242 protein-coding genes, 1 riboswitch and 1 other annotated feature (2 of these 244 cut by a window edge) are annotated in these 230,686 nt (G+C 38.0%); of the genes, 202 read left to right on the forward strand and 40 right to left on the reverse strand.

Going from position 1 to position 230,686, the window contains the following annotated elements; genetic code table 11:
- The 4 genes from CEY16_RS01245 to CEY16_RS01260 all read left to right on the forward strand — a co-directional run.
- Nucleotides 1–993: the 3' portion of a helix-turn-helix domain-containing protein gene (locus CEY16_RS01245; RefSeq protein WP_101330155.1), read on the forward strand. Its footprint begins 210 nt before the window's first position; the window shows 993 of its 1,203 coding nt (coding positions 211–1,203); the start codon falls outside the window, past its left edge; its stop codon occupies nucleotides 991–993.
- 15 nt (nucleotides 994–1,008) lie between these two features.
- Nucleotides 1,009–1,854: a gamma-glutamylcyclotransferase family protein gene (locus CEY16_RS01250; RefSeq protein ID WP_162297818.1), complete on the forward strand. Its 846-nt coding sequence runs from the start codon at nucleotides 1,009–1,011 to the stop codon at nucleotides 1,852–1,854.
- A 4-nt stretch (nucleotides 1,855–1,858) separates the two neighbouring features.
- The gene (locus tag CEY16_RS01255; protein WP_101330157.1) at nucleotides 1,859–2,119 is read left to right on the forward strand and encodes a GIY-YIG nuclease family protein; all 261 of its coding nucleotides are present in this window, start codon (nucleotides 1,859–1,861) and stop codon (nucleotides 2,117–2,119) included.
- Between the two features lie 134 nt (nucleotides 2,120–2,253).
- Nucleotides 2,254–3,696, forward strand: coding sequence for an alanine/glycine:cation symporter family protein (locus CEY16_RS01260; protein ID WP_101330158.1), 1,443 nt, complete (start codon nucleotides 2,254–2,256; stop codon nucleotides 3,694–3,696).
- Nucleotides 3,697–3,742: 46 nt separating this feature from the next.
- Here CEY16_RS01260 and CEY16_RS01265 read toward each other — a convergent pair whose 3' ends face one another.
- Nucleotides 3,743–4,057 (reverse strand): winged helix-turn-helix transcriptional regulator, encoded by a 315-nt coding sequence (locus CEY16_RS01265; protein ID WP_101330159.1) that lies wholly within the window; start codon nucleotides 4,055–4,057, stop codon nucleotides 3,743–3,745.
- 139 nt (nucleotides 4,058–4,196) lie between these two features.
- Between CEY16_RS01265 and CEY16_RS01270 the strand changes: the two genes are divergently transcribed.
- A complete protein-coding gene (locus CEY16_RS01270) occupies nucleotides 4,197–4,724 on the forward strand; it encodes a YceI family protein (protein WP_101330160.1) in 528 nt (175 codons plus the stop codon).
- A 39-nt stretch (nucleotides 4,725–4,763) separates the two neighbouring features.
- Here CEY16_RS01270 and CEY16_RS01275 read toward each other — a convergent pair whose 3' ends face one another.
- Nucleotides 4,764–5,726 (reverse strand): glycerophosphodiester phosphodiesterase family protein, encoded by a 963-nt coding sequence (locus CEY16_RS01275; protein ID WP_101330161.1) that lies wholly within the window; start codon nucleotides 5,724–5,726, stop codon nucleotides 4,764–4,766.
- A 167-nt stretch (nucleotides 5,727–5,893) separates the two neighbouring features.
- Between CEY16_RS01275 and CEY16_RS01280 the strand changes: the two genes are divergently transcribed.
- From CEY16_RS01280 to CEY16_RS01335, 12 genes are all read left to right on the forward strand, one after another.
- Nucleotides 5,894–7,273: a dipeptidase gene (locus CEY16_RS01280; protein ID WP_202908585.1), complete on the forward strand. Its 1,380-nt coding sequence runs from the start codon at nucleotides 5,894–5,896 to the stop codon at nucleotides 7,271–7,273.
- A gap of 209 nt (nucleotides 7,274–7,482) precedes the next feature.
- Nucleotides 7,483–8,880 (forward strand): tyrosine phenol-lyase, encoded by a 1,398-nt coding sequence (locus tag CEY16_RS01285; RefSeq protein WP_101330163.1) that lies wholly within the window; start codon nucleotides 7,483–7,485, stop codon nucleotides 8,878–8,880.
- Between the two features lie 79 nt (nucleotides 8,881–8,959).
- Nucleotides 8,960–9,403 (forward strand): hypothetical protein, encoded by a 444-nt coding sequence (locus CEY16_RS01290; protein WP_101330164.1) that lies wholly within the window; start codon nucleotides 8,960–8,962, stop codon nucleotides 9,401–9,403.
- Nucleotides 9,404–10,555, forward strand: a complete 1,152-nt coding sequence (locus tag CEY16_RS01295; protein ID WP_101330165.1) for a M20 family metallopeptidase — start codon at nucleotides 9,404–9,406, stop codon at nucleotides 10,553–10,555.
- Nucleotides 10,556–10,653: 98 nt separating this feature from the next.
- A complete protein-coding gene (locus CEY16_RS01300) occupies nucleotides 10,654–12,336 on the forward strand; it encodes a PucR family transcriptional regulator (RefSeq protein WP_101330166.1) in 1,683 nt (560 codons plus the stop codon).
- A 186-nt stretch (nucleotides 12,337–12,522) separates the two neighbouring features.
- Nucleotides 12,523–13,731 carry a M24 family metallopeptidase gene (locus tag CEY16_RS01305; RefSeq protein WP_101331102.1) on the forward strand — a complete coding sequence of 403 codons (1,209 nt, stop codon included), beginning with the start codon at nucleotides 12,523–12,525 and terminating at the stop codon, nucleotides 13,729–13,731.
- Between the two features lie 26 nt (nucleotides 13,732–13,757).
- The gene (locus tag CEY16_RS01310) at nucleotides 13,758–14,957 is read left to right on the forward strand and encodes a cystathionine gamma-synthase family protein (RefSeq protein WP_101330167.1); all 1,200 of its coding nucleotides are present in this window, start codon (nucleotides 13,758–13,760) and stop codon (nucleotides 14,955–14,957) included.
- A 13-nt stretch (nucleotides 14,958–14,970) separates the two neighbouring features.
- The gene (locus CEY16_RS01315) at nucleotides 14,971–16,161 is read left to right on the forward strand and encodes a M20 metallopeptidase family protein (RefSeq protein WP_101330168.1); all 1,191 of its coding nucleotides are present in this window, start codon (nucleotides 14,971–14,973) and stop codon (nucleotides 16,159–16,161) included.
- Nucleotides 16,162–16,174: 13 nt separating this feature from the next.
- On the forward strand, nucleotides 16,175–17,230 hold the full coding sequence (locus tag CEY16_RS01320; RefSeq protein ID WP_338015858.1) for a homoserine dehydrogenase: 1,056 nt from the start codon (nucleotides 16,175–16,177) through the stop codon (nucleotides 17,228–17,230).
- A gap of 6 nt (nucleotides 17,231–17,236) precedes the next feature.
- A complete protein-coding gene (locus tag CEY16_RS01325) occupies nucleotides 17,237–18,670 on the forward strand; it encodes an aldehyde dehydrogenase family protein (protein ID WP_101330170.1) in 1,434 nt (477 codons plus the stop codon).
- 126 nt (nucleotides 18,671–18,796) lie between these two features.
- Entirely contained in the window at nucleotides 18,797–19,747 is a 951-nt protein-coding gene (locus CEY16_RS01330) for a Gfo/Idh/MocA family protein (protein ID WP_101330171.1), read from the forward strand.
- 91 nt (nucleotides 19,748–19,838) lie between these two features.
- Nucleotides 19,839–20,561 (forward strand): CAP domain-containing protein, encoded by a 723-nt coding sequence (locus CEY16_RS01335; protein WP_101330172.1) that lies wholly within the window; start codon nucleotides 19,839–19,841, stop codon nucleotides 20,559–20,561.
- A 100-nt stretch (nucleotides 20,562–20,661) separates the two neighbouring features.
- On the opposite strand, the gene CEY16_RS01340 is transcribed toward CEY16_RS01335, so the two are convergent.
- Nucleotides 20,662–21,057, reverse strand: coding sequence for a thiol-disulfide oxidoreductase DCC family protein (locus CEY16_RS01340; RefSeq protein WP_101330173.1), 396 nt, complete (start codon nucleotides 21,055–21,057; stop codon nucleotides 20,662–20,664).
- The gene (locus CEY16_RS15565; protein WP_101330174.1) at nucleotides 21,051–21,350 is read right to left on the reverse strand and encodes a TIGR04104 family putative zinc finger protein; all 300 of its coding nucleotides are present in this window, start codon (nucleotides 21,348–21,350) and stop codon (nucleotides 21,051–21,053) included. The genes CEY16_RS01340 and CEY16_RS15565 overlap by 7 nt, the downstream gene beginning before the upstream one ends.
- A gap of 121 nt (nucleotides 21,351–21,471) precedes the next feature.
- Between CEY16_RS15565 and CEY16_RS01350 the strand changes: the two genes are divergently transcribed.
- From CEY16_RS01350 to CEY16_RS01370, 5 genes are all read left to right on the forward strand, one after another.
- Nucleotides 21,472–21,945, forward strand: a complete 474-nt coding sequence (locus CEY16_RS01350) for a GyrI-like domain-containing protein (RefSeq protein ID WP_101330175.1) — start codon at nucleotides 21,472–21,474, stop codon at nucleotides 21,943–21,945.
- A 19-nt stretch (nucleotides 21,946–21,964) separates the two neighbouring features.
- The gene (locus CEY16_RS01355; RefSeq protein ID WP_101330176.1) at nucleotides 21,965–22,666 is read left to right on the forward strand and encodes a response regulator transcription factor; all 702 of its coding nucleotides are present in this window, start codon (nucleotides 21,965–21,967) and stop codon (nucleotides 22,664–22,666) included.
- Entirely contained in the window at nucleotides 22,650–24,008 is a 1,359-nt protein-coding gene (locus CEY16_RS01360; protein ID WP_162297819.1) for a sensor histidine kinase, read from the forward strand. Before CEY16_RS01355 ends, CEY16_RS01360 begins: the two co-directional genes overlap by 17 nt.
- Nucleotides 24,009–24,063: 55 nt before the next feature.
- Complete coding sequence (locus CEY16_RS01365) at nucleotides 24,064–24,963, forward strand: PepSY domain-containing protein (protein WP_101330178.1); 900 nt, start codon at nucleotides 24,064–24,066, stop codon at nucleotides 24,961–24,963.
- 140 nt (nucleotides 24,964–25,103) lie between these two features.
- Nucleotides 25,104–25,874, forward strand: coding sequence for a PepSY domain-containing protein (locus CEY16_RS01370; RefSeq protein WP_162297820.1), 771 nt, complete (start codon nucleotides 25,104–25,106; stop codon nucleotides 25,872–25,874).
- 151 nt (nucleotides 25,875–26,025) lie between these two features.
- On the opposite strand, the gene CEY16_RS15300 is transcribed toward CEY16_RS01370, so the two are convergent.
- Nucleotides 26,026–26,169: a hypothetical protein gene (locus CEY16_RS15300; protein ID WP_202908608.1), complete on the reverse strand. Its 144-nt coding sequence runs from the start codon at nucleotides 26,167–26,169 to the stop codon at nucleotides 26,026–26,028.
- A gap of 127 nt (nucleotides 26,170–26,296) precedes the next feature.
- Here CEY16_RS15300 and CEY16_RS01375 point away from each other — a divergent pair, with 127 nt between their 5' ends.
- From CEY16_RS01375 to CEY16_RS01390, 4 genes are all read left to right on the forward strand, one after another.
- Entirely contained in the window at nucleotides 26,297–26,803 is a 507-nt protein-coding gene (locus tag CEY16_RS01375) for a GNAT family N-acetyltransferase (protein WP_101330180.1), read from the forward strand.
- Nucleotides 26,804–26,876: 73 nt separating this feature from the next.
- A riboswitch (TPP riboswitch) is annotated at nucleotides 26,877–26,981 on the forward strand.
- 83 nt (nucleotides 26,982–27,064) lie between these two features.
- Entirely contained in the window at nucleotides 27,065–27,634 is a 570-nt protein-coding gene (thiT, locus tag CEY16_RS01380) for an energy-coupled thiamine transporter ThiT (RefSeq protein ID WP_101330181.1), read from the forward strand.
- Nucleotides 27,635–27,744: 110 nt separating this feature from the next.
- Nucleotides 27,745–28,611 carry a DUF1028 domain-containing protein gene (locus tag CEY16_RS01385; protein ID WP_101330182.1) on the forward strand — a complete coding sequence of 289 codons (867 nt, stop codon included), beginning with the start codon at nucleotides 27,745–27,747 and terminating at the stop codon, nucleotides 28,609–28,611.
- A gap of 38 nt (nucleotides 28,612–28,649) precedes the next feature.
- A complete protein-coding gene (locus CEY16_RS01390; protein WP_101330183.1) occupies nucleotides 28,650–29,150 on the forward strand; it encodes a glutathione peroxidase in 501 nt (166 codons plus the stop codon).
- Nucleotides 29,151–29,165: 15 nt separating this feature from the next.
- Here the strand turns inward: CEY16_RS01390 and CEY16_RS01395 are convergent, their stop codons facing one another.
- Nucleotides 29,166–29,570, reverse strand: a complete 405-nt coding sequence (locus CEY16_RS01395) for a hypothetical protein (protein WP_101330184.1) — start codon at nucleotides 29,568–29,570, stop codon at nucleotides 29,166–29,168.
- 176 nt (nucleotides 29,571–29,746) lie between these two features.
- Between CEY16_RS01395 and CEY16_RS01400 the strand changes: the two genes are divergently transcribed.
- On the forward strand, nucleotides 29,747–31,741 hold the full coding sequence (locus CEY16_RS01400) for a methyl-accepting chemotaxis protein (RefSeq protein ID WP_101330185.1): 1,995 nt from the start codon (nucleotides 29,747–29,749) through the stop codon (nucleotides 31,739–31,741).
- 66 nt (nucleotides 31,742–31,807) lie between these two features.
- Here CEY16_RS01400 and CEY16_RS01405 read toward each other — a convergent pair whose 3' ends face one another.
- Nucleotides 31,808–32,455 carry a hypothetical protein gene (locus tag CEY16_RS01405; RefSeq protein ID WP_101330186.1) on the reverse strand — a complete coding sequence of 216 codons (648 nt, stop codon included), beginning with the start codon at nucleotides 32,453–32,455 and terminating at the stop codon, nucleotides 31,808–31,810.
- Between the two features lie 154 nt (nucleotides 32,456–32,609).
- Here CEY16_RS01405 and CEY16_RS01410 point away from each other — a divergent pair, with 154 nt between their 5' ends.
- The gene (locus CEY16_RS01410; protein WP_101330187.1) at nucleotides 32,610–35,000 is read left to right on the forward strand and encodes a penicillin acylase family protein; all 2,391 of its coding nucleotides are present in this window, start codon (nucleotides 32,610–32,612) and stop codon (nucleotides 34,998–35,000) included.
- Between the two features lie 152 nt (nucleotides 35,001–35,152).
- Nucleotides 35,153–36,820: a BCCT family transporter gene (locus tag CEY16_RS01415; RefSeq protein WP_101330188.1), complete on the forward strand. Its 1,668-nt coding sequence runs from the start codon at nucleotides 35,153–35,155 to the stop codon at nucleotides 36,818–36,820.
- A 135-nt stretch (nucleotides 36,821–36,955) separates the two neighbouring features.
- On the opposite strand, the gene nfsA is transcribed toward CEY16_RS01415, so the two are convergent.
- Nucleotides 36,956–37,693 (reverse strand): oxygen-insensitive NADPH nitroreductase, encoded by a 738-nt coding sequence (gene nfsA, locus CEY16_RS01420; protein ID WP_101330189.1) that lies wholly within the window; start codon nucleotides 37,691–37,693, stop codon nucleotides 36,956–36,958.
- Entirely contained in the window at nucleotides 37,650–39,185 is a 1,536-nt protein-coding gene (locus tag CEY16_RS01425; RefSeq protein WP_162297821.1) for a methyl-accepting chemotaxis protein, read from the reverse strand. Before CEY16_RS01425 ends, nfsA begins: the two co-directional genes overlap by 44 nt.
- A gap of 175 nt (nucleotides 39,186–39,360) precedes the next feature.
- On the opposite strand from CEY16_RS01425, the gene CEY16_RS15085 reads away from it, so the two are divergent.
- Both CEY16_RS15085 and CEY16_RS01430 read left to right on the forward strand, forming a co-directional pair.
- Entirely contained in the window at nucleotides 39,361–39,537 is a 177-nt protein-coding gene (locus CEY16_RS15085) for a hypothetical protein (protein WP_162297822.1), read from the forward strand.
- 173 nt (nucleotides 39,538–39,710) lie between these two features.
- Nucleotides 39,711–41,096, forward strand: coding sequence for an MFS transporter (locus tag CEY16_RS01430; protein WP_238378731.1), 1,386 nt, complete (start codon nucleotides 39,711–39,713; stop codon nucleotides 41,094–41,096).
- A 70-nt stretch (nucleotides 41,097–41,166) separates the two neighbouring features.
- Here CEY16_RS01430 and CEY16_RS01435 read toward each other — a convergent pair whose 3' ends face one another.
- The gene (locus CEY16_RS01435; protein WP_101330191.1) at nucleotides 41,167–41,397 is read right to left on the reverse strand and encodes a hypothetical protein; all 231 of its coding nucleotides are present in this window, start codon (nucleotides 41,395–41,397) and stop codon (nucleotides 41,167–41,169) included.
- A gap of 203 nt (nucleotides 41,398–41,600) precedes the next feature.
- Here CEY16_RS01435 and CEY16_RS01440 point away from each other — a divergent pair, with 203 nt between their 5' ends.
- From CEY16_RS01440 to CEY16_RS01450, 3 genes are all read left to right on the forward strand, one after another.
- Nucleotides 41,601–42,026, forward strand: a complete 426-nt coding sequence (locus CEY16_RS01440; RefSeq protein ID WP_101330192.1) for a YwpF family protein — start codon at nucleotides 41,601–41,603, stop codon at nucleotides 42,024–42,026.
- Between the two features lie 86 nt (nucleotides 42,027–42,112).
- Nucleotides 42,113–43,474, forward strand: coding sequence for a TrkH family potassium uptake protein (locus CEY16_RS01445; protein WP_101330193.1), 1,362 nt, complete (start codon nucleotides 42,113–42,115; stop codon nucleotides 43,472–43,474).
- Between the two features lie 24 nt (nucleotides 43,475–43,498).
- Nucleotides 43,499–45,466 carry an EAL domain-containing protein gene (locus CEY16_RS01450; RefSeq protein WP_101330194.1) on the forward strand — a complete coding sequence of 656 codons (1,968 nt, stop codon included), beginning with the start codon at nucleotides 43,499–43,501 and terminating at the stop codon, nucleotides 45,464–45,466.
- Between the two features lie 64 nt (nucleotides 45,467–45,530).
- On the opposite strand, the gene CEY16_RS01455 is transcribed toward CEY16_RS01450, so the two are convergent.
- The 3 genes from CEY16_RS01455 to CEY16_RS01465 all read right to left on the reverse strand — a co-directional run bounded on the left by CEY16_RS01455 (nucleotide 45,531) and on the right by CEY16_RS01465 (nucleotide 48,175).
- The gene (locus CEY16_RS01455) at nucleotides 45,531–45,629 is read right to left on the reverse strand and encodes a YjcZ family sporulation protein (RefSeq protein ID WP_101330195.1); all 99 of its coding nucleotides are present in this window, start codon (nucleotides 45,627–45,629) and stop codon (nucleotides 45,531–45,533) included.
- A 186-nt stretch (nucleotides 45,630–45,815) separates the two neighbouring features.
- Complete coding sequence (locus CEY16_RS01460; protein ID WP_101330196.1) at nucleotides 45,816–47,003, reverse strand: S1C family serine protease; 1,188 nt, start codon at nucleotides 47,001–47,003, stop codon at nucleotides 45,816–45,818.
- A gap of 11 nt (nucleotides 47,004–47,014) precedes the next feature.
- A complete protein-coding gene (locus CEY16_RS01465) occupies nucleotides 47,015–48,175 on the reverse strand; it encodes an FxLYD domain-containing protein (RefSeq protein ID WP_101330197.1) in 1,161 nt (386 codons plus the stop codon).
- Nucleotides 48,176–48,667: 492 nt separating this feature from the next.
- On the opposite strand from CEY16_RS01465, the gene CEY16_RS01470 reads away from it, so the two are divergent.
- The 3 genes from CEY16_RS01470 (at nucleotide 48,668) to CEY16_RS01480 (ending at nucleotide 49,385) form a co-directional block, all read left to right on the forward strand.
- Nucleotides 48,668–48,889, forward strand: coding sequence for a DUF1659 domain-containing protein (locus tag CEY16_RS01470; RefSeq protein WP_101330198.1), 222 nt, complete (start codon nucleotides 48,668–48,670; stop codon nucleotides 48,887–48,889).
- Nucleotides 48,890–48,921: 32 nt separating this feature from the next.
- Nucleotides 48,922–49,140, forward strand: a complete 219-nt coding sequence (locus CEY16_RS01475; RefSeq protein ID WP_101330199.1) for a DUF2922 domain-containing protein — start codon at nucleotides 48,922–48,924, stop codon at nucleotides 49,138–49,140.
- Nucleotides 49,141–49,247: 107 nt separating this feature from the next.
- A complete protein-coding gene (locus CEY16_RS01480) occupies nucleotides 49,248–49,385 on the forward strand; it encodes a YvrJ family protein (RefSeq protein WP_101330200.1) in 138 nt (45 codons plus the stop codon).
- Nucleotides 49,386–49,494: 109 nt separating this feature from the next.
- Here the strand turns inward: CEY16_RS01480 and lepB are convergent, their stop codons facing one another.
- Nucleotides 49,495–50,004 (reverse strand): signal peptidase I, encoded by a 510-nt coding sequence (gene lepB, locus CEY16_RS01485; protein WP_101330201.1) that lies wholly within the window; start codon nucleotides 50,002–50,004, stop codon nucleotides 49,495–49,497.
- A 257-nt stretch (nucleotides 50,005–50,261) separates the two neighbouring features.
- On the opposite strand from lepB, the gene CEY16_RS01490 reads away from it, so the two are divergent.
- On the forward strand, nucleotides 50,262–50,444 hold the full coding sequence (locus tag CEY16_RS01490) for an aspartyl-phosphate phosphatase Spo0E family protein (protein WP_238378732.1): 183 nt from the start codon (nucleotides 50,262–50,264) through the stop codon (nucleotides 50,442–50,444).
- An 11-nt stretch (nucleotides 50,445–50,455) separates the two neighbouring features.
- Here the strand turns inward: CEY16_RS01490 and CEY16_RS01495 are convergent, their stop codons facing one another.
- Nucleotides 50,456–51,622 (reverse strand): aminotransferase A, encoded by a 1,167-nt coding sequence (locus tag CEY16_RS01495; RefSeq protein ID WP_101330203.1) that lies wholly within the window; start codon nucleotides 51,620–51,622, stop codon nucleotides 50,456–50,458.
- 98 nt (nucleotides 51,623–51,720) lie between these two features.
- Here CEY16_RS01495 and CEY16_RS01500 point away from each other — a divergent pair, with 98 nt between their 5' ends.
- Entirely contained in the window at nucleotides 51,721–52,059 is a 339-nt protein-coding gene (locus CEY16_RS01500) for a hypothetical protein (RefSeq protein ID WP_101330204.1), read from the forward strand.
- Nucleotides 52,060–52,238: 179 nt separating this feature from the next.
- A complete protein-coding gene (locus tag CEY16_RS01505; protein WP_101330205.1) occupies nucleotides 52,239–52,430 on the forward strand; it encodes an ABA4-like family protein in 192 nt (63 codons plus the stop codon).
- A gap of 61 nt (nucleotides 52,431–52,491) precedes the next feature.
- Here CEY16_RS01505 and CEY16_RS01510 read toward each other — a convergent pair whose 3' ends face one another.
- A complete protein-coding gene (locus CEY16_RS01510; protein WP_101330206.1) occupies nucleotides 52,492–53,094 on the reverse strand; it encodes an SCO family protein in 603 nt (200 codons plus the stop codon).
- Between the two features lie 106 nt (nucleotides 53,095–53,200).
- Nucleotides 53,201–54,076, reverse strand: a complete 876-nt coding sequence (locus CEY16_RS01515; protein ID WP_101330207.1) for a metallophosphoesterase — start codon at nucleotides 54,074–54,076, stop codon at nucleotides 53,201–53,203.
- Between the two features lie 148 nt (nucleotides 54,077–54,224).
- On the opposite strand from CEY16_RS01515, the gene fadH reads away from it, so the two are divergent.
- Entirely contained in the window at nucleotides 54,225–54,992 is a 768-nt protein-coding gene (gene fadH, locus CEY16_RS01520) for a 2,4-dienoyl-CoA reductase (protein ID WP_101331104.1), read from the forward strand.
- 117 nt (nucleotides 54,993–55,109) lie between these two features.
- On the opposite strand, the gene trhA is transcribed toward fadH, so the two are convergent.
- Complete coding sequence (gene trhA, locus CEY16_RS01525; RefSeq protein ID WP_420795513.1) at nucleotides 55,110–55,751, reverse strand: PAQR family membrane homeostasis protein TrhA; 642 nt, start codon at nucleotides 55,749–55,751, stop codon at nucleotides 55,110–55,112.
- A gap of 159 nt (nucleotides 55,752–55,910) precedes the next feature.
- Here trhA and cbpB point away from each other — a divergent pair, with 159 nt between their 5' ends.
- The 4 genes from cbpB (at nucleotide 55,911) to CEY16_RS01545 (ending at nucleotide 58,905) form a co-directional block, all read left to right on the forward strand.
- Nucleotides 55,911–56,357, forward strand: a complete 447-nt coding sequence (gene cbpB, locus CEY16_RS01530) for a cyclic-di-AMP-binding protein CbpB (RefSeq protein ID WP_101330209.1) — start codon at nucleotides 55,911–55,913, stop codon at nucleotides 56,355–56,357.
- Between the two features lie 65 nt (nucleotides 56,358–56,422).
- Nucleotides 56,423–57,142, forward strand: coding sequence for a 2,3,4,5-tetrahydropyridine-2,6-dicarboxylate N-acetyltransferase (gene dapD, locus CEY16_RS01535; protein ID WP_101330210.1), 720 nt, complete (start codon nucleotides 56,423–56,425; stop codon nucleotides 57,140–57,142).
- Nucleotides 57,143–57,218: 76 nt separating this feature from the next.
- Nucleotides 57,219–58,328 (forward strand): N-acetyldiaminopimelate deacetylase, encoded by a 1,110-nt coding sequence (locus CEY16_RS01540; protein ID WP_101330211.1) that lies wholly within the window; start codon nucleotides 57,219–57,221, stop codon nucleotides 58,326–58,328.
- Nucleotides 58,329–58,359: 31 nt separating this feature from the next.
- Nucleotides 58,360–58,905: a nucleotidyltransferase domain-containing protein gene (locus tag CEY16_RS01545; protein WP_101330212.1), complete on the forward strand. Its 546-nt coding sequence runs from the start codon at nucleotides 58,360–58,362 to the stop codon at nucleotides 58,903–58,905.
- Nucleotides 58,906–59,074: 169 nt separating this feature from the next.
- Here the strand turns inward: CEY16_RS01545 and CEY16_RS01550 are convergent, their stop codons facing one another.
- Complete coding sequence (locus CEY16_RS01550) at nucleotides 59,075–60,412, reverse strand: FAD-dependent oxidoreductase (protein WP_101330213.1); 1,338 nt, start codon at nucleotides 60,410–60,412, stop codon at nucleotides 59,075–59,077.
- 203 nt (nucleotides 60,413–60,615) lie between these two features.
- Nucleotides 60,616–61,446 (reverse strand): mechanosensitive ion channel family protein, encoded by an 831-nt coding sequence (locus CEY16_RS01555; RefSeq protein WP_101330214.1) that lies wholly within the window; start codon nucleotides 61,444–61,446, stop codon nucleotides 60,616–60,618.
- A 205-nt stretch (nucleotides 61,447–61,651) separates the two neighbouring features.
- Between CEY16_RS01555 and CEY16_RS01560 the strand changes: the two genes are divergently transcribed.
- The 6 genes from CEY16_RS01560 to CEY16_RS01585 all read left to right on the forward strand — a co-directional run bounded on the left by CEY16_RS01560 (nucleotide 61,652) and on the right by CEY16_RS01585 (nucleotide 68,496).
- Nucleotides 61,652–62,194, forward strand: a complete 543-nt coding sequence (locus CEY16_RS01560) for a peroxiredoxin (protein ID WP_101330215.1) — start codon at nucleotides 61,652–61,654, stop codon at nucleotides 62,192–62,194.
- A gap of 39 nt (nucleotides 62,195–62,233) precedes the next feature.
- Complete coding sequence (locus CEY16_RS01565) at nucleotides 62,234–62,674, forward strand: TlpA family protein disulfide reductase (RefSeq protein ID WP_101330216.1); 441 nt, start codon at nucleotides 62,234–62,236, stop codon at nucleotides 62,672–62,674.
- A 296-nt stretch (nucleotides 62,675–62,970) separates the two neighbouring features.
- A complete protein-coding gene (locus CEY16_RS01570) occupies nucleotides 62,971–64,728 on the forward strand; it encodes an ABC transporter ATP-binding protein (RefSeq protein ID WP_101330217.1) in 1,758 nt (585 codons plus the stop codon).
- 12 nt (nucleotides 64,729–64,740) lie between these two features.
- Nucleotides 64,741–66,564, forward strand: a complete 1,824-nt coding sequence (locus CEY16_RS01575; RefSeq protein ID WP_101330218.1) for an ABC transporter ATP-binding protein — start codon at nucleotides 64,741–64,743, stop codon at nucleotides 66,562–66,564.
- Between the two features lie 132 nt (nucleotides 66,565–66,696).
- Nucleotides 66,697–67,668 (forward strand): DUF6612 family protein, encoded by a 972-nt coding sequence (locus CEY16_RS01580; RefSeq protein ID WP_101330219.1) that lies wholly within the window; start codon nucleotides 66,697–66,699, stop codon nucleotides 67,666–67,668.
- A gap of 159 nt (nucleotides 67,669–67,827) precedes the next feature.
- The gene (locus tag CEY16_RS01585; RefSeq protein ID WP_101330220.1) at nucleotides 67,828–68,496 is read left to right on the forward strand and encodes a potassium channel family protein; all 669 of its coding nucleotides are present in this window, start codon (nucleotides 67,828–67,830) and stop codon (nucleotides 68,494–68,496) included.
- A gap of 60 nt (nucleotides 68,497–68,556) precedes the next feature.
- On the opposite strand, the gene rnjA is transcribed toward CEY16_RS01585, so the two are convergent.
- The 3 genes from rnjA to def all read right to left on the reverse strand — a co-directional run bounded on the left by rnjA (nucleotide 68,557) and on the right by def (nucleotide 71,375).
- On the reverse strand, nucleotides 68,557–70,224 hold the full coding sequence (gene rnjA / locus CEY16_RS01590) for a ribonuclease J1 (protein WP_101330221.1): 1,668 nt from the start codon (nucleotides 70,222–70,224) through the stop codon (nucleotides 68,557–68,559).
- Nucleotides 70,225–70,227: 3 nt separating this feature from the next.
- On the reverse strand, nucleotides 70,228–70,437 hold the full coding sequence (locus CEY16_RS01595) for a DNA-dependent RNA polymerase subunit epsilon (protein WP_101330222.1): 210 nt from the start codon (nucleotides 70,435–70,437) through the stop codon (nucleotides 70,228–70,230).
- Nucleotides 70,438–70,817: 380 nt separating this feature from the next.
- Complete coding sequence (gene def / locus CEY16_RS01600; protein ID WP_101330223.1) at nucleotides 70,818–71,375, reverse strand: peptide deformylase; 558 nt, start codon at nucleotides 71,373–71,375, stop codon at nucleotides 70,818–70,820.
- Nucleotides 71,376–71,519: 144 nt separating this feature from the next.
- On the opposite strand from def, the gene CEY16_RS01605 reads away from it, so the two are divergent.
- The 10 genes from CEY16_RS01605 (at nucleotide 71,520) to CEY16_RS01650 (ending at nucleotide 81,001) form a co-directional block, all read left to right on the forward strand.
- Nucleotides 71,520–72,179 (forward strand): YkyA family protein, encoded by a 660-nt coding sequence (locus CEY16_RS01605; protein WP_101330224.1) that lies wholly within the window; start codon nucleotides 71,520–71,522, stop codon nucleotides 72,177–72,179.
- Nucleotides 72,180–72,608: 429 nt separating this feature from the next.
- A complete protein-coding gene (gene pdhA, locus CEY16_RS01610) occupies nucleotides 72,609–73,652 on the forward strand; it encodes a pyruvate dehydrogenase (acetyl-transferring) E1 component subunit alpha (protein WP_101331105.1) in 1,044 nt (347 codons plus the stop codon).
- A gap of 3 nt (nucleotides 73,653–73,655) precedes the next feature.
- Nucleotides 73,656–74,633 carry an alpha-ketoacid dehydrogenase subunit beta gene (locus tag CEY16_RS01615; RefSeq protein ID WP_101330225.1) on the forward strand — a complete coding sequence of 326 codons (978 nt, stop codon included), beginning with the start codon at nucleotides 73,656–73,658 and terminating at the stop codon, nucleotides 74,631–74,633.
- Between the two features lie 28 nt (nucleotides 74,634–74,661).
- The gene (locus CEY16_RS01620) at nucleotides 74,662–76,029 is read left to right on the forward strand and encodes a dihydrolipoamide acetyltransferase family protein (RefSeq protein WP_101330226.1); all 1,368 of its coding nucleotides are present in this window, start codon (nucleotides 74,662–74,664) and stop codon (nucleotides 76,027–76,029) included.
- 3 nt (nucleotides 76,030–76,032) lie between these two features.
- On the forward strand, nucleotides 76,033–77,442 hold the full coding sequence (gene lpdA / locus CEY16_RS01625; RefSeq protein ID WP_101330227.1) for a dihydrolipoyl dehydrogenase: 1,410 nt from the start codon (nucleotides 76,033–76,035) through the stop codon (nucleotides 77,440–77,442).
- A 226-nt stretch (nucleotides 77,443–77,668) separates the two neighbouring features.
- Nucleotides 77,669–78,595, forward strand: coding sequence for a polysaccharide deacetylase family protein (locus tag CEY16_RS01630; protein ID WP_238378733.1), 927 nt, complete (start codon nucleotides 77,669–77,671; stop codon nucleotides 78,593–78,595).
- 191 nt (nucleotides 78,596–78,786) lie between these two features.
- Nucleotides 78,787–78,894: a GapA-binding peptide SR1P gene (locus CEY16_RS01635; RefSeq protein ID WP_101330228.1), complete on the forward strand. Its 108-nt coding sequence runs from the start codon at nucleotides 78,787–78,789 to the stop codon at nucleotides 78,892–78,894.
- A 150-nt stretch (nucleotides 78,895–79,044) separates the two neighbouring features.
- On the forward strand, nucleotides 79,045–79,734 hold the full coding sequence (locus CEY16_RS01640) for a class I SAM-dependent methyltransferase (protein ID WP_101330229.1): 690 nt from the start codon (nucleotides 79,045–79,047) through the stop codon (nucleotides 79,732–79,734).
- Nucleotides 79,735–79,754: 20 nt separating this feature from the next.
- Entirely contained in the window at nucleotides 79,755–80,711 is a 957-nt protein-coding gene (locus CEY16_RS01645; protein ID WP_238378734.1) for an NAD(P)H-dependent flavin oxidoreductase, read from the forward strand.
- Between the two features lie 14 nt (nucleotides 80,712–80,725).
- Nucleotides 80,726–81,001 (forward strand): UPF0223 family protein, encoded by a 276-nt coding sequence (locus CEY16_RS01650; RefSeq protein ID WP_101330231.1) that lies wholly within the window; start codon nucleotides 80,726–80,728, stop codon nucleotides 80,999–81,001.
- A 27-nt stretch (nucleotides 81,002–81,028) separates the two neighbouring features.
- Here CEY16_RS01650 and CEY16_RS01655 read toward each other — a convergent pair whose 3' ends face one another.
- Nucleotides 81,029–81,667, reverse strand: coding sequence for a YktB family protein (locus tag CEY16_RS01655; RefSeq protein ID WP_101330232.1), 639 nt, complete (start codon nucleotides 81,665–81,667; stop codon nucleotides 81,029–81,031).
- Between the two features lie 246 nt (nucleotides 81,668–81,913).
- Here CEY16_RS01655 and CEY16_RS01660 point away from each other — a divergent pair, with 246 nt between their 5' ends.
- On the forward strand, nucleotides 81,914–82,723 hold the full coding sequence (locus CEY16_RS01660; protein ID WP_101330233.1) for an inositol monophosphatase family protein: 810 nt from the start codon (nucleotides 81,914–81,916) through the stop codon (nucleotides 82,721–82,723).
- A gap of 4 nt (nucleotides 82,724–82,727) precedes the next feature.
- On the opposite strand, the gene CEY16_RS01665 is transcribed toward CEY16_RS01660, so the two are convergent.
- Nucleotides 82,728–82,913, reverse strand: a complete 186-nt coding sequence (locus CEY16_RS01665; protein WP_101330234.1) for a DUF5325 family protein — start codon at nucleotides 82,911–82,913, stop codon at nucleotides 82,728–82,730.
- 128 nt (nucleotides 82,914–83,041) lie between these two features.
- Between CEY16_RS01665 and CEY16_RS01670 the strand changes: the two genes are divergently transcribed.
- A complete protein-coding gene (locus CEY16_RS01670) occupies nucleotides 83,042–83,380 on the forward strand; it encodes a YlaH-like family protein (RefSeq protein WP_101330235.1) in 339 nt (112 codons plus the stop codon).
- A 32-nt stretch (nucleotides 83,381–83,412) separates the two neighbouring features.
- Here the strand turns inward: CEY16_RS01670 and CEY16_RS01675 are convergent, their stop codons facing one another.
- Entirely contained in the window at nucleotides 83,413–83,571 is a 159-nt protein-coding gene (locus CEY16_RS01675) for a DUF2197 domain-containing protein (RefSeq protein ID WP_101330236.1), read from the reverse strand.
- A 123-nt stretch (nucleotides 83,572–83,694) separates the two neighbouring features.
- Between CEY16_RS01675 and CEY16_RS01680 the strand changes: the two genes are divergently transcribed.
- Entirely contained in the window at nucleotides 83,695–83,967 is a 273-nt protein-coding gene (locus CEY16_RS01680; RefSeq protein WP_101330237.1) for a hypothetical protein, read from the forward strand.
- A 45-nt stretch (nucleotides 83,968–84,012) separates the two neighbouring features.
- Here CEY16_RS01680 and CEY16_RS01685 read toward each other — a convergent pair whose 3' ends face one another.
- Both CEY16_RS01685 and CEY16_RS01690 read right to left on the reverse strand, forming a co-directional pair.
- On the reverse strand, nucleotides 84,013–84,591 hold the full coding sequence (locus tag CEY16_RS01685) for a YhcN/YlaJ family sporulation lipoprotein (protein WP_101330238.1): 579 nt from the start codon (nucleotides 84,589–84,591) through the stop codon (nucleotides 84,013–84,015).
- A gap of 102 nt (nucleotides 84,592–84,693) precedes the next feature.
- Nucleotides 84,694–85,170, reverse strand: coding sequence for a hypothetical protein (locus CEY16_RS01690; protein ID WP_101330239.1), 477 nt, complete (start codon nucleotides 85,168–85,170; stop codon nucleotides 84,694–84,696).
- 79 nt (nucleotides 85,171–85,249) lie between these two features.
- Between CEY16_RS01690 and glsA the strand changes: the two genes are divergently transcribed.
- From glsA to pyc, 3 genes are all read left to right on the forward strand, one after another.
- Nucleotides 85,250–86,179 (forward strand): glutaminase A, encoded by a 930-nt coding sequence (gene glsA / locus CEY16_RS01695; protein WP_101330240.1) that lies wholly within the window; start codon nucleotides 85,250–85,252, stop codon nucleotides 86,177–86,179.
- A gap of 90 nt (nucleotides 86,180–86,269) precedes the next feature.
- Entirely contained in the window at nucleotides 86,270–86,581 is a 312-nt protein-coding gene (locus CEY16_RS01700) for an Fpa/YlaN family protein (protein ID WP_101330241.1), read from the forward strand.
- Nucleotides 86,582–86,727: 146 nt separating this feature from the next.
- Nucleotides 86,728–90,168, forward strand: a complete 3,441-nt coding sequence (pyc, locus tag CEY16_RS01705; protein ID WP_101330242.1) for a pyruvate carboxylase — start codon at nucleotides 86,728–86,730, stop codon at nucleotides 90,166–90,168.
- 32 nt (nucleotides 90,169–90,200) lie between these two features.
- Here the strand turns inward: pyc and CEY16_RS01710 are convergent, their stop codons facing one another.
- Nucleotides 90,201–91,115: a COX15/CtaA family protein gene (locus CEY16_RS01710; protein WP_101330243.1), complete on the reverse strand. Its 915-nt coding sequence runs from the start codon at nucleotides 91,113–91,115 to the stop codon at nucleotides 90,201–90,203.
- 341 nt (nucleotides 91,116–91,456) lie between these two features.
- Between CEY16_RS01710 and cyoE the strand changes: the two genes are divergently transcribed.
- The 12 genes from cyoE to CEY16_RS01770 all read left to right on the forward strand — a co-directional run bounded on the left by cyoE (nucleotide 91,457) and on the right by CEY16_RS01770 (nucleotide 104,277).
- Nucleotides 91,457–92,395: a heme o synthase gene (cyoE, locus tag CEY16_RS01715; RefSeq protein WP_101330244.1), complete on the forward strand. Its 939-nt coding sequence runs from the start codon at nucleotides 91,457–91,459 to the stop codon at nucleotides 92,393–92,395.
- Between the two features lie 81 nt (nucleotides 92,396–92,476).
- Entirely contained in the window at nucleotides 92,477–93,760 is a 1,284-nt protein-coding gene (gene coxB, locus CEY16_RS01720; protein ID WP_338015864.1) for a cytochrome c oxidase subunit II, read from the forward strand.
- A 39-nt stretch (nucleotides 93,761–93,799) separates the two neighbouring features.
- Nucleotides 93,800–95,668: a cytochrome c oxidase subunit I gene (gene ctaD, locus CEY16_RS01725; protein WP_101330245.1), complete on the forward strand. Its 1,869-nt coding sequence runs from the start codon at nucleotides 93,800–93,802 to the stop codon at nucleotides 95,666–95,668.
- Nucleotides 95,661–96,281, forward strand: coding sequence for a cytochrome (ubi)quinol oxidase subunit III (locus CEY16_RS01730; RefSeq protein ID WP_101330246.1), 621 nt, complete (start codon nucleotides 95,661–95,663; stop codon nucleotides 96,279–96,281). Before ctaD ends, CEY16_RS01730 begins: the two co-directional genes overlap by 8 nt.
- 3 nt (nucleotides 96,282–96,284) lie before the next feature.
- Nucleotides 96,285–96,608: a cytochrome c oxidase subunit IVB gene (gene ctaF, locus CEY16_RS01735; protein WP_101330247.1), complete on the forward strand. Its 324-nt coding sequence runs from the start codon at nucleotides 96,285–96,287 to the stop codon at nucleotides 96,606–96,608.
- A gap of 335 nt (nucleotides 96,609–96,943) precedes the next feature.
- Nucleotides 96,944–97,960, forward strand: a complete 1,017-nt coding sequence (locus tag CEY16_RS01740; protein ID WP_101330248.1) for an ABC transporter ATP-binding protein — start codon at nucleotides 96,944–96,946, stop codon at nucleotides 97,958–97,960.
- Nucleotides 97,932–98,903 carry an ABC transporter ATP-binding protein gene (locus CEY16_RS01745; RefSeq protein WP_101330249.1) on the forward strand — a complete coding sequence of 324 codons (972 nt, stop codon included), beginning with the start codon at nucleotides 97,932–97,934 and terminating at the stop codon, nucleotides 98,901–98,903. Before CEY16_RS01740 ends, CEY16_RS01745 begins: the two co-directional genes overlap by 29 nt.
- Nucleotides 98,904–98,945: 42 nt before the next feature.
- Nucleotides 98,946–100,658, forward strand: a complete 1,713-nt coding sequence (locus CEY16_RS01750; RefSeq protein WP_101330250.1) for an ABC transporter substrate-binding protein — start codon at nucleotides 98,946–98,948, stop codon at nucleotides 100,656–100,658.
- Between the two features lie 90 nt (nucleotides 100,659–100,748).
- Nucleotides 100,749–101,750: an ABC transporter permease gene (locus tag CEY16_RS01755; protein WP_101330251.1), complete on the forward strand. Its 1,002-nt coding sequence runs from the start codon at nucleotides 100,749–100,751 to the stop codon at nucleotides 101,748–101,750.
- A gap of 108 nt (nucleotides 101,751–101,858) precedes the next feature.
- Nucleotides 101,859–102,710, forward strand: a complete 852-nt coding sequence (locus CEY16_RS01760) for an ABC transporter permease (protein WP_101331108.1) — start codon at nucleotides 101,859–101,861, stop codon at nucleotides 102,708–102,710.
- 194 nt (nucleotides 102,711–102,904) lie between these two features.
- Complete coding sequence (gene ctaG / locus CEY16_RS01765; RefSeq protein ID WP_101330252.1) at nucleotides 102,905–103,819, forward strand: cytochrome c oxidase assembly factor CtaG; 915 nt, start codon at nucleotides 102,905–102,907, stop codon at nucleotides 103,817–103,819.
- Nucleotides 103,820–103,824: 5 nt separating this feature from the next.
- Entirely contained in the window at nucleotides 103,825–104,277 is a 453-nt protein-coding gene (locus CEY16_RS01770) for a DUF420 domain-containing protein (RefSeq protein ID WP_101331109.1), read from the forward strand.
- Between the two features lie 37 nt (nucleotides 104,278–104,314).
- Here the strand turns inward: CEY16_RS01770 and ytvI are convergent, their stop codons facing one another.
- Both ytvI and CEY16_RS01780 read right to left on the reverse strand, forming a co-directional pair.
- A complete protein-coding gene (gene ytvI, locus CEY16_RS01775; RefSeq protein ID WP_101330253.1) occupies nucleotides 104,315–105,373 on the reverse strand; it encodes a sporulation integral membrane protein YtvI in 1,059 nt (352 codons plus the stop codon).
- 107 nt (nucleotides 105,374–105,480) lie between these two features.
- Complete coding sequence (locus tag CEY16_RS01780) at nucleotides 105,481–105,858, reverse strand: YugN family protein (RefSeq protein WP_101330254.1); 378 nt, start codon at nucleotides 105,856–105,858, stop codon at nucleotides 105,481–105,483.
- Nucleotides 105,859–106,043: 185 nt separating this feature from the next.
- On the opposite strand from CEY16_RS01780, the gene ylbD reads away from it, so the two are divergent.
- The 3 genes from ylbD to CEY16_RS01795 all read left to right on the forward strand — a co-directional run bounded on the left by ylbD (nucleotide 106,044) and on the right by CEY16_RS01795 (nucleotide 107,209).
- A complete protein-coding gene (ylbD, locus tag CEY16_RS01785) occupies nucleotides 106,044–106,409 on the forward strand; it encodes a spore coat protein YlbD (RefSeq protein WP_101330255.1) in 366 nt (121 codons plus the stop codon).
- A gap of 61 nt (nucleotides 106,410–106,470) precedes the next feature.
- Entirely contained in the window at nucleotides 106,471–106,908 is a 438-nt protein-coding gene (locus CEY16_RS01790) for a YlbF/YmcA family competence regulator (RefSeq protein WP_101330256.1), read from the forward strand.
- A 25-nt stretch (nucleotides 106,909–106,933) separates the two neighbouring features.
- Nucleotides 106,934–107,209 (forward strand): YlbG family protein, encoded by a 276-nt coding sequence (locus CEY16_RS01795; protein WP_101330257.1) that lies wholly within the window; start codon nucleotides 106,934–106,936, stop codon nucleotides 107,207–107,209.
- Between the two features lie 134 nt (nucleotides 107,210–107,343).
- On the opposite strand, the gene CEY16_RS01800 is transcribed toward CEY16_RS01795, so the two are convergent.
- Nucleotides 107,344–107,730, reverse strand: a complete 387-nt coding sequence (locus CEY16_RS01800; RefSeq protein WP_101330258.1) for a DUF7147 family protein — start codon at nucleotides 107,728–107,730, stop codon at nucleotides 107,344–107,346.
- Between the two features lie 128 nt (nucleotides 107,731–107,858).
- Between CEY16_RS01800 and CEY16_RS01805 the strand changes: the two genes are divergently transcribed.
- The 3 genes from CEY16_RS01805 to coaD all read left to right on the forward strand — a co-directional run bounded on the left by CEY16_RS01805 (nucleotide 107,859) and on the right by coaD (nucleotide 110,523).
- On the forward strand, nucleotides 107,859–109,268 hold the full coding sequence (locus CEY16_RS01805; protein ID WP_101330259.1) for a hypothetical protein: 1,410 nt from the start codon (nucleotides 107,859–107,861) through the stop codon (nucleotides 109,266–109,268).
- A gap of 204 nt (nucleotides 109,269–109,472) precedes the next feature.
- Entirely contained in the window at nucleotides 109,473–110,039 is a 567-nt protein-coding gene (rsmD, locus tag CEY16_RS01810) for a 16S rRNA (guanine(966)-N(2))-methyltransferase RsmD (RefSeq protein WP_101330260.1), read from the forward strand.
- Between the two features lies 1 nt (nucleotide 110,040).
- The gene (coaD, locus tag CEY16_RS01815) at nucleotides 110,041–110,523 is read left to right on the forward strand and encodes a pantetheine-phosphate adenylyltransferase (protein ID WP_101330261.1); all 483 of its coding nucleotides are present in this window, start codon (nucleotides 110,041–110,043) and stop codon (nucleotides 110,521–110,523) included.
- 87 nt (nucleotides 110,524–110,610) lie between these two features.
- Here the strand turns inward: coaD and ylbJ are convergent, their stop codons facing one another.
- Nucleotides 110,611–111,825, reverse strand: coding sequence for a sporulation integral membrane protein YlbJ (ylbJ, locus tag CEY16_RS01820; RefSeq protein ID WP_101330262.1), 1,215 nt, complete (start codon nucleotides 111,823–111,825; stop codon nucleotides 110,611–110,613).
- 146 nt (nucleotides 111,826–111,971) lie between these two features.
- Between ylbJ and CEY16_RS01825 the strand changes: the two genes are divergently transcribed.
- Nucleotides 111,972–112,751: a patatin-like phospholipase family protein gene (locus CEY16_RS01825; RefSeq protein ID WP_101330263.1), complete on the forward strand. Its 780-nt coding sequence runs from the start codon at nucleotides 111,972–111,974 to the stop codon at nucleotides 112,749–112,751.
- Nucleotides 112,752–112,755: 4 nt separating this feature from the next.
- Nucleotides 112,756–113,772, forward strand: coding sequence for a SepM family pheromone-processing serine protease (locus CEY16_RS01830; protein WP_101330264.1), 1,017 nt, complete (start codon nucleotides 112,756–112,758; stop codon nucleotides 113,770–113,772).
- 91 nt (nucleotides 113,773–113,863) lie between these two features.
- Here CEY16_RS01830 and CEY16_RS01835 read toward each other — a convergent pair whose 3' ends face one another.
- A complete protein-coding gene (locus CEY16_RS01835) occupies nucleotides 113,864–115,075 on the reverse strand; it encodes a nucleotidyltransferase (RefSeq protein ID WP_101330265.1) in 1,212 nt (403 codons plus the stop codon).
- A gap of 157 nt (nucleotides 115,076–115,232) precedes the next feature.
- Between CEY16_RS01835 and CEY16_RS01840 the strand changes: the two genes are divergently transcribed.
- From CEY16_RS01840 to CEY16_RS01855, 4 genes are all read left to right on the forward strand, one after another.
- Nucleotides 115,233–115,784, forward strand: a complete 552-nt coding sequence (locus tag CEY16_RS01840) for a YceD family protein (RefSeq protein ID WP_101330266.1) — start codon at nucleotides 115,233–115,235, stop codon at nucleotides 115,782–115,784.
- 51 nt (nucleotides 115,785–115,835) lie between these two features.
- The gene (gene rpmF, locus CEY16_RS01845) at nucleotides 115,836–116,009 is read left to right on the forward strand and encodes a 50S ribosomal protein L32 (RefSeq protein WP_101330267.1); all 174 of its coding nucleotides are present in this window, start codon (nucleotides 115,836–115,838) and stop codon (nucleotides 116,007–116,009) included.
- Nucleotides 116,010–116,200: 191 nt separating this feature from the next.
- The gene (locus CEY16_RS01850; protein WP_101330268.1) at nucleotides 116,201–116,965 is read left to right on the forward strand and encodes an enoyl-CoA hydratase/isomerase family protein; all 765 of its coding nucleotides are present in this window, start codon (nucleotides 116,201–116,203) and stop codon (nucleotides 116,963–116,965) included.
- 69 nt (nucleotides 116,966–117,034) lie between these two features.
- Nucleotides 117,035–117,502: an RsfA family transcriptional regulator gene (locus tag CEY16_RS01855; protein WP_101330269.1), complete on the forward strand. Its 468-nt coding sequence runs from the start codon at nucleotides 117,035–117,037 to the stop codon at nucleotides 117,500–117,502.
- Between the two features lie 48 nt (nucleotides 117,503–117,550).
- Here the strand turns inward: CEY16_RS01855 and CEY16_RS01860 are convergent, their stop codons facing one another.
- On the reverse strand, nucleotides 117,551–118,033 hold the full coding sequence (locus tag CEY16_RS01860; protein ID WP_101330270.1) for an N-acetyltransferase: 483 nt from the start codon (nucleotides 118,031–118,033) through the stop codon (nucleotides 117,551–117,553).
- Between the two features lie 155 nt (nucleotides 118,034–118,188).
- On the opposite strand from CEY16_RS01860, the gene CEY16_RS01865 reads away from it, so the two are divergent.
- The 40 genes from CEY16_RS01865 (at nucleotide 118,189) to pyrE (ending at nucleotide 161,833) form a co-directional block, all read left to right on the forward strand.
- Nucleotides 118,189–119,052, forward strand: a complete 864-nt coding sequence (locus CEY16_RS01865; protein ID WP_101330271.1) for a ketopantoate reductase family protein — start codon at nucleotides 118,189–118,191, stop codon at nucleotides 119,050–119,052.
- Nucleotides 119,053–119,063: 11 nt separating this feature from the next.
- The gene (locus CEY16_RS01870; RefSeq protein WP_101330272.1) at nucleotides 119,064–119,438 is read left to right on the forward strand and encodes a DUF3397 domain-containing protein; all 375 of its coding nucleotides are present in this window, start codon (nucleotides 119,064–119,066) and stop codon (nucleotides 119,436–119,438) included.
- 154 nt (nucleotides 119,439–119,592) lie between these two features.
- Nucleotides 119,593–121,215: a bacillithiol biosynthesis cysteine-adding enzyme BshC gene (bshC, locus tag CEY16_RS01875; RefSeq protein WP_101330273.1), complete on the forward strand. Its 1,623-nt coding sequence runs from the start codon at nucleotides 119,593–119,595 to the stop codon at nucleotides 121,213–121,215.
- A 185-nt stretch (nucleotides 121,216–121,400) separates the two neighbouring features.
- Nucleotides 121,401–121,832, forward strand: a complete 432-nt coding sequence (gene mraZ, locus CEY16_RS01880; protein ID WP_101330274.1) for a division/cell wall cluster transcriptional repressor MraZ — start codon at nucleotides 121,401–121,403, stop codon at nucleotides 121,830–121,832.
- A 52-nt stretch (nucleotides 121,833–121,884) separates the two neighbouring features.
- Nucleotides 121,885–122,859, forward strand: a complete 975-nt coding sequence (rsmH, locus tag CEY16_RS01885) for a 16S rRNA (cytosine(1402)-N(4))-methyltransferase RsmH (protein ID WP_101330275.1) — start codon at nucleotides 121,885–121,887, stop codon at nucleotides 122,857–122,859.
- Between the two features lie 2 nt (nucleotides 122,860–122,861).
- Nucleotides 122,862–123,230, forward strand: coding sequence for a cell division protein FtsL (ftsL, locus tag CEY16_RS01890; RefSeq protein ID WP_101330276.1), 369 nt, complete (start codon nucleotides 122,862–122,864; stop codon nucleotides 123,228–123,230).
- 14 nt (nucleotides 123,231–123,244) lie between these two features.
- On the forward strand, nucleotides 123,245–125,506 hold the full coding sequence (locus tag CEY16_RS01895; protein ID WP_101330277.1) for a penicillin-binding protein: 2,262 nt from the start codon (nucleotides 123,245–123,247) through the stop codon (nucleotides 125,504–125,506).
- 83 nt (nucleotides 125,507–125,589) lie between these two features.
- A complete protein-coding gene (locus CEY16_RS01900; RefSeq protein ID WP_101330278.1) occupies nucleotides 125,590–127,518 on the forward strand; it encodes a stage V sporulation protein D in 1,929 nt (642 codons plus the stop codon).
- A 271-nt stretch (nucleotides 127,519–127,789) separates the two neighbouring features.
- Nucleotides 127,790–129,265, forward strand: coding sequence for a UDP-N-acetylmuramoyl-L-alanyl-D-glutamate--2,6-diaminopimelate ligase (locus CEY16_RS01905; RefSeq protein WP_101330279.1), 1,476 nt, complete (start codon nucleotides 127,790–127,792; stop codon nucleotides 129,263–129,265).
- A complete protein-coding gene (locus tag CEY16_RS01910) occupies nucleotides 129,266–130,621 on the forward strand; it encodes a UDP-N-acetylmuramoyl-tripeptide--D-alanyl-D-alanine ligase (RefSeq protein WP_101330280.1) in 1,356 nt (451 codons plus the stop codon). It begins immediately after the preceding gene.
- Between the two features lie 22 nt (nucleotides 130,622–130,643).
- Entirely contained in the window at nucleotides 130,644–131,627 is a 984-nt protein-coding gene (mraY, locus tag CEY16_RS01915; RefSeq protein ID WP_101330281.1) for a phospho-N-acetylmuramoyl-pentapeptide-transferase, read from the forward strand.
- Nucleotides 131,627–132,973, forward strand: coding sequence for a UDP-N-acetylmuramoyl-L-alanine--D-glutamate ligase (murD, locus tag CEY16_RS01920; RefSeq protein ID WP_101330282.1), 1,347 nt, complete (start codon nucleotides 131,627–131,629; stop codon nucleotides 132,971–132,973). Before mraY ends, murD begins: the two co-directional genes overlap by 1 nt.
- A gap of 72 nt (nucleotides 132,974–133,045) precedes the next feature.
- Nucleotides 133,046–134,134 (forward strand): stage V sporulation protein E, encoded by a 1,089-nt coding sequence (gene spoVE / locus CEY16_RS01925; RefSeq protein ID WP_101331110.1) that lies wholly within the window; start codon nucleotides 133,046–133,048, stop codon nucleotides 134,132–134,134.
- 45 nt (nucleotides 134,135–134,179) lie between these two features.
- Nucleotides 134,180–135,079 (forward strand): UDP-N-acetylmuramate dehydrogenase, encoded by a 900-nt coding sequence (gene murB, locus CEY16_RS01930; RefSeq protein WP_101330283.1) that lies wholly within the window; start codon nucleotides 134,180–134,182, stop codon nucleotides 135,077–135,079.
- Between the two features lie 92 nt (nucleotides 135,080–135,171).
- Nucleotides 135,172–135,969, forward strand: coding sequence for a cell division protein FtsQ/DivIB (locus CEY16_RS01935; protein ID WP_101330284.1), 798 nt, complete (start codon nucleotides 135,172–135,174; stop codon nucleotides 135,967–135,969).
- Between the two features lie 294 nt (nucleotides 135,970–136,263).
- Nucleotides 136,264–137,565 (forward strand): cell division protein FtsA, encoded by a 1,302-nt coding sequence (gene ftsA, locus CEY16_RS01940; RefSeq protein ID WP_101330285.1) that lies wholly within the window; start codon nucleotides 136,264–136,266, stop codon nucleotides 137,563–137,565.
- 62 nt (nucleotides 137,566–137,627) lie between these two features.
- A complete protein-coding gene (gene ftsZ, locus CEY16_RS01945; RefSeq protein WP_101330286.1) occupies nucleotides 137,628–138,752 on the forward strand; it encodes a cell division protein FtsZ in 1,125 nt (374 codons plus the stop codon).
- Nucleotides 138,753–139,042: 290 nt separating this feature from the next.
- Nucleotides 139,043–139,945 carry a sigma-E processing peptidase SpoIIGA gene (gene spoIIGA / locus CEY16_RS01950; RefSeq protein ID WP_162297823.1) on the forward strand — a complete coding sequence of 301 codons (903 nt, stop codon included), beginning with the start codon at nucleotides 139,043–139,045 and terminating at the stop codon, nucleotides 139,943–139,945.
- Nucleotides 139,942–140,661 (forward strand): RNA polymerase sporulation sigma factor SigE, encoded by a 720-nt coding sequence (gene sigE / locus CEY16_RS01955; protein ID WP_101330288.1) that lies wholly within the window; start codon nucleotides 139,942–139,944, stop codon nucleotides 140,659–140,661. Before spoIIGA ends, sigE begins: the two co-directional genes overlap by 4 nt.
- A gap of 115 nt (nucleotides 140,662–140,776) precedes the next feature.
- The gene (gene sigG, locus CEY16_RS01960) at nucleotides 140,777–141,556 is read left to right on the forward strand and encodes an RNA polymerase sporulation sigma factor SigG (protein WP_101330289.1); all 780 of its coding nucleotides are present in this window, start codon (nucleotides 140,777–140,779) and stop codon (nucleotides 141,554–141,556) included.
- 102 nt (nucleotides 141,557–141,658) lie between these two features.
- Nucleotides 141,659–141,901, forward strand: coding sequence for a YlmC/YmxH family sporulation protein (locus CEY16_RS01965; protein WP_101330290.1), 243 nt, complete (start codon nucleotides 141,659–141,661; stop codon nucleotides 141,899–141,901).
- Nucleotides 141,902–141,977: 76 nt separating this feature from the next.
- Nucleotides 141,978–142,775: a peptidoglycan editing factor PgeF gene (gene pgeF / locus CEY16_RS01970; protein ID WP_162297824.1), complete on the forward strand. Its 798-nt coding sequence runs from the start codon at nucleotides 141,978–141,980 to the stop codon at nucleotides 142,773–142,775.
- 17 nt (nucleotides 142,776–142,792) lie between these two features.
- Nucleotides 142,793–143,473, forward strand: a complete 681-nt coding sequence (locus CEY16_RS01975; RefSeq protein ID WP_101330292.1) for a YggS family pyridoxal phosphate-dependent enzyme — start codon at nucleotides 142,793–142,795, stop codon at nucleotides 143,471–143,473.
- Between the two features lie 14 nt (nucleotides 143,474–143,487).
- Complete coding sequence (locus CEY16_RS01980; protein WP_101330293.1) at nucleotides 143,488–143,892, forward strand: cell division protein SepF; 405 nt, start codon at nucleotides 143,488–143,490, stop codon at nucleotides 143,890–143,892.
- 25 nt (nucleotides 143,893–143,917) lie between these two features.
- Nucleotides 143,918–144,193 carry a YggT family protein gene (locus CEY16_RS01985; protein WP_101330294.1) on the forward strand — a complete coding sequence of 92 codons (276 nt, stop codon included), beginning with the start codon at nucleotides 143,918–143,920 and terminating at the stop codon, nucleotides 144,191–144,193.
- 12 nt (nucleotides 144,194–144,205) lie between these two features.
- Complete coding sequence (locus CEY16_RS01990; RefSeq protein WP_101330295.1) at nucleotides 144,206–144,979, forward strand: YlmH family RNA-binding protein; 774 nt, start codon at nucleotides 144,206–144,208, stop codon at nucleotides 144,977–144,979.
- 91 nt (nucleotides 144,980–145,070) lie between these two features.
- Nucleotides 145,071–145,592 (forward strand): DivIVA domain-containing protein, encoded by a 522-nt coding sequence (locus CEY16_RS01995; RefSeq protein ID WP_101330296.1) that lies wholly within the window; start codon nucleotides 145,071–145,073, stop codon nucleotides 145,590–145,592.
- 63 nt (nucleotides 145,593–145,655) lie between these two features.
- Nucleotides 145,656–145,874: a binding site (T-box leader), on the forward strand.
- Nucleotides 145,875–145,928: 54 nt separating this feature from the next.
- Nucleotides 145,929–148,673, forward strand: coding sequence for an isoleucine--tRNA ligase (ileS, locus tag CEY16_RS02000; RefSeq protein WP_101330297.1), 2,745 nt, complete (start codon nucleotides 145,929–145,931; stop codon nucleotides 148,671–148,673).
- A 131-nt stretch (nucleotides 148,674–148,804) separates the two neighbouring features.
- A complete protein-coding gene (lspA, locus tag CEY16_RS02005; RefSeq protein ID WP_101331111.1) occupies nucleotides 148,805–149,278 on the forward strand; it encodes a signal peptidase II in 474 nt (157 codons plus the stop codon).
- Nucleotides 149,271–150,182 carry an RluA family pseudouridine synthase gene (locus tag CEY16_RS02010; RefSeq protein ID WP_101330298.1) on the forward strand — a complete coding sequence of 304 codons (912 nt, stop codon included), beginning with the start codon at nucleotides 149,271–149,273 and terminating at the stop codon, nucleotides 150,180–150,182. The genes lspA and CEY16_RS02010 overlap by 8 nt, the downstream gene beginning before the upstream one ends.
- 182 nt (nucleotides 150,183–150,364) lie before the next feature.
- Nucleotides 150,365–150,904 (forward strand): bifunctional pyr operon transcriptional regulator/uracil phosphoribosyltransferase PyrR, encoded by a 540-nt coding sequence (pyrR, locus tag CEY16_RS02015; protein ID WP_101330299.1) that lies wholly within the window; start codon nucleotides 150,365–150,367, stop codon nucleotides 150,902–150,904.
- A 136-nt stretch (nucleotides 150,905–151,040) separates the two neighbouring features.
- Complete coding sequence (locus tag CEY16_RS02020; protein WP_101330300.1) at nucleotides 151,041–152,405, forward strand: solute carrier family 23 protein; 1,365 nt, start codon at nucleotides 151,041–151,043, stop codon at nucleotides 152,403–152,405.
- Nucleotides 152,406–153,278: an aspartate carbamoyltransferase catalytic subunit gene (locus CEY16_RS02025; RefSeq protein ID WP_101330301.1), complete on the forward strand. Its 873-nt coding sequence runs from the start codon at nucleotides 152,406–152,408 to the stop codon at nucleotides 153,276–153,278.
- Nucleotides 153,279–153,291: 13 nt separating this feature from the next.
- Nucleotides 153,292–154,569: a dihydroorotase gene (locus CEY16_RS02030; protein WP_101330302.1), complete on the forward strand. Its 1,278-nt coding sequence runs from the start codon at nucleotides 153,292–153,294 to the stop codon at nucleotides 154,567–154,569.
- Entirely contained in the window at nucleotides 154,562–155,686 is a 1,125-nt protein-coding gene (locus CEY16_RS02035; RefSeq protein WP_101331112.1) for a carbamoyl phosphate synthase small subunit, read from the forward strand. The genes CEY16_RS02030 and CEY16_RS02035 overlap by 8 nt, the downstream gene beginning before the upstream one ends.
- Entirely contained in the window at nucleotides 155,653–158,859 is a 3,207-nt protein-coding gene (gene carB, locus CEY16_RS02040) for a carbamoyl-phosphate synthase large subunit (RefSeq protein ID WP_101330303.1), read from the forward strand. The genes CEY16_RS02035 and carB overlap by 34 nt, the downstream gene beginning before the upstream one ends.
- Nucleotides 158,856–159,626 (forward strand): dihydroorotate dehydrogenase electron transfer subunit, encoded by a 771-nt coding sequence (locus tag CEY16_RS02045; RefSeq protein WP_143484581.1) that lies wholly within the window; start codon nucleotides 158,856–158,858, stop codon nucleotides 159,624–159,626. The genes carB and CEY16_RS02045 overlap by 4 nt, the downstream gene beginning before the upstream one ends.
- On the forward strand, nucleotides 159,623–160,543 hold the full coding sequence (locus CEY16_RS02050; protein WP_101330304.1) for a dihydroorotate dehydrogenase: 921 nt from the start codon (nucleotides 159,623–159,625) through the stop codon (nucleotides 160,541–160,543). The genes CEY16_RS02045 and CEY16_RS02050 overlap by 4 nt, the downstream gene beginning before the upstream one ends.
- A complete protein-coding gene (gene pyrF / locus CEY16_RS02055; RefSeq protein ID WP_101330305.1) occupies nucleotides 160,522–161,229 on the forward strand; it encodes an orotidine-5'-phosphate decarboxylase in 708 nt (235 codons plus the stop codon). The genes CEY16_RS02050 and pyrF overlap by 22 nt, the downstream gene beginning before the upstream one ends.
- Nucleotides 161,219–161,833, forward strand: a complete 615-nt coding sequence (gene pyrE, locus CEY16_RS02060) for an orotate phosphoribosyltransferase (protein WP_101330306.1) — start codon at nucleotides 161,219–161,221, stop codon at nucleotides 161,831–161,833. The genes pyrF and pyrE overlap by 11 nt, the downstream gene beginning before the upstream one ends.
- Nucleotides 161,834–162,177: 344 nt before the next feature.
- On the opposite strand, the gene CEY16_RS02065 is transcribed toward pyrE, so the two are convergent.
- Entirely contained in the window at nucleotides 162,178–163,887 is a 1,710-nt protein-coding gene (locus CEY16_RS02065) for an Rqc2 family fibronectin-binding protein (RefSeq protein ID WP_101330307.1), read from the reverse strand.
- A gap of 137 nt (nucleotides 163,888–164,024) precedes the next feature.
- Between CEY16_RS02065 and CEY16_RS02070 the strand changes: the two genes are divergently transcribed.
- The 14 genes from CEY16_RS02070 (at nucleotide 164,025) to spoVM (ending at nucleotide 177,184) form a co-directional block, all read left to right on the forward strand.
- Nucleotides 164,025–164,903 carry a YicC/YloC family endoribonuclease gene (locus CEY16_RS02070; RefSeq protein ID WP_101330308.1) on the forward strand — a complete coding sequence of 293 codons (879 nt, stop codon included), beginning with the start codon at nucleotides 164,025–164,027 and terminating at the stop codon, nucleotides 164,901–164,903.
- 76 nt (nucleotides 164,904–164,979) lie between these two features.
- Nucleotides 164,980–165,240 (forward strand): extracellular matrix/biofilm regulator RemA, encoded by a 261-nt coding sequence (gene remA / locus CEY16_RS02075; RefSeq protein WP_101330309.1) that lies wholly within the window; start codon nucleotides 164,980–164,982, stop codon nucleotides 165,238–165,240.
- Between the two features lie 11 nt (nucleotides 165,241–165,251).
- Complete coding sequence (gmk, locus tag CEY16_RS02080) at nucleotides 165,252–165,872, forward strand: guanylate kinase (protein WP_101330310.1); 621 nt, start codon at nucleotides 165,252–165,254, stop codon at nucleotides 165,870–165,872.
- Complete coding sequence (gene rpoZ, locus CEY16_RS02085; RefSeq protein ID WP_101331114.1) at nucleotides 165,872–166,069, forward strand: DNA-directed RNA polymerase subunit omega; 198 nt, start codon at nucleotides 165,872–165,874, stop codon at nucleotides 166,067–166,069. The genes gmk and rpoZ overlap by 1 nt, the downstream gene beginning before the upstream one ends.
- An 82-nt stretch (nucleotides 166,070–166,151) precedes the next feature.
- A complete protein-coding gene (gene coaBC, locus CEY16_RS02090) occupies nucleotides 166,152–167,357 on the forward strand; it encodes a bifunctional phosphopantothenoylcysteine decarboxylase/phosphopantothenate--cysteine ligase CoaBC (protein ID WP_101330311.1) in 1,206 nt (401 codons plus the stop codon).
- Complete coding sequence (gene priA / locus CEY16_RS02095) at nucleotides 167,354–169,765, forward strand: primosomal protein N' (RefSeq protein ID WP_101330312.1); 2,412 nt, start codon at nucleotides 167,354–167,356, stop codon at nucleotides 169,763–169,765. Before coaBC ends, priA begins: the two co-directional genes overlap by 4 nt.
- Nucleotides 169,766–169,776: 11 nt before the next feature.
- Nucleotides 169,777–170,715 carry a methionyl-tRNA formyltransferase gene (gene fmt / locus CEY16_RS02100; protein WP_101330313.1) on the forward strand — a complete coding sequence of 313 codons (939 nt, stop codon included), beginning with the start codon at nucleotides 169,777–169,779 and terminating at the stop codon, nucleotides 170,713–170,715.
- Nucleotides 170,716–170,719: 4 nt separating this feature from the next.
- Nucleotides 170,720–172,063: a 16S rRNA (cytosine(967)-C(5))-methyltransferase RsmB gene (gene rsmB / locus CEY16_RS02105; RefSeq protein WP_101330314.1), complete on the forward strand. Its 1,344-nt coding sequence runs from the start codon at nucleotides 170,720–170,722 to the stop codon at nucleotides 172,061–172,063.
- A gap of 36 nt (nucleotides 172,064–172,099) precedes the next feature.
- Nucleotides 172,100–172,858, forward strand: a complete 759-nt coding sequence (locus tag CEY16_RS02110; RefSeq protein ID WP_101330315.1) for a Stp1/IreP family PP2C-type Ser/Thr phosphatase — start codon at nucleotides 172,100–172,102, stop codon at nucleotides 172,856–172,858.
- Nucleotides 172,852–174,855 (forward strand): Stk1 family PASTA domain-containing Ser/Thr kinase, encoded by a 2,004-nt coding sequence (pknB, locus tag CEY16_RS02115; protein ID WP_101330316.1) that lies wholly within the window; start codon nucleotides 172,852–172,854, stop codon nucleotides 174,853–174,855. The genes CEY16_RS02110 and pknB overlap by 7 nt, the downstream gene beginning before the upstream one ends.
- A 3-nt stretch (nucleotides 174,856–174,858) precedes the next feature.
- Entirely contained in the window at nucleotides 174,859–175,743 is an 885-nt protein-coding gene (gene rsgA / locus CEY16_RS02120) for a ribosome small subunit-dependent GTPase A (protein ID WP_101330317.1), read from the forward strand.
- A gap of 1 nt (nucleotide 175,744) precedes the next feature.
- Nucleotides 175,745–176,392, forward strand: coding sequence for a ribulose-phosphate 3-epimerase (gene rpe / locus CEY16_RS02125; RefSeq protein ID WP_101330318.1), 648 nt, complete (start codon nucleotides 175,745–175,747; stop codon nucleotides 176,390–176,392).
- Nucleotides 176,393–176,416: 24 nt separating this feature from the next.
- Nucleotides 176,417–177,055, forward strand: coding sequence for a thiamine diphosphokinase (locus CEY16_RS02130; protein WP_101330319.1), 639 nt, complete (start codon nucleotides 176,417–176,419; stop codon nucleotides 177,053–177,055).
- Between the two features lie 48 nt (nucleotides 177,056–177,103).
- Complete coding sequence (gene spoVM, locus CEY16_RS15570) at nucleotides 177,104–177,184, forward strand: stage V sporulation protein SpoVM (protein ID WP_101330320.1); 81 nt, start codon at nucleotides 177,104–177,106, stop codon at nucleotides 177,182–177,184.
- Between the two features lie 55 nt (nucleotides 177,185–177,239).
- Here spoVM and rpmB read toward each other — a convergent pair whose 3' ends face one another.
- Entirely contained in the window at nucleotides 177,240–177,428 is a 189-nt protein-coding gene (rpmB, locus tag CEY16_RS02140; RefSeq protein ID WP_101330321.1) for a 50S ribosomal protein L28, read from the reverse strand.
- A 201-nt stretch (nucleotides 177,429–177,629) separates the two neighbouring features.
- On the opposite strand from rpmB, the gene CEY16_RS02145 reads away from it, so the two are divergent.
- From CEY16_RS02145 to CEY16_RS15370, 3 genes are all read left to right on the forward strand, one after another.
- Complete coding sequence (locus CEY16_RS02145) at nucleotides 177,630–177,989, forward strand: Asp23/Gls24 family envelope stress response protein (RefSeq protein WP_101330322.1); 360 nt, start codon at nucleotides 177,630–177,632, stop codon at nucleotides 177,987–177,989.
- 34 nt (nucleotides 177,990–178,023) lie between these two features.
- Entirely contained in the window at nucleotides 178,024–179,697 is a 1,674-nt protein-coding gene (locus CEY16_RS02150; protein WP_420795504.1) for a DAK2 domain-containing protein, read from the forward strand.
- 109 nt (nucleotides 179,698–179,806) lie between these two features.
- Nucleotides 179,807–180,004 carry a hypothetical protein gene (locus tag CEY16_RS15370; protein WP_238378735.1) on the forward strand — a complete coding sequence of 66 codons (198 nt, stop codon included), beginning with the start codon at nucleotides 179,807–179,809 and terminating at the stop codon, nucleotides 180,002–180,004.
- 51 nt (nucleotides 180,005–180,055) lie between these two features.
- On the opposite strand, the gene CEY16_RS02160 is transcribed toward CEY16_RS15370, so the two are convergent.
- Nucleotides 180,056–181,315 carry an NCS2 family permease gene (locus tag CEY16_RS02160; RefSeq protein WP_101330325.1) on the reverse strand — a complete coding sequence of 420 codons (1,260 nt, stop codon included), beginning with the start codon at nucleotides 181,313–181,315 and terminating at the stop codon, nucleotides 180,056–180,058.
- A 172-nt stretch (nucleotides 181,316–181,487) separates the two neighbouring features.
- On the opposite strand from CEY16_RS02160, the gene sdaAB reads away from it, so the two are divergent.
- From sdaAB to rnc, 9 genes are all read left to right on the forward strand, one after another.
- Nucleotides 181,488–182,150 carry an L-serine ammonia-lyase, iron-sulfur-dependent subunit beta gene (sdaAB, locus tag CEY16_RS02165; protein ID WP_101330326.1) on the forward strand — a complete coding sequence of 221 codons (663 nt, stop codon included), beginning with the start codon at nucleotides 181,488–181,490 and terminating at the stop codon, nucleotides 182,148–182,150.
- 27 nt (nucleotides 182,151–182,177) lie between these two features.
- Entirely contained in the window at nucleotides 182,178–183,062 is an 885-nt protein-coding gene (gene sdaAA / locus CEY16_RS02170) for an L-serine ammonia-lyase, iron-sulfur-dependent, subunit alpha (RefSeq protein ID WP_101330327.1), read from the forward strand.
- A 4-nt stretch (nucleotides 183,063–183,066) separates the two neighbouring features.
- A complete protein-coding gene (gene recG / locus CEY16_RS02175; protein ID WP_101330328.1) occupies nucleotides 183,067–185,100 on the forward strand; it encodes an ATP-dependent DNA helicase RecG in 2,034 nt (677 codons plus the stop codon).
- A 69-nt stretch (nucleotides 185,101–185,169) separates the two neighbouring features.
- A complete protein-coding gene (fapR, locus tag CEY16_RS02180) occupies nucleotides 185,170–185,733 on the forward strand; it encodes a transcription factor FapR (protein ID WP_101330329.1) in 564 nt (187 codons plus the stop codon).
- Nucleotides 185,734–185,746: 13 nt separating this feature from the next.
- Nucleotides 185,747–186,748, forward strand: coding sequence for a phosphate acyltransferase PlsX (gene plsX / locus CEY16_RS02185; protein WP_101330330.1), 1,002 nt, complete (start codon nucleotides 185,747–185,749; stop codon nucleotides 186,746–186,748).
- A gap of 1 nt (nucleotide 186,749) precedes the next feature.
- Entirely contained in the window at nucleotides 186,750–187,694 is a 945-nt protein-coding gene (gene fabD, locus CEY16_RS02190; RefSeq protein WP_101330331.1) for an ACP S-malonyltransferase, read from the forward strand.
- Nucleotides 187,694–188,434, forward strand: a complete 741-nt coding sequence (fabG, locus tag CEY16_RS02195; protein ID WP_101330332.1) for a 3-oxoacyl-[acyl-carrier-protein] reductase — start codon at nucleotides 187,694–187,696, stop codon at nucleotides 188,432–188,434. Before fabD ends, fabG begins: the two co-directional genes overlap by 1 nt.
- 78 nt (nucleotides 188,435–188,512) lie before the next feature.
- Entirely contained in the window at nucleotides 188,513–188,746 is a 234-nt protein-coding gene (gene acpP / locus CEY16_RS02200; protein WP_101330333.1) for an acyl carrier protein, read from the forward strand.
- Nucleotides 188,747–188,820: 74 nt separating this feature from the next.
- Nucleotides 188,821–189,501 (forward strand): ribonuclease III, encoded by a 681-nt coding sequence (gene rnc / locus CEY16_RS02205; RefSeq protein WP_101331115.1) that lies wholly within the window; start codon nucleotides 188,821–188,823, stop codon nucleotides 189,499–189,501.
- 19 nt (nucleotides 189,502–189,520) lie between these two features.
- Here rnc and CEY16_RS02210 read toward each other — a convergent pair whose 3' ends face one another.
- A complete protein-coding gene (locus CEY16_RS02210; protein WP_238378737.1) occupies nucleotides 189,521–189,748 on the reverse strand; it encodes a DUF1128 domain-containing protein in 228 nt (75 codons plus the stop codon).
- Between the two features lie 111 nt (nucleotides 189,749–189,859).
- Here CEY16_RS02210 and smc point away from each other — a divergent pair, with 111 nt between their 5' ends.
- The 11 genes from smc to CEY16_RS02265 all read left to right on the forward strand — a co-directional run bounded on the left by smc (nucleotide 189,860) and on the right by CEY16_RS02265 (nucleotide 199,950).
- Nucleotides 189,860–193,429, forward strand: coding sequence for a chromosome segregation protein SMC (smc, locus tag CEY16_RS02215; RefSeq protein WP_101330334.1), 3,570 nt, complete (start codon nucleotides 189,860–189,862; stop codon nucleotides 193,427–193,429).
- A gap of 14 nt (nucleotides 193,430–193,443) precedes the next feature.
- A complete protein-coding gene (gene ftsY, locus CEY16_RS02220) occupies nucleotides 193,444–194,448 on the forward strand; it encodes a signal recognition particle-docking protein FtsY (RefSeq protein WP_101330335.1) in 1,005 nt (334 codons plus the stop codon).
- Nucleotides 194,449–194,482: 34 nt separating this feature from the next.
- On the forward strand, nucleotides 194,483–194,809 hold the full coding sequence (locus CEY16_RS02225; RefSeq protein WP_101330336.1) for a putative DNA-binding protein: 327 nt from the start codon (nucleotides 194,483–194,485) through the stop codon (nucleotides 194,807–194,809).
- A 13-nt stretch (nucleotides 194,810–194,822) separates the two neighbouring features.
- Complete coding sequence (gene ffh, locus CEY16_RS02230; protein ID WP_101330337.1) at nucleotides 194,823–196,163, forward strand: signal recognition particle protein; 1,341 nt, start codon at nucleotides 194,823–194,825, stop codon at nucleotides 196,161–196,163.
- 78 nt (nucleotides 196,164–196,241) lie between these two features.
- Nucleotides 196,242–196,514, forward strand: coding sequence for a 30S ribosomal protein S16 (gene rpsP, locus CEY16_RS02235; RefSeq protein WP_101330338.1), 273 nt, complete (start codon nucleotides 196,242–196,244; stop codon nucleotides 196,512–196,514).
- Between the two features lie 15 nt (nucleotides 196,515–196,529).
- Nucleotides 196,530–196,757, forward strand: coding sequence for a KH domain-containing protein (locus CEY16_RS02240; RefSeq protein WP_101330339.1), 228 nt, complete (start codon nucleotides 196,530–196,532; stop codon nucleotides 196,755–196,757).
- A 155-nt stretch (nucleotides 196,758–196,912) separates the two neighbouring features.
- Entirely contained in the window at nucleotides 196,913–197,302 is a 390-nt protein-coding gene (locus tag CEY16_RS02245; protein WP_101330340.1) for a YlqD family protein, read from the forward strand.
- Between the two features lie 4 nt (nucleotides 197,303–197,306).
- Nucleotides 197,307–197,828, forward strand: coding sequence for a ribosome maturation factor RimM (rimM, locus tag CEY16_RS02250; RefSeq protein ID WP_101330341.1), 522 nt, complete (start codon nucleotides 197,307–197,309; stop codon nucleotides 197,826–197,828).
- Nucleotides 197,825–198,574: a tRNA (guanosine(37)-N1)-methyltransferase TrmD gene (gene trmD, locus CEY16_RS02255; RefSeq protein ID WP_101330342.1), complete on the forward strand. Its 750-nt coding sequence runs from the start codon at nucleotides 197,825–197,827 to the stop codon at nucleotides 198,572–198,574. Before rimM ends, trmD begins: the two co-directional genes overlap by 4 nt.
- A 103-nt stretch (nucleotides 198,575–198,677) precedes the next feature.
- Complete coding sequence (rplS, locus tag CEY16_RS02260; RefSeq protein ID WP_101330343.1) at nucleotides 198,678–199,022, forward strand: 50S ribosomal protein L19; 345 nt, start codon at nucleotides 198,678–198,680, stop codon at nucleotides 199,020–199,022.
- A 568-nt stretch (nucleotides 199,023–199,590) separates the two neighbouring features.
- On the forward strand, nucleotides 199,591–199,950 hold the full coding sequence (locus CEY16_RS02265) for a YciI family protein (RefSeq protein WP_101330344.1): 360 nt from the start codon (nucleotides 199,591–199,593) through the stop codon (nucleotides 199,948–199,950).
- A 315-nt stretch (nucleotides 199,951–200,265) separates the two neighbouring features.
- Here the strand turns inward: CEY16_RS02265 and CEY16_RS02270 are convergent, their stop codons facing one another.
- Nucleotides 200,266–201,795, reverse strand: coding sequence for a BCCT family transporter (locus CEY16_RS02270; protein ID WP_101330345.1), 1,530 nt, complete (start codon nucleotides 201,793–201,795; stop codon nucleotides 200,266–200,268).
- A gap of 275 nt (nucleotides 201,796–202,070) precedes the next feature.
- On the opposite strand from CEY16_RS02270, the gene ylqF reads away from it, so the two are divergent.
- From ylqF to fliR, 34 genes are all read left to right on the forward strand, one after another.
- Nucleotides 202,071–202,922: a ribosome biogenesis GTPase YlqF gene (gene ylqF, locus CEY16_RS02275; protein ID WP_101330346.1), complete on the forward strand. Its 852-nt coding sequence runs from the start codon at nucleotides 202,071–202,073 to the stop codon at nucleotides 202,920–202,922.
- Nucleotides 202,923–202,971: 49 nt separating this feature from the next.
- Nucleotides 202,972–203,742 carry a ribonuclease HII gene (locus CEY16_RS02280; RefSeq protein WP_101330347.1) on the forward strand — a complete coding sequence of 257 codons (771 nt, stop codon included), beginning with the start codon at nucleotides 202,972–202,974 and terminating at the stop codon, nucleotides 203,740–203,742.
- 21 nt (nucleotides 203,743–203,763) lie between these two features.
- Nucleotides 203,764–205,683, forward strand: a complete 1,920-nt coding sequence (locus CEY16_RS02285) for a hypothetical protein (RefSeq protein ID WP_101330348.1) — start codon at nucleotides 203,764–203,766, stop codon at nucleotides 205,681–205,683.
- Nucleotides 205,680–205,955, forward strand: coding sequence for an EscU/YscU/HrcU family type III secretion system export apparatus switch protein (locus CEY16_RS02290; RefSeq protein WP_101330349.1), 276 nt, complete (start codon nucleotides 205,680–205,682; stop codon nucleotides 205,953–205,955). Before CEY16_RS02285 ends, CEY16_RS02290 begins: the two co-directional genes overlap by 4 nt.
- A gap of 128 nt (nucleotides 205,956–206,083) precedes the next feature.
- Nucleotides 206,084–207,244: an ADP-forming succinate--CoA ligase subunit beta gene (gene sucC / locus CEY16_RS02295; protein ID WP_101330350.1), complete on the forward strand. Its 1,161-nt coding sequence runs from the start codon at nucleotides 206,084–206,086 to the stop codon at nucleotides 207,242–207,244.
- A gap of 16 nt (nucleotides 207,245–207,260) precedes the next feature.
- Nucleotides 207,261–208,163 carry a succinate--CoA ligase subunit alpha gene (gene sucD, locus CEY16_RS02300; protein WP_101330351.1) on the forward strand — a complete coding sequence of 301 codons (903 nt, stop codon included), beginning with the start codon at nucleotides 207,261–207,263 and terminating at the stop codon, nucleotides 208,161–208,163.
- A 92-nt stretch (nucleotides 208,164–208,255) separates the two neighbouring features.
- On the forward strand, nucleotides 208,256–209,131 hold the full coding sequence (gene dprA / locus CEY16_RS02305) for a DNA-processing protein DprA (protein ID WP_101330352.1): 876 nt from the start codon (nucleotides 208,256–208,258) through the stop codon (nucleotides 209,129–209,131).
- Between the two features lie 125 nt (nucleotides 209,132–209,256).
- Nucleotides 209,257–211,332, forward strand: a complete 2,076-nt coding sequence (gene topA / locus CEY16_RS02310) for a type I DNA topoisomerase (RefSeq protein WP_101330353.1) — start codon at nucleotides 209,257–209,259, stop codon at nucleotides 211,330–211,332.
- 320 nt (nucleotides 211,333–211,652) lie between these two features.
- Complete coding sequence (gene xerC / locus CEY16_RS02315; protein WP_101330354.1) at nucleotides 211,653–212,552, forward strand: tyrosine recombinase XerC; 900 nt, start codon at nucleotides 211,653–211,655, stop codon at nucleotides 212,550–212,552.
- A 19-nt stretch (nucleotides 212,553–212,571) separates the two neighbouring features.
- Nucleotides 212,572–213,129, forward strand: a complete 558-nt coding sequence (gene hslV, locus CEY16_RS02320; RefSeq protein WP_101331117.1) for an ATP-dependent protease subunit HslV — start codon at nucleotides 212,572–212,574, stop codon at nucleotides 213,127–213,129.
- 5 nt (nucleotides 213,130–213,134) lie between these two features.
- Nucleotides 213,135–214,529 carry an HslU--HslV peptidase ATPase subunit gene (gene hslU / locus CEY16_RS02325; RefSeq protein WP_101330355.1) on the forward strand — a complete coding sequence of 465 codons (1,395 nt, stop codon included), beginning with the start codon at nucleotides 213,135–213,137 and terminating at the stop codon, nucleotides 214,527–214,529.
- Nucleotides 214,530–214,558: 29 nt separating this feature from the next.
- Entirely contained in the window at nucleotides 214,559–215,335 is a 777-nt protein-coding gene (codY, locus tag CEY16_RS02330; RefSeq protein WP_101330356.1) for a GTP-sensing pleiotropic transcriptional regulator CodY, read from the forward strand.
- A 303-nt stretch (nucleotides 215,336–215,638) separates the two neighbouring features.
- On the forward strand, nucleotides 215,639–216,028 hold the full coding sequence (gene flgB, locus CEY16_RS02335) for a flagellar basal body rod protein FlgB (RefSeq protein WP_101330357.1): 390 nt from the start codon (nucleotides 215,639–215,641) through the stop codon (nucleotides 216,026–216,028).
- Nucleotides 216,029–216,030: 2 nt separating this feature from the next.
- A complete protein-coding gene (gene flgC / locus CEY16_RS02340) occupies nucleotides 216,031–216,486 on the forward strand; it encodes a flagellar basal body rod protein FlgC (protein WP_101330358.1) in 456 nt (151 codons plus the stop codon).
- Between the two features lie 12 nt (nucleotides 216,487–216,498).
- Nucleotides 216,499–216,807, forward strand: a complete 309-nt coding sequence (gene fliE / locus CEY16_RS02345) for a flagellar hook-basal body complex protein FliE (RefSeq protein ID WP_101330359.1) — start codon at nucleotides 216,499–216,501, stop codon at nucleotides 216,805–216,807.
- Between the two features lie 51 nt (nucleotides 216,808–216,858).
- On the forward strand, nucleotides 216,859–218,439 hold the full coding sequence (fliF, locus tag CEY16_RS02350; RefSeq protein ID WP_101330360.1) for a flagellar basal-body MS-ring/collar protein FliF: 1,581 nt from the start codon (nucleotides 216,859–216,861) through the stop codon (nucleotides 218,437–218,439).
- An 11-nt stretch (nucleotides 218,440–218,450) separates the two neighbouring features.
- On the forward strand, nucleotides 218,451–219,464 hold the full coding sequence (gene fliG / locus CEY16_RS02355; RefSeq protein ID WP_101330361.1) for a flagellar motor switch protein FliG: 1,014 nt from the start codon (nucleotides 218,451–218,453) through the stop codon (nucleotides 219,462–219,464).
- Complete coding sequence (fliH, locus tag CEY16_RS02360) at nucleotides 219,457–220,239, forward strand: flagellar assembly protein FliH (RefSeq protein WP_162297825.1); 783 nt, start codon at nucleotides 219,457–219,459, stop codon at nucleotides 220,237–220,239. The genes fliG and fliH overlap by 8 nt, the downstream gene beginning before the upstream one ends.
- A complete protein-coding gene (fliI, locus tag CEY16_RS02365) occupies nucleotides 220,226–221,545 on the forward strand; it encodes a flagellar protein export ATPase FliI (protein WP_101330363.1) in 1,320 nt (439 codons plus the stop codon). The genes fliH and fliI overlap by 14 nt, the downstream gene beginning before the upstream one ends.
- Nucleotides 221,542–221,988 (forward strand): flagellar export protein FliJ, encoded by a 447-nt coding sequence (fliJ, locus tag CEY16_RS02370; protein ID WP_101330364.1) that lies wholly within the window; start codon nucleotides 221,542–221,544, stop codon nucleotides 221,986–221,988. The genes fliI and fliJ overlap by 4 nt, the downstream gene beginning before the upstream one ends.
- Before the next feature lie 5 nt (nucleotides 221,989–221,993).
- On the forward strand, nucleotides 221,994–222,572 hold the full coding sequence (locus tag CEY16_RS02375; RefSeq protein ID WP_101330365.1) for a MotE family protein: 579 nt from the start codon (nucleotides 221,994–221,996) through the stop codon (nucleotides 222,570–222,572).
- A 30-nt stretch (nucleotides 222,573–222,602) separates the two neighbouring features.
- On the forward strand, nucleotides 222,603–223,922 hold the full coding sequence (locus tag CEY16_RS02380; protein WP_101330366.1) for a flagellar hook-length control protein FliK: 1,320 nt from the start codon (nucleotides 222,603–222,605) through the stop codon (nucleotides 223,920–223,922).
- 5 nt (nucleotides 223,923–223,927) lie between these two features.
- Nucleotides 223,928–224,380, forward strand: a complete 453-nt coding sequence (flgD, locus tag CEY16_RS02385) for a flagellar hook assembly protein FlgD (protein WP_101330367.1) — start codon at nucleotides 223,928–223,930, stop codon at nucleotides 224,378–224,380.
- Nucleotides 224,370–224,750 carry a TIGR02530 family flagellar biosynthesis protein gene (locus CEY16_RS02390; RefSeq protein WP_101330368.1) on the forward strand — a complete coding sequence of 127 codons (381 nt, stop codon included), beginning with the start codon at nucleotides 224,370–224,372 and terminating at the stop codon, nucleotides 224,748–224,750. The genes flgD and CEY16_RS02390 overlap by 11 nt, the downstream gene beginning before the upstream one ends.
- A gap of 80 nt (nucleotides 224,751–224,830) precedes the next feature.
- A complete protein-coding gene (gene flgG / locus CEY16_RS02395) occupies nucleotides 224,831–225,712 on the forward strand; it encodes a flagellar basal body rod protein FlgG (protein WP_101330369.1) in 882 nt (293 codons plus the stop codon).
- A gap of 53 nt (nucleotides 225,713–225,765) precedes the next feature.
- Entirely contained in the window at nucleotides 225,766–225,984 is a 219-nt protein-coding gene (locus tag CEY16_RS02400) for a flagellar FlbD family protein (RefSeq protein WP_101330370.1), read from the forward strand.
- Nucleotides 225,977–226,399: a flagellar basal body-associated FliL family protein gene (locus CEY16_RS02405; protein WP_101330371.1), complete on the forward strand. Its 423-nt coding sequence runs from the start codon at nucleotides 225,977–225,979 to the stop codon at nucleotides 226,397–226,399. Before CEY16_RS02400 ends, CEY16_RS02405 begins: the two co-directional genes overlap by 8 nt.
- Before the next feature lie 32 nt (nucleotides 226,400–226,431).
- Nucleotides 226,432–227,424 carry a flagellar motor switch protein FliM gene (gene fliM / locus CEY16_RS02410; RefSeq protein ID WP_101330372.1) on the forward strand — a complete coding sequence of 331 codons (993 nt, stop codon included), beginning with the start codon at nucleotides 226,432–226,434 and terminating at the stop codon, nucleotides 227,422–227,424.
- Nucleotides 227,417–228,640 carry a flagellar motor switch phosphatase FliY gene (fliY, locus tag CEY16_RS02415; protein WP_101330373.1) on the forward strand — a complete coding sequence of 408 codons (1,224 nt, stop codon included), beginning with the start codon at nucleotides 227,417–227,419 and terminating at the stop codon, nucleotides 228,638–228,640. The genes fliM and fliY overlap by 8 nt, the downstream gene beginning before the upstream one ends.
- A gap of 16 nt (nucleotides 228,641–228,656) precedes the next feature.
- Complete coding sequence (locus tag CEY16_RS02420) at nucleotides 228,657–229,019, forward strand: response regulator (RefSeq protein ID WP_101330374.1); 363 nt, start codon at nucleotides 228,657–228,659, stop codon at nucleotides 229,017–229,019.
- Between the two features lie 25 nt (nucleotides 229,020–229,044).
- A complete protein-coding gene (gene fliO, locus CEY16_RS02425; protein WP_162297826.1) occupies nucleotides 229,045–229,725 on the forward strand; it encodes a flagellar biosynthetic protein FliO in 681 nt (226 codons plus the stop codon).
- The gene (fliP, locus tag CEY16_RS02430) at nucleotides 229,718–230,386 is read left to right on the forward strand and encodes a flagellar type III secretion system pore protein FliP (protein ID WP_101330376.1); all 669 of its coding nucleotides are present in this window, start codon (nucleotides 229,718–229,720) and stop codon (nucleotides 230,384–230,386) included. Before fliO ends, fliP begins: the two co-directional genes overlap by 8 nt.
- A gap of 16 nt (nucleotides 230,387–230,402) precedes the next feature.
- Nucleotides 230,403–230,672 (forward strand): flagellar biosynthesis protein FliQ, encoded by a 270-nt coding sequence (gene fliQ / locus CEY16_RS02435; RefSeq protein ID WP_101330377.1) that lies wholly within the window; start codon nucleotides 230,403–230,405, stop codon nucleotides 230,670–230,672.
- Nucleotide 230,673: 1 nt separating this feature from the next.
- A protein-coding gene (gene fliR / locus CEY16_RS02440) for a flagellar biosynthetic protein FliR (RefSeq protein ID WP_101330378.1) crosses the window boundary here: on the forward strand, nucleotides 230,674–230,686 show its beginning. 767 nt of this gene lie beyond the right edge of the window; the window shows 13 of its 780 coding nt (coding positions 1–13); the start codon lies at nucleotides 230,674–230,676; its stop codon lies off the right edge, out of view.

Consider the following 230,686-nt stretch of genomic DNA (forward strand, 5'->3'; position numbering starts at 1 on the left):
CGTGAGCAATTGAAAGAAGCTGAAGATTTATTTGATAAAGAGGACTTTAAGGAGCTTAAGAACCATTTACATTCTATAATGGACAAAGACCTACCTTTATCATTTGAGACGGGAAGACTCTACGAATTGTATGGGCGAGCTCTTTTTAATCTCAAAGAAGAGGGCTGGAAGAAATTCATTGATCATGCTGAAAAAACTTTCATCCAATTAAAAATGTTTAATGAAGCAGCAAAATTAGCGATTTTCCCTTTATTGATTCATTTTGAGAACTTTGAATACGAGAACGCATTAGAAAAACTTTATCAAAAGAAAGAGTACTTTGAGGAAATCGGTGCACATTTAGATGTCTTGAAGGAACTTGATTTCGGGTATTATGAAGTACTTTCACTCCTTGCAGTGGGTAAATATGAAAAAGCATCTAAACGATTAAAAGAAACGATCGAATTTTCTAAGAAGAACAACGTCTTATACAGAATTGAAGAGTTGTATCGTGTAGCAGCATTTTATGCCATGATGAATGGTCAAGAGAAAGATATGGGCTTTTACACGGATAAATTGATAATACTTGCTGATTTCACGGATAGCATTGAGACCAAACAAAATGTCTATTTTATCAAGGCTCACTTCCATAATGTTTATACTGGAGAATACGATAAAGCTTTAGAATGGATTAATCGCTTTAATGAACTAGATGATAATAAGTCTATAAAACTTTCCTACGTTGAGATTGGAAAGTCGATGTATGGTCTAGGTAAATATGAAGAAGCCTTAGATAATTTACTAAATTTTGAAATTATCGATGAATGGGTCCACCCATTTGATTTGTCAATGGGATATGTAACTGACGCTTATATAGCAAGGTGTTACTTCCATCTAGATAATATTGACAAGGCAAAAGAACATGTCTATCGAGCGAAAGAAAAAATCGATCCTTTACCAGACACACCATATAAAACATTCATCTATGATACGATTAAATTAATAGAATCTTGATTTAGGGTGATGAATGTGATTACAAACTACCTTTTTGTATATGGAACACTTCAAAAACACGAACGCAACCACCACTGGTTGAACGGTGCTGAAAGAGTGGCAGAACAGGCTTGGACGAAAGGGCGCTTAGTAGAAAGTGAGCACGAGTATCCAGGTTTAGTTCGCAGCGATGACGCTATCGTCTATGGTGAGTTATATAAAATTGATGAAGATATTTTGAAAAAGGTTGATGAATTGGAAAGTTTTAAAGAAGACAATGAAGGCAATTTTTTTGATCGTGAAATAAGAGTAGTAGATACCGATGGCTCAAAATATGAAGCCCATGTGTATTTTTTGAATCAACCTAATGTTGAGGCGGATGAACAAGCTTATTATGATTGGAAAGTGACTCGCCGACTTCAAAAAGAAACACCTCTTTACTTCGCATACGGATCTTGCATGGACCATGAGCGTATTGAAGTTGCTGATATGCTTGATGGGTTTGATGCCGTCGGGCTTGGTGTTTTGAGTGGGTACGACATGGATTTCACAACAAGAGCTGAAGATGGTGGTAGAGCTGATATTACTGAGAAAAAGGACAGTACAGTTGAAGGTATCGTATACAAGATAACTGATGAAGCGTTGGAATATTTGTACATGCGAGAAGGTGTGTATGCTGGTAAATATCGACCTGCTTTTGTAGATGTGGAAGTCGAGGGGAAAAAAGTGAATATGTTGACATTTATCGTTATTGACAAGGAAGAATCTATTGCCCCACCGGACCATTATTTGACTGAAATCGTTCGGGGTGGGAAAAAGTTTTTAACCGAAAAATATATAAATGCTATTCATGACAAAGTAGATAAATTACGCAAGGGGTGATGATATGCCATTCACATATATGCTCCGTTGCTGCGATCAGTCGCTATATACAGGTTATACTGTTGATATGGATAAGCGACTGAATATGCATTTAAAAGGGGAGGCTTCTAAGTATACACGTGTACGATTGCCTGTAGAAGTAGTATATGTAGAAGAATTTGATACGAAATCAGACGCTATGAAGCGAGAGTGTGCAATTAAAAAGTTAAGTAAAAGTGAAAAAGAAAAATTAATCCTTAGTAAACCACTTGTTTCCCAAAAATAAGTGGTTTTTTTGTTTTATTTTCTAGGACGAAATAATCAAATTTTTAAATGTAAAATATTCCTTTGTCTACTAATGTTGAACAAATGTGAAATTTGGGTATACATAGGAACATATACAAAGAAAGGGGAGTATTTATGTCTGCCATTGAAAGTTTTTGGTCTGAGATTGTCGGATTAGGAAACACGATCTTATGGGAATACTTACTTATTTATTTATTACTTGGAGCAGGAATTTATTTTACATTCTTTAGTAAATTTGTTCAGTTTCGTCTTTTCGGAAATATGTTCAAGGTCATTACTGAAGAAGCTTTTGAGCAGAGTGGAAAGCGTGGAACATCAGCGTTTCAGGCATTCAGTATCAGTATTGCTTCTCGGGTAGGAACCGGGAACTTAGCGGGTGTTGCAATCGCGGTATCACTTGGTGGGCCCGGTGCAGTTTTCTGGATGTGGGTTGTGGCGCTAGTCGGTATGGCTACGGCATTTATTGAGAGTACGCTGGCACAAGTTTACAAAGTTCCAGATAAAGATGGGTTCCGTGGAGGACCTGCTTATTATATGGAACGTGCATTAGGGCAAAAATGGATGGGCATTTTGTTCTCGGTTTTGATCACGATCACATTTGGATTTGTGTTCAGTGCTGTGCAAGCGAATACAATTACCCAAGCGGTTGATGATGCATTCGGAATTTCTCCTTGGATAATGGGGATTATTCTAGTCGTGCTAGTTGCAATCATCATCTTCGGGGGTATTAAACGTATTGCCGTCGTCTCCGGTACGATTGTGCCGATTATGGCTGCTATTTACATCGTCGTTGCACTAATCGTTTTCTTCATGAATATTCAAGAAGCACCAAGAATTTTCGGAATGATCTTCGGTCAAGCATTCGGTCTGCAAGAGGCAGCTGGTGGTGCTGTTGGGGCTGCAATCCTTAACGGGGTTCAACGTGGTCTCTTCTCAAACGAAGCTGGTATGGGTAGTGCACCGAACGCTGCTGCGACAGCTGGTGTCAATCACCCGGCAAAGCAAGGACTTGTGCAGTCGTTGGCTGTATTCTTTGATACAATTGTCATCTGTTCACTGACAGCCTTCGTCATCTTACTTTACGGTGATTATGCCAATTCAGATCAAAATGGTATCCAATTGACGCAATCTGCGCTGGATGCTCAATTAGGGAGCTGGGCATCGATTTTCCTAGCAATCACGATTTTCTTATTTGCTTTCAGTTCAGTTATCGGAAACTATTACTATGGTGAATCGAACGTTGCCTTTATGAAAAACAAAGGTATCATCCTATTTGTTTACAGACTTGTTGTCCTTGCGATGGTGATGTGGGGCTCTGTTGCTCAACTTCAAATCGTTTGGAATACGGCGGATTTTTTCATGGCGCTAATGGCCGTTGTCAACTTGGCTGCTATTCTGTTACTAAGTAAGCTTGCTTTTGCAGTGTTGAAAGATTATACAGATCAGAAGAAAAATGGAATTGATCCAACATTCCATTCATCAAATTTCCCAACATTTAAAAACTTAGAGTGGTGGGGAGATCAGCCTTCTGATGAGAAAGATGAAAAGCAGAAATAAATTACTCATCAAAAAAAGCCGTTGTCGTTTAAAACGACAGCGGCTTTTAGTTTGCTTCAATCCATTCATGTGACCAGTCTTGAATTTCTTCAAGCAGTGGTTTTAATGCTTTTCCTTTATCGGTCAATGAATATTCTATTCTAACAGGAATTTCATCGTAAACTTTACGAGTTACAATTCCTTCTTTCTCTAAATCTTTTAATCGATCAGATAAAACTTTTCCACTGATTCCTATTTCAGATTCAATTGTACAGAACCGCTGGGATCCATTCAGTAACTGGAAAACGATGAGTCCTGTCCAGCGCTTATTCAATATGCTCAATGCTTTTTCAAATTTTGGACAGATGGATTTTTCAGTCATTTGGCCTCACCTCTTTACAGTTATATTATAAACGATTCGAGCATAGATTAAAACAAATTAATTCCTTGACGTAAGTTAATTATAAATATATACTTACTTACATAAAGTAAGTTAATTAAATTTCAAGGAGGAATTATTCATGTCAACATTAGCATTAGACAAAGTACACAGTGCAGTAAACTTTACGGTGAAACATATGATGGTCTCAAAAGCGAAGGGTGAGTTCCAAGAATTCGATGTCGCCTTCTCAGGTGACTTTAATGACTTAGAAAACGCAAGTGTTACTGCTAAAATTGATGTATCATCAATCGAAACGAACAATGAGGACCGTAATGGTCACTTGAAATCTGAAGATTTCTTTAATACCGAGCAGTACCCGGAAATCACATTTGAAAGTACTTCTATTAAAAAATTAAACGACACAGACTATGAAGTTACTGGAGATTTGACGATTCGTGACGTAACAAACCAGGCAACTTTCAAAGTAGAATATAATGGGACTGCGAAAGATCCGATGGAAGGAAATACAATTGCAGGATTTGATGTTGAAGGTTCGATTAACCGTGAAGCTTATGGCTTAACATGGAACGCTCCACTGGAAACAGGCGGGGTATTGATTGGTAAAGATGTAAAAGTGACTGCAGGATTCGAATTTGTAGTTCAATAATAAATAAAAGCGACTAACATTAAAAAGTTAGTCGCTTTTTTATCTCAAACCTTTTTCTTCAAGTATTTCAATAAGTAGATCCGGTCGATCTGTAATGATTCCATCGACTCCCTCATCTACCATTTCACGCATGGTCGCCTCGTCATTAATTGTCCAATAGTGAACATCCATTCCAAGCCGTTGAGCTCCATCAATCATCCGATCATTGAAAAAATTGAAATAACGGTTTTCTTTTGGAATTTGAATCACACCACTTGTCGGCTGGAACAAATTTCGAACGAAAAAGTTGTGCGCCATGATGAAATTAAACGCAATCTGTCTTCCAGTTCCTAACGCCACTTCATCTCCTGCTACTTCCTCAAACTTATTGATCAATTTCTGATCAAAGGATGACACCATCACATTGTTTTGCATATCATATTCTTGTATGAGTTCCCATAGTTTTTCTGTCATGATGTCATGCTTTTCTGCAGGATTCGTGTGTTTGACTTCAAGCATGTAATTCACATCTGGGAACTTTTCGAATACTTCTCTAAGAGTGGGTTTATAAACCCCGAGTCCTCGGAATGAATATTCACCATTCAGGTCTTCGAAGTGATAACCTGCATCTAATAGTAAAAACTCTTCCAAAGTATAATCAGCTACAAGACCTGTGCCATCAGTAGTCCGGTCTACAGTGGGATCATGCATGAGCACTAAATGGTCGTCTTTTGTAATATGAATATCAACTTCAATCATATCCACGCCCATCTCATGTGACATTTCAATAGCGGTCATTGAATTCCCAGGAGCTATTGCTTCCCCAGCTCGATGAGCTATCACCCAAGGTGAATCTTGTTTATTGAAGAATGGATGTTGTTCCACCTCTTGGACAGGGCTTAGGTGAAATGTCCAAAACGAAAGCAAGAGCACGAACGATAGGGAAATGAACAATGTGAAGCGACCATAGCGGATGAATTTATTGAATTGTTTAGATCTTTTTTGTTCTGGTTTACCTCTCAATTAAATCCCTACTTCTTGATGTGCATTTTTGGTTATCTTTTTGCGAATGATTATAACATGTGATGAAGAATTTAGCTTGTAATATACAAATTGGAAATTAATCTGGTGGCGAGAAATCGGAATTTTCTTTATAATAGGTTGTAATTGCAGTGGAAGGGTGAATAATTATGGAACAAAAAGTTATTGATTATTTAAAAGAGAATCGAGAACGACATTTAAAAGAATTGACCGAATTTTTAGCAATTCCCAGTGTCAGTGCTTTATCTGAACATAATGAAGATACAGAGAGAGCAGCCGAGTGGGTCAAAGGGCAGTTAGATGAAATTGGTTTCACTGAAGCGAAAGTAATGCCGAGTGATGGTAAACCAGTTGTATACGGGAATTATATCCAAGACGAAAATGCACCTACCGTATTGATTTATGGCCATTATGACGTACAACCTGTAGATCCAGTTGAATTATGGGATTCTCCGCCATTTGAAGCTACTGTTCGTGATAATAAATTATATGCTCGCGGGGCAACTGATGACAAAGGTCAAGTATTTATGCATTTGAAAGTAATGGAAGCTATATTAAAGTCGGAAGCTGCTTCTCCAGTTAATTTCAAAGTACTTATCGAAGGAGAAGAAGAAATAGGAAGTCCGACATTACCTGCTTTTGCTGAAAAACATCAGGATTTATTGCAGGCAGATCTTATTGTTGTATCAGATTCAGCGCTGATTGAGAAAGGTAAGCCAACGATTACATATGGCTTAAGAGGTTTAGCTGGTATACAAATCGACGTTAAAGGTGCAAAAGGTGATCTTCACTCTGGTGAGTATGGTGGAGGTGTGATGAATCCTGTACATGCATTGGTTAAAATTTTGGATTCATTCAAAGATGAATATAATCGTGTTACTGTAGATGGATTTTATGATCAAGTTCCTGAACTTTCTCAAGAAGAACGTGATGCACTAGCTGCAGTTCCTTTCGATGAAGAAAAATTAAGAAAAGAGTTAGATGTACCTGAATTTGAAGGGGAAAATGGCTACTCATATACAGAACGCACATCGGTTCGTCCAACTTTAGAAGTCAACGGTATTTATGGTGGATTCCAAGGTGAAGGAATTAAGACTGTGTTACCTTCAAAGGCTTCAGCCAAGGTTACTTGTCGGTTAGTACCTGACCAAGACCCTGACAAGATTGTAGAATTATTGACTGAGCACGTTGAAAACAATGCACCTAGTAGCGTTACGGTGGAAGTTACGCCATTCGATAAAGGTAAGCCGTATGTAACACCGTTTGACCATCCAGTAATTGCAACGGCTGCAAAGGCCTATGAAAAAGTGTACAAAGAAGAGACAGCGTACATTCGCGGAGGAGGGTCCATTCCTATTGTAGCTGAGTTGGACCGTATACTCGGAGTACCCGTCGTGTTGATGGGATTCGGGTTACCGGATGAGAATTTACATGCACCGAATGAACACTTGCACTTAGAAAACTTCGATTTAGGGATGGAAACACTCGCTCACTATTATCACATGCTCAAAGATGTTGAAATGAAATAATCAGAAAGAAAAACTCAATCTCCGAAATGGAGGTTGAGTTTTTTTTATCGACAATTTTATTGATTCGTCGGTGATGTTTCATAATCAGCTAGACATCAAGCACCGCTTTCCTCATTTAAAGCGTTTACCTTGTACACCATGTTCTTGTGAAATTTAACAATTATAGGCTAAACTGAAAATTGAGAATATTGAAAAAGGGGATGAGTGCGATGAGAGAAAGAAGAACGGCTGAACCATACAAAATCAAGACGGTGGAACCTCTTGCGATGCTTGATGAGAATGAAAGAAAAGAAGCCCTTGAAAAAGCTGGATACAATACATTCTTATTGAACTCACAAGATGTTTACATTGATCTACTCACAGACAGTGGTACAAATGCGATGAGTGACAAACAGTGGTCCGCTTTGATGATGGGCGACGAAGCTTACGCCGGAAGTAAAAGTTGGTACAAATTAGAAGAGGCAGTCAGAGAAATATACGGGTATAAATATGTGTTACCTACTCACCAGGGTCGTGGAGCTGAAAACCTTTTATCTCAGATGAAAGTGAACCCAGGTGATTATGTCCCAGGAAATATGTATTTTACGACAACTCGTGCACACCAAGAGATGAACGGTGGAACTTTTGTCGATGTCATTATTGATGAGGCCCATGATTCACAAGTAGAGCTTGATTTCAAAGGTAATGTAGATTTAGATAAGTTAAAAAGATTGATAGATGAAGTTGGGGCTGACAAAATACCTTATGTCTGTTTAGCAGTCACTGTTAATATGGCAGGAGGTCAGCCTGTCAGCATGAAAAATATGAGAGACGTTTATGAACTTTGTCAACAACATGGAATCGATGTTATGTATGATGCAACCCGTTGTGTGGAGAATGCATATTTTATTCAAGAAAGAGAAGCGGGTTATGCTGATGTACCTGTAAAGAAAATATTAAAAGAGATGTTCTCGTACTCAGATGGTTGTACTATGAGTGGAAAAAAAGATTGCCTAGTCAACATCGGCGGATTCTTAGCGATGAATGATGAAGACTTATATACGCGGTCGAGAGAACTGGTCGTAGTATATGAAGGGATGCCTACTTACGGCGGAATGGCTGGTCGAGACATGGAAGCGATGGCTCAAGGAATCTATGAGTCAGTAGATGATAACTATATCAAGCACCGAATCCACCAAGTTCGGTACTTAGGAGATCAATTGATTGAAGCGGGAATTCCGATTGTAAGACCAGTTGGTGGCCACGCTATTTTCTTAGATGCTAGGGAGTTCTTGCCACATTTAGAGCAAGAACAATTTGCTTCCCAAGCTCTTGCGGCTGCCCTTTATCTTGACTCAGGAGTTCGTTCAATGGAAAGAGGAATTGTTTCTGCTGGCAGAAATAAAGAAACAGGAGAACACAATCGTCCGAAACTGGAAATGGTGAGATTGACGATTCCGAGAAGGGTTTACACGGATAATCACATGGATGTAGTAGCTGATTCAGTCATTTCCCTTTATGAAAAACGAGACCAAATCCAGGGGCTCAAGATGGATTATGAGCCACCAACATTACGCTTCTTTAATGCTAGGTTCTCACCTTTAAGTGGAAACGACCTAATTAAATAATTACAAATGAAAGAGACTCGGTTCAACGAGTCTCTTTTTCTATGAATAAATTGTATAATAAAAGGGAAGAGGTGATCGCATGGAGATTCGTAGCAAGCAAATGCAAATTCGAAGTAATGATATGAAAATACGAAGTGCAGAAATGCCGATCAGAAGTAATGATTTTAAAATTCGTAGTAACAATATGAAAATACAAAGTACTGATTGGGAAATACGAAGTAATCAGTTACCGATTAGAAGCAGTGAAATGAAACTACGTAGCATAGATATGTCGATTTTTAGCAATCTTCACAAGAACCAAAGTGATGAGCAGCCATTACAAAGTATGAATCTAAAGATATGGAGCGACGGTGTTCCAATCAGAAGCAGTGATGTAAAACTGTGGAGTATGAATGCACCTATTAGGAGTGGGACAATGCCGATTTGGAGTAGTACAGCTGTCATTCGTAGTTCTACCATGAAAATGTTGACCAATTCCATGCCTTACCGCAGCGATCAATTTTACAAAAACCGGAGTGATTAGATGAAACAACACCTTGCAAAAGAAATGGAACAAATACAAACAGACCTTAAACAAATGAGTGTTCAATTATATGAAAACCCAGAATTAGGGGATCAGGAATTTAAATCGATGAGAGTGCTCGTGGATTTTTTGAAAGAACATGGATTTGAAGTGGAAGTCGGAATTGTCGATCGTCCAACGGCATTTCAGGCAACTTTTTCAAGTAGTAAACCTGGACCAACAATTTCATATCTAGCTGAATATGATGCTCTTCCTGGTGTGGGGCACGGATGTGGTCACAACCTGATAGGTACGATGAGCTGTGGTGCAGCGGTTGCATTAAGTAAACTGATTGAACAAACAGGAGGAACAATTATTGTGTTCGGAACACCTGCTGAAGAAACTAACGGGGCGAAAGTTCCTTTGTCTGAAAAGGGTTATTTTGATGAGGTTGACGCGGCTCTCATGGTACACCCTGGTGGTGATTCTCATGCAAGTGGGGAATCTTTAGCGATGGATGCCGTGCAATTCGCATACACGGGTCGTTCAAGCCATGCCGCAGCAGCACCGGAAAAGGGGATCAATGCACTAGATTCAGTTATACAGCTATTTAATGGAATTAATGCCTTGCGAGAGCATTTACCAACGGATGTGAGGATCCATGGAATCATTTCAGAAGGAGGACAAGCTGCCAATGTTGTTCCTGATTATGCAGAGGCCCGCTTTTACCTCCGTGCGAAAAAGAGAGAGACTCTTGATGCAATCAGTAAAAAAGTATTCTCGATAGCAGAGGGTGCAGCACAAATGACTGGTTCCACACTCGCAATCAGCAACTATGAACTAAGCTATGATGATATGAGGACCAACCAGACTTTATCTGAAGCGTTTACGAAAAATTTAATCGCAACAGGAGTAGAAAAAGTTCATCCTCCACAAACTTCTTTCGGCTCACTTGATATGGGGAATGTCAGTCAAAAATGTCCTGCAATCCATCCATACATCGGAATGGATAACCCGAATTTAGTCGCTCATACGAAAGAATTCGCCGAAACGACGGTAAGTGAAGCTGGCCAAAATGCTCTTGTTCGTGGAGCTTTAGCACTTGCGTTTACAGGCTATGATCTATTAACCAATAAAGAGCTGTATGATGAAATGAAGCGTGAGTTCAGTTAATTCCACCTTCGACAATAATAGGTAATTTTCTGAATTGACTGTAAACTAATTATTTCATTATAATGGATTTAAATATATATACGGCAGAGGTGGGTCCAATGGGGATACGGATGGATGAGGTCATGAGGCAACCTTTTTTGGAAGAGGCTACAGTCGTTGCTGGAAATGATTTGCTCGAAAAGACACTAGTAGAATGGGTGTCGGTCATGGAAGTCCCTGTAGAAAATTTCATTCGAAAACATGAATTCGTCCTTTCTACAGGCTTAGGTTGTGCAGACAGTTCTAAAGCGCTTGAGGAATTTGTAAAAGACGTCATCCATTCCGGTGCATCCGCATTGACAATTGCTACCGGAAAACACGTTGTGGAGATACCACAAAGTGTTGTGAAACTTGCGAATGAACAAGGTTTTATTCTGATTGAAATACCTTGGAAAATCAGATTTTCTGACATCATTCAAGAAATAGTACAACTTCTGAACGATGAGAAGGAAAATGAGAGGCACAATGCTGAACAAGTACGTCAACAATTAACTGATTGTGTATTGAACGGTGGAACCCTGGAGGATATAATTTCAAGATTACATGAACATATTGAAATGCCTGTGGCTATAAGTGATCAGAAGCAAAAAATCAGAGCGAATTGTGATTTTGATACTGGGGTGATTGATACGATCAATGGTTTCACCGAAGGAACTATTGAAAAGGTGACACCACCGGATCTCCCTTTTAGCGAGCATCCCCTCTATTATCACCTTGATCAGTACGACGTCAATAATCAGCGTTGCTATGAATTGACGATTTATTCTAATGCCAAAAAACAAGGTTATCTGTTATTCATGCCTGATCATCCAACTGATTTAACATGGTATACGATGAATTTGTTGGAGCACGGTTTAACCGCGTGTGCTCTTTATTTTTTGACGGAAAATGCAGTGGAATTGACTGAAATTCGATTAAAGGATAATTTCGTATTATCATTAGCAAAAGAAAAGCAAGATCTTGATGCCAAGTGGCTCTCTAAAGGCGAATTGTTAGGCTATGATTTATCCTTGCCTTATGTATGTATCGTGGGGCAAATACGGTCGAAAGATAATGATTTCTTACCAAAAGAATCTGAAAGAGATCAGTCCATGCAGTCATCTTTGCACAGTCTGAATTACTATGTCCAAAAAGAAATCACTCACGCCAGTCAAAACCTGAATCGGCAAACGATGTCTACGTTCGATCATGGAGAGATTATTATTTTTCTGGAGATTGACCATCATCCCCACCAGGAGACAGTCAATCACTTCTTAGACATGATTGATCGCCGCCTCCATGACCAATTGGCGCACACCGACATTGCTTGGGGTATAGCCCTTCATCAAGAGGGATTTCAAGTGTTCAATGAAAGTTATCAAGAAGCGAGAACAGCATTAGATATTCATATTGAACAACATGGTTTTGGTGAAAGGACTTTTTTCGAGGATACAAGAGTGAATCGAATCTTACTCACGATGTCGAACGACACCAAGATCGTCGATATGATGAAAGAAACGATTGGACCACTGATTGAATATGATCAAAAACGAGAGACTGATTTAGTCCATACATTTATGACTTATCAAAAATATAAAGGAAATGTTAGTCAAACTTCACGCGCTTTGAACTTGCACCGCCAGTCATTGCTCTATCGTCTAAGAAATATTGAAAATCTGACCAAGTTATCACTGATCGACGCTGATGATTCATTTTTACTCGAATTAAGCGTTCGGTTATGGTTGATGCATAAAATCAAGTAATCACCTACTCAATTTGAGTAGGTGATTTTTTTCCCGAAAAGATTCTCAATTAAACAGCAAAGATGTATAAATTTTCAGATAATAAGTTCATACACTTTGCACATTACATTAATTAGCCATTCTACATACAATAAAAGTATAAATAATTATAATATTCAGTTAATTGAAGGAGGGTAAGATAACATGCTGGCGTTCGACATCAAGGAATACCAAGAAAGACTTCAAAAGACGAAGCAATCAATGGAAAAGAAAGGGATAGAGGTGCTATTAATTACTGATCCGGCAAATATGAACTACCTGTCGGGTTATGATGCTTGGTCTTTTTACGTTCACCAAATGCTGATTATCATTGTAGATGAACCTCAACCAATTTGGATTGGTCGTTTGATGGATGCTAATGGTGCAAAGGCGACCACTTGGATTTATGACGAAAATATCATGGCTTATCCTGATTACTATGTGCATTCAGAAGAGTTTCACCCGATGCAGTTCATGGCTGAAATTTTAAAAGAAATCGGTCAGGGTAACCGAGTGATCGGTGTGGAAATGGATCAATATTATTTCACTGCTCAGGCTTACATGTCATTGGTCCAAAATCTTCCGAATGCTACTTTTAAAAATGCTACCTCATTAGTCAATTGGGTGAGGATGATTAAATCCGATCAAGAATTAGAATATATGCATCATGCTGCAAGGATTGCTGAAAAGGCGATGGAGGCTGGAGTAAATAGCATTTATGCAGGAACAAGGGAATGTGATACGGCTGCCGCCATTTATTATGAACTAATTAAAGGGACTGAAGAATATGGAGGGGATTACCCATCCATTGTCCCAATGCTACCAACAGGTGATCATACTTCTTGTCCGCACCTGACATGGACTGAGAAGCCTTTTGTGGAAGGGAATAATGTCATTATCGAGTTAGCAGGTTGTTACAAAAGGTACCATATACCACTTGCAAGGACAGTTGCTATTGGACATTCATCGGAAAGATCAGAGCGTTTAGCTCAAGTAGTTGCTGAAGGGATAGATGAAGTATTTGCTATAGCTAAACCTGGTGTGCGTTTAGAGGAGCTGGAAGAAAAATGGCGTACAACGATTCGAAAGTACGGTTTGGAAAAAGAGTCGAGGTTAGGATATTCAATTGGAATGAATTACCCACCTGATTGGGGTGAGCATACAGCAAGTATCAGAAAAGGAGAGAAGACAGAATTACAACCGAATATGGCATTTCATTTTATACCTGCTATTTGGTTCGATCATGATGGAATAGAAATAAGTGAATCGTTCCAGGTGACAGAGACTGGGATTCAACCATTTACTAATTACGCTAGAGAATTATTAGTGACAAATCCTTATCATTTACCAGATCAGAGCAAAGGGATTATAAGCTGAAATTAAAATTAAAGGAGGTTTACAACATGAAACAATATAACATGGGAACGAAAGCATTATGGGCTGGAGAGAAGGATCAATTAGCATTCGGTGCTACTCAAGTGCCTGTCGTTCATAGCGTGTCGTTTGGATACGACGACATGGATGAATGGTATGAAGTAGCTGTTGGTAATAAAGAAGGTCACATTTACGGGAGAAATACCAACCCGACAGTCGAAGCATTTGAAGAGAAATTACGCATACTAGAGGGAGCGGAGGCAGCAACCAGCTTCTCAACAGGGATGGCTGCAATAAGTAATACGTTGAGCACCTTCTTGTTCCCTGGTGACCGCGTCATATCTATCAAGGACACGTACGGAGGCACAAATAAAATCTTTACGGAGTTTCTTCCGAAGCAAAATATAGAAGTAGAGTTGTGTGAGACAGGTAACCACGAAGCTATAGAAGCAGCTTTGGAAAAAGGATGCAAAGTACTTTATTTAGAAACACCTACGAATCCGACCGTAAAGATCACTGACATTGAGCGAATGGCAAAGAAGGGCCATGAAGCAGGAGCAATCGTCATTATTGATAACACATTTGCTACACCAGTCAATCAGAATCCACTTGCATTAGGTGTAGACTTAGTTATTCATAGTGCTACGAAATTTTTAGGCGGGCACGCTGATGCTCTTGGCGGTATTGTATGTGGACCTAAAGAGCTAGTAGAACAAATTTATCATTATCGTGAAATCAATGGAGCCACTCTAGATCCGATGGCAGCATATCTGTTACTTCGAGGAATGAAAACCTTGAAATTAAGAGTAGAACGTCAAAACGAGAATGCTCAACGAATAGCCGAATATTTGAAAACGGTCTCATGGGTAGATGATGTTTTCTATCCAGGCTTGGAAGATCATCCTGGACATGATATTGCCAAAGAGCAGATGAGTGGATTTGGTGGCATGTTAAGTTTCGCTGTCAGAGGCGGTGTGGAAACGGTTCGCGAATTACTCCCTAAATTACAATTAGCTAACCGTGCTGCAAATTTAGGATCTGTAGAAACAATTGTAGGGCCATCTAGAACGACAAGTCACGTTGAGTGTACTCCAGAGGAACGGGCTGCAATGGGGATTCCTGAAGGATTGATTCGCTATTCTGCAGGAATTGAAGATATTGAGGACCTGATTCATGACTTAGAGCAAGCATTTGCTCAATTGCCAGAAGAACTTCTTACTGCTAAATAAGGAGGGAGTTCTAATGGAGAACCTTTTATCGAATGAAGAAATCAAAGAAATTGAAGAAGATTTGATTTCTTGGTATAAACACTTTCATCAAAATCCTGAATTAAGTTTTCAAGAAAAAAATACGAGCGAATACGTCATTGATCAATTAGAAGACTTCGGTGATTTCACCATTCATAAGAATATAGGTGGTTATGGAATCGTCGCTGAACTAGGTAAAGGTACACCTGTCGTTGGATTGAGAGCAGATATGGATGCCCTACCGATAAAAGAGCAGACTGACTTACCCTTTGCATCAGTGAATGATGGGGTCATGCATGCTTGTGGCCACGATGCTCATACAGCTATGTTATTAGGTGCTGCTAGAATTTTATCAATTAAATACAAGGAAAACCGTTTGAAGGGTACTGTTAAATTCATCTTTCAACCTGCTGAAGAGGACACGGATGAATATGGTCTCACGGGTGCCCCGTATATGCTTCAAAGTGGTCTTTTAGATGATGTCCAATCAGCTTTTGCATTGCACGTGTGTCCGTGGAGGTCAATCGGTGAAATTCAATTGAATGATGGACCTAGCATGGCTAATATTGACAATTTCTATATTGAACTAAGTGGTGTTGGGTCTCATGGTGCCTACCCTCATCAAGGAAAGGATCCCATATGGTTGATGAATCAGTTACTGTCATTGATTTATAGTGTTCCTGGGCGTCAAGTGGATCCCCTCGATCCTGCAGTAATCAGTGTCGGTCAAATTCATGCTGGGCAAGCAACTAATGTTATACCGGATGTGGTGACTATGCGCGGTTCAATCAGAAGTTATTCAAAGTCAGTCCAACAATCATTACTTGATGAACTGGAACGGAGTTGTCGTAGTATCGAAGCACTCGGTTGTGACATTAAATTGATTATCGAGCACGGAGAACCAGCGCTGCATAATGATCCAGATACCAATAGAAAAATTGAACAGTTTGTGCAAGAGAATTATCCTCAATTATCCATCGTTAAAAAGGCGTACGGATTAGGAAGTGAAGATTTTTCACACATCCTGGAAAAAGTTCCTGGAGCAATGGTGATGGTGGGCTGTCATGAAGAAGGTCAACAAGAAAGACATTTGCATGGCTCAGATTTTCAAGTGGATGAACGAGTGCTATCAATCGGAACATCACTACTGGTTGGTTTTGTAGAGAAGAATGCTGACCAAAGTTAAAGGAGGGGTAAAGTTGAATATAGCTTTTATAGGTTTTGGTGGTGTCGGCCAAGCTTTGGCACAAATATTATTAGAGAAAAATCACCACTTGAATGAAAAATATGGATTGAACACTAAAATTGTAGCTGTTTCAGATGTAATGAAAGGGTCAGTTTATGACCCAGAGGGTTTGAACATTGAAGATTTATTGAGTTCTGTGAAAGAAAAAGGATCAGTAGAAGAATATCCAGATTCTTCAACAGTTCAAAAGGGCTTGAATAGTATTCAGACGATTGAAGATACCAATGCAGACATGATTGTAGAGGTAACCTTTACGGATGTGGAAACAGGTCAGCCGGCAATTGATCATTGTGAGACTGCTTTCCAAAAGGGAAAAAGTGTCGTAACGACAAATAAAGGGCCAGCAGCTGTGAAATTGAACAGCTTATTGAAGCTAGCTGAAGAAAATGGTGCTTTCTTTGGATTTGAAGGAACAGTCATGAGTGGTACTCCAGCTTTGAGGTTACCTGAAACAACACTAGCTGGAAATGATATAAGAGAAGTTGTTGGTATCTTGAATGGAACGACTAATTATATTTTAACTGAAATGGAAAAGGGCCTTTCTTTTGAAGATTCCTTAAAGCAGGCTCAATCATTAGGGTACGCGGAAGCAGATCCGACCAATGATGTTGAAGGCTATGATGTTCGATATAAAGCTGCTATTTTAGCGAATTATGTTCTTGGAGAAGAAGTCTCTGCAAAAGAAATTCATTGCGAAGGTATTCGATCCGTTTCACAGGATATGGTGCAAGATGCACTTGATGAAGGAAAAAGGTGGAAGTTGCTAGCTAGAATCAAGAAGGAAGACGGAAAGGTCGAAGCAACGGTTCAACCAGAAAAAATTGAAATGACGAACCCTTTAGCTGGAGTGACTGGTGCTACTAACGCAATCCTGTACGATTGTGATTTAGCAGGGCCAATCATGCTTACTGGCGCAGGTGCTGGCCTGAAGGAAACTGGTTTTTCTTTATTGATTGATATCATTCATGCACATTTAGAGAGCAAAAAGCAAACTTCTGGAGTGAGGTGAAAGGACATGCAAACTCAAGTACGAAATGAAAAAATGCTACTTGCAGGTGAATGGGTCTACACAGATAAGACATTTGGTGTATATGACCCTCAAAATAATCATTTGATTGCTCGTGTACCACTATCGACTACCCGTGATATGTTACAGGCGATTGAAGAAGCCGAGCAGGCTTTCCAAACTAATAAAGGGTGGCCGACACACGAACGTATCAAAGTTTTATATGGTGTCGTTGATTATATGGAGAAGCATAAAGAACTATTTGCTCGAACAATCGCTACCGAAGGGAGTAAAACGATTACAGAGGCACGAGGTGAAGTCAAACGTGCCATGCAGACAATCACGATCAGTGCCGAAGAAGCTAGACGGCTGAAAGGTGAAACCATAAATTTCGACCAAAACGAAGGCAGTGAAAATAAAATCGGTTATTATTACCGTTTTCCAATCGGTGTTGTCGGGGCCATTACACCATTCAATGACCCACTGAATTTGGTTGCTCACAAAGTTGGCCCAGCGATTGCAGCTGGAAATGCAATTGTTGTCAAACCAGCATCCGTTACTCCATTAAGCGCGCTTTTACTCGCTGATGCTTTTTCAGCTGCTGGCCTTCCAAAAGGGATGTTAAGTGTCATAACTGGTTCTGGTCGAGAGCTAGGAGAAACAATGGTCACTCATCCTTCGATTAAAATGGTTTCCTTTACCGGCGGACTAAATGCAGGAGAAAAGGTTGCTGAGCAAGCGGGTGTAAAACAAGTGGGAATGGAGTTAGGTTCAAATTCTCCGACAATCGTCATGAAAGATTGTGATCTGAAAGATGCGATCGAGTCTTCTGTGTCTGGGTCATTCGGAGCAGCAGGTCAAAACTGTATAGGCGTTCAGAGAATCTATGTTGAAAAGGAAGTCTACGACGACTTCGTTGAGGCTTTTGTTAGTCATACGAATCGATTGAACGTCGGAAATAAATTAGACGACAATACCGATATGGGACCTATGATTGAAGAAAAAGAGGCAATACGTGTAGAGAATTGGGTTGATGAAGCAGTTGAAGCGGGTGCTAAAGCCTTGACTGGTGGCAAAAGGGATGGAGCTTTTTATCATCCAACTGTACTAGTAGATGTGCCTGATGGTGTCACACTAGCTAAAGAAGAAATATTCGGTCCGGTCGTGCTCATTTACCCAGTAAACTCTTTAGAAGAAGCGGTCCAACGATCGAATGATGTGGACTACGGACTCCATGCAGGTATTTTTACAAAAAATCTTGACCACGCTTTTTATGCCATAGAACATTTAGAGTGCGGCGGAGTCATGGTTAATGACACAAGTGATTACCGAATTGATGAGATGCCATTTGGTGGAGTGAAAAATTCTGGGCTAGGGAGAGAAGGTGTCCGTTTTTCAGTTGAAGCAATGACCGAACCGAAAGTGGTTGCAATCAAATTATAGTTTGAATAGAATCCCCCCTGACTTTATAAGGTCAGGGGATTTTCTTGTTTTTAAAAGAAAATGATCTATCAGTAATTATTTGGTTTAATCTTTTGTTACAATAATAACAAGAAATGAGGGATTTCCATGGAGAAAATATATCGAATAGGAATCATAGGCTTAGGGGTAGTAGGGGAACGATTGTTGAAACAGTTTCAGGAACACCCTCGAATGAAAGTAGTTGCCTACTGTGAACCGAATGCAGAAAGAATGGACGAAATTATAAATACATATGGACAGGCAACTAAATATGCCGACTTCCAAAAGCTAAATAGAGATCCTGAGGTAGATGTAGTTTATGTTGCGGTGCCGCCAAAGTTTCATCATGAAATTACGCTGGATGCCATTGAGAACGGTAAACATATTTTATGTGAAAAACCTCTTGCAAACAGTGAAGAAGAAGCAAAAGAAATGTATGAAAAAGCTGAAGCAGCTAACATTGTAAATGCAATTAACTTTCCGTTGCCTTACCAGCCTCAGTTGTCTCAAATGCGGAAGGTCATAGATCAGGGAGAACTGGGAGAAATACAACGTGTGGAGTTTCAGATGTATTTCCCAAGATGGCCTAGAGCTTGGCAACAAAATAACTGGATAGCTTCAAGGGAGCAAGGTGGTTTCATCCGAGAAATAGCTCCACATTATCTGCATTTCGTTTCTAGATTATTGGGTATGCCCGATCATGTTCAGTCATTTGTAGATTACCCTTCTGATTCAACATTATGTGAAAATGGATTTATCTCCAAAATGAAAGTCAATGGTATTCCTTTCCTCATAAATGGGCTCAGTAATGTCGGACAAAAAGAACACCTTTCATTGAAAGTTTTCGGAGATAAAAGTGTTCTTGAGCTTCGCAATTGGCGAGAGCTTTTTATAGAAACTGAAGAAGGTGATCAACGTCAGATTGAAGTGGATGTGGAACACCCAAATAGTCTGATACAAGAATTAGAACTTGCATTAGCTCAAAAAGAACATCAATTAGTCACTTTCAAAGAAGGTTATTTCATTCAACAATTATTGGAAAAAATATTAAAAGGATAGCTTTGTAGTTGCTCTCAGGGTAAAATCTGGGAGCATATTTTTTTACCTCCTGAAAAAAATAAGAAGGAACGAGGAACAGGAGGTGTGTGAAATGAAAAAATTTATTCTCGTATGTATGATGCTTCTATTATCAGCAGTAATGATTACTGCATGTAATACAGATAATGAAGGTATGAACGACGGGGTTAACCAGGTTGGATTCAATACTGAAGATCAAGGGAACCAAGGAGACCAGCGTCGTGATTTCGGAGACTTTCCTTATAAACCAGGCGAAGGCGACGGTGGAAACATCTTTCAAAATGGCGAAAGAGGCTTCGGATTTAATGGAGACGAATTTGATTTAAATGATGACAATCAGCCAGAGAATGATGAAGATACCGATCAGCAAGAGGATACTGCTGAACGTTCGAATGAAAATGTAGAACAGGCAAGTGGAGTCATACAAGAAGTTATTCGTTTGACGAACGTTGAAAGGCAGAAAAACGGTTTGTCTGAAGTTGAAATGGATCAACAACTGACCGACGTTGCTCAGAGAAAATCAGTTGATATGGCTGACAATAACTATTTTAGCCACCAGTCACCGACTTACGGCTCACCTTTTGATATGCTGGATCAATTCGGCGTAGATTATACAGTTGCTTCGGAAAATATCGCAGCAGGTCAACGAACTGCACAAGCTGTCGTTCGTGGATGGATGAATAGTGAAGGTCACCGGAAGAATATTTTAAATGATTCAGTGACACATATAGGTGTGGGATATGAACAAGGAGGAAGCATGGGTACCTATTGGACCCAGATGTTCATAGCGAAATAAAATAAAACTGCTTGAAGAATTTTTCAAGCAGTTTTTCTATTAAAGTATGTGAAAAACAAAGGCTTTCGCCATTAGGACTTGGCGATAAGCCAAGTTTTTCTCACAAAAATTTCTTCTTGTACTCAGGCGAAGGTAGCATACATTCATTTCTTTGGCCGAACCAACGATAGCGATACTTTGCGACGATATCATAAATCAAATTTCTTATTGGTCTTGGAATGATGAGAAAAATCTTTGCTAATTTCCATAGGCCATCCAAATTCCCTGCAATTCTTAAAACTGCAGAAGACTTCGTATGAACCTTACCATTTTTAACAAGGATTATGCTATCTTCATTAATGTTATGTTGCTGAGTGATTTTCTGTCCGAATTCATGCTGCAAGGCCGCGAATCTAAAATGATCATTTTTATCGCGCTTTATTATGAATTGAACTGCTCCATTACATAAATTACAAACACCATCAAAGAAAACCACGGATTTATTTTCACTTACCATAACGGTTCCTCTTCACTTGTCAGGTCATAGATAAATGGGGAAGCTAAGTAGGTAATCAATACCAACAAACTTGCTATGGAAAGTGTAATGTAGCTTGGGACATTAAAGGAGTTAAACAAGATAAAGACTGGGACCATGATTGCAAATCCCCAAAAGCCCTTTTTTCTGCTTTCTGCTGTGTAATACTGTTTCTCATTACAGTTGGGGCAAATAATCCCAACTCTGGGTGCCCAACTTCTACTTAAACTCTCTTTATAACTGAATTGGTAGTTACAATTACTACAAACGAACATTTACTCACATCCTTAAACTTAGCTGATTTTATGGTATCATAAAGCTGAGACATCTTATAGTTTTGAAAATTTAGATTATTTTTTTGAAAAGAGTTAAAAGTTGAGAAGGGGGTAACGTAAAATGGAGATTTCGTTAAAGACATTGAACGAATTCGTAGGAGTCGGAGTCAAGTGGCAAGGAACATTCGAAGAAGCTGAAAATGGTGATATCAGAGAAGTGTTTGCTCAATTCAAAGAAGATGTTCATTCAATTCCGAACCGAGTGGAACCGCAGGTCATCTATGGATTAGCTGACCACAATTTTGAAGGTGGATTCACATACTATCTACTTGTAGAAGTAGCTTCTATCGGAAATATTCCGGAACACATGTTAACGTTACAGGTACCTACTCAAACATATGCTTGTACAGAATACAGTGAACAAAGTGAGCTTTCTATACAAGACACTTACATGAAATTACATCAGTGGATCGAGAACAAGACGTATGAACTCGATCAATTCAACTTCACCTCATTAGAAGTTTATCCAAATGATTATAATCCTAAGGTTGATCAACCAAAGATGACCATCCACGTTCCGATTCAGTCATCTTAATAGTGAAGAAGGTGATCCGATGAGCCATCAGTCAATATTGATTGTTGAAGATGAAGAAAAAATTGCCCGTGTACTTGAATTGGAATTGACTTATGAAGGTTATCAAATTGAAAAAGCTTCTTCCGGCTATGATGCATTAGAGAAGTATCGAGAACAAGCTTGGGATTTGATTTTATTAGATATTATGCTACCTGAAATGAGTGGTGTGGAACTTTTAAGAAGGATTCGGAAAGATGACACTTCTACTCCTGTCATTCTACTCACCGCCAAGGATTCAATAGAAGATAAGGTTACAGGTTTAGATATTGGAGCTAATGATTATGTAACGAAACCATTTCAAATCGAAGAACTCTTGGCGCGAATCCGTGCGGCCTTAAGAATGAGGCAAACTGAACAGGAGACAGGAGAATGGTTGGAGTTCGCAGATTTGAAGTTGAATGAAAGTACTAGGGAAGTTTATCGTAATGACCAACTAATCGAGCTGACGCCTCGCGAGTTTGATCTACTTGTTTATTTTATGAATAATCAACGTCATGTCCTTAATCGTGAACAGATACTAGATGCGGTGTGGGGATTTGAATACTATGGGGATACGAACGTCGTGGATGTTTACATCAGATACTTACGTAAAAAAGTCGACGGAGGATTTGAACGAGATTTGATTCACACAGTTCGAGGTGTCGGCTACGTTTTGAAGGATGCTTATGAAACTAAAAAATAAGATATTTCTATATTCAACATTCGTATTCATTATTATTATCATGGTCTTTTCTGCAACGATTTATTGGACTTTTTCTCATATAACATATGAAAGAGAAATTGAGAGAGTGGTGTCAGAAGCAGATAATGTCCTAGAAGGAGTGCAGAGTGCGGATGGTAATTTCCCTATTAATGATCTATTAGGGGTCTATGTTCCTTCTAATGGAATGATTAGAATATTGGATTCAGATGGAAACCAAATGACAGAAGTTGTTTCAGGAGAGCAGTTGAAACTTAGAGCTGTAGATACCTCTTTTGAAGCAGGTGAGAGGACTGAAAGGTTTGAAGCTGAAGGATCAATGATAGCATTTGTCCAAATACCTACGATTTGGGTTGATGGTCAAGTTGCTTACGTGCAGCTGTACGAGAACATAGATTCAGTGGAACAGAACCTGAGGACCCTGCAAATTGTCCTTATTCTTGTCGCATTCATAGCTATAATACCTATTATTTTTTCCGGGAGAGTACTATCTGATTTGATTGTTAGACCTATCAAATCACTTATAGAAACGATGAGGGACATTCGTGAAAGTAACACTTTCAAACATATAGAACTAGAACATCAATCCAATGACGAGTTATCTACGATGAGTAAAACTTTCAATGAGATGATGGATCTTTTAAAAGATAATTATGAGAAGCAAGAAGCCTTTGTTTCTAATGCTTCCCATGAACTTAGAACTCCGATCACAGTGATTGAAAGTTATGCAAATTTAGTGAAGAGAAGAGGGATGGAGCGCCCGGAAGTGGTTGGGGAAGCCATTGAGGCCATTCATTCAGAGGCTCTTCGTATGAAAGACCTTACTGAGCAATTATTATTGTTGGCTCGACGAGAAAAGGACTGGAAGTTGGATTTGGTGTCGTTTTCAATAAATGAAGTGATAGAAGAAGTTAAATCAAATATTGAGAGATCTTATAATAGAGAAATTCGACTTAGTGAAAAAACTGAGGCGACTATCTTTTCAGACAAACAAAAAATCAAGCAACTCTTATACATTTTCTTTGATAATGCAAGAAAGTATAGTGAGCGACCTATTTATGTGAATATTGAGAATGGATTAAGTGGAGTCAAGATTGTTATCCGTGACGAAGGTATCGGTATTCCGGATGAATCATTACCAAAAGTTTTCGATCGGTTCTATCGAGTAGATGAAGCAAGGAATCGCGAAGAAGGCGGTAGTGGTTTAGGGCTTGCCCTTGCCAAAGATTTATCTGAGGCACTTCACGTAGATATTGAACTGTCCAGCGAACTAGGTCAGGGAACGACAGTTATTTTAAACGTCCACTCATTTAATTCTCATTAAATTTTAATATTTTACTTTTATAATAAGTAGTAAAACAGAGTAAAGGACGATTCACATGAATAAAGAAAGAATTATATGGATGGTTGGTGGATCGATTTTAACCATAGTATTATTCCTCATCGGCCAACAATTTGTTTTTGGAAGTTCTTCTGCCGACGAAATTTCCTCAGATGAAGCCAGTGAAATTGTTAAAGATCGATATGGCGGGTCAGTTACTTCTATTGATAATAGTAGAGGTAATTATGTCATAACCCTCGAACACACTAACGGAATATATAGTATCCAAGTGGATCAGTCATCAGGAAGAGTATCTGATGTGGAGCAGCTAGAAGAATTTCAGAAAGAGAGCGATAACGAAGTTTCTGATTCATCAGAAGAACCATCACAAGAAAATCAAGACAATAAAAACCCAGAGGAAAGTGATGATTCAGTAACAGATAAAAACAATGACTCAGAAACCGATCAAAATGATGATCCACCAAGTGAAGAAAAAGAAGAAGACATGGAAAGTAATGAAGAGGAAGAGATAGAAGAAGAAAAGATAGTTGAAGTCTTACCTATTGAGGAAGCTGAACAAATTGCTTTAAATAATGTATCTGGTGAAATATCTCACTCTGAATTCATTGAATCGGAAAAGCCTTTTTACGAAATCATCATAGAAAATGATAAACAAACCTCAACTTTTCAAATTGATGCGCTTGAGGGTGAAATTATAAGCCGAGTCGATGAAGAGAAGAACCAAAAACCAACTGTTATTACGGAAGAAGAAGCCATAGAAATTGCTCTTAACGAAATTTCTGGTGAGGTGGAAGACATCGAGTTGAAAGAAGTGGACGGTAACCTCTTTTATGAATTGGAATTAGAAGTGGAATTTGAAGATGACGATGACGAGAACTACGTTATTCAAATCAATGCCATCAACGGTAAAATACAATCAGTTATTCAAAGTGATTAAACTCGCAAGTTATTGCGAGTTTTTTTCTATTCAATTAAATTCTAATCGTTTTCTAATTTTCCTATCCTTTTATTCTCATCTTGGGTGTGTATATTAAAGTTAGAAAGTAATATCTAACAGATCCAAGGAGGATGATTACCATGAAGCGTACAATAATCGCAGGGACACTAGCTAGCACGGTTGCAGTCGGAGGTGCCTTTAACGTATCAGCTTTAGGTGATTCTGCCACGATGAGCAAGCACAGTGAAAAAGGAATTGAAACTGAAGTGGACACTAACGTAAAAATAGACACAAATAAATTAATAGGCAGTGAAGAACTTCAGGATATTGTATTAAGTAAGATTGATGGGAAAATAGAAGAGATTGAATTAGACTCAAAAAGCGTGGACCAAGTCTACTTTGAAGTAGAAGTTGAAAAGCAAGGTGAAGAATTCAAAGTTTACGTAGATGCATATACTGGCAAAGTGCTGAAAGTTGAAAGTGACAATAAAGAGCAAGTTCAAAAACAGGATTCTTCCGCGGATCTAAACATGAAGACAACTGAAAAGCCTCCTGTATCAGATAAAAGTTCAGCGGAAAGAGATGCCGGGAAAAACAGTAACAAAAATGTAGCTAAAGTGAACAGTGAAACAAGTGTAAGCAGCAAAGCGACATTGAATGATAGTGAAGCTTTAGTAGAAACACAAAAGGAATCATCAAATTCATATAATGAAGAAAACGTATTAATAAGTCGAGAGCAAGCTTTGAACATCGCAGCTTCAGTAGCTCCAGGTAAAATCAACGAAATTGATCTTGATCAAGAATTTGGAACAAATATATACGAAGTGGAACTTGAAAATGGTGAGCAAGAAATAGAAGTTGAGATTAATGCTAAGACTGGTGAGGTAGTAAAAGTAAAGTATGACGAGTAATAAACAATGTCTTTGGGCGAGTCTTCGATAATGATAGAGGATAGTCATACTTAAAACTAAGAGGTTATTATTAATAATCAATTTCCAAAGAAACACACTTTGATAAGTGTGATGAAATAAAGGGGCCGATTTTATGATCGGCCCTCTTAATTTATTTAAATAACTTTCTTAACATTTTTCCAGAAGCTTTCCCTGCTGCGCGTCTTCCAATCCGTTTTCCTACACGACCTCTCTTTACAGCATCCACATCATTCCAAATGCGTAGAAACCTATAAAGCTTTGACTTCATCCCCAATATATTCACCTACTCCGTTCACTATTTCTACTTCAAGTATACAATCAAAGAAAAATAATCATCAAATATATACAATTTCTCATTTTTTGGTATAATCATTTTTAATTTCAAAGTAGGTGGTGAGAAAATGGGCGATTTCAAAATAAGAAAAGCTAGCAAGTCGGATGCATATGGGATAGCTTATGTACATATTAAAAGTTGGCAATCAACTTACAAAGACTTGGTATCCCAAGAATTTTTGTTATCTATGGACCAAGGAGAGAGAACAGAGCGCTGGAAAAATATTTTAGAAGCGGGCGAAAGCCATTTATATGTAGCTCTCAATGTGAATGATGAGATAGTCGGATTTGTCAGTGGAGCAAAGGAGCGGGAAGGGAAATACGAGGCTGATGGAGAATTGTATGCGATATATATATTAGAAAATTATCAAGGGAAAGGCATTGGTAAAGCTCTGACGAAACGACTCATGAACCTTTTAAAAGAAGACGGGTTTCGATCGATGCTTGTATGGGTTCTGAAGGATAACTCTGCTACCTACTTTTATGAAAGAATGGGTGGAAAATGTGTAGATAAAGAAGTCATTACTATTGCTGCTGATGAATTCGAAGAAGTAGCTTATGAACTACTGCTGTAGAAGTAGTTGAAACATCCAAGAATCTTAGTTAAAATAAAATTAGCAAAAAAAGCAAATGGATGTAATTAAATAAAAAGTCCACAAGGGGAGCCTTTTATCGGCTGAGATTGAACGAATGGTTCTGAACCCTTTGAACCTGTTAGTTAGTACTAGCGTAGGGATGTGGCTTTATCGATGGTGCAATGCTGGGTGATCCATGATGAAGCCTCCCGGGCATTGCTTTTTTTGTGCATTTTTTTATTACAAAAGGGAGGATTTTTCATGTACAAGAGAACATTGATGTTGGTTGAAATTGCCATCTTTGCATCGTTAGCATTTTTATTAGACACTATTCCTGGCTTACAATTCAAGCTATGGGCTCAAGGTGGGTCAATTTCACTTGCTATGATTCCAGTATTGATCGTAGCGATTCGTTGGGGAGTAAAAGCAGGATTAGTATCCGGACTTATACTGGGAACATTAGACCTTATTTTCGGAGGATATGTTGTGCATTGGTTCCAAGCATTCCTTGATTATTTTGCTGCTTTTGCAATTTTAGGTCTAGCAGGAATTTTTCATAAACAGTTATGGAGTGCGATAAATAGTGATCACTTTAAGCGCGCAACCACTCTAATGGTTGGTGGTGTGTTTATAGCGATACTTGGTAGATTCATAGCACATTATATAGCTGGACTTATTTTCTGGGGGCATCTAGCACCAGAAGGCCAACCTGTTTGGTTATATTCATTAATTTATAATGGAAGTTATCTACTACCAGGATTTATCTTATCGGCCGTACTATTAGCACTAATCATTAATACAAGACCGAAAATCATCTTTAGAGAAGCATAAAAGCGATCCCTCTTTCCCAGCAGAAGAGGGTTTTTTCATACATAATACTTTAGGTGAGAAAAAGTGAGTGCTATAATATTCCCAAAGTATTTAGGATTAGGGGGAGTTGGATGAAACAAAAAGATATAATTGCAACATTTTCAATAGTAGGGTTTGACCCAGAAACTGAAGAACTCGGTATAGCCGTACAATCAAAGTTTATCGGAGTAGGTTCAGTCGTACCCTGGGCTAAGGCTGGTGTTGGGGCAATAGCAACGCAATCATTGGCAAACACCTCTTACGGACCAAAAGGTTTAAATTTATTAGAGTCGGGAATGAGCCCTGAAGAAGTTTTAAAACAATTGACAGATCATGATGAAGACAGAGGTTGGCGACAAATCGGAATTGTAGATGGAAAAGGAAACAGTGCAACCTATACAGGGGATTTGTGTTATGAATGGGCTGGAGGCAAAAACGGTCCAAACTTTGCTGCTCAGGGAAATATTCTTGTTAATCGAGAAACAGTTGATGCAATGGAGAACACCTTTGAAAAATCAACTGGCCCATTATCAGAACGCTTATTACAAGCTTTGGATGCAGCTCAGAATGCTGGTGGCGATAAAAGAGGTAGACAATCGGCAGCGTTGTATGTCGTTAAGGAAAAAGGTGGCTACGGCGGATATAACGATCGTTACATCGACTTAAGGGTTGATGACCATTCAGATCCCATTCAAGAACTCATCCGTTTGTATCATCTGAGAGACTTATACTTCGGTGAAGTAGATGAGAATGACCAAATTTATATTTCAGATGATGTAAGAGAAATCATCATCCATCACTTAACCCGACTTGGCTACTCAGAAGGTGACCAGATCCTCTCAACAAATGAGTTTGAACAGTCTTTTGAATCTTTCGTCCATACTGAAAATTTCGAAGAACGCCATATAAGAAAAGATTATATTGATCAAAAGGTTCTTGATTTTTTAAAAAATAAATAATCAGATTAATTTTTATAAGACATCTAGGGGGTTATCAGATGCAAAAAATTCATGATTTCGAGGTTAAAAAGAGTAATGGAGAGTATGAATCTCTTCAAGTTTATGATGGAAAAGTTTTGCTTATCGTTAATACAGCAAGTAAATGTGGCTTTACTCCACAGTTTGAGGGATTACAAAAATTATATGATGAATATAGAGATCAAGGTTTTTATGTACTAGGCTTCCCATGTGATCAATTCATGAAACAGGAGTATGATGATCAGGAAGAAATTATGGAGTATTGCCAAACGAATTATGGTGTAGATTTTCCGATGTATCATAAAGTGGACGTTAAAGGTGATAATCAAGAACCTTTATTTAAGCATTTGACACAGGTTAAAAAAGGATTTCTAGGTGGAGAGATAAAGTGGAACTTTACAAAGTTCTTGATTGATAGGGGTGGAAATGTTCTTAGACGATATGCACCTCAATCCACCCCAGAGAAAATCGAAGCAGATATCCAAAATACAATTAATCAAAAAGCGAACCCTTATAATTAAGGGTTCGCTTTTTGATTATCTAATATAATGACTCATAAACAAGGATAAATTATCCTCGAAAGAATTGGTTATCGTGTAAGCACGATCATTTATTCTGGTGATTTGATTCTGACCAACATCGATTTCTGCAACAGTCTGGTTTTGTTTATCTTTAATTTCAAAAGAGTAAAGATTTTCTTCAATTTCCTGTTCAGTCTGATTCAATTCTGAATCGAAGATCATTCGAGCGAACTCACGAATCGCCTTTTGATTGGATGTCACATAGGTTTCGTTTCTTTCATAGTCTTTTAGATGCAATTGCTCCAACTCACTATAGGTTAGAGCTCTATCTGCTTCTAAGTTAGGATAAAAAGTTATAATCAAAGCGAAAGATATAAATGCTCCGCAGAATACCAGGGTGATAAAAGTAATATTTCTCATTATGGCAACCCTCATTCATCTTATTACTGAATATTTTATACTAATAAATAAAAAGGGTCAAAAGTTTTGGTAATAAAAATAAGAATTTAGACCTAATCTTTTTCTAAATATTATAGCGCGTTGGCCGATATATTAATAGAATATATTTAATAGACTGAAAATGAGGGGATGTAGAGGTGAAAATAGTAAGAAAGCTTTTTAAGGGCAGCCTTCAAAGACAGATCCTGATACCGTTTATCTTGTTAATTTTATTAACTGGAGCAGCGATAGCAGGTACGAGTTATTACATAAGTATGGAAAATTCAATTGATAATAGTGAGGAGAACGTTTCAAGTCAAGTCACTGCACTCGAGGGTTCTTTCCAATCATTATTTAATAATGTCGAACATAACGTCGAACGATTTTCCCAGGATAACATTTTACGCTCAAGCGACATGATGAGGAATGATATTTTTAATCGTTTTCGGGAGCTACAGCTAAGTAGCCCTTATTTCATGAATGTATATTTCGGAAATGATATCAGTGGAGACATGATCCTTTATCCGCAAACGAGTTTACCAGATGATTATGATCCAAGAGAAAGAGTTTGGTATGAAAAAGCTGTAGAAAATGAAGGAGAAGTTATTTGGACTGAGCCTTATGAGGATGCTGCATCGGGAGAGATGATTGTTACAGCTGCTCAAGTCAGTATGGGTGGAAGTCAGCCGAATGGTGTATTTGCAATAGACCTTTCCATTACTGATTTATTGAATTTGTCTAGTGAAATCAATATTGGAGAAACTGGTTATATTTCGATAATTAGTACAGAAGGAAACTATGTGCAACATCCGAATGAAGAGATGGTTTTCACATCCGCTCAGGATAGAACTTACTATTCGAATTTAATGAGTCAAAATTCCGGAACAAAACAATATAACGTAGAAGGTGAGAACAGATTAATTTCGTTCGTTACGAATGAAGAATCTGGATGGAAAATACTCGGGACAGTTCAGATGGATGAATTGCGCAGTCAAGGAAATGCAATTATTTTACCTGTATTGATTGTTCTCGGAATTGTGATAACCTTAGCTGTTATTATTGCTTTCTTTTTTACAAGGGGCATTACGAAACCGATCAAATCCTTACAAGATAGCATGCAAAAGGCTGGAGACGGGGATTTAACAGTGGATCCTGGGATAGATCGTGATGATGAAATCGGTTCATTATCTAATAATTTTACAAGTATGCTTTTGAATGTCAGAGAACTATTGAATAATGTACAAAATACTACACACCATGTCAGTGATTCAGCGCAAAATGTGGTGGCCAATGCTGAAGAGAACAGTGCGGCATCGCAAGAGGTATCTAATACGGTTCAACAGATTGCTTCAGGTGCAACTAAACAGGCAGAACTTGTCGATAATAACAATCGTTCCGTAAATCTTCTCTCAGAGCAAATCAACAGTGTGGTTGCTCAAAGTGAAAGAATTCAAAGCAGTTCAGATCAGTTATTGGCACAGTCAGAAAGTTCGATTCAAGCTGTTGAAAAATTACGTGAACACGCATCTTCGACAAATGAAATGGCAACAGATATGAAAGGTGCAATTGAAAAATTACAGGAAAGATCAGAGAGTATCAATGCTGTAGTATCCACTATCTCTGATATCGCCGGCCAAACGAATCTATTAGCTTTGAACGCAGCGATTGAAGCGGCAAGAGCAGGCGAATCTGGTAAAGGTTTCGCTGTCGTGGCTGAAGAAGTGAGGAAACTTGCAGAACAGACTGAGAATTCCCTTGAGAGCGTATCTGGTATGGTTGATAGTATGCAAGAGCAAACGAATACAATAGTTCATTTGATTGGTGAAACCGGCAGTGTGATCGAGGAACAATCTACCGTTGTAGATCACACACAAGACGCTTTCCAACAAACCTTCAACACGGTTAAGGAAAATAGTGATGTAGTTAGAGATATTATAGGAACACTACAAACAATGGTCTCTCAAAAAGATGATTTAGTAGAAAGAATGGGGGAAATAAGTACTGTAACTGAAGAAACTGCAGCAGGAACAGAAGAGGTATCTGCGTCCATTGAAGAAATGAGCGCCTCTATGGAGCAACTGAATCAGCTTGCAGAGGATTTAGAAAATGTTTCATCCAATTTACAAAAAGAAATGAATAAGTTTGATATATAAAAAAAGCCTCGGGTGTAATCACCCGAGGCTACTATTTTGAGATTATCAAAATTTCGAGAAAAAAATTTAAAAATCTTTCTTTAGACTTTCATCTTTGAAAATTAAGGCTGAATCAGAATAATTGATGGAAATATGCCCTCCGGGTACTTCTAATTCATTTTCCATTGAGGTAATCAACTCATCCAACAATTGTTCATCTTCGTCAATTTCCCCTCGGTTCAATGTGACTCTTATGATTGGTTTTGCATCTTGTCCTTTTACCGTAGGAACATCCGTATGATCAATTTGGAGTTGGTAGCCGATATCTTTCGGGTAAGTTAACCATAGTTCTTTAAGAGTGTCTTCCCCGTATAGCTCTTCTATCTTTGGTTCCAAGAAATCTTCTAATTCATTACCCCACTTTTCAGCAACGTAGCTATCTTGATAATTTTTTGTTTTATTGTGTCGGTAAATTAGAAATCTGAATCCATCCTCTTCTTCAGCAATTGCAGCATATCTGAAGACTCCGAAGACACCAGTATTATCATTGAGAGTATCTACTATCTCAATGTTTTCATTATATTTATCATCTAAATACTCGTCAGCGTTTTCTTTTAACTCATCTACTTGATCTGGATCTTCACGTAATCCCAGATAAGACAAATAAAAAATACCGATTAATAAGACAGCCATAATAACAACACCAGCAATCAAGGCTTTTTTCTTCTCACTCATTGTAGAACCTCTATTTCAATTGGATTTTAATTATATATCTAGCAATGCAAGTATAGTCCTTTTGATAAGACTAGTAAATAAAAAGTGCAAAAGTACAAAAAAATGTTAAACATTTTGAAAAATTATACTATTATTAGTAAAAGGGGGAAATTCGATGCAAAAGGTAGATAAACAAAAACAAAAGAAAATCAATGGTTGGCTAAAGTGGCTTTTAATCATACTAGCAATTCTATTAATTGTTATTGCTGGAGCGTTGATATATGCGAATAGTTACATAGACCGTTCAAAGGCCATGATCGAAGGGGAAATTACGATAGATGGTATAGAAAATACAATAGAGGTTATTCGGGACGATAGTGGTGTACCACATATCAGTGCTGAGAGTGATGAAGACTTATTCTTTGCACAAGGATTTGTAACTGCACAAGATCGTTTGTTTCAAATGGAAATGGCACGTAGACAGGCATCTGGACGTTTAAGTGAGGTTGCGGGGGAAGCAGCTTTGAACTCCGATAAATATTTTAGGACATTGGGCCTTAGACGAGCTGCTGAAAAGTCTGCTGAGTTATATGACGAAGAATCGATGGCTGCTCTTGAAGCATATGCTGCAGGGGTAAATGCTTTTATAAAGGAAGCCGAAAAGGAAGATGCTTACCCAGGAGAATTCTTTTTGATGGGGCTTGATGAAATGGAAGAGTGGACTCCGGTAGACTCCTTGACTATCGGAAAATATATGGCTTTTGATTTAGGAGGCCATTGGGAGAGACAGGCATTTAATTATTATTTGGTCAATCAATTTGAAGAAGAGGAAGCTTTTGAGTTATTTCCAACTTACCCTTCTGAAGCTTTGACGAATATATCGGATGAAGAATATGTGGATATAACTACTAGTATGACAAAAGCAGAACAACCTCATCACTTCAACGGTAGTAACAATTGGGTAGTTAGTGGAAATAAGACGGATTCAGGGGCTCCGCTATTAGCGGATGATCCTCATTTAGGGTTAGCTACTCCATCCATTTGGTACCAGATGCATTTACAGTCACCTAGCTATGATGTTTCAGGTGTAATCTTCGCAGGCATCCCCGGGATAATACTTGGCCATAATGAAGATATAGCATGGGGTGTGACTAATGTAGGTCCAGATGTTCAGCAACTTTATGTAGAGAGAAGAAACGAAGAGAACTCTCACGAATTTATGTTTGATGATGAATGGGTGGAAGCGGATGTAATCGAAGAGACTATTGATATAGACGGGGAAGAATCTATTTCCTATGAGGTTTTAGAAACTGTTCATGGGCCTATTATCTCAGAGTTTGCAAATGGCATTGATTCACCTGAGGCTAATACAGCTTTATCATTAAGATGGACAGCATTAGATGCTTCACCGGAACTATCTGCTGTACTGCAAATGAATCGCGCATCTGATTGGGAAGAATTCGAGACAGCATTGGAAGATTTTCATACACCAGCTCAAAATTTTGTCTTCGCCTCTCAAGATGGGACGATCGCATATAAAGCAAATGGAAAGATTCCTATTTACGAAAATCCAGAAGATGCACTATTGCCGATGCCAGGATGGGATTCAGATTATATGTTAGAAGAATATATACCTTTTGATGAGCTACCTAAAGTTGTGAATCCTGAAAAAGGCTTTGTTGGTACTGCAAATAACAAAATTATTTCAGATGTTTACCCTTACCATATAAGTCACGTGTGGGCTCAACCATATCGCTATACAAGAATTCACGAAGTTCTGGAGGAGTCAGATAATCTGACGATTGAAGATATGAAAGACTTACAAATGGACAAAATGAACTTAAGGGCTCGGGAGTTTACTCCAATCTTTCTAGATATATTGGATTCACAAGATTGGGATGATAAAGAAAAAGAAGCACTTGAACTTTTGAGTAATTGGGATTATGTGGATGAGGAGAATCAAGGCGCCCCACTTATTTTCAATCGTTTATTTGCTAAAATTGAAGATGAATTATATAAAGACGAAATTCCAGAAGATGTACTGGAAATGTTCAAGGGCAGCAGCCAAAATGCAGATGTATTAGTAAATAAAGCATACGCCGGCGAAAGTTCTATTTGGATTGACAAACAGGGAGGGTTGGAAAGTCTCATTCAAGAGTCATTTACTGAAACAATAGAGGAACTGACTGCTTCTTACGGAGAAGAAGTATCAGGTTGGACTTGGGGAGATTTTCATCAAGTCTACTTTGAACACCCATTATCAGGCATTTCAATATTGGATAGATTTTTCAACAAAAAAGACCCTGTACCTGTTGGTGGAAGTAGTGTGACAGTAATGGCAGCATCACATGGTGATGATGGGGTGGTGAATCATGGAGCCAGTTGGAGGTTTGTAGTAGACTTATCTGATTTAACTAATGCAGATCACATTGTCGGACCAGGACAAGCAGGCCATTATCGAAGTGATTGGTATGATGATCAGATTGAAGGCTGGGTTTCAGGAACATACCACGAGACAAAATTAGATGATTATGAAGGATATCGCTTAATATTAAAGCCTCAATAAGCAAATACTAACTCAGGTAGGGTAGAACCTTCCTGAGTTTTATATTTTTCAGAATATTGTGCTTGTTAAATTTTGTCGGATAGCTATAATAAAATTGTTCCTTAAACGTCATTATAGTTATATAAAACATAAACAAAAGGAGAGATTAATTAGTGAACGGAAAAAATCTTATTGATTGGCCAACATTTATTGCTTCATTTGTCTTATTATTGGCTGTAGTCATTCCACTTGTCGTTTTTCCCGAAGCTGGTTCTGAAATAGTTAGTGATTTGAATACTTTCGTTTCAGGGAATTTCGGATTTCTGTATTTAATTATGGGGCTCGGTGTATTCTTCTTTTTGATATTCATCGCTTTCAGTCAAAATGGGCATGTAAAACTTGGTGATGAGGGAGAAAAACCAGAGTTCGGGACTGCTTCTTGGGCAGGTATGCTTTTCAGTGCTGGAATTGGTTCCAGTATATTATATTGGGGTACGATCGAATGGGCCTACTACTATCAAGGGCCACCGTTCGGGATCGATCCATCTTCACAGCAGCTTGAAACCATCCAATGGGCTTCTACTTATGGTATTTTCCACTGGGGTCCTATTGCATGGGCAATATATTGTTTGCCAGCTATTCCGATGGCTTATTTCTTTTACGTGCGCAAAACACCTGTAATAAAAGTTAGTGAAACATTGCGACCTCTATTCGGCAGGTGGTCGGATACTTTTATAGGTAGAGTTGTCGATGTGCTGTTCATATTCGGACTATTAGGTGGGGCTGGGACAACCTTAGCGCTTGGTACACCGTTGATCGCAAGTGGTATTTCTTCATTGACTGGACTAGAAGACAATATGCTTATGAGAACGATCATTTTATTAGTCGTAACTGTGATTTTCGCTATAAGCTCATATATTGGTCTGAAGGAAGGAATTAAAAGATTAAGTGACATCAATTTGGGGTTAGCTATTTTCTTATTGATTTTCATTTTTGTGATGGGGCCGACACTATTTATAGCTGAAACAACTACTAATAGTATTGGTTTAATCTTAGATAACTTCTTTCATATGAGTACTTGGACGGAACCTTTTGCAAATCTTGAAGGTTTTGATGAGACTAGATTCCCGGAGTCTTGGACAGTCTTTTACTGGGCTTGGTGGTTAGTCTATGCTCCATTCGTAGGACTTTTCATTGCACGAATTTCAAGAGGTCGTACAGTAAGAAATGTTGTATTTGGTACAATGATCTATGGTTCGTTAGGATGTTTATTATTCTTTGGAATCATGGGGAACTTTGGGTTATATCTACAGGTAAGTGGAGCTTTTGATGTATTAGCAGTGCTAGATGAACAAGGTGCACCAGCAGCAATCATTTCCATTATCAATCAGTTACCGTTAGCAAAACTCATGGTTACGATCTTTGTTATTTTAGCAATCATTTTCTTAGCAACCACGTTCGATTCGAGCTCCTATATACTAGCGTCTGTAACCCAAAAGCATCTAGAAGATGATGAACCGTTGAGGTGGAATCGCTTGTTTTGGGCATTCACTCTATGTTTGATGCCATTGACATTAATGTTCCTAGGTGGTTTAGGAACCTTACAAACAGCAAGTATTGTGGGTGGATTTCCTCTGATCTTCATCATGTTCCTACTCGCTTGGTCATTCTTAAGAGCATCCACAGGTGATATCAAGGCAGATGATCAATATAGATCTAAAACCATCGTTTTGGACTCTAAAGGGATTAAAGAGCGGATAAGAAGACGTCGCTTAGCTAAGAAGCAACGGCGTGAAGAAAAAAAGGAGAATAAAAGAAACAACAATAACGAGGATAATTAATGAATTATGAGAAAAACTTGGCTTATCGCCAAGTCCTAATGGCGAAAGCCTTTGTTTTTCACATACTTTAATCCTTTAACAAAGTTAAACATTCTTAAAGTACCACGAAAAAGCAGCCAAAAATGGCTGCTTTTTTTATCTTACATTCAAGTTTTTACTTTTAACAAAATCGGTAACATCCATACGCATAGGTTTTCGCAACTTTTTACCGACTTGTTCACTCCAGCGTTCTACCTTTTGATTAGTTGATCTAGACTGATAATATTCAACAGTTGTTTGGTCAAATTTCTCAATTCCCGGTTGGTTCAATTGATATTTGTTTTCGTGGTAAATGGTGTCGATTGGCAAACGAGGTTTTTTCTCGGGTGATTCATCCGGAACTCCGATAGCCATACCGAAAATTGGGATTACATACTTTGGAAGATCTAATAATTCATTCACCTTATTTATATTGTTTCTAAGGCTTCCTAGATAACATATACCTAATCCCATTGCTTCAGATGCCAATGCCGCGTTTTGTGCTGCTAAACTAGCATCAACAGTAGACATCATAAAAAATTCAGTGTTTTCAAGATTGACTACCATCTCTTCTTGTATTTCTTTCGGTTGAGAATTATAAATACGATTCAGATCCGCACAAAATACAAATAGATGTCCATTATTTTCAACATATTGTTGACCACTTACATCACGTAATGCCTTTTTTAGTTCAGGGTCAGTGATACCTATAATGGAGTAAGCTTGATAATAGCTTGAAGTTGATGCAGATTGGGCAGATTGGATAATTTCATCAATTTGCTTCTGAGTGATTTCTTCATTTTTAAACTTTCTAATTGAACGGTGATTTTGGATTTGTTGAATGGTTTCGTTCATGATGAATTCTCTCCTCTTTATTTTTTGCGTTTACCAATTCATTCAAAGCGTCGGTGGATCTTTGAATAGCTTCATGTAATTCTTTGTTTTGAAGGGTTTGGTTTTGGATCGTAGCTGATACCTCTTCTATAGAAGCATTGGATTGTTCAAGAGTTGCTGAAAAATCGTTCGTTGAATCTTCAATTTCGTTAGTACTTTCATTCACTTTTTGTGCATGGTTATTGATTCCGTTTAAAGACTGGAGCAGTTGATCTGACCTGGACTGAAAAATTTCAAAGAGTTTTCCGTTGTTTTCAATTAATTCGATATTAACATGTAATTGTTTATTGATTTCTCTCATTTCCCGATCAGTTTGTCCATTCGTTTCTTTCATACTTTGTAGATCTTCAGAAATATTCTTTGCAGTTTTTTCAGTATGATCAGCAAGTTTTCTTATTTCTTCTGCAACTACAGCGAACCCTCTTCCATGTTCCCCTGCACGAGCAGCTTCTATGGAAGCATTTAAAGCTAGTAGTCCTGTCTGTTCAGTGATGTCACGAATGGATTGGATGAAGGAAACAGATGAATCAACCCTTTCAGAAAGAACTTCAAATGTTTCGTTTAATTTCTCTAGATCAGTTTGGAATTTATTCATGAATTCAATTAGTTGGTAAGACTCTTTTTTACCTGATTCGGCTTGATTATTAGTTTCTTCTGTTTCTCGTTGAATTTCGTGAAGATCTGTTACCATTTGTTCAATCATCGTCGAGGTTTCGGAAATTGAGCGATGTATTGACGCTACTGACGATGTTTGGCTCTCCGTACTATGTGCGATTTCATCAATTGCTAGGTTCATTTCTTCAAGCGAATGTGCATGCTGGTCTGATTGAGTCTCAATAGAATTCATATTCCTTTGAATGACAATTGCTTGTTCTTCAATTTTTTGTTTCTGAGTTTGCTCATGGAGGAAGTTTTGTTCATTTAATTTCTGAAGCTCTTCAAGTTGATCATTACTTCTTTGAGATATAGTTTGCTGCAAATAAAGGATGATGCCTGTGAGTACTAGTATAAGCAAAGATGTGCCATAACTTAATTGAAACGCTTCACCATATTCCATAATGAAACCGATCATTAGAATCAAGCTTAATGCAAATCCGAACAAAAGTACTGGTCGAGATAAATATAGAGCAGCACAAATCAACAGAAAATAAATGAGTGCGATATTCTGACCTGATGTACTTACAAATAAGATGATTGCACCTATGATATTTGCTAAACCAAAAATACTTATGTATGGGATGAACCTTGTACCTTTATTTAACTTCATTAATAAACCTACTAATAAAGTTAAAGATGTACCACCGATAAAAATGATTCCTAGTACGATCAATCGTTGACCTAAGGCATAATTAACGACTACACCAAGGATGGTAATGATCATCAAAGCGATAAACATTGTTTGATTTTTACTCTTTGTTGAATCAAAAGTTATTAATCGACTACTTTGTTCCAAGGTCTTATTCCTCCTAAATATTCCAATTATTTGAATACTCATTAATTTTACCATAAAAAGATGGGGCGGAGGGCGATTTCGGTCTAAAGGATGAAATGAAATCAATCTGACTGCCGTTTTGAAACAGTTGCCCTCAGGATAGAATTAAGACAGTAAGAAAAAGGAGGAACTACAAATGCAAACAATGATGGAAAGAGAAGCATATGTAAATGAGAGGGTCCAAAAGTATGTTCAAGAAGCATCTGTTTTCAATAAGAGAAATTCAAAGGTGAAAACTTTTTGGACTAAATTGTTCAGCTCTTGGCGACAACCTGTTTCACCCCAAATTAAACAACAATTATCCGCTAAATAATAACACTAGGGGTGTTCAAAGATGAAGAAGAAAATAAGAGCATACGAATGATCCCTTATCTCTATGACGAAGAGGTGAGGGGTCTTTTCATGTTCAATTTTATGCATTTTTATTGAAAGCTCTTTTGGAAAAAGATATGATATTGTAGTTATAGGTGGAAGGGGGATAAGATAATGTCCACAACTATAGAACAAGAAAAAGCTCCAGACATCAAAAACCCCAAAGCACTGTTATTTTCACTTTGTTTTGTGCTGATGTTTTCAGTCATGAATGGGACGATGTTTAATATAGCTATTCCAGACATAGCTGTTGCATTTGATTTATTGCCATCACAAGTTAGTTGGGTGATGACTGGTTATATAATGATCTACTCAGTCGGAGCTTTGATTTATGGAAAGCTTGCTGATACTGTTGCCTTCAAAACATTGATTACTTTTGGGCTCACCGTATTTACAGTAGGTTCACTTGTCGGTTTTATCGCTCCGAATTACGGTTTCGTTTTAATGGCACGAATTATCCAGGCAATCGGAGGATCGATGATACCTGCCATTGCATTCTTAGCCCCGATCCGCTATTTTCCAAAAGAAAGAGGAAAGGTATTAGGGATCATCTCATCAGTAATGGCATTTGCCTCAGGAATCGGGCCCATACTTGGGGGGACTATAGCAGGTCTCTTAGATTGGCAGTACTTATTTTTATCTTCAGCTTTAATCATTGTAACTTTGCCTCTGTTAAGAAAAAATATTCCTGATGAAGACACAAGCAATCTGAAGCTGGATTATTTTGGTGCATCATTAGTTGCGTCTACAATCGTTACTCTTCTAATGGGTATTACACTTAGTAATCCCTTTTCTTTGATAGCAAGTTTGTTATTCGCAATATTTGCATACATACGTATGAGATTAGCAAAAGAGCCATTCATTCCGCCACATCTTTTTGAGAACCGAAACTATGTAGTGGCCATCCTTACTGGGTTCATTTCTGTGTCCTGTTTATTCGGATTAATGTTTACCGTCCCTATTTTACTTAGAGATGTGTATGAGTTGTCAACACTACAAATAGGTTTAGTTATGTTTCCTGGGGCAATGAGTGCCGCTCTTATAGGTCGTAAAGGTGGTAGCCTTGTAGATCAAAAGGGATCCAGGGTTATCTTTGCAATGAGCTTATTCCTTTTAATGAGCGGATTGTTCATTGTTTCATCAACAGTAGGAATAAATCCTGTCCTATTCAGCTTTATGCTGGTTTTTCCAATGATGTGCTTTCCGCTCGTTCAAGCTTCCGGAGCGGACATACTTGCCAACATTTTAAAAAATAATGAAACTGGTGTAGGTATGGGCGTTTTTAACTTATTGAACTTTGTTTCAGGTGCCCTAAGTGGGGCTATAATCGGAAAAATACTTGATGTCTTTCGCCCAGATGAAGCTTGGAACATTTTAGCATTGTCAGGAAGTAGTTCAGTATACAGTAATGTTTTTTTAATATGCAGCTTATTTATTTTAATAGGATTGATTTTCTTCAAATTATTATTCTCTGACACAGAAACGAAGGCCCCTTATTAATAGGGCCTTCGTTTTTAAATATTTTACAAACCATGCTTCTAACCTATGAGTTTATTAACTGTCAGTTCCTCTATAAGAAACCTTGTATCGAGTTCGTTACTACATCTAATGTGCTTAGTGCATTATTACCTGATCCTCCACCAAACATCGGGAATATATAAGAGATGATAAACCACATGATAGCAAATACGATGATTAGTATAGCGATCCATTTGATTGCTGTTGCTCCGACTCTACTATTATCAGTCTTCTTTTCGTGATGTTGTACTTCAACATCTTTTCTTTTAAAATCGTCGCTCATTTTAATCAACTCCTTTCAAAGTTTGATTACTTGGTATTTACCACTCTGATTAATTTTTAAAACATTTTGTGGATTGCAGAAAATGTATTAATGCTATTATGGTTAAAGAGAGTCAAGTGATTATTACTGGAAATGTTTTATTGTTTCTTTTGTCTTTTCATCATTTCCTATATAATATAACTACTTAATGAAAGGAAGGTTCGATGAAAACGTTTAAACTAATTTCTCTTGAAGTTCTGGAAAAATACGGTGATGAATTACAATCTAAAGAAATTGATTTGTTTGACGGTTTAATCATTGACCGAGAAGTAGATTCAAAACGATGGTTGATTGAATGTTACATCCCAAAGAAGAATATGGAATTCTTTAAAGAAAAAAAATCAAAAAACCAAGAAATAGTAGTTCAAGTGCGCATCACTAAACAGACGAATCCTAAGGCGACTATCGTAGCAATGGTCCGTGATGTCAATGAAATAGAAGAGCATATGAATGTGATCTTGATGGGTAATATGGTAAATAGGGAACGTGAACAAGTAGAGAAAATGCTTCAGGAGTTGATTGAAGCTGGATACCAAGGTGAATCACTTTTAAATAAGTTCAAATCAAAAAATCAGGAAAGCTTTTTCTAAACTTTGTTAAAAAGCTAAAAATATTGGTTAAAATGTCGAAATCAAGGTAGAAGATGCAGGAATCTTCGTGGAAAAGGAGAAGTATTATGTATGGATTTAAATTGAAAAATGTATTTGAAAAATTGACTCCTTTTCAATTGATTGCTTTTTATTACTTAACTGCAGTTACGATCGCAACGGGGCTGTTGGCTTTACCTATCTCGCATAAAGATGGGGTTACATTGACGTTCATGGATGTTTTTTTTACAGCGGTCAGCGCAGTAAGTGTAACTGGGTTAACAGTAGTAACAACTGCAGATACCTTTAGTGTGTTCGGAGTTTTCATGATTGCTCTTGCGCTTCAAATCGGGGGGTTGGGTGTCATGGCCTTAGGAACCCTTATATGGATCGTATTAGGCAGAAAAATCGGTTTTAAAGAGCGCCGTTTGATCATGACGGACCAAAACACTAAATCAATCGCAGGCATCGTACGCCTGGTCAAAGAAATGTTGTATCTAATCTTAGCTATCGAATTCATTGGGTTTGTCATTTTAGGAACTTATTATTTAAATTATTATGATTCTATTTCTCAAGCCTATTATCATGGTTTTTTCTCAGCGATTAGTGCGACTACTAACGGTGGTTTTGATATTACTGGTGCGTCCTTACAACCTTTCCAGAGTGATTATTTCATCCAGTTCATACATATTCTGTTAATCATATCTGGGGCAATCGGGTTTCCTGTTTTAATAGAGGTGAAAGAATATCTCCAAACTTCTTATGAGGAGAGAAATCTGAAACGTTTTTCTTTGTTCACGAAAGTGACAACTATGACGTATTTTGTTTTATTGCTTTTCTCAATCGCAGTTGTAATTATTCTCGAGTTCAATCATTTTTTTGAGGGCAAAACGTGGCATGAAATTTTATTTTTAAGTTTATTCCAATCCACCACAGCCCGAAGCGCTGGCCTTTCAACAATGGATGTAAATCTATTAACTGAACAAACCCAACTATTTTTATCTTCTATGATGTTCATTGGCGCTTCACCTAGCAGTGTCGGTGGAGGTATTCGAACCACCACATTCGCATTAGTAATTATTTTCATTTTGACTTTCGCAAGAGGTCAGAATCGTGTGAAATTATTCGGAAGAGAGATTGAAGAGGAAGATTTGTTTAAAGCAGTTGTGGTTACGTTGTTAGCCTTAATTATGTTTTTAACGGTTCTAATTGTAATTACAGCTATAGAACCTTTTTCACTGACTTCAATCATATTTGAGGTAAGTTCTGCATTCGGAACTACAGGGTTATCAATGGGGATTACCCCAGACTTAACTAATTTCAGTAAAATTTTATTGATTGCTTTAATGTTCATTGGTCGAATAGGACTATTAACGTTTTTATTTTCTTTTCAATCGAAAAGGGCCAAGAGCAATTTTCGATATCCTAAAGAGAAAATCAATATCGGATAGTTCTATAACTTAGGGGGAATTGTAGTGTTGAAGGTCAAGAATGACTTAGATTTACCGATTCATGATTGGTTATTACAAAATTCTTCAGATGCCATTATATTTGTGGATAAAGCTGGAAAGATCGCAGCGGCCAACCGTTCAGCAGCTACGCTATTGAATTTTGACTTAGAGCCAGAAATTAATATTGATGATTATCTTGATTTTGAAGTGTTAATGAAGCCTAATAACAAAGAAATAATGATTCGGACGAACAAAAAACCAGAAAAACTTGTTCTGATGAGGAGTATACAGATTGATGACCATGTATGTGTGATGTTGCGTGAAGGTGGATTGAAAGCCTCCAAAGAATCTATGGCTTATTCTTTAAACCAGATGGTCAATGGACCTTACGAGGGCATCATTCTTCATGACAAAGGAAAAATCATTGATTGCGATCATGCTTTTGCAAGTATGCTAGGATATGATCGGTTTGACTTGATCGGTAATAGTATTTTCGAATTGGTGCATCATGAGGATCAAGAAAAGTTAGCTTATAATATTAAGATAAGTCATGAATCACCTTACCCATTAAGAGGGCTTAAGATTGATGGTACAGTGATTTATGTGGAAATATTACCTGAAGAGTTTCATCAAAATGATCAAAACCTACGCATGGCTATTGTTAGAAATGTAACCGAGAGAGTAGAGAATGAGAAGCAAATTGAATTCATGGCTTATTATGATGAATTGACAGATTTACCTAATCGAAATTATTTTCAGAAGGTTCTTCAAGACGAAATCCACTCCATGAACAAAGATAATCGAAAACTTGCAGTGCACTTCGTTGATTTGGATTATTTCAAACATATAAATGACACGTTAGGCTACCAATTCGGTGACAAGTTACTGAAATCTTGTGCAGATCGGTTAAAAAAGTTTTTGGAAGAAGACGTTTTCCTTGCAAGGATGACAAGTGATGAATTTCTCATTCTTCAAAGAAACATAAGTACCGATGATGAAGCTAAAAAATTTGCAAAACAAGTTATTGATCTGTTCAAGCAACCGCTTGATGTAGACGGCTATGAAATTTATACATCGGTCAGCGTGGGAATAAGTATTTATCCCGATTTAGCACAAGGAGCTCACGAACTTATTAAACAGGCTGATTCAGCGATGTATGTGATTAAGGAACATAATCGAAACGATTTTCAGATTTTCGAGAGCTCTTTAACCGAGGGATTTAAAGAGCGTCTAACGTTAGAGACTGAACTACATAAAGCTATTCAGGATAATGATTTTGAATTATATTATCAACCTCAAATTGATATCAAGACAAATCAAGTAATCGGATTAGAAGCGTTATGTCGGTGGAATCATTTAGAAAAAGGTTTCATTTCTCCTTCAGAATTCATTCCGTTAGCTGAGAAAACTGGTTTAATTGTGCAAATTGGAGACTGGGTAATCCGTGAAGCTTGTAGGCAAAATAAAGCTTGGCAAAAAGAAGGGCTTCCAAAAGTTAAAGTTAGTGTAAACCTCTCTGCTAAACAGTTTCTGCAGAAAGATTTAGTTGAAAAAATTAAGTTGGTATTAGAGGAAACACAGCTTGACCCGGAATATCTAGAATTAGAAATTACTGAAAGTATGGCGATGACTAATGAAAAATTCATCATTGAAACTTTAAAAGGCTTCCAAAGTTTAGGTGTTAAAGTTGCATTAGATGATTTTGGTACAGGCTATTCTTCATTGAAATATTTGAGTCAGTTTCCTCTGAGTAAAATTAAAATTGATCGTTTGTTCATCATGAATCAATCAGAACAAAACAAAGCGATCGTAAAGACGATCATCCACTTATCACACGCACTTAACCTGAGAGTTATTGCTGAAGGTGTTGAAAAAGAGGAAGACGTGAATTTTATTACAGCAGAAAATTGTGATGAAATGCAAGGCTTTTATTTTAGCAAAGCGATTCCCGACAACCAGGTCAAGAAATTATTGTTCTTATATAATAGCTAACATAAAAAGACAGTGCTTAAGTAAGCACTGTCTTTTTATTTCTATATACGAGTTCCGAACAGTTTTAACAATATATTGCTGCACCTACAATCACCAGTAAAATGAAAAGAACAACAATTAATACGAAACTGTTACCGTAACCTTTATTATCACAGCCGTACATAACTTAACACCTCCATTACCCCTTTTATTTTTATATCTATGCATAGGGATATAACTGGGTAAGGATAGTCACCTATATATGCGTAAAAAAATAGGTGATTATCCTAAGTGTCCAATTTAATGAAAAAGAGGGTTCGATTTATCGGCAAAAAAACAGGCATGCAAAGGTGCATCCCTGTTCCTCAATTTATTCTTCTTCTTCATCTGTCTGATGTTCAGTTTTGGACAAGAGTTCTCTATCTAGAGAGAGTATTTTCAGTTGATCATTCTCGTATCCAATCACATAATCAGTCTTGTAGTGGTGAGTTTCATATGATTCAGTATTTTTTCTGATTTCATGATCTGAATAAACAATTACTTTAGCACGATCGTTTTCAATAATCTCAATCTCTCTTTCGGAAACATTGATATCAATTGAATTTACAACTACTTCTCTAAATTGTTCGTAGGAATTCTTTGTTTGTTCCTCACTTCCAAGCAATGAATAAGCAGTAAAGTAATCTCTAAGGTTCAATGTTTCGTAAAAATAGTTGATGATATATGAAGCGTCTTCTTCTAATTTTTCAGGACTGATATCTTGGTCTACTGTAGGGTCCCCATTATAATCTAATTCGTCTTCATTATCTGCTTTCTCAGACCACATATGAACCTGTTCGTAAATTTGAGGAATGGGAAGGCTGAAACCTATTGTCCCCTCAGTAGTGGCAGCTGAGTTAATGGCTATAACTTGGCCGGTATCTCTATGAATAAGTGGCCCACCACTATTTCCTTGCGAGATATTAGCGGATATTTGATATAAGTTATTGTATTCATAATTATCTACCGTAAAGCTTCTATTTTTTCCTGAAATAATCCCTCTAGTAACAGTGTTTTGAAAACCATGTGGACTACCGATGGCAATGATTTCATCGCCAATATTGGGCTCAAAAGTATCATCCATTTCCATGGGGTTTTTATTAGCTAACTGCGGCACCCTTATTACTGCCACATCCTCTTGATTTCCAATTCCAATTACTGCAGCAGGATATGTCTGTGCCTCTGAAGTCTTAACGAAAATTTCATCAGCATCTTTAACTACATGAGCATTAGTGATGATATCTCCTTTTTCATTATAGATGAAGCCCGATCCTTCATTTTTACCGAAAGAGCCATGGGATTCGATTTGCACTACGTATTTCTGTGACTCATGAATGATTGACTGGAAATCTTGCTGATTATCGACTTGGTCATCCTGAACGACTTCCACAATCGATTGATCACTTCCGATGGCCTCTTCACGCGAATCATTATAGAAATAAAAAAGTCCTGAAATGGATAATAATATTATCAGTGCTGAAATAGTGAGCGGCAGTATCATTCTTTTTTTGCGGTTCATGTTGTTCACCTCTACTGGTTTTCTAAGAACCAAGAAATTTTATTGATTTCAACGGTAACTTCTTCAGTAACATCGTAATGAGTATACTCAAAGGTTCCTGTTTCTTCTGGAAATAAATCTTCAGGGACTACAATTGTTTGGTTTTCAAGGACAACTTCATCATCCTCATTGAGTAAGTTATATTCGACTGAGACGGAATAGATAGGCACCGTCGCGATACTTTTTACTTTACCTTTAACAACTACATCTCCAAATTCATCAGGATCAACTTCTATGTTGACCAATTCTATCGCATCATTTGCGTTTTGCTCTTGTTCTAGTTCAAATTGAGAAAGTGCTTGTTCTGTACGTTGCCGTTGATTATTTTCGAAAGCTAATTTTTGTGATTCTATCGTACTTTTTAAACTACTAAGCCTTTCATTTTCAGGAACATACCTTAAGCCATCATCGACAATGGCTAATGCTTCTGTAAATTGGTTCTCCTGTAAGCTCTCACTTGCATTAGTGAAAGTATAGTTCACAATACGTTCTTTCATAGTAGAAGCGAGTTCAGTAGCTTTATCGGTTTCGATTGATTCGACTTGCCATAGAAGCATTTTTAATTCATCAATTGAAGGTCCCTGAGCTAAACGGCTTTCAATCTGAAGGGTTTTGACTTGCTCTCGTTTTTTTACAATTTCAGATAATAAGTAATTGATGACTTCACCATTGTATGGGCTTAACCTTTCTTCAGCTTCTTTTGTTAAGTTAAGTGCCTGCTGGTAAGCTTCCTCTTCAACTAATGAATCGATCGATTGTATCTGTTCATGTACTTCAATTGCTACACTCATGAATTTGGACCCTTGTTCAGCAGCATTGTTATTTGGATGGTACTGCAAAGCCAGCTCAAACTGTTCTTTGGCTTGGCTAAATTGTCCATCGAGTGCATATTCAGTACCTTCTTCATATGCTGCCCTAGCTTGGTCTTTAGTATATTCAAGATAAAAGTGCAGACCAATCCCTAATAGCAATACTAGGACTACTGATAATAGGGGAGCTAGCCACCATTTATTAAAGCCTTTATGTTCGTGTTGGGTTCGTTCTTCAATGTTCATTGGAAGTTGTGAACCACAAATCACACAGTATTTTTCGTTTTCTAGAGATTTCGCCCCACATTGAGGACAGTATGTCATATGGATCACCTTGTTTGTATTATCTATCAATCTATGTATGAAAATTTTAACATATATATCATGATAAATTTAATAATAAATGACTATTTTAGAGCATTATGTAGAAATCCTTATATATTCTTATTTTTTTGTTGGAATATGTAGATATTTGTACCTATATTCAATCGAATAAGAATTGAAGTTCAAAAATGTTTTCGAAACAATATATCTTTTGAAGAAATTTTGGTAAACTAAAATTAGTAAAGCAATGAATTAGGAGGTGCCGTATGTTTGAAACATTATTTGGCGTGCTGGTTTTAGGAATGTTAGTAGCATTTATAGGTTATTGTGTTTTTGATAATGCACGACACTAATCAAAATTGTTAGTTTTTAATTATTCTCGAAATAAAAAGCAACACCTATAGTTTTGACGAATCAGAAGTGTGAAATGTTTCAACGTTTCACACTTTTTTTTATTTTCTTCGATTATGAAATTGAAAAGGGGGTGAGAACATGGCGAACGAAGTAAAGTTAAGCACTCAACTTCAACTGGTTTTCGAAACAGGAGTGGATGGAGATGGTAATCCGATTCATAAAAAGAAAAATTTCAACACTGTAAAGCCTGAAGCAAGTTCGGATGCTCTATTAGCAGTAACAACCCAGTTGGTGGGTCTACAAGAGTTTCCTTTGGATCGTATTATCCGAAATGATTCATACGGGATTACACAAGCCTAGTGATTTTTTAAAAATGGGAAGGGGGGAGCAAGATGTCTAGAAAGCTCGAATTAAAATTCAAGAATACTGAGGGTAGAATTGTCACCGTGTCACTTGATCAACCTAGTGAGCCTGTAGATCCTGTTGCGATCAAGCAGGCGATGGATGAGATCATCACTTATGATGTATTCGAATCAACTGGCGGTAGTTATGCAGAAGTTGCAAGTGCACGTATCGTCGATCATCAAGTAGAAGAAATAGAGCTAGTTTAAAAATAGAGAAGAGTGGTCTTCATTATGAATGACCACTCTTTTTGAATTTACCTGGAATAATGGGTATGTTGGTAAAGATGAGGACCAAAGTTAAAGGAGGAAGGGCAATGGAGCAATGGGTATCCTGGATTCCAGAAGTCGGTTTCCCGATTTTAGTGACGTTTTATTTATTACACCGAATCGAATCTCGACTTGAAGAATTGAATGAATCCATTTTAACGATTCCAAAACATATGAATATGTAATAAAAGAAGCGTATGAGTCATTTTATACACTTTATCTGAATAAAAAAAACTGCGCCTACAATGATTAAATGGTTTAGTCATTGAGGTGCAGTTAAATACAGCAAGTATTTTATCTGGTCAAGGAGATTTCGTCGAATGGAAAAATAATGACTTCAGAACGTCCGATAATATCGTCTTCTTCAATGAGGCCTAGCCCATTACGACTGTCTTTACTAATTGAACGATTATCTCCCATTACAAAATATTTACCTTCAGGAACGGTAATTGGATCGAAGTTTCCGGTTCCTTCCTTTTGTTCTTCTGATAGATAAACTTCCTCAATAGGCTCTCCGTTAATATGAAGTACATAGTCCTTTACTTCAATCGTATCATTTGGAAGTCCTATTACTCGTTTCACATAATTTTTATTCGGGTGTTGTATAATAACGATTTCACCTCTAGCAGGTTCATCCAGAAGGTATATCGCTTTATTGAAGATGACCCTTTCTCCATTGTGAAGAGTAGGATCCATACTTGTCCCTTCCACTACTGATGTTGCAAATACAAAGCTTCTTAAAACAAATGCAAGGAGTAATGCAATGACGATAGCTTTACTCCATTCCCATATTTCTTTTTTCAACGGGCTCTTCCTTTCCGTGTCTCACTATCTCTATCCTAACATAAATATTATTTTATGAGATTAAGTTTTATTTTCAGGTTTATTAAAAATAGAACGGGGTATAAAAGGACTATATTTAAACATGTGATTAGAATTGCATCAAAATTTTTGTTCGGATCAAGCAAAATGTTTTACGAAATCAAAAAAATCTGACATAATGTATAATTAGATTTCCATTTTATGATTAATTATAACTTATGTCCCTGGAGGGGAATCCATTGACGCCAAAAAATAAGGAAACATTGCAACAACAAATTGAAGCAGTGCGTAAACAAATGATTCTAATTGCAACTGAAAAAGGATATACAAGTCAAGAATCTGTAGAGGTTTCTCAGAAGTTGGATGACTTATTAAATGAATATCAATCGATACGAAGAGAAGAGGAAAGTATGTTGTTTTAGCATTCTTTCCTTTATTTTTTTATAAGCTCCTTATTTACAAAAGACTCTAATCGATCTAAGCCTTTGGATAATGTCTCAATATTATAAGCATAAGATAGTCTGACGTAACCCTCTCCGCAAGAAGAAAAAGCATCTCCTGGCACCAGTGCTAAACCATATTCCTCTAATAACTTGACAGCCAAATCAAAAGAGGAGAAGCCTTCCAACTTTAGTTTTGGAAATACATAAAAGGCCCCTTCCGGTTTCACAACTTCGATATTCATTCTTTCCAACCTACTTAATACGTAATCCCTTCTTTTTCTATACTCATCTCTCATCTCCACAGGATCAGTTTGCCCATTTTTTAGTGCTTCTAATGCTGCGTGTTGACTAGTAGATGTCGCACATGAAACATTGTATTGATGTACCTTTAGTATATGTTGTTGGATTGCTGCTGGCGCAAGGACATACCCGATCCGGAATCCCGTCATTGAATGAGATTTTGATAACCCTTGGATGATAATGGATTGCCCACGTATTTCCTCAAATGTTCCAATCGACCGATGAGGCACATCGTAGGTCAGTTCACTATATATTTCATCAGCGAGGAGGAAAATCGATTTTTCTTTTATAACTTGAACAATACCTTTTAATTCTTCCTCTGTTAAAGTAACTCCGGTAGGATTTGAAGGGTAAGGTAAGATGACACATTTGGTACGCTCGTTGATTTGTTCTTCTATTAAATCAGCAGTAAATTTAAATCCGTTATTTGTGGTATCTACATGTACAGGAATTCCCCCGGCCAATCTGATCAATGGTTCATAACCTGGATATACAGGGCTAGGAAGAAGCACTTCATCCCCAGGGTTTAAAATAGTTCTAAGAGTGATATCTATCCCCTGCGAGGCGCCAACTGTTACTATTATTTCATCTGAAAAATCATATGAAAGCTGGTATTTCTCCTTCACATAATCTTGTATAGCATTGCGTAGTTCTGGTAATCCTGCATTTGGTGTATATGTAGTGTGGTTATGGTCGAGCGCAAGTTTAGCAGCGTCTTTTATATGGTTTGGTGTCTTGAAATCAGGTTGTCCAATAGTAAGAGAAATAATATCTTCTTTTCCTTGGACCAGATTAAAAAACTTTCTGATGCCTGATATTTCAATATTTTTAACTTGTGTATTCAGTAGTTCTTCCAAGAATTTTCCGCCTTTCAGATGGTATGTAGGTGACTTCCGGTTTATTTCAACGGTTAAAGTTTCTGTTAATGCTAATAATGGTGAATAGGAGGGATTTTATGAATTGGCAGCAATTAATCCAAATCTCACAAAAAGATTTCCTTATTTTGTTGATCTTCACTTTTATAGTGGGTTGTACTTTCTTTATTGCCTTATGGTTAATTAAGGCTCTCCTAAGGGAGAAAATGATTGTATCTCTTGTCTATCTAGTAACAACATTATTAAGTTTTGGTTTATTGCAATTATTCTATTTGCTTTCTACTAATGAGTTTAATAGTAATTTAAATGTCCTTAGAAACTTATGGATCATTTATGTTGGCATTGGAATCCTGTTAATCCTTCATCGCTTATCACAAATTTTATCATACTTCATTAGAAACAAAAATCGATTGAATTGAGTAGTCACACGCTTTAACATTAATTTTATTATCTATGTACTTAAAGCAACTTTGAAAGTTGATATCTTCATCTAATTTGCAGCTCTTTTCTTTATAATTATGTAAGACCATAGTAATTATCATCCCTTTTACAATTCATTCATATAGATTAAAATATATGAAAAGGGAGGGGGAGAAAGATGGAGATTATCGGATTGTTTCTATTGTTTGGACTAATTTTAATTTTATTGAACATTTTTACAAGTATTTGGGCTTATAGGGACTCGATTAGAAAAGGAAATAGCAAGGAATACGCGATTGTCGTGCTTATCGGAACCTTGTTCTTCCCGGTACTCGGGCTGATCGTATACCTAATAATCAGGAATGATTAGAAAAATCCGCTTGGGATCGAATGTCCCTAAGCGGATTTTTAACATTAAAAAGAAATATTTTTTAATCAGTGTAGTATTTTAAATGATCAATGATATTATCCATTTCCTCATCACTTGTTCCGGAGAAGGAATTAATCATCTCACCATCTGGGTTTACGATAAAGAATTGAGTACCGTGGTTGACCTGTTCTTGTCCATCTACCTTCGAAACTAATGCTTTAAAAGAGTTAGCAGCAAAACTTTCGATGTGCTCCTGATCATAACCGGTAAGGAAATCCCAATTATCATAGTTTACTTTGAATTTGTCACCAAAAGACTTTAAGGTAGCTGGATCATCATTTACCGGATCGACTGAGAAGGAAACAAATCGAACATCAAGATTTTCTTCCTCAGCTTTATCTTGTAGTTTCGCCATGTTGGCAGTCATAGGTGGACAAACGGTATTACAATTAGTGAAGATGAAATTGGATATCCAGTACGTTCCTTCTAAATCACTTAAAGAAACTTCTTGTTTATCCTGGTTAGTATATGTGAATGATTCAACTTCATTTTCAAATTCAGGTTGGTATTTAGGTTCTTCTGCTTGAGACTCCTGGCAAGCTGTTAAAAGTAGTATGAAGCCAAACAGTAAGAGTATTAATATACTTTTATTTTTTAAAAACATACGTATCATCTCCCGTTCATCGGTTCATCAGTTATTGTAACACGTTGAACTAAAGAATGATGTTAGCGTGAGTCGTACTTTTCAACAATTTCTTGACACCAGGAATTCAGTTACTTTTTAAGGTGTAAACATTGATTTCTGGTCTGCAAAGGAAACGGAAGGGTAACCTAGTGGTCCCTATGCCTCGAGAAACAAACAACTGCAGAGGTCGATTTCCTAAAGTAAAATGACCCTCCACGTATCTTTCTCCTAATGGTGGTGCAACTAGATTTCCAATGATAGGCAATTGGATTTGTCCTCCATGGCTATGCCCAGAAAGTTGTACATCGAAAGGATATACTTTTACTACTTCTGCGAAATCCGGTTCATGACACAGGATAATGTTAAAGTGTTCTTCTCTTTCCTCAGGCAGAACATTTCGCATGTTAGGGGACCCTAGCAATATATCGTCCAAGCCTGTCAATGTGAAAGTGTTATCTCCACTTCCTATGATAGTAGATTCATTCTTCAACAATTTAAAGCCACTCTGCTGCATTACTTCATCAATTTTAGAAGAGCCGTATCCTCCATGGTCATGGTTTCCATATACCCAATACTTTCCAAAAGGTGCATCAAGTTTTTGAAGAATCCTTACGACTTCTTCAAATCCTTCGACATCTACTAGAGATGGATCATCAAACAAGTCTCCAGTGAAAACAATCAAATCAGGTGTTTCATTCTGTATGGAGTGGACTACATCCTCAAGTTCTTTATTATGATAATGAAAACCGATATGCGTATCAGTGAATTGAGCAATTTTGAAATCAGTTAATGATTCAGGAATTTTTTCAGATTGGATGTTGCTACGATTGACATACAACCAGTACGGTTCAATTTCTCTAGCATAATAATATCCTCCAAAACTTATACCAAAGAAGCCTAAAGTTCCTAAAGTTAATCTATTTAAAAAAGAACGCCTTGAAATTTTCTTCTGCTTCGGCATAGTAAACATCCTTTAATTGATAGTTAATTGCATTATAGCATGTGAATCTTCTAAAATTCGCAAAAAAAATAAATTGAATGAGTATTCATTTTTTGCAGGGATTCTGTTGACTAATGTGGAATTAGTCAAGGAAAGGGAGGTTTTTAATATCGAAAATCAAGTAGTCATTGTAACAGGCGGATCAAGCGGAATGGGAAAATATATGGCTCAGAAGTTCGCTAATGAAGGTGCCAAAGTTGTTATTACAGGTAGAAACGAAGATAAATTGTCAAAAGCTAAAGAGGAAATAAGCGGAGGCAAAAACTTAGAGGTTCATACGATTTCAATGGATGTAAGAAAACCTGAGGAAGTTCAGAAAATGGTCGATGAAACGGTTGAAAAGTACGGAACTATTGATTGCTTAGTCAATAATGCTGCGGGTAATTTTATTGCTCCAGCTGAAAAACTCTCCTTTAATGGTTGGAACTCTGTCATCGATATTGTTCTGAACGGTACATTCTATTGTAGTCATACAGTGGGCCAATACTGGATTGAGAATAAAATTGAAGGTAGAATGATCAACATTGTCGCGACATATGCGTGGAATGCAGGTCCTGGTGTGATCCATTCAGCCTCAGCAAAAGCTGGTGTCCTAGCTATGACAAGAACATTGGCAGTAGAATGGGGAAGAAAATACGGTATTCGTGCCAATGCAATTGCTCCAGGTCCTATTGACCGTACAGGGGGAGCAGAGAAGTTGTGGGAGTCGGAAGAAGCGGCAAAACGCACCTTACAATCTGTGCCTCTAGGACGATTAGGGGAGCCTGAAGAAATTGCGGAGTTAGCTTACTTCATGTTGTCTGACAAAGCAAAGTATATGAACGGTGAAGTGGTTACACTAGATGGTGGGCAATGGTTGAATCAGTACCCATTCTAGATATTAATTAGATGTCGCGCATATTGGCGCACGTTTTATTGAAAAAGGAAACAAGTGCATCTTAATAACAACCGCATGAGAAAAGCACGCCCTTAATTTGGGGGCGTGCTTTTTATATCAATCTAAAACTATATAAAATAAAATCGCAAAAAAGTGGAAGGCGCTTCCTGCAATAACAAACAGATGCCAGATTGCGTGATGATAAGCAAATCCTCGCCACATATAAAAGATACTACCCACTGAGTATAAGATTCCCCCGACAATTAAGAAAATCAATCCGTTGTAACTCATTTCCTCAGTCAATGGTTGCCATACGAATACAACCATCCATCCTAGCAATAAATATATTAAAGTAGAGATGACCATGAATTTTTTAACAAAGAAAATCTTGAAAATAATCCCTAATATCGCTACACCCCAAATGACACCGAAAATCGTCCATCCGACTGGACCTCGCAGTAAAACTAACAGGATAGGTGTGTAGGTCCCAGCGATGAACAGATAGATAGAAGAATGATCTAAGAAAAGAAAGAAATCCTTAGTCTTTCCTTCGTGAAGACTATGTACAATGGTTGAAGATAAATACATTGTAAGCATCGTCACCCCGTAAACCGTTACAGAAACTACTTGCCAAGCATTTCCATTCAATGAAGCGAATACGATCAATATCACAAGGCCTGCGATACTTAACAAAGCCCCAAGTCCATGTGTGACAGCATTTACGAACTCTTCTTTTCTACTAAAAACATGAGTCACAATTACCCCTCTTTTCTCTTTATCTATCAAATAGTATAGCGGAGATGTTTAAAAATGCATAACAAATAATATTGCTCGTGATTATCTATTAATACCGATTTATGTTAAAATAAGTTCGGAATTGATCATTGATCCCCTTTTCATTTTGTTAGGAGGAGGATAATGTTAAGTACGAAAGATTTTGATTTAGAAACGACTACGGTACAAGAGATGATGATTGACGCAGATAAAGTTGCCCATGTACAATTGCAGAATCCACTTGAACACGCACTACTTGTATTAGCTAAAACTGGGTACAATGCTGTCCCTGTATTAGATCTCAACAGCCGATTTTGTGGAATTATCAGCAAGTCGAATATTATTGAAGCGATGTTTGGTGTAGAGAGAATTGAAGTTGAACAGCTGAATGAAAAAATTGTTAAAGATGCGATGGATCAAGACATTCCAACCCTACATGAGGAAGATACCCTAGAAAAAGCATTACATGTCTTAATCGATTATACGTTTGTGTGTGTAATAGATCAGCAACAGCAGATGACAGGGATTCTTACCCGAAGACAAATGCTCAAACAATTTAGAAATCAATATTACCAACAGCGAGGAAACTAACTTAATACTTAAGGTATTTTTACTTCTAAAAGTGAAAAGATAAGCAATGGATGGAGGATGAAATAATGAATCAAATGGATGCAAATGAAATTATTAATTTTATCTCGAACGCGGAGAAATCAACTCCTGTAAAAGTTCACATTAAAGGTAAATCACTAAATTCAATAGAATTCAACCAGGATATCAAGACATTCTTAGATGAAAAAGCGGGAGTTATTTTTGGAGAGTGGAAAGTAGTAAAAGAGAATTTGAAGAAATTCAATAACCTTATTGATGATTATGTGATTGAAAATGATCGCCGTAATTCTGCTATTCCACTTCTTGATTTAAAGAACATCAACGCAAGAATTGAGCCGGGTGCGATTATCCGTGATCAAGTTGAAATTGGTGATGGCGCTGTTATCATGATGGGTGCTTCGATTAATATCGGCTCTGTTGTTGGTGAAGGTACGATGATTGATATGAATGTGGTTCTAGGAGGACGTGCGACAGTAGGTAAAAATTGTCACATTGGTGCTGGAACAGTTCTAGCTGGTGTAATTGAACCACCTTCTGCACAGCCAGTCGTTATTGAAGATGAAGTAGTTATTGGAGCTAACGTAGTTGTACTCGAGGGAGTAACAGTTGGTAAAGGTGCAGTTGTTGCTGCAGGTGCTATTGTTACTGAAGATGTTGCACCAAATACTCTAGTAGCAGGTACTCCAGCAAAAGTCATTAAAGAAATTGATGACCAAACTAAATCCAAGACCGAAATCAAAAAAGAACTAAGAAAATTAGATAACTAAAAGCTACTCATTGCGGAATCCTCAAGGACATTGAAGATTCCGCTTTTTAATAGCAAAGAAGAAGGGCGGTTAAAAAATGGACAATTGGATCAACATTCGAAGGGATCTTCATAGAATTCCTGAATTGGGGTTTGAGGAATATAAAACCCAGGCATACATATTGGAATACTTACAAACTTTGCCCTTAGAGCGAGTGACGATTGAAAAGTGGTATACCGGTATCTTTGTATATGTCGAAGGGAATGTAGGGGAGCGTACGTTAGCGTATCGAACTGATATAGATGGATTACCTATAAAGGAAAACACTCAATTGGATTTCAAATCCGAGCATGATGGAAGAATGCATGCTTGTGGACATGATTTCCATATGACGATAGCACTTGGGGCATTAACTTCTATCGTAGAGAACCCTGCCGATGATAATGTCTTATTCATCTTTCAACCTGCAGAAGAAGGCCCAGGTGGTGCAAAACCGATGATGGAAACTGAAACGATGAACAAATATAAACCTGATATGATATTTGCTCTTCATATTGATCCACGACTACCTGTCGGAACAGTATCCTCAAAACCTGGCTTACTTTTTGCTAATACAAGCGAACTGTTCATAGACTTTCATGGTAAAGGAGGGCATGCTGCATACCCTCATGAGACGAAAGATATGATCATGGCCGCAAGTGCATTCAACTTACAGGTTCAACAAGGTGTCAGCAGAGTGGTAGACCCTCTGGATTCAGCGGTTGTAACTATTGGAAAAATGGAAGCAGGAACTGTACAAAATATCATCGCCGAAGATGCGAGGGTAGAGGGGACGATTCGTACGAGAGAACCTGATTCTATGGATATCGTCAAAAATCATATCGAGAAGACATTAAAAGGTATAGAGGTTCGATATGAGTGTGAAACCTCAGTGGATTATGGTGCCAATTATTATATGGTGGACAATGATCAACAATTGGTTAAGCGTTTTAAAGAAATCATACAAAAACGACCAATCGATTATAAAGTTGCACCAGAGGCAATGACAGGTGAAGACTTCGGATATTTTCTAAAAGAATATCCTGGATTCATGTTCTGGTTAGGTGTCGATTCGCCTTATGGACTGCACCATAGTAGCTTATCGCCGAATGAAGAGGCAATTGCAGTAGGTATTGATGCGGTAGAAGCTACTATCAGAGAAATATAAGAAGAAGTCCTTGTTAGTGAGGAGAATTAATTTGCTGAAAACGTTAGCATTTATAGGAGATAAATTAAATGATAAAAATATAACTTGGGGAGTTGGTGGTTCGCTTCTACTTAGTTTTTATGAAATAATTGATAATCCTAATGATATTGATATTTTGGTTGATGAAAGAGATGCCCCCAAAGTAAATGAAATAATATCGTCCGCTGGAAAAAAGAAAGAAGCTTTAAGTACTGCCCCTTTTCGTACATTATATTTCTCTAAATTTCGGTTATTCGATAATGATATAGATGTCATGGGTGGATTTGCTATACAACATGAAAAAGGAATTTATAAAATTAGAATGCAAAAGGAATCCATTGTAGATTACAAAAAAATAAATGGAATTGAGGTTCCTTTATGTTCACTTGAGGATTGGTATATTTTATATTGGTTAATACCAAACAAGAAAGAAAAAGCATTGCTCATTGAAAGGTATTTAAAAACAAATGGTGTAGAAAACCCTGAATTGCTAAGAAAGGGAATGGAACAGTCTTTACCACTCATCGTGAAAGAGAGGATAGAAAAATTGATAAGCTAGCGGGTAGTTTTTAAGGATCAGCTTCAATATTAAAGTAAAAAGCTTGAGGTTTATAAAAATCCTCAAGCTTTTCGTGTGCTATTTAATGTGTGTATTACTGTGAATTTGGATGGTCTCCTCGTTATCCAAACTGCTCAACCTTAAAGGGTTTGCTCTTTTTTTGAATTAGTTATAAGGTCCGTTTAGCAGCTTGCTGAATAGGGTCCCAAACACCATTATATGGAGGGGCATATGCCAAATCTAAATCAAGTAACTCTTCTGTGGTCATTCCATGGAACAAAGAAGTAGCCAGTACATCGAGGCGTTTATCAACGCCTCCATTTCCTATTAGTTGTGCACCTAATAACTTTTTGGTATCAGAGTGATATACCATTTTTATAGTAAGTTTTTCATCTTTAGAATAGTATCCGGCTTTACTAGTAGCTTGATGCTCTACAAAATCATACGGGAAATCCTCTGATTCTGCTTCCTTGACTGATATCCCAGTCTTACCAATATCTAAGTTGAAAAATTTGAGAATTGACGTTCCTACCATACCTGCATATTTTTTCTTAATACCGACTAAGTTCATTCCAGCTACCATGCCCTGTTTATTCGCATGGGTACCTAAAGGAATATAATCATTTCTTTCCAGAACACGATTATATTGACAAGCGCAATCTCCTGCTGCATATACATCAGGGACGTTGGTACGCATGAATTCATCTACTATTAATTCACCTTTACTACCAACGTTAAACACTTCTTGATCTAAAAAGTTTGTATTAGGTTGGACCCCGACCGATACCAAAACTAAATCCGTGTTATATTCGTGTTGATCAGTATAAACTTTTTCAACTCGATCCTTTCCTTCGAATCCGTGTACGGACTCGTCGTAGATGATTTCAATCCCGTGTTGAACAGCTTCAGAATGAATTTTATCTGCAATATCAGCATCTACGGTACCTAATAATTGATTTCCACGTTGAATGATTCTAACCTCTTTACCTGCTGACTTAAAATTCTCAGCCATTTCCAAGCCGATGTATCCACCTCCGACGATGGTTACTTGTTGAATCGTCTCGTCCATATAATCCAGTATATCATTGGTGTCAGGGATTGTTTTAAGTACAAATATTCCATTCAACTCTGCATTATTCCAAGATGGAATAGCAGGGGTAGCACCAGAAGCAACCAATAACTTATCATAAGTGATGGAGAATGGTTCACCAGTTTGAGTATGTTTTCCGTGTACCATCTTTTCATTGGAATCTACTAAAGTGACTTCATGATTAGTTCTGGCATCAATTCCATATTTATCACGGAAAGTCTGCACTTTTCTTGCAATTACATCTTCAGTCGATGAAATGGTCCCGCCGACCACATAAGGAAGACCACATTGACCGTACGAGTAAATTTCACCTTTTTCTAATGTAACGATTTCTAATGATTCTTCAGAAGAATTTCTTACAATTTGCATAGCAGCACTCATACCTGCTGCATCTCCTCCGATTATTACATATTTCAAGTTACCACCTCTTCTACAAATCAAGATTGTCTTTCTATATTATTTACCTTTTCCTCTTCAAAAGTAAACTGACGGATCTGAGCTTTCAAAGATTCTGCTTGTAATTTCAGTTTTTTGAAAAAGTTCATCAATGTCATGGATATTGATTTGTACTAAATTAGTAAAAAAAAGCTATCCAACCAGTGGCTGGAAAGCTTCGTTAATTAATCTTGGTCGTTTTTCATTATGATTTCTTGATGTGGGAAAGGAATATCGATTCCTGCTTCGTCTAGAGCTTCTTTTATACGTTTACGAATCTCTCTTTCAACGCCCCACTGTTCCATATTCTTAGTCTGAGCAAGGATCCTTAAAACAATATCGGATGAACCGATCGATTGAACACCGACCACATTCGGTCCATCTTTGATTCGTTCGTCGGAATCTCTAAGGTCATCACAAACTCTTTGTAATACTACCATCGCTTCATCAATGCTTGCATCATAAGAGATGCCAATATCAACCAGTGCTCGCATATTGCCACGTGAATGGTTATTGACATTCAAGATGTTACGGTTTGGTATGAAGTGAAGTGTACCATCAAAACCTCTAACTTGAGTGGTCCTCAGACCTAATTCTTCCACTATTCCATTCTCGCCACCAGCGGTGATATAGTCATCAACATCAATTTGTTTTTCAACTAAAATGAAGAACCCAGTAACTACGTCGCTTACTATACCTTGTGCGCCAAAGCCGATTGCTAAACCTACAATACCAGCGGCAGCTAACATTGGTCCAATATCAAGATCAAATGCCCCTAAGATCATTACAAGAAAAATAAAGAACAGGACGTATGTATAAATACTAAGAAGTAGTTTCTCTAATGTTTGTTTACGTCCTTCAGTCAGGTTTTGGCGCTTTCCTAATTGATTCATAGAAGAGTGAATCACGCGCCTGCCTATAGGAGCTAAAAGTGCGAATACAATCAATATTAATAGAATTTTTCCTCCGATAGCTACTGCACTCGTTGCTAGTTGCTCCATATTAAAAAAATCCATCTAGACCCTCCTTTTTGAATGCTTCTAATTATATACCATATTTCGACGTTTTTTAATCATAAACAATCTGAAGGGTTTATCTTTAGTAAAAATGGTAAAGGATAATGCTGAAAGAAGTCGTATATCATTTGACGAGGTTATGAGATTTGCTATAATAATTCTTGGTTTGTTAAAAATAAAAAGATAAATTTTCGGAGGGATTTTCATGGCAGAACGTATGGTAGGTAAACAAGCTCCACGTTTCGAAATGGACGCTGTTATGCCGAACAAAGAATTTGGTAAAGTGAATTTAGAAGAAAATATGAAGAATGATAAATGGACAGTTCTTTTCTTCTATCCAATGGATTTCACATTTGTATGTCCAACAGAAATCACGGCGATGTCAGACCGCTATGATGAGTTCGAAGACTTAGATGCAGAAGTTATCGGAGTTTCAACTGACACAATCCACACTCACTTAGCTTGGATCAACACTTCTCGTGAAGACAATGGTTTAGGAGATTTACGCTATCCACTTGCAGCAGATACTAACCATAGAGTATCTGAAGAGTATGGCATTTTGATTGAAGATGAAGGTGTAGCTTTACGTGGTCTTTATATCATCAGCCCTGAAGGAGAACTTCAATATCAAACAGTTTTCCATAACAATATCGGCCGTGACGTTGATGAAACTCTACGTGTACTTCAAGCACTACAAACTGGTGGCCTTTGCCCAGCTAACTGGAAGCCTGGGCAAGCTACATTATAAGGTTTCAAGTTTCATCTATTGTAAGAAGGAGGGACAGTCATGAAATTACGTACACCAATGCCTGAACTTGAAGGTGCAACTAAATGGTTGAACGGTGAATTATCTCGTGAAGATTTAGTTGGGGATAAACCAACACTCATTCACTTTTGGTCTGTAAGTTGTGGAATGTGTAAGGAAGCAATGCCAAAAGTAAATGAATTTCGTGACGAGTACGCTGATCGCTTGAACGTGATGGCAGTACACATGCCTCGTTCTGAAAAAGATCTTGATTTAGATCAAATTGAAGAAGTCGCAAAAGAGCATAATATCGATCAGCCAATATTCGTAGACAATGAGCACAAGTTAACTGATGCATTCGAAAATCAATATGTTCCAGCATATTACGTATTTGATGCAGAAGGAAATCTTCGTCATTTCCAAGCAGGCGGAAGCGGAATGAAGATGCTTGAAAAACGAGTAAACCGAGTATTAGGTGAATAATTAAGGAAAACTGGATGTGCTTTTGAGGCACATTCAGTTTTTTTATTAAGAGGCAAGATACTAGTCACAAGGGGTACCAGCAACTAATTCAGTCTAAAGGCTGACTTAATCTCATCCAATTCACTGAATACATATTAAGTGGGAAAAGATAAAGTAATATTATGCAAAAATTTTTAAAAAATTTAAGCAAAAGGGTAGATATTTATTTCGGAACCCGATATATTTATTAAAGCGTATTGTTTTTATAAATGATATTTCTTAAACTTCATGAATTTTACAGAAAAGGGGGATACTTCGTGGATACTTTTAAGAAATTACAGGAGTATTATTGGCCATTCAAAAAATATTTTTTCTGGTCTTTATTCTCACTATTATTTGTTACAGGAATCACCTTGGTTTATCCGATTGTACTTCAACAAACAATTGACAATGTTATTGCACCAGGGCTTTATGAACTGATTCCTTATTTGGCTATTGGTTTTATTCTACTAATGGGGATAAAAGCTGTCGCAGTTTATTTCCAGCAGTATATGGGAGATTATTTCGGTATATCAACCGTTTATAATGTCAGAAATTCGATTTATAAAAAATTACAACGACTGTCATTTCATTATTATGATAACGCTAAAACAGGCGATCTGATGTCTCGACTGACAGCGGATGTAGAAGGATTCAGGTTTTTCTTATCGTTCGGATTTGCCGAACTACTAAGAATATTTCTTCTAGTATTAGGTAGTTTGTCAGTAATGTTTTTTTACTCAGTTCCGTTAGCTCTTGTAACAATGGCGGCGATGCCATTTTTAATTGTGGTAGTCTTTCAATTTGATAAGAGAGTACACCCAGCTTTCCGAGGAATTAGAAAATCATTCGGACGTATGAATACCCGAGTCCAGGAAAACATCTCTGGGATGAATACGGTCAAATCACTTTCGCGTGAAGATTTTGAAATTGGCCGTTACTCCGTAAAAGGGGAAGATTATCGACAGAACTATCTTCATACAGCAAAAATTTGGGCCAAATATTTTCCTTTAATGGAGTTCATCGGGAACGTTTGTGTTGTAGCTTTATTAGGCTTTGGTGGTTATCTAGTCATTAATGGTGAACTATCACCCGGCGAACTGTTAGCCTTCTTTAGTCTAGTATGGTACATTATCGGACCACTAATGAACTTTGGATTCGTGGTTAACTTGTTCTCACAAGCTAAAGCATCAGGTGAGAGACTGCTTGAAATTTTAGAATCAGAAGATGAAATCTTAGATAAAAACCCAGCGTCGAAAAATGAACACGTAAAGGGTCATGTAACGTTCAAGGATGTTACTCTGACTTATGTAAAGGATGACGATGAGGCTTTGAAAAAGATATCCTTTGATGCCCCACCGGGAAAAGTTGTAGGGCTTATTGGAGCTACAGGTTCGGGTAAAACGAGTATCACACAGTTGATCACTCGCTTCTATGAGCCTGAAGAAGGGGAAGTACTCTTGGACGGTAAATCTGTGAAAGATTATCAGTTACAAGAACTAAGAAAACATATCGGTTTCGTACTTCAAGAACCTTTTCTTTTTTCTACGACAATCAAAGACAACATAGCATATGGAAATCCAGAAGCATCTATGGAAGAAATTATTGATGCAGCTAAAAGAGCTCAAGCTCATGACTTCATAATGGAAATGCCTAAAGGGTACGACACTAAACTTGGTGAGCGTGGTATGGGTCTGTCAGGTGGTCAAAAGCAGCGTATTTCAATTGCGCGTGCAATCTTGATCAATCCTAGCATTCTTGTACTTGACGATGCTACCTCAGCTGTGGACATGGAGACTGAATTCAGAATCCAAAAGGCTCTAAAAGAAGTGATGAAGGATCGAACGACTTTCATCATTGCTCACCGTATTTCTTCTCTGAAACATGCAGATGAAATTCTTGTACTTGAAGATGGGGAAATTGTTGAACGCGGAAAGCACGAGTTCTTACTAGAAAACAAAGGTCCATATCAACGGATTTATGATATTCAATACCAAGACAAAGAAAAGATTTTAGGCAACCAGCAACATGCATAAAGGGGGGATACCATGGCTACACAAAGTAATACAAAAAGTCCACATATAAAACGATTCCACTATACGCAAGACTTGGCTGTAGATAAGCCCTTTAACTGGAATCAATTGGTTCGGATGTTGCAATACGTTAAGCCGTATGCAAAAAAAGAATTACCTATTGCGATTATTGCAATGCTTATTTCGACAGCAGTGAGATTAATTGTACCACTAATAATTGGTAAATTAGCGATTGATGTTGCAATAGAAAATGGAAATACAAATCTTCTTGTTCAACTTGTCCTCTTGATTGCTATCCTCTATGTATTCAACTACATCGGGAATGCTATTCGGATAAAATACGTCAATATTCTAGGGCAGAATGTAATCTATGACTTGAGAAAACATCTTTTCTCACACATACAACGATTATCAAATCGATTCTTTGATAATCGTTCCGCAGGAAGTATTATCGTACGAATCATGAATGATATTAATTCACTGCAAGAGCTTTTCACGAATGGAATTATCAACTTGTTGATGGACGTGGTCATGCTACTCAGCATCGTCATCATCCTATTCGTTTTAAGTCCACAATTGGCTTTGGCGGTAGTTATAATCATTCCGATTATGTTCTATATTTCAACTAAATTAAGAAAAAATATTCGACGTTCTTGGCAAAATGTGAGAATCCAACAATCTAGATTAAACTCTCACCTGAATGAGAGTATCCAAGGAATCAGAATTACCCAATCGTTCTCTCAGGAAAGTAATAACACTGAATACTTCAATGGTGTTAATTCAGATAACTTCGATAGCTGGAATGTGGCAAGTCGTAAGAGTGCGATGTTCCGTCCTTTTGTGGAGATGAGTAATGCTGTTGGAACAGTCATTTTGATTTCATATGGTTCGTTTTTAATTATCAATGGTGACGTAGAACTTGGTACATTCTTTACTTTCGCATTATTTATCGGGATGTTCTGGGAACCGATTTCAAGACTTGGTCAAATGTATAATCAGTTACTTATGGCTATGTCCGCATCAGAACGTATTTTCGAATTCTTAGATGAACAACCGAATGTTGAAGAAAAAGAAAATCCTACTCGCATTGAACAAATGGAAGGTCATATCGAATTTGATCAGGTTCAATTCGCATATGATGAGGATCGTATTGCATTACATGAAATTTCATTAGAGATGAAAGCAGGTCAAACAGTTGCTTTGGTTGGCCATACAGGCTCTGGTAAGTCAACGATAGCAAACTTGATTAGTCGTTTTTATGATCCTACTAAAGGTGCGGTAAAAATCGACGGTCATGACTTGAGAGATCTTAAGCTTGAAGATGTCAGACAAAGCATTAGTGTGGTTTTACAAGACACGTTCATTTTTTCAGGAACAATCATGGAAAATATACGTTTCGGTCGACCGGACGCTTCAGATGAAGAGGTTATGGATGCTGCTAAAGTAGTAGGTGCAGACGGTTTTATTCAGCGACTAGCTAGTGGTTACGAAACAGAGGTAGAAGAAAGAGGTAACATCCTTTCTGCAGGAGAAAGACAGCTACTATCCTTTGCTCGTGCATTATTAGCAGACCCACGTATAATCATCCTGGATGAGGCAACTGCGAGTATAGATACTGAAACTGAAATGAAGATTCAGGAGGCATTGAAACGTCTTCTGAAAGGTCGAACAGCAATAATTATTGCTCACCGACTTTCAACAATCCGTGACGCTGATAATATTATCGTTCTTGAAAATGGTAAAATATTAGAGCAAGGTAGTCACGCCGAGTTGATGGATCGTGAAGGAGAATACTACGGGCTTGTGAAATCACAGTTCCAGATGCTAGATCAAATATAATTAAATATATAAGGCAGACATGAAAACCTCATGTCTGTTTTTTTGTTACAAAAATATACCTAAGTATAATTTACTCCCCTCAACCTTTCTTGTAAGCTTTTATGAACAAACAAAAGGGGAGAGGTGTACAATTTGAAAAAAATACTGCTCATTTTCATACTATTACTAGTTTCTATTTTGATTGCTTGTCAAGAAGAGACCATAAGCACTGAAGATGAAGTTGATGCGACCACCTCAGAGGAGTCTGGGGAGGAAGACGGTGAAACAAGCAGTGGTGCAGAAGAAGAGAATGAAGAGGACGATCAAGGGGAAGAAGAAAATGAAGGGGAAGACCAATCAGAAGAAGTAGAAGACGAGGATTCGAGTGATGATTCAAATAGTGATAGTGGAAAGAATGTTCTCGGTGATACGGATAGTATTTTAGAGAAAACAGCGAAAGCGATGGAAGAAGTTACTAGCTTTAAAGGGGTAAGCGAATATTATGATGATTCTACGTCAAATGGAGTTAATGAAGTAAGTGAAACCTTATTCACCATGGAAATCGTATTATCAGACCCTGCAAAGATGCATGCAGAAGGTGAATCAATTATGGATAGTGGGGAAGAGTCCATGTTCGAAATGTATATGGCAGAAGGTGACCTATATATTTTCGCAGATGGGAATTGGTTCACTATGCCGACTACTTCTGAATATGGGAGTATGTATGAGCAATATAAGGTTTTTGAAGAGGAACAAATAGATGAATACTTGAAATTCAGTAAGCATTTTTCAGTTACTGATCAAGGTGACCATTACTTGCTTTCTTTTGAGGGCGATCATGAGGATTATAAAAACGTGATAATGGGTGCGAGTTTCGGAGCACAGAATGAGACACTCAAGGAACACTATGAGAACATGCAAATAAGTAACGGCTCTTATGAGATAAAGGTTGATAAAGATACATTTTATATGACAGAGTACTCTATTGAGTATGAAGCAGAAACAACAGGAGAAATAGGTGAAGTGAAGCAATATCATAAGGGAACTTATAAATTAAGTGATTTTAATGCGATCGATGAAATTACAGTACCAGAAGAAGTGGTGGATAATGCTCAATCGTTCTAGGGAAAATATAAGTGCTATAAACTAGAATTTGATTAAAAAACCCCTAACCTCCCTAAAATAGCTTTTCTTAAGATGGCGCATCAATATTTCTTAAATTATCTTACAAATGCTTTAAAATATGATAGACTATCTGAAGATAAGCTTGTGGGAGGAAAACATATGAAAAAAAGTTATGCTGTAATAGGTCTCGGACGTTTCGGAGGAAGCATCTGTAAAGAGTTAAGCAGGGAAGGAAAAGAAGTACTTGCATTAGACTCTGATGAAGATAAAGTTAATGAGTTTAAAGAGATTGCATCAGATGCAGTCATTGCGGATGCTACTGATGAAGCTGCATTAAAAGAGTTGGGTTTCAGGAATATTGATCACGTCATCGTAGCTATTGGTGATAATATTCATGCAAGTATTTTGACTACATTGATATTGAAAGAATTAGGAATAAAACGTCTGACAGTTAAAGCCCAAAATGATTATCACGAAAAAGTTTTGAATAAAATCGGTGCTGATGAGATCGTACACCCTGAAAGAGATATGGGTAAACGTATTGCTCATAGCATCATTTCAAGTAACGTGTTGGACTATTTAGAGCTATCAGATGAATATAGTGTGGTGGAGATTAAAGCGGGTGAAAAAATGGCCGAGAGAACTCTCCAAGACTTAGACATCCGTGCCAAATATGGTTGTAACGTTGTTGCAATTAAACGCGGTAAGGAAATCAACGTATCTCCAATGGCAACAGAAGAAATTGAGTTTAATGACATTTTGATTGTAATAGGTGCTGATAAAGATATTTCTAGGTTTGAAAAGGATCTTGTAATAGATGACGAATAAAAAAAGGTATCTCAACATTGTTGAGATACCTTTTTTAGCTAGTGGATAGGTAATTTTGGACTATACTTCCATAATTATTGGTAAAATCATTGGACGACGTTTCGTTTTGTCATATAAAAATGGTTGAATCGTGTCTGTGATTTCGTTTTTAATTTCAGACCATTGTGTTGTTTTACGTTCCATCACTTTATCTAAATGGTTCGATACAAGTTTTTGAGCATCTTTGATTAAATCTTCCGACTCTCTCATATATACAAACCCTCTAGAAATGATGTCAGGTCCGGACGCAATTTTAAATTCTTTCATGTTAATGCTTACTACTACTATTACTAAACCTTCTTCAGAAAGAATGCGGCGATCACGTAATACGATATTACCGATATCTCCGATTCCACTACCATCTACATAAACTGATCCAGATGGTACTTTTCCTGCTACTCCAACTTGCTTCTTGCCAATAGCTAGTACATCTCCATTATCCATTATGAAGCTATTATCAGGGTCAACACCACATGCAGAAGCTAGTTTAATGTGTTCAGCTAACATACGATATTCACCATGAATTGGCATGAAGTATTCAGGTTGCATAAGACGTAGCATTAATTTCATTTCTTCTTGTCCACCGTGACCAGAAGTATGAATATCATTTAGTGAGCCATGAATTACATTTGCTCCAGCTCGGTAAAGTTTATTGATGTTGCGACTTATACTGATCTGATTGCCCGGTATTGGTGAAGATGAGAAGACTACTGTATCTTCAGGCTGAATCTGAATTTGTCTATGAGTTCCATTAGCTATACGAGATAACGCAGCTAAAGGCTCACCTTGAGAGCCTGTACATAAGATACAAACTTCATCTGCAGGAAATTTATTGATTTGGTTCGCTTCAATAAAGGTATCCTTCGGAGCTTGTATATAATCTAACTCCTGTCCAATACGGATTGCATTCTCCATACTTCTACCAAAAACAGCGATCTTCCGCTGGTTTTTAACAGCAGATTTAACAACTTGCTGAAGTCGATAAATATTGGATGCAAAAGTAGCAAAAATTATTCTTCCTTCAACTTTGTTGAATATATCCTGTATACTCTCACCAACTACACTCTCTGAAAGTGTGAAACCAGGAACTTCACTGTTTGTACTATCTGATAGTAAACATAGTACACCTTCAGCGCCGATCTCTGCCATTTTCGTCAAGTTTGCTGGTTCGCCTACTGGAGTAAAGTCGAATTTAAAATCTCCGGTATGAACGATGTTTCCTGGTGGTGTCTTCACTACGATTCCAAATGCATCTGGAATACTGTGTGTTGTACGGAAGAATGACACCGAAGTTTTTCTGAATTTGATGTGATCATCCTCTTGGATGGTGTTTAAGTCCGCGTTTCGTAAAAGTCCGTGTTCGTCGAGTTTGTTTTTGATAAGTCCGATAGCTAGCTTCCCTGCATAAATGGGAATGTTTATTTCTCTGAGTAAATATGGAATTCCACCGATGTGGTCTTCATGTCCATGAGTGATAAATAATCCTTTGATTTTGTCTTGGTTTTGGATTAAATACGTATAGTCTGGAATGACATAGTCGATTCCTAGTAATTCATCTTCAGGGAATTTGATTCCGGCATCAATTAAGATGATTTCATCTTGGAATTGTATACCGTACGTATTTTTTCCGATTTCACCAAGGCCTCCTAGTGCGAAGACGGCTACTTGATCATTTTTTACAAACTTCATAATCTAGAGCTTCTCCACTTCAAAGTTCTCGGATTTCTTCTCATAGTTGAGATGATTCTCACTTAGTTCTTGGACATGTTCAATATTATAATCTCTCTCTGCTAGCTTTAATCGAACTTCACGTACACTCTCGGCTTCTACATACATAGACTTTGTTTCTTCACGAACAGGGGCTTCGTCAGCACCACTTTGATATAGTACTTTAAAAATCATTTGTTTCTCTCCTTATTCTGTTAATTTCTCCGAACATTACCTATCCGTTTAGCTATTTAAAAATGCAAATGAGCATTAATGACAAAATTAATAAACCTACTATTACTAAGTTTTCAAGTAGTTTTTGGAGCGTAACCATTTGTTTATACGCTTTTTAATTTTTTCTTTCAAACGCTTCAACATTATACCATACATCCCTTCATGGTATGATAATGGACATCTGACTATAAAATTGATCAGCGTGAATGAATTAAATTGACTGTTTTCATTATAAACTGTCTACTTACATTATATACTGCCTATGATATCAAATAAAACATTTTACCTTTAAATAAGAAAATATTAATAGAAGTAGTCAATTAAAATAATAATACTTTAAGTTATAGTTCATCTGCCGAAGTGGCATTGTCAGGTATTTCCTGAGGATTTTCACTATTAATATGGTCATAAAACATAATCCCATTCAAGTGGTCGATTTCATGTTGAACAACAATTGCTGCATAACCCTTCAAGCGAAGTTTTACCTCGTCACCTTCGAGTGTAGTAGCACGTAAAGTTATTCTAGCATATCGAGGCACAATCCCGGGAACTTCCCTATCGACACTTAAACAACCCTCTCCACCAGGTAAATAAGTTTTTTCTACTGAATGACTTATTATTTTAGGGTTGAACAATCCATAACTGTATTCTTTATCTTTGAAATCTGTAAAGTGTACAGCAAGCATACGTTTCGATATTCCAATTTGAGGCGCAGCTATACCTACACCAGCACGTAGGTTATATTCTTCGGCGATCTCTTCATCTTGACTATTTTTGATGAATTGAAGCATTTCTCCCAATATATGTTTATCTTCATCAGTAGGTGGAAGGGATACCTCTTCAGCATTTTCTCGTAATACAGGATCACCTTCCCGTACGATATCATCCATTGTTATCATTAAGTTCCATCCTTTCCACGCGCAATTTCACTTTTACAATTTTATCATATTTTCATTGTCTTCATAATAGAATACAATTAATTTTTTCATGTAAGATATGTTATACTGATTTTGGAATATACAACAAGGAAGAGGGGTAAGAGGTTGAAGCGATTAATATTTACAATTACAGCAATCCTTTTATTATCTTTAATGCTATCCGCATGTTCAGAGGAGTCGAATTCCGCAGAGGATATGTATCAACATCTTGAAAAGTCTGTAGAACTCGAACAATCATTTGAAAGTGCACAGCAGGAATTAGTAGAAATTGAAAATCAAGAAAATCAGTTGTACAGTGAACTGATGGATATCAACTTAAATGAACTAGAAGAAGTTCATTCAAAAGCTGACGAAGCTTTAAGTTTGGTAGAAGAAAGAAGAAAGCTAATTGATCAAGAAATGGAAAGTATTGATGCGGCTAAAGAGGAATTCGATAAAGTCGAGCAATATACTGAAGAATTAGATGAAGAAGCAAGTGAAAATGCTGATGAAATGATCAGTAAGATGAACGAACGCTACGATGCTTTCGGTCAACTTCATGAAGCTTACCAGAAATCGCTAGATGAGGATGCAGAATTATATGAAATGCTTCAAGACGAAGAATTGGAAAAGGAAGAATTGGATCAACAAGTAGAGGACATCAATGAAAGTTATAGTAATGTCACTTCTGCGCAAGAATCATTCAATCAATTGACTCAGGAATTTAATGAAGCAAAAAGAGAATTCTATAAATCATCTGGCTTAGATGTCGAATTCTCCGAATAGATTAATTCACAAACACATCGACAAATTTGTCGATGTGTTTTTTTGCTCTTAAAAAAATTGTACTCTAACAAAGATTTATTGAACCAACTGTTATAGTACAGTTTTGTGATTTCATTGTAACAGTTTTGAAAAAAAGGCATTAGAAAAGCTGTGTGATAATCTCACTATTCTTAGTAGGTATAAAGTGTTTGACTACAAAGTGATATTTAGGATAAACTTAAAATAGTTTGGCTTGTACTAGTGAGTTTCATTAAAACATTGAAACAGTTGCCAATGCTTAAGTACAGTTTGTAACGGGTACATTAATAAAAGATATGGATGAGTACTTAGCCAGTTAGGAATGCTAATCGAAGAATAACAATTTGAAAGGAAGAGGTGACGAGTGTGAATTTCAATAGTCCACTTGAAAGTATCGAAGAGAAATTCGAAATGATTCAAATTCTAGATGAAGAAGGTAAAGTGGTGAATGAAGATGCTATGCCTGATTTGTCTGATGATGACTTGGTCGAACTGATGCGTCGTATGGTATATACGCGTGTACTTGACCAACGTTCTATCGCTTTAAACCGTCAAGGAAGATTAGGGTTTTATGCACCAACAGCAGGACAAGAGGCTTCACAATTAGGAAGCCAATTTGCATTAGAGAAAGAAGACTTCATTTTACCTGCATATCGTGATGTGCCACAACTTATTTGGCAAGGCCTACCTTTATATCAAGCGTTTCTTTTTTCAAGAGGTCATTATCACGGAAACCAAATGCCTGATGATTTAAATGCGTTAAGTCCTCAAATCATTATTGGTGCTCAGATCACACAGGCTGCTGGTGTTGCATTAGGTTTCAAGCGTCGTGACAAGAAAAATGTTGCAATCACTTATACTGGTGATGGTGGTGCTTCTCAAGGTGATTTCTACGAAGGAATCAACTTTGCAGGTGCTTACAAAGCTCCAGCTATTTTTGTTGTGCAAAACAATCAATTTGCGATTTCTGTTCCAGTAGAACAACAATCTGCAGCATCTACAATCGCTCAGAAATCTGTAGCTGCTGGTTTGCCAGGTTTCCTTGTAGATGGAATGGACGTGCTAGCTGTCTATCAAGTAGTTAAAGAAGCTCGTGAACGCGCTGTGAATGGTGATGGTCCTACTTTAATCGAAACAATGACTTATCGTTATGGACCTCATACTATGGCAGGGGACGATCCGACTCGTTACCGTACAGATGATATGGATGACGAGTGGGAGAAAAAAGATCCAATCGTTCGCTTCCGTAAATTCTTAGAAGGAAAAGACTTATGGTCTGAAGAGCAAGAAAACGAAGTGATGGAAAAAGCTAAAGAAGAAATTAAAGCAGCAGTTAAAAAAGCTGACAAATACGAAAAACAAAAAGTGACAGATCTAATGTCCATTATGTATGACGAACTTCCAGCTAACTTAGAGGAGCAGATGGAAGAATATAAAGAAAAGGAGTCGAAGTAACCCATGGCTGAAATGACGATGATTCAAGCAATCACGAACGCGCTACAAACCGAACTGAAGAACGACGATAACGTTTTAGTGTTCGGTGAAGATGTTGGTTTAAACGGAGGAGTTTTCCGCGCGACTGAAGGCTTACAAGAAGAATTTGGAGAAGAACGAGTTTTTGATACGCCATTGGCTGAATCAGGCATTATCGGGCTTGCTACGGGGCTATCCACACAAGGTTTCCGTCCAGTTCCTGAGATTCAATTCTTCGGCTTTGTTTTCGAAGCGATGGATGCGATCAGTGGACAGGCTGCGCGCTTCCGTTACCGTTCAGGTGGTCGTTGGAACGCACCGATTACTATTCGTTCACCATTCGGTGGCGGTGTTCACACTCCTGAATTACATGCAGATAGTTTAGAAGGTTTAATGGCTCAACAGCCAGGTTTGAAGGTTGTTATTCCATCTAATCCTTACGATGCTAAAGGGCTTTTGATTTCATCAATCAGAGATAACGACCCTGTAATCTTCTTAGAGCACATGAAGTTATACCGTTCATTCAGAGAAGAAGTACCAGAGGAAGAGTATACGATTGATTTAGGTAAAGCTGAAATTAAAAGAGAAGGTAGCGACATCACTTTTGTAGCTTATGGCGCAATGGTGCATGCATGTATGAAAGCTGCTGAAGAATTGGAAAAAGAAGATATCAACGCTGAGGTAATCGACTTACGTACCGTTAGTCCAGTTGATGTAGAAACTATCGTTGAATCCGTAAAGAAAACAAATCGTGCGGTAGTAGTACAAGAAGCACAACGCCAAGCTGGTATTGCTGCAAGTATCGTTTCTGAAATTCAAGAACGTGCGATCTTACACTTGGAAGCACCTGTACTTCGAGTTACTGCACCTGATACTGTTTATCCATTCTCAGAAGCAGAAGAAATTTGGTTACCTAATTATGAAAACATCATTGAAAAAGCAAAAGAATCTTTAAACTTTTAATCATGAATTAGAATAGGAGGGAAAGCCAGTGGCCTTTGAATTTAAACTACCCGATATTGGTGAAGGAATCCATGAAGGTGAAATCGCAAAGTGGTTCGTAAAAAAAGGCGATGAAATTAAAGAAGATGACGTCCTGTGTGAGGTACAAAACGACAAAGCCGTTGTAGAAATTCCATCTCCAGTAGACGGAACAATCGAAGAAGTATTAGTAGGTGAAGGAGAAACAGCGGTTGTTGGTGACGTTATCATTAAAATTGATTCGGAAGATGATGACTCTGACGACGACGAAGATTCTGATGAAAAAGAAGATGCTAAAGCTGAAGAAAAATCTGCCGAACAGGAAGATAAAGATTCAGAGAAGGAAGAAGCATCAGAAAAAGATGATTCTGCAGAGAAATCTGATAAAAAAGAAGAATCTAAGTCAAAAGAACAACCTAAGTCAAAAGATGAAGATTCTGAAGAAGACACAGGTGAGCGTGTAATTGCAATGCCATCTGTACGTAAGTATGCACGTGAAAATGAAGTCAATATCCAAAAAGTTTCTGGATCAGGTAAAAATGGTCGTATCTTAAAAGAAGATATTGATAAATACCTGAGCGGTGATCAAGAGGATGCTCAAGCTGATTCAGAACAATCTGATGAGACTTCCGAAGCTTCAGAGAAGGAAACTAAGCAATCACAACCAAAAGGTGAATACCCTGAATCACGTGAGAAAATCAGTGGAATCCGTCGTACGATTGCAAAAGCGATGGTTCATTCTAAGCACACTGCACCTCATGTTACACTCATGGATGAAGTTGATGTATCCGAACTAGTTGCCCATCGTAAAAAGTTCAAAGAGGTCGCAGCTGAACAAGATATCAAGTTGACTTATCTACCTTATGTAGTAAAAGCGCTTGTTTCAACACTTAAGAAATATCCGATACTGAATATCTCTTTCGATGATGAAACCGAGGAGATTATTCATAAGCATTATTACAACGTTGGTATTGCTGCAGACACCGATAAAGGATTGTTAGTACCAGTTGTTAAAGATGCTGATCGTAAATCAATTTTCGATATTTCATCTGAAATCAATGAACTTGCTACTAAAGCGAAAGATGGTAAACTATCATCAGAAGAAATGAAAGGTGGTTCTTGCTCAATCACTAATATCGGCTCAGCTGGAGGTAAGTTCTTCACACCAGTCATCAATCATCCTGAAGTAGCTATCTTAGGAATTGGTAGAATCAGTGAAGAACCAGTAGTTCGCGATGGTGAAGTGGTTGTAGCACCAGTACTAGCTGTTTCACTGACATTCGACCATCGTATGATCGATGGTGCAACCGCACAGTATGCAATGAATCACGTGAAACGTTTATTGAATGATCCACAATTAATTATGATGGAGGCGTAGATTATGGTAGTAGGAGATTTTCCGGAAGAAGTAGATACTCTAGTAGTTGGAGCGGGACCTGGTGGCTATGTTGCCGCTATTCGTGCCGCACAAATGGGCCAAAAGGTAACAATCGTCGATAAAGACAATCTTGGTGGGGTTTGCTTGAATGTTGGTTGTGTACCTTCTAAAGCGTTAATCTCAGCAGGTCATCGCTATGAACATGCGAATGGTTCTGAAGACATGGGAATTGTAGCAGAAAAAGTTTCTGTTGACTTTGATAAAGTGCAAGAATGGAAAGGTAAAGTTGTTGAAAAGTTGACCGGCGGTGTTGAAGGATTATTGAAATCCAATAAAGTGGACATCGTTAAAGGTGAAGCTTATTTCGTGGACAAAAACACTTGTAAGATCATGGACGATAAACAATCTCAAACTTATAAGTTCAAAAACTGTATCATAGCAACTGGTTCACGTCCGATTGAATTAAAGCCTTTCCCATATTCTGATCGTGTACTTGACTCTACTGGTGGGTTGAACCTGAAAGAGATTCCAGAGAAAATGGTCGTAATCGGTGGAGGTTATATCGGTACAGAGCTAGGGGGAGCATACGCTAGTTTTGGTACTGAAGTAACAATTTTAGAAGGTACCAAGGACATTTTGGGCGGATTCGAAAAACAAATGACTCAACTAGTTAAGAAGCGCTTAAAAGGTAAAGGCGTTGAAGTAATTACTGAAGCTATGGCTCAAGGTGTTGAAGAAAAAGATGATGGCGTAACTGTTAAATATGAAGTTAAAGGCGAAGAAAAATCAATCGACGCTGATTATCTTTTAGTTACAGTTGGGCGCCGTCCGAATACTGATGAGATGGGTCTTGAAGATATCGGTCTAGAACTAGACGATAACAACTTGATTAAAATCGATAAACAGTGCCGTACAAATCTTGATAACATCTATGCAATTGGTGATATCGTAGAAGGGCCGCCACTAGCACACAAAGCTTCTTATGAAGGTAAGATTGCTGCAGAGGCTATTAGTGGAGAGAAATCTGAGATCGATTATCTAGGAATTCCAGCAGTAGTATTCTCTGACCCTGAGTTAGCTACAGTTGGACATTCTGAAGCAAGTGCAAAAGAGGCTGGTTATGATGTTAAAGCTGCGAAGTTCCCATTTGGAGCAAACGGCCGTGCATTGTCTCTGAATGACTCAGATGGTTTTGTAAAATTAATCACTCGTAAATCTGATGGTTTAGTCATTGGTGGTCAAGTTGCTGGCCCTGACGCTAGTGAAATTATTGCGGAAATCGGCCTTGCAGTCGAATCCGGTATGACAGCTGAGGACTTAGCATTGACGATTCATGCTCACCCTTCATTAGGTGAAACAGTGATGGAAGCTGCAGAACTGGCAATGGGTATGCCAATTCACATTACAAAATAATTTTAAAAGTAGGAAGCTTGTCGATTCTTCGGCAAGCTTCTTTTTGTGTTGATTATTAATGTGAATTCTAATGTACCAATAAACTTTTTACTTACTTTAATATCTTTAAGTCTCTCTAATCACTACAATAAATAGAATTTTTTATTAAAAATTGTCAAAAAGTCTTATTACAGTTATCTATAAAATAGTTTATAATTAAAGCAATACATACTAAGGGGGAACATCATTGCATAAAATAAAAATTCTATTGATTCTATTGACTTGTATAGTTATGGTCGCATGTTCTAGTGAAAGCGAACCGAGCGAAGATGAACTTTTAGCAGAAGAACAAGAGAAAAATGAGAATAATGAATCTGAAAAAGGCGAAGATAACGATGATACAACACAAGATGAGCCTGAAACAGATGAAGATAAAAGTGATGAGCAAGAAAGTGGTTCGGAAGAGAATGAAAGTACCAAGGAAGATGATGTAAGTAATGAGGAAGATGATTCTACAGAAGTTGTAGAAGAAAACAAAGAACCTCAGTATCAAATGACTGACCACTGGTCTTTTAAACCGATAAATGATGCTCCATCTGAAGTTGTTTTATTGACGATAGATGATGCACCTGATAAGTACGCTCTACAAATGGCTGAAACATTGAAAGAACTGAACGCACCTGCGATTTTCTTTGTGAACGGGATATTCATGGAATCTGAAGAAAAGAAGGATATTATCCGACAGATACATGAAATGGGCTTTCCAATCGGAAATCATACATACGGGCATACAAATTTAAGTAACATTTCTGAAGAAGAACAAAAAGAGGAAATATTAAGCTTAAGTAAGTTGATTGAAGAAGTTACAGGTGAAAAACCAAAGTACTTTAGAGCTCCACATGGCGTAAATACTGATTTTGCAAAACAGTTAGTTGCAGATGAAGGAATGCTATTGATGAATTGGTCCTATGGGTATGATTTCACTCAAGGTTATATGGAAAAAGAGGCTCTGGCTGAAATCATGGTTGAAACACAACATCTATTGAATGGCGCAAATCTTTTGATGCATGATCGTGAGTGGACGAAAGATGCTCTTGAAGACATAGTGAATGGTCTTAGAGATAAAGGATTTGAAATGCTGAACCCTGCATTAATCGAGGGCCCTAATCAATAAGAAAAAAATATAATTACGAATTTTACCCCCTTATGTTTAATACAATCATAAGGGGGTATTTAGTATGTAACAAAATAACTTAATTACACTAATTAAAATAATTGTTGTAACCTATTGATTTAATTAGTGTAACACATTATACTGATTGTAATATTATAATTATAACCTTATTTGAAAGGGGTGCCTTGATTTTGGGAACTATCATCTGTTCAACTTGCCAACGTATTATTGAGCACTTCGAGCATAATAAAGTGACGACGCTTTATAGCAATAATTGTGACTGTCATAAGAAGAAGTAATGCAAATTGAACCAGAGCAAACGTGCTCTGGTTTTCTTTTGTCCTAATTTGTACATTAATGAGAAGGTGCATGTGTTTTTTCGTTATACTAGTTCTAAATGTGATGAATTGGTAAAATGAAAAGTAATATTGAAGAAGTAGGTGTACATAATGGAGGATACATTCAAGTGGCATTTAGAAGCTCAAAAGAAATGGGATGAACGAGCTTCATTTTGGAATGCAAACAGTAAGGAAATGTGGGAAGAAGGTAGTCGAAAGGCTATAGTACCTTTTTACGAAAGAAATAATCCTAAAGGGACTTCTATTATTGACATTGGTTGTGGAGATGGTTATGGTTCTTTTAAACTCATGAAGGCAGGTTATAAGGTTACGGGTGTGGACCTCTCCGAAGAAATGATCCGTATTTGCAGAGAACGTGTATCAGAGAAAATGACTGACCTAACTTTTTATCAGGCAGATATGCTTGAGCTACCTTTTTCAACTGGAAGCTTCGATTCTTTAATTGCGATTAATGCTTTGGAGTGGTCTGAAGTTCCAGTGGAAGGACTAAAGGAAATGATGAGAGTAGTTAAAGATGGCGGAACCCTTTGTATAGGTATCCTGGGACCAACTGCTAAACCGCGAGTCAATAGCTATAGGCGGGTATATGGAGAGCCTGTTATATGCAACACAATGATGCCTTGGGAACTGAAACAACTGGCAAATGAACTAGGTTTGGAAGTCATTGATTCAGAAGGCATTTACAAACGTGGAGTGGATAAAAGATTATTGGAGCAACTTTCTACCGATTTGAGACAATCATTAACATTCATGTGGCTTTATATGTTCAAAAAATCATAATCATGATGGAGGCACGACCTATGAATACAAAAGTAACTGAATTACTTTCGATACGTCTACCAATTATCCAAGGTGGATTGGCTCACCTTGCATATGCAGAGCTTGCTGCAGCGGTGTCTAATGCTGGCGGCTTGGGGCAAATAACTGCTATGAGCTTGGCGAATGAAGAAGAGTTGAGGAACGAGATTAAAAAAGTTAAAAAAATGACTGATAAGCCCTTTGGAGTTAATTTTGCGATTGGTCAACATGGAAGACCATTTGAACATATGGTCCAGGTGGCTATAGACGAAAACGTATCTGCTATTTCAGTAACTGGGGGAAATCCCAAGCCTGTTCTTGACATGGTGAAAGGAACAGGTATTAAAAAGCTTGTACTAGTTGCTGCAAAAAGGCAAGCTATCAAAGCTGAGGAACTGGGAGCAGATGCAGTAATGGTAGTAGGACATGAAGGTGGGGGCCATTTAGGTCGTGATGATATTGGAACATTCGTATTGACCCCTGATGTTGTCGATTCTGTTACTATCCCAGTGATTGCTTCTGGAGGGATTAGCGACGGAAGAGGGCTAATGGCTGCACTTGCTTTAGGAGCGGAAGGAATCGAAATGGGCACAAGGTTCATAGCTACAAAAGAGTGTATACATGCTCATGAATCATATAAAAAAGCATTACTTGAAGCGGATGAGAAATCAACCGTAATGATTAAACGATCTATAGGTGCACCAGCAAGAGCTCTAAAAAACTCATGGACTGATCAAATATTGCAATTAGAAAACCAAGATGTTGGGTATGAAGGATTGAAAGATTATATCAGTGGTGAAGCAAATAAAAGATATATTTACGAAGGTGCGCAGGAAGAGGGATTTGCTTGGGCTGGACAAGTATCTATGCGTATCGATGATGTGCCAACCGTTGAAGAATTGTTCGTAAGTATTGAGAAAGATATCGCTTCTGTAAAAGAAAGGTTGGAGAATTTTTAAAAAGGAGAGATACAATGGAGTACAACTATCCCTTAGACATGGAGTGGTCGAAAGAGGAAATGATGGAAGTGATCGATTTCTATCAAATCGTAGAGAGAGCCTATGAAAGTAAAGCAAAAAAAGAAGAGATCATGGAGAAATATAATAAATTCAAAAAGATCGTTCCATCTAAAAGTGAAGAGAAAACTCTGTGCAAGGATTTTGAAAAACAATCAGGATATGTCCCTTATCGAGTAGTCCAAGCAGCAAAAAAAGACGAAAATAATGATTTTATAATTATGAAAAAATAAAAAGTCGGCTATTATGGCCGACTTTTATTACGTACTTAACTGTTTAGTCATATTATACAATTTAGATGTCTGTTTGAACGTATCTTCGCATAATTTCAGAAACTCTTTCTTGTTTTTTAAACGTGGATCTTTGCGATCGACCGTGACTCCACAGAGGATTTCTGCTTTCTTCACATTCTCAAGGCGATCGACTATACGGACAAACTCCCCGTCCTTCATCTCCTGGTGAGGAATTGTTTCTGGTTTAGTATGGTCCTTTGACCAGACAAAATTATCGGGTATCTCTTTTAATACTTCAGACTTATTTTGTTTAAGTTGTTTTGCGAAATCACCTTTTATTGGACTTTCATAAATGACAGCGAACATAATGAAGACATGTGTTTCCCACATACCTATTTGAAAGTGAGGCAGCTTTTTATAGCCTCGATTATTGTTTGCTAATGCTGCCCAAGTATCATCAGGCGGATTAGTAGTACGTCGCAAATGTTTTGCAACATGGACGTGCATCTCATCTCCTGTAAGTGATGTTAATTCAGGCTGAAGCTCATTGGCTATAGCTTCAAGCTTTGGCGATATACGGCTTTTTAATGCTTCCATTCTGGCGTCAAGACCGTCAATTTTAAATACATCAAAATCTTTTTGTGCAAAACCTGTAAATGAACCCAAGATTGTCACCCTTTCAATGATTCTTCTTTTATTATTTTAGCATAGTCCTCACACCTTTTATAATTATAGCAATAAGCAAGCAGGCTGAATCAATTGTTTAATTTTGATATGATAAGGTAATAAGGAATTTTACACTTTAAGAATGTTTAACGTTGTTAAAAGATTAAAGTATGTGAAAAACTAAGGCTTTCGCTATTAGGAATTGGCGAGAAGCCAAGTTTTTCTCAAAAAGGAGATCACTTATATATGGCTCAATCACATGTTGATGAATATTTGGAGAAAGCAAAAGAATGGATATTAAATGCAGGAAAGCAAATAAAGCAAGATATGAAAGAACCTTATGAGGTAGAAACAAAAAAGGATGCGACAGATTTAGTAACCGAAATCGATAAAAAAACCGAGCAATATTTCATTGATCAAATATTTTCCGTCTATCCCGATCACAAAGTTCTTGGTGAGGAAGGGATGGGTGACGAAGTCCATTCATTAGATGGAGTTGTTTGGATAATAGATCCGATTGATGGCACGATGAATTTTGTGCACCAACAACGATTTTTTGCTATTTCGATAGGCATCTACATAGATGGCATTGGTGAAATCGGGCTCATTTATGACGTAATGGATGACACTCTATATGAAGCGGTGAGGGGAAGAGGGTCTTATAAAAATGGTGAACGATTGCCAAACATTGATCCGCATAAAAGATTAGACGACGCTCTAGTCGGAATCAATAATTTTTGGGCGATCCCCAATAGACGATTGAATGAAAAGAAGATTCATGAGCTTGTCAGGAAAGTTAAAGGAACAAGGTCATACGGCTCAGCAGCATTGGAATTTGCGTTCATTGCTGAAGGTATTATTGACGCCTATATAACTATGCGTCTTCAACCATGGGATATTGCTGCAGGTAAAATCCTGGTAGAAGAAGTGGGTGGCATTACAACGAGAGTAGATGGAAGTGAATTGGATATGATGACTGGCAATACTGTAATTTGTTCCAATCGTTCGATTCACCAGTCATTACTTACCTTCATACAACAAAAAGACAATGGATAGAGGTTTATCCATTGTCTTGATTGCTTTGGTAATTCCTTTTTAAACGTAAACCATATCCCATAAGTCCAATGCCACTTAAGAAGAATAGTGTCATTAAACCATAATTTTGATAACTGATGACAATCGCTGTAGCAATGAAACAGAGTACAACTGCGATTGCTAATAGGAACATTTTTTGATGATGTTTCATTCTCTTCACCTCTTATCTGTGATAAGTGTACATGATGTGACAATTTTTGAAAACATTTATTTTTGGATAGCTATTTTCTTCAACATTTTGTATGATGAGAATGGTATTAAACTTGAGGAGGATTCTTGATGGATGAACGACCACAAGAAGAAGTCATAGAAGATTTTAAAATATGGCCATTCGAAGAATTTTTTCTAATCGATATTGGAGGAGAGGCAGGATTTTGGGGTCTCTTCATAGCAATAACGATATTGGCAATAATTACATACAAACTTGGGTTCGCAAAAAAATTACCTCTAATGAAATCGCTCTTTATTTACGTTCTATTAGCGGTTGGGTGTTTAGTGTTGACCTTGTTTACGTTGATTGCTCGTCTACCCATGATTGAAGTGCTCTTTGTCATTGCATTGATTCTAGGGGTTTATCGATTGCGTTTACATCGAGAAAGAAAAAATGAAGCAGAATAGACAGAAAGGTTGCCCATAAAAGGGCAACCTTTTTAATTTCTGGATTTCTTTTCTACAATTTGCTTCCCAATGCGCTCGTAACAATTAGGGCACAAATAAGTTTGTTTGCGACGTTTCCTCAATTGTTTCGCTTCTAATGAGAAAGATTCAATCTTTTCAACATTGTCACATAAAACACATTTCACTCTCATATGAATCACCTCTAGATAAAGACATTATACCATGTATAGGCGATGTTTTGTATTGAACAGTAATGTTTGAAATCAAATCTTTGGGGAAAATATGAAAGTAGAAAGCGAATTGGAGGGTTTATTATGAATAAGAAAAAGACTTTGATATCTTCAGTAGTTGCAGCAGGAGCAGCCCTTGGTGCTTATATTTTTACAGATGAAAATCGTCGTAGCAAAATCAATCAACAATTTCAAAGTATGAAAAAGAAATTAACTAAAGAGGATGACTTTCCTATTGATAAAGCAGGGAAGCCTGAAACTGATCACATCGAAAATGCAGATATGGTTTCTGAGGGTTCACAGTTCGGCGTTCAATACTATAATGAAGTAAAAACTGATGAAAAAGATGACAAATAGAAACACCTCCCTTTAGTCAAGGGAGGTGTCATTTCTACTTAGACTTTATTCAGTTTCTTCTTTTGATTGGTCGTTACGTATGTTTTCTACAGGTCCCTGTTCCTGGTTATCTTCATTAGGTCGGTTGTTAGGATTTGGGGCTGTTTCTTTAGGCGGTGTTTCTGGAATGAATCTCGCGACTAAATTGGAGATTTCATCAAGTATTGCTTCATCTGCATGACCTTGTCTTATTCGTTCATTCATTTTTCGCAAACGGTCAGTGATATCTGCGTCAGCTATAACAAACGCATAATGGCCAAATGGGTCGTGTTTAATGGCTTCCGCAACTGAGTATTTGATTGTCCCGACTCTGGAGCGATCTAGATCACCATCAACATCAACTCCGACAATTGTATACGAACCGAAAACGACAGCCGTAGCATCTTGCACATTTGGAACATCTGAAGCTAGTTGAGATAGACGTTTAGCAGCTTGTTGATTACTATGCTCATTTGACTGTTCAATCTCAGAGTCACTAATTGGAGTAGGTTCTTCTAAGGAAGGACCACCTTGATTTTGTTGTGACATGCATCCTGCCAAAAATAATATGATGAACATCATGATATTTAACCCTTTATAATCCATAAAAAATCATGAACTCCTTTTTTCTTTATTTTGCTTAGAAAAAAGGAGTTCATGAGAGGTAATTGATGGTAATTATATATTATTTTGATGAAAACTGAACAATTAGTGAACAGTTATAGTGTGGACACCTTGAATCGGTTCATCTTGATTTGATCCATCACCGAAAAGAACTTGGACAGGTCCATTTTCTCTTAATGGCTTTCCATCTAATGCAAAAAGTAATAAAGATTCTAGCAGTTGTTGGTAAGTGATTGTCACTTCTCCTTCGTTTGTATGTAGTACAGCCTCAGTAGCTTCCACACTCGGTTCCGCATTATGAATGAAGTGTCTGATAGGCATTACATAGCTGTTCTCCAATACCTTTTTGCGCTCATATCTAGAAATACTTTTGTTTACCGGCGGCCTGATTTGTTGCTGATATTCGTTTCGGTCCCAAACTTCCTGTTTACCATCGTCGGTTTCTTCATCTGAAGGTGTATGAAATACTTTATCTAGCTCGATTTTACGATCGTCGAATATCCATACAGTTGGATCTAAAGTGATCGGGAAATTAACATTTCCATTAAGTTGTACAATCATTATGGTCACCTCTTTTTAAAAGAATTCCTATCAAGTATATCGAACATTGACCATCGATGCATTAAGGAGTGATTAATTTATGGAAAAAATATTTGAAAAAGACTTACATCAGTGGTTGGAACACGTACGAATTTATGCAAACAATGGTAAAGTTGCAGATTATATACCTGCTCTTGCAAACCAACAACCTGAAATAAATGCTGTTGCTTACTATCCTATTGGGGATGAAGTGATGAAAGCTGGTCAGTTTGAGTACACTTTCACGCTCCAAAGTATTTCTAAAGTACTTACTTTAGCTTTGGCCTTAGTTCAGCACGGGGAAAAGGCAGTTTTTTCAAGAGTTGGCAAAGAACCATCAAGTGATCCTTTTTATTCGGTAGCCAAACTGGAAGTGAATACACCTGCAAAGCCTTTTAACCCAATGATAAATGCCGGGGCTCTTGCTGTTACGAATATGATCCGTGGTAGAGATTCAGAAGAGATGGTTGAAGAAATTCTTAAATTGGTTCGTTTGCTGACTGATGATCCTTCTATTACTTACGATGAAGAAGTGGCAAAGTCAGAGTTCGAAACCGCGTTTCTTAATCGAGCTCTTTGTTATTTTATGAAACAGCATGGAATCATTACCGGAAGCGTGGAAGAATTGCTTGATGTTTATACGAAGCAATGTGCTATAAATATCAATGTGCAGAAACTCGCACGGATCGCTGCAGTTTTTGCGAATGATGGTCGAGACCCTGATACGAACAATCCTCTGATTCCACTTCATGTAGCACGAATTTGTAAAACGTTCATGGTAACCTGTGGAATGTATGATGCCTCAGGTACTTTCGCTATTAATGTTGGCATTCCTGCTAAAAGTGGAGTGTCCGGTGCAATCATGGGTGTATTGAAAAAGAACGGTGGCATAGCAGTATTCGGACCAGCTCTTGATAAAAAAGGGAACAGTGTAGTTGGAATGCAATTGCTTGAAAAACTTGCAGAGGAAAAAAGATGGTCCATGTTTTAGTACTTGCTCCCCTCATTCTCTTGCATTTTGAGAGGCGAAACGATAATATTAATAAATAGATACCTATTTAAAATGTGAGGGGGAATTTCTGTGTCATCGAAAGTAGCGCTTGAAGAAAATGAACAAGCTCTAGCCCTCTTAAAGGCAGATGCAGATAAGATTCTTCAGTTGATAAAAGTACAGATGGATAACTTAATGATGCCTCAATGCCCTCTTTATGAAGAGGTTTTAGATACACAGATGTTTGGTCTTTCTAGAGAAATCCATTTTGCCGTGAGATTGAATTTGATTCAAGATACTACAGGCAAACAGATTCTAGAAAACTTAGAAAGAGAATTGAGTGCTCTACATGAAGCAGCTCAAGCACAGCAGTCTGATCAACAGTCACATCCATCATCATGATTTAAACTCAAACTTGGACTTATTAATAGGTCTATGTTTGAGTTTTTATTATATAAAAAAATGAATAATCGTTCATTTTAGCAGGAATTAGTCATTTTTTGTAGAATTATAACAAAAGAAGATCTAGAGAAATTGGAGGGACCAACATGACAGACATACAAAATTTTAACAAAGTGTTAGTTGCCAATCGTGGAGAAATTGCCATAAGAGTATTTAGGGCTTGTACAGAACTTAATATCCGCACGGTAGCTATATATTCAGAGGAAGATACTGGTTCGTACCACCGCTACAAAGCAGATGAGGCTTATGTTGTCGGTGAAGGTAAGAAACCAATTGATGCTTATTTAGACATTGAAGGAATCATTGAAATCGCAAAGAAAGTTGGAGTAGATGCGATTCATCCTGGCTATGGTTTTCTCTCAGAGAATATTCATTTTGCCAAGCGGTGTGAAGAGGAAGGAATAACATTCATCGGTCCATCTAGTGGTTTATTAGATGTATTTGGTGATAAAGTGAAGGCGAGAGAACAGGCTATCAAAGCAGATATTCCTGTGATACCTGGTACTGATGGTCCTGTGGAGTCGGTTAAAGAAGTAGAAGAATTTGTCGATCATCATGGCTTACCGATCATGATTAAAGCAGCTCTTGGTGGAGGCGGTAGGGGGATGCGTATAGTACGTACTAAAGAATCCCTGAAAGATGCATATGACCGAGCTAAATCTGAAGCGAAAGCTGCTTTTGGTAGTGACGAAGTATATGTTGAGAAGTTGATCGAACAGCCTAAACATATCGAAGTTCAGATTTTAGGGGACAATGAAGGTAATTTAGTTCATTTGTTTGAGAGGGATTGCTCTATTCAGCGTCGTCATCAAAAAGTTGTTGAAATCGCCCCAAGTGTTTCTCTTACAGATCAGCAACGAGATGAGATTAATGATGCTGCTGTAAAGTTAATGGAAAGCGTTAACTATGTGAATGCTGGAACAGTAGAATTTTTAGTTACAAGTGAAGGTTTTTACTTTATTGAAGTAAATCCACGAGTGCAAGTCGAGCATACGATTACTGAGATGATAACAGGTGTTGACATTGTACAGACTCAATTGAAAATTGCAATGGGCCACACCTTGCACAGTGAAGAAATAGGCATTCCTGAACAAAAAGATATTTCAACACATGGTTTTGCTATTCAATCACGTGTAACTACTGAGGATCCGTTAAATAACTTTATGCCAGACACAGGTAAGATCATGGCTTATCGAACAGGTGGAGGGTTTGGAGTACGCTTAGATGCGGGTAATGGATTCCAAGGCGCTGTAATATCACCTCACTATGATTCTCTGTTAGTGAAAGTATCTACATGGGCTCTGACATTCAAGCAAGCATCGAGTAAAATGGTGCGTAACTTGAAGGAGTTCAGAATCAGAGGTATTAAAACAAACATTCCTTTCTTAGAGAATGTCATTTTACATGAGAAGTTCGTCAACGGAACATACGACACGACATTCATTGATACCTCACCAGAACTTTTTGTATTCTCAAAGCGGAAAGACCGTGGAACAAAGCTACTTTCCTTCTTGGGATACACAACCGTAAATGGACCGATGAATACCGGAATGGAGAAAAAACCTCTTTTCCCATCTCCGAGAATGCCTGAATTACCAGAAACTGAATTTGGTAGAGGAACGAAGCAGCTGTTGGATGAAAAAGGCCCTGAGGCTGTAGCTGAATGGTTGAAAAACCAAAAAGAAGTTATGCTCACTGACACAACATTCAGGGACGCACATCAATCTTTACTAGCTACAAGGGTTCGTTCAAAAGATTTGCTACAAATTGCGGAACCGACTTCTAAGTTACTCCCTAATTTATTCTCTGTAGAGATGTGGGGCGGAGCTACGTTTGATGTTTCTTATCGTTTTCTTCGTGAGAACCCTTGGGAGCGTTTGATGCAACTTCGTGAAAAAATGCCAAATGTAATGTTCCAGATGTTACTTAGAGCGAGTAATGCAGTAGGGTATAAGAATTATCCAGACAATGTAATTGAAGATTTTGTTGAGAAAAGTGCTTCTGCAGGAATAGATGTTTTTAGAATCTTCGACAGCTTGAACTGGGTCGAAGGAATGAAATTAGCTATTGAAGCAGTTAGAAAGCAAAATAAAATAGCTGAAGCATCCATGTGCTATACAGGCGATATCATGGATCCTAATAGACCTAAGTACGATTTAGATTATTATGTGAATTTGGCTAAAGAGTTACAAGCTGCTGGGGCTCATATTTTAGGAATCAAAGATATGGCAGGCCTTTTGAAACCTGAAGCTGCTTATAAACTGATTACAGCTTTGAAAGAAGAAATTTCAATCCCAATCCACCTCCACACTCATGACACAAGTGGGAATGGAATAATGATGTATTCAAGAGCGGTGGACGCAGGAGTAGATGCAGTGGATGTTGCTGTCAGTTCTGTTGCTGGTAATACTTCACAACCAAGTGCAAATAGTCTTTACTATGCCTTGGAGCATCATGCTCGCCAACCAGACTTGAATATTACTGCATATGAAGAGTTGGCTAGATATTGGGAAGATGTAAGAAAGTACTACTCAACATTCGAAAGTGGAATGAACGCACCACATACTGAAGTTTATTTCCATGAGATGCCAGGTGGGCAATATAGTAATTTACAACAGCAGGCCAAAGCAGTTGGTTTAGGAGAGCAATGGGATCTTGTTAAAAGAATGTATCGAAGAGTCAATGATATGTTCGGGGACCTTGTCAAAGTTACACCATCTTCAAAAATTGTAGGAGATATGGCTTTGTTCATGGTTCAGAATGACTTAACGGTGGATGATGTATATGAAAAGGGAGAATCGTTGGATTTCCCTGATTCAGTTGTAGAATTTTTCCAAGGCCACATTGGACAACCATATCAAGGCTTTCCAAAAGAGTTACAACGAATTATTTTAAAAGGGCGAAAAGCTATCGAAGAACGTCCTGGTGAAAATTTGAAAGATGTCAATTTCGAGGCGCTCAAAGAGCAGTTGTACGAAAAATTAGATAGGCAAGTAACGCCATTTGAGATTATCTCCTATGCGTTATACCCTAAAGTTTTTATGGAATACCAAGAGTTCGTCGACCAATATGGTGATGTATCTGTATTAGATACACCAGCATTCTTGTATGGCTTGAGACTAGGTGAAGAAATTTCAGTAGAGATTGAACAAGGTAAGACATTGATTGTTAAACTTGTATCGATCGGTGAAGCACAGAGAGATGGAACGAGAGTAATTTACTTCGAATTGAACGGACAACCGCGTGAAGTTGTTGTTAGAGATGAAAGTGTGAAAGATATTCAGCAACAACGCGTGAAGGCAGACAAAAATAATCCGAAGCATTTAGCTGCTTCGATGCCTGGAACAGTAGTCGAGGTTCTAGTTAAAGAGGGCGAGCAAGTGAAGAAGAATGATCATTTGATGATCACAGAAGCCATGAAGATGGAAACTACTATTCAAGCTCCTTTTGAAGGGAAAATAAAGAGTATTTCAGTCTCAAATGGTGAATCGTTAGAGACAAATGATTTATTAATTGAAATGGAATGATAGCAAATAAAAAGGACTAATCGATTCCTCGATTAGTCCTTTTTTGTTCTTCTAGCAATCATTACTAAGTAACAAAGTAGAGCAAAAAATAGTGAAATAATTAATGCGTGCATGAGGGCGAATACAACATTCATTAATGTGATTATTACTAAGGCACCTAGTAAAACTTGTAACACAATTAATGAGGCTGCAATCGACCAACTCACCACTAAAAATCGATTACTTCTATAATTTTTGAGAATGTGAATCAACAAAAGTACAACCCAAACTAATAAAAGACCAGCCAATAGTCGATGTCCCATTTGGATCCACTGTTGTAAAGAGTAACTGCCAATAGCTAATGCTTGATCGTTAAAACAGAATGGCCAATCTCTGCAAACCAGACTAGCTTGTTTATGTCTGACCAGCGCTCCTGTGTATACAACTACTAAGGTGTACACCAGAAGACTATAAAATTGATTTTTAATTTTGACAGGGATGCTTGCTTGTTTTGTATGAAACTTTTCATCTACATTGAAAATAATTAGCGTCAATAGAAAGACTGCTGCAAATGAAACTAAAGAAATACCGAAATGCAATGCCTTTATTACACTTGTTTGCTCTACAAGGACTGCAGCTGCTCCTAACAACGATTGAATTACAATGAAAAGTAAAGACATAAAGATTAAAAACTTCGTTTCTTCTATATGTCGATAATATTTCCAAGCAATATAAGAAAGGATAAGTATAAGGATGATCGCAAATCCTGACATTACTCTGTGACTGAATTCGATGACTAGTTCAGCAGTAATTGTAGATGGAATTAGTTCACCATTACAAAGCGGCCAACTTCTGCCGCAGCCTAAACCTGATTCTGTTTTAGTGACGAGCGCTCCCCCAATTAATACAAACAACATACTTATTAAAGAGAGTGTCGCGATTACTTTATGGTTTAACGAATTATTCATTATATGGGTCACCTCAGTACATTAAAGAGTACAATTAAACTCTTCTACTATCGTAATATATCCGCAGATCAATTGGAAAGATGAATGGTTACAAATTTATAACAATTCATAACTGATCTGAATTTTTCTTAGTCTATAGTGACACAATTCATTAGAATATGCTAATTTAATCAAAGTCTATACATTTCACATTTTTTTCACATCTAAAAATGTTTTTATATGATTAAATAGAAGTAAAGTCAATTCCGTGATACAATATTGTTGTGTTTGGAAAGCATGATTTTTTGGAGATTAATGTGCTTGTTTTATTAAATGCAAGTATGGGAGGAAGGTCGAGAAACATGCAAGAACCTCGTTCTTTAGAGACAACCTCATCGCATTTTGTCGATAGTTCATCTGTAAGTGTGAAGTCACTTTGGGGCGATTTTCTAGCCCTCATTAAAATAGGAATCATCAATTCAAATTTAATGACAGCATTTGCAGGTTTTTGGTTAGCTCTATATTTTACAGATCAATTATTTTTTAGCCACTGGGATACCTTCCTGTTGGTCATGGCGGGGACAGCATTGGTAATTGCAGGCGGTTGTGTAATCAACAATTATTACGACCGTGATATTGATCAAAACATGTCTCGAACAAGTAAACGACCAACAATCACTGGGACAATCCCGTTATCAGTGATTCTAGGGATGGGAATCAGTTTTTCCATATTAGGTCTAATTCTTTTATATTTGACCACACCTATGGCTGCGGTCTTCGGGTTTATAGGCTGGTTTGTATATGTAGTCTTATACACCATGTGGTCAAAGCGTAAATACACTATTAATACTGTGGTAGGAAGTTTCTCAGGTGCAGCACCACCTTTAATTGGATGGGCAGCTATTGATTCTACACTTCATCCTGTTGCCTTTGTATTATTTTTGATTATGTTCATTTGGCAGACCCCTCATTTTCTCGCTCTTGCAATTATGAAGCGAGATGAGTATGCTAAAGCAGGAATTCCAATGCTTCCTGTAGTTTATGGAAATGGTATAACTAAAAGACAGATAATGATCTACACAATCTGTTTAATGCCATTACCTTATTATTTCTTCTCATTAGGTATTACGTTTTTAATCTTTGCTACATTATTGAACATCGGATGGGTAGCACTAGCCGTTTACGGCTTCAAAATGAAAGATGATGATAAGTGGGCAAGGTGGATGTTCATATATTCATTAAACTACTTGACATTATTTTTCATAGGGTTGATAGTCGCTACAATCCCTGCATTTTTGTGATTCAATTAAGAAAATATTTTTCTTAATTATATTTATATAATATACTCACCATAAGAATGAAAAAGAGAAAGAGAGGTATCAATGGAAATGAAAGGGTGGATGAGCAGGTTCAAAGCTGTGTTCGTACTATCATTACTTGCATTAGTATTGACTGGCTGTGGTGAACCTTTTATTAGTACTCTTCAACCAAAAGGTGAAGGTTCTCAAATGCTTTTTGATCTAATGATCTTAAGTATTGTCATTATGTTATTTGTTTTTGTAGTTGTAATGATTATCTATATGTATGTAGTCGTTAAATTCCGAGAAAGAAAAGTCGGAAAAGACTTCATGCCAAAGCAAGTAGAGGGGAACCATGCTCTAGAGACTTTATGGACGGTCATTCCAATAATTCTTTTATTAATTTTGGCTGTTCCAACAGTTCAATATACCTTCGCACTTGCGGATGTGACTCCGGAAGTAGATGAAGAAGGTGCAGAACAAGATGCGATCTGGATTGATGTTACTGGTAAATTGTTCTGGTGGCACTTTGAGTACCGGGATATGGATATATCTACAAGTCAAGAGCTTTATATCCCTACAGATCGAAAGGTATACTTATCTATGACGTCAGATGATGTCATACACTCATTCTGGGTCCCGTCAATAGCAGGTAAGATGGACGTCAACCCAACCGGTAACACAAACGAAATGTTTTTGGATGCTAGTGAGGAAGGCGTATTCCATGGAAAATGTACTGAATTCTGTGGACCATCACACTCATTGATGGACTTTAAAGTAGTTGCGGTCAGCCCAGGAGAATTTGAACAATGGGCACAAGATATGCAGGGCGTAACAGGTGAAGAAGAACCTGAATCTGCTACTGCTCAAGAAGGTCAACAACTTTTCGCAGACAATTGTATGTCGTGTCACGCGATTGGCTCGAACCCGAATAAGATTGGTCCTAATTTGACCAACTTTGGTGATCGAACGAAGATTGCAGGTGTCATTGACTATAACAAAGAAAACTTAGTTGAATGGATCAAAACTAAAGGTAAAGATATGAAACCTGGTAACTTGATGGTTGATGCGCCTTATGATTTATCCGATGAGGAAATTTCAAGTATTGCAGATTACTTAATGTCATTGAGTCCAAGTGACATAACACCTGAAAATGCAAAAGATGGTGTGTATCAGGATTCTGACCTAAGTTCTTTATTCCCTGAAGAATCTGAAGAGGATTCTGAAGAAGGATCAGAAGAAGGTAGCGAATCTGAAGAAGGATCAGAGGAAAGCAGTGATTCTGAAGAAGGTTCAGAGGAAGACAGCGATTCTGAAGAGGGGTCAGAAGAAGAAAGTTCTGATGAAGAAAATTCTGACGAAGAATAAATTTACAGCTATGGATTGAATAATAAGGGAGGTAAAAGCGTGAGCACTGCAGCAACAAGAAAAGCAGGTTTTGGTGCTGCCCTGTGGGATTATTTGACTACTGTCGACCATAAGAAAATTGCCATCTTATACTTAGTGGCTGGTCTGTTCTTTTTCCTACTCGGTGGACTCGAGGCCGTGCTTATTCGTATCCAATTAGTATTACCAGATAACGAATTCATTTCTGCTCAATTCTATAATGAGCTTTTTACAATGCATGGTACGACCATGATCTTCTTAGCAGCCATGCCATTGATTTTTGCGTTAATGAACGCAGTAGTTCCTTTGCAAATAGGTGCGCGTGACGTAGCGTTTCCATTTGTAAACGCGTTAGGTTTTTGGCTATTCTTTTTCGGAGGGGTTCTATTAAACCTTTCTTGGTTCCTAGGAGGAGCTCCTGATGCTGGGTGGACAGCTTATGCACCACTCTCAGTCTTTTCAGAGGGGCATGGAGTCGACTTCTATGCTGTCGGACTCCAGATATCTGGTATCGGAACATTAATTGGTGGTATTAACTTTATTGTTACTGTCATCAATATGCGTGCGCCAGGTATGACTTATATGCGTATGCCATTATTTACATGGACTGCATTTATCGCAAGTGTACTTATTTTATTTGCTTTTCCAGCGTTAACAGTAGGTTTATTCCTACTTACGTTTGACCGCTTGTTTGAAGCTAACTTCTTCGATCCGAGCATGGGTGGTAACGCCATTATCTGGGAGCATTTATTCTGGATATTCGGACACCCTGAGGTATACATCTTGATTTTGCCTGCATTCGGTGTTTTCAGTGATGTCATCTCGACATTCTCGAAAAAGCGTTTGTTCGGTTACTCTTCAATGGTGTTTGCAACAGTTTTAATTGCTTTTATCGGTTTCATGGTTTGGGCACACCACATGTTCACAGTTGGTTTGGGTCCAATTGCAAACTCGATTTTCGCAATTGCAACAATGGCTATTGCAGTACCAACCGGTATTAAAATATTTAACTGGTTATTTACAATGTGGGGCGGGAATATCCGTCTTACCTCTCCGATGGTATTCGCTTTAGCATTCATCCCATCATTTACAATTGGTGGAGTAACAGGTGTTATGTTAGCTTCAGCAGCCGCTGACTATCAATATCACGATACGTATTTCGTAGTTGCTCACTTCCACTATGTAATCGTTGGTGGAGTTGTACTAGGATTATTCGCAGGTATTATTTACTGGTGGCCGAAAATGTTCGGTACGATGTTGAATGAGAAGCTGAATCATTGGTTCTTCTGGTTATTCTTCATCGGTTTCCATTTAACGTTCTTTATCCAGCACTTCTTAGGCCTGATGGGTATGCCACGTCGTTACTGGAAATTCCAACCGAATGAGGGATTAGATTTATTTAACTTAATCAGTTCTCTAGGTGCCATCTTCATGACTGTTGGTACATTGGTATTCTTATACAATGTCATTGTTACACAAGCAAAAGGTGTCAAAGTATCAGGTGACCCTTGGGATGGTAGAACACTCGAATGGTCTATTGCATCACCACCGCCTTACTATAACTTCAAGCAAACACCTTTAGTAAGAGGTCTTGATGCATTATGGATCGAGAAACAAGAAAACAATGGTAAAATGCAACCGGCTGAGCCTTTAGGTGATATTCACATGCCTAATAATACTTTCACACCATTTATGATGTCTCTTGGTTTATTCATCGCAGGTATCGGTGTCATTTACCAAGTTGATAATGGTGCTTGGTGGATATTAGGTGCGATCGGTTTCGCAATTACTGGTGGTAGCATGCTTTATCGTTCACTAAAAGATGATTTAGGTTACCACATTCATAAAGAAGAATTAACTGATGATGAGGGGGATGGTTCTAATGGCTGATGATATGCTGAGATCAGATAATCTACCTCAAAATCCTGAAAGAGCCACCCTTGAAGGTAAAAATAAGTTTTTAGGATTTTGGTTTTTCCTTGGTGGAGAAACAGTTTTATTCGCAAGTTTATTTGGAACGTATTTAGCATTAAAAAACTCAAATCTTGATGGTACTCCAGCAAGTGAGTTGTTTGGTCTAGAGCTTGTTTTCATCATGACAATCTTGTTATTAACTAGCTCATTGACTAGTGTTTATGCGATGTATCATATGAAAAACCATGACTATAAGTTAATGCAAAAATGGATAGGAATCACGGTGCTTTTGGGCCTAGCTTTCCTAGGGTTAGAAATTTATGAGTTCTACCATTACGTACATGCCTATGATCATGGGTATACTACATCTGCATTCTCATCTGCTTTCTATACTTTAGTCGGATTCCATGGTGGGCACGTAGCATTTGGTTTACTGTGGTTCATCTCATTGATGGTAAGAAACAGAAAACGTGGTTTAAACCTTTACAACGCTCCGAAGTTTTATATAGCTAGTTTATACTGGCACTTCATTGATGTTGTATGGGTATTTATCTTCACAGTTGTATACTTGATGGGAAAGGTGGGGTAACGGATGGCTAATAACACCAATTCCACTAATGCTAAAGAACAATTTTATAAAAATAAGCACAAGGAAGAAATGAAATATCAGGTGTTGACGTTTGCTTTAATGATTGCCTTTACCTTGATTGCCTTCGGCTTAGTTATCGCAGAAGTGAGCCCTGGTTTCACTATACCTACGATTCTTGTTCTTGCGGCGGTTCAAGTGTTGTTCCAATTTTATTACTTCATGCACATGAAGGATAAAGATCACGAATTGCCTGCAATGATGATTTATTCAGGTATATTCGCTGCAATCTTAACTGTACTTGCTCTTGCAACCATCGTATGGTGGTAAAATTTAAAAATCCAGCTTCTTTTTAAAAAGAAGCTGGATTTTTTTATATTTTTAAATACAATTTGTATTTTATTATAAAAAGACGCGAATTTGATTATATTTTCAATAAAATATAAAAAGTTAACCCAAAAATATTGAGTATTTACTCCTATATCCTTTCGTTTACTTCGTTTTTCGTAATAAATTACCCCTTGATATTTTATTGAAATACAGTATATTAGAATATACATAATAAAAATATTACGAATATTTAGCTTTTTTATTTAATTGTAATTTCTTTGTAATAATCGCAATAATAATCTTTCGAGGTAGTCATCAAAGGAGTGGTAATTGATATGTCAGACGTCATATTAGAATTGAACGAACTTCATACACACTTTTTTACCGATGATGGTGAAATTCCTGCAGTAGACGGAGTAAGCTTTAACGTACATAAAGGTGAAGTTGTTGGTATTGTAGGAGAATCTGGATGCGGAAAAAGTGTTACTTCTTTATCGATCATGCAATTAGTTCCTTCTCCACCAGGTAGAATTGTTAGCGGTGAAATTAATTATAAGAATGAAAATTTGGCTAAAGCTTCTGAAAAGCGGATGAGAAAAATTCGTGGAAATGAAATAGCAATGATATTCCAAGAGCCTATGACATCTCTGAATCCGTTATTTACGATAGGCAATCAATTGAATGAAGCTATTTTATTTCATGAAAAAGTAAGTAAAAAGCAGGCTAGGAAAAGATCTATTGAAATGTTGGATTTAGTAGGTATTCCTCGATCCAATGAAGTAATCGATGATTACCCCCACCAACTTTCAGGTGGTATGAGACAGAGGGTAATGATTGCAATGGCAATGGCTTGCAACCCAGAAGTATTGATTGCAGATGAGCCGACTACAGCGTTGGACGTAACTATACAAGCCCAAATTCTGGATTTGATGAGAGACTTGAATAAAGAAAAAGACACTTCGATCATTTTAATTACTCATGACCTTGGTGTCGTAGCTGAGATATGTGAGCGTGTAATAGTAATGTATTCAGGTCAAGTTGTTGAAGAAGGAACGGTCCGTGATATTTTGAAAGACCCTCAACACCCATATTCACAAGGATTGATAAGATCATTACCTAAGATCCATGAAACGGAACAGAAACTTTATTCTATTCCTGGGACTGTACCGAAACCCGGCATGAATATGAAGGGGTGTCGGTTTGCGCCACGTTGTCCTCATGCTTTTGACCGTTGCTTCCAAGAAGACCCGGAATTGTACAGTATTGCAGAAGGACGATACAGCCGCTGCTTTCTACATGATTCTGAGGAAGGAGGCATAAGAGATGACTACGAAACCACTATTAGAAGTTAATGGATTAAAAAAATATTTTGATATAAAAGGCGGAGTATTTGGAAGGAAAGTAGGAGAAGTCAAAGCGGTAGACGATGTTTCTTTTAAAGTAATGAAGGGAGAAATCGTCGGTATTGTGGGTGAGTCTGGTTGTGGTAAATCAACAACTGGTAAGTCCATTCTTAGGTTGATTGAACCTACAGAAGGTGAAGTGAAATTTGAGGATAAAGACATAACAAACCTTAGCTTTGAAGAAATGAGGAAGCTTCGGAAGGATATGCAGATTATCTTCCAAGATCCATATGCTTCTCTTAACCCAAGACATACAGTAGAAAAAATAGTAGGTGAGCCTTTACTTGTCCACGGAATGAACTCAGCCGACGACAGAAAAAAGAAGGTTAGAGAACTACTTGAGGTAGTTGGATTAAGAGAGTATCACGCCTCGAGGTACCCTCACCAATTTAGTGGTGGGCAAAGACAGCGTATTGGTATTGCACGAGCTTTAGCTAATAACCCAAAAATGATTATTTGTGATGAGCCTGTGTCAGCATTAGATGTATCAGTACAGTCACAAATTCTGAATTTAATGGAAGAGCTTAGAACTGAATTCAATTTAACATACGTATTCATCGCACACGATTTAAGTGTGGTTAAACATATTAGTGATCGAGTTGGCGTAATGTACTTAGGACGCATGGTTGAGATGACCACCAAGGAAAAATTATTCGAAGATCCTAAACACCCTTATACTCAAGCACTTATGTCTGCGGTACCAGTGCCAGATCCAGATGCAAAGAAGGAACGTGTCATTTTGCAAGGTGATGTCCCAAGTCCTTCAAACCCACCAAGTGGATGTGCTTTCCATACAAGGTGCCCACGTGTGATGGATGTTTGTAAAGAAGTAAGACCTGAATTCAGGGAAATTGAAGATGAACATTATGTTGCTTGTCACTTGTATGAGTAACACAATGTTTTTCTATAAAAAAATTAGTAGGGGGTAAGTTTAATGAAGAAATGGTCTCTATTATTAGCCATGATGCTCGCTTTTGTTCTTGTATTAGCAGCATGTAGTGGTGACGGCGGTGCCAACGATGATGAAGGCACTGATGAAGGTGATACTTCTGAAGACACATCAGAAGATACAGATTCAGAAGATACTGACTCTGAAGACACCGATAGCAGTGAAGGTGAGGCAGCTGCTGGAGACAACGTACTTGTATATGCAAGAGGTGGGGATTCTGAAAGTTTAGACCCGTCAAGTACGACTGATGGTGAATCATCTCGTGTAACTAAACAAATTTATGAAAGTTTATTAGAGTTTGAAGATGAATCATTCGACCTTAAAGCAGGTCTAGCAAATGATTGGTCAGTTAATGATGATGGTACTGTATACACTTTCCAATTAGAAGAAGGTGTAACGTTCCACGATGGTACTGACTTTAACGCTGATGCAGTTAAAACAAATTTCGAGCGTTGGTCTGATCCGGAGCATGAATATGCGTTTACTGAAGACAATTATGTATATTCCATGTATGGAACAATGTTTGGTGGATTCAAAGGTGATGAAGGTCATGTGATAGAAGAAATTAACGTGAAGGGTGATTACGAGATTGAATTCGTATTAAATCGTCCATTAGGTTATTTCTTACAAAATATGGCGATGAGTTATTTTGCAATCACTTCACCTGCTGCACTTGAGGAGCACGGTGCTTCAATCAATGAAAACCCAGTCGGTACTGGTCCTTTCAAATTTGAAAGTTGGAGCCGCGATGACTCAATTGTTTTAAATGCGTTTGAAGATTATCGCGTAGATGGTCAACCTAAACTTGATCAGGTTATATTCCAAGTAATCCCAGATAACTCTGCTCGACTGACTGCACTTCGTTCAGGAGACATTGATGTTATGGATGGTTTGAATCCAGATGATGCTCAAATCATTGAAGAAGAAGAAGGTTTCGATCTGTATGTACGAAAAGCAAATAACTTCGGTTACCTTGGTTTAAATACTGAAAAAGAACCTCTTGATAATAAGCAGGTTCGTCAAGCAATCAATCATGCAGTTGACCGCCAAGCGATTGCTGATGCTCTTTACGCGGGTTATGCTCAACCAGCTAAAAACCCATTACCACCTAATTACTTAGGTTATAACGACGAGGTTGAAGGCTATGAGTATGATCCTGAGAAAGCGAAGGAACTACTAGAAGAAGCTGGATATGGTGATGGTGTTGAAATTGAGCTTTGGACGATGCCAGTTGCGCGTCCGTATATGCCAGACCCAGAAACAGTCGCTGAAATTATCCAAAACAACTTATCAGATGTTGGAATCACTGCTGAAATCGTTCGAGAAGAATGGGCTCCGTATCTTGAGAAGACAGCTGCAGGTGAGCAAGAAATGTTCATGCTTGGTTGGTCTGGAACGAACGGTGACCCTGACTACTTCTTAAGTGCACTGTTACATGGTGATAACGCAGGAAGCAGTAACCGAACTTTCTATCAAAATGATGAAGTTGACCAACTGTTGGATGAAGCGAAAGTATCTGTAGATCAAGACGAACGTGCTGATCTATACATGCAAGCTCAAGAATTAATTTCAGAAGATTCTCCAATGGTTACATTGGTACACTCTGAACCAGTTCTTGCCGCTAGCAGTGATGTAGTGAATTATGTACCACACCCATCTACTAGTGAATCTTTAGCTGAAGTTGAACTGGATAGATAAGTTACAACAATGGGAGGGCAGTAGACTTACCTCTACTGCCCTTTATTTATTTACAACAAAGTAGTAAACATAATGAATTGAGGTGAAACGATGTTTGCTTATACGATGAGAAGATTATTAATGCTTATACCTGTTTTAATAGGTATGACCTTACTAACATTCTCAATTGTGCACTTGATTCCGGGCAACCCAGCTCAAGTTATTTTAGGAGAACAAGCTTCTGAACAAGAGATTCTCAATTTACAAGAGACTATGGGTTTAAATGAGCCTTATGTAGTTCAATACTTCCTCTACGTTGGTGATCTTCTACAGGGGGATTTAGGTACTTCTCTTCGTAGTAAAGCAGAGATTTCTAATGAAATAGTCCCCTACATAATAGCAACCTTCGAATTGACCTTCTTCGCTATGTTGTTTGCGATATTTGTCGGGGTGAATGCTGGGATTATCAGTGCTTGGAAACAAAACACTTGGTTTGACTTCTTAGCGATGTTGTTTGCTCTAGTTGGTGTATCAATGCCGATCTTCTGGCTTGCGTTAATGGAACAGTTGGTATTTGCTCAAGAGCTAGGGTGGCTACCTGCTTATGGAAGGCAAAACAGCCGGGATCCAATAGCTACTATCACTGGATTTTACGTGTTGGATAGTTTAATTCATTTGGACTTCCCAAGGGCTTTTACTGTTTTGAAACATCTAGTTCTACCAAGTATCGCTCTAGGCACAATTCCAATGGCAATTATAGCGAGAATGACGCGTTCCAGTATGCTGGAAGTAATGAGATCGGATTATATCAGAACCGTAAGGGCAAAAGGTTCAGGGCAGTTTTTGGTCATTTACAAACACGCCTTAAAAAATGCCACTATTCCTGTTTTAACAGTAATTGGTCTTCAGACAGGTGTCTTATTGGGTGGCGCAATCCTTACTGAAACTATTTTCAGTTGGCCAGGAATCGGTCGTTATATCTTCGATGCCATTAATTATCGCGACTATCCTGTTATACAATCAGGGATTTTAGTCATTGCTTTCATTTTTGTCATAATAAATTTAGTTGTGGATCTGCTTTATGCCTTCATAGATCCAAGAATAAAGTATTAGGGGGATGAGATGATGAAGACAGATACTGAAAAGAATAAACATAATGAAACCAAATCAGATCAAATAATACCCAATCCCGCTAATAACGATCAACAGCTAGATCCAGAAATGGAAAAAGTGAATTCTCCTTTAAAAGATACCCTTAAACAGTTAAGCAAAAATAAATTTGCTCTAGTAGGGTTCTTTATAATTATCTTCTTTTTACTATTAGGTTTATCTGCGCCATTAATTGCACCTGAAGGATTTAATAATCAGAGTTTAGGGGATCGCTTAACCCCTCCTTCAGCAGAATATTGGTTCGGCACTGATCATTTAGGTCGTGACATTTTCAATCGAATTGTTTACGGTGCGCGAATCTCTATGATGGTAGGTTTCTTCGCTGTAACAGGCGCATTGATATTCGGAACAATCTTAGGTATATTATCTGGATACTTCGGAAAGTGGGTAGACCAGTTGATATCGAGAATATTTGATATTTTACTAGCTTTTCCAAGTATTCTTCTAGCTATTGCAGTAGTAGCTATTTTGGGTTCTTCACTACAAAATGCTCTTATTGCGATTGCGATCATCAATATTCCGATTTTTGGACGTTTGATACGCTCCAAAGTAATTAGCCTGCGTGAAGAGGAATTCATCATGGCAGCTAAAGCGCAAGGTATGAAAAATGGAAGAATAATACTTCATCATATCTTGCCAAACAGTTTAGCTCCTATCATTGTTCAAGCGACTCTAAGTTTTGGTACAGCTATTTTAGAAGCTGCTGCGTTAGGTTTCCTAGGTTTAGGTGCTCAGCCACCAACACCAGAGTGGGGTAAGATGCTAGCGGATTCAAGAGACTTTATACAACTTGCACCATGGACATTGATTTTCCCAGGTGTTTCTATAATGCTTGTGGTTCTAGGGTTTAACTTAGTGGGTGATGGACTCAGAGATGCACTTGATCCAAAAATGAAAAATTAATTTATTAATTGAATATAATTTCAAAAAATCTCCGAGCCTATTATTATGGGTTTGGAGATTTCTTACTTTACATATTGGTTTAACTCGCGTAATTTCAACAATTTTATTAACGTTAACAAAATTGGTCGAGGATTATGTTGAAATCATGTATACTAAGTGGTGAAATGAACTGAATAATAACATGAGGTGAGGTCATGTGGGATAAAATTCAAATTTTCGGGTTTCGTGCCTTATGGAGTCCTGAAATATTACTTATAGCCCTGATTTTAGCAACTCTTTATTTTTTATTTACTGGTCCATATAAACATAAGACTGGTTTAAGTGAAGCTCCGAGTAGAAAGCAGAATATTTATGTTTACACTGCGATTGCTCTTTTTTACATTGTCAAAGGTTCTCCATTGTACTTACTGTCTCATATCGTTTTCATGGCGCACATGGTTCAGATGGCGTTCTTCTTTCTTGTTGTGCCGATCTTATTGATCAAAGGATTGCCTGAGGTTTGGTGGAGAAAAATCTTCGCAACTAAAGGATTACGTCATGTTTTGAATCTCTTGACTAAACCGGTGATAGCTGTCCTATTTTTTAATACTGTATTTTCTTTATATCATCTTCCGTCCATTTTGGATTTCTCAAAGACGAGTAACATGATTCATTGGTCAGTTACTTTATTCATCTTTTTTGCAGCTTTCTGTATGTGGTGGCCACTATTGACTCCATTTAAGGATAAAGTGCTCATCCAACCGCTTTACAAAATCTTTTATATATTTGCAAATGGTCTTTTGATCACTCCAGCATGTGTTCTGATTATATTTGCGGATTCACCACTATACGCTACCTATTCAGAACCTGACGCATTCATGACTGCACTTGCGTTATGTGTTCCTGCAGGGGTATTGCAAGGAATGAATTTAGGAGGACCTCAGATCTTCTTGAATATGCCGCTAGTTTATGATCAACAAGCTGCTGGAATCATAATGAAAATCATGCAGGAAGTCATTTACGGAGCTGTGTTGGCAAATATGTTCTACAAATGGTTCCAAAGTGAAAATCGTGGAATTGACCCGCTACCATCACAACAAACAATTCAACCTAATGTCGAAAGAGGATGATCAAAGTGCCCTTCTTACCAACAATAAGTACGTTTTTTATCGTTTTAAGTGCGATTCTTGTAGCAATTGGTTGGACGTTAATTGTTAAAAATAAACGTACAGCACATAAAAATGTTATGATTGCAGCTGCAATTTCAGCTTTAACTTTTTTTATCTTATATGTTTCAAGAACTTTATTCATCGGTAATACTAGCTTTGGCGGTCCCGATGAAATGAAAATCTATTATACAATTTTCTTGATTTTTCACATCTTTTTAGCCACTACTGGTGGTATTTTCGGAATAATCACTTTAACACTTGCATTCAAAAGAAACATTTCTAAACACCGTAAAATTGGACCTGTAACAAGTGTCATATGGTTCTTTACAGCAATAACGGGTGTAACTGTTTATTTGTTGTTATATATCATTTACGATGGTGGACATAGCACGAATTTATTCAGAGCGATCTTCGGATAAGAAAAGCGGAAGACTGACATAACAGTCTTCCGCTTTTTTATATTTTCACATTAAGTTTAATGATACCAGCTTCTTTTGCTGAGTTGAAAATTATTACGACTAATGGCCCTAAAAAGAACCCTAATATCCCAACTAACTGTAAACCGATATACATAGCAATTAATGTCGGCAAAGGTGAGAGGCCAATGTGGTGTCCCATTACTTTCGGTTCCACTGTACGTCGTATAGTCAATAATACGATGGCTAGAATAGCCAGTTTCGTACCCATGATCATATCACCTGTCAAGAACATATACATCGCCCAGGGACCAAGTATGACGATTGAACCGATGATAGGTATCAAGTCGACAAGCCAAATTATTATGGACATGACAAACGCGATTTCAGGTGTAATGAAAAGTAAGCCAATTAAGGCAACAGAAAATATAATCAAACTAACTAAGAATTGAGCCTTTAAGAAACCAAGTAATACATAAGATAATCGAGTGTTCATAAATTTGAACTTCTCTTTGGTTGAGTCAGTCATAATTCCATAAAATTTGTTCCTTAAGTGGGGTAAGTCAACCATGAATAAAAACAGAGCAATCAAATAAACAATTATACTAATCAAGTAATCAGGTATCTTAACGAAGATTTGAGAAATTCGCTCAATCTTAATCCATTCAGTTACCTGTTGTTCGAATGATTGTAAATTATCACTGGCTCGGGTCTCTATTTCATCAACAAAGGCTTTTGGCCATTCTTCAGTAAAGTTTGCAAAATCAGAACGCAAATTACTCAATACGTCTTCAACGCTACTTATATATTGAGGGGCGTTTTCTGTGATTTTTATAACCTGACCAACTGCTTTAGTCGTGGTGTATGTACCAATTGTCGCGAGTACTAATAGAAATAAAACAAATACAATTGTGACGGCGATATTCCTAGACAGGTTGAAGCGTTGGCTGAAGAATCTTACAAAAGGATTTAAGAGAAGAGCAGTAATGAAAGCGATGATCAATGGGACTGAAACAGGCAATATAAAGTACGCGATAACAGATAGTATTATGATTGCTATAAGTATAGTCCATTGTCTTTTTGTAATTTTTTTAAGCAATTGCGTGTATGGCCCCTTTCATTAATTGAAATTGAGCAAACGGTGTATGTAATTATGTAAAAAGTGGTGATCTCAAATTAAATGAGACCACCTTTATTGTTAAGTACTTATTTATTGACTTCTTCTTGAAAAGATTTCAATTCTTCTGCAATTGTTGAAAGTTTTTTCTCAGCCTTATCCAACACATGGTCAGGGAAAGTTTCTCCTTCACCATACTCGACTCCGTGAGGATAATAGTGTTTACCAAGAAGCGGTGCCATTAACTTGACGATTGCGCCACCTTTATCAACGTCACCATCAACTGCCAAACCATTCACACGAATATAATAAGTTATATTCTTCTCAGGTGAATTAATTTTGTAATCATATGTGACACGTTCGTAATCCCATTGACCTCCTAGTACAAATCCGTTCTTATTCATTGTGTAAGTTAATGGTTCTTGAGCAATGACGATACCTTCAATTTCATTATTTTCCATTCTCATATGCATTTTCACCTCAAAATAATTGTTATCACTACCAACATCATATTATGAAACATCCATTTAATCAATTATTTATTAATAATAAATGCTGTTGTTAACAATTTAGACAAACAATTTATGAAAGAACCATTTTTGTTGGAGGGCGTATATTATTATCACGAACCTTAATAAGGGTGGTGGAAGATATGTCTAGTCAAGAATTACCAAGAGAAGTCAAACGTTTTAAGGAGTTTGTCCAGGAGCATCCTCGTTTAGTTGAAGCTGTAAAAAATAAAGAGTACACGTGGCAACAACTATATGATTTATGGAACCGTGAGGGAGAAGAGGCTCTTTTTTGGGAAGCTTTTGATAAAGAAATAAACAACAATAATTCATCCATCGATCATGGCAAGTGGATGAAACAGACCATGGATATATTATCCAATGTAGATTTGGATAAATTAGATCACCAAATAAGAGGATTATCTAAAGCGATTGATCAATTACAAGATTTTGTTCAGTCCTCAAAACGCCCGCAGTCACCGTATCATAGAAGAACAAAGAGGTTTTAATCTTCAACGTTGTAGAAAAATAAGCTCTTATTTGATATGATTAATGCATGGAGGTGGCTATATGCTAGCTAACATAGAAGTGATTGAAGTACTCGAGCAAGCTGAAAAGCTCGGGAAGATGATAAAGAAGTCAGACGATTTTGAAGCATATCAATCACATCAAGCAGAGCTTTATAGTGATGGGCAAGCGAAGAAACTTGTTGATGACTTTACTAATATGAAAGACCAATATGAGGATGTACAACGATTCGGGCGTTATCATCCGGATTATTATAAAATCATGAAAGAAATACGTACAACCAAACGAGAAATGGATATGAATGATTTCGTAGCCTCTTATAGACAGTCTGAAACAAAGCTGCAAGAACTGTTAGATGACGTCTCAGAGATCATTGCTCACGAAATCAGTCCAAGTGTCAAAGTTCCGCGTGAAGGTCTAGCGTTAAAGGATTCAGGCTGTGGTTGCGGAAGCGGCGGCGGGTGCGGTTGCGCATCGTAAACTGTAGCGAAACGAGGTAATTATCGTGATTACAAAAAGACAAGGAATAGTAGTTTGGTTAAAAAACCTTAAATACAGTCGTAAATTAAAGCGTTACGGACATATGATTTACACTTCACGAAAACAAAAATACATGCTTATTTACATCAACCAAGAAGATGTTGAAGATATTATCAAAGAATTAGAAGATCTTCACTTCGTAAAAGAAGTCGAACGTTCATACAGACCTTACGTGGAAGAGGTTTATGAGTCAAAAATCCCCGAAAAACCAAAAAAGGAACATGAGATCCAATCGATCTAAAAAGAAAGCTACCTTCTGTGAAGGTAGCTTTCTGTATTTTTATACTTTAAGAATGTTTAACTTTGTTAAAGGAATAAAGTATGTGAAAAACAAAGGCTTTCGCCATTAGGACTTGGCGATAAGCCAAGTTTTTCTCATAAAGGCTTTAACAAATGATTCAGCCGAAGTATTGAGATCAGGTGTTGAAAATAAATCTCTTCTTCGTGGTAAGAGCTTGAAGGAGGAACTTCAATTTCAATTAGCTTTTTTTGTATTCTTTCACTTATATGCTTGAATTCATCCAACCTGACGTTAGGCTTTCCGTTTTCAGTTCTAGGAATTCCTTCCAAACATATATAAATGGGTTGAAATGCCCCTTTTTCTGTTGGTTTGAAAATAGCTGCTAGTGAAGATTTGGGTTTTTCATCGTTATTGTGGAAGACAATCAAATGTTGAACTCGTTCTTCCATGTTATTTATTAATGTAAATAATTCATAAACATCTCCGTAGCCATCACCGAGCTTGATAAATCGTTGAGTCATAGTGGTTCACTCCCCTTGTTTAGTACTCTTCAACTTTAGCATGTTCGATATTTTTTGTGAACTGAACATAGAATCCCAGCTGTCCATTTGATAAAATGATGACAAACATTCATTAAGGCGGAACATTTATGAAGTATATCATAGGAGTATTATCAGCGATGATACTCGTTACAATTATTTTAGGTACATATCAATGGACTGAATGGAGTGAGTCTGAAAGTTCTATAGAAGATAGCACCCCTCTGATGAAAGTCGATCTCCGTGAACATAACGAGTATATAAGTGTGGAGCAAACTTTTACACAAGGATTGAATGGTGAATTTGAAGTTGAAGTACCTGCTAATGCTAGTGATTTTCTCTGCACAAAATCGGATGGGGAAGATTGTGCTGTGAGTGAAAATTCCATACAAGTGGTACCAGATGATAGTTTAACATTTAGTTTTCAACTCCCGATAGAGGAATTAGGAGATGAACTTTTATTTGTAAAAGATTGGTGGGTCAGATTAGCGAAAGATGGTGAACCGGTTGGCTTTGAAAGTCATATACAAATGACTGGTCTCAAACAAAAAGAATCGAAATGGTTGATGTCAAGATCACCTGAATATGTGAACCAGCTAGAAACCATTAATTATTATGAATGGAATTTCAACAAACATGAACCACTTAACCTTATGAAGGTATCTAACCTTTATAGCTCATATGAAGATGTTGGTCCTCTTCAAGTACATAGTACGATTCCTGTAAAGATTAGCCCTCTTAAAGAGGTCATGGACATTGTGCCTTTCGAAACTCCTTTTCTTCTAGTCATATCACCATCTGAAAAATCTATTTCTCAGCCAGGTATGGCATCAATACCTAGTCTTGAGAAAAGGAAAGTTGCTTCAGCTATGCTAGATAATCACTTGCTTTCAACTAGCTCAGACATGGATAGACGAACGATGAATGTACTATCTCAATACTTCTATTTGAATGAACCCAAGAACGAACACGAAGCAGCTATGGTTCGAGAACTGAAAAAAGTTGTTTCAGAAAGTGAAAAGAGTCAGTGGTTAGAGGAAATGAGTGCAATGCAATGGACTGACGAAAATATTTCTAGAAAGATGGACCGTATGCTCTCAAACATTTTCAATGTGGAGACAGAGTTCTTCACTTTAAATAAGGATGCAGAAGAACCAGTTCCTTTCTATGGGAAAGACAATAGATCGATCCGCTTGGATGGTAAAGCTCAAGAAGTAGAATGGGACAGTATCATTTACCGAGAATCTTCTTACATTCCTATTGCAGGACTATCTGAACTATTAGACTTTAGAATTGTAGGATTATCTGAAGGTGACGAATTATTTATTAATTACAATTCAGACAGATATCGTTTTTTTCTTGATCAAGATGTATTCATTGTAAATGAAGAAAGTTATGGTGTTGAAGAAGACCTTCTTGTTCAGATAGGAAAAGAAGTGTATATTAAATCCGAAAGGGTAGCAGACATACTATCCTTTGATTTAACTTTAAGAGATCAGTGGCTCAATATAAAAAAATGACTCTTTTCCATTAATGGAAAAGAGTCAATTCTCTTCGATGCAACGAAGAGTGTACAAAAAGGGAGAGGAGAAACCGGAAAAATGTCTTATGGGGAATGATAAGACATCTCCGAGTCAGAACGGATTCCTCTTCATTCCGTTCTAATTCTATTGTTGACCTTTTTGTTGAGACTTATACTATAAAATTAGTTTGTTGGTGATAAAATGAGAGTTATTTCAGGAAAATTCAAAAGTCATTCATTAAAATCAGTGCCTCATTCGAACACACGCCCAACAACCGATAAAGTAAAGGAAGCTTTATTTCATTTTTTAGGCCCATATTTTGATGGTGGAAAAGCGTTAGATCTTTTTGCTGGTAGTGGCAACCTTGGAATTGAAGGGCTCAGTCGTGGGATGGATCATGTTACTTTCGTTGATAAAGACTCAAAAGCGATCAAGACCATTCATGAAAATATAAAACTTCTTGGAATTGCTGAAAAATGCGAGGTCTTTCGAAACGATGCTTTTCGTGCGCTGAAGGCGGCTTCTAATAGAGAAAAAACCTTTGATTATGTATTTCTTGACCCGCCATATGGAAAAATATCATATAGTAAGCTTTTACATGTATTGAATGATGAGAAACTTTTAAACAACGGAGCAATCGTTATATGTGAACATGCTTACGATGACAAGCTTAATGACTTACCACAAGAATTTCAGGAAATAAAACAAGATGCATATAGCAAGAGTATTAGTATTACTATTTTGCAATATGATTTAGGAGGAAATTAAAATGGGAAAAACAGCAATCTGTCCAGGGAGTTTCGATCCGATTACATATGGTCATCTGGATATCATCCAACGTGGAGCAAAAGTTTTTGATCATGTCGTTGTTGCAGTATTTAACAATCAAGCAAAATCTCCTCTGTTTGATATTGAAGAAAAATTACAACTGATTCGTGAAGCTACAAAAGATTTACCTAATGTTTCAGTTGATGTCAGTAAAGGATTACTCGTAGATTATGCATCATCAAAGAATGCTGACTGTATTTTAAGAGGGCTAAGAGCTGTCAGTGATTTTGAATACGAAATGCAGATCACATCGATGAACCGCAAGTTGAATGAAGAAATCGAAACATTTTTTATGATGACGAACAACCAGTATTCATTCCTGAGTTCAAGTATAGTAAAGGAAGCTGCTCGATTTGATGCAGATGTTTCAGATCTAGTTCCACCAGTGGTAGCAGAAGCATTGAAGAAAAAATTCAACTCATAATTTTTATGAAGAAGAAAGAGCTGTTAAATAGGCTTGTATACTAGACAATTACTTTTGTCATTGAGAAGTACCTGGTGAGTACCAAAATCACCAGGTCTTTTTTAATTGAAAGAAGATATAAATACATGCATATCCGACTGCAATCACTGTAATAATCGGTGCATAAAACTCGATCCAGCGCATCACCCAAAATTCATAGAGATTCAATTTAGCCTCACTATCAACGGGGGTAGCTGAAGGGGAGAAAAGCTCCCGCTCTAAATATAGGGGTCTGAAAAAAATCCAAGTTAATGTGACTGCGTATATTACATGTAAAATCCTACCTATAAAATATGGGAGGAACCTAATATCAGTTTGGGCAAGGATGCTTGCTACTTGTGCTTGTATAGAGAAACCATTGAAAGCTAGTATCGCACTGACGAAAATGAATTGATGTAGCAGCTCAGTATCTGCTTGTGAAATCATCTGAGACCCTAAAGTAATTTCGAAAATTCCTGCTAAAAAAGGAAGAGTTAATTCACTGGGTAAGGTAAATGCTTCAAAAATCACAGAAATGATAGAACTGAACCACTTGGTTACTCCTGTTAAAAATAACAGTTTATTTATAACAGAAAATAATACAATAAACCCACCTATTAAACATAACGTCTGAAGAGAACTCATGACAGCTTGTCCTAAAATTTGGCCTAAAGGTTGTGATTGTTCCAACCTTGTATGATGCAGCGACTTCCAGGAAGCTGTTAATCTTTCAAAAAAACCAATTTTGTGTTCTCTATTTAAAGAAGAATGTCTGCCTCTATAGAACCGCATAGTTAATCCAACAAGTATAGCGGCTATGTAGTGGGCAGCTGCGAGTAGAAGACCTGCCTTTGGGTCATGGAAGAAGCCGATAGATATAGCTCCAAATATAAATAAAGGGTTTGAAGCATTAGTAAAAGATACTAACCTTTCAGCTTCAATTCGCGTAAGAACCTTACTTTTTCGTAAATTGGACGTGAACTTCGCTCCTGCTGGATAACCACTAGCCATCCCCATTCCTAGTACAACCCCACCTGACCCAGGTACGTTGAATAAAGGTCTCATCATGGGTTCAAGTAAAACACCAATCAGCTGGACAACCCCGAAAGCCAGTAACAACTCTGAGACGATAAAAAAAGGTAATAGTGAAGGTAGAACGATCTCCAACCATAGATTCAGACCTCGAATGGAGGCTTCAAAAGATTGATCAGGAAAAATGATGATCGCTGCTGCCAAAAAGGAGACACTACACGCATAAACAATTGATTTAATAATTTCCCCCACTCTGTGACCCCCTAATGACGTAACTGTACGAATAGTTTTGTTCATAGTAAAATAAGATTAGAAAGAAGCTCGCTTTGGTATACTATACGCAATCATGGATAAGGGATATGCATGAAATCAAGTTATTCATAGGAGTTGAGATATCTATGAGCCGACCTAAAATAGGACTGGCACTTGGGTCTGGTGGAGCAAGAGGATTCTCCCACCTAGGAGTTATAAAGGTGTTAGAAGAAAATGATATACCGGTTGATTACGTTGCAGGAAGCAGTATGGGAGCTTTAGTCGGTTCTTTTTATTGTGCGGGTCAAAGCGTTGAGCACATGTATCAATTAGCTTTGACTTTAAAGAAAAAGTACTTTATGGATTTTACAGTTCCAAAAATGGGTTTGGTTCAAGGGGAAAGAGTGAAGTCATATATTAGAATGTTTACATATGAAAAAAAACTGGAAGACTTTCCGATCCCTTTATCAGTTGTCGCAACAGATGTACACTCTGGTGAGAAGGTCATTTTAAGAGAGGGAGATGCTGCCTCTGCGGTAAGAGCTAGTATATCTATCCCTGGAGTATTTGTCCCAGAAAAAATAGAAGATCGATTGTTGGTGGATGGTGGGGTAATTGACCGAGTGCCAATTTCAGTTGTCAAAGCTATGGGGGCAGACATTATTATAGCGATTGATTGTTCGAAGTTCGAAAGTAATATGGATGTACATTCTATTTACGATATTATTATGCAAAGTATTGATATCATGCAAGATGAAATAACACAGAAAGTCATGATGGATGCGGACTTTGTCCTTCGCCCTAAAGTTTATCAATATAGTTCGAGAAACTATACGGATATCAAAGAGATAATTCTTGAAGGTGAAAAGGAAGCTGAAAGATTTGTAGAGAAAATTAAAAAACAAATTAGGGATTGGAAGGAATAGTTGGATGTTGTTAACTCGTAAGCAATTCATTTTTTTATTAATAACGCTAGTAGTAGCAATATTTTTAAGCTACTACAAGATCGATTATTACATTTATCAACCGGGAGACACTCGAGCATTGAATGATGTGGTACAAATTGACGAAGGCTTTGATAGTGAAGGTGACATGCATTTAGTTACTGTTAGGGGAGGTCAAGCGACCCCGTTGTATTATTTATGGGCCCAATTAAGAACACACTATGACATCTATGATTTGGAAGATATTCGTCCCGAAGGTATTAGTCAAGACGAATACATGGAGACCCAGCTTCATTTTATGGAGTCCTCTCAAGAGGCTGCTACAGTTGTCGCTTATGAAGCAGCTGAGAAAGATATTACTATTGAGTATAAAGGTGTTTACGTAGTTGCAGTCATTGAAGATATGCCAGCTAAAGGGCATTTGGAACCAGGAGACCGTATTATTGAAGTCGAAGGAAAAGAAATTGATTCAGACCGTTCATTAACTGATCAATTAAATGAAATGTCTCCCGGGGATGAAGTAGAGTTAAAAGTGCTGAGAGATGAGATGGAGCGATCGATATCATTTGAGTTAGGGTCTTTCCCAGATGAACCTGAAAGAGCTGGTATGGGCGTGTCGTTAGTGACTGACCGTGATGTAACCGTGAATCCAGAAGTCAACTTTGATAGTGGTACCATTGGAGGCCCGAGTGCCGGTATGATGTTTTCACTTGAAATTTATGATCAACTGACTGAGGAAGATATAACGAAAGGCCGGTACATAGCTGGTACTGGTGAAGTGGACTATGAAGGCAATGTTTATCGTATAGGCGGGATTGATAAGAAAGTGGTTGCTGCAGATAAGGATGGAGCCGACATCTTCTTCGCTCCAAATGAAAATGGAAAATCAGAGTCCAATTATGAAGTAGCGAAAGCTACCGCAGAAGAAATTGAAACGTCGATGGAGATCGTACCGGTAGATACTTTCTCAGACGCATTAGAATACTTGGAAGGCTTAGAATAATTTTCGTGGGTTTGTTCCATTATACGCTTTTAAAAAGGAGGTATTAGATCACCTCCTTTTTTATATTGAAGTACTTAAATATATGAGATTCTTATAAAAGAATCGGTCCCGTTAATTCTTGTTTCTTCATTCTCTTTTTTTGCGTACTGGAAAGCACTGAGTAGTATGCATCAGAGGCTCTTTCCTCGATTTGAAGCATTGGATGTTCAAATTCTTGTAGGTTAGCGATTAGAGGTTGGTCTAACTGTTTTTTTTGTTGCTGAATAAACTCTCTCCCATTCTTGGACATTCCCAGTATACGAATATAAGGTGCTTCTTCTAACTTTTTAATCGATTCTATTTCTTCTTTTTTCGTGTTCGTTAATAGATGGGTTAACACTCGCTGGATTCTTGTCCAGGTATATCTTTTCGTTTTAAGTAATTTCATCCAACCTTCAAAATCATCAGCCTCTTTTATTGTTTGTTTCATGCGATACTCCAGACCTTCTTCCATCCCGTGTATCTGTTGAAGCTCTTCAATTGATTTTGTTTCAATCAAGTATCGTAGAAAAGGGAAGTAGTAGGACCAGTCATGCCACTGTCCGTTTTCTCTCTGATAAGCTTTCAATTGTTCGATTGTCGCATCAGGTAGGGCTTGAATCGCACCTTTTGTCAATTCATTGACTGAAATGATTTCTTTACGGATGCTTGTAGCACTAGCAATGTCCTCGTTAATAGTAGGATCATGGTATCCACTTTTAGTGCGCTGGATAGTATCTACATTGATTTGATTTGGCATAGAAGCGGCAGCTTTTACATAACTGAATCCTAATATATTATTCGGCTGACCTAAATCGATAGTATTTGAAACTAATCCGATTTCATCATAAGCATTTCTACTAGCGGTAGGAAAAGATTGGCCCAAATCTAAATTTTCGTGTAGCTTCTTTTTGAATTTCTTTTCATTTTTTATATAAGTCTTATACGCATCTTTGAATGGTTCAATACTACCTTCTTCGCTCCCGAAACAGACTGTATCCACACCTAAGCTTGAGAGCAATTGTACAGATCCGTGGGCGAATAAATCAGCATATTGGACTGCGTAAACAAAAGGAAGCTCAATAATGATATCGACCCCGTGAGAAAGAGCTGCTTTTGTACGATGAAATTTATCAATGATTGCAGGTTCTCCTCGTTGTAAAAAGGATCCGCTCATCACTGCTACAGTAACATCAGCATTTGTTTTTTCTTTTGAAGATTCAAAGTGATATTTATGTCCATTGTGAAAAGGGTTGTACTCTACTATTAAGCCACATGCTTTCATTACATCACAACTTTCTGCTATCGTATTACTAATAATGTAGAAGGAAATTGTGATAAAATCAAGATGATTACGGATAATATTTTGCCTGTTAAGAAAAAATATTGACAAAAGCTCTATTTCCTTTTACAATAACTCTTGTTGCCTTGAGGTGATTATAATGAAATTATCGTTACAAAAAATACAAGCACAAGCTCCGTATTCGTTTTCTGAAAGTGTTGATGTCTCTGATCTGGAATCGATGGATAATGATATCAGAGAGATCTCTGAAGTGGAGATCAATGGGGAAGCAACAGCCGAAAGTAAACTGATTGCGGTACGATTTCAAGTGACTGGTCAGATGATTTTACCGTGTGCTCGAACACTTAAAGATGTAGAGTACCCATTTGATTTTGAAGCTGTTGAACAATTTACAACTGTAAGTTACGAAGCTTCAGAAGAAAATGAAATTCATTTTATTGACCGAGAAGTGCTTGACTTAACACCTTTTATCAAGGAAAATATTTTATTGGAAGTTCCTATTCGTGTCTTTAGCGAAGATTCAAGTGTGGATCAGATTACAGCTGATGGAAACGGTTGGAGTCTTCTAGAAGAAGATGAACATCAAGAAGCTCAGACAGAGGAAACTGTCGATGAAGAACAATCTTCAGAGCAGAAAGTTGATCCTCGTCTATCATCCTTGAAAGAGTATTTTAAAGATAACAACGATTAAATGGGTGAAATCCTTAAAATAATCGGATTGAATGAAAGGGAGGTGTAACACATGGCAGTACCAAAGAGAAAAACTTCTAAGAAAGTGAAACGCCAACGTCGTACACACAAAAAGCTTCATGTCCCTGGCATGGTAGAATGTTCAAATTGCGGAGAGTACACAAAACCTCACCACGTTTGTAAAGCATGTGGTCACTACGATGGGAAAGAAGTAGTTGAGAAATAAGATTTCAAGCAGATGTCTCTTACTAGAGGCATCTTTTTCTTTATCTAAGCTCTGTTAAAGTTTGTTGTTAATTCTGACCAACCGTGTGAATCGGTGCTCAGAATCAATGAATATATATCAACGAGTCTCTCCAAAATTTTCAATAATGAGCTTTAACAGGGCTTTATTTTAAGACATTGAGGTGTGAATTTATGGGTAATGTAGTGACTTTTGAAGAGATACAGGACGATATAGCAGTGATTCGATTAAATCGCCCTGATAAGAAGAATGCAATTTCTAGTGAACTGAGAATACAACTAGATGAAATAATTGATAATTTACATAATAATTCCTCATACAAACTTGTGATTTTTACAGGAGCAGGTGATGCTTTCTGTTCTGGAGGTGATCTTCAGGAGTTCCATGGTGATATTAGTGAAAGTGAAGCTTACGCTCTCCTTAGGCCAATGAAAGAAGTTCTTTTGAAGTTAGCTACACTTCCTATGCCTACTATCGCTTGGATGAATGGTACAGCACGTGGAGGTGGTCTTGAGATCGCTTCTGCCTGTGATTTAAGGGTTGTTGCACCCTCCGGCAATTATGGTTTCGTACAGGGTCAGTTGGGAATTGCTACAGGTTGGGGAGGGGGAAGCCTACTTTACGAAAGAATTCATCCTCAACAAGCTTTTCAATGGTTAATTGAGTCAGATGTACGTTCTGCTGAGCAATTGATAAAAAATGGCTTTGCAAATTATATACTTGATGAATTCGAAACGATCGAAAACTCTGTTTTTTTAACTCCGTATATGCAAAGAAGCATCCAACAAATGAAGTGGTGGAAAGAGCAACGTTTGGCAAATATGGATGTTTTAGAGCTCACGAAAAAGATGGAAAGAGAAGTAGAAGCATGTAGTTCTTTATGGGAATCAGAAGCTCATCGTGAAGCAGTAAAACATTTTTTCTCAAAAAAGAAATAGTAATGCGTCTATCCTTCTAATTCTATGCATACATTGATAGTAAAGTTCATAGGGTTAGGAGGTAGATGAATGGCCACTAGACAAGATGCTTGGACGAAAGATGAAGACCTATTGTTGGCTCAGATTGTCTTACAATACATAAGAGAAGGTAAGACACAAATGAGTGCTTTTAAAGAAGTTGGGAAAAGGTTGTCACGAACACCGCAGGCATGTGGTTTTCGTTGGAATGCTAATTTAAGGAAACAATATGATCAAGCGATTCAACTGGCAAAGAAACAACGAAAAAAGGTGGATCAGGTGAGTATTCCCGATACAAACATTGGGAACCACAAACCATACGAAGAATCAGCTCACTCTTTTGATCAAATGATTCATCATTTGCAAAAACTGAAGGATGAGATGAGGCGAGGACCAGCGCCTACAGAAGATTGTCATTCCGAACAAATCGATTTGTTAAGGAGTAAAGTCGAGGAATATGAACAATTTCTGGACGAAATTCAATTAAAAATTCATCAAATAAAAGAGAAGCAATTATAATCTTAGGTAGTTCTTGCTATCAAAAAAATAACTTGGCCAATGGCCAAGTTATTTTTCGTTTGTATCTTTTTCATCCACTCCATCTGGCATCCAGATAAATGGGTTTTGACCGAAATCTCTTTCCATTTCATAATTTGCAGGGGTGAAACCCATCTTTTCCCAAAATCCTTGGGAATTAATACGTGCATTTGTTTTTATTGGGAGTTGGAATTGCTTTGCGAATTCCACCAACTTTTCACCAAAACCTTTATTGCGGTAGTCTTCTAATACTTCCAGCTTCCACAGTTCGAAATAATCTTGTTTTGGTTCAAAATAATAGTCATACTTTGCGTTTACACGATACAAGCTCATTCTTGCAACTAATGATCCTCCATAATAAATTCCATAGAATGGGGATTCGCTATTGTTTTCAATCATATTATGCTCTAAATCTTCAATCATGGATAGTTCTTGAATACCATACTCTTTGAATTTCTTGAATTCTTCAAGTGTTTTAAAGTTGATTAATAAACGTTCTACATCTACTGACATCGAACTTCCCCCTTAAACATGCTAAGATTAATTATAATATAAAAATGAAGTGTTGAAAATGAAAGCGCCCATATTGTAATAGGAAATAAATTTTTTTCACTATTTAAAGAATATTTTGTTAAAATAGGTCTGAATGAAAGAAGGGTGATCACACATTGAAAATTGGAGTCATTGGTGCAGGTGCAATTGGAATGTTCGTCTCGGCTAAATTATCGAAAAGTCACGATGTAACCTGCTATGTAAGAAGGGATGAACAACGTCTTATCATTAATGATGAAGGAATACGATTGAATGACCAAACTTATCGGGTAGCATCCAAGTTGTTCGACAACCTCAAAAATGAAGACCTTTTGATTATCTGTCTCAAGCAAACACACTTGGATTCTGCATTGAAAAAATTGAGTGAAAATCATCCAGACACACCAATGCTATTTCTTCAAAATGGGTTGAGTCATATCGATAAAATAAAATCCTTATCTCAACCAATACTTATAGGTACATGTGAACATGGGGTCCTAAGGGTAAGTGATTACGAAGTTCGTCATAAAGGTGAAGGGAGAATTTATTTATCCGCCTTTGAAGAAACCACCAAGGAGTTGGCGAAAGAGCGAATTTCACCGATTATTGACGGAGATGACTTTCCCGTTATATTTAAAGATGATCTAATGAGTATGCTTTATGAAAAGTTAGTGATTAATAGTGTGATCAATCCGATAACTGCATTATTTCAAGTTGAAAATGGGAAGGTTCTATCCAACTCTCACCTTAAAGAAATCGCCTACAACTTGACTGTAGAGGGATGTGAAGTTTTAAATCTGGATGAAAATCATATGTGGAAACGGGTCCAACAAGTCGCAGAACATACATCTAGTAATTTCTCGTCTATGGTTTATGATATTCAAAAAGGCAATGAAACGGAGATAGAGTCAATGAACGGGTACTTACTGAATATATCCGATCAAGAACTTCCGAATCACGAACTGATCTATCATTTAATAAAAGCTAAAGAAATCATGTGAAGGAGTAAGTCATGAGTATCATTACCACGATTATAGCGATTCTCGCTACGATTCCATATTTATCATTTATCATTATTTTTATCTTACTTAAGAGGTTCACTGGTCAATCAACCTATTCAACGAAATTAGCAGCAGACCTGTCATCCATTCTTTTTATAATTGCAGTGAACGCATTATTGTTCATGATTTTTGATCAATCATTTCTTGTTTGGACATTGGTATTTTATTTAGTTCTCCTGGGAATAATCATAACTTTTCAAAGGACTAGAGATATACATATTGATATTTGGAAAGCCTGCAGACAGGTATGGCGCGGTGGTTTCATTTTTTGGGCGCTTTCGTATTTGATTCTTTTACCTGTTTCTTTTTATTTCAACCTTTCATAAATCAAATCCTTTAAATGGAGTAGTGGTGAATTTACAGTTTAGTAAGTATGATTTAACACCAACAAACAGATTAAGTGAAAGAAGAAACTATTTCATATACAATACATAAGTGAATTAAAAAGAGCAGTCTGTCATTGAAAAGGAAGGTAAATTGATGAATATAGAGAATATGAAAATGCACAAACAATCGAAGCTTATTCAGGATTATAGAGACCGAAAAGAATCTATTTTCACTCATTTTGTTTATGATCCTTTCCAGTTGAAAAGTTATCAAAAGCGTTTGGAATTCATATCCAACCGTCACTATAAAAGAGAAGAATTAGTAAGTGTTCTGTTGGAACAAAACCGTAAGTGGGGCTTACATAAGTCTGTCGAAAATCAAATCAATCGTTTGAAAGATCCAACTTCAACAGTCGTGATAGGTGGTCAACAGGCAGGTTTATTAAGTGGCCCTATTTATACGATTCATAAGATCATTAGTATTATTCTGCAAGCAAAAGAACAAGAAGAGCATCTTCAAACCCCTGTGATCCCTGTCTTTTGGATAGCTGGAGAGGATCATGATTTTGAGGAAATCAATCATGTAATGAAATATCAAAATCTATCTTTGAAAAAACATAAGGTGGTTGACCGGGAAGACAGTAAATATCCTGTATCTGATCGACAACTTGATCAAAAAGAAATTGCCACTTGGGTAGATGAATACTTTAAGAGTTTACAGGAAACTGCCCATTCTAAAAAATTATATGAAAATATCATGGCGGTAGCTGAAAGAAGCGAGACATACGTCGATTTCTTCGCCATTTTAATCAGTGATTTATTTGAAGAGGAAGGGTTAGTGTTAGTTGACTCAAACGATGAGACGATACGTCAGTTGGAAATAGAATACTTCATCAAAATGGTAGAATTACAGGAGGAACTTGCATCGTTTGTTGTTGAACGAAAAAATCAATTAGTTACTAACGATTATCACATTGATCTTGACGTCTCGAAGGAGGATGCGCATCTCTTCTATCATTATGAAGGCGAGAGGTTATTACTAAGTGTTACTAAGAATGGATTCGTTTCAAAGGACGAAGGAGTTTCTTTTACTAAAGAAGAACTGATCGAAGAAATCAAGAACCACCCACAACGCTTTAGTAATAACGTCGTAACTCGCCCGATTATGCAAGAGATGGTGTTCCCGGTACTTTCATTTGTTGGTGGCCCAGGAGAAATTGGCTATTGGGCAGCATTGAAGGATGCATTCCGATGTATGGATTTAAAAATGCCTATTGTTACACCTCGTCTATCTATAACCCTTACTCTACCTAAACACCAGGGTTGGATGAGTGATTTGGGTATGAGGGCTGAAGACATTGTCTCAGAAGGTACCTCAAGTCAGAAGATGAGTTGGCTACGTTCCCAGTCTTCAGTTCCTCTAGATGAGATGTTTCAAGAAATGAAAGCTGAATTAACACGGATTCACCAGCCACTTCAAGATGTTGCAAATGAACTTTCCCCTGATATGGGTGAACTATCTAAAACGAATGAGAATAAAATCATTCGAGAATTAGACTATTTGGAACAACGGATGGAAAGACACATAAAGCTTCAGCATAAAAATGTCATTGAGAAATTTGATGAGCTGAATGTGTATTACTATCCTGATCGTGGTCTTCAAGAAAGAACGTGGAATTTGATTCACTTTATGAACCAATATGGGACAGACTTACCCAAGAAATTATTAGAAATACCACCTAGGTGGGAGCAAGATCACCTGATTATTCATTTATAGGGATGATCCCCCACCAACTACCACCAAAATAATAAAATGTCGAAAAACCTTATATTATCAGTGTTTATAGCATGTCTAGTCGAAAACTAGACATGTTTTTTTATGGTTTGATGAACTTTTTTCGAAAAATAGGTGGTGGAAAGTGGAGGGATGTGGTAAACTGATTGAAAAGTGGGGCGAAGTCTATGTTTATGGGGGAATACCAACACAATATAGATACTAAGGGACGTGTGATCGTTCCTGCCAAGTTCAGAGAAGATCTTGGCCAGTCTTTCGTGATTACTCGTGGACTGGATAAATGCCTTTTTGCATACCCACTTGATGAATGGAAAAACCTTGAAGAAAAACTAAAGAAATTACCACTGACAAAAAAAGATGCCCGAGCTTTTACCCGGTTCTTCTTTTCAGGGGCGGTTGATTGCGAAATTGATAAACAAGGCCGTGCCAACGTCCCATCGCCACTTCGCTCTTATGCTGATTTAGAAAAAGAGTGTGTAGTGATTGGAGTATCGAACCGAATTGAAATATGGGCTAAAGACAAATGGGAAGAATACGTGAAAGAATCTGAAGAATCTTTTACAGAGATTGCAGAAAATATGATGGATTTCGACATCTAGGAGAAGATAAACCGAACTTACTGAATGTCTATTAAATAAGGAATGGTGCCCAATGTTTGAACATTATAGTGTCCTAAATAAAGAAGTAATTAATGGATTGAACATTAACCCCAACGGTACATATGTTGACTGTACGCTTGGAGGAGCTGGGCATGCTAGTAAAATTCTCGAACAACTAGACAGTATGGGGAAGTTGATTGCTTTTGATCAAGACCTGAAAGCTTTGAACTACGCAAAACAAATTCTTGAAGATTATGCAGACCAGGTAACCTTTGTTCATGAGAATTTTGTCGAATTAAAAGACAGTTTAGATGGTTTGGGTGTTGAACAAGTTGACGGGATCCTCTTTGATTTAGGGGTATCTTCACCTCAGTTGGACGAAGCTGAAAGAGGATTCAGTTTCCACCAAGATGCTCCTCTAGATATGAGGATGAATCAAAATGATTCTATCAGAGCCTACGATGTAGTGAATGATTGGCCGTATGAAAAGCTGGTTAGAATTTTCTTTCAATACGGTGAAGAAAAATTCTCTAAGCAGATCGCTAGAGGAATTGAAAAACAAAGAGAACAACAGCCTATCGAGACGACTTTAGAATTAGTTGATGTCATCAAAGATGCTATTCCAGCATTTGCAAGGAGAAAAGGTGGACATCCTGCTAAACGGATTTTCCAAGCTATACGAATTGCCGTCAATGATGAACTTAATGTTTTTGAAGATGCATTGCATCAAGCGGCTGAAAAAGTTTCTGTAGGTGGACGAATAGCTGTCATCACTTTTCATTCGCTAGAAGATAGGATTTGTAAACAAGCAATGAAAAAGTGGAGTTCAAATCCTCCACTACCAAAGGACATTCCGATTATACCTGAACAGTCGCAACCTCCGTTTAAAATGGTGACGCGGAAGCCGATTATAGCAGGTGATTCAGAATTAGATGAGAATAGAAGATCTCGATCAGCTAAACTTCGAATAGTTGAAAAAGTGAAAGAGTGGAATGAAGAATTCTCACTTACAGAAAGGAGTAAATAAAGATGGCCATAGAACAAGTTAGAAGACAGCAAGTAGCACCCCAAAGAAGAGTAGAAAGAGATGTACAAAAAGAGAGGCAGACCGTTAAAAAGCCTTGGATTTCAAAGGGAGAAAAGGTATTATATACTACAGGGATTCTAACACTGGCAATCATCGCAATTATGATGGTTACATTTTCATCATCGATTGACTCCTTGAACCGCGACATGCAGAAAGTAGAGGGTGATATTCAGCATTACCAAGCCCAAAACACTTCTCTTGAGGCAGAAGTGAAAGAGCTTAGTAATCCTAATAGAATCTTGACGATTGCAGAAGAAAATGGTTTGAACATCAGAAATGCAGATGTAAAACAAGCAAATAATACTCCTTAAGGCAGTGAAATATTATGCGAAAGTTGAATCAGAATAGTATCGTATTAATATTTGTTGTTACGCTATTCTCCGCATTATTCTTACTAATAGTCGGCCGATTTATGTACATCCAGGTAACTGGTGAAGTACATTCGGTCGATTTAGTTGATTATGCGGATAAATTTCGTGATATGGACCATAATTTATCAGCAGAGCGTGGAAAGATTGTCGATAGAACTGGAATGGTCTTGGCAGATAACAAGCCGACTTATCGTTTGTATGCTGTCTTAGATGAGGATTTTTCTAAAAACTCTCCAACGACGCTACATGTCGAAAATTTCGAGAAAACAGCTAAAAAGCTAGCTCCACACATTAACAAAACTGAGGAAGAGATTTATGATATTTTAACCAATGGTGCTGAGAACGATCGTTTCCAAGTGGAGTTCGGTAGAGAATCTACACATTTGTCAGAAGATGAAATGCAAAAGATTGAAAGTTTAGACTTAACAGGACTCAACTTCGAAAGGTCGATGGAACGCTATTATCCAAACGGCTCTTTCGCTTCTCACGTTATCGGGTTCACTGATTTAAATGACGAGGGGGATCCAGTCGGAGCTTACGGTGTAGAAGAAGAGTTTGATGATAGTTTGCAAGGAATTCCAGGCAATGTGCAGTACCAACGAGATAAATACGGTTACAAGTTAAGGAATGCAGAAGAAACTGTCAAACCTCCAGATCATGGAGATGATGTTTATTTAACATTAGACCAAAAAATTCAAACTTTCCTAGAAGATGCCATGACCACTGTTCAAAATGAATATAATCCCTCAAGAATCATGGCAGCAGTTATGGACCCAAAAACCGGTGAAATTTTAGCGATGAGTAACCGCCCTTCATTTAATCCCAATACTAGGGAGAATATTGAGAATTGGTATAATGACGTTATTGCTTATCCATTCGAACCAGGCTCCACATTAAAAATGTTCACAATGGCCGCGGCTATTGAAGAGGGCGTTTATAATGGTGATGAAACTTATGAATCTGGTCGTTATAGAATCAATGAAAACTTTCGTTATGTGAACGACTATAACAATCGAGGTTGGGGGACCATCACTTACGATGAAGGTTTCAGAAGATCCTCCAATGTGGCGATGGTTAAACTACTATGGGAAAAACTTGGCCCAGATAAGTATCTAGAATATTTAAAAGAATTCAATCTTGACCGTAAAACTGGGATTGATCTCACGGGTGAACAGCTAGGAGAGATATCGTATAGATATCCAAGTGATCAACTCTCCACTTCATTCGGACAAGGATCAACTTTTACACCAATACAATTGATGAAAGCTGCAACTATGTTTGCCAACGAAGGTGAGATGAAAAAACCTTACATGATATCGAGTGTCATCGATTCTGCTTCAGGAAAAGTGCTTCAAGAAAACACTTCTGAAACGGTCGGTCAACCGATCAGTGCTGAGACAGCCAATCATGTAAAAAAACTCATGGAGGATGTTGTTACTGAAGAAGATGGTACCGGAAAACGTTTTAGACTAGAAAATTTTACGACCTTTGGTAAAACCGGTACAGCGCAAATTCCAGACCCTGATTCTGCTGGGTATATGAATGGAGCAGAAAACTACATTTTCTCATTTCTAGGAATGGCACCTAAAGAGGAACCTGAGTTGATGATGTATATTGCGGTCAAACAGCCTGAGGTTAACCACTATTCCGAAGGTGGGGATCCAGTTTCATATATTTACCGAACAGTTATGGAAAATAGCTTACATTACTTAGAAGTTGAACCCGACCGGGAGCAAACTAATTTCGCAGAACCGATCTTGATTGAGGATGTGGCCGGAAAGAATGTTAAAGATGTAGAAAAGAAATTAAGTGACGAGGGTGTCAATGTTGTTGTAATTGGTAATGGTGACACAATAAAAAGCGTCTCTCCAAGTGAAGGAAGTGAAATACTTCCTAATCAGAAAGTAATCATAAAGACTGAAGGAAAAAATACCGTTCCTGATCTTGAAGGGTGGACCCTAAGAGATGTTCTCAGACTTGGTGAAGTAATGAGTGTGGACGTTGACTTTGTTGGAACGGGTTTTGTAACTGAACAGAATATTGCACCTAACGGCCAGATTAAAGAAGGTGGTCGTCTAGTAGTCGAGCTATCAAACCAAGATTCTAATCAAGAAAATGATGAGGATAGTGAGGATTCGACGCAAGAAAACAGCGGACAGACTTCTGATCAAGAAGAATCGGGTGAAAACTCAGAGGTCGAGACTGAACAAGAATAAATAGCAGGATCACGAAGCAGTGGTCTAATCTTCTAAGGAATTTCATAGTTTAGATACAAGCATACTCGAAAGGAAGATCTGTTTTGAGACGTGTATCTAACCTAACTGTGAAAAGAAGATTAGTCACTGTTTTTTTGTTGATTACGGTTTATTTTTTGATTATGAGTGGGAGACTCGCCTATGTCCAACTGATCGAAGGAAAAGACATTATGGAACGAGCAGAAGACTTATGGAGTAGAGACATATTTTTTGAACCAGAAAGAGGAAAGATACTAGATCGAAACGGTGAAGTTTTGGTGGACAATGTTGTAACACCTAGTCTATTTGTGGTGCCTAGACAAATTGAGAATCCGGAGAACGTGGCTGCTCAATTGGAAGATATTCTACCAATAAGTAAGGACAAGGCTTTAGAGTATTTAACAAAAAATGTATCAGTTGAACGAGTACACCCAGAAGGTCGTAAATTATCAAAAGAACAGGCTGATGAAATAAGAGCATTGAATATTTCAGGTCTATATTTAGCGGAGGATTCAGAGAGGTTCTATCCTTATGAGGAACACTTAGCTCATGTCCTTGGTTTTACAGGGATTGATAACCAAGGTTTGATGGGTATTGAGGCTAGTTATGATGAAGAGTTAAGTGGAGACCGAGGTAGCTTGTCCTTTTTCTCTGATGCAAAAGGACGTAGATTAGAAGATCGATCTAACCGATATTCACCCCCTGAAGATGGGAAACATGTATCTCTAACCATTGATGCAGAAATACAAGCACTGGTTGAGAGGGAACTAGAAATAGCAGAATCAAAATATGATCCAGATGGGGCAGTAGCAATTGTAATGGATCCAGATAACGGGGAGATTCTCGCGATGTCAAGCAGACCGACGTTCAGTCCCTCGGATTATCAATCAGTAGAACCAGAGGTTTATAATAGAAATTTGCCAGTATTCAGCACCTATGAACCTGGTTCAACATTCAAAATTATAACTCTTGCAGCTGCATTAGAGGAAAACCTTGTGGACTTAGACAAGGACACTTATTACGACCAGGGGTACGTTCGTGTAGGTGGAGCAAGACTTCGTTGCTGGCATAAAGGTGGACATGGCAGCCAAACTTATTTAGAAGTAGTCGAACATTCGTGCAACCCGGGATTTGTGAATTTGGGACAGAAGCTGGGAGAAGAAAAATTATTTACTTATATCAGGCAGTTTGGATTTGGTGAAAAAACGGGTATTGACTTACAAGGTGAGAGTTCAGGTATTTTGTTTTCCGAAGAACAAATTGGACCAGTAGAGCTAGCAACAACCGCTTTTGGTCAAGGGGTATCAGTAACACCCATTCAGCAAGTGGCAGCAGTCGCAGCAGCTATAAACGGTGGGTATCTGTATGAACCTCATGTAGTAAAACGCTTGATTGACCCTGTATCCGATGAAACGATTAAAGAAAATGATTCAAATTTGAAAAAACAAATCATTTCCAATGAGACATCCGCTGAAGTACGCCGAGCTTTGGAAAATGTCGTAGCAAAGGGGACGGGTAGAGGAGCTTACGTTGATGGCTACCGTGTAGGCGGGAAGACAGGTACTGCTCAGAAGGTCGGTCCAAATGGACGCTACTTAGAAAACAATCATATTGTTTCCTTCATTGGTTTCGCACCTGCAGATGACCCAGAAATACTTGTCTATATAGCTATCGATAATCCGAAAAATACGATTCAGTTTGGTGGAGTAGTCGCTACACCTATAGGTGGGCAATTAATTGGGGATATTTTAAGAAAGAAAGGCGTTCCTCCGAGAGAAGGTGGATTAGAAAAAGAATATACTTGGCCTGATCAACCACTCGTTACTGTACCTGACTTAACTGGAGAGTCAGTTAATGAACTACAGCAATACTTGCTGGACTTATCTATTGATGTTCAAGGTGAAGGAGATACAGTAATCGCTCAATCTCCTGCTAGTGGTAAGAGAGTAGAATCAGGTTCGACCATAAGGGTTTATTTGGACGACACAGAATAAGAGTTTACTGTTTGAATTCCAAAAAAGGAATAATGTCGGTTTTCATAACAATGATTCAGGGTATTCTTAAGTTCAGTAGCTGTTTCTGTTAAGAATGCCGCTACTGAACATCTAAGTAACGAAGTCATTACGACATTTTTGCACCTCTTTATTTAAATGTGTTCAATTTTCAAAAGCCATAATATAATTTAAAAGAGCCTTTCGTGATGCAACAGGTTTTCTGATATAATAAAGCATGAACGTTTATCGATGATTAAAGGTAGGAGATTGAATGTTATTAGATCAATTGATTGATCAACTTAAAATTTATAAAACCAATTCCGATCTGAAGGGGATTGAAATCAGTAGTATTGAAATGGATTCTAGAGAAGTTTCTGTGGGATCCCTTTTTGTGTGCTTACAAGGGATGACTGTAGATGGCCATGAGTTCGTAGACAATGCCATAGAAGATGGTGCCGCAGCAATTTTGTCTGAGAAGCCATTGGACTGTAGTGTGCCTGTAATAGTAGTGCCTAGTACTATTAAATCTCTTGCTATTCTTGCCGATTATTTTTATGGAATGCCAAGTCAACATATGAATGTGGTTGGAATAACTGGTACGAACGGTAAAACTACAATGACTTACTTAATCGATGAGATCTTTCGTAAGTATGGTCATAAAACAGCCATTGTCGGTACAATTCATATGAAAATTGGAGATCACCAATACCCAGTCAGAAATACTACTCCAGATTCATTGTTCTTGCATAAACATTTTCACCAAATGTTAGAAGCTGGAGTACATACAGTCATTATGGAAGTATCCTCTCATGCGTTGAGTATGGGACGCGTTTACGGGATTGACTTCAATTCAGCTATATTCACAAATTTAACTCAAGATCATTTGGATTATCACTTAAATATGAATGATTATGCGTATGCCAAGTCATTATTGTTCTCTCAATTAGGTAATGAGTTTCAACCTAAAAGAAAGACAGCGGTAATAAATGTTGACGATCCTTACGCGGATGTAATGTCAAGGGCTACATCTCAAGAAGTTGTTACCTATGGTTTAGGTAAAGAAGCATTTATTCGAGCAGATAATATTCGTCTGGATTCCAACCAATCAAAATTCGATTTAATATTAGGGGAAGAAATTGTCCCTATAGAGGCAAGGTTACCGGGTAAGTTCAATGTGTATAACATGTTGGGAGCAATAGCCCTAGCTTATTCATACAACATTCCGGTTGAAACGGTAAAAAAGGCTTTAGAAGAAACGAATGGTGTACCAGGAAGATTTGAAGCTGTGAATATTGGGCAACCTTTCACAGTTATTGTTGATTATGCTCACACTCCAGATTCATTGGAAAATGTTCTTCAATCGATTGTAGAGTTGAAAAAGAAAAGGGTATACACAGTGGTAGGTTGTGGTGGAGACCGCGATCGTACTAAGCGTCCGAAGATGGCTGATGTAGCAATGAAGTACAGTAATTTCGTTTATTTTACATCAGATAATCCTAGAAACGAAGACCCTAAGCAAATCCTGAAAGACATGACTGGCCATATTACAGGTCATGATTTTCACGTAATCATTGAACGAGAAAGAGCTATACAGCAAGCGATCCAAACAGCATCCGAAGGAGATATAGTCTTGATTGCAGGTAAGGGGCATGAGACTTATCAAGAGGTCAAGGGTGAACGAGTACATTTTGATGATCGAGAAGTTGCTAAAGAAGCGATTGAAAGATTTTTGAAGGAGCAGTCATAGATGAAGAAATTATCGACTTTAGACTTACTAAATCTCTTTCCAGAACATAAAGGAAAAGCGAAGGATGACATTTCGATTTATGAAGTTTTCACCGATAGTAGGCATGAGGCTTCACACGGTTTATTTGTACCTATAATTGGTGAGAATTTTGATGCACATGATTATATTCTAGAGGCAATTGACAATGGAGCGGTAGCTGCTCTATGGAGTAAGAATGAACTTCACCGCGGAATTCCTACAGATTTTCCCATCTTTTTTGTTGAAGATACGATTGAAGCTCTTCAAGATGTTGCAACTTATTACCGCGAACAAAAGGATCCTATTGTCATTGGGATAACTGGATCTAACGGTAAAACAACGACCAAAGAGTTAGTAGCAGCGTGCATGAGTGAAAAATATAAGGTCACAAAAACAAGTGGAAATTTAAATAACCACATTGGTCTTCCGAGATCTATATTGAGTATGGAACCTGACACAGAAGTTTTAGTATTAGAAATGGGAATGAGCCAGTTCGGAGAGATAGAAACCTTATCAAAGATTTCAAAACCAGATGTAGCAATCATTACTAATATTGGTGAATCACATATTGAACACTTAGGAAGTCGCGCTGGAATCGCAAAAGCTAAATCTGAAATTCTTGCAGGATTGAAAGATGATGGTATTTTCATTATCGATGGTGATGAGAGTTTGTTAAAAAATCACCCTGAAAATGTCCGAACATTAACATGTGGTTTCGATGAAAATAATGATTTTGTTATCAGTAATTTCAAGCAAGGAGTGGCTGATACTTCCTTCCATTTAAACGATGAATCATTCAGTATCCCATTACTGGGAAGGCACCAAGCGAAAAACTTTGCCTTCGCTTTTGCTACAAGTAAGTATTTAGGAATCAGCGGACCTAGTGTTCAATCTGCAATGAAACAATTGAATTTACCTTCAATGAGGTTTGAAAAGCTTGAAACAACATCTGGAGCAACAGTCATTAATGACGCATATAACGCTTCAGCAACATCCATGATCGCTTCTATTGATGTAGTGAAAGAAATGCCATTCAAGAAAAAGATCATTGTTTTAGGGGATGTGCTTGAATTAGGTTCTTTTTCACAACAGGAACATGAAAAAGTCGGAGCATTCATAGATAATTCTGTAGACATATTGTATACATTTGGTAATGAAAGCCAGCATATCCAGAATGCTTTGTCAGAGAATTTCATAGGGTTAAATGAACATTTTACTTCAAGAGAAGAACTCATCGGTGCGATTAAAGAAAATATGACGGAAGATTCGATCATTCTTTTTAAGGCATCAAGAGGGTTACGTTTTGAAGAAATAATTGAGGAAATATTAAAAACGTAGAAGATAGAAAGGAAGGGAAACATTGTCACAGATAACGATTTTACTCACTATAGGAATTTCTTTTTTAGTAACAGTTTTACTTGCTCCTGTTTTAATTCCTTTCCTGAAAAGATTGAAATTCGGACAGAGTATTAGGGAAGAAGGACCCGAGTCACACCAAGCGAAATCAGGAACCCCTACCATGGGAGGGGTGATTATTATTTTCTCCATCGTGATTGGAACACTGATCATGCTTGGAAAAGATGGTTTCGCAAACTTCACAAGTGAAACTTTCATCCTGTTATTCGTGTTAGTTGGTTATGGTCTTATTGGATTTTTAGATGATTTTATTAAAATTTATAAGAAACGAAATCTTGGTTTAACTTCAAAGCAAAAAATGTTATGTCAAGTGTTCATTGCAATTGTAGTATCAATCATTTTATATAATCAGGGCTTTGATACAGCTGTAGACATTCCTGCTACTGACTGGTCTATTGAGTTCGGTTGGTTCTACAGTATCTTTTTATTATTGATGCTTGTCGGAGCCTCTAACGCGGTAAACTTAACGGACGGTCTCGATGGATTAGTTGCAGGTACAGCCTCCATCGCGTTCGGAGCCTTTGCAATTATCGGAATTTCATTGTCAGCACCAAACAATCTGACCATATTTACATTAGCAGTAGTGGGTGCATTGTTAGGGTTCTTAGTCTTCAACAGTCATCCTGCAAAAGTATTTATGGGCGATACCGGTTCGTTAGCCATTGGTGCTTCGATTGCCATGGTTGCCATTCTGATGAAAGTTGAAATTTTATTAGTAATTATTGGAGGGGTTTTCGTAATTGAAACTCTCTCTGTCATTATTCAAGTAATATCCTTTAAAACACGCGGAAAACGTATTTTCAAGATGAGTCCTTTACATCACCATTATGAATTGGTCGGTTGGTCAGAATGGAGAGTCGTAGTCACTTTCTGGTTAGTCGGGATTTTATGTGCAGCATTCGGTATTTATTTAGAGGTGTGGATGTAGTGAAGAATTTAAAGAATTTTCCATATAAACGTGTCTTAGTGTTGGGTCTTGCAAAAAGTGGACAAGCTGCTGCTGAATTATTATATGATAGCGGAGTCGACTTGGTTGTAAATGATAGACTACCATTGAAAGAAAATGCGGTAGCTCAACAATTAAGTGCTAAGGGCATCAATGTAGTGACAGGTGAACATCCCTTATCCATTTTGGATGAAATAGATTTGGTAGTGAAAAATCCAGGTATTCCTTACGACAACGTGATTATTGAAGAAGCTACTAAAAGAGATCTTCCTATAATTACCGAGGTGGAACTGTCATTTTACTTGATTGATGGGCCGATTATTGGCATAACCGGATCTAACGGTAAAACAACTACAACTACTTTAATTTATGAGCTTTTGGAGGCTGGTGGTTTAAATCCGTTAATTGCAGGAAACATTGGTGAAGTTGCATCCCAGGTGGCTCGTCATCAGGAAGAGAATCAGCCAGTCGTTATGGAGTTGTCTTCATTTCAATTAAAAGCCAGTGAGAATTTCAGACCTTCGATTGCTGTATTGTTAAATATTACTGAGGCTCACTTGGACTATCATCGCACGATGGAAGATTACGTGAGTTCAAAGTTGAAGCTGGTTAAGAACATGCAGTCAGATGATTTGATTATATTTAACCAGGAAGAACCTTTATTCACTGACCACTTGAAAAATCAAGATTCGAGAAAACTACCATTTAGTGTAAATCACTTTCTTGATGTAGGGGTATCTGTCCAAGGTGAAGATATTTACTTCAACGAAGAGAAAATTGCTACAAGATCTGAGATTACATTGCCAGGAAAACACAATCTAGAAAATATTTTGGCAGCAGTTGCTGTGGCTAAGCAGTTCAATATTCCAGCTGAAATCATCCGTGAAGTATTAAAAAAATTTGCTGGAGTGAAACATCGCCTGCAGTTCGTTACTACTAAAAATGGAAGATTGTTTTATAATGATTCAAAAGCGACGAATGTGTTAGCCTCGATGAATGCTATCAATTCATTTAATAATCCTCTGGTTGTGATAGCGGGAGGTTTGGACCGCGGAACAAACTTCAAAGAGTGGTTCACTTCATTCGGGAATGTGAAACACTGTATCGTTTATGGAGAGTCTGCTCCAAGAATGTTAGAGGCAGCACAACAAAGTAATTTTAATTCAATTACAAAAGTGAATGACCTAGAACAAGCAACTATTGAAGCTTATAAGCGAAGCGAAGAGGGAGATGTAATTTTACTCTCACCAGCTTGCGCTAGTTGGGATCAATTTTCTTCATTCGAAGAACGTGGAGACATGTTTATTGATGCTGTGCATAAGCTTTAATAGGGGCTCGTACTCAAATTAGCCCCAACTTCATCTGAAGCTAGGGGTGTTTTTTTGTCTAAAAATGATAAGATGTCAATAGATGTAATTTTGCTGACGGCTATTTTAATTTTATTGGTAATTGGAGTTGTGATGGTTTATAGTGCTTCTTCGATTTGGGCTGATTACAAACTCGGTGATTCTTTTTTTTATTTAAAAAGACAAGCTTTGTTCGCGATTGTAGGCCTTGTTTTGATCTGGGGAGTTCTTAAGGTACCTTATTATCGAATGATCGAGCGTTCATGGTGGATTTACATCCTTTGTGTGGTCCTTCTTATAGCATTGTTTATCCCGGGAATAGGGATGGTGCGTGGAGGAGCTAAAAGTTGGATTGGAGTTGGAGCGTTCAGCATACAACCTAGTGAGTTTATGAAACTAGGAATGATTCTTTTATTAGCTTACTTGTTGCCGAAGAATCAAAAGACTTTGGGTAGTTTCTTAACCGGTTTCTTGCCATTCTTACTTTTAATCCTTTTCCCTTTCGGCCTTATGATGCTGCAGCCAGACTTAGGCACAGGAGTAGTCTTTGTCTTAACAGGGTTAATCATGCTATTTGTTGCAGGAGGTAAGGTTAACCACTTTTTAGGATTGGGTATATTAGGGCTAGCAGGTTTTGCTGGGTTGATTATCTCAGCCCCATACAGGATCAATAGAATCACAGCCTTTTTAAATCCATGGGAAGATCCACTTGGAGATGGGTTTCAGATTATCCAATCTTTATATGCGATTGGCCCAGGAGGTTTAATGGGTCTTGGTTTCGGTAATAGTATGCAGAAGTATTTTTATTTACCTGAGCCCCAAACAGATTTCATTTATGCAATTATTGCCGAGGAGTTAGGGTTAATTGGTGGAACCTTTATACTGTCCCTATTTCTAATCATTATTTGGAGGGGATTTATTATAGCCATACATGCACAAGAATTACCTGCAACTTTATTGGCTACTGGAATAACATCTGTATTTATGATCCAGGTCATGATCAACATTAGTGTGGTCATTGGTTTGATTCCAGTTACTGGTATAACATTACCTCTATTAAGTTATGGTGGTTCTTCACTTACCTTGACATTATTTTCATTAGGCATTTTATTGAACATAAGTAGGTATGCTCACCTAAGATAATATGCGATAATAAAACAAAACAATATTTAAAAGGAATGGTTAAAAGTGCAATCATTAGTCAAAAAATTAGAAGATAAACAAGTAGGAAAAGTGGCAGTTGATGAACCATTAAGTAAACATACAACGATTAAAATCGGTGGACCAGCTGATTTATTCATACAACCCTCTTCGATAGATGGGCTAATAGATTCATTAAATATACTTAAAGAAAGTGATATTCCAGTTCGTGTTATCGGAAGAGGTTCAAACCTATTGATTCCTGATGACGGTATTCGTGGTGCTGTTATTCAATTCGCAAAAGGTCTGGATCACTTAGAAATTGACGGTACTCAAATTACTGTTGGTGGTGGTTATCCACTGGTGAAACTAGCTACTATCATTAGTCGAAAAGGTTTGCGTGGACTTGAATTTGCAGGAGGGATCCCGGGTAGTGTCGGTGGTGCAGTATATATGAATGCTGGCGCACACGGTTCAGACGTTTCCAAGATATTAGTCAAAGCACATATCTTGTATGAAAATGGTGAAAGTGAATGGCTTACTAATGAAGAGATGCAGTACAGCTATCGCACGTCAGTACTTCAAGAGGATAAAAAAGGGTATTGTATCGAAGCAGTCTTCCAGTTGGAAGAAGGGGATAAAGATACGATCATTGAGGAAATGAAGAAACATAAAGACTACCGTCGGGAGACCCAACCTTGGGATTACCCTTGTGCCGGTAGTATTTTCAGAAATCCTTTGCCAAACCATGCAGGTAAACTGGTAGAAGAACTTGGGTTAAAAGGTTATCAGATCGGTGGAGCTAAAATTTCCGACCTTCATGGTAACTTTATTGTCAACGAAGGGGAAGGCAGTTATGAGGATGTCATGAATCTGATCAAATATATTCAAAAGACGATTAAAGAGAAATATGATATTGAAATGGAGACAGAGGTCGAAATCCTTTAATTTAAGTAGAATTACTGATTATTTGCCAGAATATTTATGATATAATGTTTAAATAGTAATTCTTTAGATAGCTGTAAGGAGAAACATGTCAAATGGCTGATAAAAAAGTTTTATCGATTGAAGATCGCATCCCGCAGCTCAAGAAAGCTCGAAAAAGAAAAGCGAACCGAAGATTTGTCATCTATTTAACTGTGATTTTACTGCTTGTTCTAGTAATTATTTATTTGCAATCTCCTCTGAGCCATGTAAAATCAATCAAGGTTGAGGATAATCAAGTGGTAGATTCAGAAGAAATCAAGTATTTAAGTGGGTTATCAACCGATAAAAATTTCTGGGAAATAAATGATGAAGAAATTATCAAGAATATCGAGCAACATCCTGAAGTCAGCCAAGTATCAGTGAATAAAAATTGGTATAATGAGGTCGTCCTATCTGTTCAGGAATTCAACAGAGTTGCATATGTGAAAGTCGATGACTCTTATGTTCCGGTTTTAGAGAACGGCGAACGATTGAATGATGTAACTTTGAAGGATCCAAGAAGTGATGCTCCTTTATTAAGAGACTTTGAAGATGAAGAGTACCTGATTGAATTGACAGAACAACTGTCTCAGGTAAGTGATTCAGTAACGCAACTAATATCAGAAATATACTGGTACCCTGACGATGTTGATTCAAGTCGTATTAAAATGTATATGTCAGATGGACAAGAAGTAATCGCATCAATTAAGAACTTTTCCGAGAAAGTTCCTTTGTATCCATCAATTTCTTCACAATTGAATTCTACAGGTGAAGGGATTATTTATATTGATGTAGGTGCCTACTTTCAGCCATATGCTGATGAAAGTGAAGAGGAATCTGTAGATTTATCAGTAGAAGAGGACGAAGAATAACTTCTTTCTACGTAAAGATATTTATAAGGCTGTTTATATTAAATCTTTTATATGGAACAGCCTGAATTGATTTAAAGTTTGAACCTGAAACAGCTTGGAGAATCTGAAATTTAGTAGTTTTTTTGCAGGGATTAGTCAAGTTGAAATTGAAAGTAATATTGTATAGAAAACTTTGGTTATCAAACATACGTATGTAATGGATTAGATAGAAGGAAAATTCGCCTTCATTCTTATGCAGAAATAGTGATAAAATTAACTCATAGTAATTGATAAGCCTTTATCGGAGGTGCGGTAATGAATCGTAGTGAAATTTTAGTAAGTCTAGATATTGGAACTTCGAAAGTCAAAGTGATTATAGGTGAAGTTTCTAATGACACAATTAATGTAATTGGAGTGGGCACTGCTGAGTCTAAAGGTATGAAAAAAGGTGCGATAGTTGATATCGATCAAACAGTCCACTCAATTCAAAATGCTGTCGACCAAGCGGAACGTATGGTTGATATGGAAATCAAAAGAGCTATCGTTAGTATTAATGGGAGCCATATTCAACTGCAATCCTGTCATGGGGTTGTGGCTGTATCAAGCGATAACCGTGAAATTGACAACGAAGATATCACAAGAGTGATTGAAGCTTCTCAGGTAATGTCTATTCCTCCTGAACGAGAGATAGTAGATGTATTTCCAAAACAGTTTATCGTCGATGGACAAGATGAAATATCTGATCCACGTGGAATGATCGGTGTTCGGTTAGAAATGCAAGGTACGATGATCACTTGTGGCCGTACGAATCTACATAACATATTGAAATGTGTAGAGAGAGCAGGTATTGAAGTACAGGATATCTGTCTTCAACCATTAGCAGCTGGAGAAGTTGCACTTTCAAAAGATGAAAAAAGCTTAGGTGTCGGTCTTATAAACATAGGTGCAGGAAGTACGACTGTTTCTGTTTTTTCTGAAGGACATTTAGTGGACACAACTGTTCTTCCAGTTGGCGGAGATAATATCACGAAGGATTTATCGATTGGTTTACGCACTACAACTGAGGACGCTGAGCAAATTAAAAAGGACTTCGGTCATGCATTCTTGAAAACAGCATTAGAGGACAGTACTTTTACAGTCAAAACTATTGGAAGTGACGAGGAACAAACTTTCAACCAAGTCCAATTAGCTGAAATCATTGAAGCTAGACTAGGCGAAATATTCTATTTTGCTTTACAAGAATTTAGAAGAATGGGATATCCAAACTTAGCAAGTGGATATGTTTTGACTGGTGGAGTAATGAGTTTACCTGGTTCAGTCGAACTTGCAAGAGATGTGTTCCAGTCGAACATTCGTCTATCCATTCCTAGCCATATCGGTGTAAGAGAACCTCACTTTACAGTAGGGTTAGGAACCTTGCAATTTGCCTATCGTAATGCGAAAATACAAGGTAAAGACTTCGGAAGTGGTATTTCAACCACAGAAGTTGGTACACAACAGAAAAATAAAGATCGAAAAGAACGAAAAGAGCGAAATGAAAAGCCAAAGAGGGAACAGTCTAAAAGTAGTGAAAAAGAGCCATTCATGAAGAAACTACAAAACTACTTTTTTGATTAAAATACGATTCCTTCACTTGAGGAAACTATAGAGGAATAACGAACATTAGGAGGAACGAAAACATGTTGGATTTTGAAGCGAATATGGATCAACTAGCAACAATTAAAGTTATAGGCTGTGGCGGTGGCGGCAGCAATGCTGTCAATCGTATGATTGAACACGGAGTCCAAGGTGTTGAATTTATCGCGGTAAATACAGACGCCCAAGCATTGAATTTATCCAAAGCGGAAACTAAATTACAAATCGGAGAGAAGCTTACACGAGGTTTAGGTGCTGGTGCAAACCCTGAGGTTGGTAAAAAAGCAGCTGAAGAGAGTAGAGAAGTACTCGAAGAAGCCTTACAAGGTGCAGACATGGTGTTTGTTACCGCTGGTATGGGTGGTGGAACTGGAACTGGTGCTGCCCCAGTGATTGCGCAAGTAGCTAGAGACATCGGAGCGCTAACTGTAGGTGTTGTTACTAGACCATTCTTATTTGAAGGCAGAAAAAGATCTACACAAGCAACTAGTGGTGTAGATTCATTGAAAGAAAGTGTAGATACGTTAATCGTCATTCCAAATGATCGATTACTTGAAATTGTGGATAAGAATACTCCTATGCTCGAAGCGTTCCGTGAAGCGGATAATGTTTTACGTCAAGGTGTCCAAGGTATTTCAGACTTGATTGCTGTACCAGGTCTAATCAACGTAGACTTTGCTGATGTGAAAACGATTATGTCCGATAAAGGTTCAGCATTAATGGGAATCGGTGTTGCAACTGGTGAGAGTCGTGCAACAGAGGCTGCAAAGAAAGCTATCTCTTCGCCGCTGCTTGAAACATCCATTGATGGCGCACATGGTGTGCTAATGAATATTTCAGGTGGAGCAAACCTTAGCCTTTACGAAGTTCAGGAAGCAGCTGAAATTGTTACTTCGGCAGCTGACCAAGAAGTAAACGTGATCTTTGGTTCTGTCATCAATGAGAACCTGACAGAGGAAATTGTTGTAACAGTGATTGCTACCGGTTTTGATGAAGTAAGCAAATCTAATCAAACTGTTCAAAACCAAGGTAGACCAATGACTTCACAACCTAATGAATCTTCACAAGCACCACAACAAAACGAACGTCCGACGACAAGTCGCCAGTCGTTTGAAGAAGACACATTAGATATTCCTACATTCCTCCGCAATAGAAATCGCGATAGATAAGAATTTTTGAATAGTGAACCAGGTATCCATTCGGATATCTGGTTTTTTTATGTCTTTGTACGTAAAAAACAGTTTCGCAAACAGGATTTTCTAAGTTAATATAATCTCCTTATTATATTTCTTAAGCTCGCTTGCGCTTTTCTTTTGTATGCAAATCCCCTCGTAAGTATGCATGACCTTTTTAAACAAACTTCTTCAAAAATAGTCGGGATGACCTTCGAAAATGTGACAACAAATTCAACCCTCTTTTCTTATACTTTGTATAACAGGAATTTAAGAGGATGAGATGGTTGGACATTTACCTAGATTTAATTTGGTTATTGAATTTAGTATTCGATTGGATGGTTTTGTTAACGGTAGCTTGGGTAACAAGAAAAAGCTTTTCACATGCTCGAATAGGTACCGCCAGTCTATTTGCCTCTTTGATCGTTCCTTTATCCTTTGTTCCTTTTCTAGTTTTTTTAAATAATCCAATTTCTAAAATCCTCTATTCCATCATGATTATCTTACTGGCATTTCCGTTTGGTTCATTAAAATTGTTTCTAACAAGATGGTTAATGTTTTACATCATTAATTTTTCGATCGGTGGCGGACTTTTTGCTTTGCAATATTATTTTTCTACGGCTTCGGTTCCACCATTCATGAGTTTTGCACAGTTTGGAAGTAATATCAGTTGGCTGTTTGTCATTATTTTTTTCCCATTAATTTTATGGTTAACAAAAGACCAACTTCATCACCTTTCAGTTATTCAGTTGAACAACAATCAGTTGTATGCGGTAGAAATTAAAATCAATAAAGAGTGTCATGATGTTACTGGATTTTATGACACTGGTAATCAATTAAGCCATCCGACATCTGGACAACCAGTTATATTAATTGACAAAACCACCTCTGAAGAATGGTTCGGAAAAGAAGCTGTTCAGGGATTAGCTGCATTAAGTCCAGAGAGTTCAGGTGAAAAATTTCAATATATTCCTTATAAAAAGGCGGGAGGTGCACAAGGGTTATTACCGGTTTGTTTAGCTGATTCAGTAACGGTACATGCCGATCAGTCCTATACTACGAGAGGTGTTTGGGTCGGTATACATTTTGGAGAATTTTCTAGGAAGATGGACTATAACTGTTTATTGAATCCTTTTATTATTCATTCAAAAAATGGGGTCATTAAAAGTGCAGGGGGAATGACGATATGAAACGTATTTGGTTTAATATTCATTCATTTTTTATTAAATTATGGAGAAAACTTAAATTTAAAGGGGACGAGATTTATTACATTGGTGGGAGCGACACCCTACCGCCACCTTTATCAAAGGATGATGAGCGTCATGTGCTAGAAAGAGTAGCTAATGGAGATGTCGCTGCAAAGTCTACTTTGATAGAACATAATTTGCGTCTAGTCGTTTATATTGCGAAAAAATTTGAGAACACAGGGATTAATATTGAGGACTTAATTTCAATTGGTTCGATTGGCCTTATAAAAGCTGTCAATACATTCAACCCTGAAAAAAATATCAAATTAGCTACTTATGCTTCACGATGTATAGAGAATGAAATTCTTATGTACTTAAGAAGAAATAATAAAAGAAAAACAGAAGTGTCGTTTGATGAACCTTTAAATGTCGACTGGGACGGCAATGAATTATTGTTATCTGATGTTCTTGGAACTGAAGAAAATATTATCACTAAAGATTTGGACCTTTCAGTCGATAAAAATTTGTTGAAATCCGCTCTTGAAACATTATCAGGAAGAGAAAAGCAAATTATGGAGATGAGATTTGGGTTGAGTGGATTTCAGGAACAGACCCAGAAGGATGTTGCCGATCAATTAGGAATTTCTCAATCTTATATTTCTCGATTAGAGAAAAAAATAATCAGTCGGTTGAAAAAAGAATTTAATAAGATGGTATAAGTACTTTTAATTGAATAGTGAAGTACAAATGATCCACCTAATGATTTTGTCCGCATAAAAACTCTCGTATTGGAGAAACTTAGATTGACATCAACTCCATGCGGGAGGGGTAAATATGGCGAGACACAAAGTAGAGATTTGTGGTGTGGATACCTCAAAACTACCAGTACTAAAAAATGATGAAATGCGTAAATTATTCAAAGAACTGCAAAGTGGAAAGTATGAAGCAAGAGAAGTATTAGTAAATGGTAATTTGAGATTGGTCTTAAGCGTGATTAAAAGATTTAATCATAGAGGAGAGAACGTTGACGACTTATTTCAAGTTGGATGCATTGGATTGATGAAATCGATTGATAACTTCGACCTTGGTCATAACGTTAAGTTCTCCACGTATGCTGTACCTATGATTATTGGTGAGATTAGAAGATATCTTAGGGATAATAATCCGATTCGAGTATCCCGTTCACTACGTGATATCGCATATAAAGCTTTACAAGTTCGTGAAGAGATCATTAACGAAACATCAACTGACCCTACAACCTTAGAAATTGCAAAGAGGATGGAATTACCTCATGAAGATGTGGTTTTTGCTCTAGATGCTATTCAAGATCCAGTATCGCTTTTCGAACCGATCTATAACGACGGGAGTGATCCGATTTTTGTAATGGATCAACTAAAAGATGAAAAGCAGAAGGATTCATCATGGCTGAATGAACTAGCCATACGTGAAGGTATCAAACGATTGAACGAAAGAGAAAGATTGATAATCAACCAACGTTTTTTTGAAGGCAAAACACAAATGGAAGTGGCTGATGAAATCGGCATATCTCAAGCACAAGTCTCTCGTTTAGAAAAAACTGCAATCAAAGAAATGAATCGAAGTGTTCTTGAATAAAGTAAAATTTCTATAATAAGAGAAGAGTGTATGTAAAAAGAAAACATGCACTCTTCTTTATTTTTTTCTACCTTCATATAATTAAATGGAGGAGGGAACAGTATGTTATTATCAGAAATTCAAATTAAAGATATCATAAATGTGGACAGTGGTGAGAAACTCGGTTACATCAATGATTTGGAGATAGACGTACAAGTCGGATCTATCGTAGCGTTAATTGTTACTCTTAAATCGAAATGGTTTGGTATATTTGGAGAAGAAGAAGAGATAAGAATCCTATGGTCTCAAATAGAAAAAATCGGTGCGGATGTAATATTAGTTCGCACCTCCTATAGTAAGGTGTGACAGGATGGGATATCATGAAGAAAAATGTGAGTATATATGATAAAATAATTATAATGATTGATTAGGAGAATAAATGATGAAGAGTGAAATATTCAAGTTGAAAGATACCCATTATCTTCAAATTGAAGACTGGGAGAGAGATGGAATAATCGCTGGGTTTTCGACAAGGGATGGTGGGTTCAGTGAATCACCTTATACCTCATTGAATTTGGGCATACATGTAAATGATAAACATGATGCAGTTGTCCAGAATAGGCAGAAGTTCAACAACACATTTCATAAGTCTTTTGCCCAATGGAAATGTTTGAACCAAGTACATAGTAACCTTGTAATTGATTTCTCAGATGATGAAACACCTCTGAGGCATGACCAGCCAGCAATTGATGCAGATGGTATGATTACTAATCGGAAAGACCATTTCTTAGCTATGTTCTATGCTGATTGTGTTCCATTATTTTTTAGAGTGAAAAATACGTCATTAATTGGACTCGCTCATGCTGGTTGGCAAGGTACAGTCCAAGGTATAGGCACAGTTATGGCTGATAAATTGTTATCGCATGGAGTTTCATTAGAAGATGTGGAGGTTATAATTGGCCCTTGCATATCTTCTACAAACTACGAGGTAGATGAAAAAGTCGTTCAGCAAATTCCGGCTAAGTTTCACAATCAAGTTCTTGAAGCCACAAGTCCGGGGCACTTCTTGTTGGATTTAAGAAAACTTAATCAACTGATATTAACTGAATATGGTTTTGATAAGGATCAAATCCGAACGACATCTTATTGTACTTTTGATCAACAAGAGTTATTTTTCTCTCATCGGAGGGATCAAGGCCATACAGGTAGAATGATGGCATTTATGTTCATAGATAATTAAGTTGAGGGAGAGACATGATGACAATTGAAGAAAGTTACCAAGACATAGTTAACAAGATCGACGCAGCTTGTCAGCGTGTTGACCGAAACCCAGCAGAAGTTGAGATCATTGCTGTCACTAAATATGTTTCAGTTGCAACCGCCCAAGCTGCTATAAATGTAGGCGTGAAACATTTAGCAGAAAACAGATTAGAAGGTTTTTCAAAGAAATATGAAGAAATAGGTAATGAGGTAAATTGGCATTTTGTAGGTACTCTTCAATCTAGAAAAGTCAAAGAAATTATAAATCAAGTGGATTATCTTCACTCATTAGACCGGACATCACTAGCGAAAGAAGTCAATAAAAGGACTGAACAAACCGTCCGTTGTTTCGTTCAAGTAAATACCAGTGGGGAAGATTCAAAACACGGTTTATCACCTGAAAACGTTAGCGAATTTATCGATTCATTAGAAAAGTTCCCAAAGATACAGGTTGTCGGACTAATGACAATGGCTCCTTTTGATGCGGGTGAAGAGGATATTAGAAAATATTTTAAACGCTTGAAAGGTTTAAGAGATAAAATCAAGAGCAATAACTGGGAACATGCACCTTGTGAATATCTGTCGATGGGAATGAGCAATGACTTTGAAATTGCGGTTGAAGAAGGTGCAACTCATGTAAGAATTGGTACAAGCTTAGTTGGAAATGAGGCTGAATAAAGGTGGGAGGAAACATGGGATTTAAAGATAAGTTTAAATCTTTCTTCGATTTAGAAGAAAATGAAAGTATAGAAGAAGCACCTAAAAAAAGCTATAACAAATATGAAGAAAAACAATCTAAAGACAATGTTGTCAGCCTAAAAAGTATACAAAACGATTCTAAAATGGTACTTTGTGAACCAAGTACCTATGAAGAATCTCAAGATATCGCTGATCATATTAAAAAGGGTAAGTCAGTCGTTGTTAACCTACAAAGATTAGATCATACAAATAGTAGGCGTGTCGTTGACTTTCTTGGTGGTACAGTTTATGCACTAAGTGGTAATATTCAAAAATTAGGACAACAAACATTCTTATGTACTCCAGAACATGTGAATATATCTGGTAACATTTCAGACTTATTTGATCAAAATGAATAAATAATTAATAAGGAAGGTCATGTACATGCTAGAACTTATTTATGAAATTTTATCTACAGCTATTACAATTTATACTTTCGCCCTGATCGGTTATATTCTGATGTCCTGGTTCCCGGGCTCAAGAGATACTTCGATCGGACAATTTTTAACTAAAATTAGTGAACCTTATTTAGAGCCATTCAGAAAAATCATACCGCCTTTAGGAATGATTGACTTATCACCAATCGTAGCAATTTTCACTCTACAATTGGCACTGGGCGGCTTGGCATACTTATTTCAAATGATTGCACAAATGATGTAATGGGGCTTACGGATGGATATTTATCAACATTTTCGGAAAGAAGAACAACCTGTTATCGATCAATTCCTAGATTGGAAGGAGCAAGTGGAACGTCAATTTATCCCTGTGCTATCTGACTTCATGGATCCTAGGGAACAACATATTCTACGTTCGTTGATCGGTAATAATGACGATCTTAACCTTAGTTTCCATGGGGGAATGAATGGTGCTGAAAGGCAAAGGGCTTACCTTTATCCTTTCTATGAAGAAGTGACTGATGAGGATTTCGCTATAACGATTCTGCAAGGAACATACCATACGAAATTCGTCACTTTGACTCACCGGGATTTACTGGGAACTTTGATGTCTTTAGGGATTCAGCGAAAAAAACTCGGTGATATTTTAGTAAATGACGGTACATTTCAAATAATCACAGATGAAGACATTGCCTTATTTTTGAAAATGAATTTCACAAAAGTTAAAAAGTCGTCGATAGTATTAACAGAGGTCTCTAAAGATCAAATGATTACTATGGATGATCGTTGGGTGGAGAAAGAAGGTACTGTTTCATCTGCGCGGCTTGATGTAATTATGAAACATATTTATCAATTATCAAGGCAAGATGCTCAACAACTAATTGCTAAAGAAGCTGTGAAGGTGAACCACAGAGTAGTGAGTGACCCTACTTTTACTATTCAACCGAGTGATTTGATTTCTGTAAGGAAATTAGGAAGAAGTAAGATGATAGAGATCCTAGGTGAGACCAAAAAGAATAAACTGCGTATCAAGACTGCGAAGTTGAAATAAATCAGAGGATTTTAGCAGGAATTCTGTGAATGATTGTCGAATAATTAGACTAACTTAGATGGAGCTATGTACATTAAAAGGGGGCAGAATAATGGGACTAACACCATTAGATATTCATAACAAGGAATTTTCAAGAGGATTCAGAGGTTATGACGAAGACGAAGTGAATGAATTTTTAGATCAAGTCATCAAAGATTTTGAAAAAGTGATCCGTGAAAAGAAATCTATGGAAGACCGTGTTCACGAATTAGAAGAAAAAATCAGTCACTTCAATAATATTGAAGAAACATTGAACCGCTCGATTTTAGTAGCCCAGGAGACTGCTGATGAAGTTAAGAATAATGCAAATAAAGAGGGCAAGCTGATCATTAAAGAAGCAGAAAAGAATGCAGATCGAATTGTTAATGACGCTTTGGCGAAGTCACGTAACGTGACGATGGAGATTGAAGAATTGAAGAAGCAAGCAAAGGTTTTCCGTACACGTTTGAAGATGCTTGTTGAAGCTCAGTTAGATATTATTGATAACGATGACTGGGAAGACTTGTTTGAAATCGAAACTGACGACCAAGAAGATCGTCACATTGGTGAATACTCTTCAACAGACCATCGTTAAGGAACTTATCAAAACTTGACGTTGAACTTACTTATTATTCCATATAATTTTTAAAAGATATTGATAATGACGAAGATGGGAAGAGTACATGAAAGATTTGCTGGAAGCGAGCTAGGAGTCGGTGGGAGCCTAGCAGTAAACTTTCTTGGAAGATCACCCCGGAGTTTCCATTCGAAATAGTAGTAGAAATGGACGTTTGATCCACGTTAAGGATTTCGAGTGGAATCACATTATAAGATGTGATTCAATCAGGGTGGTAACGCGAGCTTTCTCGTCCCTTTTCAGGGGCAGGAAAGCTTTTTTATTTTAGCTCTGATAAAGATGAAGGAGGATATTATGAGTTATAAAGATACTTTATTGATGCCGCAAACCGATTTCCCGATGCGAGGTAATCTCCCTAAGAGAGAACCAGAAATGCAGCAAAAATGGGAAGAAGAGAATATTTATGAAAAGGTGCAAAAACGTACTGAGGGTAGACCTTTGTTCGTTTTACACGATGGACCTCCATACGCTAATGGTGATTTGCACATGGGGCATGCGTTGAATAAGATCTTGAAAGATTTTATTGTGCGCTATAAATCTATGGCGGGCTATCATGCTCCTTATGTTCCAGGATGGGACACTCACGGATTACCGATCGAAGTATCTTTGACGAAAAAGAAAAAGATCGATCGGAAGAAAATGAGCGTAGCAGAATTTCGTAAGAAGTGCGAAGAATATGCATTGGGTCAGATCGACAGCCAACGGACACAATTTAAACAATTGGGTGTACGTGGTGACTGGGAGAACCCGTATATAACTTTGGAAGGAAGATTTGAAGCACAACAAATCAAAGTATTCGGCGAAATGGCTAAGCGCGGTTATATCTATAAAGGTAAGAAGCCAGTATTCTGGTCTCCTTCCTCAGAGTCTGCATTAGCTGAAGCAGAAATAGAATACCAAGACAAACGCTCTCCTTCCATTTATGTTTCCTTTCAAGTTACAGATGGAAAAGGAGTTTTAGAAGGGGATGAAAAATTCGTCATCTGGACGACAACTCCTTGGACGATTCCAGCGAACATGGCGGTTGCTTTACATCCCGAATTGAATTATTCAGTTGTCGAAGCTAATGGTTCAAAGTTTGTTATAGCTGAAGAACTATTGGATGAAGTTGCTGAAAACCTTGAGTGGAAAGATATGAATATCTTAAAAACTTTCAAAGGGAGAGAGTTGGAATACATTGTAACCCGTCACCCGTTTTATGATCGTGATTCCTTAATCATCCTTGGGGATCATGTTACTACAGAAACTGGTACCGGTTGTGTTCATACAGCTCCAGGGCACGGTGAAGACGACTTCTGGATTGGACAACAATATGGGTTAGATGTGTTATGCCCTGTTGATGGAAAAGGTGTATTCACTGATGAAGCACCTGGATTCGAAGGACAATTTTACGATAAAGCAAATAAGGAAATCACTGAAAAATTACAAGAAGTAGGCGCGTTAGAAAAGTTGGATTTCATGATTCACTCGTACCCACATGACTGGAGAACGAAAAAACCGACGATTTTCCGTGCAACGTCTCAGTGGTTTGCGTCCATCAAAGATTTCAGAGAACAGATCTTGGATGAAATTAAGGAAGTGAATTGGCACCCTGAGTGGGGAGAAATTCGCATGCACAACATGGTGAAGGACCGTGGAGATTGGTGTATCTCCCGTCAGCGTGTGTGGGGAGTACCTATCCCTGTTTTTTACGGGGAGAACGGTGAGCCGATTATTACTGATGAAACGATTCAACACGTAAGTGATCTATTCCGAGATCATGGCTCTAATGTATGGTTTGAGAGAGAAGCAAAAGATTTATTACCTGAAGGCTTTACTCATGAATCGAGCCCGAATGGCACATTCACCAAGGAAACAGATATTATGGATGTATGGTTCGATTCTGGTTCTACTCATCAAGCAGTTCTAATGGAACGTGATGACTTGGATCGTCCTGCCGACCTTTACTTAGAAGGTTCAGACCAATATCGAGGATGGTTCAACTCTTCTTTATCTACGTCAGTTGCTGTAACAGGAAAAGCACCATATAAAGGAATTCTCAGTCATGGTTTCACTCTGGATGGAAACGGCCGAAAAATGAGTAAGTCCTTAGGGAACGTAATGGTCCCATCAAAAGTTATGAAACAATTAGGTGCTGATATTCTACGTCTGTGGGTCGCTAGTGTCGATTATTCAGCGGATGTAAGAGTATCAGATGAAATTTTAAAACAGGTAGCAGAAGTTTATCGCAAAATCAGAAACACATTCCGATTCATGTTAGGGAACCTGCATGATTATGACCCTACCTATAACATGTTACTTGAGAATGAGTTAGAAGAAGTCGATCGATATATGTTGATCCGATTGCAGGAAGTGGTTCGAAAAGTTCGTAAAGCATATGATGAATACGATTATTCAGTCATCTATCATACGATCAATAATTTCTGCACTATCGATTTAAGTTCATTCTACTTGGATTTCGCAAAAGATATTCTCTACATTGAAGAAGCGGATGATAAGCGCCGGAGATCTATTCAAACGGTATATCATGAAATTTTAATCACCTTGACGCAGTTACTATCTCCGATTCTGTCACATACTGCTGATGAAGTGTGGAACTTCATTCCAGGAGTACAGGCTGAAAGCGTTCAACTGACAGATATGCCAGAAGCCCGCGAAATTTCAAATGAAAGCATGATTCGTGAGAAATGGGAAGCTTTCATGAATATCCGTGAAAATGTCCTTAAAGCACTAGAAGAAAGCCGGGCAGATAAAGTGATTGGAAAGTCGTTGGAAGCAAAAGTCACAATTGTTCCTAAAGATGAAGAAACGTATGACCTACTAAAAGAAATGCCTTATTTAAACCAGTTTTTAATCGTGTCAGAGGTTGTAGTAGCTCAATCACATGATCTAGCGAAATCTTATGATCAAGTATCAGTAGCGATTGAAAAGCATAAAGGTGAGAAGTGTCAGCGTTGTTGGGTAGCATCTCATTCTGTAGGAAAAGATGAAGAATACCCAGATTTATGTGAACGTTGTGCAGAAGTCGTAAAAAGTTAAATGTTTAATGCCCTCTGTGAATATGCAGAGGGCTTAATAATGCCTGGCTTCAATCCACTTACTTAAAGAGTCGTTTCGTAGGTTGATATGTGGTACAATTCTAAAGGATAGTAAATATGGAGGTAGACCGAGTGAGATATTACATATTAGCGCTAATCGTCATAATTTTTGATCAAGCTACGAAATGGATGATCGTGTATTCAATGGATTTACATGATCAGATTGAACTGATCCCTGGATTCTTATTTTTCACTTCTCATAGAAATAGTGGAGCAGCTTGGGGAATCCTAGAAGGTCAAATGTGGCTTTTCTATATCGTAACTGTAATTGTGATTGCAGGAATTGTTTATTACATGAATCAAATGAAAGATGAGTCTCCCTTTTTGTTAATGGGATTCGGCTTAGTTCTTGGCGGCGCAATCGGTAATTTTATAGACCGGATTTTTCTACAAGAGGTCATAGATTTTATTGATGTAATCATTTTCGGATATGATTTCCCGATATTCAATATCGCTGATGCTGCACTAAGTGTGGGTGTGGTTTTACTAATTATTATGATTCTCATAGATGAGTGGAATAACAAAGGGGTGAATTCAGATGAGTAAGCAAAATTTTCTAGTCGAAGAAACAAATCGTTCTGTCCGCATAGATAAGCTTTTAGCTGAATTAAATGAAGAAGCCTCTAGAAGTCAGGTTCAATCTTGGATTAAAGATGGATTCGTAAAAGTGAATGGTGAAACAGTCAAAAGTAATTATAAGTGTCAGCCTGATGATCAAATCGAGTGGGAAATCCCGGAACCGAAAGAACTCGAAATTGAACCTGAAAATATTCCTTTAGACATTGTTTATGAAGATCAAGACTTAATTGTAGTGAATAAACCAAAAGGAATGGTGGTCCATCCTTCACATGGTCACCAATCTGGTACGTTGGTTCATGCTTTGTTATATCACTGTGACGATTTATCAGGCATCAATGGAGTACATCGTCCTGGAATTGTTCACAGAATCGATAAAGACACAAGTGGGCTTCTTGTTGTTGCTAAGAATGATCAATCACACGAACGTTTGTCTGATATGTTAGCTAATAAAGAAATCAAGCGACAATACGAAGCTATCGTGCACGGAGCGATTTCCCATGAAAAAGGGACGATCGATGCGCCGATTGGTAGAGACCAAAACGATCGACAGAAAATGGCGATTGTTCAAGATGGAAAGCCTGCGGTGACCCACTTTGTAGTCAAGGAAGTTTTCGATCGGTTCTCCCATGTCTATTGCGAACTTGAGACTGGAAGAACGCATCAAATCCGTGTGCACTTTCGTTATATAGACCATCCATTAGTAGGTGATCCTAAGTACGGTCAACGTAAAACGTTGGATGTTTCAGGGCAAGCACTGCACTCTAGAAAAATTAGTTTTCAGCATCCAACAACTGATGAAACATTAACTTTTGAGGTAGATGCACCTGAAATATTTCAAGAAGCATTAGAAACAGTCAAAAGAATGTCTTGACTTTTTCCAGATTTCTATTAGAATTAACAATTAAGAAATGAAACCTTTAATGAAAGATCCAGAGAGATCTGCAAGGTGACTAATCATGAGCGGTAGAAGTGTATTAAGTATGCACAGTAAACCTCTTTTGTCACCTTGTGGGCAAAAGAGGTTTTTTTATATGTAATAGGAGGGCATCGGTGATGAAGGAGAAAACAAGTATACTTGATTCTGCAGCAATATCTAGGGCATTAAAAAGAATATCCCATGAAATCATTGAACGTAACAAGGGAACTGAAGATTTATTACTTGTAGGTATTAAAACAAGGGGCACACCTCTTGCTACTAGAATTCAGCAAAACATTGAAGAAATTGAAGGTATTAAAGTTCCTACAGGTGAACTAGACATTTCACTTTATAGGGATGACCTTTCAAATAAGTCAACTGCTGGAGAAGCAACTGTAAATCAAAGCAATATCCAAACCAATATTGACGGAAAAAAAGTGATTCTCGTAGATGATGTCCTTTACACTGGACGAACTGTCCGAGCAGCTCTTGATGCAGTCGTAGATATAGGGAGACCTGAGTCGATCCAGTTAGCAGTATTGATCGATCGAGGTCACCGAGAACTGCCTATCAGAGCCGATTATGTAGGGAAAAATATTCCGACATCCATGGATGAAGTCATTAAAGTTCAATTAAATGAAGTGGATGAAGCGGAAAAAGTAAGTATATTTGAATAAACTAAAACCTTTAAATTACGTCCAGAGAGACTGAAAAGGTTGTGAAGTTCATTCGTACAATATAGGAGTATGTACGAAAAGCCTCTTTGCGACCTTTAGCAAAGAGGCTTTTTATTTTAACAAGGGGGATTTGAAGATGAGCGAAGAAAAAGTATTGGATGTTCATGAGAAACCGAAAAAATCACAATGGCTCATTTTGAGTTTACAACATTTATTCGCAATGTTCGGGGCGACAATCTTAGTACCATATTTGACGGATATGCCTCCGAACGTAGCACTGATTACTAGTGGTATCGGTACTTTAGCGTACCTGCTAATTACTAAAGGACAAGTTCCAGCTTACATTGGTTCAAGTTTTGCTTTCATTGTGCCACTTCAAACGGCGATAGCCGCAGATGGAATGGCTGGGGCCATGGTAGGAGCCTTCTTGGTCGGGGTCGTTTACGGGCTCATTGCCTTAGGAATAAAATTATTGGGTGTTAATTGGTTGTTCTATATCTTCCCACCAGTTGTCGTTGGCCCGATCATTATGGTAATCGGCTTGGGCCTAGCTCCAACAGCTATAGATATGGCAATGACAGATTTGGATGGAAATTATAGTTCGACAGGAATTTTGGTTGCAGGTGTAACCTTACTTATTACGATTATCTTCTCAGTATTTTTTAAAGGATTTCTAAATATCATACCGATCTTGTTAGGAATTGTCGGAGGATACATATTCGCATTGACTCAAGGGTTAGTCGATACGAGCAATTTAAAAGCAAGTTGGGCAAATATAGTTGAAAGCAACTCGGTTGGGGAGTTTGCAAATGCATTCTTTGCTTCACCTGAGTTCGTCATACCATTCGTAGATTATATGCCTCACCAAGTCATTAATTTAAATCTGGTATGGATCATGGTACCAATCGCCGCTGTTACTATCATGGAGCATATAGGAGATCAGATGGTGCTTTCCAAGGTGGCTCACAAGAACTTCATCAAACGCCCAGGTCTTCATCGCTCTATCTTGGGTGATGGTGTTGCAACCATGATCGCTTCAAGTTTCGGGGGACCTCCGAATACGACATACGGAGAGAATATAGGCGTACTGGCAATCACTAGAGTATTCAGTGTGTTTGTCATTGCCGGTGCAGCAATTTTAGCCATCATGTTTGGTTTTTCCGAAATGATTACTGTCTTGATTGAATCGATTCCGAAACAAGTCATGGGTGGGGTATCAATTCTTCTATTCGGTATCATCGCTTCGAGTGGTTTGAGAATGTTGATAGACAACCAAGTTGACCTAGGAATGAAAAGGAATCTGATTGTCTCTTCTGCCATTCTAGTCATTGGAGTAGGTGGAGCATTCATACAAGTCACTTCGGATATACAGATCACGAGCATGGCTCTTTCAGCAATTGCTGGGATTGTGCTACATCTTGTCTTACCTGGAAAGGAATTGGCTAGTGGGAACGGTCGAATGTTCCACTCAGTCGAAGATATTAATGAAGGGGGCAATTAAGTGAATCATTTACTTACAATGAACGACGTTTCAACTGATGAGATCAACAAATTGCTTGATCGGGCTGAGGAGTTTCAGAGAAATCCCTCAATCGATACCTTGGAGGAGAAAAGTGCAGCGTTATTATTCTTTGAACCATCTACTCGTACTAAAATGAGTTTTGAGATGGCTTGCGACAAGCTACAAATGAAACGACTGACTTTTTCACCTGAACAGTCCAGTGTGACAAAGGGTGAATCATTATACGACACGATCAAAACCTTAGAGTCGATAGGTTCAGACGTTATCATCGTGCGCCACCCTGAAAAAAATTATTTTAATGCTATTAAAAATCTTATAGATGTACCAATGATTAATGCTGGAGATGGGTCTGGAGAACATCCGACCCAATCCTTGCTTGATTTGATGACAATCCGGCAAGAATTCAATCGATTTGAACATCTAAACGTGGCTATTTGTGGAGATATCAAACATAGCCGGGTCGCTCGTTCAAATGCTATAGCCCTTGATAATCTAGGTGCTAATGTGACGCTGGTTGCGAAGGAAGAGTGGCAGGATCACTCCTTGCCTTTCAAGTATCACACGATCGATGAAGCTATTTCAGGAGTTGATGTGTTGATGCTACTAAGGGTTCAATACGAGAGACACGAAATAAAAGAAGGTAAGGAAGAGAGTTACTTACAAACGTATGGATTAACTAAAGAACGTGAACGAGCAATGAGGAAAGGCAGTATTATTATGCATCCTGCCCCTGTTAATAGAGGGATAGAAATTGATTCTGAGTTGGTTGAATGTGAACGTTCAAGGATTTTTCAACAAATGACGAATGGAGTTGCAGTAAGGGAAGCAATCATCGAGCATTGTTTAAAATAGGGAGGTTCTTTATATGAAGAAGTTGATTAAAAATGTTCAAATGTTAGAGCACGAGGAGAAGGTAGATGTTCTGATTCACAATGGAAAGGTAACAGCTATAGGAAAATTAGATGACGTTTCAACTGAAGAAGTAATTGATGGTCAAGGTAACTATCTATTTCCTGGATTCGTTGATGTTCATATCCATCTACGTGAACCAGGTGGTGAAGCGAAAGAAACCATCGAATCTGGAACTATGGCGGCTGCTAAAGGCGGGTTTACTACAGTTTGTGCTATGCCTAATACAAATCCTGTCCCAGACGATATTAAACACCTATCATTCGTGAATGAAAAAATTGAACGAGACGCTTCTGTCCATGTATTACCTTATGCTTCGATTACAAAATCACAAAAAGGGGAAGAATTAGTCGATTTTCAACAGTTAAAGGATTTAGGTGCTGTTGCCTTTACTGATGACGGTGTTGGAGTGCAGTCTGCAGGAACCATGTTTGAAGCGATGAAACAAGTAGCTGCGATCAATGGCTCCATTGTTGCTCATTGTGAAGATAATAGTTTAATCTACGAAGGTGTCATGCATGATGGCGAAAAAAGCGAACAGTTAGACCTTGCTGGAATTCCTTCTGTTTGTGAATCCGTGCAGATTGCTCGTGATGTTTTACTTGCAGAAGCAACAGGTTGTCACTATCACGTTTGCCATGTAAGTACAAAAGAGTCCGTTCGAGTCATTCGTGATGCTAAGCAAGCTGGGATAAATGTTACTGCAGAAGTTACACCACATCATCTTTTATTAAATGAAGATGACATTCCTTCCAATAATGCAAATTATAAAATGAATCCCCCATTAAGATCCAATGCAGATCAAGAAGCTCTTTTCGCTGGTCTTTTAGATGGAACATTAGATTGTATTGCGACAGACCACGCCCCACACACAGCTGAAGAGAAAAGTCGCGGATTTGAAGGTTCGCCTTTCGGAATCATTGGATTAGAAACAGCCTTTCCACTTTTATATACACATCTCGTGAAAACAAACAAATGTACACTCAAGCAGTTAGTCGACTGGTTGACTGTCAAACCTGCTGAGTTATTCAGTCTTACTGCAGGTGAGATTGCAATCGGACAAAAGGCTGACTTAGTCTTGGTTAATCTGAATAAAACATCGGTAATTGATGAGTCTTTTATCAAGTCTAAAGGAAGAAATACGCCTTTCAAACAGTGGCAGGTAGAAGGTTGCCCGGTGATGACATTTGTTGAAGGTGAAATTGTTTGGCAGGAGGATGGTCAATATGTGTAAACGATATTTATTGCTAGAAGATGGGAGCGTTTTTGAAGGTTATGCCTTTGGAGGTGAGCTGAATAATCCAGATGGAGAAGTCGTCTTCAACACTGGAATGACTGGATATCAAGAAACAATTTCAGACCCTTCCTATCATGGTCAAATTGTTACTATGACATATCCTCTGATTGGTAATTATGGGATCAATAGAGATGATTTTGAAAGTATTCAACCAGCAATACAAGGTCTTGTCGTTAAAGAATGGGCCGAATATCCTTCTAACTTTAGAAATGAAATGACACTCGATGAACTCTTGAAATTGAAGGGAATCCCTGGCATTCATGGGGTAGACACCCGCCAGCTCACACGTCTGATCCGTCAATTTGGAACGATGAAGGGTAGACTTCTAGACAGTCTGGATCAAAAAGAGGATGAGTTGAACTCACTTCGCGACATTCAACTCCCTACGGATCAAGTCAAAAAGGTTTCGACAAGCAAGCCATATGTCGCACCCGGTAGAGGTCATCGCATCGTCTTAATTGATTATGGAATGAAACATGGAATCTTAAGAGAATTTACTCGTAGAAATTGCCATGTGACTGTTGTGCCGCATGACATGTCAGCTGAAGAGATTATGCAATTACAACCTGACGGAGTGATGCTTTCTAATGGACCTGGAGATCCGAAAAATGTGAGTGAAGGAATTGAAGTAGTAAGAGAATTGCTAGGAAAAACCCCAATTTTTGGCATATGTCTAGGCCACCAGCTAATAGCACTTGCCTGTCATGCAGATACAGTGAAAATGAAGTTTGGACACCGAGGGGTCAATCATCCTGTAAAAGACCTCCGTACCAACGAAGTATGGATGACTTCACAGAATCACGGATATGCAGTCGAACGATCATCTTTGGAAAATACAGATTTAATCATGACTCAATATGCTATTAATGATGACACGGTCGAAGGTCTCGAACATGAACTTTACAATGCTTTCTCTGTTCAATACCATCCTGAGAGTTCACCAGGGCCACAGGATTCTAATTCATTGTTTGATCAGTTTATATCTCGTATTCAGTCGGAAAAAGATAAAGGAGGATTCTCATGCCAAAGCGAAAAGACATTAATAAAATCTTAGTCATCGGATCGGGTCCAATCGTTATCGGACAAGCAGCAGAATTTGATTATGCAGGGACACAAGCTTGTCAGGCCCTTAAAGAAGAAGGATATGAAGTCATTTTAGCTAACTCTAACCCTGCCACGATTATGACTGACGAAACAGTAGCTGATCATATCTATATGGAGCCGTTAACAGTAGATTTTCTAGCAAAAATCATCCGCAAAGAGCAGCCAGAGGCACTTCTGCCAACATTAGGAGGACAGACAGGGCTTAACCTAGCAAGAGAACTAGATGAAAAAGGAATTTTAGAAGCTTATAATGTAGAGCTCCTTGGAACCAAATTAAGTGCGATCCAACAAGCAGAAGACCGGGATTTATTCCGCCAGTTGATGCATGAATTGAATGAACCTGTTCCAGATAGTACGATTGTCCATTCAGTGAATGAGGCTCTTGAGTTTGCAGAAAAAATCGGATACCCGTTGATTGTGCGCCCAGCGTACACACTTGGTGGTACAGGCGGTGGCATGTGCTATAGCGAAAAAGAATTAAAAGATATTACTCATCATGGGCTACACTTTTCACCTGTTAACCAATGTTTGATCGAAAAGAATATTGCTGGATTCAAAGAAATCGAGTATGAGGTGATGAGGGATGGAAGTGATCACGCAATAGTGGTCTGTAACATGGAAAATATCGACCCTGTTGGTGTACATACAGGCGATTCAATAGTAGTTGCTCCTTCACAGACATTGAGCGATCGGGAATATCAGATGTTACGTAATGTGTCACTTAAGATAATCCGTGCCTTGGAAATCGAAGGCGGTTGTAATGTACAGCTAGCGATCGATCCTCATAGTTTTGAATATTATATCATCGAAGTGAATCCGAGGGTGAGTCGTTCTTCTGCTCTAGCATCCAAGGCAACCGGTTATCCGATTGCGAAATTGGCAGCAAAAATTGCTGTCGGATTAACATTAGATGAGATGAAAAATCCAGTCACTGGACAAACATATGCACACTTCGAACCAGCGCTAGACTATATCGTAACTAAAATACCTAGATGGCCTTTTGACAAATTCCAAGCAGCAAACCGTACTCTTGGAACTCAAATGAAAGCTACTGGGGAAGTGATGTCAATAGGCAGATCCTTTGAAGAATCATTATTAAAAGGTATTCGTTCACTAGAAATCGAGACGATAGACTTACTCCAAACTTCTGCTAGCAGAATTTCCATGGAAGACTTGATGAAGAGATTGAAAAAACCTGATGATGAACGGTTGTTTTTAATAGCCGAAGCATTCAGAAGAGGGTTTACCATGGAGGACATTTATCTGTATACCAAAATAGATCGCTTTTACTTGTTTAAGTTAGAGCAGTTAGTTCTTTTGGAGAATCAGGTTCAGCAAAGCCCATGGGACATTGAACTATTAGAAAAAGCAAAGCGTAAAGGTTTTGCAGATATGACAATTGCAAGACTTTGGGATGCTAATGAGGAAGATGTATATGCCTTTCGAATGGAACAATCCATTGCTCCTGTCTATAAAATGGTAGATACCTGCGCTGCAGAATTTGAGTCTAAAACGCCTTATTTTTATAGCGCTTATGAAAAAGAGAACGAATCGGTGCCTACTTCGAAAGATAAAGTTTTAGTACTGGGTTCGGGCCCTATTCGGATTGGACAAGGTATAGAATTTGATTATGCTACAGTGCATTCTATATTAGCAATTAGAGAAGCGGGATATGAAGCGATCATCATCAATAATAATCCTGAAACGGTCTCCACTGACTTTCAGATTTCAGACAAATTGTATTTTGAACCACTGACTCTAGAAGATGTGATGCACGTCATAGAACTTGAACAGCCAATGGGCGTCATCATTCAGTTTGGTGGACAAACTGCCATTTCTCTTGCGGATGGATTATCTAAAAGAGGAGTCAATATCTTAGGTACTACAAAAGATTCCATCGACAATGCAGAAGACAGAGATCTCTTCGACCAAACACTTGAGAAATTGAACGTTTCAAGACCTCAAGCACAAATGGCTATAAGTGAACAAGATGCAATTGAAAAAGCGAGAGAATTAGGTTATCCAATCTTAGTACGACCTTCTTATGTACTTGGTGGTCGAGCGATGGAAATCATTTATGAAGAGGCTGATTTGGAACGATATATCCGAAATGCTGTTAAAGTGCACGTGAACAGGCCTGTCTTAATCGACCGATACTTGACTGGTATAGAGCTTGAAGTTGATGCGATCTCTGATGGTACAGATGTAGTCATTCCTGGCATTATGGAGCATATTGAGCGAGCAGGTGTTCATTCGGGGGATTCCATTGCGGTTTATCCTACTCAAAGAATATCCGATGAAATCAAACAACAATGCATCGACACAACTCAAGTGTTGGCGAAAGAACTAGGAATAGTCGGTTTGATTAATATCCAATATGTTTATCACCAAGGAGAACTCTTTGTACTAGAAGTAAATCCAAGAGCAAGCCGGACTGTACCATTTTTAAGTAAAATTACAGGTGTGACGATGGCTAATGTCGCTACACAGGTAATGTTAGGAAAAAGCTTATCAGAACAAGGTTTTACATCTGGATTGATTCCGGAGAGTGATGTTATTTCTGTTAAGGTTCCTGTATTTTCATTTGAAAAATTACGAAGTGTGGATATCACCTTAGGACCAGAAATGAAATCCACTGGGGAAGTTATTGGAAGAGATAAGAATTTAGAAAAAGCTCTTTATAAAGGGATAACTGCCTCAGGTCTGACGATTCCAACTGAAGGTTCGATTTTATTGACCGTCGCAGATAAAGATAAAGAAGAAATGGTAGAAATAGCAGAAAAATTCCATGCGCTAGGTTTTCAGTTGTTAGCGACAGAAGGTACTGCCAAGACCATTCAAAAGAGCAACCTACCAGTAAGAGTCGTGGACAAGGTAGGTGCTGGAAGTAATGAAGACCTTTTAGATTTAATTGAAAATGGTCAAGTTCAATTTGTCATCAATACGTTGACACGCGGCAAACAGACCCATAGCGATGGTTTCCGTATCAGACGTGAAGCAGTTGAACACGGCGTTGCTTGTTTAACTTCATTGGATACTGCGAATGCCATTTTGCATGTGATAGAATCGATGACTTTCACCGCAAACGAAATGCCTCGAAATAAAGAGGCGGTGCTGACGTGATACAAGAACAACTGGAAGTATGTGTGAATGTTGAGATTGCAAAAGATACTTTCGAAATGAAATTAAAAGGTGAGATGGAACAACTGGTCGATCAACCCGGCCGGTTCATCCATATTAAAATTGGAGATGGATCTTTTCATATGTTGAGAAGACCTATTTCCATCGCTGATGTAGATAAAGAAAATCATACAATCACTCTTGTTTATAAGGTCACAGGAAAAGGAACGGAATGGCTTAGTGAACGAGTGGCGGGAGACAAGGTTGATGCATTAGGACCGGGAGGACAAGGGTTTGAAATAACAGAAGTCAAAAATGAAAAAATTCTTGTCATTGGTGGGGGAGTTGGTGTCCCACCACTTTATCACCTGACGAAGGAACTTGTTGAAAATAATGATGTCACCGTCATATTAGGATTTCAGTCTAAAGAAGCAGTCTTTTATGAAAAAGAGTTCAATCAATTTGGTGACCGAGTACAAACGTTAGTTGTTACCGACGATGGTTCATACGGCGAAAAAGGATTAGTCACTGATATAGCAAGTGAATTTTCACAAGATAGCACTAGGTATTTTACATGTGGCCCTCTTCCAATGCTTAAAGCAGTTAAAAATCAGCTGGTTGAAATTCCGGGGCATATCTCTCTGGAGGAACGTATGGGGTGTGGAATAGGTGCTTGTTTCGCATGTGTCTGTCATTCCACTAATGAAAGCGGCTATGTGAAAGTATGTAAGGACGGGCCAGTATTCTCATCCAATGAGGTGATCTTATGAAATTAAACGTAAATCTAGGTGAATTATCACTCAAAAACCCTGTCATGCCTGCTTCTGGCTGTTTTGGGTTCGGAAAAGAATTCAGTGAATTCTATGATTTGAATCAACTTGGGGCAATTGTGATTAAAGCAGCCACTGGGGAGCCACGCTACGGAAATGAAACTCCGAGGGTAGCAGAAACAGCAGCTGGAATGTTGAACGCGATCGGGCTGCAGAACCCTGGAGTGGATGGGATAATTGAGCGGGAGCTTCCTTTTCTAGAGTCCCTTGATACTCCTGTCATTGCAAATGTTGCAGGTAGTACGATAGAAGAATATGTGATGGTAGCTGAGAAACTCTCCAATGTATCAACAATTGAAGCGATCGAACTGAATATCTCTTGTCCGAATGTAAAAGAGGGTGGTATACAATTCGGTACTGATCCGGAAGTTGCTCAAGAATTGACGAAAGAAATCAAGCGTGTGTCAGGCAAGCCGTTATTTGTTAAATTATCTCCTAATGTAGCCGACATTGTAGGAATGGCAAAAGCAGTTGAACATGCAGGGGCAGATGGTTTATCGATGATTAATACATTGACGGGAATGAGAATTGATCCGCATACCAAGAAGCCAATTTTAGCTAATGGTACTGGTGGTTTATCAGGTCCTGCCATCAAACCCGTCGCTATTAGAATGATTCATCAAGTTCGACAAATTACCGACCTACCAATCATTGGTATGGGAGGCATCACAACGACAGAAGATATACTGGAATTCATACTAGCTGGAGCAGATGCTATAGCGGTTGGGACAGCCAACTTCCAAGACCCATTAGTTTGTAAAAATTTAATTGATCAATTGCCTAATACACTCAGAAAATATGGTTATGAATCTTTGCAGGAAGTGAGGGAAGCAAGATGCACCCAAGTATCTATATAGCTTTAGATTTCCCTAATGCAGAACAAACATTATCTTTTGTCGAAGAAAATGAATTAGCTGGCTCTCCAGTGAAAGTAGGAATGCAGTTATTTTACAAAGAAGGGCCATATATTATTGAGAAATTGAAGGAGAGAGGTCATCCTATTTTTCTTGATTTGAAACTACACGATATTCCGAATACAGTTCATCAGGCCATGAAAAGCTTGGCTTCGTTAGAAATTGATTTTGTAAATGTCCATGCTGCTGGTGGCGCGAGAATGATAGAAGCGGCAAGGGAAGGTTTAGAATCAACATCTGGGAAGCGACCAAAACTGCTTGCTGTCACTCAACTCACTTCAACTGATGAAATGATGTTGAAAAATGAGCTATTGATCAATGAAACGCTTGAGAATACCATTGTCCGGTATGCAGAAAACAGCTATCAACATGGAGCCGATGGAGTTGTTTGCCCTGTTCATGATATAAGAAAAGTAAAACAAGCATGCGGTTCATCTTTTATTACAATGACCCCAGGCATCAGGTTTAAACAAGATGAAGCAAATGACCAAAAACGAATAGCAACACCAACCGAAGCACGAAATGAAAAAGCGGATTACATTGTTATGGGAAGAAGCATTACAAATGCTGCTGACTCGAAGCAGGCTTACCAGCAAGCAATCAAGGAGTGGAATGCGAATGAAAAATAGTAAATGGATCGCTGAAAAGTTATTAGAAATTGATGCTATAAAGGTGGATGCTGCTGCGCCATTCACATGGTCGTCTGGTATCCAGTCTCCGATTTATTGTGATAATCGCTTGTCGATGTCTTACCCTTCCATCAGAGAAGCGTTAGCAAATGAATTCGTTACATATATTCAAACAAATTATCCCGACACTGAGGTAATATGCGCATGCGCAACTGCAGGTATTCCTCATGCCGCTTGGATCGCTCAAAAGATGAATTTACCAATGATATATGTTCGTGGAAAATCTAAAGGTCATGGTATGAAAAATAAAATAGAAGGTGTTTTGAAACCGGATCAGAAAGTTGTTGTTATCGAAGATTTAATTTCAACTGGTGGAAGCGTGATAGATGTCGCTAATGAAGTCGTTGATGCAGGTGGCGAGCTACAACAGATTGTATCTATTTTTTCTTACGAGCTAAATAAAGCAGAAGCAAATTTTCAGGAAAATAACTTCACGTATCATAGCCTCCTTACCTTTAAAGATCTCTTAACAGTTGTAAATGATAAAGGTGTGCTCTCATCTGAAGAAATTGATCAACTTAAAGAGTGGAAGGAAAGGGTTTGATCGTAAGAAAGAATTTTCATGCTCATTTTTCTCGTGTGAAACTTCAACTAAAGGTGAAATGAGCTGTTGCGAAGTCGAAGTGATTCTTATCCGGTAATTTTGTATGGAAGATGAAGAACTAAAGACGGCGACGCCCTTGGAAATAGCACGCGAGGAAAATCATCCTAATCGAACCATGTTCGTTTAGGAAAGTTGAGGTAGTGCCCAAGGCAAGCGTCCGTTTGAAAGAGATTCGTCAGAATCAACAACAAAAGTCCATCAATTTTTTGTATTCCCGATAAATATTCTATAATCCAAAAATAACGTACCCCCCCCCGTCTAATGGAGGTACGTTATTAGTTTACTTAAGACTTCAGTTTCATTTCTTGCACTTTATCTTCCTCAGGTGTGACAAATACCGTCTGCTGATTGTCATACGTCACATAACCAGGTTTTGCACCATTCGGCTTTTTTACATGTTTGACGAATGTGTAATCGACAGGAACAGTAGAAGACAACTTAGCTTTACTATAAAAAGCTGCAATAAGTGCTGCCTCTAATATTGTCTCCTCACTTGGCTCACTTGAACGTATGATGACGTGAGAGCCTGGGAGATCTTTAGCGTGGAGCCAAACGTCATTCTTATTCGCCATACGGTTGGTAACATACTCGTTCTGTTTATTGTTACGACCTACAAAAATTTCGGTTCCATCTGTAGAGACATATTGATCGGGTGTAATCAATTTCTTCTTTTTCTTCTTTTTACTTTGTTGCTTTTTCTTCATATAGCCTTGATCTTGAAGCTCTTCTCGAATATCTTCAACATCTTCTTCTCGTGCTTGCTCCAGTTGCTGAATAAGTCTTTCCAAGTAGTTGATTTCCTCATGGGCTTTTTCGATCTCAACAACTACCATTTCTTTGGATTTTTTCAATTTACCATATTGCTTAAAAAACTGCTGAGCATTCTCACTTGGTGACTTATTCGGATTCAATTCGATGGTCATCTCTGGCTGATCTTCTTCATAGTAGTCGACCACTTGAATGGAGTTGTCTCCGAGTTTTGCCATATGCATGTGAGCCGTTAGAAGCTCACCTTTTTTTTGATATTCGTCGGCTTTTTCTGCCTTTTTCAAAGTCTTTTTATGCTTCTCTATTTTACGTTCATTCTTGTCTCTTTCGTTCTTTAAAAATCTCATCAAATCATGCGATTGACCTTTTACTCGGTCGCGCTCTGCTTTTCCTTGATAAAAAGAGTGGAGCATCTCGCTTACAGTTTCAAAAGAAATTATTTTTTCTTCTGATTTAACTAATTCAAGAACATGATAATCTTCCTTAGGTTCCTTTTGAATCATAGGTGCATAATTGTGATTTAAAAGATCGTTCTGGAAATTATCGAATACTTCTTGATACTTTTCACTGTTGCCCATATAGGCTTGTTTAGCAAGGGCTTTTGCTACAACAGGAGAAACACCCATCAAAAGATTCAATATTTGTCGGTCGATCTTACCTTGGTTAAAATCAATCTTTCGAGCAAATGTTTCACCATCTAAAGTTAATGGGTTCAATTTGCCTTGATCTGGTGGGGCGATATACGATTGTCCAGGTAATATACTTCTATGACGGTTTTGAGCAGAACTTATATGCTTCATACTGTCAATGATCATTTCACGTTCTGGGTCAACTACAATCAAGTGACTATGTTTCCCCATCAGCTCCAATGTGATTACCCGTCTATTTTCATCACCGATTTCATCTTTATTGCGAATGGTCAGGTGGATGATTCTCTCCATCTCATCCTGCTCAATTTTTTCAATGAAACCCGATTGCAGGTGTTTTCGTAATACCATACAGAACATCGGTGGTTCTTTCGGGTTCGTGAATTTTTCATCAGTTAAATGTATTCGTGCATAGCTTGGGTGAATGGATAATAATAGTGTATGATTACGTCCATTCTTTCTGATTGTAAAAATGATTTCAGTTTCTGTTGGTTGATAGATTTTATTGATTCGACCAGTAACTAATTGATCGTTCAATTCATGTGTAATTGCTCTTGTAACTATTCCATCAAATGGCATGTTAATCACCTCATAACAACTTAATTATAGCATGTCACTCTTACACATTGATACAGATGGAATCAAAAGGTTGAAATGATTGAATGAACAGTGCGACAATATAAAGATAGTGCAAATGCCAAGAGGTGAAAAGAACCATGGTTAAAAGTATGACAGGCTTCGGAAGTGCTTCAGGTAAATTCGAGGAAACGACGGTTACGATTGAAATCAAAACCATCAATCATCGTTTTCTAGACTATTCACTAAAAATGCCCCGAGATTTGATGCAATTAGAGGATTCAATCAGAAAGCGAATCCAAGAAGTTTGTTCTCGTGGGAGAGTAGAATTCTATGTAAACATTTCTGGAGAACCTCTACGATCTAGAACGTTGAAAGTTGACTGGGACTTGCTGCAACAGTACTCTGATCGTATGGAAGAAATATCGGATCATACTCCTATTCAGGGAGAACTTGAAATGAAAGATCTTCTTAATATAGAAGGTTTGTTCCTAATGGAAGAAGCTACAGATATCAATGAAGAGTTTAAGAATTTCTTTATCCGATTAGTAGATGAAGCCTTATCTATTGTAAGTAGTATGAGAAGCAGGGAAGGTGAATCTCTAGAAGTAGATGTGAAGTCTAGGCTTACTTCAATTTTAGAATCGGCTGAATACTTGAAACAAAGAAGCCCTGAGTTCCAGCAGAACTTCCAAGATAAAGTGACTGCTCGTATTGAAGAATCACTTAATGATACTTCAAAAGATGAAGTTAGAATCATTCAGGAAGTTGCATTGTTGGCTGAAAAAGGGGATATCACTGAAGAGATCACCAGAATCATTTCTCATGTAAAACAGTTTGAAGAAACTCTAGATTTGGAAGAGCCTATCGGCCGAAAACTAGATTTCATTAGCCAAGAGTTATTGAGAGAAGCGAATACAATAGGGTCTAAATCTAATGATGTCTCAATCAGTAAGGTAGTCGTCGATTTGAAGAGCGAGATTGAGAAAATTAAAGAACAAGTACAAAATATTGAATAATATTTGAGATATTCATTGAATTTAGACTATAATAGAAATATTAGTGATTGAATTTGAAATGTTAGGGGAGTTAATCATGAACTTAAAACTAATTAATATTGGATTTGGGAACGTCGTATCAGCAAATCGCATCATTTCCATCGTATCTCCTGAGTCTGCCCCAATTAAACGTATTATAACTGTTGCACGTGATACTAATAAATTGGTAGATGCTACATATGGAAGAAGAACACGTGCAGTGATTGTGACAGATAGTGACCATGTCATCTTGTCTGCTGTTCAACCAGAAACAGTCGGTCAACGTGTCGTTAATGAAGATATGAACATCGATAACTAGGAGGAAATGTGTTGAAGGACGAAAGAGGAATCCTTTTTATCCTATCCGGACCTTCGGGTGTAGGTAAAGGGACAGTACGTAAATCATTATTTGAAAAAGACCCAGCCTTGGAATACTCGATCTCAGTTACTACTAGAGAACCTCGTGAAGGCGAGAGAAATGGCATCGATTATTTCTTCAAAAAGAGAGAAGAAGTACAAAAAATGATTGAAGCCGACGAGTTAATTGAGTATGCTGAGTATGTGGGTAATTATTATGGCACACCAAAAGAGTATGTCGAAAAAACTTTAGATGAAGGAAAAGACGTATTTCTAGAGATAGAAGTACAAGGCGCGATGAAAGTGCGTGAGAATTTTCCTGAAGGAGTTTTCATATTCTTATTCCCACCTAGTTTAGAGGTATTGAAAAATCGAATCATCAACCGAGGAACTGAAACAGAGGACTTAGTACTTAACCGTTTAAAAGAAGCACAAAAGGAAATAGATATGATGGATGCTTATGACTATGTCGTGGTAAATGATGAGGTTGAGAAAGCAGTAGCCAGAATCCAATCGATTGTCGTAAGTGAGCATTGTAAGCGAGAACGTGTTGCTAAGCAATATCAAAAAGCGTTAGGGAGTGAACGTATATGATTCTAGAACCATCTGTTGATAATCTATTGACGAAGATCAATTCTAAGTATTCGCTCGTGATCATTTCTGCAAAGCGTGCGAGAGAAATGGAAAGCAAAGACGAATCTCTTGTCGAAAACCCGAAATCAGATAAATTTGTTGGGGTTGCTTTAGAAGAGATCATGGATGAGAGACTGACTCTACAAAAGAGTGAATAACCCAATTCATCTACTGTATTTTTAAACAACCTGAAGAAACAGGTTGTTTTTTCTTTACTTAGTACTTTTAGGAGTGAAAACAATGCTAAAAGGTAAAAAGGTCTTACTCGGAGTATCAGGTGGAATAGCAGCATACAAGGCATGCTCACTAACAAGTAAGCTGGTTCAGCAGGGGGCTGAAGTTCGAGTGATCATGACAGAAGGCGCAACTGAGTTCGTCCAACCACTCACTTTTCAAGCCTTGTCTCGAAACCCTGTGTTCACAGATGCTTTTGATGAAAAAAATCCTGACAAAATAGCTCATATCGATCTAGCTGATTGGGCAGATCTCGTTATATTAGCGCCTGCCACAGCTCACTTATTAGGGCGCCTTGCTAATGGACTAGCAGATGATATGTTGACGACAACATTACTTGCTACCACAGCACCTGTCTACATTGCACCAGCCATGAACGTGCATATGTACGAACATCCATCAGTGATAGAAAATTTAAAGACCCTAGATAATTACGGCTATCGCTTTATAGAACCAGGTGATGGCTATTTAGCATGTGGTTATGTAGGGAAGGGTCGTCTAGAGGAGCCTGAAAATATTATTGAAGTCATCATTCAGAATCAACAAGATGAAAATAAACTGAAAGGTAAGAAAGTCCTCATAACAGCTGGCCCAACGAGAGAAACCGTTGATCCAGTGCGCTTTTTCTCCAATCGTTCGTCAGGGAAGATGGGCTTTGCATTAGCTGAGGTAGCACATCGTTGGGGAGCAGAAGTAACTTTGATTGCTGGACCGGTTGTAATCGATCCACCAAGTGGAATCAATTATGTCTCAGTGACGACTGCACAGGAAATGTATGAAGCAGTGATGAACCATAAAAATGATCAGGATATCATCATAAAAGCTGCAGCTGTAGCGGATTATCGCCCGAAACAAACTCATGAACATAAAATGAAAAAGCATGAAGGAAATCTAGTGGTTGAAATGGAAAGAACGAACGATATCCTGAAAGAGCTAGGTGAACAAAAACAACAAGAATACCTTGTCGGTTTTGCTGCTGAGACGAAGGACATTGAATATTACGGCAATAAAAAATTAGAAAAGAAGAATCTTGATGCAATCGTCATGAATGATGTTAGCTCTACTTCTACTGGATTCCAGTCTGATGAAAATGAAGTAATTGTATTGACCAAGAGAGGTTTAAAAGAAGCAATCCCACAATCTTCAAAGGCTAAAATTTCTGAAAGGTTATTCGAGATTTTCATTGAAGAAAAGCAGGGTGAGAAAAGTTGAGGATTGCTAACGTAGTCATCGATGTTGCTGCTTCCTCCATCGACTCATTATTTGATTACGAGATTCCATCCTCACTTGAAGATGTCGTCAAGCCCGGAGTAAGGGTAATTGTGCCGTTCGGGCCAAGAAAAGTGATGGGGTTTGTCGTGTCATTATCTGACCAGAGTGAAATATCTAAATTAAGAGAAGTTGAATCTGTATTAGATTACACTCCTATTTTTACAGAAGAACTGATACATCTATCGAAGTGGATGCAGGAAACAACGTTATGTTTTCGGATTTCTGCTATGCAAGCGATGTTACCCGCGGTTTTCAAAGCGACTTATGAAAAAGAAGTGTGGATGTTGGCAGAAGATGAAGAGTTTCCCGAAGAGTGGAAGAATGTCTCTCAAGGGAGAGAAGTATTCCCTTTTCAGGAAGTGGAAGAGAGTTCGGTTTCTCCGCATCAAGTAACTAAACTCGTACAAGAAGAGTTAATAGATATAAAATACAACGTTCAGCGAAAAGATCAAGTGAAGACTGTTACATATGTAGAGCCGGCTGTTGAAGAGTATGTATTACAAGAGCATTTAGAACAACTTTCAGGAAATGCGAGAAAGCAGCGTGAAGTATTAGCTTTCATGACTGAACATTACGAAGCTGTAGAATTAAAGAAATTACAAAATGAACTCAATATCACTAAAAGTCCAATTCAAAAATTGGTCAGTGAAAAATTGTTACGCTTTACTAAAAAAGAAATCTACAGGGATCCATTTAAAAATCATGTAATCGAACAGAGTTATCCCTTGAATCTGACTAAAAAACAACAGACAGTCATAGAGCCAATCATTCAAAATATTAATAATAATCAACATGAGATGTTTTTGCTTCATGGAGTAACAGGGAGCGGAAAAACTGAAATCTATTTACAGTCCATTCAAAGAGTCCTAGAGAAAGGGCAGGAAGCGATTGTATTGGTTCCTGAAATTTCCCTTACTCCCCAAATGGTCCACCGGTTCAAATCAAGGTTTGGAGATGAAGTTGCAGTGCTTCATAGTGGGCTATCAAAGGGAGAGAAATATGATGAATGGCGGAAAATTCACCGTAACGAAGTCAGGGTTGTAGTCGGTGCACGTTCTGCGATTTTTGCACCATTTGAAAATCTTGGGATTATCATCATTGACGAGGAGCATGAAAATACCTATAAACAGGAAGACTATCCAAAGTACCATGCTAGAGATGTGGCAAAGTTTCGTGGTACATATCACAAGTGTCCAGTAGTCTTAGGAAGTGCAACTCCTACTTTAGAAACTTACGCCCGTGCATTGAAAGGTGTTTATCATTTATTAAGTCTAGATGAAAGAATTAATGAACAAGAGCTACCTTCAATCGATGTCGTTGATATGCGTTTAGAATTACAAAAAGGGAATCGCACGATGTTTTCCGATTTATTAGTGGAAAAAATTCAAGAACGCTTGGAGAGAAAAGAACAAATCGTTCTTCTCTTGAATCGAAGAGGGTATTCAAGTTTTGTAATGTGCCGTGAATGTGGTGAAACCATTCATTGTGATAATTGTGATATTTCTATGACGTATCACCAGAAGAAAAACCAATTAAAGTGTCACTACTGTAATGATGTTAAACCAATGCCTCAAAGATGCCCCAAGTGTGAAAGTGACGCGATCCGTTTCTTTGGTACAGGGACTCAGAAAGTGGAAGAGGCTTTGCTTCAGCAGTTTGAACAGGCAAGAGTCATTCGGATGGATGTCGATACGACGAGCCGAAAAGGATCCCACGAGAAATTACTGAATGAATTTGGTAGAGGCGAAGCGGACATATTACTAGGTACACAGATGATCGCAAAAGGACTGGACTTTGAAAATGTAACTCTAGTCGGAGTAATTGCGGCGGATGCCATTCTTCACCTCCCAGATTTTCGTGCTAGTGAAAAGACATTTCAATTACTGACCCAGGTCAGCGGAAGAGCTGGAAGACACGAACTGCCAGGAGAAGTAGTTGTACAATCCTATACACCTGATCACTATAGCATTGAGTTAGCTAGCCAATATGATTTCGAATCTTTCTTTAAGAAAGAGATGCAATTAAGAAAGAGATTCTCGTATCCTCCATATTATTTTCTGGCACTGATTAATATATCTCACGATAACCATGTACAGGTAGTTGAAACAGCCCAAGAGATTGCCGGAATACTAGCTGAGAAACTGTCACAAGAGAGTCTTTTGATGGGGCCTACACCGTCACCGATGTTACGTATAAAAAATCGCTATCGTTACCAATGCATGATAAAATACAAGCGTAGAGAAGAAGTGGATCAAGCACTTCGAGAGGTTTTAGAGAAATTCAAAAAAGAAATTAATCAAAATAAAATACAAATAACAATAGATTTTGAACCTTATCACTTTATGTAGAGGAGTATTGGATGAGTAAACGAATAATTTTTATGGGGACTCCTGACTTCAGTGTACCTATTCTAGAGAACTTAATAGAATCACCATACGAGGTTGTTGCCGTAGTGACACAACCTGATCGTCCTAAAGGGAGAAAAAGGGTACTAACCCCTCCGCCGGTAAAATCGTGTGCTGAAGAGCATCATATACCTGTGCTACAACCGGAAAAAGTAAGAGTCGAGTATGAAGATATTTTATCCTATGAACCTGATTTGATAGTGACTGCGGCCTATGGGCAGATCTTACCGAAAGAATTATTAGACTCCCCTCCATTTGGCTGCATAAACGTACATGCTTCCTTATTACCTGAATACAGAGGTGGAGCACCAATCCATCATGCAATCATTGATGGAAAAGAAGAAACAGGTATAACGATCATGTACATGGTTGAAGCATTGGATGCAGGTGCCATGATTGAGCAGCGATCTATAAAAATCGAGGAATCAGACCACGTCGGAAGTTTACATGACAAACTTTCAGATATTGGAGCCCAGCTATTATTAGAGACACTTCCTCCTTTATTTGAAGGGGAGTTGACCCCAATTGAACAAAATGATGAGGAAGCGACTTTTGCTTCTAATATTAAGCGTGAAAAAGAACATATTGAATGGGAAAAATCACAGAAAGAAATATATAACCAAGTCCGGGGGCTACACCCTTGGCCGGTCGCTTTCACTACTTACCAAGGGAAGTCTTTGAAAGTTTGGTGGGCGGAAAAAGTGAACCGTTCAACTGATGAAGTTCCAGGAACTATTATTGAAGTTGAAGAAAATGGTCCATTGGTTGCAACAGGTGATGGCAAGGCCATTCAGATTACGGACTTACAAGTGTCTGGGAAAAAACGTATGAAAGCAGAAGACTTCTTAAGAGGTTCCAGTGATTATTTTGCTGTAGGAGATAAGTTAGGATGATAATATGAGCAAGAAAAATTTACGTGAAGTCGCGTTGCAATTATTGCAACAAGTCGGTGAACATGGTGGCTATAGCCATATTTTAATCAATCAAGCAATCCAAAAAAATGATCTTTCAAACCAAGATAAAGGTCTACTAACAGAAATCGTATATGGTAGTTTACAAAGGAAGTTGACGCTGCAGTTCTATTTGAAGCCGTTCGTCGGAAACAAAAAACTTGATAAATGGGTGCAGTGGCTGCTTTACATGTCCGTATATCAGATGGTTTATTTAGACCGAGTGCCGGATCATGCGATTATTAATGAAGCGGTACAGATTTCGAAAAAGAAGGGCCACCGAGGTATATCTGGCTTTGTTAATGGTGTTCTCAGAAACATTCAACGAAAAGGTGTGGCAGATTTTTCTACGATAGAGGATCCCGTGGAAAGATTGTCAGTTGAAACGAGTCACCCAGCTTGGATGGTTGAGCGTTGGGTTGATCAGTATGGATATGAGAAAACAAGCGAAATGTGTCATTCCAACATTATTCAGAAACAAGTTTCGGTAAGAGTCCAACCACTTAAATTGACGCGAAATCAAGCAATGGATATATTACAAAGTGAAGGCTATGAAGTTTCTGAAGCGGGCTTATCGCCTCAAGGAATTCATGTCGACACTGGTAACGTACTTAATAGTAGTCTATTCCCTAATCAAATAACCATCCAGGATGAAACGTCTATGTTAGTTTCTGAGATGATGGATCTTGAAGAGAATATGAAAGTTTTAGATGCTTGCAGTGCACCTGGGGGTAAGGCTACTCACATCGCTGAAAAGATGAAAGATTCTGGCGAAGTATTAGCATATGATCTTCATGCAAAAAAAGTTAAATTAGTGAAAGATAAAGCAGAGACATTGAATCTTTCAAACATACAAACGAATCCATACGATAGCAGAAAGCTTCAAGAAGTTCATTCTGAAGAAACTTTCGATCGTATTCTACTCGATGCTCCATGCTCCGGTTTAGGGGTGCTAAGAAGTAAACCGGATATTAAGTATCATAAAAATGTATCTGATATTGAACAGTTATCGACTATTCAAAACGAACTACTTCATTCTGTTTTGCCGTTAATGAAAAAAGATGGGAAGTTGGTATATAGTACATGTACCGTGGACCATGCTGAAAATGAGTGGCAAATAGATAAGGTCCTTAAAGAATTTCCAGAACTAGAAGTAGACCAGAGCTTTTTCGATCAATTGCCTAAAGAATGTCAATCGCTTGATGGTCTGTCAGAATTCGGACTACAGATATTCCCTCAAGATTTTCAAGCGGATGGATTTTTCATCACACGTTTACAGTGGAAATATTAACAGATCCTATGAACGGAGAACGAGGTGCTTAACGCAATGGAAGTATATTTATCTTCAGATAAAGGAAAAGTGAGAAAACTGAATGAAGATGCTGCAGGTGTTTTTTATAATCAAAACGATCACTTGCTTGTTGTACTTGCAGACGGTATGGGAGGTCATCAAGCTGGTGACGTAGCTAGTCAACTTGTTATTCAAAGCCTGGAGCAGTCTTGGGAAAACACCGGAGAATTCGAATCACTCGTTGAACTTGAAGAGTGGTTGAAAGAAGCTATCGGTTCTGCCAACCAGATGATCATTGATTATTCTGAGGAACACCCTGAGTGTGCTGGGATGGGCACGACTGTAGTGGCTGCTACTATATACGGGGATGATGTGGTTTCATGTCATGTAGGTGATAGTCGTTTATATCATTTAGATGATTCAGAGATTTATCAAATAACAGAAGACCACTCCTACGTATATGAACTGGTTAAAAGCGGTGAAATATCAGAAGAAGAAGCAGAGGATCATCCTAAAAAAAATATTCTCTTACAAGCTCTAGGAACAGAGCAAGATGTTAAGATCGACATCAATACTTTCAAGTGGTCTACTAACGATTCACTCATTATTTGCACAGATGGTCTGACAAACAAATTAAGTTCAAAGGACCTTTATGAAATCGCTAGAAGTGAAATGGATATTGAAGAGGTAGTCACTCAAATGGTTTCAAGTGCAAACGATCGTGGTGGGGAAGATAACATTACTGTGGCCTATTTGAAAAATGTCGCACCTGAAGAAGGTGAAGCTTCATGTTAAACGGGAAAATGTTGAATGAACGTTATGAAGTGCTGCATTCCATAGGTGGCGGTGGTATGTCAAATGTATATTTGGCAAGGGACATCATCCTTGATCGTGATGTAGCCATCAAAGTATTGAAAATGGAATATTCCAATGATCATGAGTTCATCAAACGATTCAGAAGAGAAGCCGAATCTGCAATCAGTTTATCTAATGATCACATTGTGAGCATATACGATGTCGGTGAAGAAGATGACAATATCTACTATATCGTGATGGAGTATGTGGAAGGTTTAACTTTAAAACAACACATAAACAATAAAGGCCATTTGACCGTTCATGAGTCTGTACATATCTTAAGACAGTTGACTGATGCAATCGCACACGCTCATCACAACGGAATTATCCATCGCGATATCAAACCTCAGAACATACTGATTGATCAAGATGGAACTGTCAAAATCACAGACTTTGGGATTGCGATGGCTCTAAGTGCTACATCTTTGACTCAAACCAATAATGTATTAGGTTCAGTACATTATTTGTCACCTGAGCAAGCAAGGGGTGGAACAGCTACCCGAAAGTCTGACATATACTCGTTAGGCATTGTTTTGTATGAGATGCTGACGGGTCAATTACCTTTTTCTGGAGAATCAGCGGTTTCCATTGCATTGAAACATATGCAGACAGAAACCCCATTTGTAAAAAGCTTTCACCCTGATTTACCTCAAAGTGTAGAAAACATGGTACTGAAAGCTACATCTAAAAACCCACTTAATCGATATGCCTCGATTGAAGAAATGCAAGAGGATTTAGATACACTACTCGACCCTTCTCGTAGAGATGAAGAAAGGTTCGTAGCACCAGTGGAAGAAGGGGAAGAGACAAAAGCAATGCCGGTCATATCTGATAAGACTGGTTATACCAACCATACAGCAGATGAAACCGTGGTTATGAATAAAGTAAAATCAGAAGATCGTCCTCCCAAAAAGAAAAATAAGTGGCTGATTTTCCTTTTGTCTTTTTCAGCACTGTTGGCTATCGGGGTAATTGTAGCTCTGTTTGTACTGCCTTCCATGTTCATGCCTGATGATGTAACTATTCCAGATGTAGAAGGTTCCAGTTATGAGGAAGCAGTCAATGAATTAAGTGATCTTAACCTGGACGTAGAAAGAGAGTCTGTTTTTTCAGATGAAGTAGAAGAAGGGTTGGTAGTGCGTACATCACCATCTGGTGGTTCAACCGTTAAAGAAGAATCAACGGTCACATTATACACAAGCTTAGGGCAAGAAAAGATTGAGTTTCCTGATTATGTAGGAGATGATTTTGAAGAAACCAAAAGGTATTTAGAGGCGAACGGATATATGGAAGTCATTTCATATGGAAGAGAATCTGAACGACCAGAAGGTGAAATTTTGAGTCAAATTCAGCCAGAACCTGGGGAAGAAATTTTACCAGAAGATACACGGGTTATTTTTGACGTTAGTACTGGACCACCGACTGTCAGTTTACAATCATTAGAAGGATGGACGCTTGAAGATGCTCAGAACTATGTCAGTGAAAATGAGCTTACACTTGTAACTGAAGAAGAGTTTTCAGAGGAAGTACGTGAAGGTCGAATTATTCGTCAAAATCCTAGGCCTAACACAGAAATGGACCAAGGTGACGAAGTAGAAGTAGTTGTATCCAAAGGTCCAGATTTACAACCAGTAACTGAAGAAGTTACTTTTACAGTTGAGTACGAGGCTCCTGAACCTCCTCCGGAAAATGAGAATGCGGAAGAAGGAGAGAATAACAAGAAAGAACAAGAAGAAGGTCAAGAAGTGCAAATCTTTATTGGTGATAGCAACAGAAACATCAATGACCTTCATTACGAAGAAACGATATACGAAAGCACAACTTATACTATTAAGTTGAACATTGCACCTGAAGAAGAAGGTCAATATCGTGTCCTTGTGGATGGCGAAATTTATGAAGAAGATACAATCCCTTATGAACAAGCAAGAGAGGAGTAACCTATGATTCAAGGTAAAATAGTTAAGGCGCTGAGTGGTTTCTATTATGTCATGGCAGAAAATGAAACTTATACTTGCAAGGGGAGAGGGCTATTTAGAAAACAAAAGGTATCTCCTCTTGTAGGGGATATTGTGGAATTTGAATTAGATCCAGATAGTCAATCAGGAACCATTCAAAAAATTCACGACCGTAGTAATGAATTGGTTCGTCCTCCAGTGGCCAACGTGGACCAAGCAATCATTGTCAGCTCTATGATCGAACCACCACTTAATCCATTGTTACTAAATCGTTTTCTTGTATTGGTAGAGCATAAAGAAATTGAGCCACTGTTACTATTTACCAAAGGTGACTTAGCAGATAAAGAAGTACAGGACTCTTGTAAAGAATATGCGAAAGCTTATGAAAAAGCTGGTTATCGAACGTTGATGATACCGAATGAGAATGATGCTTTTGCTGAACAAATCCGTCCATACTTAAATGATCGCATTTCAGTAATTGCTGGCCAATCTGGAGTTGGTAAATCAACTATTCTCAATCGATTGAAACCAGAATTAAATTTGGAAACAAATGATATATCAAAAAGTTTAGGTAGAGGAAAACACACCACTCGTCATGTGGAATTGCATCCGGTATTTGAAGGATATATTGCAGATACACCTGGATTCAGTTCCCTTGAATTCGACGGAATAGAATTAGAAGATTTAAGAGAATGTTTTCCAGAATTCGTTGATCGAGAGGAAGGGTGTAAGTTTCGTGGTTGCTTCCATGTGAACGAGCCTAAGTGTGCTGTAAAGGCCGCAGTTGAACAAGGTGAGATCCAAGCTTTTCGGTATGAACATTATCTTGATTTTTACGAAGAAATAAAAAATAGAAAGCCGAGGTATTGATATGGTGAAAATTGCTCCTTCAATTCTGTCAGCAGATTTCTCTAAATTAGGAGACGAAATTAAAGAAGTCGAAACATCCGTTGATTATATACATGTTGATGTAATGGACGGTCATTTTGTTCCAAACATCACAATTGGTCCTTTAATTGTTGACGCTGTGCGTCCTCTAACAGATTTACCGTTAGATGTTCATTTGATGATCGAAAACCCGGAAAATTATATTTCTGCGTTTGCCAAAGCTGGTGCAGATATCATTTCAGTGCACCAAGAAACTTGTCCACACCTACACCGTGTGATCCAACAAATAAAAAATGAAGGTGTTAAAGCTGGAGTGGTCATTAATCCTTCAACTCCAGTTCAGGCCATTGAACCGATACTGCAAGATATTGATCTAGTGCTTGTCATGACTGTCAATCCAGGCTTCGGTGGTCAGAAATTCATTCAATCTGGAGTAGGGAAAATAGAAGAGTTGAATCGTTTACGTGAAATGAATGGTTTCACATATGAAATTGAAGTTGATGGCGGAGTGAATGAAGAGACGATTAAGACTTGTGTGGATGCAGGAGCGGATGTTCTCGTTGCGGGAAGTGCCATTTTTAATCAATCGGATCGCCAAGCTGCAGTTCAAAAGTTAAGAAACAGTCTGTAAGACGTACAAAAAGGGGGATGTGTTTTGAAGACAGTTGGTATAGTGGCAGGAGGCCCTAAAAATGAACTTCCTTCTTTTAGCGAATACTTATCCATAGATTTTTGGATTGGTGTTGACGAAGGGTGCCTACACCTGAAGTCTCAAAATATTAATCCAGATTTGGCAGTCGGTGACTTCGATTCGATGACTGAAACGGAACTCTCTGAAATTTCTCAGGTATCAGAAGTCTTACAATTTCCAAATGACAAAGATCAAACGGATTTAGAAATAGGTATTGATCAGGCTATCAAAATGGACCCCGATCTAGTTCTCATATTTGGAGCTACTGGGGGAAGGCTTGATCATGAGTGGATGAATATCAATCTACTGAAGAAATTTTCAGAGAAACGGATTGATGCATGGATGATCAACAAGCACAACGAACTTACGATCAAATATCCTGATACTTATAAGTTAGAAAAAGATTTACGTTATAAATATATTTCTTTTCTTCCTATGACTGAAAAGGTTGAACACTTATCATTAAAGGGTTTTCGATATGAATTAGAAGATGAAAACATCTCTAGTGATTCTTCCTTGACAGTTTCCAACGAATGGAACGAAAAAAAAGGTACTTATTCTTTTAGCACAGGCATATTATTAGTTGTAAAGAGCCGTGATTAAAGTAAGGTACAATCTCATTCAATGGTGTAGGTATAGGAGGGGGAAGGTTTGAGATTTTATATTGTAAAACTTCCGAGGTTTGTTGGTGGATTTGTAAGAGCGATGAGGGGCGTATTTATTAAAAAGTAGTGGAAACAAAAAAGCTACCCAACATTGGGTAGCTTTTTTGTGAAAAAATATACGATTAAGCACGTTCGATTTTACCTGATTTAAGTGCTCTTGCTGAAACGTATACTTTTTGAGGTTTACCGTCAATCATAACTCGTACTTTTTGTACGTTTGATTTCCATTTACGTTTATTTGCATTCATCGCGTGTGAGCGTGTATTACCAGTAGTTGTTTTTCTACCAGTCACTTGGCATTTGCGAGCCATGTATATCCCTCCTGCCTATCTATTATCTCTAAAATACTACTTTTATAATTTATCATATGACTTGCATGATTTCAACGAGTAATCACGAATCATATCAAGAATTTCTACTTGACAGCTACATAATAGATGAATAACCTTTTAAATTGAGTGCTGATGTAGTAAAATGTCTTTAGTTATGGTCATAGATCGAGGAGGATAATAATGTCAGTCGATTTTACGAATGAATATGGTCAAGTAACGATTTCAAATGAAGTTGTATCGACAATCGCAGGTGGAGCTGCTATTGAATGCTATGGGATCGTTGGTATGGCATCAAAGAAACAGTTTAAAGATGGACTTTCTGAAATACTTGGAAAAGATAATTTTTCTAAAGGTGTAGTCGTAAGACAGGAAGAGGATCAACTATCAATTGATATGTACATTATTGTCAGCTATGGAACTAAAGTTTCTGAAGTTGCACATAATGTTCAAAACCAAGTGAAATATGCCATTCGAAAAATGGTCGGCCTACAAGTAGATTCCGTAAATATTTATATTCATGGTGTAAGGGTGACAAGCTAAATATTGGTTGTTGTATATGAAGGAGGAAAAGATAGTGGCTAGTAATGGTTTAAAAGGTAGTCAATTTGCGGAAATGATTCTATTGGGCGCACACCATCTATCGAATCAAGCTCAAATGATTGACTCTTTAAATGTTTTTCCAGTACCTGATGGGGACACTGGGACTAATATGAATTTAACAATGACTTCTGGTGCTAAAGAAATTGAAAATGTTTCTTCAGATCACGTCGGTAATGTTGCAAATTCTTTTGCTAAAGGTCTATTGATGGGAGCGCGTGGGAACTCTGGTGTAATTCTTTCTCAGTTATTCCGCGGCTTTTCAAAGCAAGTGCAAGACTTGGAGACTATAGAAGTCAATGACTTAGCAGCAGCGTTAGACGCAGGCGTTCAAACTGCTTATAAAGCAGTTATGAAACCTGTAGAAGGTACGATTTTGACTGTTGCGAAAGATGCGGCTAAAGCCGGAGAAGATGCAGCTAAAAGTACTGAGGATCCAATTGAATTTTTTGAGAAAGTTTTAGAAGAAGCAAAACAGTCATTAGAACGTACGCCTGATCTATTACCGGTTCTTAAAGAAGTGGGAGTAGTAGATAGCGGTGGACAAGGTCTAGTAACAGTATATGAAGGTTTTCTAGCTTCACTGAAGGGAGAAGAACTACCTAAGACAAGTTCAGCTTCTCCTTCTTTAGATGATCTTGTTAATGCAGAGCACCATAAGATGCACCAAGACTTTATGGAAACCGAAGACATTGAATTCGGCTATTGTACTGAATTTATGGTCAAATTTGAAGAAGATAAACTAGCTGAAAATCCATTCGATGAGGAACAGTACCGTGAAGAATTAAGTGAACACGGGGATTCTTTACTTGTGGTGGCAGATGATGAAGTTGTGAAAGTACATATTCACGCTGAATACCCAGGTGAAGTTATGACAATTGGTCAACGGTACGGAAGCCTGATCAACATGAAAATTGAAAATATGCGTGAACAGCATACGTCCATAGTTGGCGATAAAAAGAAAGAGGAAGCTCCTAAGAAGCAAGAACGCTTAGCTATTGGTGTCGTTACCGTATCAATGGGTGATGGTATCCAGTCGATGTTCGAAAGCTTAGGGGCAACGGTAGTAATCGAAGGTGGACAGACGATGAACCCGAGTACTCAAGATATCGTCAAAGCGATCGAACAAACGAACGCAGATGAAGTTTTAGTACTACCAAATAATAAAAATATAATCATGGCAGCTGAACAGGCTCAGGAATTAGTGGATAACAAGGTGAAGGTAGTCCCTACTAAATCTGTTCCACAGGGAATGAGTGCTATGCTAGCTTACAACCCTGAGACTGATCTGAATGAGAACCATGAGAGTATGAGTGAAGCAATGCAGTATGTGAAAACAGGTCAAGTCACCTACGCAGTCAGAGACACTCAGATTGATGGTCGTACGATTGAAGAAGGAAACTTCATGGGGATTTCAGATGGCTCGATTGAAGCCGTAAATCCAGATAAAATGAAGGCGATAGAAGAATTATTAACAGCTATGATTGATGATAGTGAAGATGAAATTGTAACGATTCTTCAAGGTGAAGAAGGAAGCGACGAAGAAGTGGAGCAAATCGAACAATTCATCGAAGATAAATTTGATGAAATTGAAGTCGAAGTCCACCAAGGCAATCAACCTATTTATTCATATATTTTCTCAGTGGAATAATATTAATAAAGTAATCCCCGATGCACACATCGGGGATTTTTGCTCTGCTTTTTGGTGGAAGGTTTTTGACAAGCTGGATTATAACAAAGCCATTTTAAATAGGGTGCTGTTGAAGTTTGTTGTTGATTCTAAAGAATCGCGAGAGGCGGCGACTCCTAGGGGAGCAGCACGAGTAGAAAATCACGCAAAACTTGCGAATCGTGAGTTTTGGGAAGTTGAAGCCGTGCCCCCAGGAAAGCGTCCGCTGGTAAGCGATTCGTCAGAATCACCCGGATTGAAACCTTTTATAATCAACAAAATCCTTTAACTCGCCTTAAACTAAAAAAGTTGACCAACACTAAGCTGGCCAACTTTAATCTTACATAATTCCTTTTATAATAAATTCGATTAAGAATAAACAAGAAATAATCACGAGCGTCCATGAGATTTTCTCTTTCTGTCTTGTAACAATCTGGATGATTGGATAGGCGATGAATCCGAATGCCATCCCATCAGCGATGCTATAAGTGAAAGGAATCATGAACATGATTAAAAATGTCGGGAATGCCTCGGTCAAATCATCCACTTTTATATATCGTATGTTCTGCATCATCAATACTCCCACGATAATCAATATGGGGCTGATAGCATTAGCAGGGATCATTGATATATAAGGAATCAGAAATATTGTAGATAAAAATAATACACCTGCCACTATACTTGCAATACCTGTTTTACCTTTTGCTGCAATGACGGCTGCACTCTCAGCTGCAGGAATTGTTGGTGAAGTTCCAAAAAAACCACTCATGACAGCTGCTACAGCGCTACTTCGATTAGTTTGATGGAATGAATCAGATCGGTTCAACATGTTAAGTTGTCCATAAATCAAACCCATGCTTTCAAATATAAGTACGATAGCGAGCGGTAAAACAGCGACCCAGAAAGTAATCTCAAATGCATGAGTGAACGTAGGCAGAACAAATAGGTTTGACCAACTATCGATCGTAATTGTTGTACCTTCATTATCCAAGACGCCGAAAGCATACGCCAGGATCGTTCCTGAAATCATTGTCAGTAAGAAATTAGCGGGTACATTTTTTACAAATAATAAGATTCCGATTAACAACGTCAAAAGACTGACAATTACTTCAGGTGAAGAAAAATCCCCTAATGAAATGATGGAATAGTCTCCACTTTGAATTAATGATCCATTTTCAAGTCCAATTAATACTAAAAAGAGTCCTAGACCAATTGTAATACCATGTTTCAATGAGTCCGGAATCGCTTTTTTGAACATTTCACCTAATGGTGTGACGGCGGTAATGAGGAAAATAATACTTGCAACTACTACTACGCCTAAACCTTCTTGAAATGTGAATCCATACTGCTGAACAATTGAGAAGCTGAATAGTGCGTTTACACCCATTCCAGGTATAATAATCAGTGGCACTTTCGCCCAAAGTCCAACAATGAGACATCCAAAAAAGCTTGCAAGGATGGTTGCGATCATAGCTTGTTCGCGGTCAATTCCTGCCTCAGCGAGTATAGAGCTGTTGACAACCACAATATACACTGTGGTCAAATACCCGATCAAACCAGCAATAACATCAGTAGACCATCTGTTATTCAATTGTTGCATGTGTACTCCTTCTTTAAAATATAAGCCCTCTCCCGCCCAGGTTATTAACCCATAGCATATTATAGCGATTCACTCATGTACATTCAAATTTTGTCGACAAAAATGAAATAGAATTTGGAATTTCCGCCATTTCCCTATAAAATAGAAGTAGAATGATAAGGGTGGTGTCTTAATGAAATTTAGATCGGTGTTCGATATTATCGGACCTGTAATGATAGGACCTTCCAGCTCCCATACAGCAGGGGCTGCAAGAATAGGTTTAATGGCACGTCAGCTATACGGCCGTCAGCCAAAGTGGGCGAAGATTCATCTGTATGGATCCTTTGCCAAAACGTATAAAGGTCATGGAACAGATGTAGCTTTAATTGGTGGACTGTTGAGTTATGATACAGATGATGAACGAATCAAGGACGCATACAAATATGCTGAAGAAGTGGGCATGAATGTGGAATTTGTAGAGGAGGAGGGCTCTGCTGAGCATCCAAACACTGCACGTATTCGTTTAGGCGATGATGATGGTGAGTTTGAGCTCGTTGGTATTTCGATAGGTGGAGGTAAGGCTGAAATCACGGAACTCAATGGTTTCGAGTTGCGTCTTACTGGACAATCACCTGCGATTTTAATTATGCATGATGATCGTTATGGGGCTATTGCATCCGTTTCGAAAGTACTTGCAGAGTATGAGATAAATATAGGTCACATGGAAGTTTCTCGAAAAGAGTTAGGAAGCGACGCGATGATGATTATTGAGACAGACGGACGTCTTCCAGCAGGGGTAATGGAAGAGTTGAAAACCTGTGATCACATCAAACAAGTTGTTACGATTTCTGACTAGATTTTGATATAGAGGGGAGTGATTCGATTGTTCAAAAGTATTAGTGAACTGATTCAAATCACGGAAGATAAAAATATACCTATTTCAGAAGTAATGATTCAACAGGAGGTCGAGGAGACTGGAAAACCTCGAGAAGAGATTGTTGCTGAAATGGGACGAAATTTAGATGTTATGGAAAAAGCCGTTGAAGACGGAATGAACGGTGTGAAATCACGTTCAGGTTTAACCGGGGGAGATGCTGTACTCATAAAAAAATATATGGAGGAGCAAGAATCTTTATCCGGAAATCTTTTGCTAGACGTTGTTAGTAAAGCGGTTGCAACAAATGAAGTGAATGCTGCGATGGGTACCATTTGTGCAACACCTACTGCAGGAAGTGCGGGCTGTGTACCAGGTGTGTTATTCGGCCTGAAGCCTCGTTTGAAACCTACTCGTGATCAAATGATCAGGTTCTTATTCACTTCTGGAGCGTTCGGACAAGTGATCGCTAATAATGCATCCATTTCTGGTGCAGCTGGAGGATGTCAAGCTGAAGTAGGCTCAGCAGCTGGTATGGCAAGTGCTGCAGCAGTAGAAATGGCTGGTGGATCACCGCAACAGTCTGCGGAAGCTATGGCTATTACCTTGAAAAATATGCTTGGTCTCGTATGTGACCCAGTAGCCGGTTTAGTAGAGGTCCCCTGTGTAAAACGAAATGCTATGGGCTCATCCCAGGCAATTGTATCAGCTGATTTAGCGCTTGCGGGTGTGACTAGTAGGATCCCGACTGATGAAGTGATAGGTGCCATGTTCAAGATTGGACAAAGTATGTCTCCAGCACTTAAAGAAACTGGAGAGGGCGGTTTAGCAGCAACACCTACTGGTAAGGCTCTTGCCGCTAAAATCTTCGGACCTGCAATGGGGAAAGAGTGATCTCATGTTGAATGATCCAGTCACAGTCATACCAAGCGTCGGAGAAAAAACTGCAGAACAACTTGAGATGATGGACATAAGGAAAGTGGAAGACTTACTCTTCCACTTTCCTTTTCGTTATGATTTCCATGAAATTAAACCTTTAAAAGAAATCGCTCACGAAGAAATAGCGACAATTGAAGGAACTGTTGTATCAGAGCCGCAGCTTTCTTTTTTCGGAAGGAAAAAATCGCGACTCACATGCACCATTCAGGTTGGAGTGGTTGCGATCAAGGCTGTCTTTTTCAACCAGGCTTTTCTGAAGGACAAACTTGTTCGCGGAGAAGAAGTGATGTTGACAGGAAAATGGGACATGCATCGCTTGCAATTGACCGTACATAAATTTCATACTCAAACATTTGAAGAAGAGTCTATTCAACCAATATATCGATCGAAAGGTAACCTTACTTCTAATGGCTTAAAAAAACTGAATGCTTATGCAGTAAAAGCTAGCGTAGATGAAATCGAAGAGATTTTACCAGATAAATATTTGAAGGATTATAAACTCCCGTCCAGAAGTGAAGCTATCAAAGAGTTACATCAACCTACTTCGAAACAAACATTAAAACACGCAAGAAGACGGTTCATCTTTGAGGAATTGTTTATTTTTCAATTAAAAATGCAGTGGATTCGAATGAAAAATAAACATCAGACAGAAGGGTTCAGCAAGTCTTTTAATGATGATCAACTAGGTCAATTCGTTAAAGAGCTCCCTTTCGAACTGACAAAAGGTCAAAAAAGTTCGTTGAAGGATATAATGAACGATCTGAAAAGTTCTCATCGAATGAACCGACTTCTCCAAGGAGATGTTGGGTCAGGTAAGACCGTTGTTGCAGCGATTGCATTACTCGCTAATAACTTGGCAGGAAATCAGGGAGCACTTATGGTACCTACTGAAATACTAGCTGAGCAACATGAACATTCCTTAAGTGAATTGTTCGGAGACCGTCTAACCGTCGTATCTTTGACTGGCTCCATTAAAGGGAAACGACGAAGAGAGATTTTAGAACGTTTAGGTAATGGTGAAATTGATATTGTGGTAGGTACGCATGCCTTGATTCAAGATGACACGATCTTTAATCAATTGGGATTAGTCATCGTTGATGAACAGCACCGTTTCGGGGTACAGCAGAGAAAAACCTTGAGAGATAAAGGCTTGAACCCTGATGTACTGTTTATGACAGCCACACCAATACCTCGGACTCTTTCTATTACATCATTCGGGGATATGGATGTATCGATCATTGATGAAATGCCACAAGGGCGTCTACCAGTCGAAACGTATTGGGCTAAGGAAAACATGATTGAAAGAGTATATGATTTTTTAATGAAAGAAATCAATAAAGGTCACCAAGCCTATGTCATTTGCCCGCTTATAGAAGAATCTGACCAGTTAGACATACAAAATGCTGTTGATGTATTTGAGCAATTGAATTCCGTCATGCCACCCCAAGTTAAAACTGCATTGATGCACGGCCGTTTACCTGCACAAGAGAAAGAGGACATTATGCGTGACTTCGCTGAGAACAATGTTCAGCTGTTAGTGTCGACCACTGTAATTGAAGTTGGTGTGAACGTACCTAATGCAACTATTATGGTCATTTATGATGCAGAAAGATTCGGGTTGGCACAATTGCATCAGCTTAGAGGAAGAGTGGGGCGAGGTAGCGAACAAAGCTATTGTATTTTGTTGGCTGATCCTAAAACTGAAAATGGTAAAGAACGTATGAGGGTAATGACTGAAACGACAAACGGATTCGAGCTTTCTGAACACGATTTGCAAATTCGGGGGCCAGGAGACTTTTTTGGAAAAAAACAAAGTGGTTTACCTGAGTTCAAGGTGGCAGATATTGTGGAGGATTACCGGGCTTTAGAAGTAGCAAGAAAAGATGCAATTGAAGTTATGCGCCATGATCGTTTAACAAATGACGAAGATTACAAGAAGTTGAAACAGTTGATTGAGGCTGATCCAATGATTCAAGAGAGAATTTTCGATTAATGATTGCATCCATCGGGAACCTATTATATATTACTATTAGGACCTAGTCTTAAATCGGACGGTGGAAAAATGAAATTAAAGAAGAAGCAACGACAAGAACAGTTGACTGAAATGATAGAAAATACACCATTCATTACTGATGAAGAATTAGCTAAGACATTTGATGTAAGTATCCAAACGATTCGCTTGGATCGTCTGGAGCTTTCCATTCCAGAATTAAGGCAACGTATTAAAGGTGTCGCAGAGAAGCAGTGGAACGAAACGGTTAAAGCACTTCCTGTTGATGAGATCATAGGAGATGTAGTCAATTTGGAGTTGGACGAATTAGCGATATCGATCTTAGATGTAACTGCCGACCAAGCATTTTCAAGAAACCAAATAGCACGAGGGCACCATTTATTTGCCCAAGCTAACTCACTGGCAGTTGCGGTAATCAACGATGAATTAGCCTTAACGGCTAGTGCTGACATCCAGTTTACACGTCCTGTAAAAGTTGGTGAACGGGTCATCGCAAAAGCTACAGTAGTGGGACAGGATGAGAAAGAGCGAACAATCGTTGAGGTCAAGAGCTTTGTAAATAACGAAACTGTTTTTATTGGTACGTTCAACATGTACCGTTCAACAGATGGTTAAAGGGGAATTTTTGATGAAAATAGCAATTGACGCAATGGGTGGAGATCATGCACCTGAATCAGTGGTGAAAGGTTCTTTGCTTGCACTGGAAGCTTTTGAAGACCTATCTATTACTCTTTATGGAGATGAAAATAAGATTAAGCAATATCTTGAAGGGTCTGATAAGCGATTAACGATCCACCATACGACGGAAAAAATCGAAAATGATGATGAACCCGTACGAGTGGTCCGAAAGAAGAAGCAAGCTTCCATGGTTTTAATGGCTGAGGCTGTTAAAAATGGAGAAGCGGATGCTTGTATTTCTGCGGGTAATACAGGTGCCTTAATGAGTGCTGGTTTATTCAAAGTCGGCCGTATCAAAGGTATTGACCGACCGGCCTTAAGCCCGACGTTACCTACCATTGATGGTAAAGGTTTTTTATTACTTGATGTAGGAGCAAACGTGGAAGCCAAGCCTAATCATCTTTTACAGTATGCTATTATGGGATCGATTTATGTTGAACGAGTAAGAGGTATTAAGAACCCTACGGTAGGTTTATTAAATGTTGGTACGGAAGATGGAAAAGGTAATGAGTTAGTGAAAGAAGCTTTTCAACTCATGAAAAAAGGACCTATTAACTTCATAGGTAATGTTGAAGCAAGAGATTTACTGAATGGTGCGGCAGATGTGGTCGTTACCGATGGGTTCTCTGGAAACATTACGTTGAAGTCAATCGAAGGCACTGCTTTATCTATGTTTTCTATGATGAAAGAAGTCTTCATGAAAAATACCAAAACAAAAATTGCTGCTGCTATGGTAAAGAATGATTTGAAAGGGTTGAAGGACCAGCTTGATTATTCGGAATATGGTGGAGCGGGGCTATTCGGTTTAGCAAAGCCAGTTATAAAAGCTCACGGTTCTTCTAATGATCGAGCAGTACTCAACGCCATAAAACAAACATATGATTTAGTAGAACAAGACGTAGTTACACTTATTGCAGAACAAGTAGAATCAATGCGCGAGGAGGCGAATTAGAATGGCGAAAATAGCTTTCCTCTTTCCTGGACAAGGTTCCCAAGAAGTAGGAATGGGACAATCTTTTTATGATCAATTTGATGAAGTGAAAGAGAAGTTCAAAGCGGCTGATGAAATTCTAGATGATAACCTTAGCAAACTGCTATTGGAAGGACCAGGAGATGAACTAACCAAAACAGAGAATGCTCAACCGGCCTTGCTGTTATTAAGTTCAGCAATCAATGACCTGATTATGAAAGAAGGCATCCAACCAGACGTAGTGGCTGGTCACAGTTTAGGTGAATATAGTGCGTTATACGCAGCTGGAGCACTTTCTTTTGAAGATGCTATTACAACTGTAAGAAAACGAGGATTATTGATGGAAGAAGCTGTCCCGACTGGACAAGGTACGATGGCTGCTGTGCTTGGTGCAGATGAAGAGCTTATTGTTGAGATCACTGAAAAAATTACAGCTGAAGGTGACGTAGTGAACGTCGCAAACTTCAACTGCCCTGGTCAAATCGTTATATCAGGATCTGTAAAAGGTGTTGAACTAGCATCTGAACAGCTGAAGGAAGCTGGAGCAAAACGAGTCCTCCCGTTGAATGTAAGTGGACCATTCCATTCTGATCTGATGAAACCGGCGAGTGAGGATTTTAAGGAAGCTCTGGATAAGATCAACATCCATTCGACTGAAGTGCCTGTATACGCTAATGTTCATGCAAAACCAATCACTGAAGCTTCTGAAATTGAAACTTGTTTAGTAGATCAATTGTACTCTCCTGTACAATTTACAAATACGATCCAACAAATGCTTGAAGACGGTGTAGATACATTTGTTGAGATAGGAAACGGAAAAGTCCTATCAGGATTAGTCAAAAAGATCCACCGACGCGCGAAAGTATTTAATATTCAAGATGTTGAATCTTACGAAAAATTCATTCAATGGGCAAAGGAGGAGTCGTAATGTTACAAGGAAAAACAGCACTCGTTACTGGAGCATCAAGAGGGATCGGAAGAGCAATTGCACTTGAACTCGCACAGAATGGTGCTAATGTTGTTGTGAACTATGCTGGTAGTAAAGATAAGGCAGAAAAAGTTGTAGAAGAGATTGAATCTCTAGGGTCTAAAGCGATTGCAGTTCAAACAAATGTCGCTTCCAGTGAAGAGGTAAAAGAATTAGTTAAACAAACGATTGATGAATTCGGTTCCCTGGACATACTAGTTAATAATGCGGGTATTACTAGAGACAATCTACTAATGCGAATGAAAGAAGAAGAATTCGATGAAGTGATTGATACAAACTTAAAAGGTGTATTCAACTGTACGAAGGCAGTTACCCGTCAAATGATGAAACAGCGTTCTGGTAAAATAATAAACGTAGCATCTGTGGTAGGTGTGATTGGTAACCCTGGACAAGTCAATTACGTTGCGGCTAAATCAGGAGTAATTGGAATGACGAAATCAGTTGCAAAAGAATTAGCTACACGGAATGTGAACGTTAATGCGGTTGCCCCTGGTTATGTTACAACAGATATGACTGATGATTTATCTCAGGAAGCTAAAGACCAGATGTATAGCATGATACCTCTCAACCGACTAGGTGAGCCTGAAGATATAGCGAAAGTGGTAAGGTTCCTAGCTTCTTCAGATGCTGATTATGTGACTGGTCAAACGATTCATGTAGACGGCGGAATGGTGATGTAGAAAAGAATATTCAATCGTTAGCTTGAGTAATTTATGCTAAACTTGAAAACGATAAGCTTTGAAAGGAGGTGAACGGAGATGGCAGATGTGTTTGATCGTGTTAAAAAGATTATTGTAGAACGTCTAGACGTTGACGAAGCTAAAGTAACTAATGATGCTTCATTTAAAGATGATTTAGATGCAGACTCATTAGATGTAGTAGAACTTGTTATGGAACTTGAAGATGAGTTCGATATGGAAATTTCTGATGAAGACGCAGAGAAAATTGAAACAGTGGGTGATGCTGTTAATTACATAGACAGCAGCCAGTAATACTGTTCAACAGAGGATGACTAGCAAAATGTTAGTCATCCTCACTTATGTATGAAGAAAGTACGGTGATAGAAATGGACTTCAAACAATTTCAAAAGGATCATGAACTGCATTTTAATGACGAGAAGTTACTAAAGCAGGCTTTTATGCATACATCTTATGTGAATGAGCATCGAGGTGAAAACCTTGAAGATAATGAACGATTAGAATTTCTGGGTGATGCCGTGCTTGAGCTAGGCGTCTCTCAATATCTCTTTCGTAATTATCAGGAAATGAGTGAAGGTGAGCTCACTAAGCTAAGAGCAAATATAGTTTGTGAACCATCACTTGAGAATTTTGCTAGAAAAAACAATCTCGGTAAGTATGTGCTTCTAGGAAAAGGTGAAGAAGCTTCTGGAGGTAGGAAAAGACCTGCATTACTAGCAGATGCATTTGAAGCTTTAATTGGTGCTATCTACTTGGACCAAGGTTTCGACCAAGCTCTTCAATTTTTAGATAGAGTTGTTTTCCCTGAGATTGAACCTGGTGCTTTTTCGCATGCGATGGATTATAAAACTCAATTACAAGAAATTGTACAACAGCAAGGCGGTAAGGTAACTTACCGGATCTTAGAAGAAATTGGACCTGCTCACAACAGAGATTTTTTGGCGGGAGTCTTCATTAACGAAGAAAAGCATGGTGAAGGACAAGGAAGAACTAAGAAAGAGGCCGAGCAAAGAGCTGCCAATCAAGCAATGAATCAATTAAAAAATTAAAGCTGACAATATGTCAGCTTTAATTTTTTCTATACTTTTTCAACTCAACAAGTATTGCATTAATCTCAGGAACACTGATTTGATCTTTCGATTTGACCATATCATAAAGATCTTTGATATCTTGGTAATCTTCCAAAGAGAAATTGTCTGGATCCATAATCGATGGATTAAGTACTTGAAGATCTTTAGACAGCTCATTGATTATATAACTCAAGTTTTCTTCTGTCGGTTCATTTAAGTTCAACATTATTCACTCCCATATCCTCTTTTAGTCATCTTCTTTAACCACTCTTTTTATGATAAAATAAAAAGGTTAAAATGTTAAGTAGATGTAAGAAATATAAGTAGGTGCATACATATGTTTTTGAAAAAATTAGACTCTGTTGGATTCAAATCATTCGCTGAACGTATATCAGTGGATTTTGTTCCAGGGGTTACAGCCGTAGTCGGCCCTAACGGAAGTGGAAAGTCTAATATAACAGATGCTATAAGGTGGGTGCTGGGGGAACAATCAGCAAAATCTTTAAGAGGGTCAAAAATGCAAGATATCATTTTTGCAGGAAGTGACTCTAGAAAAGCTCTGAATGTAGCTGAAGTTACATTAGTTTTAGATAATAAAGATCAACAATTACCGATAGATTATGAAGAAGTAGCTGTGACAAGACGAGTATACAGGTCTGGTGACAGCGAGTATCTACTTAATAAACAACCATGTAGATTAAAAGACATTGTCGATTTATTCATGGATTCCGGATTAGGAAAAGAAGCCTTTTCGATTATTAGTCAAGGTAAAGTTGAAGAAATTTTGAGCTCCAAGTCAGAAGAACGAAGAAGTATTTTCGAAGAAGCTGCTGGGGTTCTTAAATATAAGCAAAGAAAAATAAAAGCTGTTAAGAAATTGACTGAAACAGAAGAAAATCTAAATCGTGTGGAAGATATCATCCACGAAATAGATGGGCAATTAGAGCCTTTGAAAGAACAAGCAGCAATCGCTAAAGATTATCTTGAGAAAAAGGAAGAACTAGAGCGATTCGAAGTTTCGTTGATCGTTTCAGAAATTGAACAGATTCATAATGAATGGCAGGAAGTATTAAGTTCTATTGAACGATTGAAAGAAGAATTGGTTGAACAAAAGTCGTTTATCGAAAAAGATGAACATCAAGTAGAAAAATACGGGCATTCCATCTCTGAGTTAGATGAAAAAATTGAAAGCTGGCAAGAAGAGAAATTGTCCTTGACTCAATTAATCGAGCAAGTGGAAGGAAAGAAAAATGTCCTAACCGAACGCTTGAAACATTTCGATGAAAGTAAAAGTAAACTGGATGAAGATATACTCTCCAAACAAGACCATATTGAACAACTGACATTCGATTTCGACGATTTGACGAAAAGGCTTCAAATCCTTGAATCCTCTCGTGCTGAAACCAAGCAATCTATAAAAGAACTGGAATCGGAAATAGAAGATTCAGGTTCAAGTGTCGAGGAGAGAATCGAATCACTTAAAGCTGAATACATTGAAATTTTAAATGAACAAGCAGCCAATAAAAATGAAAAAGCATCTGTTCAAAGACAGATTGAACAGGCTGAACATAGAAAAGAACGTTTAGATGAGCGTTTTAAACAAATGCTTTCTGAAAGAGATGAAATCGAATCGGATAGGGAAAGCCGTGAAGAAAACAGGCGTTCAGCTAAAGCTGAGATTAAATCAAAACAAGAGCAAGTTGCTGCCAAGAAGAGTGAGATTGAAGATATCCAACCTACTATAAATGAAGATGAGGAAAAACTTCAAAAAGGTTATCGCATGATTGAGCAACTTCGCTCGAAAAAAGAAATGCTGGAAGATATGAAGCATTCATACAGTGGTTTCTTTTATGGGGTTAAATCTTTACTCCAAGCTCAAGAAAACAACAAAGTGAGAGGCTTACACGGTGCTGTAGCTCAATTAATCAATGTGCCGAATGATTACGTGTCGGCCATTGAAACTGCACTTGGGGGTCAAGCACAACATTTAGTAGTAGACACTGATGAAGATGCGCGTAATGCGATCCAATATCTTAAGAAATCGAATAGCGGTCGTGCGACCCTTTTACCAATGAAAACAATTCGAGGGCGTTCAGTGGACCAGAATAGTCTGAATTCTATTAAAGGGCAGAATGGTTTTGTAGGTGTGGCTTCTGATCTTGTCGAATTCGACGGGAAATACGAGTCGATCGTCAAGAGCCTCTTGGGTCACATTTTAATTGCAGAGTCTTTAAAAGATGCTAACCAACTGGCGAAATTATGCAATCACCGTTATCGTATCGTTACACTTGACGGTGACGTCGTAAACCCCGGCGGATCTATGTCCGGAGGGGCGAAGAAAAATACGAATCAGGCTTCTTTATTCACTAGAGACCAGGAACTAGAAGAGATTAAAGAGAAATTGGATGATTACGAAAACAAATCTGAATCTTTTGCGAGCCAGCTACAAAAGAAAAAAGAGAACCTGGCTGAACGAAGAGATGAACTTGAAAATTTAGAAGCAGAGCTTTCAACACTAACTGAGGAACATCATGAAAGTGACAACAAGTATCAAGCATTAGAAATGAAATTAAGTTCATTGAATGATCAACTGAGTGTGTATGATCAGGAGAACAGTCAATATGAGAAAGAAATTGAAGATTTAAATACTCAGTTAACTAATTTAACCGAAAAACTAGTGGAACAAGATACAGAAGCGGATGAGTTGAAGAAAAACATCGATGATTTGTCCAATAACCAGTCCACATTCAAAGAAGCTCAAGAAGAGTATAGAGAAAAAATCAATCACTTGCAGATTCGTCTTGCTGAACAAGATAGTGATATTAGAAACCAGAAAGAAAATGTCAGACAAGCTGAAGAGGAACTTTCTGAACAGAAACAACAGAAGGATAACCTTGAGCAAGAGCTGAAAGCTTTAGAAGAATCACATGAAAACTCCCAGACGATTGAACAATTAGGGGACCAATTGAAAGAAGCTCGAACTCGTTTGGTAAACGTGAATGATCAATTGGAACAATCTAGAAATGAACGAAGAGAAATCCAACAGGCACGTGAAGACTTAGAACGCGAGTTGAAAGAAAACAACCGTTCATATGATAAAAAGAATAGTGAATTACAACAACTTGAGGTCAAGGCAAATAGACAAGATGTCGAACTTGATAACCGCTTGAACCGTTTGAGTGAAGAATATGAAACAACTTTTGAGAAGGCAAAAGCGGAGTTTGGCGTGCCAGATGATTTACAAGCTACGAAAGAAAAAGTCAAACTTATTAAACGTTCCATTGACGAACTTGGAACAGTAAATTTAGGTTCGATAGAAGAATATGAAAGAATCCAGGAACGCTATGACTTTTTAACAGGTCAACAAAATGATTTACTAGAAGCAAAGGCGACCTTGAACGAAATAATTGATGAAATGGACGGTGAAATGGTTCGTAAGTTCAGCCACACGTTTGAACAAATTCAACAGCAATTTAGCCAAGTGTTCGTTGAATTATTCGGGGGCGGAAGTGCAGAATTGAAACTGACCGATCCCGATAACTTATTAGAAACAGGCGTAGATATCGTAGCTCAACCACCAGGTAAAAAACTTCAACATCTGAGCTTATTGTCTGGTGGGGAACGGGCATTAACTGCTATAGCGTTACTATTTGCGATTTTGAGAGTTCGTCCAGTTCCTTTCTGTGTATTGGATGAAGTCGAAGCTGCTTTAGATGAAGCGAACGTTGTACGTTTCGCCCAATATTTAAAAGAGTTTTCACAGCAGACCCAATTTATTGTCATTACGCATAGAAAAGGTACAATGGAGCTTGCGGATGTATTGTACGGAGTTACCATGCAAGAGTCTGGTGTTTCGAAATTAGTCTCTGTAAAATTGGAAGAGACTGAAGAGATGATTTATTCATAGAGAGGAAGGCAAGTATGAGTTTCTTTAAAAAATTAAAAGATAAAATCAATACTCAAACAGAGCAAGTATCAGATAAATTCAAGGATGGTATGGAAAAGACAAGAAGTTCTTTTACATCTAAGGTCAATGATTTAGTTGCAAAGTACCGTAAAGTGGATGAAGAATTCTTTGAAGAGCTTGAGGAAATACTGATTTCTGCGGATGTAGGAGTAGAGACAGTAATGGAGCTGATTGAAGAGTTAGAAATGGAAGTCAAACGACGTAATATCCAGGATTCAGAGCAAGTGAAGGAAGTCATTTCCGAAAAGCTTGTAGAGATCTATTATGGAGATGACGACGAATCAATCGAAAAACTGCAATTGAACGAAGATGGTTTATCCGTCATTTTGGTTGTAGGCGTTAATGGAGTCGGAAAAACAACCTCTATTGGTAAGTTAGCTAACCAATTAAAGCAAGAAGGAAAATCTGTTCTTCTAGCAGCAGGAGATACATTCCGAGCTGGCGCAATTGATCAATTGCAAGTGTGGGGAGAGCGTGCAGGTGTTGATGTCATCAAACATAGCGAGGGGAGCGATCCAGCCGCAGTAATATATGATGGAATACAAGCTGCCAAATCAAGAGGAGTAGATGTATTATTGTGTGATACAGCTGGACGCCTGCAAAATAAAGTTAACTTGATGAACGAGTTAGCGAAAGTGAAAAAAGTGATTTCTCGTGAAGTTGAAGGTGCTCCTCATGAAACTTTATTAGTATTGGATGGTACGACAGGTCAGAATGCATTGAGCCAAGCCAAAACATTTAAAGAGGCAACAGATGTATCTGGAATCGTGTTGACTAAACTAGATGGAACAGCAAGAGGTGGAATTGTTCTTGCGATAAGAAACGAGATGGGTATCCCCGTCAAATATGTCGGTTTAGGCGAGCAAGTGACTGACCTTCAACCATTTGATGCTCACCAATTTGTCTATGGACTATTTGGGGATATCATCGATCAGCAGAGCTCAAATCAAGAAGATTAATCACAGCATCGATTTGAAGTAGGGAGTGCTTGGATTGCTTGAAAAAACAACTCGAATGAACTACTTGTTCGATTTTTATCAGTCTTTGTTAACAGATAAACAAAGGAATTATATGGAACTCTATTACTTAGAAGATTATTCCTTAGGTGAAATATCTGAAACCTATGATATTAGTCGACAAGCAGTTTATGATAATATTAAACGTACAGAGGCTATGCTTGAAGAGTACGAAGTCAAACTTGGCCTGTATAAAAGGTTTGAAAAAAGAACCAAACTTGTTAAGCAACTTAGAGAAGCTATTGATCAACAAGATCAATCAACAATCAATCAGTTGATCAATCAACTAGAAAACCTAGATTAGGAGGACGGTTAACATGGCGTTTGAAGGATTAGCCGACCGTTTGCAAGGCACGATAAAGAAGATAACGGGAAAAGGTAAGGTTTCTGAAGCGGATGTCAAAGAAATGACACGCGAAGTCCGTCTTGCACTTTTAGAAGCGGACGTTAACTTTAAAGTTGTAAAAGACTTAGTTAAACGAATAAAAGAACGAGCTGTAGGTCAGGAAGTAATGGAAAGCCTGACACCAGGTCAACAAGTAATCAAAGTCGTAAAAGAAGAACTAGCAGAGTTGATGGGCGGCGAACAAAGTAAGATTGCCGTTGCAAATAAACCACCGACTGTCATCATGATGGTTGGTTTACAGGGTGCTGGTAAAACAACCACCACTGGTAAGCTAGCTAATCATTTGAGAAAGCAGCACAACCGAAATCCTATGCTTGTGGCAGCCGACGTCTATCGTCCAGCAGCCATCAACCAATTAGAAACATTAGGTACTCAATTAGATATGCCTGTTTTCTCTTTAGGTACAGAGGCTAACCCAGTGGACATTGCTAATCAAGCAATTGAAAAAGCAAAAGCTGAACATCATGACTATGTCATTATTGATACAGCAGGTCGCCTTCATATAGATGAAGATCTTATGGATGAACTACAACAGGTAAAACAAAATGTAAATCCTGATGAGATCTTTTTAGTTGTCGATTCAATGACCGGTCAAGATGCTGTTAATGTGGCTGAGAGCTTTGATGAGCAATTAGACGTTTCAGGTGTTGTACTTACAAAATTAGATGGTGATACACGAGGTGGTGCTGCGCTTTCAATCAAGGCAGTCACAGGTAAGCCGATCAAATTTGCAGGTATGGGCGAAAAACTAGATCAATTAGAGCCTTTCCACCCAGATCGTATGGCTTCAAGAATTCTAGGCATGGGGGACGTATTGAGCCTGATTGAGAAGGCAGAAACTCAAGTCGATGAAACGAAAGCCAAAGAAATGGAACAAAAGATGCGTTCGATGTCTTTCACTTTTGAAGACTTCCTCGAGCAAATGGACCAAGTAAAAAATATGGGTCCACTAGATGAATTGATTAATATGATGCCTGGAGCGAATAAGATGAAAGGCATGAAAAACCTTCAAGTTGACGATAAACAAATCGGTCATATTGAAGCGATCATTCAATCGATGACGAAGAAGGAACGAACAGAGCCTAGTGTAATCAATGCGAGTCGCAAGAAGCGTATCGCAAAGGGTTCAGGGACGTCTGTTTCGCAGGTCAACCGCTTATTGAAACAGTTTGATGAGATGAAAAAAATGATGAAACAAATGACCAACGGGAAAAAAGGGAAAAAGGGCGGAATGAATTTTCCGTTTATGTAATGTAAAAACACTTTACACACTATAATTTCTCTGATACAATCTTTACTTGTGAGAGCAATAATAATGGAGGTGTCATATATGGCAGTAAAAATTCGTCTAAAAAGAATGGGTTCTAAGAAAAACCCTTTTTATCGTGTAGTCGTTGCTGATTCTCGTTCACCACGTGATGGACGTATCATCGAACAGATTGGCACGTATAACCCTGTATCAGAAAATCCAGAGGTTTCAATTAATGAAGATAAAGCATTAGACTGGATGACTAAAGGTGCAAAACCAAGCGATACAGTGCGTAACTTATTCTCAAATGAAGGCATCATGACGAAGTTCCACGAATCTAAATCCAAAAAATAAGGGTTTGTGATAAAAATGAAAACCTTGATTGAGACAATCGTTCAACCATTAGTCGATCATCCTGAAGAAGTTCAAATTTCAGTTGAAGAAACGGATGAAAAAATTCGTTATCATTTAACTGTTCACGAGAGCGACGTCGGGAAAGTGATCGGTAAGAATGGACGTATTGCAAAGGCAATCCGAACAGTTGTTTATGCTGCAGGTGCCGATGTAGAGAAAAAAATCTATGTAGATATCATGTAAAAAGCGATAGCTTTTTGAGACTGTTTAAATGCCAACTTATAATAGATGAGCGTTTTTTCAGTCTTTTTTTATTTTATACAATGATATTCCGTATATTTTGTCTAACTCTAGCAGCAATTAATATGCTAGAGTTTTTCTAAAAGGGTGAATTCGGTATGAAAATCTTGCGTAAAACCAAAATAAAACAAGTGATTACTGAAAATAGTAAGTCACATATTATTTCTAAGTTTAACAAGAGAATCGATCGTTTAACGAACGAAATTGATCAATTGCAATTCGAAAAGAAAAAAATGATCTATCAAAAACGCTCTGATGCCCAAAGAATTGAACAACGTTTTGCAGAGGAAGAAAAGAAGAGACAACAACGTATTGACTGGGCCCGGAAACAAATTGAACAAATAGAAACGCTCCCACTTGGCAGTGAAGTTGTTGAAGGGGAAGTGGAAGAAGTTATAGAATTAGAAGTTGGCGATCGCTGGGATGATGCAATGGGTGAACGCTCTATTCTCATCAAAGATGGCGAAATCATAAAAATTGATAGGTGATCTCATGGAACATCGGTATTTTAATGTTGGAAAAATCGTTAACACGCACGGTGTAAAAGGGGAAGTTCGAGTTATTCCAATCACAGATTTTGAGGAAAGATTTGAACCTGGTCATAGACTTTATTTTTTTCCTGAGAAGAACACGGATCATATTGAGTTGACTGTGAAAACTCACCGTAAACATAAACAATTCGATTTGCTTTCTTTTGATGAACTCGAATCGATCAATGATGTAGAACCTTTAAAGGGTGGTACATTAAAAGTATCTGAAAATGATTTGCATGAATTGGAAGAAGAAGAGTTTTATTATTATGAAATCATCGGTTGTGAAGTGGTCTTGATGGATGGGACGCTAGTTGGTGAAGTGAAAGAAATTCTCTCACCTGGTGCGAACGACGTATGGGTTGTAAAGCGTAAAGGAATGAAGGATGCACTTATCCCATATATTGAACCTATTGTTAAAGAAATCGATTTGGAAAAAGGACAGATTAGAATTGAGGATATGGAAGGAATGTTGGATGGATGAAGATAGATTATTTGACTCTATTTCCTGAAATGTTTTCAGGCGTTCTCCAGTCTTCAATTTTGAAGCGTGCCCATGATCTTGGAGCCTTCAGCTATCAGTTGATTGACTTTAGGGATTTCACGACTAATAAACATAATAAAGTTGATGATTACCCTTACGGTGGTGGAGCTGGAATGGTACTACAACCACAACCTATTTTTGATGCAGTAGAAAGCATTACAACAGAAGGAAATAACCCTAGGGTGATCTTGATGTGCCCTCAAGGAGAAACTTTAACTCAACAGAAAGCTGAAGAGCTGGCTGAGGAAGACCACTTAATCATAATTTGTGGCCATTATGAAGGATATGATGAGCGAATTCGAACTGAGTTAATCACAGATGAAATTTCGATAGGTGATTATGTCTTAACTGGTGGGGAACTTGGCGCCATGGTTGTAACTGATAGTGTTGTGAGATTGTTACCAGGTGTTTTAGGAAATGAGAAATCTGCAGTAGAAGATTCTTTTTCTACACACTTATTGGAACACCCTCATTACACTAGACCAAGTGATTTCAGAGGACATAAAGTACCAGACGTCTTACTATCTGGTAACCATCAGAAAATTGATGAATGGAGAACCTACGAATCACTGAAACGTACCTATGAAAGAAGACCAGAACTAATAAACGAAGAGAAACTCTCAGTAAAAGAAAAAGAACTTTTTCAACAAGTAAAAAATGAAATCAACCTTGCAAGTGAAGATTGATTATGATATATTATTCTAGTGCTTAAGTGTTCACTTAAGCTTATAACGATGTTCCGCTACTACTTAGTTTAGTAAGAGCATTAGTTTGGAAGGAGTGAACGAGATGCAAAACATTTTAGATCAAGTCGTACAAGATCAATTACGTACAGACCTACCGGAATTCCGCGCAGGTGACACAGTCAAAGTACACGTGAAAGTTGTGGAAGGTGACCGTGAACGTATCCAGGTTTTCCAAGGTGTCGTAATTAAGCGTAGCGGTGGTGGAATTCGCGAAACATTTACGGTACGTAAAGTATCTTATGGTGTTGGCGTTGAACGTACGTTCCCAGTACATTCTCCACGCGTTGATAAGATCGAGAAAACTCGTCGCGGTAAAGTACGTCAAGCACGTCTTTATTACCTACGTAACCTACGTGGTAAAGCTGCACGAATCAAAGAAATTCGATAATTTCTCTAAAACAGCGTAATAACAACGTTTACTAGACATTAAAGGGTGGTTTCTCCTACAGGAGGGACCGCTCTTTTTTACGTTTTGTCTCCTTAAAAAGTGACGTCGATATTTTTGAAAATAGTGCGTCCTAATAGTGCGTCTTAATTTTAAAGGAGGTTTTACAGTTGGGATAAACGAATCAGCAAACGTTACAAGTATTACAATTGAGGAGGAAGTGAAAAAGAATCTACGTAGCTAGTCTCAAAAGTTTAGCTAAAAGGTTGAAAAGTAGTGAGGAAAAAAACTAAGTAATGGGGTAGGACGAGCTTAAAGACTATAGTTATATTTACATTTTTTCCTTTATGTTAAACTAAAAACATTATATAGATTGTGAAATTTTGTACTTAAACAAATGGGCAAGTTAGTTTAGGATATTAAGCTAACGGGGGCAAGAGTTTAATAAGACGATCAACAATTTGTTTTATTTTGTTTAATGAATTATTGGAATATTATATTAACATTAGTTTTGAAGATTTTGAGCTACTCAAGAAGAAGCTTTACATATTTAATAAAAGGAGTAATGTCTATGAGATACCTAATATTATTAACTCCATCAATAAATTGGAAAGATAATGTAGTATTACATAATCAACCGTTTATGCCTGAGCATGCTTTGTACGTTCAAACTGAATATAATAAAGGGAATATAGTTTTAACTGGACCATTTGGAGGTTCAACTGGAGGAGCAATAGTTATTGATGCAGCAAAGGAAGAAGATGTTATTAAATTTGCTGAGAATGACCCTACTGTTAAAAATGGTATCTTCAGTTATGAAATTAAACAATGGGATTATAAAATGAGCAAAATTGAAAATGAAAATCCGGATTTTGGCCATGGATATATTGATTACAAACATAAAATCCAAAAAGAATTAGGGATTATTTAGGATGTTTTAGTTCAATTAATTGGGACGTTAGTGAAAGATGACCAATTCATTACTGTAATAACGAAGCATGAGAGCTGAAAAAGCTATTGAACAATTTATAAATTTTTGGAGTTAAATATGTATTATAAAATAATTTTACTATAGGAGGCTTTTTATGGGGGGAATTATAAGCCTATTGCTAGGTGTAGGGATTGTTTTTTTTATACTATTTTCATTTGTGATTTTTTCTAGTTTAAAAAGTAGAAAATAATCATTTGCTTTATTAAGTAATTAATAAAAAAGCTGATCCTTCACTATTTAGGATCAGCTTTTTGTTTATTTATCTTTGATTATTCCTTGTTTTAAGGCCATTTCCTTCGCTACACGTGGCCCAAGCCACAATACAGGAAGAAGTAAAATAGAAACAGGAACTGCAGTTATAACGATGAAGTTCTGAAGCGCTCCAACACCACCGTTACCTATGAGTAATAATATCGCTGCAACTGTACCCATGAGGACTGACCAGAAAACACGAACCCATGCTTTCGGATTACCTTCCCCGGTGACAGCCATTGCGATGGTATAAGACATCGAGTCACTCGTTGTAACGACGAACAAGATCGTCAATACCAAGAACAGCGGTGAAATAATGGAAGCGAGTGGAAATTGTTCAGTAATCGCAAACATTGCAGCAGCATTTCCGGCATCATTCAAAGGATCAGAAATGACGCCAGGAGTTTGCAGTTCAAAATAAATTCCAGAACCGCCTAGAACGGTAAACCAGAACGCTGAAATTACCGGAGCTAGTACAGATATTGCCAAGATGATCTGGCGTATTGTACGACCTCTGGAAATACGGCTGACGAGAATCGCCATCATTGGACCATAACCAATGAACCAGCCCCAAAAGAACACGGTCCACCAGCCAAGCCATCCAGTATCCCCACGATACGTAGCCATGGATATGAATTCTTGAACATAATGACCAAATCCTGCTAAATACTGGTTTATAATGAAAAGACCTGGACCAAAAATCAATACGAAAACTATTAGACCTAAAGCTAGTCGAACATTGAAGTTACTGAGTTTTTGAATCCCTTTATATAAACCGGTGATCGCCGAAATCGTTGATATAAGAATAACCGCACCAATTACTGTCAGTTGAGACGCATAGTTATTTGGAATACCGAAAATAGTTTGTAAACCGTAGCTTGCCTGAGTTCCAAGAAACCCTATTGGACCAATGGTACCTGCTGCTACAGCAATAATAGAAAATGCATCAACCGTTGTAGCGAACCACCCTGTACGAATTTTCTCTCCAAAAATCGGATAAAGTAAGGTACGCGGCTTTAAAGGCATGCCTTTCTGATAATAACCATACATCATTACAACGGCACTTACTGTACCCAGAATCGCCCAAGCAAGAAAACCCCAGTGCATGTAACTCTGTGCCAAGGCTGGGGCAATCGCAGCTTCTGTGCCTGCTTCAATACCACCTTGAGATGGAGGAACAGTTAAGAAGTGAGTGATCGGTTCAGCAGCCGCCCAAAATACTCCACCTCCGGCGAGAAGTGTTGCCATAATGATGGAGAGCCATTTGTAAAGCCCAATTTCAGGTTTGTCCAAGTTCCCCATTTTTACGTTTCCGTATTTAGAGAAAGCGAGATACAATCCTACAAAAAATGTAGCAAGCATGAGGAATTGCCAAAATGCCCCGAAGTATTTCGCTGACCAGGAGAACCCTGTGTTGACAAACTCTGTAACACGTGTGATATCAATGAATGCGAATAGAACAAATAAGAGGAGCGCACCTCCACTTATTGCAAATACGGGCCAATCAATGTGCCCCTGTTTATCTTTTAACATAACAAACTCCTTTTTAAATTTTTTACACAATGCATTACAGTATCAATATTATTTTTATCTGTAAAGCAAAAGATATTACAAATTAATTTTTCCTGAATCAATGAGTTAAAATCGCCTGCTATCTGAAATTCAAAGTGAATTGTATTGTTTATTTTAGTGTTTTGATCGATAATTTTTGTTTGGGAGAACTTTAACCTTTGAAGTAGAACATATTTTTGTCGTTTTAAGGTTGCTGTTGTAAAATAAGAATCAACTAATAATTGAGAGGTGCACACATGACGATACAATGGTACCCAGGACATATGGCTAAAGCCAAAAGAGAAGTACAAGAGAAATTAAAGCTTGTAGATATTGTCATTGAACTGGTTGATGCAAGAGCTCCATATTCTACACAAAATCCAATGCTTCAAGAATTAATAGATGAGAAGAAAAAAGTTATTGTATTGATGAAAGATGATTTAGCAGATCCTCAACAAACCAAAAAATGGATTGATCGTTTCAAAGCAGAAGGTAACCACGCGTTATCTATGGATGTGAATCAAGGTAAACACATCAAAGCTTTGGTGGAAGAAGTGAAAACGATCGGACAAAATATCAATAAAAGAAGAGAAGAGAAGGGAATTAACCCACGTGCTATTCGGGCAATGGTAATCGGAATTCCTAACGTTGGGAAGTCAACATTGATTAACCGTTTGGCAAATAAGAAAACATTAGAAACCGGGGACAAGCCTGGTGTAACGAAGAAACAGAAATGGATCAAAGTTCATGGCCAACTAGAATTATTGGATACGCCCGGAATTTTATGGCCTAAATTTGAAGACCAGGATGTGGGGTACAAAGTTGCTGCCATTGGTTCGATCAAAGACCAGTTAGTTCACTTAGATGATCTATCAATATTTGTCCTTAAATATTTTAAAGAAAAATATCCAAATCAGTTAAAGGAACGTTTCCCGATTGATTGGGATTCAGAAGTGGTTGAATGGTTCGATCAAATCGGTAAACAAAGAGGTTGCCTGATGGGCGGAGGAATGGTCGATTATGAAAAGACCGCAGAAATTATTATTCAAGATCTTCGCTCGGGAAAACTAGGACCTTTCACACTCGATCACCCAATTGAAATCAATTAGCTTCACCTTAGGATAAAGAGACCGATAATATAATAAAATGGGGGACAACATGAGTAATAAAGAATCTATTGCTGAAATTAAAGCTAAATTATTATCAGGCACTTTCAGCTCTGAGTGGAAAGAAATGATAACTAAGGATTCCAGAAAAGGTGTACAGCAAGCTCTGAATCAATATAATAAGCGTCAAGAAAAGTTAGAGAAATTACACCATCGTTTCCTTGAGATGTCTACATGGGAAAATACTTATTGGCAAGAAGATCATTTATATGTAGCTGGTGTAGATGAGGTCGGTAGAGGTCCACTTGCCGGACCGGTTGTAGCGGCAGCAGTAATTTTGGATTCTACCTTTTATTTACCTGGAATAGATGATTCTAAGAAACTTTCAGAAAAGAATAAGGAAGATTTCTTTCAGTATATCTTACAAGAGGCGATCAGTGTTGGAGTAAGTGTAATCAGTCATGATCAAATTGATCAGATGAATATCTATGAGTCTACTAAAGTAGCCATGAAGGATGCAATCAATAATTTAGAAGTAACACCACATAGGCTACTTCTAGATGCCATGGAATTAAAGGATCTACCGATTGAACAAGTTTCCCTAATCAAAGGTGATTCCAAGAGTATATCAATTGCAGCTGCTAGTATTGTAGCGAAAGTGACGCGAGACCGTTTAATGAAAGAATTACATATGGATTTCCCGGTGTATGGCTGGGACAAAAACATGGGTTATGGGACCGCTGAACATCTTGATGGACTGGATGCACACGGCCCTAGTCCGTACCACAGGAAATCTTTCGAACCGGTAAAGATCCGTTCATAGACTAACTAGGGTGTGAAACTAATGAATCAATCAAAAGTCAGTCAATCTTTTCAAGCGATCAGGGTTAATGATAGCGGTGGAAAACTGTCTTTAAGAGAAGGCCAGATGGTAACCGGTAAGGTAACTAAATTTTTTCCAGATAATAAAGCTCAAATACGAATAGGTAACCACCAATTGGTCGCTCAATTAGATACCTCCCTACAAGCGAATAAAAACTATCTGATGCAAGTCAAACAGACAAGCCCAGTGACACAGCTGCAAGTCATGAGTGATCAAGTCGTGCGAAATCATCAAGAAGCAGCTCAAACGATGTTACAAAATTTAGGGGTCAAAGGCGCGAAAGCCGATGTACAATTGATCGCATCATTTTTAAGAAACCAGGTACCTATTCAGCAAGGTCAAGTTCAACAATTGCTACAACTTGCTCAAAACAATAGTGGGACGAACCAAACAGCAATATTGCAAGAAATGGTCCAGAGGCAATTACCCCTGGACCAACAAATGTTCAATTCAATCAATCAGCGCGTGAATCATCCGATTTCTTTTTCTCAAAACATACAAAGTCTCCAAATGCAGCTTGGAAGTATGACTCAAACCACGAATGAAAAAATTCAATTAGCGAATTACTCTCAATTATTTTCTGGACAAAGAATTGACTCTAATAGTGTCTTGAATACAATGACTTTTCAAGTTCTACATGAAATCGGGAAAGGTTCGACGTCAACTTTCCAACTGTTCCAGAAAGCGGGCCTCATTTCAAATCAGATGTCCTTCAATGAATGGTCTGCTATGTGGAAAAATTGGTCTCAATCGAACCAAGTTCAGTTTCAATTGAATGGGAATGGTCAATCCACAAGTAATTTGCAATGGAATCAACTACCGATTAATTTTTCTGCTGATCAGTTAAGTCAATCGATCAAGCAATTCAATAGTCAGCAAGTAGTCAGCCAGCCCAAACAGTTAAATCTACTTCAATCCATCATGGGACAATTGAGTCAATTGCAGCAACAGGGTCCCCAAGGTGTTTCGCAGACTGGCCAAAATTTCTTGCAGAATTCAATGAATTTATCCTCCGTGAACCAAATGATTAATATGTTGCCGGACGGGCAAAAACAGTTGGCACAGCAGTTACAAAGCCAGCTACAATCAAATAACTTCAACGCTGCCAATCAATTGTTGAATAGTCAACAGGGTCAGAGTCTGATGCAATCGATGCAACAGCTCGTTTATAACCAAGCCTCAGGAAGTGAACAACGCGCATTGCAGTTTTGGAATGCGATGATGCATCAATTTCAGCCGACCAGCACAGGTCAGATGGATACTTTGATGAATCAAATGAAAGGTTTTATGCAGCTCACTCAGCACGAAAGCTTTGATCAAGCTCTGGTAACTAGGAATCAGTTACCAGATTATCCTTCGATGCAAACTTTGATGAAAGCCGTGAGTGGTCAAATGGGGCAAGCAAATATTCCAGATTCCATGCAGCAACTCAACCAAATCTTTCAGTCTATACATTTATCGACAAATGAAAGTGTTAAAGAGAGTATTCAGTTCAGTACTCAACTTCCTAAGGAATTGTTTGGATTGAACGAAGATTTATGGATGGATTTCGAAGGGCAGAAGGAAAAAGACGGATCGATACACCCGAGACAATGCCGGGTGATGTTTTATTTAGACCTTCCTCAGTTGCAAGAAACCGTCATTGATATGCAGGTTAGAAACGGAGAAGTTGACTTGAATATTTTTCATGATTCTCCTGAGCGATTAAAACCGCTCATTTCACCCCTACAGCCAGGGTTAGAAAAGAATCTACAGCTCAAAGAATACACATTGAATAGTGTTGAAATCAAACCATTATCGCAGCAAGAGATTTCTGTATCAAACACGCATGCCTATAATCAAAATGTAATTTCCCATAAGGGGGTCGACTACCGAATATGAAGAAATTTGTCCCCGATAGGAAGCAAGCTATTGCATTAAAATATGATGAAGGAAGCGACGAAGCACCTCAAATAGTTGCAAAAGGACAAGGACTAGTAGCAGAAAAAATATTGGACTCTGCGTCAGATCATGAGGTTCCAGTTCATGAGGATGCAACCCTTATTCAACTGATGGATGAGTTGAACATCAATGACCGGATTCCAGAGGATCTTTATCAAGCAGTGGCTGAAGTTTTTGCTTTTATTTACCAAATGGATAAAAAATATAAATAATATCCGACATTTATCGCGTCATTCCTTTTGAAACCAACATTTTTCATGTATAATGTTAATCGTGTGGTTTCCAGACATATTTATTTTATAAATCTTTATGAAGTAACATTTCGATGGGAGGATGTAACATGAACATTCATGAGTATCAAGCGAAGGAAATTTTCCGCCAATACAACGTTGCAGTTCCTAATAGCAAAGTTGCTTTTTCTGTTGATGAAGCAGTTGAAGCCGCTAAAGAATTAGGTTCGAATATCAGCGTTGTCAAAGCACAGATTCACGCAGGTGGACGTGGTAATGCAGGCGGTGTAAAAATCGCTAAAAATATTGACGAAGTACGCCAATATGCAGACGAAATTCTAGGAAAGACATTAGTGACGCACCAAACAGGTCCTGAAGGAAAGCAAGTCAATCGTCTTTTAATTGAAGAAGGTTGCGATATCAAAAACGAATACTATATCGGACTTGTTATGGACCGTGCTACTTCTAGAGTTGTCATGATGGCTTCTGAAGAAGGTGGTACTGAGATTGAAGAAGTGGCTGAAAAAACGCCAGAAAAAATCTTCAAAGAGGTTATCGACCCTGTTGTAGGCCTAACTCCATTCCAAGCAAGAAGATTAGCATTCCATATCAACATTCCTGATGAAATGCTAGGGAATGCAGTTAAATTCATGACGCGTCTATACACTGTGTTCATGGAAAAAGACTGTTCAATTGCTGAAATCAACCCATTAGTTACAACTAACGATGGTCAAGTATTAGCATTAGATGCGAAGTTGAACTTTGATGATAACGCATTATTCCGTCAAAAAGATGTATTTGAACTTCGTGATCTAGATGAAGAAGATGAAAAGGAAATCGAAGCTTCTAAGCATGACTTAAGCTATGTAGCGCTTGATGGAAACATTGGTTGCATGGTTAATGGCGCAGGCCTAGCTATGTCAACAATGGATATCATCAAACATTATGGCGGCGAACCGGCTAACTTCCTAGATGTTGGGGGCGGTGCGACTGCTGAAAAAGTAACAGAAGCGTTCAAAATCATTTTGTCCGATGACAACGTGAAAGGTATTTTTGTCAACATTTTCGGTGGAATCATGAAGTGTGATGTTATTGCTGAAGGTGTAGTCGAAGCTACGAAACAAATCGGTTTAGAAATCCCTCTAGTAGTACGCTTAGAAGGTACTAATGTAGACCAAGGGAAGAAAATCTTAGAAGATTCTGGCTTAAATATCACTTCTGCAGATTCTATGGCTGACGGTGCAGAAAAAATTGTATCTCTAGTAAAATAGGAAAGGACGGACGAAAATGAGCGTATATATTAATAAAGACACAAAAGTACTTGTTCAAGGTATCACTGGTGGAACAGCTAAATTCCACACAGAACAAATGCTTGAATATGGAACGAATATCGTAGCAGGTGTAACTCCTAAAAAAGGCGGCACTGAAGTTGCTGGAGTACCTGTCTTCAATACTGTACAAGATGCAGTAATCGAAACAGGCGCAACAGCTTCTGTCATTTACGTACCTGCTCCATTTGCTGCAGATGCAATCATGGAAGCAGTGGATGCACAATTAGATCTTGCTATTTGCATCACTGAGCATATCCCAGTAAGCGATATGGTAAAAGTGAAGCGTTATATGGAAGGTAAGAAAACTCGTTTAGTTGGTCCTAACTGCCCGGGTGTAATTACTCCAGACGAATGTAAAATTGGTATCATGCCTGGATACATTCACAAGAAAGGTCATATCGGAGTTGTTTCACGTTCTGGTACATTGACTTACGAAGCAGTTCATCAGTTATCTGAGGAAGGTTTCGGACAGTCAACTGCTGTTGGTATCGGGGGAGACCCAGTAAACGGTACAAACTTCATCGATGTATTGAAAGCATTCAATGATGATCCGGACACTCATGCAGTCATGATGATCGGTGAAATCGGTGGTACAGCTGAAGAAGAAGCAGCTGAATGGGTGAAGGCTCATATGACAAAACCAGTTGTTGGCTTTATCGGTGGTACAACGGCACCTCCAGGAAAACGCATGGGCCATGCTGGTGCGATCATTTCTGGTGGTAAAGGTACAGCTGAAGAGAAAACTCGCATTATGAATGAATGTGGCATTGAAGTAGCTGAAACGCCTGCAGTTATGGGTCAAACGCTAATCGGTGTCTTGAAAGAAAACAATCTTTACGACAAATGTAAAACTCATTAATATTCTAAAAAAGGTTTAGGGTTCACCCCCTAAACCTTTTTTACACTAATATCCCTCTTATAACCTCAAAATCACATACAGGAGAGTGAAACATGGATTTGAAATCCCCTTCCTTCGAACTCTTCCACCTCATGCAAAGTCACCTAATCACAAGAAGAAAAGTTCAATATCTTTTATTAAAAGATCCCAACCTTGAACAACTACTTAAATTAAAAGAAAAGCACCTTCAACATTATTTTAAATTAAATTCTCATCATGCAATTCAATTGTATAAATATATTCATGATCCACACAATCGCGCTAGAAATTCACTCTTGTATAAAGAATGGAAACCAATCACTATCTATGACGATGATTTCCCTCAGTCTTTAAGCCAAATTCCTGATCCCCCATTAATCCTATATTGTATTGGAGACCTCAGCTTATTAAACTCACAAATGATCAGTGTTATCGGATCGAGAAAACCCTCTCAAGAAGCATCCAAGAAAATAGAAGCATTACTTCCTAGTCTTATCAAACACCCTTTAACAATCGTAAGCGGCTTAGCATATGGTATCGATGCAATGGCTCACCAAATCACGTTGCGCCAAAGCGGTAAAACAATTGCTGTCCTTGGGTATGGCTATGACCATTGCTATCCTAGCTCACATATTTCTCTTCAAGAGAAAATTAAAAATAAAGGCTTGATTTTATCAGAATATCCCCCAAATATTAGGCCTCAAAAATGGCACTTCCCTGAACGTAATCGGTTAATAAGTGGGCTTTCTAAAGCTACTTTAATTATAGAAGCTACAGAAAGAAGTGGGACAATGATTACTGCGGATCAGTCGCTAGAACAAGGAAAAGACATATTCGTCGTTCCAGATTCCATTTTTCTGAAACAAAGTCAGGGATGTATTAAATTATTAAAGGAAGGAGCAATTCCAATCACGTCTGGTGAGGAAATAATTAATCACCTTAGTATTTAAATAAAGCCCCGATAACGCATGAAAAAATTCCTTTATTAAAAAAGGTGTTTGACAAAACGCATAGAAATAATTAATAATGAATGAGATTTACAAAAAGGAAATCACCTCGTAGGAGGACTCGTAGAATGTCAGATTATTTAGTAATTGTTGAATCACCAGCCAAAGCAAAAACTATTGAAAGATATTTAGGAAAAAAATACACCGTTAAAGCTTCAATGGGGCATGTAATTGATTTACCAAAAAGCCAAATGGGTGTAGATGTAGAAAACGATTTCGAACCACGATACATTACGATACGTGGAAAAGGTCCTGTTTTAAATGATTTGAAAAAAGCAGCTAAAAAGTCGAAGAAAGTCTTTCTCGCAGCCGACCCCGATAGAGAAGGGGAAGCGATCGCATGGCACCTTGCACACTCTTTAGGTGTTGATGATGAGAGACCTTACCGCGTAGTATTTAATGAAATTACTAAAGATGCTGTCAAAGCATCTTTTAAAGAGCCTAGAAAAATCAATATGGATCTCGTGCACGCGCAACAAGCTAGAAGGGTTTTAGACCGTTTAGTTGGTTATAACATAAGCCCATTACTATGGAAGAAAGTTAAAAAAGGCTTAAGTGCTGGACGTGTGCAATCAGTTGCCGTAAAAATGATTATTGATCGTGAAAATGAAATCAATAATTTCGAGCCAGAAGAATATTGGTCAATCACAGGTAATTTCAAACATAATAAAAAAGAATTCGAAGCGAAGTTTTATGGAATAGATGGAAAGAAAACTGAATTAAAAACTGAAGAAGATGTTCAAGGTATTTTAAAAAAGCTCGATGGTAATTCGTTCAAAGTAGACAAAGTGAATAAGAGAGAACGTAAGCGAAACCCAGCTTTACCGTTCACCACTTCATCCTTACAACAGGAAGCATTCCGCAAATTGAATTTCCGTGCTAAGAAGACGATGATGATCGCCCAGCAGTTATATGAGGGGATCAATCTGGGTGGTAAAAATGGGATTACTGGTCTTATCACTTATATGCGAACAGATTCCACCAGAATTTCAAATACTGCTAAACAAGAAGCTTCTCAGTGGATCGAAGAGAAACACGGAAAAGAATATCTTGGTAAGCAGACCCAAGCGAAAAATAAGGAACGTTCCCAAGATGCGCACGAAGCAATTCGACCAACTTCCGTTCATAATGACCCGAAAACCATTAAACCTAAATTGTCGAGAGATCAGTATAGACTCTATAAATTGATTTGGGAGAGATTTGTTGCGAGTCAAATGGCCCCTGCGATCCTAGACACAGTAACAGCTCATTTGTTGAATGAGGGAGTAGAATTCCGAGCTTCTGGTTCTGAAATCAAATTCAAAGGTTTTATGACCTTGTATGTAGAAGGTAGCGATGATCAGAAAAAAGATGATAATAAAATCCTTCCTCCTTTAGAAGAAGGGATCCAAGTAGAAGCTGAAGAGATCAATCCTGACCAACACTTTACTCAACCACCACCAAGATATACAGAAGCAAGACTTGTCAGGACTTTAGAGGAAAAAGGTATAGGACGCCCATCTACTTATGCTCCAACATTGGACACTATTCAAAGGAGAGGCTATGTCTCGTTAGATAATCGCCGTTTCATTCCAACTGAACTAGGAATCATCGTCATCGATATTTTGAAGGAGTATTTCCCAGAAGTTATTGATGTAGAGTTCACTGTGAATATGGAGAACTCCTTAGACGGTGTAGAAGAAGGATCGCAAGAATGGCGAGAAATCATACGTAATTTCTATCAAGATTTTGAAAAACACTTGGAAAAAGCAGAGGAAGAGATGGAAAAGATCGAAGTCCGTGACGAACCTGCTGGAATAGACTGCGAAAAATGTGGTCACGAGATGGTTTACAAAATGGGAAGGTACGGTAAGTTTCTCGCATGTTCCAACTTTCCGGAATGTCGAAATACTAAACCAATCTTGAAAGAGATCGGCGTGAATTGCCCTAAATGTAAAGAAGGCAATATCGTTGAGAGAAAAAGTAAAAAGAACAGGGTATTCTATGGTTGTGATCGATATCCAGAATGCGACTTTATTTCATGGGATAAGCCAATTGAAAGACCATGCCCGAAATGTTCTTCGCTCTTAGTTGAAAAGAAAAATAAAAAGAGTACTCAGATCAAGTGTACTGAATGTGACTACGAAGAAAGAGAACAAAATTAAAGGAAAAGAGAACTCGTGAGAACGGGTTCTTTTTTTATTGATATGAATTCTGAAAATATTCAATCTAATAGAATATATTTCTCCATAATTGTTAAGGATGGTAATGATTGAGTTTTTTAAATTGACACACAATTTTAAATCATATAGAATATTTCATTGGTGCTTTCGGTTATAATGAAGATTGGTAAACTTTTTTAAGAACTTGAAAAAAGTTGGACTATTCAGCACTATTCAGAATTTTGTTACAATTTAGTAAAATTCGTTGAAATTAAATAAAATGTTTGGTAAGATTTAATCGTTTTGAAAGGTAGCGATTCATTATGGCCTTACATCAATCAAAAGAGCAGTTCAAAGAATATCTGAAAGTCGAGAAGAACGCTTCCCCTCATACGATTAAACATTATATGTATGATATTGGTCAGTTCGAAGCGTTTTTACTAAAAGAATCTTTGAAGAATTGGAAAGATGCGGATCATTTATTGATTCGTAATTTTTTAACGGAATTATACCAGACGAAAATAACCAAAAGAACAGTATCAAGAAAGCTTTCCAGCTTGCGGAGTTTCTACAATTTTCTTGAGCGGGAAGGCTTGGTGGAACAGAATCCTTTCCATTATGTAACTATGCCTAAAATGGAAAAGAACATACCAGAATTTTTTTACGAAGAAGAAATAGAGAAACTGTTTGAAGTGGAAGACCTAACAACTCCCCTAGGACAAAGAAACCAGGCGATGATTGAATTACTTTATGCATCAGGCTTACGAGTCACTGAGTTGACTACTATAAACGTTCACGATATTGATTTCTCAGTTGGGTCAGTTCTAGTAACGGGTAAAGGGAAAAAGCAGCGTCACATCCCATTTGGCTCACATGCTCAGAAGGCATTGCTGAAGTATATGCGTGATGGCCGTGATCAGTTGATTTCAAAACGAAATAGCGATACAGACGTCGTATTTTTAAATAATATGGGTAAGCCTTTAACTGCAAGAGGTGTAAGTTACATTTTAAATAGCATGATTCAAAAGGTAGCAAAGACGTCTTCTATTCATCCTCACAAATTAAGGCATACATTCGCCACTCATTTATTGAATAAGGGAGCGGATTTACGCTCTGTTCAAGAAATGTTGGGGCATGAAAATTTGTCTTCTACTCAGGTATATACTCATGTAACTAAGGATTATTTGCAGAAGATATATAAAAATGCTCATCCAAGAGCGTAACGATAAGCGAGGGATTAAGATGGAGCAAACATTCCATGCAACGACCATTTTTGCTGTCCAACACGATGGCCAAGCTGCTATGAGTGGTGATGGACAAGTTACATTTGGAAATGCTGTAGTCATGAAACATAAAGCTCGAAAGGTAAGAAAACTTTTCAATGGTAAAGTATTGGCCGGTTTTGCTGGTTCAGTAGCTGATGCTTTTACATTATTTGAAAAATTTGAAGCATACCTTGAAAAATATAATGGCCAATTAGACCGTGCAGCAGTTGAATTAGCTAAAGAATGGCGTAGCGATAAAGTGTTACGAAGATTAGAAGCTATGCTGATTGTAATGAATCAAGACACCATGCTACTCGTATCTGGAACCGGCGAAGTGATTGAGCCTGATGATCAGATATTAGCGATAGGCTCTGGTGGCCATTATGCTCTCAGTGCCGGAAGAGCTCTTAAGAGATACTCAAGTGAACAGTCAGCAGAAGGAATTGCTAAAGCAGCTTTAGAAATCGCAGGAGAAATTTGCGTATATACGAATGATCAAATCGTAGTCGAAACTTTAGATAGTAAAGGAGATTAGAATATATGAGCACGAAAGCGACCCCAAGACAGCTCGTTGAACAATTGGATGAGTATGTCATTGGTCAAAATGATGCGAAAAAGGCTTTGTCTGTTGCCATTAGGAACCGATATCGCAGATTACAAATGCCTGAAGAAATACGAAACGAGATCGTCCCTAAAAATATTTTAATGATCGGACCTACTGGAGTTGGTAAAACTGAATTAGCTAGAAGATTAGCTAAGTTAGTTGGAGCTCCATTCGTTAAAGTGGAAGCGACGAAATTCACCGAAGTCGGTTATGTCGGTCGTGATGTAGAGTCTATGGTACGTGACTTAGTAGACACTAGCGTCAGAATGATTAAAGAAGAAAAAATGTTACAGATCCAGGACCAAGCAAGGGAAATGGCTAATAAGCGCATAGTCAAGCTACTTGTACCTGAGAAAAAGAAGAACAACCAACAGATGAAAAATCCGCTTGAAATGTTATTCAATCAACAACAGGAGCAACAAACTACTTCGAATACAGATGATACAGATGAAGTGGCTACAAAGCGTAAACAAATTCGCCAACAGTTAGATAATGGGGAATTAGAAGAACGCATGGTAACAGTTGAAGTCGAAGAACAACAATCATCTATGTTTGATATGCTACAGGGTTCTGGTATGGAACAGATGGGGATGAATTTTCAAGATGCATTCAATCAGTTCATGCCTAAGAACAAAAAGAAACGTCGCTTACCAGTTAAGGAAGCACGAGAAGTATTAACCCAAGTAGAAGCTCAGAAAATGATCGACATGGATGAAGTGCACCAACTTGCAATTGAACAAGCTGAACAGTCAGGAATCATCTTTATTGATGAAATTGATAAAGTATGCGGCAAAGAGGAACGCCAAGGGAATGTTTCGAGAGAAGGTGTTCAAAGAGACATCTTACCTATCGTGGAAGGTTCCACAGTGGTTACGAAATATGGAGCGGTCAAAACGGACTACATGTTATTTATAGCTGCAGGTGCATTCCACATGGCCAAGCCTAGTGATTTAATACCTGAATTACAGGGTAGGTTTCCTATAAGGGTCGAATTAAGTAAATTGATCATCGAAGATTTTGTGAATATATTGACCGAACCATCAAATGCAATCATCAAACAATATTCAGCACTGATTGAAGCCGAAGGGGTTAAACTGAACTTCACAGATGATGCGATCAAGCGAATTGCGGAAATAGCTTTCGAAGTCAATCAGGACACTGATAATATCGGAGCTCGTAGGTTGCACACAATTATGGAAAAGTTATTGGAAGACTTATCATTTGAAGCGCCAGATATTAATATGGAAAAAGTAGATATTACAGCTTCATATGTGGATGAAAAGTTAGCTTCAATTGTGAAAAATAAAGATTTGTCACAATTCATTTTATAAATTAGATTAATTAATCAGGAGGAATCAATATGAATTTATTAGAAAAAGCAAGAACGATTAATTCAATGTTACAAAAAACACAAGGGAAAGCAGTTAACTTCAATGATATGTCTGCTACATTGAGAGACGTAATTGAAGCAAATGTTTTTGTTCTCAGCCGTAGAGGTAAGCTACTAGGATTCGCAATTAAGCAAGAGATTGAAAATGAGCGAATGAAAGAAATGCTAGAAGCTCGTCAGTTTCCTGAAGAATATACGAACAATCTCTTTAACATTACCGAAACGACAGCTAACGTAGATATCAACAGTGAGTACACAGCGTTCCCTGTTGAAAACAAAGACTTATTCAAAAACGGGCTTACAACATTACTACCTATCATAGGTGGTGGTGAACGCCTAGGTACTTTAATCATTAGTCGACTGGAAGATTCGTTTGATGAAGATGATCTATTGCTTGGAGAATACGGTGCAACTGTTGTAGGGATGGAAATACTACACCAGAAAGCTGAAGAGATCGAAGAGGAAGCTAGAAGTAAAGCTGTGGTTCAAATGGCAATCAATTCACTTTCCTATAGTGAGCTTGAGGCAATCGAGCATATCTTTGAAGAACTTGAAGGAAATGAAGGATTACTCGTAGCTAGTAAAATCGCAGATAGAGTTGGAATTACACGTTCTGTAATCGTCAACGCTTTAAGAAAGTTAGAAAGTGCTGGCGTCATTGAATCCAGATCATTAGGAATGAAGGGTACTTATATCAAGGTACTCAATGATAAATTCCTAGTAGAATTGAATAACCAAAAGTTTTAATTAGTTGTAAAAATAAGGGTTAGTCTAAATAGACTAGCCCTTTTATTTTTGCATAAGTATACTGATTCGTTTCTAAGATATTTTTTATAGGGGTTTTTTAATAAAACCATCATTATGTACTAGGTATATATAATTATTTCGACAATTATTGCTAAAAATAACTAGTAGGTATGTCATTTGAGGGAATTTTATGTAATAATATAAACGACAAAATGTAATCTTTCTGTAATGAATCTTCAATTTTTGTTTAATCTTGTTGAATTTTCTGATATTTTATAAATGTGTGATATAGGGAGGGTTCATATGGATCTGTTTGGTAAATCAACACAAAATTTACAAAGAGCACTTGATTATTCTTCTCTTAAGAACCAAACGATTGCTCATAACATAGCGAATGTTGATACCCCAGGTTATAAAGCAAAAGATGTTAAATTTGATCAGTTTTTGAACGAAGCAAGTAGCCGTTTGGAAGCAAATCGTACACATGCGAAACATCTTCCCTTTGATCAAATGGAACAAAGCTTTTCAGTAAAAGCAAGACAGAACGTTACATATAACCACAACGGAAATAGTGTAGATCTTGATAAAGAAATGTCTGAGTTAGCGAAAAACCAATTGTACTATGAGGCAGTTACGGAACGTATTAACGGTAAATTCAATACGATTAAAACTGTTCTTGGAGGAGGGAGTTAAGAATGACAATTTTTCATGGCATGAATACTAGTGGAAGTGCTTTAACGGCGAACCGCTTTAAAATGGATGTTATTTCTTCCAATCTTGCAAATGCAGAAACAACGAGGGCAAGGGTAGACGAAAATGGAGATTGGCAGCCATATCGTCGGAAATTAGTAAATCAGGAATCACGTGATGGAAAATTCGACTCTTTCCTTCAACAAGCGATGAATCGTACTAACACACCAGGTACCGGTGTAAGAATCGATTCTGTGACTGAGGACCAAACGCCCTTTAAGCAGGTTTTCAATCCTGATCACCCAGATGCAGACGAAGATGGTTACGTAGCAATGCCTAATGTTGATCCTTTAAAAGAAATGATCAACCTGATGAGTACTACACGTGCTTATGAAGCGAATGTGACAGCTTTGAACGCTTCAAAAGGTATGTTGATGAAGTCATTAGAGATTGGTAGATAAGGAGATTAAATCATGGACCCTATTCAAAGTTCATTCTTTCAAGCAAATAATCAACAAATAAATGGTATGAAAGCTTCCAAGGTCACTCCAAGTGAAGCGCATCAAAATTTTGCTAACCAATTAAAATCTGCGATTGATAATGTGAACCGTACTCAGAATGAGTCGACTCTGAAAACAGAGGAGCTTGTGCGGGGAGAAGCAAAAGATTTACATGATGTCATGATTACTGCTCAAAAAGCGAGTATTACGGTACAAACTGCTACTGAAATGCAAAATAAAGCTATTGAGGCTTATCGTCAAGTCATGAGAATGCAAATATAATACAACCGTTCATTCAATGGGATGAAATGAATTTAAAGTCGGGGGACTACAATGAATGAAACAGTTAATAAATACCGAAGTCAAATAACCGAGTTCTGGAAAACACGAACCAATATACAAAAATCCGGTATCATAGGTGGAGTCCTTGCTATAATCATCTTGATCGTTGCTGTGACCTTCATGGCATCGAGCCCTCGGATGGTGCCACTATATAGCAATCTGTCGCTACAGGAAGCTGGACAATTGAAAACAGAACTAGATGAACAAGGTATTACATATGAAATAGAAAATGGTGGCAGCACAATACTTGTCCCGGAAGCCCAATCAGATGGGCTACTGGTAGATTTCGCATCAAGAGGGATACCTAATAGTGGTAATATTGATTATTCTTTCTTCAGTGATAATGTCTCATGGGGAATGACAGATGAAGAAAGACAGATAATCGAAGTTGACGCGATGCAAACGGAATTGTCTCAATTAATTCAAAACATAGAAGGGATCTCAGACGCTCGAGTATTAATCAACCGAGCACGAGAAACTATCTTTGTCGGAGAAGAACAAGAGCAGTCATCTGCTTCCATAGTTTTGAGCACTGATTATGGTTATGAATTTAATCAAAATCAAGTTCAAGGTCTCTATCATTTAGTTTCAAAAGCTGTACCAAACCTCTCACCAGAAGATATCGTCATAATGAACCAATATTTTGAGTATTATGATCTCGATGGTTCGGGAGGGCAAGGATCTGGAAGTACATACGCGGAACATCAACAGATAAAGAAAGATATTGAAAAAGATATTCAAAGGCGAGTACAAAAATTGCTGGGTACAATGATTGGCCAGGATAAAGTAGTTGTTTCCGTTACAACTGACGTAGATTTTGCTCAAGAAAATAGAGTCGAAGAAATAGTGGAGCCTGTTGATATGGAGTCTATGGAAGGTTTGCCAGTAAGTGTCGATCGTATAACTGAAACATATACAGGTTACGACGGGAATCAAATGGTAGAAGGTGAAGGTGACATTCCAGAACTGCCAGCTACCGAAGATCAGGAAGAGCTATCAGAGTACGAAATGGTAAGAGAAACGATTAATAATGAATTCAATCGAATTCGTAGTGAAATCGTGGAAAGTCCATACGAAGTCAGAGATTTAGGAATTCAAGTGGCTGTTGATAATACGGTTGAAGAAAACAATGAAGTCGTTACTTTGAACGAAGCTGAGCAGGTGGCTGTGGAGGAAGATATTCAGTCAATTTTATCTTCAGTCATTCAAACATCTATTTCTTCAAACGTTGAAGATTTGAATCCAGCAGATAAAGTTTCTATCGTATTCCAAGAGTTTTCAGGAACTCCTGATTTCGGAGATAGACCAACAGGAATACCTACTTGGTTTTATATTGTAGGAGCTATTTTAATCCTAGCCATTGTAGTCTTAGTATTCTTCCTGCTTAGAAATAGAGATAGAAGAGTTGATTCAGAAGAAGTAGTACAAACTGAAACTACTGAAATTGAGGATTACTCCATGGAAGAAAATCAATCAGAATCAACCATCAGGAGAAAAAGATTAGAGAATCTAGCGAAAGAAAAACCTGATGAATTTGCGAAACTACTAAGAACTTGGATTAGTGAGGATTAGGGGGTTCAAGTATGCCTGTACAAAATAAAGAACTATCAGGAAAACAGAAAGCAGCCGTACTTCTAATTTCTTTGGGCCCGGATGTTTCAGCTCAAGTTTATAAACACTTAACAGAAGAGGAGATTGAGCAACTCACTTTAGAGATATCATCTGTTAAAAAAGTGGAGTCCGGTCGTAAAGAAGAGATTTTAGAACAATTTCATCAAATTGCTTTAGCACAGGATTATATATCACAAGGTGGTATCAACTATGCAAAGACTGTTCTTGAAAAAGCGTTAGGTGAAGGTCAAGCAGGTAATATCATCAATCGTCTTACCTCATCTTTGCAGGTTCGACCTTTTGATTTTGCAAGACAAGCTGATCCGACACAAATTTATAACTTTATTCAGAATGAGCATCCACAAACAATTGCACTTATTCTTTCTTATTTAGATTCCGAGCAAGCTGCTCAGATATTATCAGAATTGCCACAGGAAACTCAGTCTGATATTGCAAGAAGAATAGCAGTAATGGATTCAGCTTCGCCAGAGGTAATCAATGAAGTCGAAAATTTGTTGGAAAAGAAATTATCAACTACTGTATCTCAGGATTATAATGAGACAGGTGGAGTCGAATCCATTGTTCAAATCTTAAATGGTGTCGATCGCTCAACTGAGCGCACTATTTTAGACGAACTAGAAATGCAAGATCCGGATTTAGCAGAGGAAATCAAGAAACGTATGTTTGTGTTCGAAGATGTTGTTACTTTAGACAACCGCGCGATTCAAAGAGTTATCAGAGATGTTGAAAATGAAGACCTGATGTTATCTCTTAAAGTGTCAAGTGAAGAAGTTAAAGATGTATTATTCAAGAACATGTCGAATCGAATGGCAGAAACCATCAAGGATGAAATGGAATTCATGGGACCTGTTCGTTTGAAGGATGTTGAAGAAGCACAAACAAGAATTGTCGGAACAATTCGTCGCTTAGAAGAAATGGGCGAAATTGTCATAGCTCGTGGCGGAGGTGACGATATCATTGTCTAACCTTAATCGTTTAAAAGAAGAATCAAATCAGGGTGGCAAAGTGATTCGTATAAAACCGGTTATACCGCGAGCAGAACAAAATGATAGTAGTGGTGCACCCGATGATAAGAATGTTGAAGAAGACATTCAACAGAGGTTGTTAGATGCACAGAAAGAATTGGAAGAAGCAGAGAAAAAAGCTGCACAGATGATAGATGAAGCGAATCAACAAATTGAGCAAAATAAAAAAGACTTGGAAAAAGAAATTGAACAGAAGCTAAATGATGCTAGTCAAGAAGGCTATGAAAAAGGGTTCCAAAAAGGTATGAATGAAGCTGAGACTACATATGAGAACTTACTCCAAGAGGCGAATGACTTAGTAGACGAAACGAAGACTTTTTACTTTGAGAAACTTTCAGGTGCAGAGGAAGATATTTTGAAACTTGCACTCAACTCAGCTAACAAAATCGTTCAACAGCGTTTGGAAGAAGACGAGTCGTCCTTTGTAGAGATTATAAAACACGCAGTACAAGAAGTGATGAACCACTCAGAAATCTCTGTTTATGTAAATCCAGATAGTTATCAATTTGTATTGAAACATCAGGATAGTATTGAACAAATCATTCCAGGACACGGAAAGTTATGGATTTATCCGAAGAGGGACCTTCCCGAATATGGCTGTTTGATTGAGTCACCTTATGGAACGATTGATGCCAGTGTTGACACGCAGCTCAAGGAATTAGAGAAGCAACTTAATAACTTATTAAAAGGGGAAGCTTCTAGTGAAACTTCTTAATCTATTAGATTCTATAGAATCAAAAAGCCTCATGAAGAGATATGGAAAAATCTATCGTAATGTCGGCTTATTGATCGAATCAAAGGGACCCGAAGTTAAATTAGGAGATGTCTGCTATATTTATCCGAAGTCCACAGGTGAAAAAATTAAAGCTGAAGTTGTTGGCTTTCAAAACGAACATGTCTTATTGATGCCATATGAGCAAACCAATCAAATTGGACCTGATAGTTTAGTAGAATCTACAAACCGTTCATTATCTGTACAGGTTGGACGCTCCCTAATAGGACAAGTATTAGATGGTTTAGGACAACCCTTGGTAGATTCAAAACTCCCAAGTGGATTGACTGAGTACAGTACGGTTCGTAAACCACCCAATCCGCTTGCTAGGAAGCCGATAACTGAACAAGTATCCACTGGAATTAAAGCAATCGATAGTTGTATTACGGTTGGAAGAGGTCAGAGGGTAGGGATATTTGCTGGTAGTGGTGTTGGTAAAAGTACACTACTGGGGATGCTTGCTAAGAGCAGTGATGCTGATATTAACGTATTTGCTTTACTCGGTGAAAGAGGCAGAGAGGTAAGAGAGTTCATTGAACATGAGTTAGGTCCCGAAGGATTGAAGAAATCTATCATAATTGTTGCTACTTCAGACCAACCAGCTCTACAACGAATTAAAGGTGCCTATACTGCAACAGCCATATGTGAATACTTCAGAGACCAGGGTTATCACGTCAATTTGATGATGGATTCATTAACAAGAATAGCAATGGCACAGAGGGAAATCGGACTTGCTAGTGGAGAGCCACCTACAACTAAAGGTTATACTCCAAGCGTCTTTGCTATCTTGCCACAACTATTGGAACGGACGGGCAACGGTGACCAGGGAAGTATCACAGCCTTTTATACGGTGCTAGTAGACGGGGATGACATGGATGAACCGATTGCAGATGCTGTGAGAGGGTTGTTAGATGGACATTTAGTTCTTGACCGCTCGCTTGCAGAAAGGGGTCAGTACCCGGCAATTAACGTATTGAAATCAGTTAGCCGTCTAATGCCTAAAATCGTGTCTCAGGAGCATTTACAAGCAAATTACAGGCTCCGTTCATTACTTTCTACATATGAAGAAAACAGAGAATTGATTCAAATTGGAGCTTACAAAACAGGCTCTTCTTCAAAAATAGACGAAGCTATTCATTATCAACCTAAGTTGATGAAGTTTTTAGCTCAATCAATCGGTGAATCACAAGAAAGGACAGTGACTGTGGATAATCTAATTCAAATGTTGTCGGATGGTGAGCAAAGATGAGTTCAACCCAATCTTTTGAAAAAATCCAGCAATTAAAAGAAAAAGAATTAGAAGATGCCCAAGTTCGATATAATCGTTCTATTGACCATTTTGAAACGGTAGCGACAGATCTTTATGACCTTCTTAAAAACAAGGAGTCTGCAGTAACACATTTTAATGAACAGATTTCTAAACGGTCTAAGGGGTTTGAAATTCACTCAGCCAATCAATATCTACAAACTTTCCAGACGAAAGAGCAAGAACTTCAAATGAAAGTGCATCAGGCTAGAGTGAATATGCAGCAAAAACAGGATGCTTTAAATGAGGCTCTTCAAGAAGTGAAAAAACTTGAAACGATTATTGATCATAAAAAATATTTAGCTGATCAACTAGAGAAGAAAAATGAAAATAAATTTTTAGATGAGATTTCTGTACAACAGTATTTCAGAGAGATGAATAGGTGATAGATATGGCAAGCGTTGAAAATCAAACAGAAAGTAAATCAAACAAATTACAATGGTTTTTGTTTGTCATTGTCATTCCGATAGTCTTTGCGATTACTTTAACGATGGTGATAGCTACGGTTATTGGGGCCAACCCATTTCAACTAGCGCAAGAATACGGAAGTAAAGTGCCATTGGTTTCTGCTTTTGTAGACGATCCTGAAGAGGAAGCAAGACAGCACCAAGTGTCAGAGTATGAAGCGACTGTAAAGGACCAAGAGACCAAGATTACTAACTTGGAATCTCAATTGACAAGAAAAGATCAAGAGATCGAAGAACTTACTGAACAAATTTCACGATTAGAAGATGAGTTATCCAAAGATAATGCACGACAAGAGGATCAAGAGAAAACTGTAAAAGACATGGCCAGAACATTTGCAGAAATGGACGCAAAACGGGCTGCAGATATTATATCCGAAATGGACCAACCTCTTGCATTACAACTCCTAGGGGAGGTTGATGGAGAGGCACGCGGAAATATTTTCGGAGCAATGGAAGCAGCAGTTGCTGCGAAATTAAGTAACGCATTATTGAAAAGTAACTAACCAATTTATATTTGAAAGGAGGTGAGAGAGATGAATGGAGCAATGTTATCGATGCCAATGATGCAAGCAGCTGTCAATAATCAGTCAATGAATTCTAAGGTTGATAAAACAGATGATAAGCAGGGATTATTTCAATCTGTTTTCCAACAAATCAACAAGGGTGGAGAAATCGATTTGGATAAAATCGATGCTTCGAAATTGAAAGAGCTTGAGGCAAGTATAGTAGAAAAGCTTAAACAACTTGTTAAGGATTTAGAAGGAAATGAAGTTTCAACTGATCTTATGAAACAACTTGTTAATGACCTTCAGCAACTGCTAGGAACAAATGAAGGCCAAGCTATTGAATTGATTGAACAGGTTTCTTCTACAATTGATGATTCATTAATCGAGTCGGGTTCCCAAATGATGCAATTGATTGCAATGTTATCAATGCAACAAGCTGAACAAACATCTGGCAATTCAAAAGCGGACAGCAAATTCATGCAACAAGCAGAAGTTGTCATCACTAAATTATTGTCTCAAATAGCCCAGCAATCTAATGGAAAAGAAACTCAACAATTATTCAATACAAAACTAGATAACCTTAGTCAATTTCAGTCTATTTCTAGTGAAATGGTTCAGAAATGGAGAGGTTTATTGGAAAAGCTGCAAACAAAGTTGACTAGTAATAATTTTGATCAACAATCTTTGCAATCATTATTGAACCAATCAAATGGCAAGCAATCGAGTTTAGAATCCAGTATCCGGCAATTGTTACAGCAAGATACGGTCTTTCAAAAAAATCAGTCCTTCAGTCAACAATTGAACAATCAACCTATTTTATTGGGTAGTGCAAATGGACAAGAGAAACAAGACTGGATTATGCCAATGTCTAAATCGGAACAATTTACGATTCATATGACAAGAGCTCAAGGCACACAGCAGACTTCACAGTCGAATCAACAGCAGATGATTGAACAGCTTCAAAAAATCGTACAGTCAAGTAAATTTGGCCGTGTAGGTGGAGCCCAACAGTTAACCGTCCATATGAAACCAGAGAATTTAGGGAACATGATGTTGAAATTCACCCAAATCAATGGAGAAATGGCCGTGAAAATCACTGTAATGTCTCAGGCTGCTAAAGAAATGCTTGAAGGAAACTTGAATCAGTTAAGACAAATGTTTTCACCAAACCAAGTTGTAATTGAGAGACAGGTAGATACGACAAACACTGACTACACACAAGAATACACAGATGAAGAAACTGAACAGCAAGCAGGTCAAGGAGATAGTGGTGAGCAAGAACAACAAGATTCAAGTGAATCTAGTGAAAGAAGTTTCAAAGATTATTTATTCCAAGAGGAGGTGTAGAGTAGATGAAAGTTGATTCCTCTTTATACTTATCAAGTCAAAATCAAGTGAAAGAAGGAGGTTCGAACCTAGATAAAGACGCCTTCCTAAAAATCTTGATGACACAATTACAAAATCAGGACCCAATGAATCCGATGGAGGATAAAGAATTCATATCCCAAATGGCTACCTTTTCTCAGTTAGAACAATCTACAAATATGTCTAGCAGCTTAGAAAAGATGATAGAACAACAGTCATTCACTAATTTCCTCCAATATTCGAATCTGATTGGAAAATCAGTAGATTATGCTGAATATGCAAATGGAGAATATCAAGGAGAAGCAAATGGTGTTATTGATTCTGTTGCGAAAGAAGGGGACCAAGTAGTAATGAAGCTGAATGATGGAAGTAAGATATCAGCTGATCAGTTAATTCAAATTTCCCAAGGTAACAGTGGGGTGAATGAAGATGAGTCCTAAAATAAATCCGATTCATCATCAACAAATTCCGTTGAAGCCGAACCCAACCAAAACGAAACAAGCACCGAAACAATCATTTCAATCGTTATTAGAACAGTCTGCTCAAGAGTTGAAAGTGAGTAAACATGCTCAAAAGAGATTGGATGAGAGGAATATACACATTGACCAAAAGCAGTGGAATATGATCCAAGAAAAAATGGTCGAAGCAAAAAATAAAGGTGTTTCAGATTCTGCGATTATTATGAAAGATGCGGTTCTTGTTGCAAGTACAAAAAACAACACGATCATCACAGCGATGGATCGCCAGGAAGCTGCAGACCAACTAGTTACAAATATCAATGGAACGATTATTTTACAAGATGATAAATAGGCTGGACCTAACGGAAGCCTAAGTACTGCTGACCGATAGATGCGGTACATATTACAACTAAACGAGAGGGTTGAAGTTAAATGTTACGTTCAATGTACACAGGAATCTCTGGAATGAGTGGGTTCCAAAATAAATTAGATGTAGTTTCAAATAATATTGCCAATGTAAACACATTCGGTTACAAAAAAGGGAGAATGACTTTCTCCGATTTAATGAGTCAGACTATGCAGGGAGCAACAGGTCCTGTTGAAGATGGAGCAGGTAATGCAACACTCGGTGGTCGTAACCCAATGCAAGTTGGACTTGGTACTTCTACAGGAAGCATTGATAACATTCATACACAAGGTAACCGTCAAACGACGAACCGTCCATTGGACCTTGCAATTGAAGGAGATGGAATGTTTATCGTAGCTGAAGATTCAGATGGTACTGCTGGTCTTGACTTAGATACAGATGCAAAAGCTTATACAAGAGCCGGGAACTTTTATTTAGACAATGATGGTAACGTTGTAAATGCTAATGGACAGTTTTTAGTTGGCATCGAGGCTGATGCAAATGGGGAGCCCGTGCCTGATTCGGAGTCTATATTGAATGTTGATTCTGAAGCGGAAAGTTTCAGTATTGGTAATGATGGTTCTCTATCATACGTACCTAGTGGTGGAGGAGACCCAATAGTTGCAGGTTTTGTTGCTTTAGCTAAATTCTCTAATCCAGAAGGTCTTAATAAGGCAGGAGGGAATACGTTTACCTTAACTCCTAATGCTGGTCTAGTTAATGAATTGAACGCTCCGGGTGAAAGTGGAACAGGTAGTCTTTTCGCTGGTGCACTTGAAATGTCTAACGTTGACTTGGCTAACGAGTTCACTGAGATGATTACTGCACAGCGTGGTTTCCAGGCGAACACCCGAGTAATTACAACTTCAGATGAAATCCTTCAAGAATTGGTCAACTTAAAACGATAAACCAATAAGGGAGGCATAGGGGTTTGTAGTTCAACTACCAGCCCCTAATACATATGATCCAAGTTACTAGATTAAATAAAGAAGAGTTTGTCCTCAATGCTCTTTACATTGAAAAAGTTCAGGCATTACCAGATACGACTATAACTCTTTCAAATGGTAAGAAGTATTTTGTCAGTGAGTCGATCGATGAAATCATACAGAGATCCACTGATTATTATAAGCAAATAGGATTTACCGATTTGCAGGCGAAGGTAGTTGATGAAGATGAGTAAACCAATCAAAATCATGTTAAGTGTTTTAATCAGCCTCACTATTATTGGAGTCATTGCAATCATCATTTTATTATATGGCGACACAGCAGAAGGTAGCCCGGGTGAACGTACTCTGGACGATATGGTGGAAAGCTCTTTTGTAACAGAAGAAATAACCACTGATTTGTCTGATGGCAATTATGTAAGAATTCAATTCAGAGTGGTTACAGATGGAGAGAAAGCTCACGAACATCTCCAAAAGGGCGAAGCTTTTCAACTGAACAATGCCATCATTAAAGAATTGACGGTTTTAGAGGAAGAAGATTTTAGGTCTGGACTCAATAATGTAGAAGAAAATATTAAGCTTGAACTGAATCAATTATTAGAAGAAGGCACGGTTACTGATGTTTATACAGTAGATAAAGTACTGCAATAATCATTAGTTGACTCCATCACGGAGGTGAAGAAATGTCAGAAGATGTGTTATCCCAAAATGAAATAGACGCCCTATTATCGGCTATCTCCAGTGGAGAAATGGACGCTGAGGAACTGAAACAGGAAGAGGTTGAGCAAAAGGTCAGAGACTATGACTTCAAAAGGGCCTTGAGGTTTTCAAAAGACCAGATTCGAGGTTTGACTAGGATTCATGAAAACTTTGCTCGGTTACTGACTTCTTTCTTTTCAGCTCAGTTGCGGTCCTATGTCACCATTTCAGTTGCTTCAGTAGATCAGGTGCCTTTTGAAGAGTTTGTCCGTTCAATTCCTAAGCGTACAATTTTGAATATCTTTTCACTCGCACCACTTGAAGGTCGGCTGCTATTCGAAGTCAATCCGAATGTTGCGTATGCCATGCTTGACAGAACCTTAGGTGGTAGAGGGGCGAGTATGAACAAGGTAGAAAACCTGACTGAAATAGAGACTAAGATTATGTCTCGGACATTTGAAAGAGCGATGGAAAGCCTTGAAGAGGCCTGGGGTTCGATGGTTGAAGTGGATGCCATTTTAGAGGAGTTCGAAGTTAACCCACAGTTCATACAAATGGTATCACCCAATGAAACAGTGGTAGTAATTTCACTAAATACTACTATTGGTGAGAGCTCAGGGATGATTAATATCTGTATTCCACATATGTTACTCGAACCTATCATCTCTAAACTATCGGTACACTACTGGATGCAAAATGAATCTTCTAAGGCTAAACCAGAAGATTATCATAATCTTACTAAAAATTTAAATCACGTCAATGTTGATTCCAAAGCAGTGCTTGGTGAAACATCAATATCTATTGAAGAGTTTCTTAACTTAGGGTTAGATGACGTTATTTCATTGGATCAGAAGATTGATGATCCACTCAAATTGTATGTGAATGATGAACCAAAATTCCACGTGCAACCCGGAAAGAAGCGTAACAAACTAGCAGTACAAATACTTGATGAAATCAGGGGGGAAGACGATGAATAAAAACGATGATATGTTATCACAGGAAGAAATTGATGCTTTACTGAATGGTGAACAGTCATCTGGAAGTGATGAACCTAACAACAGTGAAGATAAGGTACAAGACCAAGTGGAATCAAATGGTTCTGATCCCCTTATTGAAGATCATCTTTCTTCTATTGAAGTAGATGCTATCGGTGAGTTAGGCAACATTTCTTTTGGTAGTTCTGCAACAGCACTTTCTACGTTGTTGAATCAAAAGGTTGAAATTACAACTCCTACTGTCTCTATGGTCAGTAACGAAGATCTTGAAGACGAATTTCCGACGCCTCATGTTGCTGTTTTTGTTCACTATACTGAGGGGTTTGAAGGCTCAAATTTATTTATAATCAGAAATAAGGACGCTGCAATTATTGCTGACCTTATGCTTGGTGGGGATGGTACTTCACCAAATGAGGATTTGGGTGAAATTCAATTAAGTGCGGTTCAAGAAGCTATGAATCAAATGATGGGATCTGCAGCGACGAGTATGTCATCAATATTTAATAAAAGGATAGATATTTCACCACCCAAAACCATGTTGCTCGATGTTCCAGCTGGTGAGGGGACTGAGTATGTCCCAAATGAAAGTTTATTCGTAAAAGTATCATTTGATTTGAAAGTTGGTACATTGATTGATTCAAGCATTATGCAACTGCTTCCGGTACATTTTGCAAAGGATTTTGTAGACGAATTGCTCAATGCTGATGAGGAAGAAGATGCTTCGACTCAGAAAAGTCAAAATGATACTCAACCTTCTCAACAAAAGAAAAAGTCTGAGCCAGTAGAGCAGTCGACTCAGCAGACTTCTAACCAAGGTCAAACTAAAGATACACGCAGACCACAACAAATCGGGGGATCAGGTAGATCAGGGTCGAGCGAGGTAGAATCAGCCCAATTCTCTGATTTTAATGAAGACAATGCACTTGAAAGTCATGAGAAACGTAACTTAGACCTACTGATGGATATTCCTTTAGATGTATCTGTGGAGTTAGGACGCACTCGTAGAACCATCAAAGATATATTGGACATGAGTGCAGGGTCGATTGTGGAGCTTGATAAATTAGCTGGTGAGCCTGTTGATATTTTGGTTAACAACAAGTTGATCGCTAAAGGGGAAGTTGTAGTAATTGAAGAGAACTTTGGAGTCAGAGTAACAGACATATTGACTCAATCTGAAAGACTAAAAAAACTGAGATAAATTAGGGGGAATATTTATGGGTGAAAGAATTTTGATTGTAGACGACGCAGCTTTTATGAGAATGATGATTAAAGATATTTTAGAAAAGAATGATTTTGAAGTAGTTGGCGAGGCAGAAAATGGCCAAGAAGCGGTTGATAAGTATCATGAGCTCAAACCAGATTTGATGACATTAGACATTACAATGCCTGAAAAAGATGGTATCACTGCTTTAAAAGAAATTTTGGGTGATGATCCTTCAGCGAAAATTATCATGTGTTCTGCTATGGGACAACAAGCGATGGTAATCGATGCCATTCAAGCGGGTGCTAAGGATTTCATCGTCAAACCTTTCCAAGCTGACCGTGTGTTAGAAGCAATAAAGAAAGCATTAAACTAACGTTAGAACTCAAGGAATGAGTCTTATGAAACACTTATTAATATTTTTAGCTTTATTATCAACTTTAATGGTGCTCCCAATTTCAACATCTGCTGAATGTGAAGATGGTTCTTCAGTGGAAGAATGTATGGAAGACGGTGGGGAGTCACCTGAAGAATCGACCGAAGAGGATTCTACTAGTGAGAACGAGGGGACCAATTTAGGTACCGAAGAAGATGAAAATGAACAGGCAATTGCAGATTCAAACCAATCGCTCTTTTTAGACTTTGTCAAAATGATAGCTGCATTAGCGTTAGTTCTTGGTCTTATTTATTTTCTATTAAAATTCTTACAAAAAAGGAACAGACTTTATCAACAATCAAAATCACTTGAAAACTTAGGGGGAATTGCCCTCGGTTCGAACAAATCAGTTCAAGTGGTGCGGATCGGGAACCAATATTTCGTGGTAGGTGTTGGTGATAATGTGAATTTATTAACACCGATAGATGATCCTGAAACGATCGATGAATTAACTAAAGAACAACCTCCTAGCCCAGGGAGTTCTAGTTTCCAAAGCTTGTTAAAAAGCTTGCAAAACCGTCAGAAAAACCCTTACCAGGAGCAGGAAACGAACCGTCAATTCAAAATGGAACTTCAATCGATGAAAAATGCGAGGGATCGAGTAATGAAACGAAATCGAAATCGAGATGAGGATTCAGATGTCTGATTTTGTAAACCTCTTTTCTGAAAATGATCCAGAGAGTATATCAACAGCGGTTCAATTATTAATTTTACTGACGGTACTTACATTAGCTCCTAGTATTTTGATATTAATGACTAGTTTTACGCGAATAGTAATTGTCCTTTCTTTCGTAAGAACATCACTAGCGACACAGCAAATGCCACCCAACCAGGTACTCATCGGACTTGCGTTGTTCTTGACATTTTTTATCATGGCACCAACCTTCAACGAAGTAAATGAAGAGGCTCTACAGCCACTTTTCGAAGAGGAAATTACAATTGATGAAGCCTATGATGAAGCTAGTATGCCATTCAAAGAGTTCATGTCTAAACATACAAGACAAAAAGACCTGAATTTGTTTCTTGAGTACTCAGGAGCAGAACGACCTGAAACACTAGAAGATATTCCACTATCTTCATTAATACCAGCTTTTGCGATCAGTGAGTTGAAAACAGCCTTCCAAATGGGATTTATGATATTTATACCATTTCTAGTAATAGATATGGCGGTTGCAAGTGTTCTTATGTCAATGGGGATGATGATGCTACCTCCTGTAATGATTTCATTACCATTTAAGATTCTGTTGTTTGTTATCGTGGATGGATGGTACTTGATTACGCATTCAGTTTTAGAGAGTTTTTCATAGGAAGTAGGGGTACATAATGAGTCCAGATATGGTCATTTCACTAGCCGAAAGAGGCGTATATACGATTTTGATAGTTGTTGGGCCGTTACTGATTCTAGCCTTAGGAGTAGGACTTTCAGTTAGTATTTTTCAGGCAACAACTCAGATTCAAGAACAAACTCTAGCATTTATCCCGAAAATAGTTGCTGTTTTTATTGGGATTGTCTTTCTTGGCCCTTGGATGTTGCAAAGAATGATTGAATTTACTATCAATATTTTTAATAGCATCAGCCAAGTAGCGAGTTAGCATGCTGGAACTTA

It is taken from the genome of Halalkalibacillus sediminis, assembly GCF_002844535.1.
GTDB classification, from domain to species: domain Bacteria; phylum Bacillota; class Bacilli; order Bacillales; family Alkalibacillaceae; genus Halalkalibacillus_A; species Halalkalibacillus_A sediminis.

Coding starts and splice junctions, on each gene's coding strand:
- CEY16_RS01800 (WP_101330258.1), bottom strand. CDS start 107,730: ATGACTCAACGATTTATCAAGCTCGGTGATGGCTACGGAGATGTTTAT.
- ffh (WP_101330337.1), top strand. CDS start 194,823: ATGGCGTTTGAAGGATTAGCCGACCGTTTGCAAGGCACGATAAAGAAG.
- fliF (WP_101330360.1), top strand. CDS start 216,859: ATGAATGAAACAGTTAATAAATACCGAAGTCAAATAACCGAGTTCTGG.
- CEY16_RS02420 (WP_101330374.1), top strand. CDS start 228,657: ATGGGTGAAAGAATTTTGATTGTAGACGACGCAGCTTTTATGAGAATG.
- CEY16_RS01560 (WP_101330215.1), top strand. CDS start 61,652: ATGGCAGAACGTATGGTAGGTAAACAAGCTCCACGTTTCGAAATGGAC.
- CEY16_RS01975 (WP_101330292.1), top strand. CDS start 142,793: ATGACAATTGAAGAAAGTTACCAAGACATAGTTAACAAGATCGACGCA.
- CEY16_RS01325 (WP_101330170.1), top strand. CDS start 17,237: ATGCAAACTCAAGTACGAAATGAAAAAATGCTACTTGCAGGTGAATGG.
- CEY16_RS01745 (WP_101330249.1), top strand. CDS start 97,932: ATGACTACGAAACCACTATTAGAAGTTAATGGATTAAAAAAATATTTT.
- fliJ (WP_101330364.1), top strand. CDS start 221,542: ATGAGTTCAACCCAATCTTTTGAAAAAATCCAGCAATTAAAAGAAAAA.
- CEY16_RS01760 (WP_101331108.1), top strand. CDS start 101,859: ATGGAAAAAGTGAATTCTCCTTTAAAAGATACCCTTAAACAGTTAAGC.
- fmt (WP_101330313.1), top strand. CDS start 169,777: ATGAGTAAACGAATAATTTTTATGGGGACTCCTGACTTCAGTGTACCT.
- pyrF (WP_101330305.1), top strand. CDS start 160,522: ATGCACCCAAGTATCTATATAGCTTTAGATTTCCCTAATGCAGAACAA.
- sigE (WP_101330288.1), top strand. CDS start 139,942: ATGAAACGTATTTGGTTTAATATTCATTCATTTTTTATTAAATTATGG.
- ftsZ (WP_101330286.1), top strand. CDS start 137,628: ATGTTGGATTTTGAAGCGAATATGGATCAACTAGCAACAATTAAAGTT.
- CEY16_RS01895 (WP_101330277.1), top strand. CDS start 123,245: ATGCGAAAGTTGAATCAGAATAGTATCGTATTAATATTTGTTGTTACG.
- def (WP_101330223.1), bottom strand. CDS start 71,375: ATGATAACAATGGATGATATCGTACGGGAAGGTGATCCTGTATTACGA.
- cyoE (WP_101330244.1), top strand. CDS start 91,457: ATGCAAGAACCTCGTTCTTTAGAGACAACCTCATCGCATTTTGTCGAT.
- CEY16_RS01505 (WP_101330205.1), top strand. CDS start 52,239: ATGGAGATTATCGGATTGTTTCTATTGTTTGGACTAATTTTAATTTTA.
- CEY16_RS01860 (WP_101330270.1), bottom strand. CDS start 118,033: ATGTCAGTAGATGTAGAACGTTTATTAATCAACTTTAAAACACTTGAA.
- CEY16_RS01640 (WP_101330229.1), top strand. CDS start 79,045: ATGGAGGATACATTCAAGTGGCATTTAGAAGCTCAAAAGAAATGGGAT.
- hslU (WP_101330355.1), top strand. CDS start 213,135: ATGAGCACGAAAGCGACCCCAAGACAGCTCGTTGAACAATTGGATGAG.
- codY (WP_101330356.1), top strand. CDS start 214,559: ATGAATTTATTAGAAAAAGCAAGAACGATTAATTCAATGTTACAAAAA.
- CEY16_RS01840 (WP_101330266.1), top strand. CDS start 115,233: ATGAAATTATCGTTACAAAAAATACAAGCACAAGCTCCGTATTCGTTT.
- CEY16_RS01330 (WP_101330171.1), top strand. CDS start 18,797: ATGGAGAAAATATATCGAATAGGAATCATAGGCTTAGGGGTAGTAGGG.
- pyc (WP_101330242.1), top strand. CDS start 86,728: ATGACAGACATACAAAATTTTAACAAAGTGTTAGTTGCCAATCGTGGA.
- pyrR (WP_101330299.1), top strand. CDS start 150,365: ATGAAGGAGAAAACAAGTATACTTGATTCTGCAGCAATATCTAGGGCA.
- CEY16_RS02245 (WP_101330340.1), top strand. CDS start 196,913: ATGAAAATCTTGCGTAAAACCAAAATAAAACAAGTGATTACTGAAAAT.
- CEY16_RS01445 (WP_101330193.1), top strand. CDS start 42,113: ATGTATGGATTTAAATTGAAAAATGTATTTGAAAAATTGACTCCTTTT.
- fliP (WP_101330376.1), top strand. CDS start 229,718: ATGTCTGATTTTGTAAACCTCTTTTCTGAAAATGATCCAGAGAGTATA.
- ftsA (WP_101330285.1), top strand. CDS start 136,264: ATGAATCGTAGTGAAATTTTAGTAAGTCTAGATATTGGAACTTCGAAA.
- remA (WP_101330309.1), top strand. CDS start 164,980: ATGAACTTAAAACTAATTAATATTGGATTTGGGAACGTCGTATCAGCA.
- CEY16_RS02405 (WP_101330371.1), top strand. CDS start 225,977: ATGAGTAAACCAATCAAAATCATGTTAAGTGTTTTAATCAGCCTCACT.
- CEY16_RS01870 (WP_101330272.1), top strand. CDS start 119,064: ATGAGTATCATTACCACGATTATAGCGATTCTCGCTACGATTCCATAT.
- CEY16_RS01435 (WP_101330191.1), bottom strand. CDS start 41,397: ATGAGCGACGATTTTAAAAGAAAAGATGTTGAAGTACAACATCACGAA.
- rpe (WP_101330318.1), top strand. CDS start 175,745: ATGGTGAAAATTGCTCCTTCAATTCTGTCAGCAGATTTCTCTAAATTA.
- CEY16_RS01740 (WP_101330248.1), top strand. CDS start 96,944: ATGTCAGACGTCATATTAGAATTGAACGAACTTCATACACACTTTTTT.
- thiT (WP_101330181.1), top strand. CDS start 27,065: ATGTACAAGAGAACATTGATGTTGGTTGAAATTGCCATCTTTGCATCG.
- CEY16_RS01825 (WP_101330263.1), top strand. CDS start 111,972: ATGAGCCGACCTAAAATAGGACTGGCACTTGGGTCTGGTGGAGCAAGA.
- CEY16_RS01685 (WP_101330238.1), bottom strand. CDS start 84,591: ATGGATTATAAAGGGTTAAATATCATGATGTTCATCATATTATTTTTG.
- ylqF (WP_101330346.1), top strand. CDS start 202,071: ATGACGATACAATGGTACCCAGGACATATGGCTAAAGCCAAAAGAGAA.
- ylbD (WP_101330255.1), top strand. CDS start 106,044: ATGTCTAGTCAAGAATTACCAAGAGAAGTCAAACGTTTTAAGGAGTTT.
- CEY16_RS01310 (WP_101330167.1), top strand. CDS start 13,758: ATGAAACAATATAACATGGGAACGAAAGCATTATGGGCTGGAGAGAAG.
- CEY16_RS02050 (WP_101330304.1), top strand. CDS start 159,623: ATGAAATTAAACGTAAATCTAGGTGAATTATCACTCAAAAACCCTGTC.
- CEY16_RS02030 (WP_101330302.1), top strand. CDS start 153,292: ATGAAGAAGTTGATTAAAAATGTTCAAATGTTAGAGCACGAGGAGAAG.
- CEY16_RS01455 (WP_101330195.1), bottom strand. CDS start 45,629: ATGTACGGCTGTGATAATAAAGGTTACGGTAACAGTTTCGTATTAATT.
- rsgA (WP_101330317.1), top strand. CDS start 174,859: ATGATTCAAGGTAAAATAGTTAAGGCGCTGAGTGGTTTCTATTATGTC.
- ftsY (WP_101330335.1), top strand. CDS start 193,444: ATGAGTTTCTTTAAAAAATTAAAAGATAAAATCAATACTCAAACAGAG.
- CEY16_RS01480 (WP_101330200.1), top strand. CDS start 49,248: ATGGAGCAATGGGTATCCTGGATTCCAGAAGTCGGTTTCCCGATTTTA.
- fliG (WP_101330361.1), top strand. CDS start 218,451: ATGCCTGTACAAAATAAAGAACTATCAGGAAAACAGAAAGCAGCCGTA.
- fabD (WP_101330331.1), top strand. CDS start 186,750: ATGGCGAAAATAGCTTTCCTCTTTCCTGGACAAGGTTCCCAAGAAGTA.
- rsmH (WP_101330275.1), top strand. CDS start 121,885: ATGTTTGAACATTATAGTGTCCTAAATAAAGAAGTAATTAATGGATTG.
- CEY16_RS01290 (WP_101330164.1), top strand. CDS start 8,960: ATGGAGATTCGTAGCAAGCAAATGCAAATTCGAAGTAATGATATGAAA.
- rpmB (WP_101330321.1), bottom strand. CDS start 177,428: ATGGCTCGCAAATGCCAAGTGACTGGTAGAAAAACAACTACTGGTAAT.
- CEY16_RS01585 (WP_101330220.1), top strand. CDS start 67,828: ATGAAAAAAAGTTATGCTGTAATAGGTCTCGGACGTTTCGGAGGAAGC.
- topA (WP_101330353.1), top strand. CDS start 209,257: ATGTCAGATTATTTAGTAATTGTTGAATCACCAGCCAAAGCAAAAACT.
- pgeF (WP_162297824.1), top strand. CDS start 141,978: ATGAAGAGTGAAATATTCAAGTTGAAAGATACCCATTATCTTCAAATT.
- glsA (WP_101330240.1), top strand. CDS start 85,250: ATGGAAAAAATATTTGAAAAAGACTTACATCAGTGGTTGGAACACGTA.
- rsmD (WP_101330260.1), top strand. CDS start 109,473: ATGAGAGTTATTTCAGGAAAATTCAAAAGTCATTCATTAAAATCAGTG.
- CEY16_RS01260 (WP_101330158.1), top strand. CDS start 2,254: ATGTCTGCCATTGAAAGTTTTTGGTCTGAGATTGTCGGATTAGGAAAC.
- CEY16_RS01835 (WP_101330265.1), bottom strand. CDS start 115,075: ATGAAAGCATGTGGCTTAATAGTAGAGTACAACCCTTTTCACAATGGA.
- rpmF (WP_101330267.1), top strand. CDS start 115,836: ATGGCAGTACCAAAGAGAAAAACTTCTAAGAAAGTGAAACGCCAACGT.
- CEY16_RS02160 (WP_101330325.1), bottom strand. CDS start 181,315: ATGCAACAATTGAATAACAGATGGTCTACTGATGTTATTGCTGGTTTG.
- ileS (WP_101330297.1), top strand. CDS start 145,929: ATGAGTTATAAAGATACTTTATTGATGCCGCAAACCGATTTCCCGATG.
- CEY16_RS01270 (WP_101330160.1), top strand. CDS start 4,197: ATGTCAACATTAGCATTAGACAAAGTACACAGTGCAGTAAACTTTACG.
- CEY16_RS02065 (WP_101330307.1), bottom strand. CDS start 163,887: ATGCCATTTGATGGAATAGTTACAAGAGCAATTACACATGAATTGAAC.
- coxB (WP_338015864.1), top strand. CDS start 92,477: ATGGAAATGAAAGGGTGGATGAGCAGGTTCAAAGCTGTGTTCGTACTA.
- CEY16_RS01670 (WP_101330235.1), top strand. CDS start 83,042: ATGGATGAACGACCACAAGAAGAAGTCATAGAAGATTTTAAAATATGG.
- CEY16_RS01515 (WP_101330207.1), bottom strand. CDS start 54,076: ATGCCGAAGCAGAAGAAAATTTCAAGGCGTTCTTTTTTAAATAGATTA.
- pdhA (WP_101331105.1), top strand. CDS start 72,609: ATGATTCAAATTCTAGATGAAGAAGGTAAAGTGGTGAATGAAGATGCT.
- CEY16_RS01675 (WP_101330236.1), bottom strand. CDS start 83,571: ATGAGAGTGAAATGTGTTTTATGTGACAATGTTGAAAAGATTGAATCT.
- CEY16_RS15565 (WP_101330174.1), bottom strand. CDS start 21,350: ATGTTCGTTTGTAGTAATTGTAACTACCAATTCAGTTATAAAGAGAGT.
- acpP (WP_101330333.1), top strand. CDS start 188,513: ATGGCAGATGTGTTTGATCGTGTTAAAAAGATTATTGTAGAACGTCTA.
- CEY16_RS01805 (WP_101330259.1), top strand. CDS start 107,859: ATGAAGTATATCATAGGAGTATTATCAGCGATGATACTCGTTACAATT.
- cbpB (WP_101330209.1), top strand. CDS start 55,911: ATGTTAAGTACGAAAGATTTTGATTTAGAAACGACTACGGTACAAGAG.
- CEY16_RS01730 (WP_101330246.1), top strand. CDS start 95,661: ATGGCTGATGATATGCTGAGATCAGATAATCTACCTCAAAATCCTGAA.
- spoVE (WP_101331110.1), top strand. CDS start 133,046: ATGTCAATAGATGTAATTTTGCTGACGGCTATTTTAATTTTATTGGTA.
- trmD (WP_101330342.1), top strand. CDS start 197,825: ATGAAGATAGATTATTTGACTCTATTTCCTGAAATGTTTTCAGGCGTT.
- CEY16_RS02285 (WP_101330348.1), top strand. CDS start 203,764: ATGAATCAATCAAAAGTCAGTCAATCTTTTCAAGCGATCAGGGTTAAT.
- pknB (WP_101330316.1), top strand. CDS start 172,852: ATGTTAAACGGGAAAATGTTGAATGAACGTTATGAAGTGCTGCATTCC.
- CEY16_RS01355 (WP_101330176.1), top strand. CDS start 21,965: ATGAGCCATCAGTCAATATTGATTGTTGAAGATGAAGAAAAAATTGCC.
- CEY16_RS01780 (WP_101330254.1), bottom strand. CDS start 105,858: ATGAGAATGGAAAATAATGAAATTGAAGGTATCGTCATTGCTCAAGAA.
- CEY16_RS02035 (WP_101331112.1), top strand. CDS start 154,562: ATGTGTAAACGATATTTATTGCTAGAAGATGGGAGCGTTTTTGAAGGT.
- CEY16_RS01985 (WP_101330294.1), top strand. CDS start 143,918: ATGCTAGAACTTATTTATGAAATTTTATCTACAGCTATTACAATTTAT.
- CEY16_RS02280 (WP_101330347.1), top strand. CDS start 202,972: ATGAGTAATAAAGAATCTATTGCTGAAATTAAAGCTAAATTATTATCA.
- dapD (WP_101330210.1), top strand. CDS start 56,423: ATGAATCAAATGGATGCAAATGAAATTATTAATTTTATCTCGAACGCG.
- xerC (WP_101330354.1), top strand. CDS start 211,653: ATGGCCTTACATCAATCAAAAGAGCAGTTCAAAGAATATCTGAAAGTC.
- CEY16_RS01500 (WP_101330204.1), top strand. CDS start 51,721: ATGAATTGGCAGCAATTAATCCAAATCTCACAAAAAGATTTCCTTATT.
- CEY16_RS01395 (WP_101330184.1), bottom strand. CDS start 29,570: ATGAGAAATATTACTTTTATCACCCTGGTATTCTGCGGAGCATTTATA.
- CEY16_RS01410 (WP_101330187.1), top strand. CDS start 32,610: ATGCAAAAGGTAGATAAACAAAAACAAAAGAAAATCAATGGTTGGCTA.
- coaBC (WP_101330311.1), top strand. CDS start 166,152: ATGCTAAAAGGTAAAAAGGTCTTACTCGGAGTATCAGGTGGAATAGCA.
- CEY16_RS02010 (WP_101330298.1), top strand. CDS start 149,271: ATGAGTAAGCAAAATTTTCTAGTCGAAGAAACAAATCGTTCTGTCCGC.
- CEY16_RS01565 (WP_101330216.1), top strand. CDS start 62,234: ATGAAATTACGTACACCAATGCCTGAACTTGAAGGTGCAACTAAATGG.
- CEY16_RS01405 (WP_101330186.1), bottom strand. CDS start 32,455: ATGAGTGAGAAGAAAAAAGCCTTGATTGCTGGTGTTGTTATTATGGCT.
- CEY16_RS01510 (WP_101330206.1), bottom strand. CDS start 53,094: ATGTTTTTAAAAAATAAAAGTATATTAATACTCTTACTGTTTGGCTTC.
- CEY16_RS01650 (WP_101330231.1), top strand. CDS start 80,726: ATGGAGTACAACTATCCCTTAGACATGGAGTGGTCGAAAGAGGAAATG.
- CEY16_RS01595 (WP_101330222.1), bottom strand. CDS start 70,437: ATGATTTTTAAAGTACTATATCAAAGTGGTGCTGACGAAGCCCCTGTT.
- CEY16_RS01360 (WP_162297819.1), top strand. CDS start 22,650: ATGAAACTAAAAAATAAGATATTTCTATATTCAACATTCGTATTCATT.
- CEY16_RS01340 (WP_101330173.1), bottom strand. CDS start 21,057: ATGGTAAGTGAAAATAAATCCGTGGTTTTCTTTGATGGTGTTTGTAAT.
- CEY16_RS01280 (WP_202908585.1), top strand. CDS start 5,894: ATGGAACAAAAAGTTATTGATTATTTAAAAGAGAATCGAGAACGACAT.
- CEY16_RS01990 (WP_101330295.1), top strand. CDS start 144,206: ATGGATATTTATCAACATTTTCGGAAAGAAGAACAACCTGTTATCGAT.
- bshC (WP_101330273.1), top strand. CDS start 119,593: ATGAATATAGAGAATATGAAAATGCACAAACAATCGAAGCTTATTCAG.
- CEY16_RS02070 (WP_101330308.1), top strand. CDS start 164,025: ATGGTTAAAAGTATGACAGGCTTCGGAAGTGCTTCAGGTAAATTCGAG.
- CEY16_RS01335 (WP_101330172.1), top strand. CDS start 19,839: ATGAAAAAATTTATTCTCGTATGTATGATGCTTCTATTATCAGCAGTA.
- sigG (WP_101330289.1), top strand. CDS start 140,777: ATGGCGAGACACAAAGTAGAGATTTGTGGTGTGGATACCTCAAAACTA.
- CEY16_RS01645 (WP_238378734.1), top strand. CDS start 79,755: ATGAATACAAAAGTAACTGAATTACTTTCGATACGTCTACCAATTATC.
- CEY16_RS01295 (WP_101330165.1), top strand. CDS start 9,404: ATGAAACAACACCTTGCAAAAGAAATGGAACAAATACAAACAGACCTT.
- CEY16_RS02400 (WP_101330370.1), top strand. CDS start 225,766: ATGATCCAAGTTACTAGATTAAATAAAGAAGAGTTTGTCCTCAATGCT.
- CEY16_RS02145 (WP_101330322.1), top strand. CDS start 177,630: ATGTCAGTCGATTTTACGAATGAATATGGTCAAGTAACGATTTCAAAT.
- CEY16_RS02210 (WP_238378737.1), bottom strand. CDS start 189,748: ATGTTGAACTTAAATGAACCGACAGAAGAAAACTTGAGTTATATAATC.
- ftsL (WP_101330276.1), top strand. CDS start 122,862: ATGGCCATAGAACAAGTTAGAAGACAGCAAGTAGCACCCCAAAGAAGA.
- CEY16_RS01365 (WP_101330178.1), top strand. CDS start 24,064: ATGAATAAAGAAAGAATTATATGGATGGTTGGTGGATCGATTTTAACC.
- CEY16_RS01665 (WP_101330234.1), bottom strand. CDS start 82,913: ATGAAACATCATCAAAAAATGTTCCTATTAGCAATCGCAGTTGTACTC.
- CEY16_RS01370 (WP_162297820.1), top strand. CDS start 25,104: ATGAAGCGTACAATAATCGCAGGGACACTAGCTAGCACGGTTGCAGTC.
- CEY16_RS01555 (WP_101330214.1), bottom strand. CDS start 61,446: ATGGATTTTTTTAATATGGAGCAACTAGCAACGAGTGCAGTAGCTATC.
- flgD (WP_101330367.1), top strand. CDS start 223,928: ATGAAAGTTGATTCCTCTTTATACTTATCAAGTCAAAATCAAGTGAAA.
- CEY16_RS02240 (WP_101330339.1), top strand. CDS start 196,530: ATGAAAACCTTGATTGAGACAATCGTTCAACCATTAGTCGATCATCCT.
- rplS (WP_101330343.1), top strand. CDS start 198,678: ATGCAAAACATTTTAGATCAAGTCGTACAAGATCAATTACGTACAGAC.
- fliY (WP_101330373.1), top strand. CDS start 227,417: ATGAATAAAAACGATGATATGTTATCACAGGAAGAAATTGATGCTTTA.
- CEY16_RS01965 (WP_101330290.1), top strand. CDS start 141,659: ATGTTATTATCAGAAATTCAAATTAAAGATATCATAAATGTGGACAGT.
- CEY16_RS01690 (WP_101330239.1), bottom strand. CDS start 85,170: ATGATTGTACAACTTAATGGAAATGTTAATTTCCCGATCACTTTAGAT.
- CEY16_RS01995 (WP_101330296.1), top strand. CDS start 145,071: ATGGGACTAACACCATTAGATATTCATAACAAGGAATTTTCAAGAGGA.
- CEY16_RS01540 (WP_101330211.1), top strand. CDS start 57,219: ATGGACAATTGGATCAACATTCGAAGGGATCTTCATAGAATTCCTGAA.
- CEY16_RS01440 (WP_101330192.1), top strand. CDS start 41,601: ATGAAAACGTTTAAACTAATTTCTCTTGAAGTTCTGGAAAAATACGGT.
- CEY16_RS01750 (WP_101330250.1), top strand. CDS start 98,946: ATGAAGAAATGGTCTCTATTATTAGCCATGATGCTCGCTTTTGTTCTT.
- CEY16_RS01905 (WP_101330279.1), top strand. CDS start 127,790: ATGTTATTAGATCAATTGATTGATCAACTTAAAATTTATAAAACCAAT.
- CEY16_RS01790 (WP_101330256.1), top strand. CDS start 106,471: ATGCTAGCTAACATAGAAGTGATTGAAGTACTCGAGCAAGCTGAAAAG.
- rimM (WP_101330341.1), top strand. CDS start 197,307: ATGGAACATCGGTATTTTAATGTTGGAAAAATCGTTAACACGCACGGT.
- flgB (WP_101330357.1), top strand. CDS start 215,639: ATGGATCTGTTTGGTAAATCAACACAAAATTTACAAAGAGCACTTGAT.
- CEY16_RS01575 (WP_101330218.1), top strand. CDS start 64,741: ATGGCTACACAAAGTAATACAAAAAGTCCACATATAAAACGATTCCAC.
- smc (WP_101330334.1), top strand. CDS start 189,860: ATGTTTTTGAAAAAATTAGACTCTGTTGGATTCAAATCATTCGCTGAA.
- fliQ (WP_101330377.1), top strand. CDS start 230,403: ATGAGTCCAGATATGGTCATTTCACTAGCCGAAAGAGGCGTATATACG.
- fabG (WP_101330332.1), top strand. CDS start 187,694: ATGTTACAAGGAAAAACAGCACTCGTTACTGGAGCATCAAGAGGGATC.
- CEY16_RS01660 (WP_101330233.1), top strand. CDS start 81,914: ATGGCTCAATCACATGTTGATGAATATTTGGAGAAAGCAAAAGAATGG.
- CEY16_RS01935 (WP_101330284.1), top strand. CDS start 135,172: ATGGCTGATAAAAAAGTTTTATCGATTGAAGATCGCATCCCGCAGCTC.
- sucD (WP_101330351.1), top strand. CDS start 207,261: ATGAGCGTATATATTAATAAAGACACAAAAGTACTTGTTCAAGGTATC.
- CEY16_RS02380 (WP_101330366.1), top strand. CDS start 222,603: ATGAATGGAGCAATGTTATCGATGCCAATGATGCAAGCAGCTGTCAAT.
- CEY16_RS01710 (WP_101330243.1), bottom strand. CDS start 91,115: ATGAATAATTCGTTAAACCATAAAGTAATCGCGACACTCTCTTTAATA.
- CEY16_RS01910 (WP_101330280.1), top strand. CDS start 129,266: ATGAAGAAATTATCGACTTTAGACTTACTAAATCTCTTTCCAGAACAT.
- CEY16_RS01375 (WP_101330180.1), top strand. CDS start 26,297: ATGGGCGATTTCAAAATAAGAAAAGCTAGCAAGTCGGATGCATATGGG.
- CEY16_RS01390 (WP_101330183.1), top strand. CDS start 28,650: ATGCAAAAAATTCATGATTTCGAGGTTAAAAAGAGTAATGGAGAGTAT.
- flgC (WP_101330358.1), top strand. CDS start 216,031: ATGACAATTTTTCATGGCATGAATACTAGTGGAAGTGCTTTAACGGCG.
- rnjA (WP_101330221.1), bottom strand. CDS start 70,224: ATGAAGTTTGTAAAAAATGATCAAGTAGCCGTCTTCGCACTAGGAGGC.
- CEY16_RS02375 (WP_101330365.1), top strand. CDS start 221,994: ATGGCAAGCGTTGAAAATCAAACAGAAAGTAAATCAAACAAATTACAA.
- rnc (WP_101331115.1), top strand. CDS start 188,821: ATGGACTTCAAACAATTTCAAAAGGATCATGAACTGCATTTTAATGAC.
- mraZ (WP_101330274.1), top strand. CDS start 121,401: ATGTTTATGGGGGAATACCAACACAATATAGATACTAAGGGACGTGTG.
- CEY16_RS01855 (WP_101330269.1), top strand. CDS start 117,035: ATGGCCACTAGACAAGATGCTTGGACGAAAGATGAAGACCTATTGTTG.
- fapR (WP_101330329.1), top strand. CDS start 185,170: ATGAAATTAAAGAAGAAGCAACGACAAGAACAGTTGACTGAAATGATA.
- sdaAB (WP_101330326.1), top strand. CDS start 181,488: ATGAAATTTAGATCGGTGTTCGATATTATCGGACCTGTAATGATAGGA.
- CEY16_RS01465 (WP_101330197.1), bottom strand. CDS start 48,175: ATGACATACTGTCCTCAATGTGGGGCGAAATCTCTAGAAAACGAAAAA.
- CEY16_RS15085 (WP_162297822.1), top strand. CDS start 39,361: ATGCAAACAATGATGGAAAGAGAAGCATATGTAAATGAGAGGGTCCAA.
- ctaG (WP_101330252.1), top strand. CDS start 102,905: ATGTGGGATAAAATTCAAATTTTCGGGTTTCGTGCCTTATGGAGTCCT.
- lpdA (WP_101330227.1), top strand. CDS start 76,033: ATGGTAGTAGGAGATTTTCCGGAAGAAGTAGATACTCTAGTAGTTGGA.
- CEY16_RS01755 (WP_101330251.1), top strand. CDS start 100,749: ATGTTTGCTTATACGATGAGAAGATTATTAATGCTTATACCTGTTTTA.
- CEY16_RS01850 (WP_101330268.1), top strand. CDS start 116,201: ATGGGTAATGTAGTGACTTTTGAAGAGATACAGGACGATATAGCAGTG.
- CEY16_RS01255 (WP_101330157.1), top strand. CDS start 1,859: ATGCCATTCACATATATGCTCCGTTGCTGCGATCAGTCGCTATATACA.
- CEY16_RS01350 (WP_101330175.1), top strand. CDS start 21,472: ATGGAGATTTCGTTAAAGACATTGAACGAATTCGTAGGAGTCGGAGTC.
- CEY16_RS02270 (WP_101330345.1), bottom strand. CDS start 201,795: ATGTTAAAAGATAAACAGGGGCACATTGATTGGCCCGTATTTGCAATA.
- CEY16_RS02020 (WP_101330300.1), top strand. CDS start 151,041: ATGAGCGAAGAAAAAGTATTGGATGTTCATGAGAAACCGAAAAAATCA.
- CEY16_RS01385 (WP_101330182.1), top strand. CDS start 27,745: ATGAAACAAAAAGATATAATTGCAACATTTTCAATAGTAGGGTTTGAC.
- dprA (WP_101330352.1), top strand. CDS start 208,256: ATGGATTTGAAATCCCCTTCCTTCGAACTCTTCCACCTCATGCAAAGT.
- CEY16_RS02290 (WP_101330349.1), top strand. CDS start 205,680: ATGAAGAAATTTGTCCCCGATAGGAAGCAAGCTATTGCATTAAAATAT.
- rpsP (WP_101330338.1), top strand. CDS start 196,242: ATGGCAGTAAAAATTCGTCTAAAAAGAATGGGTTCTAAGAAAAACCCT.
- rsmB (WP_101330314.1), top strand. CDS start 170,720: ATGAGCAAGAAAAATTTACGTGAAGTCGCGTTGCAATTATTGCAACAA.
- carB (WP_101330303.1), top strand. CDS start 155,653: ATGCCAAAGCGAAAAGACATTAATAAAATCTTAGTCATCGGATCGGGT.
- CEY16_RS01430 (WP_238378731.1), top strand. CDS start 39,711: ATGTCCACAACTATAGAACAAGAAAAAGCTCCAGACATCAAAAACCCC.
- recG (WP_101330328.1), top strand. CDS start 183,067: ATGTTGAATGATCCAGTCACAGTCATACCAAGCGTCGGAGAAAAAACT.
- CEY16_RS02265 (WP_101330344.1), top strand. CDS start 199,591: ATGAGATACCTAATATTATTAACTCCATCAATAAATTGGAAAGATAAT.
- CEY16_RS01315 (WP_101330168.1), top strand. CDS start 14,971: ATGGAGAACCTTTTATCGAATGAAGAAATCAAAGAAATTGAAGAAGAT.
- fliO (WP_162297826.1), top strand. CDS start 229,045: ATGAAACACTTATTAATATTTTTAGCTTTATTATCAACTTTAATGGTG.
- CEY16_RS01460 (WP_101330196.1), bottom strand. CDS start 47,003: ATGAACCGCAAAAAAAGAATGATACTGCCGCTCACTATTTCAGCACTG.
- coaD (WP_101330261.1), top strand. CDS start 110,041: ATGGGAAAAACAGCAATCTGTCCAGGGAGTTTCGATCCGATTACATAT.
- plsX (WP_101330330.1), top strand. CDS start 185,747: ATGAAAATAGCAATTGACGCAATGGGTGGAGATCATGCACCTGAATCA.
- flgG (WP_101330369.1), top strand. CDS start 224,831: ATGTTACGTTCAATGTACACAGGAATCTCTGGAATGAGTGGGTTCCAA.
- CEY16_RS01300 (WP_101330166.1), top strand. CDS start 10,654: ATGGGGATACGGATGGATGAGGTCATGAGGCAACCTTTTTTGGAAGAG.
- CEY16_RS01265 (WP_101330159.1), bottom strand. CDS start 4,057: ATGACTGAAAAATCCATCTGTCCAAAATTTGAAAAAGCATTGAGCATA.
- CEY16_RS01980 (WP_101330293.1), top strand. CDS start 143,488: ATGGGATTTAAAGATAAGTTTAAATCTTTCTTCGATTTAGAAGAAAAT.
- nfsA (WP_101330189.1), bottom strand. CDS start 37,693: ATGAACGAAACCATTCAACAAATCCAAAATCACCGTTCAATTAGAAAG.
- CEY16_RS02390 (WP_101330368.1), top strand. CDS start 224,370: ATGAGTCCTAAAATAAATCCGATTCATCATCAACAAATTCCGTTGAAG.
- CEY16_RS02110 (WP_101330315.1), top strand. CDS start 172,100: ATGGAAGTATATTTATCTTCAGATAAAGGAAAAGTGAGAAAACTGAAT.
- CEY16_RS01470 (WP_101330198.1), top strand. CDS start 48,668: ATGGCGAACGAAGTAAAGTTAAGCACTCAACTTCAACTGGTTTTCGAA.
- CEY16_RS01680 (WP_101330237.1), top strand. CDS start 83,695: ATGAATAAGAAAAAGACTTTGATATCTTCAGTAGTTGCAGCAGGAGCA.
- fliE (WP_101330359.1), top strand. CDS start 216,499: ATGGACCCTATTCAAAGTTCATTCTTTCAAGCAAATAATCAACAAATA.
- pyrE (WP_101330306.1), top strand. CDS start 161,219: ATGAAAAATAGTAAATGGATCGCTGAAAAGTTATTAGAAATTGATGCT.
- CEY16_RS01475 (WP_101330199.1), top strand. CDS start 48,922: ATGTCTAGAAAGCTCGAATTAAAATTCAAGAATACTGAGGGTAGAATT.
- CEY16_RS01830 (WP_101330264.1), top strand. CDS start 112,756: ATGTTGTTAACTCGTAAGCAATTCATTTTTTTATTAATAACGCTAGTA.
- ctaF (WP_101330247.1), top strand. CDS start 96,285: ATGGCTAATAACACCAATTCCACTAATGCTAAAGAACAATTTTATAAA.
- fliM (WP_101330372.1), top strand. CDS start 226,432: ATGTCAGAAGATGTGTTATCCCAAAATGAAATAGACGCCCTATTATCG.
- CEY16_RS01615 (WP_101330225.1), top strand. CDS start 73,656: ATGGCTGAAATGACGATGATTCAAGCAATCACGAACGCGCTACAAACC.
- hslV (WP_101331117.1), top strand. CDS start 212,572: ATGGAGCAAACATTCCATGCAACGACCATTTTTGCTGTCCAACACGAT.
- sucC (WP_101330350.1), top strand. CDS start 206,084: ATGAACATTCATGAGTATCAAGCGAAGGAAATTTTCCGCCAATACAAC.
- CEY16_RS01285 (WP_101330163.1), top strand. CDS start 7,483: ATGAGAGAAAGAAGAACGGCTGAACCATACAAAATCAAGACGGTGGAA.